Raw genomic sequence first — 230686 nt, 5'->3', positions numbered from 1 at the left:
CAACTTCTCCGCTGCCGTTCAGCGTGGCGACAAGGTCGTCCTCATCGGCCGCAATGGCCAGGGCAAGACCACATTGTTGAAAGCCTTGCTCGCCAACGGCCCAGGCATCGAAGAGAAGGATGTTTCCATCGACTCCGGCATCGTCAAATGGGGACACGAGGCACAGATCGGCTACTTCGCCCAGGATCACAAAGGCTCCATTCAGCTCGGCATGACCGCCAGCGACTGGCTGCACCAGTTCGATCCGCAGGCCACCAAGGAAGATATCCGCGGCATCCTCGGGCAAATGCTCTTTCGTGGCGAAGAGGGCCTCAAGAAGACCGACGCACTCTCGGGAGGCGAGGCTGCACGCCTGCTCTTCTGCAAGATTATGCTGCAGAAGCCTAACGTGCTCGTCCTCGACGAGCCCACCAATCATCTTGACCTCGAGAGCATCAACGCCCTCAATCAGGCCATCCAGAAGTACGAGGGAACCGTGTTCCTCGTCACCCACGACCAGGACCTGATCGAAGAGGCCGGCACGCGGATCTGGCATTTCGAAGGCGGTCCCGAGAACTTTCATGTCACCGATCACAAAGGCCCCTACGAGGAATACCAGCAGCAGCTGGCCATGGCCGCGAAGTAACGAACCGCGCTCTGCGTCAGGAATACCAGCAGCAGCTGGCCATGGCCGCGAAGGAAACAAATCGCACAAGAAGTACGGGGCCTCTGACGGGACGAATCATCAGAGGCCCCGTACTTCCGCAAACGAAGCCCTGTCCGCACTTGTGGGAAGCTTTCGAAAGCACCACCATCGTGAAATAATGACCGGTAAGGCAATCACGCCTCCTTACCAAAGGCGATCCATATGGCTGTCTCCGTTCTCCAGCGCGACGTGATCGACGATTCGAAAAACCACGAGCTTGCCTCCAGCCTAATCGCGCTCGAGGACCAGTACGGCGCACACAACTACAAGCCTCTGGACGTCGTCGTCCACCGTGCCTCCGGCGTCTGGATCTACGACGTCGAAGGCCGACGTTATCTCGACTTTCTCGCCGCCTACTCGGCCGTCAACCAGGGTCACTGCCACCCTCGCATTCTCGCGGCCATGCTCGAGCAGGCCCAGCGCGTCACTCTTACCTCCCGCGCCTTCCGTAACGACCAGCTTCCCCTCTTCTGCAAGGAACTCTCCGAGCTGACCGGGCAGGAGATGGTTCTTCCCATGAACTCCGGAGCCGAGGCCGTCGAATCCACCCTGAAGGTCGCGCGCAAGTGGGGCCACAAGGTCAAGGGGATTCCCGAGGGCAAGGCAGAGATCATCGTCTGCGCCAACAACTTTCACGGACGCACGATCTCCATCATCAGCTTCTCTACCGAGCCGCAGTACCGCGATGGCTTCGGCCCCTTCCTTCCGGGATTCAAGGTCATTCCGTTCGGAGACGCCGCGGCTTTGCGCGAAGCGATCACGCCCAATACTGCAGCCTTCCTCGTCGAACCGGTCCAGGGCGAGGCCGGCATCATCCTCCCGCCCGACGGCTACCTCCGCGAGTCGGCGGCCATCTGTCGCGAAAACAACGTACTCTTTATCGCCGACGAGATCCAGTCCGGTCTAGGCCGAACCGGCAAGCTCTTCGCCTGCCAGCACGAAGACGTCACGCCCGATGTCATGATCGTCGGAAAGGCGCTCGCCGGAGGCTTCTACCCCGTCTCTGCCGTGCTGGCCTCCCGCAAGATCCTCGGCGTCCTTAACCCGGGCGACCACGGCAGCACCTTCGGCGGAAACCCCATGGCCTGCGCGGTCGCAAGAGCCGCCATGCGCGTCATCGTCGAAGAGAAGCTCTCCGAGCGTTCCGCAGAGATGGGCGCACTTCTGCTGGATCGTGTCCGCCAGATCCGCAGCCCGCAGATCCGCGAGGTTCGCGGCCGCGGCCTCTGGGTTGCGGTCGAGCTCAATGGTCCCGCACGCCCCGTCTGCGAGGCGCTTATGCGCGAGGGCTTGCTCTGCAAGGAGACCCACGACAACGTCATTCGTCTCGCTCCGCCTCTGACCATCGAGCGCGAGGACCTGCTCTGGGCCTGCGACCGCATCAAGGCAGTCCTCGAAGCCCGGTAACGGCACAGGCTTTTCTTTACCGTGAACTGCGGAATGCCCACCTTCCCGACGGTTTCATCGTCGCAAAGGTGGGTATTCCCGCGCAGCGCAACCGCCTCGAATCTTACTTCGCCTTCTCCGGCTGCGTGCGAAACGCCGCGAACGCCTGCTCCATCCCCTCACGCGTCGAGATCAGCGGCCGCCAACCAATGCTCTTCAGCTTCGCATTGCTGAACTGGTTGCCAGCCCACATCGCCCGCGTCTTGTACGGTGTGAAGATGGCGGGAAGCTGCCCCTTCGACCGTTCACTGTAGCGCTCTACCATCTTCGATCCCCACATCAGCGCGAAGTAGGGAACCGGCACCGACCGCACCTTCCTGACGTGCTTCTTATACGCAGCGAGATACTGCTTCGACGTGACGAGATCATCGTCCACCACGTTGTAGACCTCGCCGTCCGAACCAGAGAGCGCCGCAACCGCGATCGCCTCCGCGCAGTTGTCCACGTATGTGAGAGGAAGCACATTGTTCCCTCCCAAGTGCAGAAACCTCCCGAAGAGGTTCAAGCCCACGCGGGTGGAGAAGTGCCCTCCTCCCGGTCCATAGATTACGCCTGGCCGCAGCACCACCAGCTCGAAGCCATACTTTGCGCGGTACTCCCAGAACAGTTGCTCCTGCCTCCACTTGGAGTGCGCGTAGACGTCGCGTCGTTCCGGGTGCTGTTCCAGCGGTGTGTTCTCATCCACCATCGCGCCGCGCGGCAGCTCGGCCACTCCCATCACTCCGAACGAACTCACCAGCACCACCCGGATCGGCCTCAGCTCGTTGACCACCGACTCCAGCAGATTGCGCGAGGCGACGACCGAGTCCATGAACATCTCGGCTGGCGATCCCTTGAGCGCCGCCGCCGCATGGATCACCATCTCGCAGCCCGCAACGGCGGGGGCAATTTCGACCAGGTTGCGCAGGTTCGCGGTGACAAATTCGAGCTTCGCCTGAGGGTAACGAGCAGCGATTGCCTCGAGCCCACGTGCCTTCGACGTGTCGCGCAGCATGCATCTCAGATCGGTCTGGCCATGCGCCAGCAGTCGATCGACGATCGCCTTTCCCAGAAATCCGCCGGCGCCGGTTACAAGAATCTTCATCGTGCGCCTCCTGCAATCGTCGCCGGATACACCTGTTCGATCACCCGATCCATCACCTCGGACACGCGCAGAATCTCGGAGTAGGGAATCGGAGGAGCTCCGCCCGTGCGGATTCCCGCATAGAACAGCTCCAACAGCTTCGACATCCCGGCAAAGAAATGAAACTCGTTCCTCCGGAACTGGCCGACATTCTTCTTCGTCTCCGCCAGGTATCTTCCCGCCATCTGCAGCGGGGGAGCGAGCCGCCCCAACGCGCTCGGATATCGTTGCGAGGCGGTTGAGACGACCGTGCGATTGTTGAAGTCCACCTCTACCGTCGCCTTCGTTCCATACACCTTCAGCGTGTTCGCCACAGGACGCGCATGCGAGCACAGGCTTCCATACGCCGACACGCTTCCCCCGCGCAGAAATACCCGCAGCTCATCGAGCAGAGCATCGGTGCCGTCATTCCGAATCCCTTCGCGCCGCTTGTACGCGAACGCATGAACCTCAGGCTCCCCCTCCGGAAACAGTGGAACGATGCGATTGAAGATGTGATCCATCATGTTCTGGAAGAGCTTGCCGGGAAGCCGATGCACCCAGTGCCCGGCATCGCTCATCAGCGCCTGACCATAGGATCCGGCCAGGTCGTAGCCGATAAACGCCTCTACATGGACAGGCTCACCCACAACCCCGTCTGCGAGCATCTGCTTGAACTGCATCGCAGGCGGATCGAAGTTTGGCCAGTAATTGATGGTCATCTGTCGTCCGGCGGCAACTACGACATCGATCAGCTCCCGTGCCTCCGGTGTCGTCAACGCCAGAGGCTTCTCCAGAAACACATGCGCCCCCGCCGCAACGCACTGCCGGGTCAACGGAAGATGCACCGCCGGCGGTGTCGTAATGTGCACGACGTCGAGTCTCTCTCGAGCCAGCATCTCGCCCATATCGCCATACCATGCAGGTGCGCCAAATCGCACCGCCAGCTGTTCGGCCAGCAAAGACTCGCGGTCGCAGACCGCCACCAGCTCTGCTCCCTCCAGATGCTTGACCACCTCGGCATGTCCATCTGCGATCTTTCCGCAGCCGACGATCCCAACCCGTAACTTCCTTAAGTCCGTCATTTACCCTAGCCTAACGAATCTGCGTCTCAAACTGTGTCTTTTGTCCCATGCATCTATGGCTTCATCCCTGGCAGCCCCTTTCCTCCACTCGCTCCGATCCGGCAAACATGGGATACTTTGATTGCAGCCGGAAACAATTTCCCGGAGCAATCCAGTTCAGAGTAGATCTCTCCCATGCCCGGCACCGAAGACATCAAGGAACGCGTTAAAGCCCGAGGCAAAAATGTCCTCGGACAGCCCCTCGACACCTGTGGTTGCGAACCGATGACCGGCTTTTATCGAACCGGTTGCTGCGAGACGGGGCCTGACGACCTTGGTGTCCATACCATCTGCTGCATAGTGAACGAGGAATTCCTCCGCGTCTCGAAACTCCTCGGCAATGATCTCAGCACGCCCATGCCACAGTTTGGTTTTGCCGGGCTAAAGCCTGGTGACCGCTGGTGCGTCTGCGCGGCGCGCTGGCTAGAGGTCGAGCAGGCCGGAGCAGGGTGCCCTATCGTGCTTGAGGCTACTCACGAGGCCACACTCGCGGTCGTTCCCTTCGAAATCCTTATCCGCTACGCGACCATCCCGGACACGCTGCACTAACGATTCGTCCGGTTAGCGATAGATCGGGATCGTTTCGAAGGTCCCGTGTCCTGCCCCCCGCAAAAGGCCCAATTTTTTGAGGAGTCCGCGGTCTCTGCCCTTGACAGCCGACCACGTCAGGCCTGACCGTAGAAGTATTACAAGTTTTAAACTTTAAGCCTTACCTGAACCGGAACTTCGGCGGATTTTACAGCCATTCGGCAGAGGCAGATTTTTTTAACACACCGTCCTTCGCCGGTGTCGTCTTCAAGGAGCCAGTATCCCATGAGCTATCCCCCCGCGTGTAAGCGTCTTCTTACCCTTGCCGCTGCGGCCGTTTTTGCCGTCTCGGCCGCGTTGCCTGCCGCCGCGCAGACCTCAGCCGTCGGAAACATTACGGGAACGGTGACAGACTCCAGCGGAGCCGCCGTTCCGGGCGCGACCATCGTCATTATGAATAGTGACACCGGTGCGACACGTACGCTCACCGCCGGTGGCAACGGAGACTTCACATCGGCCTTCCTGCAGCCGGGAAACTACGAGATCATCTTCTCCGGCCCAGGCTTCGGAAAGGTCGACCGCAAGAACCTCATCCTCACAGTCGGACAGACCCTTTCGGTGGACGCCGCGCTTCCCGCAGCCCAGGCCTCCTCTGAGATCACTGTCACCGACGCCTCTCCGCTCATCGATACCGAGAAGTCCGAAGTCTCCCAGACCGTCGGAGCCCAGCTCGTGTCCAACCTGCCGGTCAACGGCCGCCGCTGGGATAACTTCGTTCTGCTTACTCCCAACGTCGTACCCGACGGCAACACCGGACTCATCTCCTACCGCGGCATCTCCGGTCTCTACAACACGAACCTTGTAGACGGGACCAACAACCAGCAGGCCTTCTTCTCCGAAGCCCGCGGACGCTCGCTCGGAGCCCCCTACGTCTTCTCGCAGGACTCCATCAAGGAGTTCCAGTCCTCCGCCTCCGGCTACTCGGCTGAGTTCGGGCAGGCCGCCGGCGGACAGATCAACGCCATCACCAAGTCCGGTACCAACACCACGCACGGCGATCTCTTCTACTATCTTCGCTACCCCTCGCTGAACGCTCTGGATCCCTTCGCGAAGTACACGGGCCGCCTCAACAACCAGCCCTTCCTTCTGCAGCCCACGGTTCATCAGCAGCAGCAGTTCGGCGGTTCGGTCGGCGGTCCCATCATCAAGGACAAGCTCTTCTACTTCTTCACCTACGATGGCTTTCGCAAGGTGAATCCCATCCTCTTCACCTCGTCCGTATCCGCTGCCGACATTACCCGATACGGCAACAACACCTACGTTGCCAACGTCAGTGGTGTCCAGACCCCGGTTACGACCTGCCCCGCGGGCGTGAGCCTCGCGCAGTGCAATGCCGCCGCGCAGTACATCATCGGAAGCCTCACGGCCTTTCCCCGCAATACCACGCAGGACATCTTCTTCCCGCGCCTCGACTACCAGCTCAACGACAAAAACCACCTCTCCGCCAGCTTCAACTGGCAGAACTTCAAGCTGCCCAACGGCTACCGCACCGACAGCACCCGCAACAACGACTCCAACACTTCCAATGGCCGTAACGACTTCCACGAGCGTTTCCTTGTTGCGAACTGGGAGTCTGTCGTAAGCGCAAACTCCGCCAACGCGCTTCACTTCCAGTGGTCGCGCGACCTCGAGACCACCGGCTCCAACGCGCCTGGCCCCGCAACCTCCATCTCGGGCCTCTTCTCCTATGGCGGAAACCTCGCGCTTCCCCGGCCCGCCTTTCCTGATGAGCATCGCTGGCAGGTCTTCGACGTGTACTCGACCACCCGAGGAAGACACTCCCTCAAGGCCGGTGTCGACCTCAACTTCATCCACGACTACATCGCCAACCTCTTCCAGGGCAATGGCAACTACACCTACTCCGGTACTCCCTATGGAGCCTTCGCCAACTGGGTGCAGGACGTCTACGGCCTCAACGGAGCTCGTCACTACAACAACTTCACTCAGGTTGCCGATCTGATCAGCACGGTTCCCGGCAGCGACGACTTCTGGAACAAGGATCTCTCCGTCTTCGCGGAAGACAGCTGGAAGGTCCTTCCCTCCTTTACTCTGACAGCGGGCGTTCGTTACGACACGCAGCTCGTCCCTCAGCCGCCCCGGCCCTACATCACCAGCGCGAATGGCCAGCCCAGCCCGCTCGGGAAGTACTATACCGACACCATCAACATCAACTACAAGATGATCCAGCCGCGCGTAGGTTTCTCCTGGTCGCCGCAGCCCGGAACCGTCTTCCGCGGCGGGTACGGCATGTTCTACGGCCTTACCTCGAACTCCACCTTCTACGCCCTTCGCGTAGAGAACGGTGTCTTCCAGCAGCAGTACAACTTCGCCAGCCCCACCGCTCCCGGTGCACCTGCAGCTCCCAACGTGCTCTTCACTCCCCCCGGCCCCGCGCTTGCCGCTCCCTTTGCCGGAGCAGCCACGCCGCAGGCCGTCGGACTCGGGAACGCGGCGCTGCCCACCATCTCCTTCCGCGGTCTCAGCCCCGACTTCTCCAATCCCTTCACCCACTCGATGGATCTTGGAGTCGAGCAGGAGCTGCCGCTGCACTCCTCGCTCTCCCTCTCCTACGTCGGCACCCGCGGTCTTCGTCTTCCTTACTTCATCGACGTCAACCAGCCCGCGCCTACAACCACCCGGACCTACGACGTCTATAACTCCTCCAATGTGCTCACCCAGCAGGTCACGGTGCCGTTCTCGCCTGTGAGCTCTCCTCGCCCCTCGCCGAACGACGGCAGCATCCTTGCTGGTTTCAGCGGCCTCAACTCCTGGTATCACGCGCTCGCGGTCACCATCCGCAAGCCCATGAGCCACAACGTGGAGCTCCTCGTCAACTACACCTGGTCCAAGGCGATGGACAACAGCCAGGTCTCGGGAGTCAATGGAACCTTCAACGGAACCAACGTTCTCCTCGACCCCTTCAACCTCAAGAACAACTACCCCAGCGGCATCAACCTGACCCGCGAGTACTCCAGGTCCGATCTCGACATGCGATCCCGCTTCGTAGGAAGCCTCATCGCAACCTCGAACTTCACCCTGCCCTCCAGGTACGCTCGAACGATCGTGAACGGATGGATGCTCTCGGGAACCTTCACCGCCCAGTCAGGAACTCCCCTGACCGCGTTTATGTCCAACAATCCCACCGGTGGTCTTGACGGTACTGCAACGGGCATGGGAGTCAACCTGAACAACTCGCCTGGTTCCGCCTTTGGTCGCGCGCCATTTGTACCTCGTAATGCCTATGTCTACGGCGGCGTTCGGAACCTCGATGCGCGCATCTCGCGAGACTTCCCCATCCACGAGTCAATCAAGTTTCAGTTGTTGATGGAGGCCTTCAATGCCGTCAACAAGCGTCAGGTCCTCGGCGTAAACAACCTGGCGTACTCCTTCGCCGCGCCTCTCGCTACCGGAGGCAACCAGCGTATCCAGCCCTACACGGCGACGCAGTTTGGAACCCCAACCCAGACGACAGGCGTTCTGTACGGTCCGCGCCAGCTACAGTTCGCGGCAAAGCTCTTCTTCTAACTTCAATCCTTCAAACAGAAGAGGCCCGGTGCAAACCGGGCCTCTTCTGTTTTTGTAAGAAATTGCAGCCGTGTAAATTACCGCTCGCTCCTCCTGCTGTTTCTGAGAAAGCCAGGCCGAAGAACGTAAGAAAAATGGTGCGCCCGAGAAGATTCGAACTTCTGACCTACAGCTTCGGAGGCTGCCGCTCTATCCAGCTGAGCTACGGGCGCATAGGTTAAGCGTAGCATGTTCACGACCGATTGACAGGTTCTTACGGACAGTCCAGCATCGTAGAGCCGTAGAGTAGCACCATAGCTCGATACGAAAGAGAGACACACCTTATGAATCTTCGCAGCCTTGCTTCTTTCGCTTGTACCGTTCTGCTGGCAACCTCCAGCCTCGCCCAGATGGGAAAGGCGGTTCCGAGCCCTTCTGAGACCGCTACCGTCTCGCTCAATGGAAAAACTCTAACCGTGAAGTACGGAGCGCCCTCCATGCGTGGCCGCAAGATCATGGGAGAGCTTGTCCCCTACGACAAGGTATGGCGCACCGGAGCAAACGAATCCACGACCTTTGTCACCGCAGCGGATCTGAAGGTCGGTGGAACCCCGGTTCCCGCCGGAACCTATACCCTCTACACTCTTCCCGGCTCCAGCCAGTGGCTGCTCATCGTCAACAAGCAGACTGGCCAATGGGGAACCAACTACGATCAGTCGCAGGACGTGGCGCGAATTCCGATGAAGTCGGCGAAGCTCTCCACTCCCCAGGAGAAGATGTCCATCTCCTTTGAGAACACCCACGGCAACTCCACCGAGCTGCACGTCAAGTGGGAGAACACGGACGAGTCCGTCACCGTCACCGCGCAGTAGCGTTATTGCTTCTCCGCAGCCTCACGCTCGGCGCGCATCCGCTCCATTACCGCCGAGACCAGCTCCTTGGCCCCATTCAGATTCACCATCACACCCTGCAGGTCGAGCGCCGGAACCGTCGGGTTCCGGTTGCTCGTGCAGTACACTCCGTGCTGGCCGACCATGATCAGCGCATCGGTAAGGCAATCAAGACTAGCGGCAAGCCTTCCCCGCGCCTCGCCCATCATGAACTCGTACTTCTCGAGCTCAGCCCGCCGATCGTCGCCCAGGTAACGAAAGTCTTGCACTACCACTCCTTCGCAGCAGTATCCGGCGTAAGCGCCGATGAGTCCGCCGCTCCGTTCGGGGTGGGCTTCCATCGCAGCACCGGTTTGCGCGCCGCCGCCGTCTCGTCCAGCCGCCGCAGCCGTGTGGCGTGCGGAGCCGTCTGCACCAGCTCGGGATTCTCCTCCGCCTCGCGTGCAATCTGCTTCAGCGCGTCGATCAGCAGGTCCAGCTCCTCGCGGCTCTCGCTCTCCGTCGGCTCAATCATCATCGCGCCCTGTACCACCATCGGGAACGAGACCGTATAGGCGTGAAAACCATAGTCGATCAGCCGCTTGCCCATGTCGCCCGTCTTCACGCCGTTCTTCGCCTGCCGCTTGTCTGAGAAGACAACCTCGTGCAGCGACCGCGTCTTGTACTGCATCTCGAAGGTGTCCTCAAGCTTGGCGCGAATGTAGTTCGCGTTCAGTACGGCGTCTTCGGTCGTCTGCCGCAGGCCATCGGGACCGTTGGCGAGAATGTAAGCCAGCGCACGAACGAACATCCCGAAGTTGCCGTAGAACATTCGCACACGGCCGATGCTCTGCGGCCTGTCGTAGTCCAGCGCAAGCGTGCCATCTGCCTTTGTCACTACAACCGGCTTGGGTAAAAACGGCTCCAGAATCTTCTTGCACGCCACCGGCCCCGACCCTGGGCCACCGCCTCCGTGCGGCGTCGAGAAGGTCTTGTGCAGGTTCAGGTGCATCACGTCCACGCCGAAATCACCTGGGCGCGTCTTGCCCACCAGCGCGTTCATGTTCGCGCCGTCCATATACAGCAGCGCGCCCTTCGCGTGCAGAATATCGGCGATCTTGTGAATCTCGCTCTCGAAGACGCCAATGGTCGAAGGATTCGTCAGCATCAGCGCGGCAGTATCTTCATCCACCATGCGCTCGAGCTCTGCGATGTCCACCATGCCTTGCGCATTCGACTTCAGGTTTGCCACCTGGTAGCCGCAGACCGCAGCCGTCGCCGGGTTCGTCCCATGCGCCGAGTCCGGAATCAGAATCTTCTTCCGCGCATTACCCTGCGCCTCGTGATACGCCCGCGCCAGCAGAATGCCCGTGAACTCGCCATGCGCGCCGGCAGCGGGCTGCAGCGTAATCGTGTCCATGCCCGTAATCTCAACCAGGCAATCGCTCAGCAGCTTCATGATGCCCAGCACGCCCTGCGACAGAGATTCAGGCTGATACGGATGAGCCTCGGCGATCCCTTCGAGACGCGATACCACCTCGTTCACCCGCGGGTTGTACTTCATCGTGCAGCTGCCCAGAGGGTACATCCCCAGGTCGATCGCATAGTTCCAGGTCGATAGCCGCGTGAAGTGGCGGATAATCTCGATCTCGCTCAGCTCCGGCATCACGCCCAGGTCCGTGCGAGCCGCATCGCCCAGCAGGGAAGCGGCGTCTACAGCAGGAACATCCAGCTCCGCCAGCCGGTAGGCCTTCTTGCCCGCAGAGGACTTCTCGAAGATCAAATCTTCATTCTGGTTGACGTGGGTCGTCACCTTCTTCGGCGTTCCTACAAACTTCGTCTCTGCCATCATTCCCTCATTGCAAAAAACCGTGCCATTCTGAGCCGCCACAGTTGATCCCGTCATTCTGGGCGCAGCGAAGAATCTCAGTAGTTCGCCTGCGCGCGCCACTGCCGCTTCTAAAACTCCAACTGATCCATAGCCGAGCCGCTCTCCGAATAACTTCCAGCCTCCGGCCCGTCTAAATCTTCCTCGCGCAGCGAAAGCGCGATCACCGTGTCGTTCTCAAACTTCAGCGTCAGCGAATCGCCTTCCTCCAGCGCGGCCTCCTCAACCTTCTCGCCGATCAACGAGCACAGAGCATTGCGATACTCCGGCTCGCCATACGCAATTGAAAATTCGCTCAGCAGAATGTGTGGCCACGCATACAGTGTCAGCAGCGGACCATTGAAGCGAAGCTGCAGGAAGTCCTGCACGAACTCCACCGCAACCAACTCCTCGCCGATAACACCGGAGATATCCACGGCTACTTCAGCCCCTCGGCTGCCGCGTCGATCTGCGCCTTCGTCGTCAGCTCCGTCGCGCACCACAGGCTCGCATTCGGTCCCAGCTCCGGATACCACTTGCTCAAAGGCAAACCGCCGATGATCTTCTTCTCAAGCAGCCCGGCATTGGCAGCCTCGGCATCCTCTCCATGATCGAGCACAAACTCATGGAACCGCGGAGCGCCCTCGAACAGCACCTTCGCGCCCTTGCCCAGCGTGTCGGCGGCATACTTCGCCTTCGCCAGGTTCTGTACCGCAAGGTCCTTCATGCCTTCCTTGCCATACACCGTGAGGAAGACCGTCGTCATCATCGCCACCAGCGCCTGGTTGGTGCAGATGTTTGAGGTCGCCTTCTCGCGCCGGATATGCTGCTCGCGCGTCGACAGCGTCAGCACGAACCCGCGCTTGCCGTCCATATCCTTGGTCTCGCCCACGATGCGCCCCGGCATCTGCCGCAGGAACTTCTCCTTGCACGCAATCACGCCGCAGAAAGGTCCGCCGTAGCTCGGTGAGACGCCATAGCTCTGTGCTTCGAGAGAGACGATATCCGCCTCCGCAGGAGGCTTCACAATCCCGAGCGAGATCGCCTCCGCGATCGAGACAATCAGCAACGCGCCCTTCTTGTGCGCAATGTCAGCAATCGCGGCAACATCCTCGATGGTCCCGAAGAAGTTCGGCGACTGAATCAGCACGCAAGCCGTGTCGCTCGTAATCGCTGCGTCCAGAGCGGCCAGATCCACGCGCCCGTTCTCCGCGTACCCAACCTCGGTCAGCGGAATCTCCTGGTGCTGCGCATACGTCGCGACCACTTCGCGATACTCCGGGTGCACCGTCCGCGCAATCACGGCGCCATCTCGACCCGTTACCCGCACCGCCATCATGATCGCCTCAGCCGCACCGGTCGAGCCGTCATACATCGACGCGTTCGCGATCTCCATGCCCGTCAGCTCGCAGATCATCGTCTGGAACTCGAACATCGCCTGCAGCGTGCCCTGCGCGATCTCCGGCTGATATGGCGTGTAGCTCGTCAAGAACTCGCCGCGCGAGACGACCGTATCGATCAGCACCGGCCGATAGTGCCGATACACTCCCGCCCCCAGAAAGCTCGCGTAACCCGTAGCATTCTGGTTCGCGAACTCACGAAAGCGATCGATAATCTCCGACTCGCCATGCTGGCGCGGAATCGCAAGATCGCGCTTGAACTGATACTCCGCAGGAATCGTCGAAAACAAATCATCGATCGATGCCACGCCAATCTCGGCGAGCATCTCCTTACGGTCCGCAGGGGACTTTGGCAGATAGCGCATCGTTCTAGTGTCCGGTCTCTTCGCTGACGAACTTCTCGTAGTCCGCGGCCGACAGAAGGCCATTCAGCTCCGCGGCGTCGCTCACGTCCACCTTCAGCATCCAGGTCGCGTTCGCATCCGCATTGATCTTCTCCGGAGCATCCTTCAGCGTCTCATTCACCTCGGTCACCGTTCCCGTTACCGGCGAATACAGGTCCGAAACCGCCTTCACAGACTCAACCGAGCCGAAGATCTTTCCGGCCTCAACCTTGTCGCCCACCTTGGGCAGATCGACAAAGACAATATCGCCCAGCGAGTTCTGGGCATAATCCGTAATGCCGACCAGGCCCTTGGCGCCGTCGACGCTAATCCACTCGTGTTCCTTCGTGTACTTGTAATCCGCAGGATAGGACATAGATGTTGGGAGTTCTCCTCTTTCATTGTAGTGGGTCCGGCGTGGAAAACAGGGCGGCGGTGGCTTCAGCGCGGCCCAAACCCCGGATATGGCTCCAGCTGGGTCACCAGCGGAAACCCGATCATTCCCAGCTTCCTCAAGGGAAGGCTCTCGATCGCGTCCTGAACCTCAGCCTCGTTCGCAGCTTCCAGAACCAGCACTGCGCCGGGCTTATCCTTCCGCCGCCACACGCTCCGCAGAACACCGGCAGCATACAACTCGCGAGCCCTCTGTCCCTCTGCTTCAATCAACTCAGGCTTCCACGCCTCGGCGGGAAATTTGTCCATAAACCGTTCCGTCAAAACAAGAAACTGCATCGCCTCTCCTTCGAGTCCTTTTCGCCAAAAATACAGCACTGCCGGCTTTACTTCTTCGGCCGCTTGTAGAACGGTGTCGGCACCACCTTCGCCTTCACCATCTGCCCGCGAATCTCCACGGCCACCTCTGTATCCAGCGCCGAGCTCTCCACCGGCACATACGCCAGAGCAATATTCTTCTTGAGATATGGCGCCGGCGACCCGCTCGTCACCTCGCCGATCCGCTTTCCATCCAGCGAAAACACCGGGTATCCATCCCGCCCGATCCCGCGCTCGATCATCTCCAGGCCCACCAGCTTCCTCTTCGGTCCGCCCTCTTCCTGGATCTTCACCAGCGCATCGCGCCCGACGAAATCGCCCTTGTCGAGCTTCGCATACCGTCCCAGCCCAGCCTCGAAGACATTGATCGTATCCGAGATCTCGTGTCCATAGAGCGCCATCGCTGCCTCCAGCCGCAGCGTATTCCGCGCTCCCAGCCCGCAGGACAAAATCCCGAACTCCTTGCCTGCCTCCAGTACCTCGTTCCACACCCTCGCGCTCGTAGGCTCATCCGACGGAATATAAATCTCAAACCCGTCCTCGCCCGTGTATCCCGTCCGGGCAATCATCACGTTGTACAGGCCGGAGACCTGCCCCCACGTAAACCAGTAGTTCTTGATCGTGCTCAGGTCCACCGGAGTGAGCTTCTGCAGCGTCTCCTGCGCCTTCGGCCCCTGGATCGCCAATTGCGTGTAATAGTCGCTGAAGTCGTTCACATGCACGCCCGGCATCGACCCGATCTGCGACCGCACCCACTGCACATCCTTCTCGCGCGTTCCCGCATTGATCACGATCAGGTAGTCGTTGTCCGAAAGCTTGTGCACCACCACGTCATCGACAAACGTCCCGTTCGGATACAGCATCGCCGAGTAGTGAGCCTGCCCCGCCTGCAGCTTCGAGGCATCGTTCATGCAAAGCTTCTGCACCGCCGCCAGCGATCCCGGCCCGCGCAGCTGAATATCGCCCATATGCGACACGTCGAAGACGCCCACCCCGGTCCGCACGGCCATGTGCTCGGCGGTCAGCCCGCAGCAGTCCACCGGCATATCCCAGCCGCCAAAGTCCACCATCTTCGCCTTCGCGGCGCGGTGTACAGAGTTCAGTGCAGTTTTGCGCAGGGGAGTTTGAAGTTCTGACAAGATCGTGCCCTCTGGAATCATCGTAGTTTGCGGACCCAGCATGGTCAATGAACAGGTGATTGCGCACATCAAGAAGCTATGGCATCGTTAATCGACCCTGACCAAGAAGAGGTTTCATTGAAACGCGATTGTCTGTCCCTTGTGTTTTCTGCTTTTGCCCTGGTTTTTCCTCTAACGTCGCCCGCCCAAAGCATTCCTGAGCCCATCCCTGGCGTACCGATCACCAATGGCAGCATTCCTTGGGTTCTCGATGTCTATCAGGGCAAGCAGCAACTGGTGCCGATTCACCATACCACTGTTGAGGTAAACAATCACAAGGGGCGCTAACGTTGCCGGTTCGCTTGCCGGAAGCGTCTTCTACAAGCCGAAGATGACAACCGAGATCGATGGGGCGCACGCCCGAGTAGCGCTTCACGCCGGCAAGCCCATCTTCTATGTGCATTTCATGGACGACCCCGGCGGAGATTCCTCCGATGCGTCCTTCGGCAATTGGGCTATCGTTCGCGCGAAGATCAACAAAGATCGCCGCGTTCTTGCCCAGGTAAATTTCACGCAACTTACCGGGAATGCAAAACGAAGTGATGCCCAGGTAGACGCTACCGTTGAAAAGGTCTCTGACGGATGGCTGAAAATCACTCCAAAAGAACCTCTGTCCGCAGGGGAATATGCGCTTCAGCCGGTTCCAAAAGTAGCGAATACTTTTTCAACGGTCGTTTTTGATTTCACTCTCGATCCCAACGCGCCGAACTCGCCGGAGGCCCGATCCGCGCCGACGCCGTAGATCCAAAGCCGGCAATCAAGCTACACCACCACCGACTCCCTGTACTCCCCAAACACCCCGCGCAGAACATCCGCAATCTCCCCCACAGTCGCGTAGCTCTCGACCGCGCTCACGATCCGCGGCATCAGGTTCTCGCCGCCTCTCGCGGCGTCTTCCACATCACGCAGCGCGGCCGAATGCACACCAGCATCACGCCTCGCTCGCAACTCCCGAACTCGCTCCACCTGCCTCTGCTCCAGTGCCTCATCGATCCTCTGGAGCGGAACCTTACCGTCTTCCTCGCTCGCAAACTCGTTCACACCCACGAGAATCGCGCTCTTTTCGTCCACGGCCTTTTGATACGCATAAGCCGCGTTCTGAATCTCACGCTGCACATACCCCTGCTCGATGGCGCGCAGCATCCCGTAATGGCCGCCCAGGTCGAATCTGGCGATCCTGGTCAGGTACTCCTCCGCCCGCGCCTCAATCTCATCCGTCAGCGTCTCCACAAAGTACGATCCCGCCAGAGGGTCCACCGTCTCGGCCACGCCGCTCTCATGCGCCAGAATCTGCTGCGTCCTCAGCGCAATCCTTGCCGCCTGCTCCGTCGGCAGCGCCAGCGCCTCGTCGAATCCGTTCGTATGCAGCGACTGCGTCCCTCCCAGCACCGCGGCCAGCGCCTGCACCGTCGTCCGCACAATGTTGTTCTCCGGCTGCTGCGCCGTCAGGGTCGATCCCGCCGTCTGCGTATGAAACCGCAGCATCCAGCTCCGCGGATTCTTTGCGCCAAACTGCTCCCGCATAATCCGCGCCCACATCCGTCGTGCCGCGCGAAACTTCGCGACCTCCTCCAGCAGATTGTTATGCGCGTTGAAGAAGAAGCTCAGCCTCGGGGCAAACTCATCCACGTCCATCCCGGCATCGATCGCAGCCTGCACATAGGTCATGCCATCAGCCAGCGTGAAGGCCACCTCCTGCACCGCCGTGCATCCCGCCTCCCGCATGTGGTATCCCGAGATCGAGATCGTATTCCACTCCGGAACCTCCTTCGCCGCCCACGCAAAGATGTCCGTCACCAGCCGCATCGCCTGCTTCACCGGATAGATATACGTTCCGCGGGCGATGTACTCCTTCAGAATGTCGTTCTGCACCGTCCCGTTCAGCTTCTTCACGTCGGCGCCCTGACGCCTGGCCACCGCGACATAAAGCGCCAGCAGAATCGGAGCCGTCGCGTTGATCGTCATCGAGGTCGAGATCGCATCCAGCCGGATCCCGTCAAACAGCCGCTCCATGTCCTCGATGGAATCGATTGCGACCCCAACCTTACCCACCTCGCCCAGAGCCATAGGGCTATCTGAGTCATACCCGATCTGCGTCGGCAGATCGAACGCTACACTCAGCCCTCCCTTGCCCTTTCCACCCCCCGCCCCCTGCGCCAGCAGAAACTTGTAACGCCGGTTCGATTCCTCCGCGTCACCCATCCCCGCATACTGCCGCATCGTCCACAGCCGGCCGCGATACATCGTCGGCTGGATTCCCCGCGTAAAGGGATACTCGCCGGGCCTGCCCAGCGCCTCGACAGAATCGAACTCCGCCATCCGCTCCGGGCCATAAACCTCATCCACAGGAATCCCCGAGCTCGTCTGGACGGCTTTTCGCGATAACTGAGAGGTCGTCTTCGACATGACGTTCAAGTGTACTAGCCTCCTCCGCGATTCTTTTATGGAAGAATGAACCCATGGCCGGAGAAGTTTTTGGAGGGTTTGCCTGCACCGTCTGCGGAGAGCGGCACGATGTTCTGCCGTTGAAGTACAGCCTCAAGGCTCCGCAGGCCATCATGGCCATCCCCCTGGAAGAGCGTGACGCGCGGGTCGTCATCACGCCGGACCAGTGCGTGATCGACGGCAGGGATTTCTACCTCCGCGGGCGCATCCTGGTGCCGGTCCACGGCCTCGATGCTCCCTTCGTCTGGGGAGTCTGGGCCGAGATCAGCCCCAGAAACTTCCTTCACGTCAACGATCTCTGGCACGTGGAGGGAAGAGAGCAGGAGCCGCCCTTTTCCGGCTGGCTCAACAACGACCTGTTTCTCTTCGGAAACACCATCAATCTCGAGATCGACGTGCACACGCAGCCTGTCGGGCACCGGCCACTGTTCACCATCTCCAATGCCCATCACCCCCTGGCCCTCCAGCAGCGCGACGGCATCAGCATCGAGAATATCCGCGACATCGCGGAGATGATTCTGCACCGGGGAGAAGCGGACTAGGGAACGAATCTGATATCTCTGCCCTGGAGATGTCATCCCAGTTATAGAGGTGTAATCCCCGTCTTAAAGAAGTCGTCCCTGCCATAGAGGGTGTCATCCTGAGCAAGGCCCAAGGGGCGAAGTCGAAGGACCTGTCGTAAAGGTGTCATCGCAGCCCCGGAGATGTCATCCGTGCCATAGAGGTGTCATCCCCGCCCTGAACAGGTCATCCATCCATAAAAGTGTCATCCTGAGCGGAGCCTCTCGCAGCCTCACCGCGAGAGGCGCAGTCGAAGGACCTGCGGTTTGCATGGTCCGCACCCCTGCCCGAAAATGCAAAAAGGCCCTCAGAAATCAGGATCCTTGCTTGTTCTAGCGCGCCCGTCCCCTGCGCCGTGCCCGCAGAAAGCTGCTGACGCAGAAGTACGAAAAGACAACCGCCATCACCGCCGCCATCAAAAAGTGGACGTGCGCATCGTGATTGCCGGCCCTCTCGATGAGGTCATGACGCAGCTTCCACGCGCCGCTGGCCGCATAGATCGCGAAGATTCCGAAGAAGACCCCGGTAAACTCAAGCCAGAGAACCCCGGACAATCGCACAAACGGCGACCACACGGCCTCGCCGAACCGTTTGCTCCCCCGGACGACTCCCCCTGTCGCTCGTGTCGCCTGGGTCGCGGCCTGTGCTACCTTCTGCGTGGGCGATGGGGCCGCCCCACCCCTCGGTCTCTGAACCTGGGGTTGTTGAGCCGTACCCGGGTTCGGTGCAGTAGCAGCGTCCACCGCCGTCACCAGCGACTTGGCGGCTGCCCGCGCTCCCACTCCCAATGCCCGGCCAAAGCGTACCGAATCCATATCGATGAGTGTAGCCGTTCGACCCCGCTCCGCAAAGACTCCCCTTCAGGATCAAACGCTCCGTCCTCTCCCTGCATCCAAGCCGGGAGAAACAACCCGGGAGGTGCTTTGTATGAGACGGATTTTCTGGATGATGGCGGGACTATGCGCTGCTGCCGTGGGAGTGGTTCTATGGGGTCCTAAGCGCTCGGTACCCGTTCAGGATCTCGCCCATCGCCTTGAAACTGCCTGGTCCGATCATCACACGGTCGTCTAATGCATTCCGCGACCGCAGTGGCGAACCGGTCAGCGCACGCCCCGGGAAATTCACAATTCCCGATGAATCACGGCTGATGCAATCCCGTTGCAGCGCGCTCGCGGATGGGCGTATCCTGTCCTCAAGTCGGTCCGCAGTACCCGCAATGCCGTTCCCGCCGATCTACTAACCGGGAATACCCGATGCGAGGTCAGACGTTTATCGAGCAGCCCGGAGGTGGCATTGAATCAGAAGGTTAAGAATCTCATCCAGAAGCTCGGCGAAGCCATCCATGAGACGGTCTCCGAGTCCGAAGACATCGCAGTCGTCGTCAAGGACATCCGCGAACAGGGATTCGATGTCCTGCTGATGCTTGAGGCCACCATCGGCCTCAATGAGGTCGAATCCGATGCCGAGGAAACCGCAGAGGCTTCTGCGGAAATCGAAGGACCCTTCACCAACAGCGACCTCAGCTTCCTCAAGTCGCTGCGGATCAGCGTCAACGAGTCCGGCGACGCGCCCGAAGCCTGACCCTCTATTTCGAGAGCGCCTGCTTCCCATCGGTAGCAGGCGCCCCTCCTTGCCGCTTCATCATCCTCTTACATCCAAAGCTGACCAGAGACATGGTAGACTCGCGTCTCCTCCCTGCACGTGGTTCCTGTTTTGTGCATCCCAACACAGAAGGTCCCCAAGGGACTTGCCTGAGGTCGCCGAAAGATGAAAGATACTCTTGGTGTTCTGCTTGCCGGTGGTGCCGGTGAACGTCTTTTTCCTCTCACTCGTGATCGCGCAAAGCCGGCCGTGCCCTTCGCCGGCCAGTACCGCATCATTGACATCACCCTTTCCAACTGCATCAACTCCGACCTCCGCCGGGTCTACATCCTCACCCAGTACAAGGCGCTCTCCCTCAACCGCCACATCCGCGAAGGTTGGGGTTCGGTAGTCGCCAACGAGCTCGGCGACTTCATCGAGATCCTTCCTCCCATGCAGCGCGTCTCCAAATCCTGGTATCAGGGAACCGCCGACGCCGTCTATCAGAACATCTACTCCATCGGCTCCGAGCAGCCCAAGTACGTCCTCATCCTCTCCGGCGATCACATCTACAAGATGAACTACGCTCTGATGCTTGAACAGCATTGCGAGACCGGGGCCGACGTCACCATCGCCACGCTGCCCATCAGCCCCGACGAGGTCGCCGCCTTCGGCGTCGTTGAGGTCGCCCGCAACGGAGAGGTCACCGGCTTCATCGAAAAGCCCCGCGAGACCAGCGTCCGTTCCCCCTTCACCCCCGACATGGTCGACGTCTCCATGGGCATCTATCTCTTCAACACCGACGTCCTGCTCCCCGAGCTCATCCGCGATGCGGACGACCCCAAATCCAAGCACGACTTCGGACATAACATTCTCCCCGACCTCCTCGGCCGTTATCGCGTGCAGGCCTACAACTTCGTTGACGAGAATAAGCAGAAGGCCCTCTTCTGGCGCGACGTCGGAACACTCGAGGCCTACTATGAAGCCAATATGGACGTCGCCGGCGTCAGCCCCATCTTCAACCTCTACGACAAATCCTGGCCCATGCGCACCCGCCCCTACCAGTACCCGCCCGCCAAGTTCGTCTTCGGCGAGCCCGGACGCACCGGCATGGCCATTAACTCCATCGTCTCGGGCGGCTCCATCGTCTCCGGAGCGGTCATCCGCAACTCCGTCCTCTCGCACGACGTCCGCGTCAACTCCTACGCCGACGTCGACTCCTCCGTCATCTTCTCTCACGTCAACATCGGCCGGCACTGCCGCATCCGCCAAGCCATCATCGACCGCGACGTCCACATCCCCGACGGAACCGTCATCGGATACGATCCCCAGGAAGACAAGAAGAACTACTTCGTTTCGGCCAGCGGCCTGACGGTCGTCACCCGCGACTACTCCGTCTACGAAAACCCCGTCTCTCCGATGTTCCTCCAGGGCAACGGAGGCACGGGAACCTAGCGGTTTCGGAGACACGAAGAGGCGCTCCCGGAGCTACGAAGCGCGTCTCCAGAAACACGAAGGCCGCGCCGGACGATCTCCTCCGGCGCGGCCTTTCTTACGTCCGTTTCAGCGCTTTCCGAACCGGTAGACCACACCGCCCGAGATCGCGAAAAACTGCCGCGTCTCCGTCCCGAAGTGCTCCAGGATCAGGTCCGGCGAAAGCCGGAACGCCATATTCTTGCTGTGATTCACATCGATACTTATGCCCAACGCCGCCATCGGCTTGGTCCGGTTCGTATACATTCCGAGGAGCGTCGGGTCGGCCGTGTAGTCGAACTTGCCATACATGGCTCCGGCGTAGGCATGGTAGTTCAGAGCGGCGTATTGGTTCTTTGGGCCGCGATACTGCGCTCCCAGCAGTCCTCCATTCAACGAGGCCAGCGCCCTGCCGTTGAAGGTAATGTTTGGCGTTACCGGCGTCGTTCCCCACTCGCCGCGCCACTCCCCGCCCAGACCCCACTTCGGCGTGAGCCAGTAGGTCATCAGCACCTCGGCCCCGCCCATGTTCATGCGCGTCGGCAGAGACTGTCCACCCTGGAAGTTCATAAAGTTGATGCCGCCATAAACCTCGTACTTGTTGTCGTAGGTGACCGGCGCGATAAATCCGATCTTCGGCTTCTGCTTGGTGGTCGCCTGCGGACTCACCAACTGGGCGTCCTGTGCAGCGCCGGACCCTGTCGCAACCGTTAGCAGAGCCGCGGCCAGCGCTCCCATCCATACGCGGCGGCCAAAACCGGACGCGCTCTTCGTTCCCTTGGGCAACACAAACTCCTGCGTCTTCTTCTCCAACATCTGCTCCTGCATTTAAGCTTACCCTTCCAAGATATAACGTCCGGCGCACCTCTGCCTTGCTTCGGTTCGATGGACGGGTCTTTTCCCTCCTCCCCATACACGCCGGAAACCGTCGCCAGGGCACTGCTTCCTCAGCGAACAGCGCCTGATCGTATCGACCTGGATGCCGCGAGCTCTTCTAAGAAATGTGGCACCGAACAAAAGTGGCCTCCGCAAAGTGCGACTCAAAAAGTGCCGCCAGCAAACCTGCCGCCAGGAAAATTGCGGCCAGGAAAATTGCCCAGGAAAGTGTCATCCTGAGCGGAGCCTCTCGCAGTCTCACCGCGAGAGGCGCAGTCGAAGGACCTGCGGTTCCCCAACTGCTGCCGAATGCAATCCCTCATTCCGGCAAAAGCCCGAATCTCCCAACCGGCGGATCTTTCCATCCGAAGGCTCTTCGCTCCACGCCAGCCACCCCACTCCTGTGCGACAATAACCCTACCGCCGCACATATCCATGCAAGGCAAGGCGCGGCGGCGCAAGAGGAGATATTCCATGGGCGAACTATTTACACCGACGCATCTCATCGTCCTCGCAGTCGTCGTGCTCGTGCTCTTCGGCGGCAAAAAACTGCCTGAGCTCGGCAAAGGACTCGGCGAGGGCCTTCGCGGCTTCAAGGACGGCATGAAGGGCGTTACCGAAGAGGCCAACAAGCCCGCCGACGCGCATACTGTTACGCCCAAGCCCGAAGAGACTGCCAAATAACGTTGAGGTTGCTCTACGAGGGAGATGGCCTCCGGGCCATGCCTTCCTTTCATCCCGCATCTAGCTCAGACGCAAAGCCTATGTCTGGCTCATCGGATGAAGCAGGCCCGGCGCCTCCAGTCCCGCATCGATGATCCTGAAAAGCACTGGAAGCTCTCAGTGAGCGACTTCCGCGAGCGCGAGTTCTGGCCTCAGTATGAAGAGGCCTACAACCACGTCATCGCAGCCACCAGCCGCAAGCACACTCCGTGGTTCGTCATTCCCTCCGACTACAAGTGGTACCGCAACGTCGCGATCTCCCGGATCCTCGTCGAAACCCCGAAGGGCCTCAAGCTCGCATACCCCAGGCCCAGCATCGATCCTGCCACGATCAGGCTCTAGGCGTAATCCGGATCGCTGATCCCACAAGACGCCGCTCATCCAGAGGTCCGCTCTCTCCCAGCAGTTCGCCGCAGAACGCATGGAAGAATACCGAGGCCATCAGGATCTGGCCCGCCATCCCAGCATCGACCTCTCCCGAAATCCTCCCCAGCGCCTTCTCCGCCTCAATGTACTCCGCAAGCGTGGCCACGCCTCTCTGCGGCCCTCTCTGCTGCCGTCTCATCGAGGCCTTGAAGCGATCCCGCAACTCCGGCTCTCCCGCCAGCGAACACAGCATCACCGTCACCCTCTGATGAAACTGTCTCAGCCCCTTCACCGCGGCAATCAGGTTCTCCTCCGGCGTCCCCTCCCCTTTCCTCTCCTTCAGCGCTTGCAAGGGAACCAGCAACTCCGGCAGACTCTCCTCGAGCACCGCCAGGATCAACTCCAGCCTATCCTTGAAGTGCACGTAGATCGCAGCCTCCGAGCAGGGAACACTCTCCGCGATCGCCCGCGTCGTCACCCCCGGCACGCCCCGCTCCCGCACCAACCTCTCCGTAGCCGCCACAATCTCGGCCTTGCGGCTGGGCCTCCCCCGCCTCCTCGGTGCTTCAGCCTCCATCCGGCATCTCCTGTTCTCCCGTCTTGCCTGACTTTTCATCCTCAGTATATAGTGAGCACTCGCTTACTAATTGAGGGGAGAAACTCCATGACCCTAAATCGATCCACTGTCGGCAAGCTTCTCCTCACCTTCATCCTCCTCGGCGGCTCTGGAATGTCCTTTCTGCTCGACTGGAGCCCCAATCACCTGCTCAACCCGCTGTGGCATCCCCATGCCCGGTATCACTCCGCCATCCTGCTCTTCCTCTTTGCGGGGGTCGCCGTCACCGCCACCTGGCTGCTCTGGCGCCGCTCCGCAGAGCCCCGCACAGGCGTCACCGCGGCGGCCCTCCTGTCGCTCGCCTATTGGACCCCCTTCTTCTACGTCCCGTTCCTTCTAGCGCCTGCCTCTTACTGGGCCGGAATCCCCGGTCACGAGCCTAGAATCCACGGCATCCTGGTCTATCCGAACCTCCTCGTCGTAGCAGTCCTCACCGCGCTCACCCTGCTGGGCTGGAGTATGGGAATCTCCTGTCAATCTCCAACCCGACCTATCTCAAACAAAACAAGCCGCATTTAAGTGCCGATTAGTTATCTGCCGATCCTTACAATAGAAGGTAGATAGAGGGAGAGACCTTCGCGTAGCAGCGGAACCGGGTGCCCATCTTCGCCACGGAACCGGTGCTCCATCTTCCCTTCGGCTTTATCGCGGATAGGGTGGGCATTCGAGCGAAGCTCGAATCGAATGAGGGTGTCATCAAGGGTGTCATCCTGAGCGGAGCGCAGCGCAGTCGAAGGATCTGCGGTTCGTAATCTGGCAGCGTCACGCGGGATTACATGGCAGATCTTTCTCTTAATGGCATATAAGCCGTTTGTTTTCTATATTTTTGCACTTAAACCCTTTGTCTTCAATATTTTGCAAATAAAACTCCGGATAAGCAAAACAAAATAAAAGGCTTACAAAAATATGGGGGGGGGGGGGCCTCAAAGCGTAATCATCACCACGGCCGCTGCCGCGACGACCATTCCGAAACCCTGCCGCCGCGTCGGACGCTCATGAAGCATCCACGCTGCCAGTAGAATCGTCGAAGCCGGATAAAGCGATGCCAGTACGGCCGCGACATCCAGCCTCCCGGCTCGCGTCGAAGCGATAAACAGCATATTGCCGGAGGTATCCAGTAGCGCCGTCGAAAGCGCCCACAGGACGGCCCTCCGGGGCAGCCATCCTCTCTCTTTCTCTGCGGTGAAGCTCATCGCTACAAGCATCAGGGAGCAAGTCGTCAGGCTTCCTATCCTGGCCGTCGCCATCGGCCACACCACGCCCGCAACGCCGGCAAACTTCAGCGCGGTAAAGTAGACTCCGAAGCCCGCACCAGAGAGGATCGCGAGCCACGTCGTCCCGCTCGAAACCGGCTTCGCCTCTGGATTGTCGCCGGCTGCGATGATCCAGATCGAAGCTCCGGCAACGAAGAAACCCACGATCCGCCGCCATCCCGGTGAGCCCTCTCCTGCAAGTGAGACCGCCGCCGGAATCGCCGCCGCCAGCAGCCCGCTGATCGCCGCCGAAACGCCCATCGCGCCTCGCGACAGGGCAACGTAGAAGCCCGTGAGGGAGAGTCCACCCATCACGCCCGCCAGCAGCCCCCACCAGAATGGGCCGCCGCGCGGAAACGGGTCTCCAGAGAGCGACGCCAGAACGACGAGGACGCAGAAGCTGGCCGCGTGGCTGGTCAGAACGACGCACAGCGCGCCACGCATCGTTCCGCCCGCGTTCTTGGCTCCCATGCCGCCCGAGAAGTCGCCGCCGCCCCATAAAACGGCAGCAGCCAGCGCCAGCATTGCGTTCGCTTCGAGCATCGTCTCCGCTGGCGCGTGCCGGTTTATCGGTTCGGACTGATCACGTTCGTGGGACCCGAATCGCTCGCCAAAGGGATGTAACCCTTCTTGGCAATCACCGTCAGGTTAGGCCGCAGCACGCGCACGTCGATCGAACGGTACTTGCCGTCGATAAACGGCTGATGCGTGTAGTAGCCAATCATGTATTGAGTGCGGACCTCTGCGAAGATTTTCTGGAAGCTTTCTTCAATGCCACGCTGACGGAACTCGGCATCAAGATTCCCGCCGGTCTCGCTGGTGTAAACAGGAAGAATGTTGTCCCGCATCGTCAACGGCAGGTGAATCTTGTCCAGGAAGCCGACCACCGGAAGGGCGGAGTCGCCGACCAGCGTTCCATAGACGGCGATCTTGTTGGTCTGCAGGTAGCGGATCACTTCCTTGGTCTTCGCCTTGCTGCCGTACTCCTTGCCGTCGCTGATCACATAGATCACGCGGCGACGATCCCTTCCGCGGGTGGGCATGGACTTCGCGGCCTCGAGGATCGCGTCGTTGAGGGTGTGAACTTCCTTCGGAACCTTCAGCTCCATCGCCTGGCTGTTGCGGATCGGCGCTGTGTTCGGATCGAAATTGCGCCCGTTAAGCGTCGTCGTCTGGGCCAGCGGTCCGCCCATGTTCATGTAGACCTCGCGGCCCGTGCTCTTGGAGTTGTTCAGAGCGAACTCGAGGCGCGCGCTGTTCGCGGCGGTGAAGTCGGTGCGCCGCTGCGGACCGTTGTTGTAGGTGTAAACCGCCACCTCGTCGTAGGGCGCAAAGGCTCCCTGCAGCGCGGCAAGCGAATTGTTCACCTTCGCCATGTTGTCGGGAGTCAGGCTCTGGTCGATCACGATGGCGACCGAAAGCGGAAACGGATCGACGGTATACAGGCTGATGTGCTGCGGGAGATTGTTCTCGTAAATTCGTACCTCGCGCCACAAAATGCCGGGAACCGGCCGCTGCTTGTTGTCCTTGACCGTGAACGGAACTTCGACAAAATTTGTGCGCACAACCAGCTTGAACGCATCCGGCCCCTGCCCGGACGCGGGAAGCTCCGGCGGCGGACCGTCGTCGGGCCTCTGCTGGCCAGCGGCCGAAGATGGCAGGCTGGAGGGAGGAGCCTGTGGATCGGTTTGAGGCCGATCGTTGGCCGCGTCCGGCGTCGTTCCCATGCCAGGCCGAACGGTGTTGAGTGCTGGCAGACCGACCTGCGGACGTGGCGCATCCGGAATCTGCTGCGCCGCCGAGGCCTCCTCGGTCGTCTTCTGTGCCTGCTGTCCCAGCGTCATGAACGCCAGAACTCCCGCCAATAAGCTTTCCCTGACCACTCAAACCCCCATACGCCTTCCACCCAGACCTTCTGGCACTGAATTGGCTAGTAACTACCAGAATACCAGCGACAGGATAAGGAGGCTATCACAATGACTGCAGCCCCCGCCCTCCTTGTAGGACGCAACCACCTAGTTTGACGTTGCGCCTGGTCCATCCGTATCTGTCTCCGGGCGGTGCTATCATTTTTTTCGCTGACCCGGCGGCTGCTTGGTTCGTCTAATAAACTCATGCGATCCTCTCTGTGTGCCTCTGTCGCCCTGTCGGTCCTGTTTGCCGGTCTCACTTCCGCTCTGCGCGCGCAGGAGGCCCCTTCGCCGGGAGGCCCGCCGCCATCCAGCTCCGCGCCTGGAGAGCAGCCGACCGACATCGGCGATACCCAGACCCTGAAAGTGAACGTAAACCTGGTCAACGTCTACTTCTCGGTCCGCGATAAGAACGGGTACATCACCAACCTTCACAAGGACGACTGTGAGATCTCCGAGGACAAGATTCTGCAGAAGACCAAAAACTTCACCCAGGAGAAGAATCTTCCCCTGACGATTGGAATTCTGCTCGACACCAGTGGCAGCCAGCAGAACGTTCTGCCTATGGAGCAGGAGGCCGGCGCGGAGTTCCTCAGAGACGTCCTGACTCCGAAGGATGAGGCCTTCCTGATCTCCTTCGACATCAATGTCGATCTGCTGGCCGATTACACCAACTCTCCGAGTCAGCTAAGGCGCGCCCTGGAGAAGGCGAGCATCAACACCGGAGCCGGAACCGGCTCCGTGACGGGAAACAGTACACCCCGTGGGACGCTTCTCTATGACGCGGTCTACCTCGCCTCCCACGACAAGCTTCGCCAGGAGGCCGGTCGCAAGGTGCTTGTGATCCTGACCGACGGCGCCGATCAGGGCTCGCAGGAGACGCTGAAGTCGTCGATCGAGGCGGCGCAAAAGTCGAACGCAATCATCTACGTCATTCTGATCGCGGATCGTGGCTTTTACGGAAGCTTCGGCTACACCGGCGCAGGCGACATGGATCGCCTGGCGCGCGAGACCGGCGGTCGCCTGCTCAACGTGGGAAGCAATGGAAAGAAGCTGCAGGAAGCCTTCAGCCAGATTCAGGACGAGCTGCGTACCCAGTATCTTGCCAGCTACACGCCAACAAATCTGAAGGCCGATGGAAGCTTCCGCACGTTGAGCATCAGTTGCGGCAAGGACACCAAGGTTCAGGCGCGCAAGGGTTATTACGCTCTGCCTGACAGCCCGGACAATAATTAAGCTTCCATCGCGCCGGAATAGATAGCCATTCCCGCCACGGCGTCCACGCCCATTGCATCGAGTGCGTCGACCTCGGCGCGTTCCTTGATGCCTCCGGCGACGATAAGCTGCTTCGCTGTCGTCGCCCGCAGGATGGCCGCAACGTCGATGGGAAAGCCCATCATCGTGCCCTCGGTGTCGACGTGCGTATAGAGGAACGCCGCGCAGTAATCCTCAAGCCACGTGACCGCTTCTTCGGGGGTGAGCGCGACATTTTCCTTCCACCCGCGCACGGCGACCTGTCCGCCCTTGGTGTCGACAGAGAAGACGAGCTGCTCTTCGCCGAGCGCATCGCGCAGCTTCGCGGCGAAGTCGAGGTTGATCAACGGATGTCGCTTGCGGTCGGCGTCGTTGTCACCGCCAAAGAGGGAGGAGCCATAGATCACGCGTTTTGCTCCGAGATCGAGCATGCGCTTGCCATCTTCGGCCGTGCGAAGGCCGCCGCCGACCTGACAGGGAAGCTTCGAGGTGAACTGCAAGATCAGGTCCGCGTTCGACCCCTGGCGCATCGCGGCGTCAAGGTCGATCAACTGCACCAGCGGGTATTTGCTGAAACGTTCGATCCAGTAGTCGAAGTCGTCGAAGGCCAGTTTGAGTTTTTCGCCTTGAACAAGCTGGACGATGCGGCCGCCCATGAGGTCGATGGATGGAATGAGCAATGCGTTCTCCTAGAGAAAATCAGCAGCGTAGCTGGAAAGAATTAACAGGGAAGGCGTACAGGGACGCCTGCGCGGGCAAGCTCGGCTTTGAGCTCGCGGGAGTCGGTGACGCCGAAGTGGAAGATGCTGGCGGCGAGTGCGGCGTCGGCCTTGCCGCGCGAGAAGACCTCGGAGAAGTGAGCGGCGGAGCCTGCGCCACCGGAGGCGATGACCGGAATCTGCACAGCCTCGGAGACGCGCGCGGTGAGTTCGCAATCGAAGCCCGAGCGCATGCCATCGGTGTTCATGCTGGTGAGCAGGATCTCGCCGGCGCCGCGCTGTTCGGCCTCGCGAGCCCACTCGACGACCTTGCGGCCTGTGGGCTTGCGGCCTCCGGCGACGTAGACCTCGGCGTCGCCGACGGGGTCTGCGGAATTGGCTGCACGACGGGCGTCGATGGCGACGATGACCGCTTGCGCGCCAAAACTCGAGCCGATCTCGCCGATGAGTTCGGGGCGCGCGATGGCAGAGGAGTTGATGCTGACCTTGTCCGCGCCCGCGTCGAAGACCGCGGCGGCGTCTTCGGCAGAACGGATGCCACCACCGACGGTGAAGGGAACGAAGAGCGTCGCTGCTGTGCGCTTTACCGTATCGAGCAGCGTGCCGCGTCCTTCATGAGTGGCGGTGATGTCGAGCAGGACGATCTCGTCGGCGCCGGCGGCGGCGTGACGATGCGCGAGCTCAGCGGGATCTCCGGCGTCGATGATGTCGACGAACTGGACGCCCTTGACTACGCGCCCGTCTCGGACATCAAGACAGGCGATAATGCGTTTCGTCAGCATGGATTGATCCTTACGGGAGTGGCATCGGAGACAAGCTGCTCAGAGCCTTCGGCGACGATGCGGGCGATGGTTTCGTCTGCGTCAAGCGGGTCGCCGCTGGCGGCGAACCACTCGACCAATAGCCCCTGCAGTGGCGCACGAAGATGGAACTCACTCTTGCCGTCGGAGAGGATGGCGATGTTCTGCCCAGTGCCAACGAGCGTCCCGGCAGGAACGAGCTGCTGGGCGAGCTTGTAAGAGGGTTGCGGCGATTCTTCGGCGAGCATCACTTCATAAACGAAAGGCATTTCTATAGCTCCACGAAGTTCTTTAGAATTTGTAGGCCGACACTGCTGGACTTCTCGGGATGAAACTGTACGCCCATCACGTTGTCGCGTTCTACGGCCGCAGTGAAAGGACCGCCGTAACTGCTTGTGGCAGCTGTGTCTGCACCTACAGGCGCACGCCAGGAGTGCGTGTAGTAGACGAAGCCGCCGTTCTCGACTCCGCGTAGAAGGCGTGAATCTTTGCGGATGTCTTCGAGGGAGTTCCAACCGACGTGCGGAGACTTCAGATCGGCCTTGTTGTAGGTCGCGGGGAAGCGCTCGCACTTCGACGAGAAGTGGCAGAGGCCGTCGGTGCTCTCAGCCTCAGTCGAGCCTTCGTAGAGCCATTGCAGGCCGACACAGATGCCGAGAAAGGGAACACCGCGAGCGATGGCCTCGCGCGTGGCCACGGTGAGCTGGAGGTCGTGCAGGAGCTGTGTCGCCTGGAAGTGTCCGACGCCGGGGAGGACGATCTTGCTTGCTTTGCGCACATCGTCGGGCGATTGCGTGACGTGTGTTTCGGCACCGAGATAGTGCAGCGCCTTGAGGACGCTGGTGAGGTTGCCCGCTTTGTAGTCGATGACTTCGATCATGGGCGATGTCCTCCGCGGTTGAAGTCTCTTATAAGAGCGGTGATGAACTGAGTTATCAAGAACGCAAGTGAAAGCGCACAGATAACAAGTCCCACAGTGGAAACCGTACCTGTTCGGTAATAAAGAAAAAGCACACCTGCAAAGACCATAAGAGCAACAGAAATGAGACTAAATACCCAGAAGACTCGTTCGTCAAAGAAACCAAAATCAACAAGCAACACTTGATATGCGATTAGCGCTATTCCACAGATTAGCGCTAGCCATGCAAAAGTTTTTTGCTTGGTGAAGGTTTCCACCTAAAGCAGTCCCTTGGTGCTTGGGAGAATCTCTGCCATGCGCTCATCGCGACTGCAAGCTCCGCGCAACGCGCGTGCGAAGGCTTTGAAGATGGCTTCGATCTTGTGGTGGTTGCTGCGCCCGTACATCGTCTTGACGTGCACGTTCGCCTTGGCTCCGCGGGCGAAGCCGTCGAAGAAGTCGGCGAGAAGCTCGGACTGGAAGTCTCCGACGAGACGGACCTTTACCTTGTCATCGACCACATAGGCGACGCGGCCGGAGAGGTCGACGGCGGCGACGGCGAGTGTCTCGTCCATCGCCATGACGAAGTAGCCTGCGCGCAGGATGCCCTTCTTGTCGCCGAGCGCCTTGTTGAAGGCTTCGCCAAGTGCGATGCCTACGTCTTCGACGGTGTGGTGCTGGTCGACGTCGAGGTCTCCGGTGCAGGTGAGCGTGAGGTCGAAGCCGCCGTGGCGGGTGAAGAGCTCGAGCATGTGATCGAAGAAGCGGATGCCGGTCGACACCTTATAGACGCCGGTGCCGTCGATGTTGAGTTTCAGTGCGATCTGCGTTTCGGTGGTGTCGCGCTTGATGGTCGCAGTTCGTAACTTCCCGCTCGTCGTGGTTCTTGTCTTCTTGCTGGCCGCCATCTTGTTTTAGAGCTCCTGTCCTGCTTTGGATTCTGTGAGGCTGAAACCATAGATAGGCTTCCAGCCGATCTCTTCGAGCGATGCCTTGAGGGCTTCGAGGCCGCGCGTGACGTGATCCGCGACTCCAATGGTGATGCGGACGTAGCCGTCGCAGCCGGGGTCAGCCGAGCGGTCGCGCAGCAGTACACCGCGGCCTCGCATGGCGGTGACCAGTTCTTTGTGGAGCGGGCCGATCTTCATCAGTACGAAGTTGGCCGCGCTGGGGAAGTAGTGCACGCCGAGCTCGTCGAGGCCGCCCATCATTCGCTCACGGCCGATGCGAATCTGCTCGACGTACCAGGCGATGTAGGCATCGTCGTCGATGGCTGCGATGAGGCAGTCGAGTGCGACTCCGTTGACGTTGTAGGGCGAGCTAACCTTGCGCAGATACGTTATCAGCTCCGGGCTCGTGGCGAGCATTCCGATGCGAAGATTCGCGAGACCGTAGGCCTTCGAGAAGGTGCGGGCGACGATGAGGTTGGGTGTGGTGGCGAGGTCGCCGAGGACGGTTTCGCCGTGGAAGTGGAAGTATGCCTCATCGACCAGCAGCACGGCGTGAGGAGCGGCGTTGGCGATGGCGAGAAGCTCGGCGCGGCTTGCCGTGGCCCCGGTGGGGTTATTGGGAGACGCAACGATGATGAGCTTGGTTCGCTCATTGATGGCAGCGAGGAAGCGCTCGAAGGGAAACTGCAACGTCTCGTCGGCCTGTACCTTGACGAGGCCGCTCGTCATCATGGCGATGCTGACGTCGTACATGAAGAACGAGGGAGTCGCGATGAGGGCTTCGTCGTCAGCTTCGAGGAAGGCGCAACAGATCAGGTGAATCGCCTCGTCGACGCCGTTGGTGAGAAGAACCTGTGCGGGGTCGAGACCGAGGTGTGCGGCGACCTTGCCTTCCGCGGGTGCGCGCTCGGGATACTTGGTGAGGCCCTCGGCGGTGATCTGCTTAAGCCGGTCGAGCACGAGCGGCGAAGGGGCGAGCGTGTTCTCGTTGAAGTCGAGACGAAGGGCATCGCGACCTGCGAGCGGAGGGTGATACTCCGGCATCTCCAGAACGGCCCGGCGTGGCTGTACGGTTGCGACCTTGGTGACTACGCTCATGGTTATCTCATCCTTACGCGAACACTTTCGGCATGGCCGGTTAGTCCTTCAGCGGTGGCGAGTGCGATAGCATGTGGACCCAGTTTGCCGAGGCCCTTGCGAGTGTACTCCTGCACGGTAATGATCTTGACGTAGTCGAGAACGCTCAAGCCCCCGCGAACGCGGCCAACACGGCCCGTGGGGAGAACGTGGTTGGGACCGGAGATGTAGTCTCCCATGGATTGCGGGGCATAGTCGCCGACGAAGACGCTGCCTGCGTTCGAGACCCACCTAAGGTCGACGGTGGAATCGACAGTCAGGTGCTCGGGAGCGAGACGGTTGGTGAGTTCTCTTGCTTCGGTAACGGATTCCGTTACAAAGATTGCACCCTGCGCCGCGAGCGACTGGCGGGCAATTTTGTTTCCGCGTGCCTGCCCTTTGACTTCGGCTGCTACTTCCTTTGCGAGGGCTTCGTTGCTGGTGATCAGGACCGCGAGCGTCTCGGGGTCGTGCTCAGCCTGAGCTACCAGGTCGGCGGCGATGCCTGCAGCATTGCCGCGCTCGCTGGTGACGACGATCTCGGTGGGGCCGGCGGGCATATCGATGCCGCATTCGGAGGAGACGAGGGTTTTGGCGGCGGTGACGAAGAGATTGCCGGGGCCGACGATTTTGTTAACGGGCTCGATCGTCTGCGTGCCATAGGCGAGAGCCGCGATGGCCTGGGCTCCGCCGACGCGGTAGAACTCGGAGACGCCTGCGAGCCATGCGGCGGCAAGGGTTTCACGCGCGGGCTTGGGGGAGCAGACGACGATGCGCTCGACGCCTGCGACCTGCGCGGGGGTTACCGTCATCAGCAGGGTGGAAGGAAGCGGGTAGCGGCCTCCGGGGACGTAGCAGCCGACGCTTCCGAGTGGGCGGACGAGCTGGCCGGTCTTGACGCCGTCGGTCGCCGAGATGCTCCACTCCTTGGGATGCTGAGCTTCGGCAAAGGCGAGGATATTGCCGCGCGCGATCATCATCGCGGCCTGCAGCTCGGGTGCTGTGGACTCCCATGCTGCCTGCATCTCTTCGCGAGTGACTCGAAGGGACTGGTTCTTTGCGAGACTGTCAAACTTCGCGGCGTATTTCTTCAGAGATGCATCGCCGCCTTTGCGAATGTCCGCAAGGATGCGGCGGACGATGGGCTCGACCTTTGCCGTGTTGACTGCACCGCGCCGCTCGATCGAGGCGAGAAGAGCGGCGGCAGCCTTTGCAGTTCGACCGTATGTCTTTACCAGCTTCATCTACCAGGACTCCAGAGGGTTCAGCTTTTTCGTCGCCAGCTTCTAGCTTTCGTTAGAAGGCTAAGAGCCAGAAGCTGACGGCTGTTTTATAGAACGACCTTGCTGAGCGGATACTCGACGATGCCGGTGGCACCCACCGCTTTGAGCTTTGGGATGACCTCGCGAACTTCTGTCTCATCGAGAATCGTGTTGAGCGCGACCCATTCGGCATCACTGAGCTGGGATACGGTAGGCGAGTTGAGAGCAGGCAGCACACCGATTACTTCACGCAGATCAGCCTTGCGAGCGTTGAGCATCAAGCCCACGCGACCCTGAGCGGCGATGGCAGCGTTGAGCATCAGCGAGATGTTGTTGATCTTTCCGCGCTTCCACTCGTCCTTGTAAGCGGTCTTGTTGGCGATCAGCTGTGTCTCGCTCTCCATCAGGGTTTCGATGATGCGCAGGCGATTGGCGCGCAGCGAGCTTCCGGTCTCGGTTACTTCGACGATGGCGTCGGCGAGCGTGGGAGGCTTGACCTCGGTGGCGCCCCAGCTGAACTCGACCGTGACGGGGATGTTTTTTGAGGCGAAGTAGCGCTTGGTGAACTCGACCAGCTCGGTGGCGATGATCTTTCCGGCGAGGTCCTCCGGCTTCTGGAAGGGGGAGTCCTCGGGAACGGCGAGCACCCACTTCACCTTCTGGCGGCTTTGCTTGGAGTAGGTGAGGCTGGTGACGTATTCGACATCGTGCTGGTTCTCCAGCACCCAATCGTTTCCGGTGAGGCCGGCATCCAGCGCGCCATGCTCGACGTAACGAGCCATCTCCTGCGCGCGGACGAGCATGCACTCGATCTCGGTGTCGTCGATGCCGGGAAAGTAGCTTCGGCCACTGGCAAAGATCTGCCATCCTGCACGTTGAAACAACGCGATGGTTGCGTCCTGCAAGCTGCCCTTGGGGATTCCGAGCTTCAGCTTCTTCTGCGCGTCACTCATTCCTTCGTCTCCGTTTCGATCTTTTTGGTGAAGCAGCTCACGGTGCCCTCGTGGCAGACCAGGCCGTCGCCTTCGACCTGGACGCGGAAGAGCAGAGCATCGTTGTCGCAGTCGGTGGAGGCCTCGACGACGCGGAGGCGGTTCCCGCTGGTCTCGCCCTTCATCCACAGCTTGCTGCGGGTGCGACTCCAGAAGGTGACGAAGCCTGTCTCCAGTGTCTTCTGATAGCTGGTTTCGTTGAGGAAGCCGAGCATGAGCATCTCGCCGGTCTTCCAATCCTGTACGATGCCTGGCACCAGGCCGTCCATCTTGGCAAAGTCGATCTTTACTGCATCTGCCATCTCAAATCCCCCGTTTGTTCGTTGACACAAGAAAAGGCCCGCTCGCGGAGTGCGCGTTGGCGGGCCTTTCAGAATCCTGTGGTCTCGAGCTTCGTTACTTCGCCACACCGGACATAGCCGCCAACACGCTCTGCGCATGATGATGGTGATGATGCCCGTGGTGGAGGTTCAGCGAACGCATCGCTAGTTCAGAGTAGCGTTGGCGCCCGGGGAAGTCAACCTGCGCACGACCCGTTGCCAGACAGTATGGGCGCGAAGAAACTCTCCATTGACCGTCCCCCTTGACTCTCGTACCCTTCCGGTGAACCCTCTGTCATTTTTTTCAAGGAGTTGCAATCCTCTATGCGAATCTTTCGAAGCTCCTTTCTGGCCGTCGCTCTTTCGCTGATGCTTCCGCTTTCGATGCCTGCGCAGATGGCATCATCGACGAAGCCTGCTGCTGCCGCTGCAGCAGCGACCGACAAGATCGACATCAATAGCGCAACGCCCGACCAAATGAAGGCGATTCCGGGAATCGGAGATGCCTATGCCAAGCGCATTGTCGACGGCAGACCCTACACGGCAAAGAATCAGCTTGTCTCCCGCGGGATTCTACCGCAGGGAGTGTATGACAAGATCAAGGATCAAGTGATAGCCACCAAGCCGAAGAAATAATGACGGTGGGCTTCTCTTGCGGAAGGGGATGAAAGGGATGGCTGCATGCAGCCATCCTTCTTCTTATGCTGCAGCGATCTGCACGGTTTCAATACGTTCTTCTGGCTCTGGTGGCGCTGATTGCGCTCACCCACCTCGTTTTGGGCGCGAGGCGTAATTTCAGTTCGCAGGCCCATGGAATGGACTTTGCTCGTCCACCTTTTCAGGGTGGCCGCCAGGGAGCAGCGATCAACGAAGTTACTCCCGAGGCGCAGGCCGCGGGATTGAGAACACGAGATACGGTTCTCACAATTAATGGCCATCCCTATCTCAGTGGCAGCGTGTTGATGAATGAGGTGCGACGCAGTCGGCCGGGGGAACCGCTTGCTGTCAGTTTCCGACGTCCCGGCAAGAGCGATGTTCGCACCGCGACGGTGTTATTGAAGCCCATTCATCCGGGATCCCGACCCCTCTGGTCATGGGTGGTGCTGACTGTTATCGCGGCCCTTTCCTACTTCTGCTTATTGACGGGGCTGTATGTTGTGTTTGCGCGGCCGCGAAATCCGCACGCCTGGCTCATTCTGGGTATTCTCGGGAGTTTCAACTCACTTTTTGTCGCAACGTCCTCGCTGTCCGGTCCGCTGGCGCCGGTAGCCGTCTTCTGGTCGGCGTTGTCGCAGACCGCGATGCCGCTTTGCCTGATGGCGTTCGGGATCTACTTCCCGGAACGTTCCATCATCGATATGCGTTATCCGTGGATCAAGTGGATCTTCGTGGTTCCGACCCTTCTGTTGTTTCCGATGGATCTGCTTGGAGAATTTGGGAATCTCTATGACTTTTCGCTCTCGAACTGGTTGGTTCCTTATTCGATCAGCCTCAATACGATTGAGGCCATCTTCAGCATTCTGGCGATCTCATACTTTTTCGTCTGCCTGTTTCCCAAGATCCGCACCGCGACCGGAGATGCTCGCCGCCGGTTGCGCATTCTCTACTTCGGAAGCACTGTCGGCCTGATCCCGTTTTTTGTTCTTGTCGTCATCTCGGTGATTCGAAAGACAGACATCGGACAGGGAATACCGCAGTGGATTGTGCTGACCATTGTCGGGATACTGTTTCTCTTTCCGCTGACCCTGGCTTATGTCGTTATCGTCCAGAGGGCGATGGACGTCAGCATTCTGATTCGACAGGGTACTAAGTATGCGTTTGCGCGGCGTTCTATTGCGGTCTTGGCGGCCTTGCTGGGACTATGGATGGCATTCGCGCTCCGCGATTATTTTGCGACCGAATCCGGAGAGAATCGCACCGCCGATGTCATCAAGATATTCGGCATCCTCCTTCTGTTTTTCGCATTTCGCATTCTGTTGTCGAAGCGCCTCCAGCAGCGGATCGATCAGAGATTCTTTCGCGAGGCTTACTCTGCCGAGCAGATATTGTCGGAGCTGTCAGAAGAGGCTCGTAACTTCACAGAGGTTAATCCTCTGCTAACCGCCATCACGCAAAGAATCGGCGATACGCTGCACGTCGAGCGGATAGCGGTCTTTTTGCGCGCGGGAGACAGCTATCGGTTGCAGTTCGCGACTGGAATGCCAGCAACGCCGATGATGTCACCCCAATTCGGCTCGCTGGCGCTGGCGGCAAGCTCGGCGACGATCACAAATCTCGCGCGCGGACCAGCCCCGGCCCCGGTGTACCGCGACGATCCGTCGAGCTGGCTGGTGGATGCGACAGAGGCGGAGCGCAACGCGTTGAACGACCTTTCCACGGAGCTGCTGGTTCCGCTGCCTGGTCGCAACCGGCTGGCGGGTGTGATCGCGCTTGGACCGAAGCGCTCCGAAGAGCCTTACTCGCGCACCGATCGACAGCTGTTGCAATCGGTTGCGACGCAGGCGGGGCTGGCTCTTGAAAACGCGGAGCTCTTCGAGAATCTTTCCACCGAGATTGCGCAGCGGGAGCGTGTCTCGCGCGAGATTGAGATTGCACGCGAGGTGCAGGAGCGGCTGTTTCCGCAAAGCTGCCCGGATGTAGACGGAATCGATCTCGCAGGTTATTGCCGTCCGGCCCAGGTGGTGGGAGGCGACTACTATGATTACTTCGTTTTACCGGCCAGCGATTCGGTGTGCGGCACGCGGCTTGCGCTTGCGCTGGGAGATATCTCGGGCAAGGGAATCTCGGCCGCGCTGCTGATGGCGAGCCTGCGTGCGAGTCTGCGCAGCGCAGCTCAGTTGCAGGGCGGCGATCTGGCTGCGTTGATGGAGCACGTCAATCGGCTGGTTTACGACTCCTCAACGGCGAATCGCTATGCCACATTCTTTTATGCCGAGTTCGATCCCTGTACGCGGATGCTGTCTTATGTGAATGCGGGCCACAATCCTCCCATCCTTCTTCGCGGCGATCAAAACATTTTGCTTGAGGCGACCGGCACGGTCATCGGACTTCTGCCTGAAGTTTCCTACGCTGAAGCGAGCCTGTTGCTACATCCCGGTGATGTCCTGATCACCTTTACGGATGGAGTTTCAGAGGCGATGGATGCAGAGGAAAGAGAATGGGGAGAAGACCACATGATTGCTGCCGTCCGGACGCTGTTGGATCGGCCTGAGTGCACTGCCACGGCGCAACAGCTGATCGATTGTGTGCTGGAGGCAGCCGATCGCTTTACGGCCGGTGCGCCCCAGCATGACGATATGACCTTGCTGGTCGCAAGGATTCGTTAGGATCCATGAGCGGCTGGAGATCCGGAGTGGTTACCTCAACTCCATGGTCAGGATGCGTCCGTCGGACTGAAAGCTTCCGCCGGTCGCAGTTCTGGCGTCGAGAAGCGGATTGGATGGCGTTACGTATGCGGCGCTCGAAAAGGCTCCGGCAGCGTCGAAGCCCTGAAGAAGGTAATCGCGCTCCTTGTCGATCTCGGGGTCGATCTTGTGGGTGACGCCTCCGGTTCGCTGATCTTTCTCGAAACCGATATCGTGAGTCGCGGAACCCACCCACAAGGGCCGTCCCGCGACGGTCTTGTCGCTCTGCCACACGCGGAGATGATGCCGCTCGGCAGCGACAAGGAGAGGATCCGCGCGGGAGTAGGACATATCCTGTGGGCGACCGAAGAGGTAGAGCGTGCTCATAGGCACCGCGGTGTATGCCTCGCGGCTGAGGGTCTTCAGCAAGCCATCGAGGATGGCTTCCTGGACAGACTTGTCGACAGCCGTCCATCCCGCCGCCTGGAAGGCTGCCTGAACCTGCTCCCTGGTTCCGACAATCGCGAAGTTCACCATGTCACCAGGATGGCCATGCCCCGCCGCGACATCGGAGACCCGCCGCGGAATATCGTCAAATGTGGCGGGGGTAATGACGGTGCTGATGGGCGCTGCCAACGTGGCGGAGACGGCGTTGCCTTTCGCTTTTGGTGCGGGCGCGAACTTGATCTTTACCTTGTAGTCTCCGGTGAAGGAGAGGTCGCTGCTCACGTTGATGCGGAGGTATAACGTGCCCGTCGTTGGCATGGCTACCTCTCCGGACGTTCCAATCGAGAAGGGAACGGAGGCCCCGATATCGCTTACCCTGCCGATGAGCGCACCCACCTTGGCCTGATTCAGAGGAAACTGCCGCAGCAGATCCTTCCATCCGCGCTCGATGCCGTCGGGTGTAGCCTCTCGAGCGTCTGCCATGATGATGTCGCCCGTGCTCTTGAAGGTCGCAAGCTCTCCGGCTGAGACGACGACGCCGGTATCGAGCCACTCGGAGTCTTTGAGGGTGAGCTCGTAGTTCTGCTTGTGTGAAGCGATAGCTGCATTCTTCCCCTGGTTGTCGCGCATACTCACGATGGCCTCGACTCGGGGCCCGACTGCCGGAGCAATGACGGGAGCTAGCGGGGAGATGTCGGAAGGGGAAGGAGGGACCGCCAGGGGCGGAGGATCGGGCAACTTGCTTTGACCAGATTTGGGTTCAGGGGCCGCCGGACTGGTCTGCGCGTGAAGGGGAACCCCTATGTTCGTGCATACAAGAGCGATGGCCCAGAGAATTCTTCTCCATCGCCTCTCCGACTGAAAACATTTAGAGTGATTCATATCGAGTTCTCGACCTGATAATGCTCAACCCGGGCAAACCGCTTTTGTCTCTCCATTGTTTCACCAGGAAGGCGTCCAGCTGGATCGCGTGGGGGATGTGTGCGGTACTGCTGTCCGGATGCCAGGGCATGGTTTCGAGCACGAGCCGGTCCCGGGTTCGGGTGATTGATGTCTCTCCGGACGCACCCGAGATCGATATCTATCAGAACTCTTCGGCGATCGCTTACAGGCTGGCCTTTGGAACCATCACCTCATATGTGCCGGTTGAGCCGGGAACTTATACGACCACGGCGACGATGTCGGGCAGCCGCCAGACCCTCACCTCGTCGAAAGCGACGCTGGCTACCGCGGGCCAATATACCGTTCTGATTGGAAATTTCTCTTCGAATCTGCAACAACTGGTGTTGAAGGATCAGAGCCAGCCGACTCCGCACGGGCAGATTGCTCTCCGGTTTCTTCACCAGGCTGCTCGCACCGGGTCTGTCGATATTTATCTGCTTCCCCCCGGACACCGGCTAACGTCGGCTTCGCCGACTCTTTCCAATGTCTCTTTTGGTGCAAACAGCGGATACGTGAATCTTCCGGCGGGTACTTACACGCTGGTGATGGTACCTGCGGGAACGGGTCTCACCAACGAGACGGAGCCGGCCTACAGCGGATCTCAGGTGACCTATACCTCCGGTTCGGCCAGCACCGTCGTTCTGGTCGAACAGCAGTCACTCTCCAAAGAGCCGGAGTTGCAGGCGATCATTGCTCCGGACTACGTTCCGGCGCAGGCGGAGTAGCCGCTTGGTCCAGCTGGCGGATATTTGCCCTGCAAAGATGGATCTGGCGGCAAGCTTATGCGACTGTTCCTCGGCGTTCGCAAACAGGAAAGACCGCCGGATATGGGCGGTCTTTCCTGTTGATAGCCTTAGGGTGGTTTAGTAGCGGTACTGCTCGGACTTGTACGGGCCTTCGACTGCGACACCCAGATAGTCCGCCTGGTTCTTCGAGAGTGTGGTCAGCTTCACACCGATCTTCTCGAGGTGAAGTCGCGCCACCTCTTCGTCAAGCTGCTTGGGAAGGATGTAGACGCCCGCCTTGTAGGTGTCTTTGTTCTTCCACAGGTCGAGTGCTGCCAGTGTCTGGTTGGAGAAGCTGTTCGACATGACGAAGCTCGGGTGGCCGGTAGCGCAGCCCAGGTTGACCAGTCGGCCTTCGGCAAGCACGAAGATGCTGTTGCCTGCCGGCAGCGTGTACTTGTCCACCTGCGGTTTGATGTTCAACCGGGTAACTCCGCTCGCCTGGTTCAGGGCGTCCATCTGGATCTCGTTGTCGAAGTGTCCGATATTGCAGACGATCGCCTGATCCTTCATCTGCTGCATGTGTTCGTAGGTGATGACGTCGAGATTCCCGGTGCAGGTAACGTAGATATCGCCGATACCCAGCGTTTCTTCAATGGTCGTAACCTCGTAACCTTCCATTGCAGCCTGCAGGGCATTGATGGGGTCAATCTCGGTGACGATCACGCGGGCTCCCATGCCACGCAGGGAACGGGCAGAGCCTTTGCCGACATCACCGTAGCCGCAGACCACGGCGACCTTTCCAGCGACCATCACATCGGTGGCGCGTTTGATTCCGTCGACCAGCGACTCGCGGCAGCCATAGAGGTTGTCGAACTTCGATTTGGTGACCGAATCGTTAACATTGATGGCCGGTACCAGGAGCTTGCCCTGTTCCATCATCTTGTAGAGGCGATGCACGCCGGTGGTCGTCTCTTCCGCTACACCGCGCCATTCCTTCGCGATCTTCTGGAAGTAGGTGGGATCTTCGGCGTTGATCTTCTTGAGGAGGTTCTTGATGACCTGTTCTTCCTGATTGCCGGAGGGAGTGTTGACCCAGCCATCACCCTTCTCCAGATCGACGCCCTTGTGGATGAGCAGTGTGACGTCGCCGCCATCGTCGATGACGATCTGCGGTCCGAGGCCGCCCTTGTGTCGGAGAGCCTGATCGGTGCACCACCAGTACTCTTCGAGGGTCTCGCCTTTCCATGCGAAGACCGGAATGCCTGCGGCGGCGATTGCGGCGGCGGCGTGGTCCTGGGTGGAGAAGATATTGCAGCTCGCCCATCGCACATCGGCGCCGAGAGCGACGAGCGTTTCGATGAGGACGGCGGTCTGGATCGTCATGTGCAGCGATCCGGTGACCCGGACGCCGGCAAGGGGCTTCGCGGGAGCGTACTTGTTGCGGATCGACATCAGGCCGGGCATCTCCTGCTCCGCAATGTCGATTTCCTTACGTCCGAAGTCCGCCAGCGAGAGATCCGCAACCTTGTAGTCGGCCGCTATCGTCGCCTTATCGATTGTTGCTGTTGCCATAATAGGCACCTCGTTTTTATGTTGAAAACTGTTCGGAGAAAGAAGATTCTCCTCCCTTCAGGATACCACTCGCGGCCTGCCATCCGGGTGCCCTCGATGCTGTCGGACTGTCCTAAGATCCCAATGCAAAAAGGGGAACCGTGTGGCTCCCCCCTCATCCCAACTGGTCCGTCCTCGGGCATATGGGATCGCTGTCCCCTGGTCATACCTCGTATGTCGGTTCGTCTTTCAAGACGAGAACGCGACGTTCTTCTCTGCCTCCAACAGCTTGCGTTTGCGCTCGGTTCCCCAGCGAAAGCCGGTGAGCGATCCGTTCTTTCCCACGACGCGATGGCACGGGACAATGACCGCGACGGGATTTGCCGCGCAGGCTCCTGCGACCGCGCGAGTCGCAGTGGGAGACCCCAGTTCGGCTGCAAGCTGCGAGTAGCTGCGCGTTTCGCCGCGAGGAATCCCCTGCAGCGCCCGCCATACCCGATGTTGAAACGCAGTTGCGCGCACGTCGAGCGGAAATGTCGCGGCTGTTGGATGCTCACCCATCTGGCCGATGATGTAGTCGACCGCCTCTGCCAGCCAGCCGCTCTTCGGTCTCTCGTGCGTCAACGTGGCATTGGAGAAACGATCGCTCAGAACTTCCAGCACCTCCGAATCCCCTTCGCCGAAGGCGATGGTGCAGATGCCTTTCTCCGTTGCCGCGACCAGCATTCGGCCTAAAGGGCTATCTGTGATGGTGTAGCGAATGGAAATCCCGTCGGCACCGTTTCTCATCTCTCGTGGCGTCATGCCCAGGCGGGCAGCACTGTTCTCATAAAGCCTGCTGCTCGATCCAAATCCAGCGTCGTAGATTGCATCTGTAACTCGCATGGTCGACTCCCGTATGTTTGTGTCAAAGGCCTTCAGGCGCTGCTGTCTCGCGTACTGAACGGGGCTGACCCCGAAGATTCGCCTGAAGGCGCGGTGAAGGGTAAGCCGGTTGATTCCGGCAGCCCGGGCCAGTTCGTCTGTCGTTACCCGTTCGCCTGCGTGTTCCTTCAGGTATCGGGCTGCGCGCGCAACGGGCTTAGCCTGAGGATCTGGCTCGGGGGCCGTTCGTTCCGGATGGCAACGCCGGCAAGGACGATAACCCGCACCGATGGCTTCTTCGAGCGTTGAGAAGAATGCAACATTCGCCTTTCCCGGGCGCCTGCTCGGGCAGCTTGGCCTGCACACGATCCCGGTGGTATGGACCGCATAGAAGAATTGGCCGTCGGCGCGGGCATCCCGGTCCAATACTTGTTGCCATTGCCTGGCGGAGAGAATATCGGTGATTTTGCCTGCGGACATCGTCATGTCAGTATCTTCCCTCGACTGGCATGCGTACCACACTCCGTTTTGTTCGTTCAAAAATGGAGCCGAGAGATGCAGTTAAATCGTGACTCCCGACGGCGGGATTGTCGCCGTTGCCGGGGCCGATGCCAAGGGAAGTGCTACTTTTTCCCCTGCCTCGTCCACTTCGTTACTCTCGACGTAGAAATGGGTTAGAAGAGAGGAGCCGAAGCTGGTCGTAATGGCTACATCCGTTGCATCCCGGCCGACCGCCATCAGCAGACGTCCGATTCGTGGCACATTATGACGCGCATCCATCGACCACCACCGCCCACCAAGATAAACCTCGTACCAGGCGCTGAAGTCTCCAGGCCCACTATAAGGGATACGAATATCTCCGAGATGGCCGGTTACGTAGCGTGCGGGGATGTTCATCGCTCGAGTGAGCGTGATGGCAAGATGCTGGAAATCGCGACACACCCCGATACGCTCGGTAAAGACATCGAGCGCTGTCTTCGTTGGCCGGGCGGCCTGGTAATCGAATTGCACGTGATTGTGGACCCAATCGCGGATTGTGATCGCCCGTTGCCATCCCTCCGGGGTCGAGCCGAACAGTCCGCAGGCGATCTCCAACATCCTGTCGACTTCGCAGTAGCGGCTGCCCAGCAGAAACTGCAACACATCGTCGGGGATTTGATCGATGGGATGCTGAGGGGCTCCCGCGTTCACTTCGTCGGCGATTCCATTCACACGGACGAGGCTGCTCCCAGCAAGCCGCAGCGCACCTCCGGGTGCATTGAATCGCAGACAGCGATTTCCGAATCCATCGAGGTACTCGCGTCCGGCCAACTGCTGCCTGGTCTCAAGGTCGATGTGTTCGATCGTCAGTGTCTCAGGCTCTTGAAGGCATGGATCGAGCGACGGATGCAGCCGCAGCATCGCGATCACGGTCAGCGGTGCAGGGAGATGAAACTGAATGTCGAACTCGGCTCGAATCAGCATGGCTTTGATTCGGATGCGGCGGGAATGGGTGACGTTGTGCGAGAGATTTCCGGTTGGTGTGAGTCGGCAATCGGGAATCGGCAAAAAAATAAGGGGCAAGCCGGATGGCTCGCCCCCTTTGTACCGTGAATTGAAAGCGTTACTTCGCCGTCGTGAGGCTCAGAGCCTGCTCCTTGAGGGCGGCAGCCTTGTCGGTTGCCTCCCAGGTGAAATTCGCGCCAGAGCGGCCGAAGTGACCATAAGCCGCAGTTGCCTTGAAGATCGGGCGGCGGAGATTCAGGCTCTCGATGATGCCCTTCGGAGTCAGTGAGAAGTTCTTGCGAACGAGGTCTTCCAGCTCCTTCTCATCGACCTTGCCGGTCTCGAACGTATCTACAAGCACGCTCACCGGTTCTGCCACGCCAATGGCGTAAGCAAGCTGCACCTCGCAGCGGTCGGCCAGCCCGGCTGCGACGATGTTTTTAGCAACGTAACGAGCCATGTAGGCAGCCGAGCGATCGACCTTGGTAGCGTCCTTGCCGCTGAAGGCTCCGCCGCCATGACGACCCATGCCGCCGTAGGTATCCACAATGATCTTGCGTCCGGTCAGGCCGGTGTCGCCCATCGGTCCACCGACGACGAAGCGACCGGTCGGGTTGATATGGTACTTGGTGTTTTCGTCCAGAAGCTCGGCGGGAATGACGGCCTGGATCACATTCTTCAGAATGTCCCCGCGCAACTCCTCATTGCCTACGGTCTCCGCGTGCTGCGTGGAGATGACGACCGCGTCCACACGGACAGGCTTGTGGTTGGAATCGTACTCGACCGTGACCTGGCTCTTGCCGTCGGGACGAAGGTACGACATGGTTCCGTTCTTGCGAACTTCACTGAGCTTGAGCGCGAGACGATGCGCGAGGGAGATAGGCGTCGGCATCAATTCGGGAGTCTCATTGGTCGCATAGCCGAACATCATGCCCTGGTCGCCGGCGCCGCCTGTGTCCACGCCCATGGCGATGTCGCCAGACTGCTTGTTGATCGTCGAGATTACGGCGCAGGTGTTGGAATCAAACCCGTACAGCGCATTGTCATAGCCGATCGCCGCGATGGTTCCGCGTACCAGGCTCTGGAAATCAACATAAGCCTTGGTCGTGATCTCGCCGGCGATGACAACCAGGCCGGTGCAGGTAAGCGTCTCGCACGCCACACGGCTGTAGGGGTCCTGCGCAAGGCAGGCATCGAGAATGGCATCTGAGACTTGGTCGGCGATCTTGTCGGGGTGGCCCTCGGTGACAGACTCGCTGGTAAAGAGAAAACGCTCGCGTGTAGCCAAATGAAACTCCTTCAGGGAAGCCTTCTGGAAGACTGTGTCCCATGGTTGATACAACCCTACTATTCTACCTGCCAGGGAAGGGTGTGTATCAAAAGTTACCCAACTAATGGCTAGGCCGAGGGGGCAGACGGCAGGATTCCGCATTGAGCGGTAATTTCGAGACCCCGCAAAACATTGAAAAAAAGGCGTCTGCAGGGAGCAGACGCCTTTTCGGTTGGGATGGTCGCTGGAACCTAGAAGACCAACTTCGCCCCAAGCTGAAGAATGCGCTTGTCGCGATAACCGGTAACGTTGCCAGCGGTCGGGCTGAAGCCGCTGGCGCTGATCAGGCTGGAGGTGCTGATCGTATCCGGGTTGGTGTGGTTGAAGAGGTTGAATGCTTCGCCACGGAACTGCAAGTGCGTCCTCTCGGTAAGGTTCATGTTCTTGAACAATCCCGTATCAGCGCGCCACCAGCCGGGGCCCTGGACCACGTTGCGCTCTGCGTTTCCGCCACGAATCTGTCCCGCCGGAACCGCAGTGAAGGCATTGATGTTGAACCAGTGCTGACGGTTGTGGATTGGATTGCCCGGCGTACTCTGGTTCGGATTCGCGATCTGGTCCGGGCGACCTGAGGATACGCTCGAGCTGAATACGACGCCGACGCCGGCAGGATCGAGACCGGAGGTGGTGACGTTCTGCGGAAGTCCGGTGTTGAAGTAGCCAAGGCCCGAGACCTCCCAGCCTCCCAGCAGATGTCCAACCACTCCATGCTGCTCGTAGAAGAAGGGCAGGGCATAGACGGCGTTGAAATTGAACATATGCCGCCGGTCGGCTGCAGCGGGTCCGTACTCGGCCTGAGGATTCGACGAGATCTGCGGAGCTCCCACCCGATCGGCGTTGGCGTTGGTCAAGGCACGCGACCAGGTGTAGTTGGCGGCTACCAGGGAGTTATGCCTCCACTCCTTGCGGGCCGACATCTGCAGCGAGTGATAGTTGCCTTTGAAGATCGGCTGGGCCGAGTTGATGGCGCTGAAGCCCTTGTAGGGACGGTACGGATTGATCTGAGAGACGTTGCTGGAGGTGACCGCAACGCCCGGATTTGCGGCTGCGAAGGCCCCGACTGGAGCCTGGTTGATGTCGACCAGGCCGAGAAGGTGAATCTGCTGGTTGCCGACGTAGGAGATATCGGTAACTACGCCGCCCGGGAACTGCTGCTGCACGTCCAGAGAGAACTGCTGCACGTATGGCGTGCTGAAGTGCGGCGCGGTGGCTCGCAGCACCTGCGCCGAGTAGTTCACATTCGCAGCGACCGCGGCGGGATTATCGAAGCTGGTGTTGGAGATCGTCGGTGTGTTGACGAATGGCGGGTTCTGGAAGATGTTCTGCTCGTAGATGGCGAACAGAGCGGAGTCGTACGCGATTCCGTATCCGCCGCGTAGCGAGGTTTTGCCGTCGCCGAAGACATCGAAGGCGAAACCGACACGAGGGGCGAAGTTCAGGTTATCCGCCTTGGCAATCTTGTTCCCATAGGGTGAGTTGACGTTATTGATGCTGACGCCGTTGGTAATCGCCTGAGCAAGGGTGACGCCGGCCACAGGAGTGAATCCGTTGCAGGCCGACGCAGGAGCGCCAGTCACGCAAATCAGTCCAGTTTTGCCTATCGTCGGTGCAGCCGCCGGGTTATAAAGCGAAGGATCGAACGTCGTCAGCTGATGGTTTGCGTCCGTTGGCTGCGCGAAGTGCGAGTAGCGCAGGCCAAGATTCAGCGTGAGTCGTGGCGTAATCTTCCAGTCGTCCTGCAGGTACGCTTCGATCTGGTTGGCCGTAATGCTCGGAGTGACGTCGATCGATGCCTGGCTGAAGGTGGAGACGAAGCCGGTAAGAAAGTTCGCCCACGCCTGCTGGTACGGCTGAGCCGTCGAGCCCGCAGGAAGGTTGCCGTTGGTGAAGCCGAAGCTTCCGGCGTTCGCGCTCGCGTTGTTTTCCTCTTTGTTGTAGTGGTTGTAGGTGAATCCGGCCTTTACCGTGTGATTCCCGATGGTCTTGGTGAGGTTTGCAAAGATATTGTGGTTCCGGTTGTAATCGCGATACGGACCGTAGGTGGAGATCGCCGTTCCACCCGAAAAAGTGAGGGTTGGAACGCGAGGAAGCGTCGAAGCGAATGGCAGATTCGGCCTGATGTCAGGCGAGTTTGCGTTGGCTGCAAGTCCAACCGGATCGCTGAGCAGCGCGCCGGAGGAGAAGGCATAGCCGCCATCGACTACCAGGGTAGGAGTAATCACGTACGTCGCATGGCCCAGATAGATGCGTCCGGGAGCATTGGTGTTGGTTGTGTTAACGCCGGGATAGCCGACGCCCTGGTAGAGGCCGCCAGGTTCCTGCGTGGGAATGGAATCATTGATTAAGCGGAAGAAGACACTCAGCTTCTGACCGAGTTGCTGGTCGATTCGCACGATCTGCTGATTCGCGTTGAAAAGATTGCGCTGCGGCGCGGTCACCAGGGTCCCGCTTGGGTCGGGCGTTCCGACGTTCGCGTAGATGTCCTTGAGATACGCCTGCGCCAAAGTGCTGGTGATCGGCACAGTGGTTGTGCCGCCATCGGCGCAGCCGCCTGCGGAGTTGGTGTTGGCGCACACCGGCTGGGTGAAGGTTCCCCCACGCTCATTCATGCTCGGAACGCCCGTCAAAGTGACCGGCTTGTAAGTGATGACCCGGCGGATCTCCTGCGAGAAGAAGAAGTAAGTGTTGTTCTTGCGGCCGTCGTAGATCTTGGGGATCCAGACCGGACCACCGATGGTGTAGCCGAAATCGTTGTAGCGCAGCGGGCCGCGGGAAGCGGGCGCTTTGGCAGCCCCACTGGGGGTCGTGGTCTGCTTGTTCAGCACATCATTGGCGTTGAAGATGTCGTTGCGGACAAACTCATAGGCGCTGCCGTGGAAATCCTTGCTGCCTGATTTGGTGATGACGTTGATCTGACCACTGGCGCTGCGTCCAAACTCCGCCTGGTAGGTTCCGCGCAAGGTCTTGAATTCGGCGATCGCGTCAACGGAGGGATAGGTGAGGAGGGTGTAGTTGGAGCCGCGGTCGACGTTGTCGGAGCCATCGACGGTCCAGGCGTTTCCGCTGGTTCTCGAGCCATTGACGGAGAACTGCACGACGTTCGTTGCGCCGTTTGGGCTCGAATTGCCGATATAGATCTGGTCGGCGCCCGAGTAGGCCACGCCGGGCTGCAGACCAACGAGCTGCTCGTAATTACGGCTGGAAAGCACGAGCTCTCGTACCTGCGTTCCGCTGATGAGACCGGCCTGTGTCGCGTTCTCGGTGTTGATCGATTGCGTATCAGCGGTGACCAGGACCTGTTCCACAGCTCCTGCGCGGAGGGTTGCGTTCATCGTAAGCGCGTCGTTGACGTGCAATACGACTCCGTTGAACACCTGATCACCGAAACCGGAGAAACTCACCGTAATCTTGTACCCGCCAAGAGGGAGTGTGGTGGCTGCGTAATAGCCGCTTCCATTTGTTGTGACTTTGCGCACAATCTCATTGCGGTCTGTATTCAACAGCGTCACGGTGGCTCCGCTGATTGCGGCCCCGCTTACATCCGATACCGTTCCGCTGATACTGCCTAAAACGTTTTGCGCCAGGGCGCCCTGTGCGCCCACGACTAAGACTGTCGCGGCGATCAACATCATCGCGCGACAGGCAAAGAGCCTGAAGCCTGTCATTCACTGTCTCCTAGAATTGTCTTAGCGAGCCGGATTTCTGGTGATCCGGCAATTTCTTATAATCGGGACTTCGATAGGCCGATGCTTATTGTTTGCATCGGGAGCTCGGTCCAGTTAAATGTTGGGTGATCCTTCACGGGAGCTTGTCAGGTCCCGGAGTGCCGGAAAGGACAAGTAAGCCAACTGCCATCATAATTGAGCGCTTGGACTCGGTGGCCCTGGAACGGAACAGACGGCTAAAGGAAAAGTCTGCCGTGCAGGACAAACTTCCATACTCCCCAGCCGAACACAACCAGCACGGCCACCATGACGGCGACCCCGATCCAACGGGAATCCAGTCGTCTTCCGGAACGGCCGCCACGATTCTTTCTGACGTTTTCTGCAAACTCTGTCCAGCCCTCCTCCTCGCTCGCTGCTCCATTGGCTTGAAGCATGGCGTCGAAGCGCTCGAGCCAGAGCGGCTCTTCCAGGCCGACCGCACTCAGATAGCTGCGGACGATACCTTTACGAAAAACGCCACCGGGCAGCTCCGCATACCTTCCGGCTTCGAGCGCCTCCAGGTGACGGAGAGAGACTTTCGTGACCGTACAGATGGTCTCGAGTGTAATTTGCCTTCTCTCGCGTTCCATTCGCAGCTCGTAACCGAACTGTTCCATTCCGCTTCCTTCCTTTTCTCTGGATAGACTCTATAAATGTCGGCGGTTTTCCGCAGTTTTCGGCAGAATAGTCCCGATGATGGCCTAAGTCAAAGCTTCTGAAGAGCCTTAGCTTGCTGGAATCAGACTAGTTAGTCCTGGAATCCCGATCCGGTACAGTCTCGAATTCGACTCCCCGACCACCTCGGCTTTTGACTGCCTAGGCGCAGACTTCTATCGTTAGAGTGTCCTAAGAATCTGTTCTGGTCTTAAGAGCCGCAATTTTTCGGGAGTAGGGTGTTCCGGCGAAGCGGGTTCCTTGAAAGTGGAGAGGTCCAAAGAGAAGACGAGTGCGCATACCTTTTCCTGTTCATATACCGATTTTGCGAGTAACCGGTTTCGCGCTCGCGCTTTTTCTTGTCCAGGTCTACCAGGGAACCTCGACTCTCTTCGCCCTCTGCAGTTTTGTGTTCATCGTTATCGCGGGAGTTACGTTTAATCTTGCTGGAGGGCTCTCCCGTCCCTCCGGGGCCTATGTTTTTTTCTACTCCACTCTGGCCGTGATCTTCGGATTATTCTGGAAGGCCGTCCTTGGCGAGCCTGCAGATTCTAATCTCGTTCAGCCCATCCTCACGATGCAGGTGTACGTCGGGAGCATAACGGCGATGTTGATTGCGGTCGCCATAAGCCGGAAACTGACATTCCGCCGCCCTCTGCTGGCGAACCTCGTTACAGATGCCAACATGCAAAACGCCGCGGTGGGATGCACAGTAACGGGCATAGCGATCTTTGGCGCGATGCAATTCGTCGAGATTCAGCAGGGTGGCATCCTGAGCGCCCTGTCCCAGATAAACCGCTTTTTGCCGATGGCTCTGATCCTCGGCGTGATCTATGAGCTTCGGAGAACCGGCGGAAGGAGCAGTGTCAATCTGATCGTGCTAATCTCCGGAGGAACGATCTTCGGTCTGGGACTGATGGGGTTCTCCAAAGAAGGCATTTTCATGCCGCTGGCGTGCTGGATGGTTGCCGCCGGCTCCCAGGGGTACCGCCTCTCTCGAATACAGTTTGTCGGCCTTATTTTTGGGCTTTTTCTAGCCGTCCATTATCTGGTGCCCTACGCGCAGTACGGACGTAATTTTTTTGAGCCTACCTTTGCCGGGCGCGTGCGGGTGAGCGCAGAATTGCTCTCCGACCTCGAAGGGACTCGCACCAAATACGAAGAGAGCAGCGAGGACTACTATTCCCGGCAGATCCAGGGATATTTCAATAAGTCCCAGGGCTTTCTGGATCGTCTGCAGATGATCTCCCCCGATGACGGGCTGCATGACGTCACGGAAAGACGCGGACCGATCGGTCCAGCCCCTGTCATCATGGGATTCGGGAATTTGATTCCACGGTTTTTGTGGCCCGGCAAACCCACTGTCAATTTCGGAAACTTCTACGCCCATGAAATGGGTGGTCTCGCAGCGGACGATACCACGACAGGAGTCTCGTTCTCTCCTTCCGGAGAGGCATTTCACATCGGCCGGTGGATAGGAATCTTCTTCTGGGCTCCCCTGCTGTGGATCATGCTGTTCGTCCTCTTTGACTCCCTGTGCGGGGATACCCGGACCTCGCCCTGGGGCCTGCTGATGTGCGCTTTCTTCGCGCATATTGCCCCGGAGGGTGGCCTCGGCGCGACGATCTATGCCATGGGCTATGTTGCCTTCGGTCTGGTCGCCGCAGCATACGCCGCAGCATACGTGATGCCCATCCTGGGAACCTTATTCAAGGGGCCGTCCCGCACGGAAGTTCGTCGAAACGTTCTTGTGCACGGCGTTTCGCGCCGTTCCCGGCCCGTTCCTCAGCAGGGGATTGGCCAGTAACGCATCCCCCTTGCAATACACTGATAGAAGCATGAACAAACTTGTAGTCGGCAATCTTGTCCACCGTCCCCTGCGCTCTCTTATCAGCGCACTTGCCATCGCCATCGAGGTCATCATGATCCTGTCGATCACGGCGATCCTGCTGGGCAAGATCAGCGGCTTCAAAGAGCGGCAGAGTGGTATTGGGATGGACATGATCGTGCGCCCAGCCACGACCAACAATTTCATCGGTATGACCGGCGCTGGAGCCTCGATCAAGGTCGCAGACGTTCTTGCAAAGATTCCGCATGTCGCCGTCGCTGCCCCTGTAAATATCACGATCACCGGATCGCTCGACAGTATTTATGGTATCGACTACAAGAGCTTCAGCGGTCTGCTGCCGTTCACGTTTCTCTCCGGGACGGCTTTTCAGGGCCCGGACGACGTAATTGTCGATGACTACGCCGCAGCGGGCAAAAAGGTCGGCGATAAGATCAAAATTCTCGAGCACGACTTTCGGATCTGCGGCATCGTCGAGCACGGCAAGGGTGGTCGCAAATTCATTCCCATCGATACGATGGGACGTCTGAACGGTTCCGAGGGAAAGGCTTCGGTCTTTTATCTTAGGACGGAAGACCCTCCTCGCTTTCAGGAGGAGGTCCGGAAGGCAATTCTTGCGACCCCGGGAATGAGCCAGTATGACGTACGCACCGCCGAGGAGTATCTCTCAGCGTATTCTCCGGCACGGCTTCCCTATATGAGCACTGCCATCCGCGTGGTCGTCGGAATTGCACTGGTCATAGGATTCCTCGTGATCTTCCAGTCGATGTATACCGCGGTGATGGAGAGAACGCGAGAGATCGGGATTCTGAAGTCGCTGGGAGCCTCGCGAATCTACATTGTCTCGCTTGTGCTTCGCGAGACGGCATTGATTGCGGCTGTCGGCATCGCGCTTGGCGTGGCATTGAGCTATGCGTTGAGTGGCGCACTTGAAGCACGATTTCCCACGCTGGACTTCGTGATCGACTTGCCCTGGGTATGGAAGTCCGTCGTGATCGCCTTTACGGGAGCCTTGCTGGGAGCGATCTACCCAGCTTACAAGGCCGCCAGCAAAGATCCCATCGATGCTTTGGCCTACGAATGACGTGGACTTCCATACGGCATCGCGCATCATACTTATTGGTGTGCATTGTGGTCCATCATCCGTGAGGCAGGCCATTCAACTTACAGGGCATCTCGTTCATGACACCTTCCACAAGCGATGATTTCAGGCAAGCCCGCTCTGCGGTCCGTCTGATCGAGCTGTCTTTGCTCGTGATCGCCGCTGTGTTTCTTGCCCTGCATGCCGTTCACCTGCGCGCGGATTTTCCAAACCACTCCCCCTGGATGGATTGGGCAAAATACACCGACGAAGGATGGTATGGAGATGCGGCGATTCGCCATTTCCAGCGTGGTGACTGGTATGTCCCCGGAGATTTCAACCCGGCGGCCGCTCTTCCCGTGTGGCCATTGCTCGAATCTGCCGTCTTTCGCGTCACTGGAGTCAACGTTGTAGCCGCGCGCGGCCTGGCGACGGGAATCTTCGCACTGAGCTTGTTGTGCGTCTATCTCCTTGTCGGTCGCTGGCGGGGAGCTGCGCAGCCGAAACGCGAGCGATCCCTGGCTCCCGCCATCGCTGTCCTTCTTTTGGCGGTTAACCCATTCTGTTTCGTCTTCAGTCGCCTGGCCATCCTGGAGCCGATGCTCATTCTGCTCACTCTGCTGGCTTTGCTCGCGGCATCCTATCTCCCCGAACCCAACGACGAGGTCTCGTCCCGTCCGACGTGGCTGCGTAAAACTTTTCCGGTGGTGGCGTTGGGATTTCTACTGCCTCTGATGGTTCTTACCAAAACCACCGCGATCTTCCTGTTTCCCTCCATCGCGTGGCTGCTGTTTGCGCGCTCCGGCTATCGATTCCGCCCGGTATTGAGATTGGGAACGCCGATCTTCCTCCTCGCCGGATTGATCTGGGCCGCTTACTACGGTGTCGTCGTGAGACCGCACTTTCTTGAGGACTATCGGTATCTCTTCAGTGCGAACGCCTACACCGGAATTACAACCCAGAACCTCTTCGAGGTATTGCGCGACAGCTTCGTCGATGGAATGTGGGTGGGACAGGTTCTCTATCCCCTGGCTCTGGTGGCGGCAGGTGTCGCTCTGCTGATCAGACCACGGTTACTCCGCAATCCTCTTGTCCCCGCGCTTCTTCTTTGGATTGCAGGGTATGCGGCCTTCATCGTGTATCACAACAATCTCCAGCCCCGGTACTATCTCGTCCTTGCTGTTCCCGTGACGTTGCTCACTGTCATCGTCTTCGAGAGCGGCTGGATCCGGCGCGATTCCCCGGTTCCACGGTTTTCGCCTCTCGCATTCTCATGCGCTGCTGCCCTGGCCATCATGGCGATCGCAGATGCGCGGCAGGTTATCGGGTACGTTCTCCATCCGGAGTACACCTTCGCCAGCGCTGCCGATCGCATCCGCGAGATTGTAGATTCGGATCACGCGCATAATCCTCTCGTGCTGTCTATCAGTGGCTCGGACCTTTCCCTGATGACCGGTCTGCCCTCGATCTGCGACGACTTCGGCACGATGGATCTGGACGCCCGGGTGAAAGTCTATCGGCCCGGCTGGTACGTCGCCTGGAATCAGGTGGACGATGACAAGATGGATGCGCTCACCTCGCTCTACAACCTCAGGCGCGTAGCGTCCTTTCCCGCAATGGATGATCCTGAACGAAATCTTCTGATCCTCTATCGGCTCGATCCCGTTCAAGCTGCCCCTCCGCGTCGTCGTCGGTCTACCCGGCTGGTTCAGGCGGATTTCAGCCACCAGGGCAGCAGGAACGAGGTCTCTCGCTGAGATTTGGGCCAGATGGACGAACTCCTGCATCCATGCCTCCGAACTCCGCATCCATGCTTTAGATATGAGGTGATGTATCCTCTGAACTATCAGTTATCTGTGTTGCAGGTACGACGTGATTCCGGTCGATCACGCGGATTCGGAAAGACCTGATTTTCAAGGAGAGCTATGCCGAGTCAGCAGGAGGTGAGATGGTCACAATTGAAGGTAGGCCTCATCGTTCTGGTGGCGTCGGTGGTTCTGGTGGCTCTGCTGTTTCTGATGACCAGCTCCGCCGGCCTGGGAATTCTGTCGCATAAGCTGACCGTTACGACGTACTTTGAGAACTCCGCTGGATTGAAGCCAGGTGCCGCCGTAAACCTGCAAGGCGTGACCATCGGCACGGTCAAGACAGTAACCGTGGTGGCAACTCCGGAACGGAAACTGACTCCGGTCAGGGTCGTGATGAAGTTGAACGATAAGTTCGCCGACGAGTTGAAAAAGGACTCGAAGGCCTCTTTGACAACCATCGGCGTGTTGGGCGACACCGTCGTTGATATCAATAGCCAGTTTGCCGTGGGTCCTCCCTTGCAAGACGGAGATGAGCTGAAGACCCTGGAGACCCCGAGCCTGACCGACGTGGTCAAGGCCAGCCAGGGAACCATCGAGAGCCTGAACGTGATCCTCGCAAAGATGAACACCATCGTCGATAACCTCCAGTCGGGGAAGGGGTCCATCGGACAGCTCATCAACAGTCCGGATCTGTACAACAAGCTCAATGGAACCGTCGATGAGTTGCACAAACTGACGATCAATCTGAACCAGGGCAAGGGGACCATCGGCAAGCTGGTGAGTGACGAATCCCTCTACAACCGTCTGAGCGACACCACGGCGAAGCTGGACAATATTGCTACCGAGCTGGACAGCGGCAAGGGGACGGCCGGCAAGCTGCTCAAAGACCCCGAGCTCTACGACAATCTGAACTCCACCCTGAAGCATGCCAACTCCCTGATGGCCGACGCCGATGCCGGCAAAGGCGGGATGGGCCTGCTGCTGAAAGATCCGCAGTTCCGCAAGCAGCTCGACGATACCTTCACGCAGGTCAATCACCTGGTGACTGGAGTGAACCAGGGCCATGGAACTCTGGGCAAACTGGCGACGGAAGATACCCTGCACACGAACTTGAACAATCTGCTGATCAACAGCTCCGACCTGGTAACCGCTGTCCGTCAGAACCCCAAGAAATATCTGACTATCCACCTGAAGATCTTTTAGCTCTCCCGTTGGCCATTCCCATCTCGCAATCCGCCCTGCTCGATTCATCCCGGCAGGAAGACGCAAGGTAACGGACATCTTTTCTTTGCCCGGGTGCGGGAGTAGTGTGGAGAGACCGATAGAAGCCCTTGTGTCTTTTTAGGAGAGTCATGAACCTTACGCCGTGGAAGTTTGCCCTTTTCGCCCTGATGCTTGCAGTGCGTCTGCCACCGGTGTCCGCAGAAGATGTCTCCGGGCCGAAGTCCGCGCCGAAGAAACCCGTGATCTTCGATCTCTCGGCCATCGACACTACGGTCGACCCATGCGTCGACTTCTATCAATACGCCTGTGGAAACTGGAGAAAGAACAATCCTATCCCCGGTGACCAGACTCGCTGGGGCCGGTTCAATGAGCTTGCGGAGTACAACAACTATCTCCTCTACACCGACCTCAAGTCCGCTGCCGATGCGCCGAAGACACCGCTGCAGAAAAAGTACGGCGACTTCTATGCCGCCTGCATGAACTCCGATCTGGCAAACAACCTTGGTGCCAAGCCCATCGAGCCGATTCTCAAGTCGATCGCCGGCTGGAATGACAAGAAGAAACTCGCGACGCTGATGGGTGAGACCGAAGATAAGTTCGCCATCGGCTACATCTTCAACTTCGGCTCCGATCAGGACCAGAAGGATTCGAGCCGGCAGATCGGCGAGGTCGATCAGGCCGGTCTCGGTCTGCCTGACCGCGACTACTACCTGAACCAGGACGACCGCTCCAAAAAGATTCGCTCTCAGTATGTGGAGCACGTGACGAAGATGTTCACTCTCGTCGGCGATAGCCCCGAGCAGGCGGCCAGGGAAGCCCAGCACGTTCTCGATATCGAGACAGCGCTCGCCGAAGGCTCGATGTCCCGTGTCGACCGTCGCAATCCGGCCAACGTGTATCACGTGATGACCATTGCCGAACTTCAGTCGCTCACGCCGGACTTCGACTGGAAGGTCTACTTCAATGCAAAGAAGCAGGGCGGGCTTACGACCGTAAACGTGGTGGCGCCGGATTTCTTCAAGGCAATGAATAAGCAGATCGATTCGGTCGAGATGGAAGCGCTGAAGAGTTATCTGCGCTGGCATACCATCCACCGTTTCGCCGGCAATCTAAGCGACGCCTTCGTTCAGGAAAACTTCCAGTTCTATGCAGCGACCCTGGCGGGACAGAAGGAGCTCGCTCCGCGCTGGAAGCGATGCACTCAGTCGACAGATCGCGCACTCGGCGAGGCGGTCGGGCAGGATTGGGTGGCGAAGAATTTTCCGCCCGCCGCCAAAAACAGCATGGAGAAGCTCGTCAAAGCGCTTGAGGTCTCCCTCGATCAGGACATCCAGCACCTGGACTGGATGAGCGATGCCACGAAGGTAGAGGCAAAAAAGAAGCTCGATGCCTTCCGCGACAAGGTAGGCTACCCGGACAACTGGCGGGACTACTCCACGGTAAAGATCGAGCGGAATAACCCGGTGGGGAATTCGCAGCAGGTTGCTGCCTTCAACGACAGGCGCGATCTGGCCAAAATCGGGAGGCCCGTCGACGAGAAAGAATGGACCATGACTCCGCCAACGGTCAACGCCTACTACAACCCGGCGATGAACGACATTAACTTTCCGGCGGGAATTCTGCAGCCTCCGTTCTACGATTTCAAGGTCGATCCGGCGGTCAACTTCGGTGGCATCGGCGTCGTCATCGGGCACGAGATGACCCACGGCTTCGACGACCAGGGAAGTCAGTATGATCCGCAAGGCAACGTTCGCAGCTGGTGGACCGACGAGGACCGGAAGAAGTTCACCGAACGCACGGATTGCGAAGTGAAAGAGTATAGCGGCTTTGAGGTGGCGCCTGGCCAGAACCTGAACGGCAAGCTGACACTCGGTGAGAATACGGCCGACAATGGAGGCCTGCGCATCGCCTATCAGGCGCTGATGAATACGCTGGCGGAGCAGAATGCCTCGACGACCGCGAAGGTAGATGACTACACGCCCGCCCAGCGCTTCTTCCTGGGCTTCGGGCAGGTATGGTGCGAGAACGTCACCGAGCAGGCTGCTCGGCTTCGAGCGAAGACCGATCCGCACTCCTCCGGTCGCTGGCGTGCGAACGGAGCCGTGCAGAACTTCGATGAATTCGGAAAAGCCTTCGGATGCAAGGTGGGCCAACCCATGATGCCGGCGAACGCCTGCCGCGTCTGGTAAACCGCCTCGGCTCCATGCCGGGAGGCCCGCGGGCTCCCGGCATGAACGGATTCCGTGCCGCGAAGGTGGCACAAACTCTTTTCACCTTCTACAATGGCGAAAGGAATTTATCCCTAAAGAATTGCTCGCAACAGGCGGCGTCAAAGAACTCGATGCCGGCGAGGATTAAGGAAACGCATGAGGTTGAGCAGGATTGGCCGGGTTTCAATGGCCTTGGTAGTGTCCGTTGCAATGGGTCTGGGCATGACGGCGTGCGGGGGAGGCACGGTCGCCTTTATCTGGGTGCTTGGCACGCAGTATAACCAGATCGCAGGATTCAAGGTCGATAACTTCTCAGGCAATCTCACGCAGGTGGTTGGCTCGCCCTTCAGTTCCAATGGCACCAATCCTATCTCCATTGCCGTGAAGCCGGGCGGACGATACGTCTACGTGATCAATAAAGGCGTTCCAGCTTCGGGCACGACTGCCGCGACCCCCGGCGGCATCGCGCTCTTCAGTGTCGGCGGAGACGGTGTTCTGACCTTCCAACAGACCTATACGAGCCGTGGAAGTACTCCCATGTGGGCAACAACTGACAGCACTGGAAACTTTCTTTATGTGCTCGATACGCTTTATCCGGACACTCCGGAGTATCCGAATCCAAATGGCCTCGGCGACATTACCGTCTTCGCGATCGATCCGAACACAGGACGCCTGCAACTGGTACCGAACCAGCAGATCAAAGACAGCAATCAGACGCAGCTGACCTTCTTCCCGGTAGGCCCGGCCCCGACCATGATGCGTGTCTCCGGAAGCTGTGTCTTCACCATCGACACCGGCGATCAGACGGTGTACCCCTACGGTGTGGGTGCCGGTGGCCAGCTAACGCTGGTTGCAAATTCCACCATCAACACGGGTGCTGGAAACCTGACCTCGATCAGCACGAGCGGCAACTATGTCTATCTCACCGATGCGGCGCCGACATCGGACAGCACCGGCGGACAGGTTATTCCCTATACGGTTGGGACCGGTTCCTCGGCGTGCTCGCTCAATGTTCTTACCGGTGGACCTGTCGCCAACCTGCCATTGACCTCGAATCCGAGCTACTCGATGGTCGACAACAAGGGTAAGACGCTGTACGTTCTGAACCGCTCCTCGCTCAATCCGAATAACAATGCCAGCTCGATCTCGGCCTTCACGATCGACCCGACCACCGGAAAGCTGCAGTTCCTCGGAACCGGCGGGAGCCCCGCCGCGGGTAACCCATACCCCGTGGGTGCAGGCCCTGTTTGCATGGTCGAAGACCCGACAAATCAGTGGGCGTACACCTCAAACAACATCGATGGAACGATTACCGGTAAGCGACTCGATTCCAACTCGGGCGAGCTAAGCGCGTTGCCGAGAAACTCTACATTCCCGACGATCGGCCAGCCAACGTGTATGGCGCTTAGTCCGAACGTTAACTAGCCGGCACAGGCTGGCGGCAAACAAGACCCCATCTACTCCCTCTCAAGTTTGAGAGGGAGTAGATGAGAAGACCGGTTTCTTTATTGACAACCGGATCGGCATTTGGAGTAAGGGAAGCGCATGAGGTTGAAGAAGATTGGCCGTGGAGCGATAGCCTCGATTTTGTCCGTGGCGGTGGGGCTTGGACTGACGGCGTGCGGTCGCGACTATACGGTCGGCTACATCTACGCCACAACGGCGCAGGGAACCGCCGGACTGCTCAACGGCTACAAAGTTGACTATCAGCAGGGCTATCTTGTCCAGCTAGCTAACTCTCCCTTGCCTACCGGTGGCAAGAATCCTGTCACGGTTGTGGCTTCGCCGGATCACTTGAGCATTTATGTCGTACATCGTGACGACTCGAGCGTGGTCCATTTTCTTATCGGTACCGACGGTAAGGTCTACCCGCAGAAGACCTATAACATTACCGGAAGCTTTGCGACCGACGCCTCGATCGATCCGGCGGGCAAGTTTCTGTACGTGACCTTCACCTACCAGAACACGATTCTGCCCGATGGCACGCAGCAGCAGTTGTACACGCCCGCGAATCCGGGACCTGGCGGTGTGACCATCTTTCCCATTAATGCGGATGGCACGCTGAACGCTCCATCGACCTTCAACCTGGGCCGCAGTCCGGTCAAGATCTCGGCCACCAGCCCAGGCCATTTTGTCTACGTGATCGCGCAGGATGGTGAGACCTCGGCGAATCTCTTTGGATTCACCCAGAATCCGAATGACGGAAGTCTTACTCCACTTCCCGGAGTGACGATCAATTCCGGCAATGTCGTATCGACAGGATTCCAATCGGGAGGAACTCCTGCGGGCATTCTCGTCGACAGCTCGGGAGGGCATCTTTACATTACCGATCTTGCCTTGAATGACGTGATGGCCTATTCCATTGCGCCGACCGGTATCCCCAGCCTCATCGCTACGGTTGCTACGGATTTGGCCCCCTCCGGCCTGACGATCGATATGAGCGGGAAGTTCCTCTACGTCGCAAGCACAGGCGCCGGCGCGATCGATGGATTCACTTTAGGCTCGAATGGAGCGCCGACTCCTTCGACGGTCTCACCCAGCGTGCAGGTAGGAACGGGGCCGACCTGCCTCAGCATGATTGGAGCCCCCAGCACAGGCGATCCCACCCATGCCATTTATCTTTATGCCTCCAACTCTTTGAGCAGCAATATTTCGGGAACCCAGATGGACCCCGCCACCGGGCAACTGATACAGGTTCAGAAGACTCCATTTGGAGCCAATGCTTTACCTAGCTGCCTCGTGGCAGTGCCCGCCGTACCGGGACGCTGATTCCGGTTGAGGTGTGAAGATGGATAGAATGTTGCAAGGCGGTGCGATCCGCCGGATGAAGGAAGAGGATGAGTTTGACAGGAAAGATCTTTGAGTCGACGCTAACGGACAAGGCTGCCGGAAAGGCCTCGGCGATTTCCCGGATCGCTTCGGCGCTATTGTTGACCGGCGCGTTCGGTTTGACTGCCTGCACGCGTGACTACACGGTTGCCTATGTCTATGCGACCGCCGCAGGGGCCGGAATCAACGAGTATGCGGTGGATTATCAATCCGGTGCGCTGGTTCCCGTACCGGGTTCGCCGGTCGCGGCCGGCAATAACCCCGTAAAGATCATTGCGTCGCCGAACGGTCTGTTCATCTATGCTCTGAACCAGGGTGACTCAACGATTCAGGAGTTCGCGGTCGATGACGACAACGGCCAGCTGACTTCGAAGAACACCTATCCCACGGGAGCCAATCCCACGTCCATGGTCATGGACCCGGCGGGTAAGTTTCTCTATGTCACCTTCACCTACCAGCAGGGATACTCGGCTTCAAACCCCGGTCCCGGCGGGGTGAACATCTTCCCGGTCAACTCTGATTTTTCTCTGGGAACCCCCACGGTTCAGCCGTTGGGCAATAACCCGGTTGGCGTGGTCGTCACCAGTTTCACCCCTTACGTCTACATCATCGACGCCGAGCCCGCGGTAGCATCGGGCTCGCCGGTTGGCTGGATTCTCGCCTTCTCACAGAACACCACCAATGGAGCTCTGACTCCTATCGGTAAGACGAATATCTCGGTCGACAACACCGGAAAGACAGTTGCCGTTGGCTATGGAGCAGGAACCAATCCCAGTGCCATCGCTGCGGATCCGACCTCACGCTTTGTCTACGTGACGGATCGCTCAACCAATCAGCTCTATGGAAACCTCGTGATCTCGGGCGGCCTTCTGCAGCCGATGCAGAACTCACCGTTTGCCACAGGTCTGCTTCCAGTTGCCGTCACGGTCGACCCGCGCGGCAAATATATGTATGTCGCGAATTTCAACAGCAACACGGTAAGCGCCTATGTGATCGATCAACCCACCGGAGCACCGGTAGGCTCCGTGGGATCGAGCGCCACCTCGGTGGGAACCGGACCCAGCTGTCTCTCGATCGAGCCCGCGCTTGGAGTCTATATGTACAGCGCGAACAACCTCGACAACACGACGACCGGCCTGAAGCTGGATGCTCACAACGGATCGTTGCAGAACGTACAGAACACTCCGTTTCCAGCTGCAGGAACTCCTACCTGCATTGTGGCGGTTGCGAATGGTTCGCATGCCACTCAGGTTGTCAGTCCATAGAGAATCAGGAGTGCAGAAAGGGCCTCGCTTTCGCGAGGCCCTTCTTTTTTAAGCTTGTCTTCGTCGCGATTCCGGAGGAAACCGGTTCAGGATGGCCTTCCGGACAGGGTTTTCGATGAACCGATAGATGAAAATCGACAGACCGATCAGGGCAGCATAGGAGATCCAGGGATCGAATGCGGCCACGTGCAGACGTTCCGGCAGATGGTAATTGTGGATGAGCAGGTAAACATTGAAATGCAGCAGGTAGAGGCAGTAGCTGCTCTCCCCGACCAGCAGCAACGGACCCCAGGAAAAGATCTTCGAAATCGCGTGTTGACCGCTCAGCCCGAAGACCAGCGTAGCGAACACGGGAAGTAACAGACCCTCGTGCAGGAGGAGATAGGGAATCCGGTCGGAGACGAGACAAAAGAATAAAACGAGCACGACAAGGGCCGCTGCAGCAATGGCCATCCGTTTCCGCTCGGTGATGGTGGTCGTCAACTGAAGGCGCGACAGCGCAATGCCCGACAGAAAGGTTGGGGCATAGGGAATCGGTGTGTACTTCAAAAACCGAATGAGCGTAGTCGAGGTATAGCGATCGATCGGAGTCGCCAGGTGATCCGGATTCATCGACAGATACAAAAACGCAGGCACAAGGTCGATGATCCAGAGCACAAACATGATCAGCACAAGACGCGAGGGCTTGCGCGGCCACGGCAGACGGATGAGCCATGGGAAGAGAGCGTAAAAAGCCATCTCGCAGGAGAGCGTCCATGCGACTGTATTCCAGAAGGTCGCAAGCGATGGGCTCCAGCCCTGAAGCAAGAAAGGTGTGAGCACGAGGCCCTGCCAGAACTCCGCTGTGGAACGGGTATGCCATTCGAGCTCAAGCATGGGAATCGAGATCAGCAGGACAAGCAGATAAACAGGGTAAAGCCGCGAGAACCTGGCCATCCAGAAGTCCCGCTTGACCAGGTTTGCGCCGCGATCGAAGTAGTTATAAGAGAGGATGAAGCCTGAGATCAGGAAGAAGACGTTGACGAAGACGAATCCGTGTTCGACGAAGGGACGGATGGGACCGAGATAGGGCGGCGTGAAATGAAACAGAACGATGTTGAAGGCGAGCAGGGTACGAATGCCTGTGAGAGCAGGCAGCGGAGGCTTGCGTGCCGGTTTTACGAGCGGCGTCGTTGCAGTGGAGGCCAAGATCCTAATGTCCTGTTGGTGTGAACACGCTTTCCCTGGCGTTTGATGCGGGAAGAGCGGTCGCAGATCAGGCGGTTACGAGTGAGCCGATCTTTTCGCCCGCCACGACGCGGACGATATTGCCTTGCTCCCGCATGCTGAAGACCATCATCGGCATGTTGTTGTCGCGGCACAAGGATACGGCGGTGGTATCCATCACGCCGAGGTTGAGGCGGAGGATGTCGTTATAGGTGATCTGCGCAAACCGGGTGGCGTCTGGAACTTTCTTCGGGTCGGCAGAGTAGATGCCGTCGACCGAGGTGGCCTTGAGCAGGATATCTGCCTTGATCTCCATGGCACGCAGGGCAGCGGCGGTGTCGGTGGAGAAGTAGGGGTTTCCGGTTCCGGCGGCAAATACGACGATACGACCCTTCTCAAAGTGGCGAATCGCGCGGCGGCGGATGTAAGGCTCGGAGACCTGGTGCATCTCGATGGCGCTCATGACGCGACAGAAGATTCCTCGCTTTTCAATCGCATCCTGAAGGGCAATGGCGTTGATGACCGTAGACAGCATTCCCATGTGGTCGGCGGCTACGCGATCCATGTCGATCGCCTGCTGGGCGACACCGCGAAAGAAGTTTCCTCCTCCGACGACGATTCCGACCTGGCATCCGAGAGAGTGCGCGGCTGCTATTTCTTCGGCTACTTTGTGGATGAATACAGCGTCGATACCGAAACCCCGACCGGCGGCCAGTGCTTCTCCTGAGAGCTTTAGGAGGACTCTTTTGTACATGTCAGGTTCAAGTATCGCATGGTGTGACAGGTATTTGGCGGTTCTGTACTGACGGCCGGAGACGACACAGTGTCTGCGCTCGCCGGGGACTACCCCTCCCCCTCTTTTCTGTAAAATATTGATTCTTATCGAGATAGAGGAGGATGTTCGACTTAAAATATTGAAAACAAAGGATTTAAACCCTAAAATATTGTATCCAAAAGGGTTATAGTCTTATCCTGCTTCGCAGGGTTTCCTATCTCCCCACATCTTTCAACTGCACTAGATCCATTGTAGAAGGTCCGAGGAAACTAATCGGCAAATGGATCTCCTTTGTAATGAGTTGTTTTCGTGGTCCACCGCTTGACAGCAAAATCAGATCACGATCTGCGCATACCCCACAACCTTCAACCGCTTGATCGCGGCAAGTGTGGAAGGCGCGAATCATTGCGTTTTCATTTCCGGGTGAAGTGGTGGGCGATGCGGAGATAATTCTGATGGCTGGGAAACCGGGACGGGAACCGTTGAGATTGTGGACTTCCCACCCTACGGCGATAAAACTGCGTCAAGGCTGGGTCACGCCGACACTTGTGTCGGTGCGAAGGGGCGCTGGTGCGAAGGGAGATACGCCTTTGACAGCGAGAGACGAGATCGAATTCCCGAGCCTTGCTTCGCTGCGGATTCTGAAAGAATTTATCAAGCGTCGCGTGGCTCCCCTTTTAGCGGTGCTCATTTGTCTGCAGGCGGCAACCAGCTCGCTGCTTGCGTCCGTCGTCGATTCGGATGGATCTTCCTGCATCTTGGACCATGCCCGAAGGTTGTATGCGTTTATACAGATGCAAAACACATTCGCAGGGATAAAGCCATACTGCGCCGTGTGCATCCCGATCACACAGACGATGAGACTGTTGACGCACGAAACAACAAGACCGGTCCACATCTTTTTTCCGACCAGGATCGTCGCGACGACGGTGAGAAGACAGGATAGATAGTCCAACTGGAACATCGCCACGGCGGGCCTCCGATCGTTGTTGCTGCCCACCCTGTGTAAAGCAATTTGCCCGCCAAGGCGCGGCGCTTCAATGCGAAAACGGTTAGCGGCTGAGGATAAATAAGTTAGCTAAAACAAGCAGGATTTGCGACTGTCACATAAGCGTTGAGCGACGACGTGACGATGACTAGATGCCGTCATTGCGTCGTCACTTTGACAGGCTCGCAGCTCGATCCGAAAGTTCGTGGTCCTGCTGCTGCGGGGCCCCACGGCGAATGCACGGAAGAATTCCCATTGTGCTAGAGGGCATGCATCCAAATATGTATATGTCGGGCGAACTTATACATAAGCCGGGCCAAGTATCTCCATGGCAGTCATTTGCACAAGGATGTCTTTTGGGAGCGTGGGTTTGGATTATGGAAGCAGCCGGAGCAGGGATCAGCTCGGGTGTCACAGCAGGTTGAAGCGGCATATGCGCGGATGTGCCGCGACGGTCCAGTTGGGACCGCCGATCTGGAGCTGCTCAATGATTTCCAGCGCGCGCAGGACGGCTAGCGTCTACCCTTTCTGGTGGCTACCCATTGACGAATGGCGTATGTGCCATAAGCGAGTTGGATCAACCAGACGACACAGTAGATGAGAACAAGATTGCGGTGTCCCAGCGAGGTATCGATCGACGGATCGTAAGGGATGAGTGAGCTAAACATGGATGCTCTCCTGTGCGGTTGAACTATCCGTGACCCGCAATGTCTCTTCCTGCTCCTGGAGCTGCGAGCGAAGCTCGGCCATGTAACGGATGCCGACGATCAGGATTCCCCAGGCGACCCATCCAGCTACGTTCCATAAAGTTGGTTTCAGCATGCTTGGAGCAACACCTGATCCTTCGGCGCCGCCGAAGACAGGCGCAGGATGCTGGGTTCGCCACCACTGTGTGGACATGTAGACGATCGGCATATCCACGAAGCCGAAGATCGCAAGGACAGCGCAGATGGTGGCGCGTGAGCTTCCGGAGGTCAGATGCCGCGTCATGAGGTAAGCGACATAGATGAGCGCCAGCATCAGCGTCGTAGTCAGTCGCGCATCCCAGGTCCACCAGATGCCCCACTCCTCGCGGCCCCACAGGGAGCCGGTCACCATGCCGAGAATGCAATAGAGAACGCCCATCTCCGCTGTGGCTAATGCCATAGCATCGGCTTTTGTCGCCGCCAGGGTGTTCTTGTTTCGAAACGCAAGATACGCGATGGAAGCGAGGAGATTGAGAGGAAGGAATATGGCGGCGCCAATCCAGTTGGGAAAGTGATAGTAGAACGCCCGAATCATATTGCCTTGCTCGGCGTCGGGGGGTGAGCCACGAAGCGCCAGAAACAGACCGTATCCAAGAAGAGAGACGGTAAGAACCGACCACAGCCCGAGAAACACTTTCCCCATCTTCTTCATGCGAGAGTTTTCCCTTCGAATTTCAGCGAGATACTGTTTCGCCATAGTATTTGCTCGCGCCGAAAAGGGAAAGATCCGGTGAGCCGGACGAGGAAGTGGTTGTGAGTGGGATGTTGCAATGGTTTGGAAGTGCAAGAGCGAGAGTTCTGTTTTTCGATCACTCGGTTGGATATACTCCGCAGAGACTGGATCGGGTTGGAGGAACCTCCTGCCAGTTCATTCCCATAATCTCGTGCAACCATATCGTGATCGGTTGCAAAGCAACAGCCGAATCCAGCCATTTTTGCTTGATCGTGTCTGGAGTGGAGGTAGGCGGCAGTCCTGATATTTCGGATTGTTTGTCCCATGCAAGATAGCCAACCACATCCTTCGAATCTGATGATCGTTGTGCAGTGAAAAAGAAGGCCTGCGGAATTCCAAATGGATACTGAGGTTCAGGAAAGATGGGCAGATGCGCGACTGAGTCTGCGTTTAATGCGTTCAGGAGTTTTTGAAACTGAAGCGAAGTAAGTGTCGATTCGTAGATGTGGAGAGTGGCTTGTAGAGCAGGGAGAGTTTGACTCCGGAATTCCATATGGAATTGCCTGTCGTCCCAAACCATGATGCAGGCGCTCCTTGTCGTCCCATTTTTTGTTATATCCATGACTGATTCACGAAGAACAGTGACGACGGGCCTAGAGGCAGTTCCGGCTTGCCCAGGGAGTGCGATTCCAGTTGTGAGCAGGATGCAGGCTGCGTAATAACGCGCCTTGAGAAATCGTACTGAGCGCCTCGATTTGCCGCAGATCACGCAGAGACCTCGGGCCATGTCAATTTCGCCAGCGGCTTTGATCTTATCGCGGGTACGGACGATAGTCCGGAGAAGCATAGATCAAATTCAACGACGGAATCAGGGGCGACCGAACCAGACGTACTGCCAGCCACCGGCGATGGTGTTGAACTTCGAACCGATGTTGCCGGTCACTCCCGAGCTGTAGGAAAGTTTGAAGGATTGTCTCCTGGTAATGGGCAGGGCGAGTGTTGCGCCGAGGCGAGTGTTGGCCTGCCTTTCGGAGGGAACTCCGTCGTTGACGACTGAGGCGCCGCCACCGTACCAGGTAGCGTCGATCGCTGCCCAGAGGCTGCGCCGGAAGGTGTAGCTGGCGTGCGCCTGAATCGCCGTGAGAGAGTCCTGCGAGCGGCTGGAGTGTCCGGTATAGAAGCTCTTGTTGGGGGTAAAGAACCAGATACCGGCGTAGAGATCGAGGTCCAGTTTTTTGAGGGGGTAAGAGATTCCGACTTCGGGCTTGAAAGACCAGCGATTGGTTCCGAGGTTGATGAGCTTGGTGTTGTCGTACTGTCCTGAGGGAGATGTCATGGTGAGACTGGTGCCGAGGATCAGCCGTCGATGCGGGCGGCGGGCGAATTCAGCTGGGGTCATCGCGGGACTGCCGCGAAGATTGATGGACAGGCGAGTCTTCACATCGGCGAGGCCGGAGCGCGAGATGCGGCCTTGCTGGTCTCCGACATCGCCGGAGATGTTGCCCCAGGCGTAGGGGAGTGTGCTGGTGAAGAGAGCCTGTTTCCCGAGGACACCGAAGGTACGCCCTACTCCCAGCGCGGGCGAGTAGAGGGTGGCATTTGCATTGGTAATCGGGAGAGTGGGATCGAAGGCGACCTCTCCACTCGACCGGCCGAATCCGATTCCAATGAAGTTTGTGCCGACAGGCGACGCGGAGTAAGCGCGAGGTTCGAGATCCTGCGCGGCAGCGGCGAGAGCCGAGGTGAGCAGCGTCCACGTCAGAAGCAGCAGAGCCGTGTGGACGGGAGCGAACATGGTGAGAATGTTCGCACAGGACAAACGGAAGTAATACTGAGGACTTCAAAAAAAGAAGAGCCCGGACGGTTGTCCGGGCTCGTTTCTCGATGCGAGAGGTTGCGTTACGCCGAGGCTTCTTCCGTGGAGGTCTGGGCGGTGGTGGCGACGGTCCAGTTGGGATCGCCTACCTTGAAGCGCGCAAAGCGGCGAACGCTGATGTTTTCGCCGAGCTTGCCGACGCGGGTTGCGATGATCTGCGAGATCGTCTGCGACTGTTCCTTGATGAAGGGCTGGTCGAGCAGGCAGACCTCCTCGTAGAATTTGCTCATCTTGCCTTCGAGCATCTTCTCGATGATGTTGGCCGGCTTGCCGGTGGCGGCAGCCTGGGCGCGGTAGATCTCCTTTTCGCGCTCGATGTCTTCGGGGGTGACGTCCTCGCGGCGAACGTAACGCGGGTCGGCGGCGGCGATGTGCATGGCGATGTCGCGGAGCAGCTCCTGGAAGTCAGGGGTGCGGGCGACGAAGTCGGACTCGCAGTTGAGCTCGACGAGGACGCCGATCTTTCCACCGGCGTGGATGTAGGTTCCAACGGAGCCCTCATTGGTGGTGCGCGAGGCCTTCTTGGCGGCCGATGCCATGCCACGCTTGCGGAGGACGACGAAGGCCTCCTCCATGTCGCCCTTGGCCTCCTGCAGCGCCTTCAGGCAATCGCCCATGGGGGCGGAGGACTTTTCGCGGAGTTCCTTGACCAGTTTTGCGTCGATCTTTACGGCAGTCTCAGACATTGCTAATTCCCTTCTTGGTGTAGAGCATGATTCAGGCAAAGGGGGCGCGGGCTGAAGACCCGCGCCCCCCTGATGAAACCAGACGGCGGTTACGGCACTGCAAAATGCTGTGCCCGGAAACCGGCGGGGCTTAGGCTCCGGTCTCGGCGATGGCCGTTTCGGGCTCATCGACAGAGGCTGCGGCGGGCGCCTTGCGGATGTTGCCACCGAGGACGGCGGCGAGGTCAACGTTGTCGTCCTCATCGGCGTCGGCGGCGGTGATGGAGGCCTGAACCTCGTTCAGCTCGCCTTCTTCGCCGACGAATTCGGGAGCGATCTCGGCCTGCTGGACATCGGCGACCTCCTCGGAGAAGGCTCGCTCGGAGACCATCTGGGTTCCCTCGTAAGCGGAGTCGGCGATCTTGGTGGTGAAGAGGCGGATGGCGCGCAGGGCGTCGTCGTTGCCGGGGATGACGTAGTCGACCACGGTGGGATCGCAGTTGGTGTCGACGACGGCGACGACGGGGATGCCGAGCTTGCGGGCCTCGGAGACAGCGATGGCTTCGTTGTTGGAATCGATGATGAAGAGCGCGTCGGGAAGCCGCTTCATGTTCTTGATGCCGGAAAGGTTGGTGGAGAGGTGCTTGCGCTCACGCTCGAGCTTGATGACTTCCTTCTTGGTGAGCAGCTCGTAGCGGCCATCGGTCGACATGTCGTCGAGCTCCTGCAGGCGCTTGACCGACTTCTGCACGGTGACCCAGTTGGTGAGCAGACCGCCGAGCCAGCGTGAGTTGATGTAGGGCATGCCGGCGCGGTTGGCCTCTTCGGCCACGGCGTCCTGTGCCTGGCGCTTGGTCCCGACGAAGAGAACGAGCTTGCCGGCGGCGGTGAGATCGGTAACGAACTTCGACGCCTCTTTGAACATCTTGAGGGTCTTCTGAAGGTCGATGATGTAGATTCCGTTGCGCTCGCCGAAGATGTATTCCTTCATCTTCGGGTTCCAGCGCTTGGTCTGATGCCCGAAGTGGACTCCAGCTTCGAGCAGTTCTTTCATTGTGATGGTAGCCAAATTGAATCTCCTTGGTGAAGGCCCTTGTCGGAGTGCGAACATCCGGGACCTGGATTTATCCCCCGCAGGGGAGATTGGACTCCTTGCCGCGGGTAACGTACCTCCCGCGGGTGATGCGTGCAGGAGCCGGATCGGTTGGATCAGGCTCCTGCCAAGACTGAGGTTCTCAATGCGAAAAGCAACAGCAAAAGACTTTGCTGTGGAGCTTTTTTATCGCTTCGAGAACTGGAAGCGTGCGCGAGCGCCCTTCTGACCGTACTTCTTGCGCTCTTTGGCGCGCGAGTCACGGGTGACGAGGCCTTCGCTCTTGAGCGCCTTGCGGAGCTCAGGGTTGAACACCATCAGCGCGCGGGCGATACCAAGCTTGACCGCGTCAGCCTGACCCATGACGCCGCCACCGCGAACGGTGGTGATGACGTCGAAGGTCTCCCCGATGTCGGGAATGCCGAGCGAACGCCTGGCGGCAACGCGCTGCTGCGCTGTGACGAAGTAGACGTCAACGTCCTTCTTGTTGACGGTGAATTTTCCGCTGCCCGGGCGCAGGAAGACGCGCGCGATCGAGCTCTTGCGGCGGCCGGTGCCATAGTACTGGACGAGATCTGCCATGATGCTCCTTGAACCTTCTTGAAACGGGGCCGAAGCCCATCAAACTGGATAATGCGATCCGCGAAACTTAGGCGGTCGCTTCGAGCGGCTGAGGCTGCTGGGCCTGGTGCGGGTGCTTGTCGCCCTTGTAGACCTTCAGCTTGGTGGCCATCTGGCGGCCCATCTTCGACTTGGGAAGCATGCCCTTGACGGCCTGCTCGACGATCGCTTCGGGACGGCGCTCCAGCAGCTTGATGAAGGACTCTTCGCGGAGACCACCGGGGAAGCCGGTGTAGCGGCGATAGAGCTTCTGGTCAGCCTTGAGGCCCGTGAGGACGATCTTTTCGGCGTTGATGATCACGACATGGTCGCCGGTATCGATATAGGGCGTGTAGATCGGGTTGAGCTTGCCGGACAGCACATTGGCTGCCTGGGTCGCGAGGCGGCCAAGCGTCTTGCCGCTGGCGTCGAGGACAAACCACTTGCGCTGAATCTCTTTCGCGCTCGGAATCCTGGTGGACATCGTCTTAAGTACTCCCTGGTTCTGCCGTCTTCCATGGTCGGCGTGATGCTGAGGAAGAATGATGGAACGGATAGGTACAGCATGGTGAAACGAAGTTCTGTGACGAACCTGTATACCTCCCAGACGTCTGGGCGTGACAACCCAATCGCCTGGATTGCGCACAGGGCCTGGTTCGGGGGCCTGAGGTGTGGGTGCTTTGGGGGCCAATTGCTTTCTGCCCCGGTGGATCCACCACGATGTCTCACTGCGATCCGGGCATAAATGCACTCAGACGTGCAGGTGCGAGACTGCGCGAGTTTTCAGGATATCTGAGGTTTGGGAGGGAGTCAACGAAGTTTCGGGCGAAGATGCCATCCCTGAGAGCGAAATTCATGAGAGGAGGAGAGGAAAGATCCCTCCCGGAGTCTTCACGAGGTTACCTGGGCGGGTCGGACGCCGGCTTCGTCGACCGGGAGAGAGTGCGGGGCCGACCGGATGCGCTGCAAGGAGAGGGAGAGCAGCCAGGAGTAACCGGCCAGGAGGAGGAGATCGAGGGTAAGAAAGAGGAGGTAGATGGGCTTGCCGGAGAGGAGATCGCGGTGCAGTTCCTGGGCCGGCACCTGGCGAAGGAGCGTGGACCAATAGCTGTGCTCGATCACGCCTACGACGCTAAACCCTGCGAATGCTGAGAGTTGAAGCTTCGAGGCCGAGGTGAGGAGAAGACAGATGGGGAAGAGGGCAAGCATCAGGTACGGAGGCCAGGACTTCTTGGAGAAGAGCAGGAGCGCGAGTGTGACGGCGGCGAAGGCGAAGGTGACCACGCGGAGGCGGGAGGTATGACTGGCTGCGCGCGCGGCCTGGCCTATCAGGAGAAAGAGGGCGGCCAGAGCGACGAGAAGGAAGAGGTCCCAGAGGCGTGAGGGGAGGGAGATGCCCAGAAGGGTTTCGACCAAGTAGGGAAGATTGCTCGCCTCCTTGATGTTCCCTTCGTGCTGGAGGGGGACCAGGATGGGCAGATGCATGGCGACGGAGGTTCCGTAGACGAGGAGAACGGGAATGGCGAAGCCTGCCATCCAGCGCCAGCGCCTGACAAGCGTCACGAAGAAGACGGGGACGTAGACGAGGGGAAGGAACTTGACGGCTGCAATGGCGGTCCCAACCGAGACTTCCGAGAGCAGTTCTCTCCGTCGAACGAGCAGGAGCAGGGACAGAGCGAAGAAGACGGCGATGATGACCGTGTCCTGACCGTCGACCGCTACAAACTGCAGGCTGATGGCATTGGAGAGATAGAGAAGGGTCGCGGTGCGAAGCTCGGTCTCCGAGAGCAGGGTGCGGCCGAAGCGCAGCCAGAGAGGAAGCAGAGCCGCCTCGACGAGGATTGCGAGAAGAATGATGGCGAGGGGCGTATGCCAGATGCGGACGGCGATAGCGTCCAGATAGGGGTGAAGCGGCGCATAGCTGCTGAGGAAGTCGCGATATGGCAGCTGGCCACGGAGGACGGAGAGCGCCTCGGGCCAGTAGTAGGCGGGAACATCGCCGCGGGGAGCGAGGCGGAGGATAAAGAAGATGGCCGCAAAGAGGCCGAGACGAGTGATCAGAAACGCCGCGGCGGCGAGGCGGTCAAAGCGCAGGCTGGGGAGGCGGCGCAGGTAGGTGCTGGAAGACAGGGGGATGGAGACCGCACCTGCAAGGATGGCGAGAGCGCCGCGGGCTATAAGAGTCTGCTGGCCAGTCAAAGTGGAGAAGATCCTCCTGCGGGGAGATTATGTGATGCACAGAACAGAAGCCTGTGAATGACTTCTTTAGATTAGAGCGGTTCGCCTTCGGCGATTACGACGGCGAAGGCGAGATCGCGGCCGTGGGTGAGGCTCAGGGAGAGGCGTGCGATCCCGAGCAGGTCGGCAAGCTCGCGAGCTCGCCCGGTGAAGTGAAGCGTGGGCCTTCCGGAGGGTTCGCGGCGCACCTCAATCTCTTTCCAGGCGACACCGTGGCTGATGCCGGTTCCGAGCGCCTTGGCACCGGCTTCCTTGGCGGCAAAGCGTGCCGCGAAGCTCTCCGAGGCGTGGTTTTTTTTGCGCTGACAATAGGCGATCTCGCCGGGAGTAAAGACGCGCTGGAGGAATCGCTCGCCGAACTGGGTGATGCTGCGTTCGATTCTGCTGATTTCGATCATGTCCGTACCGACGCCGACAATCATGATCGGGTTTCCGTGCGCTCATTCGTCATATGACCACCGTACCGCGACCGGGATCACGCTACAACTGTTTGACACCGATGAAGGCTTAGGATCGGTTGATCTCAAAAGGGAAGGACCCCAAAAAAATTATGCCCTCACTCGACATTCAGGGGTTCAGTTATGACGAGCGCTCGGGCGTGCTGCCGGAGCTGCTGGCCTCTCTCGCGGACTGCGGGGGGTGGGTTCTGGACCGGCGCACCCTCTCCTCGAAGACGATGGAGCTGCGCGTTGAGGTGCAGCTTCGCTCGATTCTCGATCTGTACGGATCGATCGTCGCGACCGGACTTGAGCTCACCCGCTCCTCACACATGGCACTGACGGATCTGTGCACGTGCCGCAGTAACCTGACGAACACTCTGGACCTGGGAGGTGTGGTGACGGTAAGGATGGAGATCAGTTTTCTCGAAGAGATTACGCTGCACTCGCTTCTCGAATCGGGCATGACTCCGTCGTAGAAGGAAAAATGGCGATGGGGGATCGCCCAATTCATACCCCATCGCCGGAGACCGGCATTACCGGAGTTGCTGGTTGCCTTCACGCCTTCCCCGATGGATACGTTCAGCGAAGACGTGCCCTCACGCTAATACTCGGCAGGGGTGAAGTTGTCAGGAAGCTGTCAACAGATTGTGATTTCCTGACAACGTCAATCCGTTGGTCTGAGGTAAAGTTCGGTAGAACGGGAGAGCTGCACGGCGCGTATGGAGATCAGGCGTTCCTTCCTCATATTCGCTTCACTTAGTGGACGTTGCTCTTTGGGTGCCAGAGGGCTCTTCGTATGGGCAGGCCAACGGAGAACTGCAGGTTTGGCGTGTCCGGGGTGAGGCCGACGCCGAAGCTGAGATCGAGGGTTCTGCCGGGGGCGTACAAGTAGGACGCGCCGAGCCGCAGCGAACCTTCCACGAGGAACGAGGCGGGGATGGTCTTGTCGTTCAGGGTGGTGGCTCGGGTGAATCGCTGGTCCCAGCCGATGGTCATCGAGGTCTCGGGATTGAGCGAGAGGATGGAGCCGAGCTGGAAGCCGACGGAGTCGCCGGGCTTGAAGTGTCCAGGAACCATGGCTCCCGGGTTATCGGGGTCGTTGGCCGGAATCGAGTGGGTTCCACTGAGGTTTGCTGTGTAGGAAAGATTGCCGAAGAAGACGACGGGATCGTTGGACTTGGCGGCGGTGAGATTTCCCTGCACGGCGTTGAAGCCTGTGCCGAGTGCGGTCTGGCTGCTGTTGAGATTGAAGCTGTCGACTCCGGTGGTGGTCTTGAATCGCACATTCGCCAGCAGGTCGGGAACGCGGCCACGTTCGAGCGTGAGCTGTCGCGACAAGCCGAAGGTGATGTCGCCCAATCCGAAGGTGCTTTGCGAGGTCTGGGTATTGTTTACGTCTGTGGTGCGATTCAGCTGATAGCCATAGGGAATGTAGGTATCGAACTGCAGCTTGTGGGGGAGACCCAGGCGGGCGGAGAAGGTCGGAAGGAGAAGATCCTTGCGCACCCGCTGGGAGGAGATATCGCCGACGACGAGAACCGGCAGAAGGGCGAAGCCGTCGATATTGATTCGATCGGTGGTGGAGCTGAAATAGGAGGTTGTGTTGTCGAGCTCGACGGTTCCAGGGGGCAGCAGCAGGCCGCCGCGCACGATGAGGGCCTGATCGAGTGCCTGACTCGCCTGCCGCTCTTCGATGTCGTATCCGGAGTTGGTGACGACGGAGTTGACGGCTGTGACGGCTCCGGTGCGCGGCGCGGGCGAGGCTGTGGCGGAGGAGGACGAGACTGAGACGGGTTTGGCCGCGATGAGTTCCTTCGGTGAGGTGGTGAAGCCTCCATTGACGCGCCACTCCAGTTCTCCTACGCGCTCGAGGAGATTGCGGATGATGGCGTCGCGCTCGCGGAGAGCGTCGTTGAGTCGCTGATTGACGGCCGTCAGCAGGGAGTCCTGCGGGGAGAGCGGCTGATTGGTTTGCGGTGGGCGGGTTTGTAATTGGGGCGGTGCCGGAGAAGCCTGATGTTCCTGAGCCTGGCTTGCGGTGGCCGAACCTACGAGAACCCAGCAGATCAGTGAGGCGCAATATCGTTTCATCATCATGGACTGCATCGATCTTGCCTTTCGCTTTGTATCGTTCCGGAGGAGATCAATAGAGATAGTTGGGTGGTATGGCAACGCCGATTCCGCGCTGAATGATGCTGGGGTCGGGGATGCTACGGGAGGCGATGGAGGGATGCTTTTCGGTGATCATCAGATCGGTGGGAGGATGCACGACGAAGGCGATGCCTTCTTTCCATAGCGACTCGAATCGATCGACCCGCATGGTGAGGTTACCGAAGCCGGGATCGGCTATGATGACCCGTCCTCCGGTGATCTGCCGCACCACGATGAAGTGATCAAAACCCTTGAGCCGGATGGGGACGATGACGGCGGTCTTCTGCGAGACGAGCTCTTCGATCGACATGCCGGAGTAACCCTCAGCGTGGTATCCGCGAGCCTGGGCGAAGCGCTTCAGGTCGAGGAGCGAGAAGCCCCCGCGAGCGCGCACGCGCACAGGATCGACGCGATGGAGAATCCAGACGACGATGGAGGTTTCGGGGGTATCGTCCTTGAACTCGTAGGTGAGCAGGGTGCTCAGCGCGGCGGCTCCGCAGCTCATGTCCCACTTCTGCCGGACGACGCCTTCTCCACGAATGTCCTTGAGAGAGCGAATCTTCTTGCTTCCCTGCGCGTCCGCGCCTTCTCTGGTTTGAGAGGACGCGGAGGCAGGGAAGAACAGGGCGCTCGTCATCAGCGCGAGTGCCGTACACCAGGGCCGGAACCGTATTCGGGGCAGGTGCATTAGTGTTTCCCATTCAGATTCGACTGTGTCAGGGTTCCCACAGTGGAGTTGATGTTTACGTTGAGGTTGAGCAGGACGTTGATCTTCGAGTTCACGGCGTTGATGTTCACCAGCGAACTCAGATTCTGCTGTGCATTGCCATTCAGGCTGAGCGTTCCTACGGTGTTGCCTGCAAGAGGACCGCTCTGAAGGGCGAGCGAGCCTGTGCTCGAGACCAGACCGTTGGCTGTGGGCGTCTGCCCCTGAAAGCGGACTACGCCGTCGGAGATTCCGGCGGAGATGGTTCCGGCCGTAACCTGGTCGAGCGCAGCATCGCTGAGAGGCATTGCCCTGGTTTGAGTCCTGGCCTGGGCGCGTGCTTGAACCGGCGTTTGCGCGCCGGCCTTCGCCATACCTGCTGAACTCAGCAGAGCCAGAACCGCTATCACAAGAATTCGTCGCATACGATACTCCCTTGAATCCAGTGAAGGAGCGAGCGGAACGCGAGCGGATCCGGACAGGAGTACTGTCGGATCCGTTCGCGCCGGATCGCTCTTAGCGGACCTGATTGATGCTGTTGGACTGCACGATCGTCGGCGCCGAGTTCATGTTCGACGTACGAGCGACGTTGACGCCATTGGCAACCATGCCGCCGGCAGCGTTGACGATGTTGAGGGCCTGGGCGTTCTGCAGAGCGGAGCCGGCCAGGGCAACGGTGTAGTTGTTGGTTGCGGTCACAGTCGATCCATCCACCGCGACATACTTTCCGCTGGCGGAGTCGAAGGCGACTGCACCCTGTTTGTCGTAGGTCAGATCAAGCGACTGAACGGTGTGGTTGGAGTACGTGTCGGACTTGGACTTCGATACGGTTGCAGAGAGGGTGGAGCTCTTGCTGTCCGTCGCCGCCAACGTATCTTCGGTGGAGTGGCTTGCATCCAGGCTGGAGGTCTTCGAAGAGGACTTGCTCGCACTCAGCGAAGCATCGAACGACTTGCTGGCGTCGAGTGAGGCCGACTTGGAGGACGACTTGCTGGCTGCGGCATCAAGTGAGTCGGAGTTGGTGGATGACTTGCTGGCTGCCGCGTCAAGTGAACTCGAGTTGGAGGCCGACTTGCTGGCTTCGGCGTCAAGCGAGCTCGAGTTGGAGGCCGACTTGCTTGCTTCGGCGTCAAGCGAGCTCGAGTTGGAGGCCGACTTGCTTGCCGAAGCTTCCAGCGCTGCGCTCGCGTCCAGCGAAGAAGGGGTGGCCGAAAGCGTACCGTTCGCCGCCAGAGATTTACTGGCGTCCTTCGAAGACGAGTGATCCGTGGACAGGGAAGCACTGGCGTCCTTCGAAGACGAGTGATCCGCGGACAGGGAAGCACTGGCGTCCTTCGAAGACGAGTGAGCCGTGGACAGCGAGGCATCGGCGTCCTTCGAAGACGAGTGAGCCGTGGACAGCGAGGCGTCTGCATTCTTGGACGAAGAATATTCCGTCGAGAGCGACGACGACTTGCTGGTGCTGGCATCCAGCGATTGATCGTGGGTGTTGCTGTAGTCCTTCGAGAGCGAGGATGTCTTCGTGTGGCTGAGGTCCAGGCTCTGGTCATGGGTCTTCGACGTATCCAGGGAGCTGTCGAAGCTGCTGGTGCTCGAGGAGCTCTTGGTTACATCAGAAGCTGCGCTCACATCGAGGTGTGTGTTCGCTCCACGCGAGTAGCCGGAGATCGATCCCATCTGCGCGCTGTCCTGCGTGATGTCATTGCTCTGATTTACATCGGCTCCGCTGTTGGCGTAAGGAGCGGAGATTGTTCCGCTGTAAACGTTAACGCCGTTGCCTACGAGAGCGTCGGACGAGCTGACGATGTTGACACCGGAAGCTCCATTCAAAGCGGTCCCGCTAAGGTTGACAGATCCACTGTTGTTCACGGTAGCGGTGGAGTTATTCGCCGCTACTGCCGTGTTCTCTTCTCCGGCGGCGGTGACGTTATCCATCTGGCTGTCGCGAAGAGCACGAGTCTTGTTCTGCTTCTTCTCGTTTTTCTCCGTCGACTTCTGCGTATTGCTCTGGGCATATGCCTGTCCAGAGACGACTAAGGCTGTAACTAGAGTAGCTGCAATGGTTTTCACTTCTTCCTCCACAACATTGGTTAGCGATAGTCCGCCGTCTGCGCAGACGCTGCTGCGCAGTGGCCAATCGATGCCAGCCCAGACCTGCCGGTGGGGAGTTCGTGGCGGGCATCACCGATTTCAAGTCCCATGGGGGCTTCCAGAAGGAAGCAAAGGTTGCATTGTTTCGCGGCACCGCGTACAGCACTGAGGAGATTCGCAGTGTCCGAAAACCCAGAAAGAGCCCAGGTACATTAATCTGTCATCGAATCAACTCCACATCGCATCCAGCCCGATGCGCAGTGGAGTAAAGGCCCGTGCAACACGATCTGGCATAAGTGCAATCCGCGTGCCAACTTTACTTGTTCAAAATGTGCACCATGCAGACGTTTTTTGGGGCAGGTCGCAACGCTTTGCACTTAAAAGTGAAATCTCAGTATTTTGCAACTGTTTGTGCACGGAGAGATGCAGCGGGGACATACTGCACCAGAACCTGTCGCTAGCTAGCGTTCGAGAGGCACGGCGACGGTGGGATGCGCCAGGCTGTCGCGATCGCCCAGAAGCAGAGCGTTCGGCAATCCACGCCCGCGCGTAAATACAAGCCTAAATTCATTTGCATCGCCGGCGACTTTAAAGACCGGCGTGCTGACGATCGAATCTCCCGGAGCGACCGGGGTAGAAAGGCGTACTCCTTGAAGGCCCGGCACCTCGTACCATCGACGGTTTTGGGAGTCGACGAGATAAGCCTTCAGACGCTTTTCGCCCTGGCGCTTATCGCGGGAGTGGTTGGTGAGGCGTACGGATACGCGCAGGATGCGTTCGCCTCGTGTTGTCAGATAACCGGGCATGACCTCCGTTCGAACAACGGCAAGACAGAGCGTGCCGAAGCATTGCTCCTGGCCGCGGGCCACGGTGCGTGGATACGCTGCAAGGGAGACAGCCAGCAGAATGGCCAAGTAGAGAAGCCATATGCCACCGATCCAGGCCAGGTGGCGCCGCGCCTGGACGCGCTCCCGCCGGATAAAGGAGAGGGTGACGCCGAGGATTCCGACGACGGTCCAGCCGGTGAGGGCGAGCAGCAAGAGCTCGGCCCAACTTATCCCCATTCGCATACTAAGGTCCCAATCACGGTAAACTCAAAGGTAACTCATGGTGACTACTTCTTCCTCTCCTGCGGGCGCGGCAGGCACGACACAATCGATCATCGTTGCCAAAAATCTGGGCAAGACCTACCGTTCCGGCAAGCTCGACGTTCCGGCGTTGCGCAATGTCAGCTTTTCCGCCGATCCAGGCGAGTTCGTCGCGGTCGTTGGTCCATCGGGCTCCGGCAAATCGACCCTCTTTTACGTCCTTGGCGGCCTGACGCAGGCTACCTCGGGCTCGCTCTTTATTGGAGGGGCGGAGTTTTCGCAGTTGTCGGATCTGGAACGAACGCGAATGCGCCGCGCCAAGATCGGCTTCGTCTTCCAGCGCTTTAATCTTCTGCCGACCCTCACGGCACAAGGCAACATCGAGATTGCCCACGACATCGCAAATCTGGGAGCGGCGGAGAAGAAGCCGCTCGACCAGGCTCTGCTCGATCACCTGACCGATATGATGGGTATTAAAGGCCGGCTTGACCACAGGCCGAACGAACTCTCGGGAGGCGAGCAACAGCGCGTCGCGATTGCCCGGGCGCTGATCACGCGGCCTTCCATCGTTCTGGCCGACGAGCCCACCGGCAATCTCGATACGAAGAACTCCGATGCCGTGCTGGACACGCTTCGGCGTTCCAGCCGCGAGCTGAACCAGACCGTCCTGATGATTACGCACAACCCCGAGGCCGCGCAGATCGCCGACCGCATTATCCATATGCGCGATGGCGAGATCAGAAATATCGAGAAGGGGACGGGCCGCGTCCTTCACGAGGCGTGAAGGGCGGCTGCTTGCTCCCTGTTATGATCCCGATGCATGGCAAAGCCTACGTTTGCGGATTTCTATCATTCGCTATCTGACGCTGAACTCTCTGGGATTGCGGATGATTGGCATTCCCTGGTCGAAGACGCCAGGCTTGCACTAAAGGCAGAACTTCTTCGACGTGGAATCGAATTTCATGAGCCTGAACCCGCAGGCGAGCAGGATCTATCGCCACAATATCGCAACCTAGTCACGATTCGTCAGTACCGTGACCTATCGGAGGCGATCGTTGTCCGTGGCGTTATCGAATCCGCCGGTATTTTCTGTTTTCTCAAAGATGAGAACTTTGTCCGACTGGACTGGCAGATGTCCAATCTGCTTGGAGGCATTCGTCTTCAGGTTGCGGCGGCCGATGTAAACGCCGCTGAGGAGGTTCTTGAACAACCCATCCCAGAGGCAATCGCTCTGCCCGATCAGCCCTCGTTTGAGCAACCACGCTGTCCGCGCTGTAATTCCATCGATATCGCGTGGGAGCGCCAGGGACGAAAAGCCGCATTGATCGCTCTCTATCTCGTCTCGCTTCCTTTGCCTCGCGGCTCTGAATCCTGGCATTGCAAAAGCTGCGGCCTGCGATGGATCGAGGAAGACGATCCGGCGCAGGCCGTAAGCGAACGATAGTGAAAAGTGTTTATTCGGCCGACTTCGTATTGTTGCTGCGATCGTCGTCGGGAAGCTTATGATCCGGATCGATTGTGACCGAAGCGATGGGCTTCTTATCGTCTGAGGACCAGACGTATTCGCCCTTGCTGAGCCAGGTTTCGACCGGGAGCTCGGTGCGCTCCGAGGTGCCGTCCTTGAACTTCACCTCGACCGTTGCCGGAAGCACGAGCTGGCCTTTGTTGGTGATGGTCATGCTGGCTGCGTCAATCTTCGTCACGGCGAGATCGAACTTCCAGTTGTTCATGTACCAGCCACGCCAGAACCAGCCCAGGTCTTCGCCGCCTTCGCTCTGCATGGCGCGGAAGAAGTCCGAGGGCGAGGGGTGTTTGAACGCCCAGTCGCGGATGTATTTGCGGAAGGCCCAGTCGAAGCGCTCTGGCCCCAGGATCTGCTCGCGCAGAAGGACGTTGCCGTAGGCTCCCTTGAAGTAGCTGACCGGGTGACCGAGGCGTGGGGTGTAGCCGTCGGCAGGGAAGAGGACTGGCGGTGCAGTGGGGTCGTCGAGCACCTTCAGGATCATGTCCGGTGGCTCACCGCCGGCCGAGTACTCGGAGTCGCGCTTGGGGCCATACTTGCCTCCGGCATACTCGTCCGATTCGAAGATGTCGATGAAGGTATTGAAGCCCTCATCCATAAATGCATTGCGGCGCTCGTTAGAGCCGACGATCATGGGGAACCAGTCGTGGCCGATCTCGTGGGCCGTCACCCAGAACAGGAAGGAGCCTTTGTCCGGGATGCCGTCGAAGACGATTCCGGGATACTCCATGCCGGTCGAGAAGCCGGCGACGTTGATGGCCGCTGGATACGGGTAGGGATACCAGCGCTTGGAGAAGTTTTCGATGGAGTTCTTCACGTACTCGGTCGACCTGGTCCAGGCATCGTCGCCCACGCTCTCCGGCGGATAGACGCTCATCGCGAGCGACTTCTTTCCGTCGGGAAGATTGATCTTTGCTGCGTCCCAAACGAAGACCGGCGATGCGCTGAAGGCGACATCGCGAGTGTGGTCCATGTGGAAGTGCCAGGTGAGCGTGCCGTCCTTCTTCGGGCGGCTCGCGGGATCGTTCACCTCGGCTGGAGTGCGGATCATGACTGTCGCGTCGCTGTTGCGAGCCTGCTCCAGCCGAGCCATCTGCTGCGAGGTAAGAACCTCTTTCGGATTCACCAGCTCTCCCGAACCGGCGACGAGGAAGTTCGAGGGCACGGTGACGTAGTAGTCGAACTGGCCATATTCGAGGTAGAACTCGCTCCCGAGATAAGGCAGGGTATCCCATCCGCGAAGGTCATCGTAGACGCACATGCGCGGATACCACTGCGCCATATCGTAGATCTCGCCTTGCGCGGATTTGCCCCATGAGGTTCGTCCACCCCAGACGCCGGGGATCTGATAGTGGTACTTGATGTGGATCTTCAACTGACCGCCATGTGGCTTCAGAGGTTCCGCAAGGCGAATCTGCATTCGCGTGTCGGAGATGAGGTAGTCGGCCTTCACGTGCTGCTTGCCCGACTCGATGTCGACTGAGTCGAAGGCGTAGCCGTCTGATGAGGGGCGAGGGCCTGTCTCTTCATGGCCACGACGGGAGCGAACGGCTCCGCCCGCGAGGCGCGAGCGCGAATCCTTGCGATAGATGTTCTGCTCCACATGCAGCCAGAGACTGGTAAGCACATCGGGACTGTTGTTGGTGTAGGTGATGGTCTCGGTGGCGCTGAGCTGCTTGTTCTGAACGTCGATGGTGGGGTGCAGATCGTAGTCGGCCTCGTTCTGCCAGTAGCTCGGCCCGGGCGCGCCATTGCTGGAACGGTATGCGTTCACAGGATCGGGCAGGGTGAGCGGAGCGAAGGTCTGGACTGGATCATAGGCTGGCGCCGAGGGCGAAACGCCCTGCGCGTATGCGAACGGTCCGGCTACGGCAAGGAGAAACACGAAGGCACGGCAACGGTTCAACATCAGGGAACGTTCCTCATTTCAGGATTTCTGGGTGAGATCTTATCTGAAATATACGTTGAAGCCGGTACGATGGACGCAAGGATCTCAGTTTGGTTCTGCGGTCCAACGAAGGAAAGCGGTTCCATGTCCGACCCTGAACTTGTGGCTACGATCTCAAGATTGCTCTCTTCGCTGGACGGCATGAGCGAAAAGAAGAGCGGAACGCATGCGAGCTTTCTTGCTGGCGGGAAGGTATTCGCCTTTACTCGTGGCGGAGGTAGTAAAGGCGTAGCTCTGAAGCTGCCGAGAGAGAGAATCGAGTATCTGACCCAACGAGATGACGTTGCGATGCTGACAATGGGAAAGCGGACCATGAAGGAATGGATCCTGCTCGAACCTCGAGAGCCGGCGGAGTACAGGAAAGATCTTCCTCTCTTCAGAGAGGCGATGGCTTATGCCTTCGCTGATGCTGGAATATCTAAAAAGAAAAAGAGATGAAGCTGTAAACAGGAGAAAATGCCTCATGCCGTGGTATCAACTGGACGATCCACACGATCCAAAGCTCGATGAGCTGGCGCGTCAATACAATCTCCACCCTTTGCATATCGAAGACGCCCGCAGTGAAGATGAGAGCGTCAAGGTCGACTCCGGGAATCTGTACACCTTCGCTGTTTTAAAGCCCGTCTATCTCAAGCCCGATCCGGACGCTCCTACGGAGCAGATGCCTACCTTTACTACGATCGATATCTTTGCGGGGAAGGATTTTTTAATCACCGTCGTCGACCCCGTCTGTCCCGCAACCACCGAAGCGCTCGAGCGCGCTCGTCGCGACGGGGATGGTGAGCACCCTGCCCGCCTTCTCTACCTCATCCTCGATACCATCGTCGACCGCTACTTTTCTGCCATCGACCACTTCGACGACCGCATCGATGCATTGGAAGACGCCATCTTTGACAGCCCCTCGCCGGAGATTCTTGCCCAGGTCTTTGCTATCAAGCGCGAACTGATCGGATTACGGCGCGTGCTCGTCAACACGCGCGATGCCTGCCTGCATCTGCAACGGGATCCCAACACCATTATCGACAGCGAGCACCAGTTGTACGTTCGCGATACTTACGACCACGTTGCGCGACTGCTAGACTCCGTCGAAACCCAGCGCGACCTTCTTAACAACTCTCTCGACATCTACCTGACCTCGGTCTCGAATCGCACCAATGAGGTGATGAAAGTGCTCACCGTGCTCGGAACCATAGCGCTGCCTGCGATCGCCATCTCGGGAATCTATGGGATGAATCTCAAGGGATTGCCCTTTGAAGAGTCGCCGCACGGCGCGCTGTTTGTGGGGTTTCTGACGATCATGTGTACCGTTCTTCTGCTCCTCGTTCTTCGCCGGATGCGGTGGTTCTGAACGATGCTGTTTACCAGAGGATGTCGTCGACGGGAACGAGTGGCTCGGGCAGGTTCGTCTCTCCGAGCATCTGGCGCAGATTGATCTCGATGGTCCGCGTGATGGACGTGAGCGGAATATCGTGCATCGTGTTGTCGAAAGGATCTTCAAGGTTGCGGCCGATCTTGTCGAGCGCCAGAAAGATGAATCCCACGAGCGTCGATCCAAGAGGAGTGAACCATCCCAGGCTCGAGACCATCACCAGAGGAAGCAGAAAGCAGAACATGTGCGCGCATACCTGCGGAAGATAGTCGTACTGTCTGGGCATCGGTGTGTTTTTGATTCTTTCCGCCCCGCCCTGGGCATCGACAAGATCGTCCAGGCTCTGATTCATGGCGTGCCACTGTACGCTGTCGATCCAGCCGCGATCCAGCGCGGATCGCAAGAGAGTGCTTTGCCACTGTTGAATGGCGACGGGTACGTTCGTCTGGTCGCGAAGCGCCGCGATCTCTTCCGGGGTAAGCAGCGACGTAATCTCGCTCAGCGGATCAAGCCGTCGCAGGGCCTGCCGCAGAGCATGAGCCCAGGCGATCTGGTAATACACCATCTGCCGCTGCGTTCGCTCGAACTCGCCGGAGCTGCCATCGCCGGGGTTGCGGAGCGTTGTGGTGACGAGGCGGGCCCAGCTCCTCGCATTGTTAACGATCGAGCCCCACAGAGTCCTCGCCTCCCACCACCGGGCATAGGAGGTGCTGTTGCGAAACGCAAGGATGACACCGATGGCGGAGCCAAACAGAGATAAAGGAATCTGCTCGAGGGCCGCCCACTGCAGGAAGCCCTTCTGGTAGAGGATGACGACCGCCACGTCGTATGCGAGCAGGCCAAGAAGCGGCAAGCCCACGTACTGTACTGTCCGTTGTGCAAGGCGCCTGCCTTTCGGCACAATCATGCGGTAGCAACTCCCGGATTCACAGGCAGGAAGTTTCGCGAACCGTTCTCGGAGATGCGCACCTGGCCGGTTCCGATGTCATAAACCCAGCCGGATAGCGTGAGCTTCTCGCGAGCCGCTGCACCCGCGACCGACGGATGCGTCCTGAGATGCTGAACCTGCAGAAGGACATTCTCCTCGGTCAGCCGCTTCAGCCGGTCACTCGGCCTATCATCCTTCTGGCTAAGGGAGTTCGTCACGCTAAGTGCTGCCTCCGCGTTGCGCATCCATCGCTTCACCGTGGCCATCGACTCCAGGCTCGACGGATTGAGCAGTGCCTTCATTGCCCCACAGTCGCTGTGGCCGCATACTGCGATGTGCTGCACCCCAAGCGCGCTGACGGCATACTCGATCACAGCGCTGACACCGCCCATCATCTCGCCATATGCCGGAACCAGGTTGCCGATGTTGCGCGTGACAAAGAGCTCGCCGGGGCCGCATTGCGTGAGGAGTTCCGGGTCGATGCGCGAATCCGCGCAGGTAACAATCAGTGTCGATGGCCTCTGGGGTTCGCTGGCAGCCTTGCAGTACGTCTCTGCGTTCGGAGGATAGACTTCGGTCTGAAACTTTAAAATTCCTTTTTTCAGCTTTTCAAGCACTGGGTCCATGCGGCACCTATTCCTTCCATTTGATGTTGCATCCGATGGAAAACTTCTGATTCGGGTCTGGACGCTTGTCCTGGATCACGGCGTCCATTGCGCCTCGCAGGTCTTTGCCGGTGACGGGAATGTCGTTGCTAATATCGCCGCGGCGCGGTCGGCTGTCGTCGATCTGTCCACGATACACAAGCTTCATTTCGCCGTCGAAGAGAAAGAGATCGGGCGTGCAGGCGGCATCGTATTCGCGGGCGACCTCCTGGGTCTCGTCGTAGAGATAGGGAAAGCGGAAATCGAGCCGCTCGGCCTGCTTCTTCATCTCTTCGGGCGAATCCTGCGGATGGGTGACGGCGTCGTTCGACGAGATGGCCACGATGCCGATCGTTCCTTCGTAATCTTTACCAATCCGCGCGAGCTCTTCTTCGATGTGCTTTACGTAAGGGCAATGCACGCAGATGAACATGACCAGCAGCCCTTTGCGGTCGGCGGCCACATCGTCACGCCCCACCGCCTTGCCTGTCACAACATCCTGCAACTCAAATGCGGGAGCCACCGTTCCCAGCTTCACCATCGTCGATTGTGTTCTCGCCATACTTCTGTATCCTCGCTTCGTTGAACCATTCTAAGCGGAGGAGATTAAACTGGTTTCATGATCGTCCATACATTTCTATTTCGTTGGAAGGCCGGAGTCGCCGAAGACCAGAAAGAACGTGCGATCCGGGAGATCCAGGCTCTTCAGGGAAAGATTCCCGGCCTGGTCGAGACCCTCGTGGGCAGGAACATCTCCCCACGTTCGCAGGGATACGAACTTGGCGGGGTGATGAAATTTGCCAATCCTGCAAACTTTGAAGCCTACCACGACCACCCGGTCCATCAGAGGCTGCTGGCTTGGCTGATGCCCCTGATCGATCCTGTCGAGGTGGACTTCGAGATCTGAGCCTATTCTGGATCAGGAATGATTCACCCCTCACGCACACTTCCAGGCGGCCGCGCTTGTCGCAGCGATCTGCCCACAGGGCCAAACGGTCTTCCTCTCTGCCGGTGGTGCGAACTTGAGATCCTCGCGAAACGCCGGCGAACCTTCTGCAGCGACTATTGCGTTTACCAGTGGCGCCTGCGTACGGACCCGGGCTATCTGCGCGACCAGGTCTTCGCCCGGGACCGTGGTCGCTGCTCCGTCTGTGAGATCGATACGGTTGCCGCATATGCCGCGCTGAAGCGTGCGAAAGGCCCGGTCCGGGTGGCTGGGCTTCGGCTGTATGGCATGAAGGCCATCTCCAGCCGTCGCAGCTTGTGGGATGCCGATCATATCGTTCCTGTGATTGAAGGCGGCGGCCAGTGCGATCTCGACAATATTCGGACGCTCTGTGTTCTATGTCACCGCGACGCGACGGCCACGCTGCGGGCACGAATCCGCGACCGAAAGAAGAGCCTGTCCGCGGATTCTCAACCGCAAGGTTGATCTTCCTGCTACATCGCGGATATCGATGTGCTGCGCCTGAGTCCTACTCTGTTATTGTTTCTCCGTTCCGGGCCCCAAACTTTTTTGAGTCAGATACTCCCCTTTTTCCCGAAGCAGAGCACCTGGCACCATTCTGCTTCAAGGAGCCTTCATGGCGAACTCCGGCAGCTCTTCTGTCGACCCGAAGTTGCAGGAAGGCGAGCTGCGCGAGGGCGCGGCAACGGCCTATTGCCTCCGGCTGGCACAGCAGATTCGGGCGTATTCTGCGTCGCTTACGGTGGAAGGAGACATCGCTGCCTTCGCTCAATCCTGGCGGCTGGCGTTCAAACGTGCGGTTCCGGCACTCGGTGCCCTCGACACAGAGAGCATGGCGGCGCTCTTGCACAAGGAACCCAGAGCTCAGGCACGGCTGGCTACTCTAACCGAGTATCCTCCAAAAAAGTGGCTGCTGGAACAGGAGCTGGCCGCCAAGGGCCATTGGCCGCCAGCGGATCCACAAAAAGATGCCTATGCCATCGCCGACGAGCTCCAACTTACCGGAATCTGTTTCTCCGGCGGTGGGATTCGAAGCGCCACGTTCAACCTTGGAGTTCTGCAGGGACTGGCTGCCTCGGACAGAATCAACTCCTTCGACTATCTCTCCACGGTCTCCGGTGGAGGGTACATCCATCAGTTCTTCGCGTCGTGGATCTCCTGCGAGAACATCGAGAAGGTCAAACAGCAGCTCCAGCCGCTACCGGGGCCGCCTTCGCAGCGCAGCTTCTGGCCGGAGCCTCTCCGCTGGCTGCGCCGCTATTCCAACTACCTTACGCCGAGGGTTGGCCTGTTCACCGCGGATACGTGGGTCGCCTTCGCCATCTGGTTGCGCAATACCTTTCTCAATCAGATCGTGCTGATCTCCTCGATCATGCTCGTGATGCTTCTGCCCCATTTCTATCTCAGTTCGCGCGGCCGGGTCGCGCACTTCCTTCTCGATCATGGATTGTTTGCCGCAGCCCTAATCTTTGCCGGGTTTCTGTTTTCTTCCTGCATCATCTTTTTCACGCAGCTCGTCCATCCGCCCGCGGATCATTGCCATCCGGTTGAAGAAAGCGGCTTCGGACAGACCGGTGTGCTCGGCCTGGTCTTTGTGCCGGTTCTGATCTCGGTCTTTGCGTTGTGCCCTTATCTCTACCGCTCGTCTTTCTGGGCCGGGCCCCCCCTCCCGCAGACTGTACCGCACTCCGCGGCAGAGCTTCGCCACTGGAACCGTGTTCAGCGCGTGGTCGGCACTGTCAATTGGCCGGAGAACACCGGGATCGTTCCTCTGAGCACTCGCGTCCACATCAGCCACCTGCATCGGCTCGCGGAGAAGGACGAGAGACCTGCCGCCAGCTCCAACCCAGGCAAGCCATCTCTCCCTCCTCCGGGTGAACCGGACGCCATGAACAATCTCCGAGCATGGCAGGAGGCCTACTCCTTCCACTGGTGGCAACCCTTGACCGGCTTCGACCAGGACACCTCTACTTCGTGGGTCTTTACGTCAATGCTTGCTGGAATTGCTCTTTTGGTGCTCTCGGCCGCTCGCGCCATCCCACAGAACTGGAGACGGATTATCGTACTGCTCGGCATGGCCGGCGCGGTCGGATGCGGTTATGTGCTGATCAATCTCGCGCGGCTGGTCATCTTTATCGCTTCCTTCTTTCTGCCTCTTGAACACGTCACTCGCGCGGCCATTCCTTTGCTGCCCTGGCTGGGATTGACGGTCGTATTTGTCTCCATTGAGATCGCTGGTGGTCTTGTCGGAAATCTCGTGGATGGATCGGTTCGAGAATGGTTCGCCCGCCTGCGAGCCTGGAGCTTCCTCTTCGGTTTGGTCTGGTTTGCCTTTACAGCAAGCTCCTTGCTTGGTCCGGGACTGGTCTCCTGGCTCTTCCATGTGGCTCATGTGGGTAAACCGCTCTGGATTGGATGGATCGGCACTACTCTGGTCAGCGTGCTTGCGGGCAAGAGCTCCATCATCAGCGGCACCCCCAAAGACGAGAAGTCGAAGCCTGCGCTTTTGCTGAACATGCTCGCTCTCATCGGTCCGCCTGTCTTCATCGCAGGACTTGTGCTCACTCTCTCCTGGGTTATCGAGAAGGCACTGGCCTCAATCCAGTCACAGATCGGCGATCAGATCGTGCCTCACTCCGACTTTTTCGTTCTTCTGGCCATGCTGGCCGTTACGGCTCTGCTCTTTGGCTGGCGCATCGACGTCAACGAGTTTTCCCTCCACTCCTTCTATCGAGACCGCATCGCCCGCTGCTACGCGGGGGCCAGCAATCCCGATCGACGGGCCAACCGCTTTACCGGCTTCGCGGCCAGCGACAAACGTCTTCGCCTCATCGATCTGCTTCCGGCGCGCTTCAACGACGCTCGCCTCAGCAATCTCTGGGCGAACACCTGCGGTCCGGATCTCTGTTCCACCGCACCGCAGCCGCCCGTTTACGAAGGGCCGTTCCCCATCTTCTGCACCACGCTCAATCTGTCCTTCGGCCAGGACCTCGCCTACCAGGAGCGCAAGGGAGTCTCCTTCGCCTTCACCCCCCTCTACTGTGGCTACGATGTGGGTTGGACCGAGGCCGATACCGACCGCGTGCAGTTCAACGGCTACGCTCCCACGCGCAGCTTCGCCTACGACGACGGCGGCCCGCGCATGGCGACTGCGGTCGCCACCTCAGGAGCCGCGATGAGCCCCAACTGGGGCTTCCACTCCAGCCCCACCATGGCCTTTCTGCTTACGATCTTCAACGTGCGGCTGGGGCTCTGGATTCGCAATCCGAGGCACAAGCGCTTTCGCCTCCGGGGACGCCACAGTAATCCGGCCTCGCCCTGGTTCGGTCTCTTTTATCTGCTTGCGGAGCTCTTCGGACTGGTGAACGATGAAGCCGCCTTCGTCTACCTGACAGATGGCGGCCACTTTGAAAACATGGGCCTCTATGAGCTTGTCCGTCGGCACTGCGCCACCATCGTGATCTGCGATGCCGAACAGGATGGCGACCTGTCGTTCCAGGGAATCGGCATGGCTATCCGTAAATGCCGCATCGACCATGGGGCCGAGATCACGCTCGATCTCTCTCAGATGGAGCCAACCGGAACTCCGGCGGCGAGCCCCTACCCCTGCATCGCGGGAACCATCCGTTATTCCAATGGGGCGGTCGGCCAGATTCTGTACATCAAATCGGCGTATACCCGGGATCTGCCAGCCGATGTCGTCAACTTCCACAAGGAAAACCCCACCTTTCCGAATACCTCGACCCTCGACCAATGGTTCAGCGAGTCGCAGTTCGAGAGCTACCGCCGCCTTGGGCAGCACTATGCGTGCTCGGACCGCGTGCGCACCTGGCTGGATCGTCATCTCCCTGTCCGCCGTGCCTGAAGTGGTTCGTGCCCGTAACGGTCGAGGAAGGGCTGGGCATTCAAGCGGTACAACGAAAGTGTCAAGCGGACATGGCAAATCGGTCCCGTTTCGGCACCGTTTTGGCCGTCTCAGGCGGGGAGATTTCCAGACTTCCACGCTAAATCGCTGATTTCCACCGCCCTTCCTGGGTTACTCTCGCTTAGACGCAGTATTGCCCCTGACAGCACAAGATGTTGTGCTTTATACTTGACATACCCTACAGGCGGCGGTACTTTCACGACTGCAAGAGAGACGTGAGACCCTCTGAGTCCACGTTGAGACCGTTAGTTCCGCACGACTCCAGCCCGTTCGCCTACCCAGGATGAGCCAGCACCTCCGGCATCCTGAATCGGCCATCGCCTTGGAGCCTTCTTAGAGACCCGTCCTGCTCACCCAGCGTGAGGCTCAGGACCAGCACAGCCGGAGACCCCAGTTACTCCGGGCATTCAATTTAAAAAGCGAGAAGGAGCAAACTCCCCCATGGCAACGATTTCAAAAAAGACCACCAGCGCCGTAGCCTCTGAACAAACCTCTTCGGCCGCCGCCAAGCACGCCCCGGGCCTCACCTTCTCGCGCCACTTTACCCGCCCCGGCGTCTCGCCCTTCGATGAGGTCAACTGGGAGCTGCGTGACGCTATCATCCAGGACTTCAAAGGCAAGACCATCTTCGAGCAGAAGAACGTCGAGGTTCCCTCCGACTGGTCGATGACCGCCACCAACATCGTCGCTTCGAAGTACCTTCACGGCCAACTCGGAACCCCCGAGCGCGAGACCGGCGTCCGCGCGCTCATCGCCCGCGTCGCCGAATCCATCCGTGACTGGGGCATGGATGGCGGATACTTTTCCTCCATCGAGGACGCCGAAGTCTTCTACGCCGAGCTCTGCCACCTGCTGCTGAACCAGAAGGTCGCTTTCAATTCGCCCGTCTGGTTCAACGTCGGCTGCGACCGTCTCGAGCCCAACTCCGACGCCCAGAACTGGCACTGGAACCCGCACACCTGCGCGATCGAGTTCTCCGTCACCGGCTACAGCAAGCCCCAGTGCTCGGCCTGCTTCATCAACTCGGTGAACGACTCGCTCGACTCCATCCTCACCCTCGCCAAGACCGAGGGGATGCTCTTCAAGTGGGGATCGGGCACGGGCTCGAACCTCTCGGGCATTCGCGGCAGCATGGAAACTCTCTCCGGTGGCGGAACCGCCAGCGGTCCGCTTTCCTTTATGCGTGGCTTCGATGCCTTCGCTGGTGTCATCAAGTCTGGCGGCAAGACCCGCCGCGCCGCCAAGATGGTCATCCTGAACGTCGACCATCCCGACATCATCGACTTCATCGAGTGCAAGCAGAAGGAAGAGGCCAAGGCCCACACGCTGGTGCAGGCGGGCTACGACGGCTCCGGCCCCGACTCCGAGGCCTACAGCTCCATCTTCTTCCAGAACGCCAACAACTCCGTCCGCGTCACCGACGAGTTCATGGCCGCTGTCGAAGCCGACTCCACCTTCGTCACCCGCACCGTGAAGGCGCGCACTCCCGTCAAGGAGTACCGTGCCCGCGACATCATGACCAAGATCGCCGAGGCGACCTGGCAGTGCGGCGATCCCGGCATGCAGTACGACACCACCATCAATCGCTGGCACACCAGCAAGAACACTGGCCGCATCAACGCGTCCAATCCCTGCTCCGAGTACATGTTCCTCGACGACTCGGCCTGCAACCTTGCCTCCTTCAATCTCCTGAAGTTCCTCACTCCGGGAGGCCAGTTCGATATCGCCGCCTACCGTCACGGAATCGCCGTCGTCACGACCGCGATGGAGATCATCGTCGACGCCGCGGGTTACCCCACTGAGAGCATCGCCAAGAACTCGCACGACTACCGCCCGCTCGGCCTCGGCTACGCCAACCTCGGCGCGCTGTTGATGGCCTTCGGCCTGCCATACGACTCCGACGCTGGACGCGACTTCGCCGCCACCGTTACCTCCATCCTCTGCGGCGACGCCTACTGGCAGTCCTCGCGCATCGCCGAGCTCTGCCCCGCGCTGGGAGCCGCCACGCCGCTCACCCAGCAGGCCGAGATCGCCGGCGGTGCCTGCCCCGGCTTCTACGTCAACCGCGAGCCCTTCCTCGACGTCATCCGCATGCACCGCGCCGAGGTCAACAACATCGGCAAGTCGCGCAACAGTGCCGAGCCCTTCGTCGCCCCGCAGCTCGACGAGCTCATCGCTTCCAGCAAGGATGCCTGGACCGGCGCGCTCGCCCACGGTGAGAAGCACGGCTACCGCAACTCGCAGGTCACCGTCCTCGCCCCTACCGGAACCATCGGCTTCATGATGGACTGCGACACCACCGGCATCGAGCCCGACCTCGCCCTCGTCAAGTACAAGAAGCTCGTCGGCGGTGGCATGATCAAGATCGTCAACAACACCGTCCCTTCGGCTCTCTTCAAGCTTGGCTACACCAACGCCGAGGTCGACGCCATCGTCAGCTACATCGACGCCACCGGAACCATCGAGGGCGCGCCGCACGTCAAGGCTGAGCACCTCGCCGTCTTCGACTGCTCCTTCAAGGCCTCCAAGGGAACCCGCTCCATCCACTACATGGGCCACATCAAGATGATGTCCGCGACCCAGCCCTTCCTCTCCGGAGCCATCTCGAAGACGGTCAACCTGCCGCAGGACGCCTCCGTGGATGACATTGCTGAGGCGTACATCGAGAGCTGGCGTCAGGGCCTCAAGGCTGTCGCCATCTACCGTGACAACTCCAAGGGCTCCCAGCCGCTCAACGTCTCAGGCGCCGACGGCAAGGCCCAGAAGGAGAAGACCGACGCCGTCGCCGCACCCGCCGCCGGCTCCATCGAGATCGAAGAGGCCGTAGCCGCCGCCAAGGCTGCCGCGCAGGTCCGAATCTCTTCACTCGAGCAGCAGATCCACGCCATCACCGAGGCCGCCAGCAAGAACGCCGACGCCGCCGACGCGCAGTCCCCGCCCCGCGCCGTTCGTCATCGTTTACCTGCGGAGCGCGCCTCCATCACCCACAAGTTCGGCCTCTCCGGGCACGAGGGATACATCACCGTCGGGCTCTACCCCAACGGCCAGCCCGGCGAGATCTTCATCCGCATGGCCAAGGAAGGCTCCACCGTCTCCGGACTGATGGACTCGTTCGCCACCGCCGTCTCGCTTGCGCTACAGCATGGTGTTCCGCTGCGCGTGCTGTGCGAGAAGTTCGCCCACACCCGCTTCGAGCCCTCCGGCTGGACCGGCAATGAGCAGATCGGCTATGCCAAGTCGATCATGGATTACATCTTCCGCTGGATCCAGATCCGCTTCCTCTCCGGACACCAGCTCGACCTCTTCGCCGGACTCGCGCCCCAGAACATGGTTCAGGATCAGCACTCCGTCCCCGTCGAGGGCACCGTCCAAGGCGCCGGCAGCTATGTCGTGCCATCGCTCTCAGGTTCATCGGAAGCCGTCATTCCAAGCGATGCGAGGAATCTCGGTAGTTCCTATGCGGCAGAGGACGCCTACACCACCACTCCACCCCAACATGGAATCGCACCCGATCCCACCTATACCCCCGGCGGCTCCGGCTCGCTCTCCATGGAAGACCGCGGCGTCTATCACGCAGCCAACGCCATGAAATCGATGTACGACATGGGCGACGCCCCAAGCTGCTCCACCTGCGGAGCCATCATGACCCGCAACGGAAGCTGCTACCGCTGCATGGAGTGCGGAAGCACGAGCGGCTGCAGCTAGTTCCTCGCGGAAGGCGAAATGCGCTTGTGTGTGGGTTAACGCATAAAGTGAAAGTTGTACCTCATAAGGCCAAAGTTGATACCCCATAAGGTGAAAGTCGTCAGTTCTAAGTGGCTTTCACCTTGGGCTGGTTCCATAAAACATACATATCCCGCATAACCTCCTCAACCTATTGTTTTTCTGTTGCTTGCGAGCAATGGAGGTTTTCGGCTTCAGCAAGCAGATTCTCCCCAACGTACATCCTGCAAAGCGTCTGTAGGCGCGTCATCGTCTCCTTGTCCATAACCAAGCCATTGCCGGTCTGGGTCAACCGGCGGGTGGGCAGAGCCAGCCTCCTCAGCCGATGCCCCACTTTCTCAGGGCTAAGTTTGAACCGTTCGCCCCGCTCTTCCACAAGACTGTTGACCTTGACCGCGATCTCCCGTGCGTAAAGGTGTTCAGCTCCACTCTTGCTCAAGGCGACCACTGCTTCGACGACAAAGGCTTCGACTGTGTCCAGCCTTTCAGAGTTTCGTTGCTGATCGCACGCCGCGAGGATTGACACGAGCGCCGTGCGAAGAGAGGGAGAGTCCACGATGCAGCTTCCGAGCGCTTTTGCGATGGCGCCAGTCTCGGGCGAAACACCTGTGGGATTGAACTCAAGGCGACGTACCTGATCCAAGTTGTTTTTGCGATACTTGGTGAGGTCGCCGGGAAGGTATTCGATATTTCGGTGCACCCATTCGGGAGGCGTTGTTTTCTCTGCGTCGAGTGGCGACGTCACGTCAATGTAGATCGCGTGCTGGATTCTCTTGATAGTCGGATCGTCGCCGATGTAGATCGCGTTGGAACTATGACAATATAAGTAGGATCGTTGCTCCACGATCATGAATCCTCGGTTTGTGAGGTTTCCCAAAAGGGCTGCGGTCTGATTGTTCAGGTTGGGTTCTGAGATCAGAAGAGTCCGGCAGCAAACATCCTTGAGGTCCCCCCTCCGAAATCCCGCAAGGAGCAGCGATCCGCGGCAAAGATCGTGTAGGACGCGCAGAAGTTCGGTTGCCTCGTGGGCAGGGCCGGTGATCGCTAAGCACGGAAGCACGGTAAGGGCCTCCTGGAACCAAGTGGAGATCACCCAGAACGCGGCAACGGTGATGTTGGCGTCGGACAAGTGAGTCTGTGCGCCGATAGTGTGCTGAATCCGAGTAAAAGATCTCGAAGGCCGTGCTTGGCTGAGGTGAAAACGGATCGCCAGGTGCTGGAGTCATGGCCTCATCAGCCGGAGGGGTAATCTCCACAGCCTTCTCCGAGTTCTCGGTGCCCAACAAGAATGATCTAACCGTGGCTTCTGCCACCGACGGGGAATTGTTCTGTAACTCGTTCATGAAGGCCTCTCAAAGAAAGAACTATGTGGGGAAAGCCGAGATGGACCGTGGGGCAGAATCCTCTTCTACTAAGAGGGGTCTTAAAGATGACTTTCGCAAGGCACTAAGTTTCCACTAGAAACTTCGGTTGCGACAAGGTCACTGAGTCTGAACTGGGTGTCTCGAGATTCATCGTCGGTACGGTCTGGGTTGGATCTCCTGCAATATTGCTGAGAAAGATAATTCGACTTTTAAAACTCCCTTATGAATGGCGATTTCGCAGTTCAGTTGCGCCTTCGTGGATTCGCAGCCGAAGGAGGTCGGACGTTATCCCGTGCCAACGAAGGCCTACTGCATCGGCCGATGTCATCATCGCGGGCGGTTCGCCTAAAGCTCGACTCCGTCACGAACGTCTCTTTCCTGTTCCATACGGCTCGATATATGCCGCTGGAATTATTAGGAAGGACCTCGTTGCTTGGTGGCGGTTTAGATAGAGCACAACGTCCAGTTTCGACCATGCCGCTGCAGGACTTGCAGATCGGCTCACTTGAATTCCCCAGGGTTTCCGTCTTCACATACGAAGACTCCTCGGAAGGACTCTCCCGCACATCCGCCTACGATGGTCTCCTGAGTTTGGGGATCTTCCGGCGCGTTTTCATCTGCCACGCCCATCACTTTGCTGTCTTTGAGCCGTGGTAAACCGCGCCGTTTAGTGATTGGAGCACCTTGATCACATGAACCTTCGGCGAAGTCGAATTAAATTCAGGTTTGATTAGTTGGCGATAACAGTCAGTATGGAGTGACCGGCACCGATGCGCTGATCGTGGGTTAGGCTGTGAGTTCAGAAGGACGCACAGTTCAGAGCCACAAGCTGAAGGGAGCCGGTCATGAAGGAAAGTTACGATTTTTAGGTTTGGATGTCCATGCCGAGACGATCGCCGTTGCCATTGCGGAGCCGGATGGGGAGGTACCAAGCCCTGGAATCATTCCGAACCGGCGCAGAGTCGCTACGCAAGGTGACAAGAAGCAGCCAAGCAGGATCAGTTGACGGCACGGCATCGGCTGAGCAAGTTTCTACTGCGCTCAGGCCAGCGCCCACCGTCTGGAATCAGGCCATGGACGCGTCCCTATCTGATTTGGGTTGCGCAGCTACGCTTCACACAGATGGCTCAGGAGGCAACGCGGATAGATTATCTGCACGAAGTCGAACACATGCGCGAACGGGTAGCACGGCTGGAGCAAGCCATTGCCGAGGCGGTCAAACTGGCCTCGCCCGCGTTACAGCAAGTCATCAACGATCTACAGGCACTGCGGGGTATCGCAGATATCTCGGCTGTAACCATCGCGGCCGAGTTGGGTCAGGTGTCCCGCTTCGACGGTGCTCGGCAACTGATGGTTACTGCGGCGCCGTGCCCAGCGAGGATTCCAGCGGCAAGCGAACCCGGCGCGGGAGCATCACCAAAACGTGCAACTCGCACTTGAGACGAATCGTCGTCGAATCGGCATGGAGTTATCATCGTCCACCATGTATCTGGTACGGATTGCGCAAACGGCAGGAGAGTATTTCGGAAGAGGCTAAAGAGATTGCGTGGAAGGCGCAACACCGGCTGCACAAGCGTTACGTGAGACTGGCAGCAGCAGGCAAAGACAAGAGAAAGATCACCATTGCAGTTGCTCGTGAACTGTTGGGCTTCATCTGGGCCATAGGGATCAGGGCAGAAACAGTAGCCAGGCAGCGGATAGCAGCCTGATGAAAAGTAAAGGCGCCACTCAATCGATGAACAATCGTCGCCAATTTAGAGCACGGAGCCAGCAACAGCCGAGGCAAGCACGAAGGAGAATCCTCGTTTGCCATGGACGTCCACCAAGCAACGATCTCGGTTGCAGTCGCGGATTCCCGAGGGAAGTTGATCATGGAAAGTATTCTGGAGACGAAAGCGACCACGATCCTTGAGTTCATCCAGGGGCTACACGGAAGTTTATCGGTGACCTTCGAAGAAGGGACCTCTGCCGCCTGGTTACATGACCTGCTTAAACCTCACGTCACCCATCTCGTGGTCTGCGATCCGCGCAAGAACGCCCTATTGAAAGACGGCAGCAAGAGTGACCGAATCGATGCGCGAAAGCTGGCGGAGCTGCTGCGTGGCAACCAGCTCACGTCGGTTTATCACGGCGAGCACGGGATGCGCACCTTAAAGGAATTAGGTCGCAGCTACGTAACCATTACGAAGGATCTCACACGGGTCATGAGTCGAATCAAAGCGCTCTACCGAAGCTGGGCCATTCCCTGTAGCGGTACCAGCGTCTATGCACCACGGCATCGCGCAGAATGGTTAGAGAAGATCCCGGAACCCGGATGTTCAAGCGCCGTCGTTTCCCTGTGGATATCATCCTGGTGTGCGTTCGCTGGTACTACAAGTATGGGATAAGCTACCGGGATCTAGCGGAGATGATGCAGGAACGCGGCGTAGACGTGGATCCGACCACGATCATGCACTGGGTTCATCGCTACGCGCCTGAGCTTGAGAAGCGGGTCCGCTGGTACCAGGGGTACCGTGCGACCTCGTGGCGAGTGGACGAGACGTATGTGAATGTCGGTGGCCACTGGAAGTACCTGTTCCGGGCCGTCGACAAGCATGGCCGGTTGATCGATTTCATGTTGATGGATTGGCGAAACATTGAAGCGGACCACGGCGCACTGAAGCGAGCCATTCGCCCCACGCGAGGCTTTCAGACAATGAAGACGCCGCCGCTACGATGAAGGGGGGCGAGGTGATGCGGATGATCCGCCGAGGACATTGCCTCACGTGTAGCCGCATGTCAAAGACGAGGTGCGCTTCGTAAACAAGCTGTTCGACATCTTCGTTATCGCTGCCTGATGCAAACCGCGCAACGGACGAACTGCGACCAACAGAGTTAATGCAACAGAGCCCGTAAAAATCGTGTTGACCGCGCGCTGTGGTGCTTTCGCCTCGGAAAAAAGGATTTGACCACATGACACTGCTGGGCGTATACGATATCTGCCTCCGTCGTACCGTAAGCGCCGTATGGGATTCCGCCTGATTTGTTGGAATTCGGGTCGCGTGAACACCGCACGATGGACGGTATTCAGTGCGAGACATAGCCCAGGTGGCGATCATTGGGTCTGTTTGTTGATCTTTGCAATAGTCGGCCCCGGGCTCACATAGCAATCACAGGGAAAAGATGATAGCGCGCTACGGGAACCTACATTTCCTTCTGTAAGCTGTTCGTCTCTAAGATTTTGAGGGCTCCTCGCACGGTGACCCATCGCGGCGACACGCCTAACCTGATCATCATGTGACGTTTTTCAACTTTTTGTTAAGAGGTGCGACATAGCATGAGCCATCAGGAAATCGCCCGGTTGCGAACGTGCTGGAAGATGAATGATGCTCTTCGAGAAAGTTCGATCAGTCTCGGGAGCGAAAGTCGTGTAGCCGAATTCGAGCGCCGGAAGTTCATCACGCGATGAATCCGTTCATTCAGCAACTGCTTGACCTCTTGAACTCTCTTGCACCCGCTCCTGGAACGCCTCCCGAGGCGCTTCGCAACCTCCTCCGCGCCCAGGCCGCGGTCCTCATCCTCCAAAATCCCGCCAACGCCGACATCATCCCGCCCGGCGATCTCGATCCCATCATCGTTGAAGCCATCCAGGCTGGCGCCGCCCAGGCGGCCGCCCTCACAGCCGCCGGAAGACACCTCAGGCTGCTAACGGAAGAGGTGCCTTTCGGCACGTTCCTCTCATTCTCGCCCGAGCGCAGGTCGGAGCGCTTCGGTCCGTTCTCCGACAAGAGCGGCCAACTCTCACGCTTCGTCGCCATTGAGAACCCTGCCTTCATTCCCGTCACCCTCAGGCTCCCTCCCGGCTTCCCCGAGCACGTACTCCTGCTGATGTTGATTCCCCAGGGCACCACACCCTCGCCGGACCGCAGAACATGGCAGCTTCCCGCCGGAACCGTATGGCTCCAGGCGCGCTTCTTTGTCGCCGACACGCAGAACTTCGTCGGCGCTCGTATCACAGGCGGAACGCTCACATTCGATCACGATCTGATTCCACAGCCAGGCATTTTCCTATCGCCCGGAACCCTCTGGACGCTCTCGCTCGATCTCGAGCAGCCCCCGCCCGCCGCCGGCGGCGCTTCGGACGCCGAAGCGCTCCAGTTGCAGCTCCCCGCGCAACTGCACGTCAGCGCCAGCGCCCCGACATCGTTCACTGGAGACCTCACCCTCTCCGGTTTCGGTTCCGATCTGCACTTCACGTCCTCGGGCGCGCCCTTCCTCGACGGCAACCAGATCGGGTTTCCTCTGCAAGCCACCGAGCCTTCCTGGTCTATCTCCGAAAACCTTTCCCGCGTCGCCCAATTCTCCGGCGAGGCCGCGGTTAACAACCCCCATTGGGCGTTCCCTATTTGTAGAACGCCCACAACCGACCTCGGAGAAGCCTCGCACGCCGGCTCGCTGGTCTTCGCGCTCGGCGACGGCCTCACATCGACCCTCGCGGCACAAGATGGCGACCCCTTCCGTTGGTTCGCCGCCACCTTCAGTTGCAACGCCGAACAGATCGAGATCCAATCCTTCCAGCCCGTGTCCGGCGCAAGCTACGACCTGGACCTATGGGACACCTCGCTCACTCGGCTCCGCTTCGCCGCCCAGCCGCTCAATCTCCTGAACTTCCGCAGCGAGCGCGGCGGCATAGACGAGGTAGCCGTCTCCGGCGGCTCCTGCGTCAACCAGTGGGATCTCCCGCGCCGGGCCGACGGCAAGCCTTTCGAGTTTGCCGCAGCCATCAACATCTTCGGCTTGTACACCTCGCCCACCAGCATCTCTCTCACGCTGCACGCAACAGCCCCGGAAGCCCAGGGCTTCAACGACTCTGCCGGCTTCGCGCTCGAAAACCTCTACCTTCTCGTCCGCCCGCCACGACGGCTTGCCCTCAACGCCACGTTCGACACCGCTCCGCTTCTGCACTCCGGCACAGCAGTCGTCTTCTTTGATGTCGGTCTTGCCGTCCCGACTCTACCCGACCCTTACGCCACCAACATCGTCACGTCGCGCCGCGACACCGCCGTCTCCCGTGCGCTCAGCGTCACCATGCCATGGGCCGACCGCGCTAGCCCCACCCTATCAGCCCACCTCGACTCCCCAGTCCCGTTCCCCACGCCCACCGTCCCTCTTCTCGACGACGCCGATGAGATTATCGTTCGCGGCGCATTCCAGAAACACATCCAGTCGCAAACCGAGTCGTTGCTCCTGCTCGATCTCTCCAGCAGCGAGCACCTGTTCGGCGTGGCCATCGAAGCCCTCGGAGCCAACCAGCCCCAGATCGTCGACAACCTGCTCTCCGTCCAGCTCAACCGTGTTCGCCTGCTCATGCAGCCGCAGGTGCAGTGGGAGCCCGTGCAGTTGGAGCCGCCACCAAACATTGGTGCCACGTTCGGACATTCAAAATTCAACGGCGGCCCGACCCTGCTCGGCGCGAACTCCGTCAAACTTGTTCCCGCACTCCCCACCTCAGTGTCTGAAGAGATCCTCCGCGCCATCGGCCAAAAGAGCACCGCTGGCGCTCTCTTCTCTCTCCCGTTCGGCCTGCGCGCCTTCGCGCAGCTCGATTTCGTTGCCTTCCCGCACTTTCCGGAACCCGTCTTCCTGCCCGCTACCGACACGTTACTCAACGAACCATCCTTCGGCGATCTCACCTCCGCCCGCCAGATCCGTCTGGTCGCGCGTCAGCGCTTCCCGGACGACCCCTCGCGCATGATGCCCGGCATGATGCGCCAGTTGGCGAACTTCGCGCCCCCCGCCCCTGTCGGCGTCAGTAGCGTCCTTCCCAGCGAATTGCTCCAACCGTTCAACAAAGCTTTTGTTCGCGGCGTTCCCCTTCAACGCGCAGACCTCTCGGGCTACGGCCTCAGCACGTTCAGCCAATGGCATCAGGACGTGGATGAACCCTTCGGAGCCTCCGTCACCAAGGTCGAGTTCCAGGTCCTCAACGGCCGCACCGCCTACGAAGTTATCCAGTTCCGCTCCATCCTCTATGAGTGCGGCGCCCGGGTCATCCGCAGCATTTTCCTCGAACGCCATAACTCCGGCCGTGTCTTCCGTATCGATACCGGCTGGGTCGCCATCGACGCCGGAGAGTTCAAGCGCCCCGATGCCTTCCAGAATGGAGCGGTCCGCAGCTTCCAGAACATCCGCCGCATCCGCATCGTCGGCCCAATCATTACCCTCAATCCCTCCACCACCGTTCAGCCCGTCATCTTTGACGCCGACGCCGCTATCGAAGGCGCCATCGGCGGCATCGTCCCCATCTACGACCGCCCCGGGTATGTCCAGCTCACGCCCTCCGAGATAAACAACTCGCCGAAAAAAATACCCCCGCCGATAAACGAAGTACGGAAGCAAACCCTCAAGCTGCTCTTCGACAAGGTCGGCGCCATCAAGGGCCCCGTCGATTGCGCCGTGCGGGTCGGTGGAACGCTCGAAGCCCAGATTTCCAGTATCGTCTCGGACACCGCGCTCGACGACGGCAACACACTCGGCTTCGCCGTCGCCATCGTCGGGGCGCCCAAGCTTCCGCGCGCTGGCCAGTGGACCTTCGTTCGCCTAGACGGCTTCACCCATGAGCCTGCCGTCGTCGACGCCCACCGCGGAGTTCCGCTCGTCCGCAACGGCCCCGGTCCCTACAAGTTCCGCGAGCCTGCCGACACCCGTCGCACCAACGCCACCATCGAGTACGCCCTGCTCATGGCGACTGACACTAGCCGCGCCCTATTCAAAACCGCAAAGATCGATCCCGGACAGCCAGGAAAACTGCTCTTCGACACGCCTCCGATCGTCGCTGATCCGCACTCGCTCGTACAAGCGACCGGGCTATTCCCCCGCCCCAACTTCGCCCTGCCGTTGGTCGAACTGCCCTCCTTCACCATCTCGCACGACGACCATTGGCGCATCGACAACGACACCTTCACCGTCGCCGCGAAGCCGCTATCCGACTTCATGAAAGGCGGCGGCTGGGGTCTCACACGCGACTACGACCTCGTTCCCAAGGTCGATCAGCCTAATCTGGAAAAAGTCATCCTCGGCATCGATTCTGCTCTTCCGGCGGCTTTCAATGTTTCCGCTCCGCCTTCGCTGCTGAACCTGCAACTGCCCGACCCACTCGGCCAGATTTTCCAAATCAAGTCGCACTACGAGACCGTCGCCGGCGGTCTCTCCAAGCTCGCCACCCCCGATCTCGTCTTCGCCGGAGCCCTTAGCGATCTGACCGACATTCTCAATTCGCTCTCGAACATGGTCGGCTTACCGTTTCACTTTGACGTCTCCATCACCGCGGGCAGCGGGTCCAGCCCCTCCTTCGTCGTCCACATGGGTCTGCTGTTTCGAGTCGGCGACGGTCCAGATGGCCGGGTCGAAATCGGTCTGGGCAAGTTCTACGGCCAGTTCACCATCAAAGGCGAACTGGAAGCCGCGCTCACTGGAGTCGATCGCGCACTCCTTTTCATGGAGTTCCAGGGAGACGTGCAGCAGGGCATCTTCCCTCCACTGCTCTACGCGGGCGGCCTGTTCCGCTTCAGCATCGAACTGCACGAGACCGGCGGCCCCCTCGTCCAGCTCACCCTCGGCATCGTCATCTCCATAGGCGGCGACCTCATTCCCGGCCTGCTCGCCGTCGAAGGTACCATTAAGTACGGCTACAGCCTGGTTCCCGAAACGCTTCAACCCGGCGTTCTGGTCGGCATCGAAGCCCGGGCCAAACTGCTCGCCGGCCTTATCGGCTTCTCCTTCAGCGCCGAAGTCCTCGCCAAAATGCTTCGCAAAGACGGGAACCCCCTCCTCGTCACAATCTTTGCGCAGATCCGCATTGCCGCGTCCGTCCACATCGCCATCTTCTTTGATGAAGACATCGACTTTGAAACTCAGTTCCACCAGGACATTCCCGTCGCCGCTTTTGCTTTCGTGCCCGGCGCTACACCTTTCGTACTTGCCGCGGAAGTCCCAGTCTAGAAAATCCCTACCCAAGGAGGAATCAGTATGCCCATCGGTCCGAACAGTTTTCTGAGCTTGCTGACCTTCCCGCAATCCTGGGACGGCGCCTCGCTGACCGTGCGCTTCCTCTGCCTACCGAAAGGCGATCCATTCCAGCCGCTCCAACCCGGCCTGCCTTCTTTTTCGAGCGCCAATCTTGTCTTCGAAGCGAACATGATCGGCTCCCTCGCCCGTCTGCCTCAGCCCGCGGACGCGACATCTACCGGCCCCCTCGTCCTCGACGGTCCTCCACTCCAGAAAATAGACCTCTTTACCGAACTCACGACCCACTTCACCATCCGGCCCATCGCTCCCAACCGCACCCAAGCCAGCTTTCGAAAGGCAATCACACCCAGCTATCAGCAACTCATCGGCAACCGTCAACATTCGCCGCTGCTCTTGAGCCCCGACGAGTTCGCCTGTGCACAGCACCAGGGCGTCACCGACCAACCCGACCAACCCTCTGCCCCATCCTCTGACGTAAGCTGGGGCCGGCTGATGGCCTACGCTCTGCGTCAGCCCAATTTCGCCGCTGCCCTCGGCCTCATGGGCCAGGCTACCGTCACTCCGGCTGACCCGGCCTTCTTCGCCGAAGGCGGCTGGCTCTACATCGATCTCCATCCCACTAGCGACTACGCCGGAGTCGACATACTCGCCCGCTACGCCGCCCGCATCCCGAAACTGTCCGTCCCTCGCCCGGTCTTTGCCGCCGTCCTCTTTCCCGTTACAACCGGGCCCGACGACTCGATCGCCGACGATATCTTCCGCGAAGCGCAGACCTACGACGACGGCCTCGCCAAGCTCGTCCACTGCGCCCAGAACACAGACGCCGGCGACTCCATCCAACTCGCATGGGACGACGAGCAAATCGCCGAATGGCTGCATCGGCAGGTACAGCTCAATCCGGACCGTACGCTCATGTTCGACCGCCCCAACGGCGTCGCGGGCTTTCGCGTCGATGTTCGCAAGCAGGGCGACGATGCATGGAGTTCCCTGCTCCGCATCGAAAGCATAGGCGACGTTACCCTCGGCCCATTCTCTCTCGGCAGCTTCCAGGGCGAAGGCGTCGTCGAAGTCGCTCCCGCCCAACTCTCTCCCAAGCAGGCCGGGGCCTTCTGGCTCCCACCCTACTTCGCGACCTGGCGTGGAAGCTCTCTCGCGCTCACTGACCCCGACCTCACTAGCCTGCACGCCCGCCCTGAAGTCCAAAACCCGGACCCCGCCGCCCCGCCGCAGATGCTCAACCGCGAGAAAGTCTTTCAGCCGGTCGGCGACAAGGACGTGCGGCTTCAGTACGGCAACACCTACGAGTTCCGCGTCCGTCTCTCCGACCTTACGCGCGGCGGCCCGGACAGCAGCGTCTCTCTGCCCGAGCCGCATCGCAATTCCCTCGCGAGTCTCACCTTCCAGCGCCGCAAGCCTCCCGCGCACATAGAAGTCCTCCAGCGCCCCTCGCAAGACTCGCGCCAACTCCGCATCGCCAGGCCTCGCCTCGGCCACCCGGAAGCCCTCTTCACCGGCTCCGCCACCTTCGCCGACCTCGAAGACGACCTGGCCGCGCTCGCCGCCGACCCCAAACTCACCCGCGAGATCAGCGTACCCGACCCCGATGTCCTCACCGTCGAAATCGAGGTCCAGCTCAAGGCCCTCGACGGCGATCTCATCCCCTACCTTCCGCTCTACAAAACCACCCGAACCTTCGACGGACCGGAGATGACCCTCGACCTCGCGTTCGAAGACCATGACGACCTCATCACTCTGGCCAGCCACCAGCCCGACGAAGGCCCACTTGCGCTGCCCACGGCACGTGCGCTCCGCCTCCAACTGATCGCTGTAGGGCGCGATAAACCCGGCTACTTCGCAGAAGACAAGTTGCGCCGCGGCGCGCAGATCAACATCGACCTTCGCGCCGCCGCCACCGCTGAATCAGACCTGCTCGGCGAACCTGAGGGCTTCTCCTCCCTGCGCTCCTTCTTCTTCCAGCCGCCGCCCTCAGATAACAGCGTGCCTTCGCCCACCGAAAGGCTGGCCGCCGAACTCGGCCTCGACCACCTTGCTCTCACTCTCTCCGGCCGCGCCGCCAAACGCACGGTCGTCGCCTGCTCCTCCGCTCTCCGGCACACCCTCTCGCCTGAGGGATCGTCCATCACCTTCTCCTCCGGTTCCGATCTGGTCCAGCGCTGGATCAACGTCGTCAAATTCGACGTGCTCCGCGATTGGACCTGGGACGGCCTCAAAGGAGACGGCATCGCCATAGACCGCATCGTCCGCATCGCAGGCCGTGGCGACGTGACGGAGACCGTCGCCAGCTTCCGCCTTCCCCGCGTCATTGGCCCCAAAGCCCTCACCGGCACAACCGTCAAGACCATCGACGCCCACGCACCGGTACGCCAAGTCACCGAGCTCCTTTTCTTTGACGCCTTCGACCCCAAGCCACGCCCGCTGCCCGCCGTTCCTCCGGCGGTCGCCGCGCCCGCCTTCCCCTCCGAAATCACTATCGACTACGTCGCGCGCCTCGCCTTCGACGGCCCTGCCAGCGACGAGGTGTCACGCTCGATCCTTCTTCCCGTCACCACGCCTCCCTCGCAGACGCCGCGCATCCTCTCAGCAGGCCTCGCCCTCTCCGAGTACATCCCGGCCGACGACTACTCCTCCAGCAACCCGCGCCGCCGCATGTTATGGTTCGAGTTCGACCAGCCGCCCCTAGACCCCGAAGACGCCTATTTCGTCCGTGTCCTCGCCCGCGGCCCCGACCCTCTCCTCCTGGCCCCCGACACCCGCATACCAGACGCGGCCGAGCCTCCGCTCCCGATCGATTCCGAGTGGATGCGCCTGATCACTCCCGGCCAACCCCGTGACGAGAGCGGCCTCTCCGCCATGCAGCCCCTCGAAGGCTCGCCCACCGCACCCAAAAAGTACCTCGTTCCTCTTCCGCCTGACCTGCAGCCCTCTTCGCCCGACCTGTTCGGCTTCTTCACCTACGAAGTCCGTGTCGGCCACACCGCCAGCCGCTGGTCCACGGCACAAAGCCGATTCGGCCCCATGCTCCGCATCGCCGGAGTCCAGCATCCTGCTCCGCCGCTGGTTTGCCAGGCCGCCCGCGACGCGACTGGAGTCCGCATTCAGGCGCCTTATGCCGCGCCCGTCTTCAATGGAGTCAATCTCCGGCCGTTAGTCCCCAAGACCGATCTCTGGGCGCTGCTCTATGCCCGCGTGCGGCAGGCCGACGGACAGGCGTGGCGCAACATTCTGCTCGCCCAAATCCAACTATTCGCGCCGCACGAAGGCAACGACCCCGAACACTTCGGCCTCCCCATCCTCTACGGCGAAGGCCTGTTTCCTACAGACCTCCTGACAAACTCACTGCTCACGCTGGGCCTGCCGCTGGACGAACCCCTCACCGCCCTAGTCTCCGAAATCTTCGAGGAGCCCACCGAAGCAACGCCACTCGGCGCCCGCCTCGGCCAGGCCCGCATGCTCCGCATCTCGCCGCTAGTCCCCGTCCCCGACGCATGTTGACACCCCGGCTACCCGGCATAATTGGGGCCCATAAAGATAATTGCTGCGGTGAGTAAAGAGAGTCGAGGAGAGCGGAGATGCCAACTCACGACCAGTGGAGGCTGGAATCCATCGATAGAGCGTCGGCACGAAAACGCCGAGATTGCCGGCTACATCTCCAACTACTAACTCAGGACGTCCCCTGCCTCATCCAGCACGCAATAAGGTCTCGACCTGTAGCCAAGGTCCAGACCAAATGGTCAGGGTTCCATGCCGCTTGTTAAGTGTCAGTTGCACCATCGTGGTGTTAGGCTTCTTCATCGCCGGTCTCCTTATCTCCAGCACCTTGAGCGCGTCGATAACTTGGGAGCTTAATCCCGCTGGAGACCGGCCTTCTCATCTCATCTGTTCTCGTCAATTGACGACCCGGTTCTAAAAGATCTTTTCGCTGTGATCGCAAATCAGCTTGACTTGACCTTTCTGTGACTGCATCCTTCTATAGACATCTAGGGATGTGGCCAGTACCAATCGAGGAGTTGTACACGGCGAAATCTAACGACCGGCACGCGCCCGACTCCGCCCACCACAACGACCGCATCGGTCTCATTGCGAGAACGACCGTTCCGTACCCCATCGATGTCGATCCGATTCCCGACGATAATGGTTTTGCCGCTTACCGCGAATGTCCCTGTCTCAAATTCAGGCCGCCGCCCGGTTCGCTCGCCAGTCACCCGATTTTCGGGCGCAGATGCCGGCCGGTGGGGTGCGGAGCGGACACGACATTGACGACCATCTCCCTACCTGACACCGGCCCGCGAGCAGCATCAGGGAGGCGCCGTCGTGGCGCCGGAAGAGACCCTCGTCGAGCAGCAGCGTGCGGCGGCGGTTCACCTCACGTGGCGATATCGACCTGCAGCGCCTCCTGCACATTGTGAATCGGCATGGCGAGGCCGCGACTGCCTAGTCCGGGGCCGAGATCCTCATCCGGCATCGCGAACAGCAGACCGATCACCTGATTGCTCGCGTTCAGCACCACTGATCCCGAGTCACCCTTGCCAGCGAACAAGGTCACAAAGGGAACACCGCCACTGATCTCGAAGTAATCGACGGCTGGCACAGACGACGACGGGATCAACCTGACCACGAAGCCATGCGTCAAGAAGGTCCGTAGGCCGCGCTTCTTCACAACCTCGCCCAGGGCCGGCAGCTGCGTCGACACGCCCTGCACCCGCCCGATGTCCTGGACGCTCATTTCGGCGTCACGCGAACCATTCAGATCGATGACGGCGCAATCAAGGAATAGAGGCGAGAACTCATTTCGCGTGGCGAAGACGGTCCCGACCTGATTTGTATCAGGTGAGGTAAACAGCTGAACCGACTGATACACATTCAGGTCGGACTGCCTTACGACGTGGGCACAGGTCAGCAGCTGCGGCGCGCCGGTCTCGCGACTTCGGACTATCGCTCCCAACGTGCCCACCGAGGGGCGGAAGATGCCATCGGCAAGGGTGTACTCTCTGGAAATCTGAATTCCTCCGCGCAAGGTGTCGTACCGAGTCGTGTCATCGATGAGTGTCGGCCGGGCCCTCACTACATCCGTAACGTAGCCGCCAAACTCTGGGGGTACCAGCTCAGCTTCCGGGACCTCACTCGCAGGCTTTTTCTCCTGAACGTAGACGAACAAGGCGATCTGATCGGTGAACTCTCCGCCAGATTGCTTCAGCCCAACGCCAACCGTGTACGGGCCTGCGGCGGCGGCCGCCAGTCGAGTGCGTAATGCGGCGGCAGTGTCAAAGGCGTCCTGTGGAACGGCTATCGGTTGCTTTGGCAGCATGTCGATCTCCTCCTCCTTCGTTCCACAACAAGGTAAATCGACGTATCGGTAACGTAAATGACTATCGCTCACGACGTCTAAAAGTACCAACTGCCAGAAATGCCATGCCGGCAGGGGCGTGCAGATCGAGCGCGAACGTCGCCTTGTCTCCGGGAGCATCCTCGGAACAGACTATCCAGTCACAAGCGGAATAGCTGGTGTCACGCTGCACTCAATTCTCGGAATCACGCTTGTTTGTTTTCAATCCTTCTCCGGGATTTAGCTGCATTGTCACTGCACTGAAATCCCGGACTCTTGCACTTAAAACCCAAAGCGTTGATGTATCTGTTGAATCTCAGGAATGAGTTTCTCAGTTGGTATTCCGCTGATAGTTGAAATCCCATTTAGTAATGAGATTTGTTTTGACGTTGCAATTCGATTCTGCAGAACAGAAAGAACTTAGCTCGACAACCTGCCACAAAGGAAGAGGAACTGAGTTGGTATTTCGGTTGCTTTCACTCGAACATGATGAAACGAGCCCGTGATCGACATAGGATGGACAAGGTTCGTTCTGCTCACGTTGATGGGCAACCGTGGCGTATTGAAAGAGTGCCTATCGGCAGAGCGCCCATACGCAACCCCATCAACCACAGTCAGGAGAAGTGATTATGAGTCGGTTTGTGTCAGGACAAGCAATTAACGCAGAGAAGCCAAACCTGGTTTATTCTGCTGACCTTTCAGAGAAAGCCAAAAGCAATTTAGCCAAGTTGGCTGCATGGGTGAATGATCGTAATATTGCTTTCCTGATTACCAGTATCGGCATGATCGCTATGCTCCTTTGGGCCGGATCCTACAAGATGACTGCTCCCGGCGCCGAAGGCATAGTTTCCCTGGTTTCTAACAGCCCGCTGATCAGCTGGCACTTCAAAATATTCGGCCCTTATATCGGCTCTGATTTAATCGGTCTTACCGAGATCATTGCTGCTCTGTTGTTTATAGCAGGCTATTTGAGGCCTAAAGCCGGTATCGTAGGTGGGTTCATTGCATCAGCCATGTTCTTTACAACCAGCACTATGGTCATAACTACGCCCGGCGCGATAATTTCCGTCCCTGGGATTCACGGGATGAGGTACATGAGCTTTTTGGGCCTGTTCCTTTTCAAGGATGTCATATCCCTGGGGGTGTCCTTTTACCTGATCAGCTATTTCGGCAAAAAAGCCATCCTTTCCGAAAACAAAAGCCAATAACTAAGGCAGACGAAATCTTGGGAAAGTCCCACGTCCGTTTGGAGTGCCCGGCGTTTTTTATACCAGCTGAGATACGCCAAACCGAAAGGAGAACCGCACATATGGATTTTCAAGCGCAACCCGAAGTTTACGATCTCCTCATCCTTGGTAGTGGCGCAGGTTCGAAACTGCTGGCGTGGACCTTCGCGGGACAAGGACAGCGCGTCGCCGTGGTGGAACGCAAGTATGTCGGCGGAGCCTGCCCCAACATCGCATGTCTACCAAGTAAAAATGTTATTCATACGGCGCAGGTTGTCCAGAATGTTCGCCGCAGCGAAGAGTTCGGAATCAGCATCGATAGCTTTCACGTCAATATGTCTGCCGTGAGAGATCGAAAACGCAGAATGGTCCAGGGGCTCATAGACACGCATCTCGCCCTGTACAAGCAAAGCGGAGCGGAACTGGTCATAGCACAAGGGAAATTTGTGGGACCAAAGATACTTGAGGCAACGCTGCCGGACGGAACAAAACGATTGCTGACTGGCAAGGATGTGGTGATCGGCACAGGGACCCACGCAGTTATTGAGAACATTCCTGGACTCGCGTCAGCACAACCGTCGACTCACGTCGAGGCCCTGGAACTCGAGGTCGTGCCTGAGCACCTGATCGTTCTCGGAGGGGGATACGTCGGGCTGGAGTTAGCACATGCGCCGATTTGGCAGTAAGGTCACCGTCATAGACCGCAATCATAGCGTCATTCATGGCGAAGACGATGACACCACAGAAGGCTGCAGAGCCTCTTCAAGGACGAAGGCATTGAACTGATTCTGAACTCCAGGGTGAAAAACATCTCTGGAGTATCAGGACAGTCGGTGCGTGTCACTCTCGAGCAGTGCGGAGTGGAGAGGTCGCTGGAGGGTACGCACCTCTTGGTCGCAGCTGGACGTGTACCGAACACGAAAGATATTGGGCTGGAACTCACCGGAGTGGAGCTGACAGAGAACGGATATATCAAAGTGAACGAACGCTTAGAGACGACTGCTCCGGGAGTGTGGGCAGTGGGAGAGATCGCAGGCAGCCCGCAATTCACGCACATCAGCGAGGATGACTTCCGCGTGGTCCGCGACAATATACTCGGCGGGAACCGGGTGACTACCGGTAGGCAGGTGCCGTTCTGCCTCTTCACGGATCCTGAATTCGCGCGCGTTGGAATGAGCGAGAAGGATGCGAAGAATAAAGGTATCGCCTATCGTCTCTTCAAGGTCCCAATGGGGGCCGTGCTGCGGGCGCGTAGCCTTATGGAAACGCGCGGATTCGTAAAGTGCCTAGTGGAGCGCGACAGCGATAGTATCCTCGGGTTCGCAGCGCTCGGTGTGGGTGCAGGTGAGATTATGGCATGTGTGCAGATTGCCATGCTCGGTGGGATTCCCTACACCTCGCTTCGCGAGGCAATCCTCGCACATCCTACGATTCCAGAGGGACTCATTTCACTGTTCTCTACTGCTGCGTCTTAACAAGGCGCAGCAAGATCACGCTCTCTTGAATTCCAGCCGCGACGGCATCCATAAACAGAAGATTGTGAATGTTCCTCGAATCTCCAAGCCGAGGAGCTTATGTCAAAACTAATCTCCGTCAATGTCGGTCTTCCGCGCGAAATTGAATGGCGAGGAAAGCGGGTACGTACAGCGATCTGGAAGCACTCCGTACCCCACCGAGTTCTTGCACGCCGATTGAATCTGGATGGCGATGGCCAGGCGGATCTTCAGGGCCATGGTGGCGAACAGCGTGCCGTGATGGTCTATCAGTTCGAGGCCTATGGCTACTGGGAACGCCAACTCGGCTGGACTGGTTTTGAGTACGAACAGTTTCTCCAGACACTGCATCTCACAAGCTGCCTAGTGCGAAAGGAGGGGGTGATACCAGCGATACCGCTTTTGGTGGAAATTGCTTCCCCAGGGAAGAATCTATAGACAATAGGGGAAGCCAGAGACTTCCTGGAAATCGCTTAGGTCAGCGAGTTACGACAGAAGTACCGTGAAGTCAGAAACATGGCGGATTGCGGAGGCTAGTCTTCGAATCCCTCCGCCCCGGCTAGGTGTGGAGTCTCAACAGGTTGTTCCGATCTAGAGCGGATCGGCTGACGGGTGGCGACAGTCCGCGGCTAGCATGAGGGCGATGCCAGTTGTACTGATGCAGCCAGGGGCGAAGCTCCTGGCTGCGTTCGTCTGAGTTCCGATAGGTGCGGGCATAGGCCCATTCTCTGAGAGCGGTCTGGATGAAGCGCTCTGCTTTGCCGTTGGTGCGCGGCGTATAAGGCCGTGTGAAGTGATGCTTCAGGCCAAGCGCACGGCAAGCGTGGGCGAACTGGCGTGATCGATAAGCCGGGCCGTTATCGGTGAGCACCGCGCGGAATCGGATGCCGAAGCGTGCATAGTAGGCCAGCGCCGCCTCAAGGAAATGCAGTACGGAGGCCTGCTTTTCATCTGGATAGATGGCCGAGAAGGCGATCCGCGAGTGGTCGTCGATGGCGACGTGCACATACTCCCAGCCTGCGCCGCCCACCGAGTCGCGGCGATCGCCGGTGACGCGGTGCGAAGGCCGCACGATGCGCCCCAGCTTCTTGATGTCCAGGTGCAGCATGTCGCCAGCACAAGCATGCTCATAGCGAACGACCGCTGGCCGAGGCTCCAGATCGCGCATCTGGTTCAGCTTCAGTCTGCGCAGGATGCGGCTGACCGTCGCCCGGCTCAGCCCCGTCTGTTGCGCAGTGCGCAGGCCTGTCCAGCGCTGTCGCCGCAGCACTTCGACACGTCCAACCAGCTCAATGGAAGTGGGCTGCCGCAGCCTCCGGGGACGAGAGGAGCGGTCCCGCAACCCTTCCAGACCGAACTCACGATACCGGCGCACCCACTTGGCCGCTGTCTTCGCGCTCACGTGGAAGCAGGCCGCGGCCTGCTTCCACGTGCATCTCTGCTCCACAACCCGCTTCGCCAACTGCTCTCGACTGTGCACCGTCAGTCGGGCATTCTGGTGGTAGTCCATCTGGTCTCCTGGGTCGCCAAGTCTTCACAAACTCAGCTTCCCAGTTCTCGATCAGATGCACAACCTATTGAAACCTCACAACTAGAGCTCTCTCAGACGCCGTTCGATCTCCGGCTCCGAGAGAGACGATAGGTCCATATCTTCAACTCGGATGGTTCGGTCACCGATCGTCGGATTGTGAGTGTTCAAGAAATCCCGCAGCAGAAAACATGCCGGTTTAGCCCGGCGCTCTCCGGTTTGCCGGTCAACCGGACCCTTGCCGATTTCAGATTGTTGGTTGGCTCGCACCGTGCTTGCCTGAGGGTCGTTTAGCATGAGAGCCAGCCCGTACCGAGGGACGTCTTCATGAAAACCAAATCCGAAAGTCTGTTGGAAGGGTTTCTTGCAGCCAACAATCTACCATTCGAAAAGATTGACGAGGACACATGCCTAGGCCGGATTACGGCGTCTCTGTTGGTGGCAGTGAGATCATCTTCGAGTTAAAGGAACTGGCGGAGGACCGGAAATTTCGGCGTGGTCAAAGACCCCGCCTACCTGCACATCAACAGCAGTTCGCGCACCTTAGGCGACCATATCCGGCGGAGAATCGAAAGCTCAAAGAAGCAGATCCAATTCGGGGCCAAACAAGGAGTTCCCTCGATTCTTTTGATCTACGACAACATCGATCCGGTCTTTCAGGACTTCGGCACCGAACCTATGGATTTCACCGCCGCCATGTATGGCGCATACACGATCCTCATAAACAGAGAAAACAGAACGGCATCGGATTGGTTCAACAGGAAAGATCAAATGCTTCAAGAGAGCAAGAATACGTCGTCAGCGCGGTCGGCCATTTGTGTGAACGTGGTGGAAAAACGACGGTCACGCTTTACGAGAACGTCTTCGCCAAGGTGAAAGTTCCCTACGGCCAGTTGCCCACGTGCTTTGACGCGCGACGCATCGCCGTCTCCACGGCCCCCCTGATCGTGCCTTAAACGTGTCGCGGCATGGGCGCAGCGCACCTACCGAAAGAGAGCGAACGCCGCAATGCCAAGGGCGACTGCATCTTCAAGCAGAGCAGCTGGCAGATGGGGTCCGAGTAGCAATTAGACGGAAAACCGGGGTAAAGCCGCGGGAGGTCAGTGTTTCTTTCCGTGCCGATGCCGTGCCCGCCCTCCTTCGACGACTTTAAGGCCGTCCTTGCGTAGCGTGCCGTCCGGCGCGACATGCCGGTAGCGCGTTTGCCGAGTAATAGCCAGTTCTCTGCACAAATCGGTCACCTTCGTTTCCTTTTGTCCCATGGCCGACATGGCCAACCGTACTTTCGCCGCCGTCATCTTGAAGGGCGCACCGCCTTTGCGACCGCGGGCCCGGGCCGATGCCAGGCCGGCTTTGGCTCGCTCTGAGATCTGGTCGCGTTCGAATTCCGCAAGCGAAGCGAAGATTCCGAACACCAGCTTGCGTGCCTTCTTGCGACCCGCAGGAAGCTGCGGACGATCGTTGCCAGTAAACTGATCCTGGACTGGTCGCCGGAACAGATTTCGGGATGGTTGAAGATACGGTATCCCAAGAACGAGAGCATGCGCGTGTCCCACGAAACCATTTACCGCAGCTTATTCATCCAGGCACGAGGAGTGTTGAAGAAAGAAAGAGCTGATTCAGCACCTGCGGTCCAAGCGGTGTATCCGCTGCTCACGGCACTCTCGGGCTGGCGGACAGTCCCGAGGTCAGATCGTCGATGCCATCTCCATTCGGGAAAGACCTGCAGAAATTGAAGACCGCGCCATTCCCGGTCATTGGGAGGGCGATCTGCTCGGCGGCACCAGGAACAGTCACATCGCAACACTGGTGGAACGACATTCGCGTTTTACCATCCTGGTCAAAGTGCCCAGCAAAGACACAGCGACGGTCGTCGCCGCGCTGAGCCGGCAGGTTCGTAAGCTCCCCGTGTCCCTGCGGCGCTCGTTGACGTGGGACCGAGGGCTGGAGATGGCCAAACACAAGAGCTTCACGGTGGCCACGAATGTGAAAGTCTACTTCTGTGATCCGCAGAGCCCTTGGCAGCGCGGCACCAACGAAAACACGAACGGGCTGCTGCGACAGTACCTCCCTAAAAAAACCGCCTTGTCCGGCTATTCTCAATCCGATCTCGACAAAGTAGCGCTGCGCTTAAATCAACGCCCGCGAAAAACCTTGGGCTTTGAAACTCCTGCGAGTAAACTCCAAGCCGGTGTTGCATCGACCGGTTGAGACCGCCACGTAAAACGGGGTTGTCGGCAAGTACGCCGACTGGCTTCCTTACCCGGCAGAGTGCGGAGCTTGATGTCCGCGATCCTGACTCCGCAAGGGTTGCGGATACGCTTTGGACAGACGATCACGCCGACGCCGTGAAGAGGCTGCTAGGGGCCAAGGAGAGGCATCCAGCGAATGGCCACAATGGATACGGTCCCGGTTCCTTCTTGGTCGCACGAAGAAGTGAAGGATGGGTCACCTATCACCCCCCACGAACGTCGGCACCACGCGGTAGTGCTTGCCCTCGTCACGGTCCGGTGAGACCGAAGGGCATTCTCCATTTGGTCCAGGACTTATACTCATCCTGAATGCTCTTGACCATTTCGACGACTCAACAGCCTGCTACAGACCTCGGCTACCTCCTTCATAAGAATCCGGCCCGCCTCCAGACGGAAGAGCTCTCCTTCGGTACCGGTTATGTGTTTTATCCAGAAGCCTCTGCGGAGCGCTGCATGGCAGCCCTCCTGATCGAGATTGACCCGGTGGCTCTGGTGCGAGGCCGTGGTCCGGCCGGTGAAGGCGGCCAGCTTGAGCAATATGTCAACGATCGGCCCTACGCCGCGAACTCCTTTCTGAGCGTGGCTATGGGCCGGATGTTCGCGACTGCAATGAGCGGGCGCAGCAAAGAGCGTCAGGAACTCGCGGACACGGCTATTCCTCTGACCGCTCATCTGCCAGTCATCGCAGTCCGAGGCGGCGAAGACATTGTCAGGCGGCTCTTCGAGCCCCTGGGTTACACGATCGAATTGCAGGGATCACGTCTGGATGAGAAATTCCCGGAGTGGGGCGAGTCCCCTTATGTGGCGCTCACACTTTCCGCGACGATGCGCCTTCAGGATTTGCTGACGTATCTCTATGTACTGATCCCGGTCCTCGACAATGAGAAGCACTACTGGGTGGCTCAGGATGAAATCGAGAAACTCCTGACGCGAGGCGAAGGCTGGCTACCCCGGCATCCGGAGAAGGACCTGATCGTCTCCCGATATCTCAAACGCCAACGGAATCTCACGAGGGAGGCGCTGAGCCGTCTGTTAGTAGACGACACTCCGAGCGATGAGACTGAGGACGCACCGGCCGAGTCAGGGGCTGCGGAATCTACACTTTCACTGCATGCCCAACGCCTCCAGACGGTCTTATCCGTCATCAAGGGGACCGGGGCGAAGCGGGTGCTCGACCTCGGCTGTGGCGAGGGCAAGCTGCTCCGGCTTCTCCTCGCCGAGAAGCAGTTCGAATCCATTCTGGGAATGGATGTCTCATGGCGATCTCTTGAGACCGCTAAGGAACGCCTGCGGCTTGGCGAGCTACCAGAGCGTCAGCGCGGTCGGATCGAGCTGATTCAGGGGTCTCTGACCTATCGGGATCAACGTCTCAATGGCTTTGAAGCCGCCGCCATCGTCGAGGTCATCGAACACCTCGATGCGGCGCGACTCGCCACCTTCGAGCGCATCGTCTTCGGATTCGCACGACCGAAGCATGTGGTGTTGACCACTCCGAACGCGGAATACAACGCGGTCTTTGAGACGCTCCCGGCGGGGGAGTTCCGGCACGGCGATCACCGCTTCGAATGGAAGCGATCCGAGTTCGAATGCTGGTCGAACGGAGTTGCCGAGCGCTTTGGCTACGAGGTTCGTTTCGAGCCGGTGGGACCACTGGACGCGGAACGAGGCGCTCCAACACAAATGGCGGTCTTCGCTCAGAAGGAGATCGCGGCATGAAGATCAGTGTGCCTGAGCTCTCGCTCGTCCTCCTCGTGGGACCGTCCGGTTGCGGCAAATCTTCGTTCGCACGAAAGCACTTCCTGCCGACAGAGGTCGTCTCCTCAGACTTCTGCCGAGCCCTCGTCTCGGACAATGAGAACGATCAGTCCGCCACCGGCGACGCATTCGACCTTTTGCACGAGATCATTCGGAAGCGGCTCGCCCGGGGACGGCTGACGGTGGTCGATGCCACCAATGTCCAGCCGGAGGCTCGCAAATCGCTCATTGCCCTAGCTAAGGAGTACCACCTCTTCGCCGAGGCCATCGTCTTTGACCTGCCGGAGCGGCTCTGCCAGGATCGCAACACTCTTCGCCCGGATCGCCAGTTTGGGCCGCATGTCATCCGCAACCAGTCCCAGCAACTCCGGCGTTCGCTGCGCGGTCTGGAACGCGAGGGGATACGCCACGTCTTCAAACTCTCAAGTGCTGAAGAGGTTGATTCCGTCACGATCGAACGGCAACCGCTATGGAATAACAAGAAGACGGAGCACGGGCCTTTCGACATTGTCGGCGACGTGCATGGCTGCTTCGATGAGCTTGTCGAACTTATGGGACGGCTTAGCTACACGGTCGATCAGCAAGATGATGCGTACTCGGTCTCTTCACCTGATGGGCGCAAGCTCGTCTTCGTCGGCGACTTGGTCGATCGTGGTCCTGGCACCATCAAGGTCCTTCGTCTCGTCTCAAGCCTCGTTCATTCGGGACAGGCCTTCTGCGTTCCCGGCAATCACGACATGAAACTTGTGAGAGCGTTACGTGGCCGAGATGTGAAACGGACTTACGGCCTGGCTGAAACGATGGAACAGCTCGGCCAGGAGTCAGAAGCTTTCCGCGTGGAAGTGGCCAAGTTTCTGGACGGCCTGGTCAGCCACCTAGTCTTTGACGATGGGAAGCTGGTCGTCGCTCATGCTGGTCTGAAGGAGGCGATGCACGGCCGTGGCTCTGGGGCCGTCCGCGAGTTCGCCCTCTTCGGCGAGACCACCGGCGAGACGGATGAGTTCAGATTGCCTGTTCGCTACAACTGGGCTGCTGACTATCGCGGCAAAGCTCTCGTGGTTTACGGACACACACCGGTGCCCGAGCCCCTCTTCCTCAATAACACCGTCAATATCGATACCGGCTGCGTCTTCGGTGGCGAGCTCACAGCATTGCGTTATCCGGAACGCGAGATTGTTTCAGTCAAAGCGCACCAGACCTACTACGAGCCCGCCAGACCCTTCCTTCCCGAAGCATCCGAGACTCCACGTCTGCTTCAGCACGCACAGGACGACGTGCTCGATCTGGCCGATGTTGTTGGCAAGCGCCTCATCGACACTAGGCTGAAGCCGAAGATCACGATCCGGGAGGAGAATGCGATCGCGGCTCTCGAAGTGATGAGTCGCTTTGCGAGCGATCCCAAGTGGCTCATCTACCTTCCACCCACGATGTCGCCCACAGAGACAAGCAAACACGAAGACTTGCTGGAGCACCCGGACGAGGCCTTCGCTTTCTACCGAAAGGAAGGCATCTCGACTGTCGTCTGCGAGCAGAAGCACATGGGTTCGCGTGCTGTGGTCGTGCTGTGCAAAGACGAGAGCGTATCGCAGAAACGCTTCGGGGTAGTGCAGGCTTCTATGGGAACGGTGTATACCCGCACCGGCCGTCGCTTCTTTACGAATGACGAGTTGGAGCGCCAGTTCCTCATCCGTCTTCTGGGAGCCGTCAATGAGTCGGGTCTGTGGGATGAACTGGGAACCGACTGGCTCTGCCTCGATTGCGAGCTAATGCCCTGGTCGGCAAAGGCACAGGAACTCCTCCAGAAGCAGTATGCGCCCGTGGGCAACGCTGGCCTCCATGCCCTCAAGGCAGAGAGCGACATAATCGCGCAGGCAATGCTGCGTGTCCCCGGCTTGGAAGCTCTGTCGACCCAGACTACTGCGCGGCTGGATGCGGTTGACCATTACACCCGCGCCTACCGGCAGTATTGCTGGCCGGTGAACTCCCTCGGCGATCTCAAACTGGCTCCATTCCATATCCTCGCGAGCGAAGGGGCGGTCCATACGGACAAAACCCACACCTGGCACATGGAGATGATCGGAAGGCTCTGTGGGGCGGATACAGAACTCCTGCTTGCTACGCCGTTTCACGTCGTCAATCTTGAGGACGAGCGGAGCTCCGCCAATGCAGTCGCTTGGTGGATGGAGATGACCTCGCGAGGGGGTGAGGGTATGGTGGTCAAGCCGCTCAACTTTATCGCGGAAGGCCGCCGAGGAGTCACGCAGCCCGCAATCAAATGCAGGGGTTCTGAGTACCTCCGCATCATCTATGGACCCGAGTACCTGCTGCCCGAAAACCTTGAACGGTTACGGCCGAGGAACGTTGGTGCGAAACGCTCTCTCGCCAGCCGTGAGTTCGCGTTGGGGATCGAGGCGTTGGAACGCTTTGTCCGCAGGGAACCATTACGGCTTACTCACGAATGTGTCTTCGGTGTCTTGGCGTTGGAAAGCGAGCCCGTCGATCCCCGGCTTTAGGGGATGCACACAGTATTTGCGACTCGCCTCCTGATGAAGGCCAAGGAGGGGCATCTCTGCAATGGTGCAAATCCGGCTCACTCGGCACTACCGGGAAGCTACCTAGACTGTGACCTGAAGTCTGCGGTCAATGGCGCACAGATGCAGGAATCTCCGCGTCGTTACGGCATTTGAGCATTGTGAACGGCTATAGGACGGGGAGATTGAGCTGCGCAGAATAGAGCTGTCTTCCGGGTGGGAAGCCGCGTAAACAGCGGCGATTCAAGTGGACACGACGTCAAACACGCCAAAACACAGGTGAAATGGCGGAAACACGTATTTACGTGATGTCTGATGGGGGTGTCACCGGGTATGAAGGACACGAAATTGCTGAAAACCAGACTTAGAGGCATTAGGATGCGCCGGTGATCATTGAAGCGGAACCACGATGGTCTATTTCAACCTGCCGAAGCTCCACTAGGAACTGATCGAGGGACGCTGGGTCAAAGTCCACGTGGACTATTGCGCTCTCTGCCACATCCATGTCGCCGTAGTCACCCTCTATCGTTGCCCGAAACGTCGCATGCCCAGCCATATCCTTGCAATAGAACTTCAGATGAACTGATCCGCCAGCAAACTGCTTTCCGGCTGCGCCGAAGGTTACCTCTCGCCTGTCGCGGCCGTTCTTCGGAAAACCTTCAAGCGCGGCGGCAGCTTCAAGCAAGCCATCAGTGCCGACATATACGTCTGCCGTACCTCGAAATTCAGCATTTTCGGCGGCGACTCGAACTTCGATGACATCAGCATCATGGTAAAGATAGGTGACTTTCAGATCCGGGATCATTGCGACAGATTATCTCCTCCACTCCAAATATCCTGAAAACGGGGTTACTGAGATGGTCCGCCGCTTGAACTCCACTAGGGCGTGGAGGATCTTGTAGGCAGGTTCAAGGAGGATCATCGACATGCAGATTCGTTCAGTAGGGATTGATCTCGGCAAGACGACCTTTCACCTGGTAGCCCTTGATGATAACGGCAAGGTGCTCCTGAAGAAGAAGTTTACGCAGAAGCAGCTGATCGTATTCACAGCGAACATGCAGAGCTCGTTGATCGGGATGGAGGCGTGCGCAGGAGCACACTTCCTGGGCCGTGCTTTGCGAGCCCAAGGGCACGACGTCAAGCTTATCCCCGCTCAGTTTGTGAAGCCCTTCGTGAAGTCGAACAAGAACGATTTCATTGACGCAGAAGCGATCGCCGAAGCCGTGGGTCGTCAGAACATGCGGTTTGTTTCTATCAAGACCGATGATCAGCTGGATCTGCAGGCGTTGCATCGCGTCCGGGAACGAGTGATGCAGCGGAGAACCGCTGTGATCAACCAGATTCGCGCATTCCTTCTGGAGCGAGGCATGGTGTTTGCTAAGAGTCCGATTCGCCTCAGAGAAGCGATACCAAGCGTGCTCGAGAACGTGGAGGAGAACCTGACTCCAAGGATGCGCAACCTGATAGCGATGATGTGGAGCGAGTGGAAGGAGCTGGAACTTCAGCTTGAAGAGATGAACGCGGAAGTCGAGCGGATTGCCTCCAGCGATGCCGCATGCCAGAGACTGCGACAGATTCCGGGCATCGGACCTCTGGTGGCAACCGCGATCGTAGCTTCGATCGGCAACGGTTCGGCCTTCCGGAAGGGACGAGAGTTCGCCGCCTGGATGGGACTGGTACCCAGACAGCATTCAACAGGAGGCAAGGCACGGCTCTATGGCATCAGTAAGCGGGGCAACCGTTATCTACGGATGATTCTGGTTCACGGAGCCCGTGCCGTTGTCCTGCGATCCAAGCGAGATCGTATCGCAATGGGTGCATGGCTAACTTCACTCGAGGGCAGAGCCCCGCGCAACGTGTTGATCGTCGCCATGGCCAACAAGCTGGCTCGCATCGCATGGGCTGTGCTCTCGACTGGTCAGGACTACCGGGTCGTGCCCGCCGAAACTACTGCCTAGCCTAGGCCGGCGAAACATAACCGGTTCCAAGCCATCTCACCAAGGTCTGCACGGACGAGTGAAGATGAAAGAACAGTCATAACGGCGTCTCTGAAACCTGTTTGCTCAAAAGGCCCTCGCGGCCGAGGGGTTTCAAAGGACAGACACGCGGCGTATCTCATCATGTGCCAGGAGATCTTATTCTCCACAAACAGGCCGGATACATTAACGCAGACTCTCTTCATCCAACCACTTTTCTCTTGCAGTCAGACGGCGGACCATACATGAGCAACTTCGAATCTTCTCCCACGCCGCCGGCGTGGATGAGATTTGAATACGCTTACTTTCCCACGTAAAAAACACCATAAGCTGGCTATTTGGCCAAGATATGGTGTTTCTTACAGGCCAGCAGCTTATGGTGTTTTTTTTCACGAGCGATTCTACAACTTTTGGTAGGAAGCATAACCTTGCGCAAACGCAAAGTTATGCTTCATTCGACAACATCTGTTTTCTAAACGATAATTTTGCGCGATAAAGCATATTCCTGCGGGTCTAAGTGACGCGTATTGTGTGCGCAGGCAGCTACGGAAAACAGGAGATTTAATGATAACTTTGCGCTTTCAGAGTGAGTAAAGGAATTCATTGCGCTAACAGCCAGCGCAGATGCGGACGGAGCACAACGAACCGCGATAAACTCTCCGAGATCTATTTAGGTAAGCGACGGAGGACCTAAATGAGTAATCGCATGAGTGTTTTATCTCGTCGGCTTGGGCGCTTGGCGATCTGCTTCTCAGTCGTAACTTTTTGCTTCCTGGTAATCGGGTTGTATGCCCACGCCAACAATAAAGGTCAGGCAATGTTCTTCGTAGCTGTTCTTGCTTCGGAGTGCTTCTTCGCCACCTTTTTCTTATGGCTGGCGCACGGATTCGCGTGGGCGATGATCCCAGAGAACCCTGCAGGGGCGAAGAATTCTGCGGAGTTGATGGCACCGGAAGAGTCTGCAGAGGTGATGACACCGGAGGCATTGAGGCCCGCGGAGGCATTTAAGCGTACAGAGGTGATGAAACCTGCGGAGGAGAAGGCGATCACGCCACAGGATTCTCCCGCGAAGTACACCATTACTGGAAGGCGCATCCTCTGATCTCAGAGAGATTGCCGCGCTGACAATCCAGGTACTCCCCTGAGCATTAGCCGAGACATAGACCGTCATCGCATCACCACCAACCTACAACTTTTGGTAGGAACCATAACTTTGCGCATGCGCAAAGTTGTGGTTTATTCGACACACCGTGACAGAAACATCATAAAGCGGCCAAAACACCAGTTTGACGCAATATGCTGGCCAAGACTTCGGCGGGCACCCGCATCGCCCTCGAACTTTCCGGAAACAGGACTCCTCAGGCAGTTCGGTTTCACCTTTCCGACAAGCCGGTTTTACGGCCAGTTGGAGTTCCCAACAGACTTCTGCCTTGCGGCGGCAGTAAGCTCCGCTCAACTGAAAGATCTCGATTCAATGGCGCGAGGGCCCTGCTCGGACCACTCTCAGTCATGCTTCGCCCATCCGTGTCCGAGAAGCGTGGCCAGAGACGGGATCGGTCTCCCGCGTCGCTAATGGAATCTGTAGCTTACAGATTCTAAGAGGTGCAGGAAGCGCTAAAAGTGCCAGAATGCCAAAACGTTCTTGCAAATCTCTTGCAAACTTTATCTTTGATTCACGCAATGGGGAACCAAGAGGTAGCGAAGCAGGGAATGGATAGAGCCGTTTCGCGATGTGTTTCGACTGAAGCCATATCGTTGGTGGCACCTGCCGCGCGCCCCTCGAAATGATCGGCGAAAGCTCATTTAGAAGACTAGTTGTGAGGTTTCAATAGGTTGTGCATCTGATCGAGAACTGGGAAGCTGAGTTTGTGAAGACTTGGCGACCCAGGAGACCAGATGGACTACCACCAGAATGCCCGACTGACGGTGCACAGTCGAGAGCAGTTGGCGAAGCGGGTTGTGGAGCAGAGATGCACGTGGAAGCAGGCCGCGGCCTGCTTCCACGTGAGCGCGAAGACAGCGGCCAAGTGGGTGCGCCGGTATCGTGAGTTCGGTCTGGAAGGGTTGCGGGACCGCTCCTCTCGTCCCCGGAGGCTGCGGCAGCCCACTTCCATTGAGCTGGTTGGACGTGTCGAAGTGCTGCGGCGACAGCGCTGGACAGGCCTGCGCACTGCGCAACAGACGGGGCTGAGCCGGGCGACGGTCAGCCGCATCCTGCGCAGACTGAAGCTGAACCAGATGCGCGATCTGGAGCCTCGGCCAGCGGTCGTTCGCTATGAGCATGCTTGTGCTGGCGACATGCTGCACCTGGACATCAAGAAGCTGGGGCGCATCGTGCGGCCTTCGCACCGCGTCACCGGCGATCGCCGCGACTCGGTGGGCGGCGCAGGCTGGGAGTATGTGCACGTCGCCATCGACGACCACTCGCGGATCGCCTTCTCGGCCATCTATCCAGATGAAAAGCAGGCCTCCGTACTGCATTTCCTTGAGGCGGCGCTGGCCTACTATGCACGCTTCGGCATCCGATTCCGCGCGGTGCTCACCGATAACGGCCCGGCTTATCGATCACGCCAGTTCGCCCACGCTTGCCGTGCGCTTGGCCTGAAGCATCACTTCACACGGCCTTATACGCCGCGCACCAACGGCAAAGCAGAGCGCTTCATCCAGACCGCTCTCAGAGAATGGGCCTATGCCCGCACCTATCGGAACTCAGACGAACGCAGCCAGGAGCTTCGCCCCTGGCTGCATCAGTACAACTGGCATCGCCCTCATGCTAGCCGCGGACTGTCGCCACCCGTCAGCCGATCCGCTCTAGATCGGAACAACCTGTTGAGACTCCACACCTAGCCATCATCAATCGCCAGTTGTCGAGGAGCCACCTCTTCATACCCGCCTGACGTCTACTCCACGTTCGACGAATGGCGCGATCATCCCGTCAGTGGCCCCGGTATCCGTGATCAGAATGTTCAGCTCTCCGATATCGCAGATGCGCCAGCCCGCTACCTTCCCGAATTTTGTGGAGTCAACCACCGCAATTCGACGGCGGGAAGCCTTAACCATCGCCGCGTTGAGTTGGGCCTCTTCCGAGCTGAGACAGCTGACTCCCCATTGTCCGTCAATGCCATCCGAACCGATGAACAGGGTATGGATCAACATCTGCTTCAGACTGTCCACCGCGGTAGGACCGACAAGGGAAAACCAATCGCCTCGAAGATGGCCGCCCGTAACAAAGATGTCGAGGTCTTTCCGCTTCGATAGCTCCATGGCCACGTTGACGGTATTTGTGACAACCGTGATGTTTTGGTTCAAAGGAAGTCCGCGGATGACCTCAAGGGTGGTGGTGCCCGGAGTCAACGCGATTGTGTCCCCTTTCTCAACGAGTGCGGCCGCTGCCTGGCCGATCCTTCGCTTCTCATCGGAAAAGCTCTCGAGATGGGCCTGAAAAGTCCGATCATTCTTGAATGGCTCGTAGAAGAGAGGTTCGAGCAGTGCGGCGCCGCCATGGGTTCGCTGAAGGACCCCATCATTTTGCAGTTGATCCAGGTCGCGGCGGATCGTAACCAAAGATGTCCCGAACTTCTCGCTGAGAGATTCGACCGTGACATTGCCAGATTTGCGCAAGTGTTCGAGGATCGCATTCAATCGTGTCTGCTGCTTGCCCGGTCCAGATGGCTCGGACGCTTCTCGCGTCTCTTTCTTCGGTTTCTCTGGCTGCTTACGCTTCGCCATTATCGCTGGCTCCAATAGTGCTGTATTTGTTCGAGTGACTTCCCACGTGTCTCGGGAATCCATTTCCAAATGAAAACGAATGTTATCAAGGATAGCAACGCGTATAGGGCAAACGCTCCGGAGAGGCCCATGCTGTCAACAATGGAGAGAAAGGTAAGGGTCACGACCAGACACGCAGACCACAAAGCCATAGTGGCAATCGAGGTAGCTTGACCGCGCACGCGGGTGGGAAAGATCTCGGCGATATAAACCCACACGCCCGGCCCCAGGCCGACCGCGAAAAAGGCAATGTAAGCCAAGATGCAGCCGAAGATCAGATATTGGCCGCCAGGCCCTAACTTGAACGACGCGGCCAGGACCGTGAGCGAGATAGCCATACCAGCCGTTGCAACAAGGAAAAGCAATCTACGGCCCCAGCGGTCAATGAAGAACATGGCCACGATGGTAAAGATCAGGTTCACCAGGCCGACGACCACATTGACGCCAATGGCGAGCTTCATGGACTGACCGTGGAACTGTTGGGCGAAGATTAGGGCCCCGTAGTAGAGCACCGTGTTGATCCCGCAGATCTGTTCGAGCACGGCAAGAGCAATGGCGATGAGGAGTCGCGGCCGCATTTGTTCCGAGAACAGTTCTCCGGCCCCTCCGCCCTCTTCTGAGATCGCAAGCTCGATGGCATTCATTTCCGCCTGAACGCCGTGTGGTCCGGCGATCTTCTCCAGGACCGCGTACCCTGCTTCCCTCTGGTTGTTAGCGACCAGCCAGCGCGGGCTCTCCGGTATGTAGAACAATCCGACCAGAAAGCCGACCGAAGGAAAGGCAGCCACCCCGAACATCCATCGCCAGCTCGTCGAACCTAGCCCTGCGAGTTGCCAGTTGCTGAGGTACGCAACCAGAATTCCCGTCACGATCGCGAGTTGATTCAGTGAGACAAGTCGCCCCCGACTCTCCGGTGGTGCTACCTCCGAGATGTAGACGGGGGTGAGAGCTGAAGCAAGCCCGATTGCCAGGCCTCCGAAACCGCGCATGCATGCAAAGAAGACGAAGCTGACAGCAAGAGCACTCCCGAGTGCGGATACTGCAAAGAGCAGTGCGGCGCCCATCAGGCTCTTGCGACGTCCGAACAGGTCGCTGCATTTGCCGGCTGCGCCAGCGCCGACCAGACATCCTAAGAGAAGGGAACTCGCGGCGATTTCTGTCTGAAAGCTTGTGAGACCGAAATGGACTTTCAGAAAGACGAGTGCGCCATTGATGACCGCCGTATCGAACCCGAAGAGGAATCCCGAGGCAGCAGCCACCGAGGCCACAAACCAGACATAAGCAGAGTTGCTCGTTCCCGAGCGCTGAGACCGCGTGGTTGGTTCGATTCCCGACATTTTGGCCCCGCATCGAAAAGAGTGAGTTGGACTGCGTCAGATACTTCTCCATCTATAACGTGATAGTCGGTTAGCACCTCTAAGTCAATCGTTATGGCTCATTTCGTAAGTTTCAATGATCGAAATTGGCGATAACGCAAGCGTGAGGAAGCGAAATAGATTGTGTTTCGATCACCAAACCCGCTAATGTAGAGTCGCGGGAAGTGGATCAGGATGATGGAACTTGATTGGCTGGGCGGCAAAATCGCTGGAGAGGGAGTGCTTCGGCTATCCAAGAAAATCCGTGACCTTGAAGATGTCTTCGAGGATCACGCAGCGTGGACCTCTATGGACCCGGAAACCCTGGTCTATTCCGTGGAATGGACACAGCCCACGGCGCAAGATAACGAAGGCGGGCTGTTTTGGGGAGTGACCGTCATTGAGCCGGGAAGGGTAGGGGAGGAGTTCTTCATGACGCGAGGACATTTCCATGCGAAACGTGATCGCGGAGAGTACTACACCGCCGTTCAAGGAACGGGGATGTTGCTCCTCATGGACGAGTCCCGGAGTGGCCGCTGGGAGCAGATGACGCCGGGCTCCTTACATTACATTCCCGGGCACACTGCACACCGAGTGGTGAACACCGGGCAAGATCCCTTGATCTTCTGGGCATGCTGGGCGAGCGATGCCGGTCACGACTACGGGACCATTCAACGAGAAGGATTCAGTCACCGTGTGATTGCCAGTGAAGGCTCTCCTCGCTTGGTACCCTCCACACAGCCTTGAGCCCATTGGATCGGATATGTCGTCATCACGAAATCTCGATCTACGATGGAATGAAGCAACGCAAAAGTTTGAGTACGGTGCGAACGTGTTTGGGCCACTTCCAGAGCACCGGCGTTTAGATGCTATTCGCGCCAGTCTTCTTGATCCGCAGTGCAGCGGACCTGACCCGGTCTACAGCATCGTGATGGATGTCGGCAGAGAAGAGCACAAAGGTGAATTGGAGCGCCGCAATCTCTTGTTCGGCGTTGTCTCATACCCTGCCGGCAGACTCGGGCGCGAACCGGTACGCAGTCAGGGACACATTCACAAGATTTCGGCCCATTCCGGATGGTCGGCGCCGGAGTTGTTCGAGATATGGGACGGCACCGCGATCATCTATGCTCAGGAATCGACGAGTGATGACCCAGGTAGATGCCTTGCAGTCACCGCCTTGCCTGGAGATCGAGTCGTTGTCCCGCCGGGTTGGGCTCATTGCGTGATCAACGCCAACCCGCATGAACGAATGATTTTCGCAGCATGCTGTGACCGCGACTACGGCTTCGTGTACGACGGGGTGAGGGCGCGCGGAGGCTTGGCTTGGTTCCCAATCCTCGATGAGAACGGTGGCATCCGTTGGGAGAGCAATCCTCGGTATCGAAGCTCTTGCCTGGAAGAGCACAAGGCGAGAGCTTATCCGGAGCTTGGGCTATCCGACACATCGATCTATGATCAGTTCGCTCAGGCTCCGGAAAGTCTCCAGTGGGTTTCAGAACCATCCTTGTTCGCGACGGTCTGGCGTTCATTCGAACTCTAGAGCGGTTCGGTGGTCGCTTCATTCCGGTCGCACGTATGCCTTGAGTGTGGCGCACTGCTTGCCAACCGATGGTCCATGAGGCCGGATCTGGTAGCCACCCACGGCCGCGGGAACGATAAAGGTCTCCGCATAATGTACGACGAACGGCGCGAATGAGCCTGTAAGGCTCTCAACAATCGCCTCCTCGCCCTCAACCAGATTCAGTACGTTCACGGTTGCGTTGGTATCGTGCGGGACGGTGCCGGTAAACCAATGACGGCGAGTCTCAATGAATTCGAGTTCATGAAGGCCGGTACGTTCTTCGCGCCAGCCTTCTCCTTGACCGACGGCTTCAATCCTGTTGACCAGGTTCTCCTTGATCCATGCCGCCTTGCGGTCCCATTGGATGTTCTCTTCTCCTCGGGCGATATTGATCGGTCGCGGTTGTCCGTCCAGCCCGAGACGGCCCCAATCCCATAGCTTGAGCGTGAAGATGTAAGGAGTCGCACTGATCTCGAGCACCATGCTGCCCGCTCCGGAACAATGCACCGTCCCTGCCGGAATGAGGAAGTGGTCGTGTTTGCGTGCAGGCCATTTGCTCACGTAGCGGTCAGCGTCGAAGTCTGGTCCACCTTCTTGTGCGGCCTGCAGATCCTGCAGCATCGCGGATGGATTGATATCTTCCTTCAGGCCGAGATAAACGGTCGCATTGGGCTCGGCATCGAGCATGTAATAGCTCTCGTCCTGGGTATATGCCAGGCCGAAATGCTTGCGCACGTAATCATTGAGAGGATGGACCTGTAAAGAGAGATTGCCGCCCTCGATTGTGTCGAGGAAATCGAAGCGGATGGGGAACTCAGCCCCAAACCGTCCGAAGATATAGCTCCCTAAGAGCTCCGTGGGGTGAGCGAAGACGAGATTGATCGCCGGGATCTCGACACGAACCGTCCCGAAACCGAGGAGGAGACTGTTTTCCTCCGGCACACAGTCGAAGCACCAGGCGTAATTCGGAACGTCCTTGGGAAGATCGAACTCACGTTCCATCCAGTGACCTCCCCAGGGACCTGGATCGAAGAATGGCACGACGCGAAACGGTTGGCGTGCTGCCTGGTCAAGACCAGCTCTCATCTGATCGCCCGTAATCATCTTGGGCGTAGCTTGGTCGTTCGTGTCGAAAAGAAAATCGATGGTAGGAAGCAGCTTCTGTTTGATTCGATCCGCCGCCCGCCAATCGAGGAAGTACGCCCGCTTATATTTCTGAGCCGGCGATTCGTCGGTGTTATTCGCTCCGAGATTGCCGATCTCTCCTGCGCGCTGTCGTCTTTGTATTTCCCAGCGGGCTAGGTCAGCGTAGACAAGAACGTAGTATTCGTTCGCAATCTCAACAGCACCAGTGCCGATAACTAGCGCGATTCCTGCGGTCGACGACTCGAGTTTTTTCTGCGCTTCTGACACCTTGAGGGGATCGAAGAAGTCGCGCACCTCAACCGAGTTGAACGTTCCGAAGACGGGGTCATCCGTCAGCAATGGTGAGACTCGCTTGTCGATCTCATCCGGTGACAGAAGAAGTGATTCGGTATCGATGACAACCTGCGGATCGAGCGCTGCTTCGAGCTCCTGTTTGATCTCCCGCACGGACACGCCCGGATAGCACTCGACGCAAACGACGCAGCGCTTGCCGCTCGTCAATCGGCGGAGGTTCTCCCGGATAGCGTCCCACCCGACATGACAATCACCTGCATCGGATGAAACAGGAACATAAGGCTGCTTATCATACATCTAGTTCGCTCCGTTTTATAAGTTCGATTAGTGGAACCGCTCCAAGTAGCGGTGCGCTATCGCCCAACATGGCAGGACGCACCTGGACTGTTCCCCAGGGAGTCCATGTGTGTTCTTTCACGTACTGCTGGATGTACGGCACGATCAGATCGCCGCGCCGCATCACGCCGCCGCCGATGAGGACAAGCTCCGGATCGTAAGCGTGAATCAATGACGCAGCTGTGCGAGCCCACACCCGGATGCAGTGCTCACGGACGGCTAAGGCAACCAAGTCACCGTCATCGGCTGTTTGAAACAGATTTTGAAAGTTCAGCTCCATACCTGCGAGAGAACTCGATTCGAATCCGGGCCAGCCCCTGCATATCCTCGGCAAAGCCCATCCTGAGGCCTCCGACTCAGCGCAACCTATTCCGCCACAGTTGCATGGGGAGCCATCGAAGCGAGCCGCAAGATGTCCGCCAAGGCATCCCGCCTGAAAATGCTTCCCGACAAGAAGCCGCCCGTCGATCATTGCGACCCCACCGATTCCGGTGCCAAGCGTCATCATGACGATGTCGTTGGAGCTGGTCCCGCTTCCTGCATACCATTCGCCCAATAGAGCGAGACGTGCGTCGTTCTCGACTGCGATCGGCAGTCCGAACTCTTCGGCCGCCCAGGTCTTGAGATCGACTTCGGTTGCATCCGTGTACTTCAAGTTGGTCGACGTCACACGGGCGTTCTTGCGATCTACAAGGCCGCAAAACCCAACGGCTATTCCTTCTATCTGGCCCAGCCCAAGCCCGGCATCTGCCGCAAGCTTCCGGAGTGTATCTGCCAGCACAGGCAGAAGTTCCCGAAGCTTCCGATCGCCATCCGTCGGTACGACCTGCGATGTGTGAATGGTCCTGTCTTCGACGACAGCGCAGGTTGCGTGTGTGCCGCCGAGATCGATTGAAAGTGCCCTCATATGGACATCCTGACCCGTCGTCCCTCGAAATCAAAAACTTTCCGCATCTCGCACCCCTGGAACGGTGTTTGAGCAAAATCAAATAATATGTGCAATGCAATATAACAATCACACGTTGCTTGCGTTTTGTCCACAAACGTACATTGAAATGCTTCTATTGACAAAAAAAGAACAATTCGTCTATGTTGGCCAATCAGTTCAAGTTTCTGCTCGCCTTCCCCGGTCTATGAAAAACGCAGGTCTTATTCCTCGGCGTCGGAAGGCTCTCAGCAGGGCGTTATGCGATGTCTCTTGGAGGCGACAGTGGACTTTCGAAACAACGGGTGCAGCATTGCAGGTAGAGTCACGGGAACTCGTCTAGGCAGAAGGAACTTAAGACCTGGCGATCGAACAACCACACACAGTCAACGTTCATGCCCATCACAGGCTCCTTATCGCGTTTGGTTGGGTAAGCTTCTTTTGCTCCTGTTGGCATGTCTCAGTTCGGCGGTGCTTCGCGGCCAAACGACGAACGGGCTGATCACGGGCGTGGTCTCTGACTCGACTGGAGCCAGTATCCCCGGCGCGGACGTCGACGTCGTCAACACCGGAACGGGAATGCATCGGACCACCAAAAGCAACGCGGGCGGCGAGTACATCCTCCCTCAGCTCAATCCGGGCAACTACAAACTGACTGTGACGATGGATGGCTTTGCGACGATTAACCGGGAGAATATCCAGCTTCAGGTCAACCAGAGCGTCACGCTGAACTTCCAGCTCGCGGTGGGACAGACCTCGCAAACCGTAAACGTCACGGACGCGCCTCCTCAGCTCAACACAACCTCTGCAACGTTGAGCAACGTGGTGAACCACGAAGACACGGTCAATCTTCCGCTCAACGGACGCTCGTTCACCCAACTGACTCTTCTGACTCCGGGCGCTGCACCAGTCCAGAACGGGCAGCAGGGTTCATTCACAGTGTCTTTGGGGGCTGGCGGCATCAGTCCATCAGTGAACGGACAACGCGGAGAGCAAAATAACTTCACGATGGACGGCATATTCAACAATGCCACTTACACGAACACTTGGGTGATTGCGCCTCCACCAGACGCGATCCAGGAGTTCAACGTGCAGTCGCATATCACGGACGCACAGTTTTCGGTCTCTTCGGGTGCAAACATCAACCTCGTGACCCGCTCCGGTACGAATAAGTTCCACGGAGCGCTTTGGGAATTTCTCCGGAATGACATCCTTGACGCCCGAACCTTCCCGGAGACCGAGCGTCTGCCCTATCGGCAGAATCAGTATGGTGTTTATCTTGGCGGTCCTGTAACGGTACCGCATATCTACAGCGGGAAAGACAAGACTTTCTTCTCGTTTTATTGGGAGGGATTCCGGTCGGCGCAGACAAGATCGTATCTGGCCAGCACTCTCACCAACGCAATGAAGCAGGGGGATTTCTCTGCGGTCCTCGGCGCGCAGGTTGGGACCGACAGCCTGGGTCGCCCGGAATATGCGAATCAGATCTATGATCCCTTTTCAAGTCGTCCCGATCCGGCACACCCGGGCCAGTCCCTACGCGACCCTTTTCCGGGAAATGTCATCCCTAAGGGCAGGCTGAACTCTGCAAGTCTGCAGATCCTGCAAAAATATTACCCGGCTCCAAACCTCAATGTTCCCGAAGGTACCTTGCCCAACTATCAGTTCTCCGGTGCAACAAATACGGATAGCGATATCGTCGGTGTTCGACTGGACCATCAGATCACAGCGAACGACTCCGTCTTTCTCCGTTTCAATCGTTCGAATCAACACGTGATCAGCCCGCAGGATCTGCCGACGTACGTGCACACCCTGAGCAACTACACCCAGCAGGCTGCTTTCGGCTATACCCATATCTTCGACCCGAAAACGATCCTGAATATCCGGTATGGATACTCCTACGTTAACTTCGCGAGCAACGATGAGCCGGCGGGGCCAGGCCTTCACAGACGCGATTGGCTTTACTGAAGCTGCCCCTGCACATGCTGGGATCCAGCTCGGACCGCAAATCAACATCTCAAATGGCTTTAGTGGCGTGGCTCAGTTTGCCATCCCGTTGGGTCCGCAAGAGACGATGGACTATCACGCCGACCTCTCCAAGGTTGTCGGGAACCACACGCTCGGCTTCGGCGGTCTTTACTACCACCTTCGGAGCTATGACGATGGATGGGTCGCAAATATGAGCTTCGCGCAAAATGCCACGGCGCAGGGAGCAACAGCGGGTCCGACAGGCTATGGTCCTGCCAGCTTCCTCCTTGGCACGCCGAACAGCTATGCTCCATGGGTTGGGAACATCGGAGCAGACCAGACGGTGAACTGGTATGGCGTCTATGCGCAGGATCAATGGCAACTTACGAAGAAGCTTGTTGTGACCGCCGGCATTCGTTGGGACTATGTCACTCCACCGAACTACCACAAGGTCGTCTCAGGTCTCGACGTGTTGACTGGGCAGTTCATTGTGTCAGGTGCAGTTCCGCCGTACTACCCTACCGCCACTGGACCGAGCGGCTACTTCCACCCGCAGTACAACGGATGGGAGCCACGCTTTGGTGTCGTCTATTCCGCGACAGACAAGACCGTCGTGCATGCAGCCTTCGCGATGCTTGACGATCACAACAACACCCTGGTTCAGGAGAATCAGAACCTTCGATTGACTTGGCCCGGCGGTATTGCCGCGAATTTCACCAGCCTCGATCTTGGCGTACCGACGATGTATTTCGGAAATCTCCCGACCGCCTCGTCCTTGCTTCAGAACGTGGCTCCGTACGCAAGTTATGGAGCTAACCCCAACAACAAGATCCCGTACTCCATGCAGTACAACCTCGGTGTGCAGCAACAACTCATGTCCACCCTCACGATGAAGCTGGATTACGTGGGATCTGTAAGCCGGCATCAGTACATCGTGCCGACGGTGAATACGGCTCTCTATCCTGGACCTGGTCTCATCTCGGACAGGCAGCCCTTCCCAGAGTATGGCGGTCCCTTCTCCTACGCCTGGAACGCAGCTCCCGCAAGCTACAACGCACTGCAGGCTCAACTGCAAAAGACGGTATCGAATGGTCTGTCGTTCCTGGCCTCGTACACCTGGTCTAAGTCCATGGATTGGCAATCTGACCCATATGTGAACCAGCAGCCTAACTTCTACAACCTGAAGGAGGATTGGGCAGTATCCGATTGCAACCGTGCGCATATGTTTGTGTTCAGCAGCTTGTATCAGCTTTGCCAACGTATTGAGCCGTGCCTGGCGAGGTGCCAGGATCCTTACCGCTGGGCAGCGGGAAGAGTGAGGGGAGCGAGGCGACTCCGATTGCGTCGGAGGGAGCGGTGAAGGCAAACGTATCAGCCGGGAGGGGCGGATTCAGATCAGCCAGGATGAAGATGGTTTCGTCGCGCTCCTCGCGCCAGTCGGCAGGGGAGGCATAGCCATACCTTGACTAAGCTGATGCCGATCGCGGTATTCACTTTTTAAGATAATCAGGTTTGCAGGATCGATCCAAACTGTATTGCGCCAAGCGATGGGCCGGGTAGGATCGCGATCAAGCCTCTGCTTGTACTCGAACTGGATGACCGTGCACTTGACCTTTTGGCCACGGTACTCAATCAACTCCGAGGGTGCAAAGCGGGCAAATTCGTATGGTCACGCATCTGGGTGACCGAAGTGACGAGGTAACGCGCTTCGACAGGAGCATCGTCATCGCTTCCGGCGGAGGAAGGGCGCCGAAAGAAGGAACCAGTTGGAGCTTCATCGTACTGACCAAAGCTTCGGCGAAGGTGCCACTCGCTCTTGCCGTCGGAAACGATCAGGCCGGACCCGCTAGAGGTGCGACCATCATAGTGGAAGCGGTTGCCGTCCGCCATCAACGCGATGAGATGGCTGGTGGTTGAGTAGTTATAGAGTTCGCTGTGAGACGAGCGGCTGGTAGTGGCTTCAAGGTGAACAGACTTTGCGTTTATGTAGTGGTCAGCGATACGGTTGAGCATTTCAATGGCTTCCGTAGAGCTTTCCTGGGTGACGGCACGATAAGGGCAGAGCACTAACGAGAGAGCCAGTAGAGGAGTGTATCGCAACATGGCGTTGAGGCTCCAGATTTTGCTGACGGAATAGTAGCCAAACAACATTGCCGAAGCAATGCTGCACCAAAACGGTGCCGCCTCCGTACTTTGCCAAGCGGCTAGCTACTCAAATGACTAAAGGTCGGAAGCCATTTTGGCGAGCCATGCCTACACGTCGACTCGAGCAAAGCCCACATCACCCGAACGGGAAGCGAATAACTGCCGAGCCAACAAACGGTGTAGATGTTCGCCGTAAACAGCTTGATTTGTTCGTTGTTGATGAGAAGGGGACATGGCTCGGACGGCCCTATCTCGAACTGTACATAGACAAAGTCAGCGGCTGGGTCCTGCCGGTGGCCGAATCCAGCGCATCACTTTTTGCGCCGTCGGCCAGGCAAGAATGCGCATTATCTCTATCGCAACTCTAAGGAGGGCACGTGCTACGCGAACTCGAACCCGCAAATTGGAATAAAGGTATAAGGCCTTTCGAAACTGCGCATATTGAGCATGTCGAGATCGAGTTGGAGATCTCAGATACTGGAGCCGGAAAAAATCCAGGAAGACTGTGGTTGACGGTCATGGCAGACGCGTGCAAGTGGCGCGTATGTGATGTGTACCACCAGAAAAAGCACCACTCCCTGGGTATGCCCCCCGAAACTATGTGGGAGTTGAACGTCCGGACGGAGGACATTCGCTTCCCGGCCGACCGTGAATGCCTGAACATCGTGATGGGGAGGCCCTACCCGCGCGTCTTGACTCACAAAGGCATCGAGTTCAAAGGCCTGTATTACGGATCCGACGCCTTACATCATCTTCGCCACCTCTATGGAGCAACGTTGGACGTACAGATACGGGTCGACGAAAGTGACATAGGAGAAATCCATGTCTTGTACGGCGATGAGATCGTTATTGCCAGGGCTCTCAGAGACGACTATGCGGTTGGTCTCAGCCTCTGGCTTCATGAGTAGATTCAGAAGCACAGCCCAAAGTATGACCCCGATACATGGCTAGCGGGGAAGCAGCGGATCAAGCAACTATTCCAGAGGGATCGGGAGCACTTGAAGGGCCTGTCGAGGCGAGGCAAGGCCCGCATAGTTGAACAACAGCCGGAACTAGCTCTCCCTGCACCCAAAACGATCCGGGCATTGCCAGGCCCTTCAGCAACGTCTCCTGCCAGCAAATCTCTGAACCTCGAACTATCGGGCATCCCTACCTACAAAGCTGTGCGCAATCACGGAGCTTAATGAAATGTTCGATCCCCATACTTTCCTCAACGTGACGATTCCCCATGCCGCCTCCACCGAGGTCACGGAACGTATAGAACTCTTGGCAGCTGCGAGAGATAAACGTGAGGACCCATATTGTGTCGCCCTTACGGGACCAACTGGAGCCGGAAAGACGTTCACTCTCGATGCCCTGTACGAGAAAAACTGCTCCTACGAGACAACCGAAGGGACGGTGCGTCCTTGGGCAAAGGTTAAAGTACCTTCGGTACCGACGCTAAAGAATATGGCTGCGTCAATCCTCACCGTATTGGATCCAGGAGATTCTGGTATTAGATCGACAGAGAGTCAAATAACACATCGGATCACAACGCTCTTGGAAGAGTGTGAGACAGATGTTATTTGGCTTGACGATTTTCAGCACCTCTATGACAGACATAATGAAAAATTATTTTACGAAGCATCGAATTGGCTGAAGAACTTAATCGAAATGAAGAAAGAGAACGGGACTAAGCGGATGCTAATTGTCTCTGGCCTTGACGACGCCATGGAAGTGATTAATCACAATTCGCAATTGCGCAGGCGCTTCCGAGCGAAACTTTCGCTGCTGTGCTTCTCATGGAGCGATGTAAAGCAGAGAACGGAATTTGCCGCTTGCCAACAAGAGTTCCTCAATCATATGGAGTCTCAATTCACACTAAAAGATTTACGCAGTGCGAGCTTTATCTTCAGGTGCTATTGTGCAACCGGTGGATTAATTGGCTATCTGAAAAGATTGCTCCAGGAAGTTGTTCTTTCTGCTGATGGGTGTAAGAAATCTACGATCGGCATAGAGGACTTTGATCTGGCATACGACCGATATTTATGCGGCAGTCCGGAGCTGCAGAATATCGACTGCCGACCATTCAGTAAAGAATTCAATCCAATTCCAACCGAACAGTTGCTCGCTCTGGCACGCCTCATCGGTACGCCACCTGACCGACCGGTGGCCACGGTTCGCAAGAGGGCGCCACGAACCTTAGGGACCTCATCCGCCATAGGCATCGGCCAGGAGCACCTGGTTGTAGTCCTTCAGAAAACGCTTCGGTCCATCGCGACCGCGATCCAGCGTGAAGTCGAAGATAGTGTAAGGTTGCGATGCATCGCCCACGTAGACCCACATGCGCGCATTCGCTGTTTTGCCCTTACTCAACATGGGCAGGATCGTATCGTCGGTGGCCACCACGTGCGAGGCGCGCACACGCTCGACCATCAACGCATACAACGGTTCGACCAGCTCAGCCACATCGCCGCACCGTACTGATTGCGTGGCCCGCGAGATCTCGAAGCCTTGCCTCTCAAAAGATATCTTCCAGCCTATACAACGGAAGGTAGTCAGAGTATTTGCTGGTGACGATGTAGGCCAGCAAGCCCGGGCCTGCCAGACCCTTGTCGATCGCCGTCTCCGGCTTCTTCGCCGCTTGGATACTCGGGTTCTCGCCGTTCGTCTCGCAGCTCGTGCAGGCGTACTTCCTGCGCACATGATGGATGCGCTCGAAGTGGCCGGGAAGATACTCGATCTGCCAGCTTTCATCGGCGCCGATTTCCTTGCGCGTCAGTCCACAGCAAGGCAAGCCCGTTCTGCTTCGTTTAATTCGTAGACATGCATGGTGACAGGCAGGTTCTCGAAGTTGGCGAGATTGCGCCGGCCCTTGCGCCGCTTCACGCGCCGCAGTTCTTCCGTCGGCTCCACAGTGCGTGGAAGATCGTCTGCGTAGATCGGCTTTTGATCCAGCTCTTCGGCGAAGTTCAGCAGCAGTTGTGCAAGCTCTCCCTGCGCTTGCAGCCGATCCGCGCGCGGACCGTAATACCACTTCTTATAACGCTCCAGCTCCAGCCTCACGCGAACCAGCTCTACCTGCAACCGCTCTTTTTGCTGGCTCTGTTCGTCGCGTTCCAACAGCAGTTGCTGCACAAGCGCTCGCAACGATGCACTGTCTTCTGGTAACTCGAACGAGTTAGGATCGATCTCCGCCACTTAGTAAGTAGACGTGAGTGTAAAGGGATAAGGCACCTCACGCTACGGCGTTTTCCCGGTCCTTCGATCGACTCGTCGGCGGTAGTTTATAACGCGGTGCTCGCTTCAACTTCGCCATGTCGATGCCATCCAACAGCATCGCCAACTCACTCGCTCGCAGCTCAACCGAACCCACACCTGGCGCAACGCGCGGGAAGCTTGAACACACCCGCTTTCAGACGCTTGTACCACAGCACATAACCATCGCGGTCCCACGCCAGGATCTTCAAGCGGGAGCCGCCACGCGATCGGAAGATGAACAGATGACCGCTGAGCGGGTCTTCACCGATGACCGTCTGCACGCGCTGCGCCAGACGATCGAAGCCGCACCGCATGTCGGTCGCCTCCGCCGCCAGCCAGATCCGCGGCCCCGGCGCGCCATCCAATGCCTGCAGACGTGGAAGACCGATCATGACTCCATCTCCAGAACAGACAGCAGCCGATGCAGGTGAGCCGCATCAAATCCAGGCTCTACGATCAAGCTCCAGCCGCGGCGATGTCGTAGCTCAATTCCCACCATCTGCACCGATACTGGCGATGACGAGGCAGACGCTGCGGGGACTGCCACCTCAACAGCGACAAAGGATGTTGCTTCGGACTGACGCAAGCGCTTCTTCCACTCGTAGATCTGCCAGTCCCGCAACCCGTGTTCACGACAGAACGCTGCTACGCTCTTACCGCTGGCGGCTTGCTCAGATACACGACCGCTCCATCGCGATACATCTTCTTCCTTGTAACGTCCCATGACTCAAGAATCATGCCCTAAGCAGAACTCCACAAGATGCCGTTCGCATAGCGCTCACGAAGGTAACGAAAAGCAGGGAATGGATAGAACCGTTTCGTGAAACTAGTACCCTCGATGGGCGTGCCATAATTGCTTTTGTTTTGTGTAGTTATAAAAACGGAATCTACAGCTTCAGGGGAAAGGGTTGGTAGCTATGAGGTTGCTCCCAAGCGTTTTTTAAGCAGGCTCTCGGAGTCGGGCCTGGAAATTGGCTCACGCCGGCGTGTCTCTTGTCGCAGAAGACGGATTGTGACGGCGACGATGGGGATCAAGAAGACCATGGAGCCGATGACCCACATAATGACTGCGCCCACGACCTGGTCAGAGAGCGGCGATATGTGGAACGGATTCGGCTGCTCCAGATAGTAGCTGTAGACCGGACGGTCGCAGAAGGCCAGGAACGCCGAGAGCGCGCTGTTTACGATGTCCGCTAAGGCGAGGTAGGGGAGCATGTACCAGCCCTGATTGCCTGCGCTCGTGGGCCATGGACGGATCAGCGGCCACCAGAAGAGAATCGACGTCCCCAGGAAGCAGATGTGTTCGAACTCGTGCCAGTGTTCGTGCTCGAGCGCGTAGTTATATGCGGCGGGTACGTGCCAGCCGAGAAAGATAAGATTCATCGCGAGCCATGCTACAACCGGTGTGGTGAGAGTATGGCCCAGACGCCGGAGTGCCTTACGGCGCAGCATTGGCCCGAGCACAGAGGCAATGAGTATCCGGGGAAGGCCGCGCAGAAGGGGGACGGTCGGATAACCGAGAAGCAGAAGCGGCGGGACGAAGGACATGAGGAGCAGATGCTCCACCATGTGGGCGCTGAGAAGCGCATCGGCGAAGCCATCGAGCGGTGAACTGATCGAGATCCAGAGGATGGCGAGACCGAGGAGCAACGATATCAGTCGCCACGATGGAAACAGCGATGGCCGGGTCTTGCGAATGGCGAGCCAGCCACGGAGGTAGACCACTGCGGTGAGGATCACCGCAGTGGTCAGAAAGAGAGGGGGTGACCAGTCGTCGAAGATGGCACGGTATTCAGGAGGCATAGGAAGGGAGTGGGCGGAGCACTAGTGGCCTCCGTATGAGGTTGACTGCTGTTCGCTGGATACTACCGCTTGTCGCGAGGCATCGACGGCAGGAGACAGGTTGTTGCCACGCAGTGTTTTGAGGAAGCTTACGAGAGCGGTGGTCTCGGAAGGATTGAGCGCGTTTCCGTAGGCGGGCATGTTGCCCCCTCCCTGGAGGACCTGCCGGATGATCTGGTCTTCGGTCATGCGCGAGGCCACGGAGTCGAGTGCCGGGCCGCGCAGGCCGCCTTCGCCGCCGACGGAGTGACAGTTGCGGCATTGCTTATTCTGCAGAACGAGGGCTCCCTCTCGTTCGAGTGGGGTTCGGTCCTTCAGGTAAGTTGCAGGAATGGTATCGCTGCTCCACGCATTCATGATGGGACTCCACGGCGTATAGGTGCCGAGGCGGGTGAAGGCTCCGAGGGTAACGGCGATGACTGCAACCATCAGCACGGCTACGGGGCGGCGCGTCCAATGCTTTTCACCTTCGCCTGAGAGCAGGGGAAGCAGAAGCATGCCGCCGATGCCGATGACCGGAGCGATGAAGAGTACGGGCGTTTCGAGGCTGGGTGGAAGGTAGGCGAGGACCGCGTAGATCCAGAGGAAGGCAAAGTCGGGCTTGGGTGCGGTCTCGATGATGGTGGGATCGGGCTGGCCCGTTGGGCCGAAGGGGCCGAACCAGAATGCGCAGGCCATGATGGCAAGCATGATGGCTGCGGCGAAGATTACGTCCTTCCAGGCGGCATCGGGGACGAAGGGGATGCCGGTCTTCTCGGTGAGTTCGTGATATTCGCGGGTGTAGGTCTTTCGGTTGACGAGGCGACCGGGCATGGGCCACTCGTTGATGCCAAGCCGCACCACCATCAAGAGGTGTAGACCGACGAATGCAAGCAAAGCGCCGGGAATGACGAAGACATGCAGGGTGAAGAAGCGGGTGAGCGTAGGACCGGCGATGATTGGACCGCCGAGCAGCATGTTCACCAGCGGGCCACCGATCAAGGGAACGCGGCTGGAGATGGAGGCGCCGATGCCGAGGCCCCAGTAGGCGTCCTGATCGAAGCGAAGGACTTGGCCGGTGAAGGCCATGCCGAGGGTTAGAAGCAGGAGGAGGACGCCGATGATCCAGGTGAGCTCTCGTGGGAACTTGTATGCGCCGAAGAGGAAGACTTGTGCCATGTGGATGAGGACGATGGCGATCATGAAGTCGGAGCCCCAGCCGTGCATGGCGCGCAGGTACCAGCCGAGCGTGACGTTGTGGTCGAGGAATTCGAGGCTGCTCCACGCGTGGCTCGCGGAAGGAGTGTAGACCAGCGCAAGCAGAATGCCGGTCATGACTTGGAGAACGAGGATGACGGTGGCGGCGCTGCCGAAGACGTACCACCAGCTGGATGTGCTGGAGGGAACGTCGTGAACGGCGGCTTCGATGGCAGGAGTGCCGATGCCGAGCCGCTGTTCGAACCAGTTGTAGACGCCGATGCCGCGTTGTTTTAGCCCTGACATGAGCTGCACCTCGGCTTGAGTTGCTCTACGGCTGCGAGCCCCGCAGGGCTGGTTCCTTCGATTTGGGTTAGGGGTGCCTCGGTCTGGGCCTGGGTGGCTAGCGTTGGCATTTTGCCGGCGCTTATCACGAGACGGCCATTGACGACCTTGTGGTCATACTCGAAGAGACCGCGCTCGGGTGGGCCAGAGGCTCGGGAGCCGTCGGCGTAGTAAGCGCCACCGTGACAGGGGCAGAGGAAGAGCTTGGACTGGGAGAACCAGCGGACAGGGCATCCCAGGTGCGCGCAGTTGATGGCGAAGACCTGGAAGTCGCTCCCGGAGACGCGGCGAACCCAGCACGGAATGTCGCCGGTCTGACCGTCCCACTCTGTGGTTACGGGATTGCGGAAGTTGACCAGGCGGGTTTCGCCTTCAGGAAAATCGCTGAGCGGGCCAAGGTTGATCCACGAGTTCTCGCTGGAACTCTTCTTCAGCGCGGGCCCCAGAAGATAGCCGAAGATCGGCACTGCCAGAAAGGCGCCAACGGCTCCATTCACCAACATGGAGATCTTGAATAGGAAGACGCGGCGCGAGTGGCCTGCGCTCTTCGGGCTCGCCACGGGCTCGGTTGGGGTAGCTTGATCGCTTGGTGAGATCTGCTCACTCTTTGTCATCGCGTTTCTGCTCCAGTGGGGATCTTTTTCTTGTTGAACAAAATTGATGCCATATGCGTTAGTAGTGCGTGAGATATGGTTGGCCAGGATTAGAGACGCGCTTCGATGCGAGCCAGGCGACGATGTCGGTAATCTGCTGGTCGGTTAAAGGTTGCGCCGCGTCGGTGCGCCAGTCGGGCATTCCCTCGTGGGGCCGGCCTGCGATGATAATGCTGCGGAGACCCTGATCGCTGATGAGAGCGAGATAGGAGGGGTCCACGATGGAGCCAAGTCTGCGAGCGCCGGATTTGCCTGCGGCGTTGTTTTGATCGGTTGCGGTTCCTTCGCCTGCAGGCCCATGGCATCGAGCGCAGGAGGAGGTGAAGGCCTGTTGTCCATGCTCCGCATCATGCGTTAATGTGGCCTGGTAGGGCGGGGGATTCTGCCCTGCGAGAAGATTCGGCGTCCCCCACTGCTGGACAATGCCCTGCGCGAGCACGTTGATTTGTTGGTCTGTCAACATGCCGCCAGCACTCTTTGCGAAGGGTGGCATCAGACTTCCGGTAATGCCCTTTGTAATCGTCCGACGCAGGTTATCTTCTCCGGCCACCGCGATGTATACCGGGTTGGCAAGAGAGATGGCGGCTCCGTTCCTGCCACTTTCTCCGTGACAGGCTGCGCAGTTCTCTTTATAAAGAGTCGGGAAGGCGAGAACCTGCTCAGGGCGAACAACCTCGGGTCCCGGCCCGGGCCGGCCAGGAATGCGGCTACAGCCCGTGAATACCATGCAGCCCGTAGATAGCAGGAGAGCGCCGAACATTGTGAGTCTTTGAGAGGCTGGTCTCATTGAGCGTAGTCTTTCTTGTGCGATCGATCGCTGTGGATGCCGGCGCGAATGGAGAATGGCAATGATTGAAACTGCGTTGTCCTGACTTTGACCTGTAGATTGACAATGAAGCCGCAGACCAGACCGAAGGCGATCTGCGATGGGATGAACCATAGCCAGTCAATACGTGCGTTGAGGATAGGGCTGATCACGCCCAGCGCCGAGTAGAGGATGCCCGTCCACAGGAGGGGCGCAACAAAGCCAGCCGTTAGAATCGGCTTCTTTGGGAACATTGGCAGCATGGCTCCGTAGAGCAGCCCGACCAGCACCGTGGTGAAGCTGTGAATGCCAAGAGCGGCCAGCAGACCCAGAAGGTGAAACTGGGCCATGAAGGCGTTGCTCTCTCCTGCCCAGCTGACAAAACCTCCGGCAGCCAACAGATTCACGGCGTACCAGACGCTGTGATATCGGAGCAGGCCGTAAAGAGCCGCAGGGATGACCATTGCGATTCCGCCCACGATACCGCCCTTGATTCCGGCCGTGATGCTGAAGGTCTCGAGCGGCAGTTGCTTGCGATGTTCTTCAGCGACTGGCACCACGATGCGGGTGGCGCGGCTGCTGGAGATTGTGATCGACTCAGGCTGCACGGGAACCGAGATGTGATCGTGCGGAAGGACCGCGACGAACCAGCCGAACATCGACCGCAATGTCAGCACAAGCCCGAGCAGACTGATGACCCAGTGCGTGACCATTCCCGTAATCATCAGCGCAATGCCGAGAGAGAGCACCATCGGCCATGGCGTTGGCGCCGGAAGGTGGACGGAGTCGTCGACCCCGTGCCCGTGATGTTGCGTAGCCTGTTTCATGAAATCGCTTTCGTGCATGATCCTTTTCCCGTCATCAGGCTATTTACCCAGAACATAGACGACCAGTAAAACGACCACCCATACTGCGTCGACGAAGTGCCAGTAAAGAGAGAGCACCTCGAGTTTCTCCGCGTGCTCTTCTTTCACGCGGCCAGCCAAAGAAAACGCGAGAGCCAGCGAAAGCAGGATCAGGCCCACGATAACGTGAACCGCATGCAGGCCGACCAGCGAGTAGTAGGTCGTTCCGAAGAGATTGGTTTGGATGGTAAGTCCCTCATCGTGGATGAGGTGGTACCACTCCCGCGCCGTCGTGACGAGAAAGATCGCCCCCAGCAGAACGGTACCTGCCAGGCCGAGCGTGCAGCCGCGAAGGTTCTTCTTCTGCAGCGCGCTTACCGCGAAGTGAACCGTGATGCTGCTCGAAAGAAGACAGATGGTGCCAAAGATCGGCAGCTCCAGAACCTGCGCCGGGGTGGGACCGCTCAGGCTCTTGCCGATGTAGAAGATGTAGGCGACGACGAAGATGATGAAGATCGCGGCCTCGGCCAGGATCAGGCATGCCATGCCGATAGTGCCGCGGTGCGGTAAGGTCCATGGCGCTTCAACCTCTGCATTAACAGGAATCGTGCTGATCGTTGTCATTGTTCGTAGTCCGAGTCTGGATCTTCAGGATGTTTCAAATCCCACAGTGGGCGACGGCTGTTGACCGTGGGCTCGATGGCAAAGTTATAAGCGGGCGGAGGCGATGTCGTGGCCCACTCGAGCGTCCACGCATCCCATGGATCGTGTCCGGCTTCTTTGCCTCGGGAGTATGACCGCACCATGTTGTAGACGAAGATGAGAATGCCGGCTGCCTGAAAGATGGCGCCCACTCCGACGAGGAAGTTCAAGGTCTCCCAACCGCGGCCTGCCTCGTAGGTATAGACACGCCGCGGCATGCCGAGTATCCCCGGAATATGCATCAGGTCGAAGGTGAGATGAAAGCCGATCAGGAAGACCCAGAAGTGCCACTTGCCCAGACGCTCGTTCATCATTCGTCCTGTGACCTTCGGATACCAGTAGTAGAAGGCCCCAAAGATCATAAACAGAATCGCGCCGACCAGCACATAGTGGAAGTGGGCTACCACGAAGTACGAGTTTCCAAGCTGCCAATCAAACGGAGCGACCGAGAGCATGATACCGGTAAGCCCGGAGATCAAAAACTGGAAGAGGAAGGCAACGGAGAACATCATCGGCACGGTGAAATAAATTCTTCCGCCCCACAACGTCGCCAACCAGTTGAAGATCTTGATGCCGGTTGGGACGGAGATGACCATTGTGGCAAAGACGAAAAAGGTATTGGCGCCCGCACCCATGCCGACCGTGAACATGTGGTGCGCCCACACGCCAAGGCTGATAAAGCCGATGCCTACCGACGCCGCCACCATCGCCGGATAACCGAAGATGGCCTTGCGAGAGAACACAGGGATGATTTCGTTGGCAAACGCGAACGCCGGCAAAACGAGTACGTAGACCTCGGGATGGCCGAAGATCCAGAAGAAGTGCATCCACAGAACGGCCGAGCCGCCTGCCTGCGTATCGAAGAAGTGCGAGCCAAGATAGCGGTCCATCGTCAGCATGATCTGCGCCGCCGTCAGCGGACTGACCGCAACGAAGACCAGGCCGGACATCACCAGGTAGAGCCATACCAGCAGCGGCATTCGGCCCATCGTCATGCCTTTGCATCGCATGCAGAGGGTGGTGGTCACGATGTTGAGCGCAGTTCCGATCGATCCGACACCGCTTAGAAAGACTGCCAGTGTCCAGTAGTCCGTGCTATGACCGGGTGAGAACACCTTCTCTGTCAGAGGCGCATACGCGAACCAGCCGACGTCGGGAGCCGACCCCGCCGCGTAGAGTCCGCTTGCACCGAAATAGCTGAAGTACAACAGGAGGCCACCAAAGGCGGAGATCCAGAAGCTGAACGCATTGAGCCGTGGGAACGCCATATCGCGCGCACCGATCATCAACGGGATGAGGTAGTTGCCAAAGCCAAACAGGATCGGCATGCCGACAAAGAACACCATCGTTGTGCCGTGCATGGTGAACAGTTGATTGAAGACCTGAGGCGACACAAAATGATTGTTGGGGATCGCGAGCTGAATGCGGATCAACATTGCTTCGATTCCCGCGACGATAAGAAAGGCCAGCGCGTACGCGATGTACATCAGGCCGATTTTCTTATGATCAACTGTCGTCAGCCATTCATACACGACATTCAGTTTTGTGCGGCTTGGCTGAGAGGCCAGCGACACATCGATCTCTTCCATTACAGGAGTTGTGGTCATACTTTAAATCTTTCCGGTAAAGGGTTAGTGAAGCTGTGTAAGGTAGGCCGTAATCACGTCCAGATCGTGAGCGTTCAAGTGCATCGACGGCATCAGCGAACCAGGCTTCATCGAATTGGGATTCTCGATCCACCTTCTCAGGTTCTCTGGCGTATTTTGAATCGGCCCGGAGGCGATCGTGTCTCTGCTCGCCAGATGCGTTAGATCTGGCCCAAACCGCCCCGTCGCTACGGTGCCCTTGACGGTGTGGCAGTTGATGCAGGCGTTGTGCATGAAGACGATCTGGCCCTCTGCAGCAGCAGGGTTTCCGGGGAATTCCTGCTGCGCGGGTTTTTTCTGCTGGCTGGCCCAAGCGGCAAACTCCTCAGGAGTCTGCGCATATACGCGCAACAACATCTTCGCGTGCTGAACTCCGCAGTACTGCGCGCACTGGCCGAGGTAAAGACCAGCCTTCTCCGGATCGATCCACATGGTGCTAATGCGGTTTGGAATCACGTCGGTCTTGCCTGCAAGGCGGGGCACCCAAAAGCTATGGGCTACATCGGCAGACGACATCGAAAGATATGTTGGCTCAGGCTTCGCTGGATCGCTGACAGGGATGTGAAGTTCATTGGCCGTGATGATTCCCAGCTTTGGATATCGATACTCCCACCAGAACTGGTGACCGATGACGGTCACGTCCATCGTATTGTTGGGCTTGGGTATAGCCTGGGTATCCAGGATGACTCGCGTGGTGGTGAGGAACAGCATCACCACGATCAGGATGGGAATCACTGTCCAGGAGAGCTCGATCTGATTGCTGCCGTATATCTGCACGGGCTCGCGATCGGGATCTGTGGGCCGATACCGATAACGGATCAGTGCATAGAGCAACAGGCCGCCAACAAGAAGAAATATGGCTAGCGTGACAGAGAGCACCAACATCGAAAGCCCGAACACTGAGTGGGCTGGTGTCGCGGCCGGCGAGAAGATGCTCGTAGGAGATTGCGCAAACGCCGCGCTGGCAAACACGAAGAAGCTGCACCCCACCACCCCCGGGAGAGGAATTATGTTTTCCGGCATGTCGCTCGAACTATCTCCTGGCTTCGATTCATCGTCGCTGTTCTTTAACTGCTGTAGATTCCTCAATAAGGATGAGGGATAGGAACCGCACTCGTATTTTTGATTCTCCCTGAAGTTATTTCAATCTTCTGGCTGTTTAGTGACTCGACCGTTTAGTTCGTCCTGGTGCAGGTGAATCTGGGCCTCCCGATCGATTTCAGGAACGTGCTTATAGAGACGGCTGACTGACAATTCAATGTTCCCGGTCAGGATAGGAGTGATAAAAACTGTGATACATCCTTTGTGTCCGGTGTGGTAACAGCGGCGACCATCAAGAGTGATACCCTAAAAAGGGTGGGAATGCATACACCCGTTAGGGTGTATAGCGAACTGCTTCTCACGGATTCGTCAAATCGAAACTGTGCTGTTAGCTGATTTTTTGGGATCAGCTCAGCCCATGTTCTTTACCCCTGATCGACGTTGTCTCTGTTATGTTTCTGTCGCGGTGGACATTTCGGGATCACCTTTCAATTTCCACCTTAGATCTATCTGCATTGAGATGCCATGACAGAAATACGTCAATTTATGTCATGGCATCTAGGCACGATAGCTCTGGGCCAAGGGCGTTTCGTCCCGCGTGAATTTGCGGCCCGTAAACGAGTCATCGACTTGAATGGCAGGACCAGGCAACGCTTCCGGTTCGTCATCCGCTCCTCCATAACTTTGCAGATGTCCCGACATTTCAGCTTTGCGCGAACAGGTGTGACCTTCTCTATCCTTCGGACGGTGCCGACGAGCAGTCGCAGGGCCTGGGTGGATGAGCCTCATTCACCTTACCGAAACGAGACAAGAGAACGCAAAATCATTGTCCGCCTCCGAAGCGGCGCTGTCCGCCGATATGCTTTAGCCAGAGCCAAGGGCATATGTGAAGGGTGCGATAACCCAGCTTCTTTCATCGCGGCTTTCGGAGAACCGTATCTGGAACCGCATCACATCCGTCGTCTTTGACGGAGGCTCGGATGATCCTCGGTATGTAGCGGGCGGTTGTCGTTCATAGGCCACGTTTATGGGGCATTTGCCGATCTGCAAACTGGCGAAGCTTTGCATAGATACGCGGCCTTCGGCGATCACCAGAGGATGTACAAGGCGTTCGGTGGCGCAGCCGCGGTTCGATCAGGACTTGGTCGGAGTCAGGCGCTGGGGTAAGGTGCGGTTTGCCGACTACACAGGCTAATCTCAAGTTGCTTGCGACCAAAGGATGGATTATCAACACTTGTTCAGTGGACAACCATATTAATTACGCCTCCTTTCGGTGGTCCGCTCGCGAGTTCGAAAGTGGCTTTTGCTTCAATGTGCACGGCACTAAGGCTTGAACTCCGACCAGAAGGAATCGCGGTCTGCGTCATTGAACCAGGTTCGATCAATACGCCGGCAGTACAGAAGACGCTGGGTGGAGTGGAACATACTATCGCGGGACTGCCGGCGGAGGGCGCTACGTGTTATGGTGCGGCCCATGCGGCGGATGGTTCAAATCTTCACGAAACATGAGCGCGCTGGAAGTCCGCCGGAGACACTAGCGGAAGTGGTAGAGCGCGCGCTGACGGATAAACATCCACAAACGCGCTATCTGGCAGGCAAGGATTCAATCAAACTGACGATGCTCGCGCGCGTTCTTCCCGAAAAGCTGCTGGACATCGCGGTGCTGCAGAATTTCGGACTGCTAAGGCCAACACACTGACACAGAGGTGAATGAACATGCGAATGCCATCGGGCAAAGCTGCTCACGCACGCGTACTTGCCTCCGGTCCAAATTGGGAACCGTTGTTAGAACTTCCTTAATGGTGCGCCGAGAAGGATCATCTTCAACGCATCGAGGACGCATCGCTGGGCAGGGTTTGCACGAGGGCCGGCGATATTGAAGTCGCTTGATCCTCAAGGCCTGTCGATGTCGCGGCGTCTAGCATAAACAAACAGCGTATTAGCCGACGCTATAAGCACGCTCAACACAACAGTTCCGACGACGAGAGATGCAAGAGCATGCCCCGCACGTCTCGGAGACGACGTAGTCCAGCCCGCACAGGTTAAGAATCGGTGAGCCGTCTCACCCGCGCACTATGCGACGGCGGGAATCGTGTCAATGTTCTTCGAAGTTGAAGTTCCGACCACTTAGACTCTTTGAGCGCCCGCTCAAATCCTCGTTCTGAGACAATTCGGCGTACCGGTGAAAAGGGCCGGCGCCGCCCATTCTGCGTCATTCGTATCTCACACATTCCAAGAGAGTTGAAAGGCTGCCCCAAATCATCAAAGACATTGCACGACCAATACGCGACCACTCCTGAAAAGTTTCCGAAATAGCGACGCCAAGCGAAAGATTACTGACAAACTCGGAAGTTCACGCATAACCCGCAAACTCCATTTTATAAAAACCGGGCTCGATGGCGGCACATTGGCTACGATGACACATGGGAGCACCCCAGACCTCCACGCGATCTCCTATCAGACTGCTGGTCGTTATTCGAGCCGCGTCCGCCTGTTGGGTCAGGAGGTCAACCCAAAGCATTTATTATTCACCACGGCTAAGGTCTGCCCAGAGTGTGTTGCCGAGAAAAAATTCATAGAAGCACACTGGGACCTCAAGCTTATGGTGGGCTGCCCGGTTCACCGTCGCTTGGCGGCAAGGGTGACTTCTCGAACCGCCGTGTACGGACCCGTATGCGCGCTGGTGTGGCAGGGGTCGGCAGGAAACTGCCGCCCCTATGCCGATCAAACACGGTTCAAGTCAACGAAAGGAACCGAGACTCAAGTTATAGCGGGTCATGCGACCCAGCTGTCATCGGATCTGTCCTCGGTCTAAGAAGGGATTAATTCTGTCGGTTTTTATGACAACTGAAGCGGTCCTTGAAAGTTCGTGAGATCCGGAAAAACACTGCTAATTTGATCCGACGTCAAGCCCATCCAAGAACCGATGCCGGCGGTCATTTGCGTGACCGATGTTGTTGGGATCCAGATTCCCTGAGTTCCCATGTCTGAATCGCCTCCTAAATCGAGGTCAGGAAAATCACCAACGATACGACCTCCGGTCAGGCCGCCGCCAATGATGATTTGATGGTTGCCCCAGCCGTGGTCGGTTCCTAGATTCATATTGCTCTGCATAGTCCGGTTGAAATCAGAGTGCGTGCATACCATGACCTGATCTGTCAGCCCCATCTCATCTAATGCATCCATAAATGCGCCTAGATTGGCGTCAAGATCAGACAAATTAGCGGCTTGGTTTGTGATTAGTTGCTGATGATGGTCATAGTTTCCTTGAGCGCAGTAGAACAACTGCCGTGACGCGCCTATGATCGAACGCCCGTTAATAATCTGCGCTATCATCTTCATGCTGGCTCCGAAAGCGCTCGTAGAGAATTTTGCATTTAAAGTCGGACCATATCCAGCCGCTTTTAGCAACAGAGCTTGTTCTTCCATTGAAGACTTACGTAGACGGGCTACTTGAGAAACGATCAAATTGCTGGATTGTGCATCGCTCTCCGCGATTGTCTGAACGGCAGCCTGTAACCCTGAAGGGATAGCAATCGCGCCTCCGCCCTGCGACTGCACCGCTACACCTTGCACTGAGTGGCCGACAGTGAAGATTGAACTCCCAGACGCGCTAAACGCAGGAGGCAGACTACCGGAATCTCCCGAGAGAACGTCTGCGATGCGACCTCCCCATCCTGAGTCAGGGAGAGCAACAGTAGTCGCACTCTGCCACTGAGCTACCCCGGCGGGATGCGAGAGAAGAGCCTGTGGCTGAAGTGATTCGCTATTGAGTAACTGTGCTTTAGTCAGTTTCTTAACTAGAGGTCCTACGTTAGCAACCACAAGCGCCTGTCGCTTGTTAAATCGTCTTGCCACGTTAACCAAAGAAGGATGTAGACCCAAGGTGCCTAAGCTTGAATTTGCTGTCCCATCTAATGGAAGAGGCGCCGACTGCGATAATGCAACCTTACCTCGGAGTTGTGAGTATTGCTGATAGACATGTGTATCGATGGGCACAATCATGTTGTTCCCATCGTTTCCGCCGGTGAGCGCAATCACTAGAACAGCCTTGTATTGTGGGCTTGATAGTTGAGCGAATGCTCTAATGGACAGCTCATTCGACCAAAGCGGCATTGTTGCGGCTGCTATTCCGGCGCGATTGCTGAGCTTGAGAAAATCCCTTCTCGTAATCATGATCAACTCCTAGTGAGATACCGTGTAGTTATCGCTATTCAGGGCAAGAAAGATCGCTGATTCCGCAGGTAACATCGGATCGGTCGTCTGAAGTTTGCTGCAGTAATCTGCAATGAATTGCTGTTCCTCCGTGGACATCTGACCGTGGTAAACCAAGTGGTTTAGAGCGTCAACCAAGTCAGGAACAGTCGTGAAGTTTTGATAAAGCCAAGACGATTTCGATAGCCCGGTAAACCCGCCCTGTTGCCCAGTAATCATGCCCCACAGTATTTGGCTTCGATTGATCAGCGTGATATTGTTCATAATCTGAAATTCAGGACTATTAATCGTTGTCCCAGGAATTCGATAGGAAGGACTGTAGAATCCAAAAACAGTCGGTGCATTGTAGATACACTCTGACAAGGCACAGGGCAGATAGGAAGGCTGAACGTCAGTGCTCGTCCAGCCGGTGATATTCATGGCAAACATCTCAAAGAGGTAAGGTTCCTGGAGAAATCCGTCCGTGGAACTCGGCTCTGTGTCTCCGGCCCTGGCTTCAGGGTCTAGCAGGATTGCCCTCACCACTGCCGAGAGATTTCCTCGTACACCTCGGCCATCATCTTTGAAGACTGTAACGATCCTCTTTACGTATTCAGGTGAGGGATCGCTTTTAACCAGACGCTGAATTAGGATTCGACTTACGAACGGCGGAAGGTTTGGGTGAGCAAATATTGCATCAAGCGCCATGGCGCGGTCTTGAGACGCTGTTTGCCCCGCCGGTAGAGTGACATTTCCGAATAGCTGCTTTTGCCCCTTGTCATGTTGGTTCTCGTTCGCTACAAGTGGGGCGCTCCAGTCGACACCGTAGAATGTGTAGCCAGGATCTCCGGATGGAGGATAATTCCATCCGGTGAACACGCGACTAAGGTCGAGAATCGTGGTCTGATCGTAAGCAGGGTTAGGTGAACCATTAAGGTCGGTCTGGACCGTTCCGTCATCATTAAGCATCGCGGTTCCGATGGTGAACAATTGGAGGAGCTCACGAGCGAAGTTCTGATTAGGATGTACGCTTGGATCTTTAGGCGCTGCATTGCCCGCCAAGGTTAGCAGTTGTGCTATCGAGACATCCGACGAAACATCGGTCAATAGGTCTCTGAAGTTCCCTGTAGCGTCTACCTCCATCTTTGCTTCAAATGGGTAGTTAGATGACTGCGCGGATATACCGGCACGAATTAAAAAGGTCTGCAGAGCCCAGGCAACTCTCATGCGCAACGGATTCGATCCCAGCACAGACCTCTCTATTATGGTGATGATCCCGCGATCCGTTGACTTGTACGGCTGCACCGGCATCGATTGCTGCTCTGTGATGAATGCATCAAGGCCGACGGTCTGGACGTGCTGAACTAAATCAGGACGTGGCCCGAATCCGGCCTGAGTGAGAAATCGAGCGGCCGTGTCAAATGATGTTGCTGTTTGAGCGATTGGAATCTGAATCTCGGCAAGGTCGGCTGAGGTGCTCTTGGAGAAGAGTCGAATCTTCGCGGTACCCGTATGCCATGGCGGAAGAAAGCCAATAGCAGAAACAGAGGTATCTGATGACGATGCGACTGAGAGAGGGCGGTCGTCGATAGTCGCGCCAACATCCCCGGAAAACTGTAGGCCGGAAATAGTTAGATTAACCGCTCCACCTGTGACAATGGATGGCGAGACAGACAATGGCTGTAGGGTCACCGGTAATGGGATCGCGCTGCTGGCGCTAGGTCCTGGATCCGGATTGCCAACAGTGATGTTGAGTTGCAATGCTGTTTGCGCGGGAACGACAACGGTAGCCTGGAGGCTTCCTGAGTTTATGAATGTGGTCGGAACGGCATTGCCGTTGACAAGGACTGTGGAATTGCGAACGAACTTACTTCCACTAACGGTGATTGTGCTAATCGGCATACGAATAACATTTGGCGCAACATTCGACACAATCGGGACTGGGTTCGTTATTTGAACTTGATGTGTAAACGTTTTGGCTCCCACTACGTAACTGATAGAGATTGAGTTTGGCTGAGGAACGGTAGCGGGCGCTTGAAAAACGCCATTCTGATCGATTGTTCCGTTCGTCGATGCGCCAACGACCTTCCATTGCCCTTGACCTGCATCGGCCCCATCCATCCTGAACGTAATGGTCTCGCCTGCGCGAACAGTTTCGCTTGTTGCCGATATCGTCGAGGACGAGGATGTTCCGGACGAGTTACCTGCGCATCCGATTATTCCTAGCGAAGCCCCTAGACATACTCCGAGACAGAAAGCTGCCGATTTCAGCGTTGCCTTCAATCGGCTTAGATCTGCTGAGTCGTCGCCAATATAAGTCTTCATGGGACTAGATATCGGCGTTGCAATATTGAGAAATAGCTATGTTCTGGAATAGGTCGAACTCGCGAAACGAATCACGACGTAACGCGAAGATCTACTGGTGTGGATGCCCGGGAGAAGTTTTCAACTTTTGAAGCTCTTGGAGAGCTTATCAGGAACTAGATGCTGCTACGAGACCGACAAAATTGGGCCTTCGAACTCATCACTTACACCATATTCCTTGAGCTTGCGGTAGAGAGTCGTCTTGCCGATCCCAAGCAGCTTAGCCGCCAAAATCTTGTCACCATTGAGCATACGTATAGTTCCCAAAATTGCTTGCTTCTCCATCTCTGCGATCGGAACAATATGGCCACTGTTAGACGAAGAGCTTTTATAGTCCGGCTGCGCAATAGTTTCTACGGCCGGCTCTATCGTCAATTCTTCCCTGAGAGGAACCTCAAGATCCTGTAGTGAGATCGGAAGATCGTCTAAGTTTAGTGTCAGTCCATTCGATAACACCCATGCTCTCTCGATTGCATTTTCGAGTTCTCGGACGTTACCTGGCCAATCGTACTTGACCAACGCACGCAGGGCCTCATCGGATACTGTCCTTTCTACGCCAGCTTCCTTCTCAGCCTTGGCCATGAAATGAACAACTAACAACGGAATATCGTCTCGGCGTTCGCGTAGCGCAGGCATCTTTAAGTTAACAACATTCAATCGGAAGAACAGATCCTTGCGAAACTTTCCTTGCTCTACCATTGCCGCCAAATTGCGGTTTGTCGCTGCGAGCACACGGGCAGAGATAGGCCTGGCTTGCGTGCCGCCCATCGGCCGAACCTCTTTTTCCTGTAGTGCACGCAGAAGCCTAGATTGCAGATCCAGTGGGAGCGCTCCGATTTCGTCAAGAAAAACAGTTCCTCCACTAACGGAAGCTAACAACCCTTCTTTTGCGCAATCCGCCCCTGGGAATGCACCTCTCACATGCCCGAACAGCTCGCTTTCAATCCAAATTGGAAAGGGGGAACTACAGTCAACCTGAACGAACGGCTTCGCCACGTTCGGTCCGTTGAAATGAATGGACCGAGCCACGACTTCCTTTCCCGTGCCGCTCTCACCCAGAATCAGAACAGGGTGAGTCGAAAACGCAACCTTCGATAAGATCCTGTATAGCTTCTGCATCTCCGAAGAGCGACCTACGAGTCCATCCGTGTTCGTCTGGGATCGCAGCTTTTCGCGTAGCAGCCGACTCTCTCGATCAAAGTGCACTCGCTGCCCCGCACTCTTGAGTACAGCGGTCAATTCCTCTAGTGCAAACGGCTTCGTCAGGTAATCACGGGCCCCAATTCTCATCGCCTCCACTGCGGAGGAAACCGTTGCGTAGGCAGTCATCACGACCACCGCCGTATCTGGATAAAGAACTTTCGCCTTTTCGAGTAAGGCTAGACCGCCGCCGTCGGGAAGCTTCAAATCCAGCAACAGGAGATCGACCTTCTGGTTTTGCAGTAGCATCTCACCTTCAGCCAGTGTGCCGGCTTCTGACACGTGAGCGCCTTTTTGTGCCAAAACATGGCAGCAAGCCGTTCGCATTTGCTGATCATCATCAACCACCAGGACATGCAGGGGAGCACACTCCGTTATGGCGGGTCCGACCAAGCGTTCGCTAGCTTCCTTGGCTATGCAATTATTCGAATTTTTCAAGGAAACTGTTGATGATTCGTATAATCGGGCAGCCGCATCTTTCACCAGCATATTTCTCTTCCTCTAACTACTCTGTGCGATACGTCGCGGTGCACATCCATTCGTCTACCCCTATGCTGCGTTTGCCCGATTTTCAAACCAAGTCACTGAAACCCTGGTGCCACAACCGGGATGGCTGTCAACCTCGACGCACCCCCCAGACTTGACAGCCAATTCACGTACGATGCGCAACCCGAGTCCACGCCGATGTGTTTTCGAATGCCAGGCCAAACCACGCAATCTATCTAGAGCTGATTTGCTCATACCTGGCCCATCATCCCGCACCGTCATAACGACCCGCCGTCTGCCGTATTCATCCCTATCGATGCTGCCTTCAATGGTCACAGAAATCATGCCGGCCATCGGCGTCACTGCAGCAGCATTTTTAACAAGATTTACCAAGATGCGTTCGATAGTTTCGCTTGAAACGGGAATGGGATGGGACGCATTCGGACCAACAGTAACGTGAACAGGCCGCCTAATTATTCGAGACAAAAGGCCTCTGTAGTTGTTCACGACTTGTGGAAGAACCGCGCTCTCACTGTTGTTAGTCGATTGTCGAGTATATCCAGCCAGTCGCTCGATCAAGATGTTGCTACGTTCAGCGAGTAGTCGGATCTCTTCTGCATACGGCCGGTATTCGTCCGACAGCACACCCGGACCAGATAGCAATTCCGCATATAGGCTAAGCGCGCCTAAAATATTCCCTGCGTCGTGCGCTAAGCCCACCCCCTCTGCCACTCCATCAGCCGACCTGGTTCGGCAAAAGTCGGATTGATCGGGCCCTTTGAACAATTCCAGTGTCGATATAGAAAGACCTTGAGAAGACGTACAACTCTGGGATGCCAGCATTTCAAAACTCCGCGAATTTGTTTTTGTTACCAAAGTTTCCGCGTGTGCGTAATTTTTACGCATAACTTGGTAGTTTTTACGAGGTCTATATACTTTAGTAATGCCTGTTCCCACTCTAGATCAAGTCTTTTGGCGGGCATTAGTTCCAATTTGGAACTCCGTTATAAGCACTCAATTGAATGGACATTCACGCTCACCTGGCGGATTATCGGCCAAATTCGATGATTGAGTTAGGAAATCCTCCATAGGTGCAAGGATTAAAGAAGGAAGCTGCGAGAATCTTATGACCCGAAAGTTGCAGGCTCAATCCTCCCAGACAGGGTTAATAGAACCCTGAATCTGGCCTCTTACCTCCACTCACTTCTATTCCGATTCAGCTGTAGATCCCAAAATAGCCACGGAGACTAGTGATCAAGAAATTCGCGATCAAGCCGATATCCGAGTCATCGAGAGCGGGAGGGCGAAATCGTGCATTCGACTCTGGTCAAGATTCACATCGTCTTCTGCTTGACGCTGAACGGATTTCCGTCGCGAGCACAGCAAACGCTGATGCCGCCAAGACTGGCGAATGGAGAAGATCGTCTGTGTGCCGATATTCCAAGGGCGACATCAGATAAGCGGCGCAGTTGCGTCGTAAGGGTTGCATCGGATGGCGTTCCATTGTCCCCGTTTAGGGCAAAGCCGTCTGCAGCGGAGACGGTACACAATGACGAACTTCCCAAGACTCATACCGCAGGAAGCGCATTCGGCATTGTCAGGTCGTCCGTCAATGTAGAAGCTCCACATACCCAGCAAGACAGTAACGAAGGGTTTGAGCGTCGAATAACGATGGACGAGATCAAGACTTCCGCCGGCACCTTCGGAGATCCATCGCGCTTTATCCAAATGTTACCCGGTGTTGTCTCCGACAATGACCAACGAAATGATTTTCTGGTTCGCGGCGGAAACCCCTCAGAGAATCTTTTTGTCATCGACAATATAGAAATCCCTTCTATTAATCAGCTTGCTCTCTCAGATACCACCGGTGGTTTTGTATCGATGATCGACAATGCCGCCGTCAGACATATGACACTCCATACGGATGCTTATGACAGCAAGTTCGATCAGCGCTTGTCGTCTGTATTGGAAATATCGACACGCCCCGACGGTCCGGTGGAAGCCCACTCCACAGCTGAATTAGGTCTGGCCGGAGTAGGTGGGTCCACAACTCTTCCTTGGAGTCGAGATGGATCGCTCTTCATTTCTGCAAGGCACAGTGTGCTCCATTTACTAACCAACGATATTGGACTGAACGGTGTGCCCATATATCAAAATGAGCTGATCCGGGCTGGCGATCGGATCAGTGAAAGGGACAATTGGTGGGGGTTGTCGTTGACAGGTATCGATTCAATCAAGATTAGCCCGAGTGCAACAAACGCTTGGGAGACCAATCCGTTCGATATCGAATATCACGGCTGGAGGAATGCAACCGGGCTCAACTGGCAACATCTGTTCTCGACTAAATCATTCGGAATTGTGAGCATTGCCAATTCGCAGCAATCACAACGAATGCTTCAAACGGATCAGCTTCAATCGAACACGACTGTCTACAACGAGAAAACAAGCGACGGAATCACAACACTCAAGTACGACGGGATGGCACAGGTAGCTCCGTGGCTCACACTTACCGCAGGCGTGAGAACCAGCCTCGATCGCATGAATTATAGGATCGAGCAGCCTATCGGTCTGCAGAATCCTTACAGTGAAAGTCCTCTTCCAATGGACAAGACTTCACTGAACCGAAGATTCACTACAGCTAGCACAGCCGAATATACCCAGGCATCTTTTTTGCTTCCGTTTCGAACAAAAATTGTCGTTGGGCAAAGGCTAACCCATTGGGCACTCGGAGGGCATACAGAATGGACACCCAAGATTCTGGTCGCAACCCCCATTCAGAGTCGATTAGTACATGTGGGTTACGCTGAATACGCTCAAGCTCCTCCTACCCTCTATCTGTTAAATTTCGATAACCAGCAGCGTTTGAAGCCTATGCGCGTCCAGCAGGTTACAGGCGGGACAGACGTCATAAACAATCGGCATGTACAGGCAACGCTAGAGCTCTATCAAAAGAGATACTCAGCCTATCCCGTTGCAATCAACTATCCGCAGTTATCGATGGCAAACATAGCAGACACATTTGGACAGGCCTTTCTGATGTTTCCAATGATAAGCAAAGGATACGGCTTAGCTAGGGGAATAGAGTTCTCTCTGGAAGCTAGAGCTTCTTCTAGGATTCGACTGACCAGCACACTAACATACGCACGAAGCTGGTATAGCGGTCTCGATGGTGTGCTGCGAAAGGGTAATTTCGACCTTCCAGTTGTCGTCAACCTCGGGGCTATATGGACCATCGGTCACGGCACGCTAATGACAACTCGCTACAGTGGTGCGTCCGGGCGTCCCTATACCCCCGACAATTTGGCACTGAGCTTTGCGCAGAATCGGGACGTTTACGATCTGACGAAAATAAACTCCGTTAGAGCCTCTGCATACAGTCGATTGGATTTCCGAGTCGAAAATAGCAAACGCTTCCGTCACGGAACGATGACGTCGCATGTTGGACTCCAAAACGTCTTAGGTACCAGTAACTTTTATTCAAATCAATGGAGACCGAGATGCCCCAAGTGCGGAGTTCTACAACAAGACCAAATGCCGCGATTTCCAGATGGTGGAATTGAGTATCAATTTTAGGACGATCAAAGGCAACAGAACGACCTGAAATTGCGATTCTGGACTGACACCGCATAATTGAGTCGTTCTTATGCTTTCAGACACACCAACTCGGACCATGGCTCCCCTCAAAGAGGATCCTGTCCCTTGAGCGGCAAATCTCGCTGCTGTCGGAAGCACCCAACCTGCGAAGCGAGCACGAATTAATGACGGCAGGCGTCGAGAACCTTTCTGATTTGGAACGATGGAATTGATCTGTTTAGGCGGTTGGCCTGCTGCAGCGTGCACCTTGGCTCCTTTGCGCCGCTTGGCACCATCGTATCCGGCCCGCGCCCCCGACTCCGGCGTGGACTGCAGCGTCCGGCTGTCCACCACCATCGCCGTGGGCTGCGGCTTGCGCTCGGCAAGCTCGCGCAATAGAGAGCGCAGGTCCTCCACCATGATCTCGAAGCATCCGGCACCGATCCAGCGCCGCGTCTGCTGGTACACCACCGGCCACGGCGGAAGATCGTTCGGCATCATCCGCCAGTGCGCCCCAGTCTTCACCAGCCAGCGCACAGCGTTGAACACCGCCCGCAAACGGTGCGACCGCTGCCGAGCGTCCTCACGGCACAACGCCAGATAGGGCGCCACAAACGACCACTCCTCATCCCTCACATCGCTCGGATAACCAACCTGACCCTTATTCCCCATCCAACTATGCTGCGCGATGACAACAACACAATCACTGCCTTCCTACACATGAGAACTAAAGTTATTAACAGCCTCTAAGCGTTTTCATCGAGGCGGGTTGGGATCTATATCGCACAGGGGGAGCCGCAACATCAGCAACAGCGGACGACACGGATACACGGTGCTAGACGGGTGGTGGTGAAACCGGTAAGTTGTTTCCACATCATCACACGCCGCTCGATCCGTTCATCCTATGGAGCGCTGTCGGAATGCGAACCTGCGCGGGTGGGCGTCCTTGAAAATCTTCGGCACAGTAGAATAGCGAACCTCAACGTGAATGTGCAGCAGTTCGGAACGCTTGAGGAGATCAAAGAAGCCCTTTGAAACTTGGCGACAAACATACAACGAGGGGCTGTCTTCGCGGATACTCCCATCTGCTGATGTGATGATCAAGATCTTCACCGACCAAGCTAAACCAAAGATGCAATCTATCTGTGGCTCACAGCTATTGGCCGCGCAAGAGAATGCGACAATGCCTTCAGAGGACGTGGTTCATTGATTGCGATCATTGTGCCACAAAAGAGCCTAACGACGTTCTCGGCCATATTTTTTGAGGGCGGGACTGTAACCATTTATCCGCCAAGATCTGGGACGAAGCAAAGACACTTGAGCGACCAATATGGTATACAGCTAAACTCGTCCAAGAGTTCCAGAACCGTGAATCCTTTCGCGAACCGACTATTAATTCTGCTAATATCCACCCTGTCAAATATCCGCTACATTCTTATTACATCGCGGGAGCGTTAGTCTCCACCTATTTTCCGTTCCGAGCAATGATTGAGAGGCCTGTTCGTGTAGCTGGTAAAGATTATGCCCAATTTGGCAGCTGTCCCGTCACTGCTGTTGGCTGACGACAATCCCGTTTTCCTCCGAGCTCTCATCGAGATACTTGAGCCGGATTATGAAGTGGTGGCAGCGCTACATGAGGGCGCAGCGGTACTGGATAAGGTCACCGCACTCTGTCCTGATCTTGTCATTTTGGACATCTCTTTAGGTGACATGACTGGCTTGGAAGTGTTAAGACGCGTCAAGGCAGCTGGTTGTACCGTAAAGGCCATCTTCGTAACCGTGCACGAAGACATCGATTTCGTGAATGCTGCCTTTGACATTGGTGCGTCGGGCTATGTGTTTAAGTCTCGCGTAAGTGAAGATCTTCAAAGGGCGATAAGTACAGTTATCAAAGGAGGTCGATTCGTCTCTGGAGGTTTATCGTTACCCCCTCAAGCCGAGAAGTAGTCTTTTTGAACGCTCCGTGTATTCCTCTCCAAAGATATGGTAGTGGGGTTATGTGCTTGCCTCACCACTACTTGGAAGTTGCCAGCGATCCACTGAGGAGTCACTTAATAGACTTGGCGCTCGTTTTGGACGGCTATGACTCGGGCGGTGGTCGTCGGAAGAGTCTCAGATCGCTGAGATCTACTGCCTCCGACAATATGCCCGGAATTGCTTGTGAACAGGGGTATTCTGTCCAATACAGTGCCCCCCCAATCGTGTTGGTACACAAACTGAACCCTTTCAGTCAGCCAAGAGATTGCACCGGCCTCTGAATTTCAAGCATCTTGTGTATCGAATAACTAGAACTTTTTCTAGTAGTGCAAACAGGAAGTTTCCAGTAATTTATAGGGCTAAGCGGTCAATATATTTTTCATAAAGTTCGCAATCATTTGTGCTGGCTGTCTCTACGAGAGAGGAAATATGAAAAGAAGAATGCTGTTCGCTGCAATTCTGCTCTTGCTCACCGTCTTTCCTAACGCTTCTAGCGCACAAAGTAACGAACCGAGCTTAGATTCCTCGATCGAGTCGCTCCGAGCCGACTTGCGAGCAGACAAAGTCGCTATCATTACGCAGGCCATGCAATTAAATGATCAGGAGAGCAAAATCTTTTGGCCCGTGTATCGCAGGTACGAAGCCGATCTTGTTAAGGTCAACGACCAGCGGGTAGCACTGATCAAGTCGTACGCTGACAAGTTCCCCTCCATAACCGATGCCGACGCAAAAGGCATGATCGATCAAAGCCTCGACTTTGAATCCCAGCGCACAAACATTAAGAGGAAGTACGCCAAAGAATTCCAGAAGGCTGGACTTTCATCTTTAACCATCGCTAAGTTTCTACAGCTTGAGCATCGACTAGATCTTTTGGTTGACTTGAAGATTGCCTCCGCGCTTCCACCTCTGTTGGTCAAACCGGCCGACCAATCTACGGCTCCAAATCAGTAGATCCGCCCAAATCCTGTAGGGGCGCCGCCACGGTCATGAATTAACTCGCGGAGCGCGACCGTAGAAGGAGGCTTGATATGTGCTTTCAAGCAAATGACTTTTCCACGTTCCGGCGCCGGAAGATTTTGTAGCGGCCTTAGACAAGCCACAGGTACGCCAGTGGTACGCGCCCACACAAGACCCGATTGGATGTTCGGGTCCAAGTCTTGAGTGAGGAACAGATTGCCAGGCAAAGGAGAGATCCCCTTGCGGCCGGGCGTCAACAAACTCCAGGCCTGAGCCGCGTGGATCTCCCATTTGCCCCCTCTGGAAGTCTGCGAAAGCAAATCGCAGACGCATCCCGTAGGCGTTGGCGGTAGTTGTGACATTGCCCGGTTGAAAACCCAAAAAATCTGTCTCTACAACACCCAAAACATTAGTACCAAACGCCTTGGTATTTATCTGCACGCCCATCCGTGAGTTCGCTGCGCTAGAAATCGTCTGGCGCCGAGCGCCGAACACAGTGTTGTTGAATGGGATCTCCGCAAAATTGGTTGGTACCCCGCTTGATACAACGTCGGAACGCCAGGCCTGCATGAAATCGAGGAAGCCAATCGGAGTGATCGTTGTGCCCCCGATCTCAAGAGAGAGGGGTGCCTTGATGGGAGCCGAATCCGGAAAGGAGGAACTACCGCTGCCGTGACAACCGGTGCCGGGACGGGTGCCAGCACCGGTGTCGGGACAGGTGCTGAAGCACGGAAGAGCGAACCTACCCTAGATCAAGCAAGGATTGTTGGCGTAATGGTGTTTCGACAGCGACGCTTCATGCCCGAGACGCGTCCGCATCTCTGCGGCCCGGACGGCCCGGACGGCCCGGACCAAGGACCAAGGACCAACGACCAAGGACCAAGGACTATGTGCAGACGATGTAAATACTCCAATTCGAATCAGTTTCCACGTTCCAGATTCATTCCTTAGGAAGATTCTGTTCAGATACCCGGCAATCTGTTGGGCACCCTCAAATAGAGTTTCATCAGCTTGCCGAAGCCAGTCGGACACCTTATCTTGAAATTGTCTCCGTAACAATATGAGTAGAACAAAAAACAATTACTAATTACTATTGTTGACCACGCCGGGCCACGCGTAGAACGAAAACTGACCTGACTGCTATTTCCGCGCGCCCATTCGCGATCTGAACGGGCGCGAGTGAAGAGCATCAGATTTCGAGAGCGCATCATGACAATAGCAAAAATCGAACCACTGCCGAGAAGTGATTTTGACCACAAGGTAGTCCCATGGCAGAACCGACACGCCGACGGCAAGGATTTGCTATCAAAGCAGCGTCTTGGGAGCGCAGCCAGTTTGCATCTGCGGCATGCTTGCCGCGAGCATCCGGCACCACGCGGTTCGAACGACAATCTCGGTGTTGCTGCCCATTTGTATTCCTCACTGGGGTTTCATAATCAGCCATTCGCTGTAGGTTGCCTTGATTTTGCCACTGTCAAGGACAACGGAGTTGCGCAACTAGCACTTTCGCTAGTTGCGGAGCCCTGGTGCAAGAGATTAGATGTGAGGAACTCGGCAAAAGTGCCGCCCAGACCAGCTCGACCATTGTGATAAACACACACTCTCGCTCAGATACGAAAGGACATCAGGCCAAACTGCAAAACGCGATCGCTTTTCTGTAGGTGATCTCGAAAGCGTCTTCCGCCACCCGATAAGCGGTGGACTCTCGATTTTTCGAGAAGGAGTGATCCTAGTCATAAGTCATCAGGTCGCCCGTAATCCGTTCTCAGGGACTCGTCGCATGGCGGTAGGGAGAAGTGAAGGCACCCACATTTCCGAAGAGAGGCACAGATGATCCAAGATCCAGAATCAGCCAGACTAGATGAGGCTCGCATTGCCAAGACACCATGGAAAAAGTGGGGGCCCTACCTTAGCGAGCGGCAGTGGGGGACGGTTCGCGAAGATTACAGCCAGGATGGAAATGCCTGGGACTACTTCACGCATGACCAGGCCCGATCCCGGGCATACCACTGGGGTGAAGATGGCCTTGCCGGTATCAGCGATGACAAGCAGTTGCTATGCTTTAGCGTTGCCCTGTGGAACGGCAAAGACCCCATCCTCAAAGAGCGCATGTTTGGTCTGACGAACAGCGAGGCTAACCATGGCGAAGACGTTAAAGAATATTACTTCTATCTAGACAGCACCCCCACGCATTCCTATATGAAGCACCTGTACAAGTACCCGCATGCGGCTTTCCCTTACGACGATCTGATCGAGACGAACAGAGGGCGCAATCGTGGCGACATGGAATATGAACTACTGGATACGGGAGTCTTCAACGAAGATCGCTACTTCGATGTCTTCGTGGAATATGCCAAAGAGGCTCCAGAAGACCTCCTCATCCAGATCAGCGTGAGTAATCGGGGGCCGGAGCCGGCCACATTGCATGTCCTTCCGACGCTCTGGTTCCGCAACATCTGGACGTGGTGGCCTGGTACACCGAAGCCATCCTTGAAGCAGGTCTCCGGTCAGAAAGGCGCTCAGGCTGTTGCAGCCTCGCACGTCGATCTGGGTGAGCGCTATCTGTACTGCGAGGAAGATGTCCCGTTGCTGTTCACGGAGAATGAGACCAACAACGAGCGTATTTTCGGTACGCCCAACGCGTCTCGTTACGTCAAAGACGGAATCAACAACTACATAGTCAACGGGAATCAGGACTTGGTCAACCCCGAGAAAACGGGAACCAAATCTGCGGCGCACTATCAGTTGAATGTGGGTGCAGGAGAGACAACAACCATCCGTCTACGGTTAAGCGATGCGGCGCCTTCCGCCATCGGCGATCCGTTCAAGAGCTTCGCTCAAATCATGCAGACCCGCCAGCGCGAGGCAGATGAGTTCTATCGCGCCATCACGCCGAAGCGGGTCAGCGAAGACGAGGCCCGGGTTATGCGACAGGCACTTGCCGGGATGCTCTGGAGCAAACAGTATTTCTTCTTCGACGTGGACTTATGGCTCACGGAACATGGCGACGATCCGATGAAGCCGGGCGGACGCTTGATGCGGAACAGCGAATGGTTCCACATGGTGAATCAGCACATCATCTCGATGCCCGACAAGTGGGAGTATCCCTGGTATGCCGCGTGGGATCTGGCTTTCCACACCATTGCTCTCTCCACGGTCGACACGGACTTCGCCAAAGAACAGCTCGACTTGATGCTGCAGGAGTTCTTTCTGCATCCGACCGGTCAGATCCCGGCCTATGAATGGAACTTCAGCGACGTCAATCCTCCGGTGCATGCCTGGGCCTCCATTTTCTTGTACCGGACGGAACAAGCGCTTGGTGGGAAAGGTGACATCGAGTTCCTCAAACGCTCATTTGCCAAACTGACGCTGAACTTCAGTTGGTGGGTGAACCGCAAAGACCGCTTTGGCAAGAATCTCTTTGAGGGAGGTTTCCTTGGGCTGGACAACATCGGCGTATTCGACCGCAGCGCGGCTCTGCCAACCGGTGGCCACCTCGAGCAGGCAGATGGCACCGCATGGGTCGCCCTTTTCTGCCAGAATATGGCGGAGATCGCCATCGAGTTAGCAGCCTACGACCAGTCCTACGAAGACATGGCAATAAAGTTCTCAAACCATTTCATGTGGATCGCCCGTGCCATGAACCAGACAGGGCCGGACGGCATGTGGGACGAGGAGGATGGGTTCTATTACGACGTCCTGCGCCTACCCGACGGAAGTGCCAGGCGGCTCAAGGTTCGCTCCATGGTGGGCCTGCTTCCCCTGTGTGCCACTACGGTAATCGAGCCGTGGCAGCGAGAACGGGTACCGCGAGCAGCGGAGGTCATGTTTGAACGCTTGCAAAGAATGCCTGAACTACGCGAGAGCATTCATGCAACCGGGCCCGGCCACTTCGGGTATGGCGAGCGCGGCATGGCTGCGCTGGTGAATGAGAGCAGGTTGCGCCGGATTCTGACGCGCATGCTAGACGAGAACGAATTCCTGAGCCCTTATGGCATACGAGCGCTCTCCCGCTACCACGAAGAGCATCCCTTTATCGTCCATGTGGAAGGGCAGGAATACCGGGTGAATTATCTTCCGGCTGAATCGGACACAGGCATGTTCGGAGGCAACTCCAACTGGCGTGGTCCGATCTGGATGCCGGTCAATGCGTTGATCATCCGCGCCTTGTTGTCGTTCTATCTTTATTACGGCGACAACTTCAAAATCGAGTGCCCGACCGGTTCAGGCAAGTTGATGAACCTATTCGAGGTCGCCAAGGAGATTGCCAATCGTTTGACCCGAATCTTTCTGCGGGATGAATCGGGCCGGCGACCGGTGTACGGGGGCACGGAGAAGTTCCAGGCCGACCCCCAATGGAAGGATTACATACTGTTTTACGAGTACTTCCATGGCGATAACGGCGCGGGTCTGGGAGCCAGCCACCAGACCGGATGGACTGGCCTGGTCGCCAAACTGATCGAGCTTTTCGGCCGCCTTGATGGTCAGCAGCTTCTGGATGCCGGTAAATCAGGCGCCTTTACGAAGAAGAGTATCCCAGAGGCGGAGAGCATATCGGTCGTACCCTGATTTGCGAAGCCGACGAGGTCGACATACCCGTTGATGAGCTATAATCCGCCACCAAATGCATCGCAAGTAATAGGAGCGATCTAGGGCCAGCGAGAAAACGGATGCAAGGTGGCATGTAAGGCAGGTATTCCCTCAGTACCGGTAAGGAGGGCGAGTGATCTTTCGGTCGTGTCAACAGAATCGTGGTCTTGGCTTTGCTACTACTGTTGCTGCTCTGTTGTTCCTACTGTTGATGATTGGTTGCAAGAAGAACGAAGCGCCGCCGCCGCCAGCGCCTCCCGAGGTCGAGGTGACGACTGTGATCGAGCAAAACGTACCCATCTACAAGGAATGGGTTGCGCAGCTTAACGGTCAAGTGAATGCGGACATTACGCCTAAAGTGCAGGGATATCTACTTCGGCGGAATTACTCCGAGGGTTTTTTCGTTAGCAAAGGACAGCTGCTTTACGAAATCGATCCTCGACCGTTTGTGGCGGCTCTGGATCAAGCGAAGGCGCAGGTTGCGATGGCTGAAGCGCAGAGATCTGAGGCCGACAACAATGTCGTGAGAGACCGGCCTTTGGCGGCTCAAAGTGCGATTCCCCAGAAACAGCTCGACACGGACATTTCGACTCTTGCAGCTTCCACGGCACAGGTTGATGCCGCGAAAGCCAACATGGCACAGGCCGAACTGAACCTCGCGTGGACAAAGGTATATTCGCCTATCGACGGAGTGGCTGGCATATCGAATGCGAATGTAGGCGATTTGGTGGGCACGACCACGAAGATGACGACTGTGTCCCAGGTCAATCCTATCCGGGCCTACTTCAACCTCAGTGAAAGAGATTACCTCGGCGAAGCGCAAGCGATTTCACGGCTGATTCGAGGAGCCACGCAGCGAGGCCCCGCGTTCGAGATCGAGTTCATTCAGGCCAATGGGGAGCCGTTCCCGGCGAAGGGAAAGATAACGCTGGTGAACCGCGAGATCGCGTCTTCGACGGGCACCATTCAGCTTGCCGCCGAGTTCGCGAATAAGGATGGCATTCTTCGCCCCGGAGGCTTTGGTACTGTGCGTATCGAGACCGGCACCAGCAAGAATGCCTTGCTGGTGCCACAGGCAGCGGTGATCGAAGTTCAGTCGATGTACCAGATCGTTGTGGTGACTCCCGACAACAAGGCGAATTTCCGTCCCATAAAGGTTGGAGAGCGGGTCGGGACAAACTGGATCATCACCGAGGGGATAAAGCCGGGAGAGAAGGTTATCGTTCAGGGCTTCATGAAGGTGCGACAAGGTACCCCCGTCACTCCGAAGCCTTATGTGGTTGCATCCGCGCCGGGGAGCAACTAACCATGTCGAAATTCTTTATCAACCGGCCGATCGTCGCGATCGTTATCTCGATCCTCATGGTCCTTGCGGGTGTCGTGTCCATGCTGAGTTTGCCAACGGCGCAGTTCCCCAATATTGCTGATCCGCAGATACAGGTGATTGCGAATTACACCGGCGCGGATGCTGAGACGGTGGCGCAGTCAGTCGCAACGCCGATTGAACAGCAAATGTCAGGCGTGGACAACATGAACTATATGTACTCGTTGAATTCAAGCAACGGGAAGATGACCCTGACGGTGGACTTCGGTATCGATACGGAGCCCAGCACGGACCAGATCCTAACGCAGATGCGGTCTTCGCAGGCAAACTCCCAATTGCCAAGTTCTGTCCTGGATCAGGGAGTCACAGTACAAAAGTCAACAGCGGCTCCGTTGATGCTGATTGATCTCAGTTCACCGAATAATACTTACGACAATATATTCCTGGCGAACTACGCCACCATTAATCTGAATGACGCGCTAACACGAGTACCCGGGGTGGCATCGGTGTCCATCTTTGGCGCAGATAAGTATGCGATGCGTTGCTGGGTTAACCCTGACAAACTGTCAAGTCTGGGGATCACAGTACCAGAGATCATCAACGCGATACAGGCGCAGAACAATGTAAACCCGGCGGGCCAGATTGGTGGCGACCCCGTTCCTCCTGGGCAGCAGTTTACCTACACCGTGCGTGCACCTGGGCGTCTTCCATCTGCTGAAGAGTTTGGACAGATTATTGTCCGCGCGAGAGCTGGTGAAGGAATTCTCCGATTGAAGGATGTTGCGCGTGTGGAGTTGGGCGCTCAGAGCTACAGCATGGTCGGTCGCTTGAACGGTAAACCAGCCGCCCTGGTGGCTGTCTATCAAGCTCCGGGGGCAAATGCGGTTGCAACCGCCGCCGCAGTACGGAAGCTGATGGAGGAAGCGAAGACCCGCTTTCCCCAGGATCTCGATTATGTGGTGGCTCTGGACACTACGTTGTCGGTCACGGCTGGAATTGAGGAGATCAAGCACACCTTACTAGAAGCGTTGGTACTCGTAATTATTGTGGTCTATATCTTTCTGCAGGGTTGGAGAGCGACGCTCATACCGCTACTCGCCGTACCGGTCTCGCTGGTCGGCACTTTCATGGTCTTTCCCTTGCTCGGCTTCTCCATCAACACGCTTTCCCTGTTTGGTCTGGTACTGGCGATCGGGCTTGTCGTGGATGATGCAATCGTCGTTGTGGAAGCCGTTGAACACCATATCGAACACGGCATGACGCCGCATGACGCGACCGTCAAGGCGATGGAGGAAGTAGGCGGCCCAGTCATTGCGATTGCCCTCATTTTAGCCGCGGTGTTTATTCCGACTGCGTTTATTCCGGGAATCACTGGCCGGCTCTATCAACAATTCGCCGTCACCATTGCGGTCTCGGTTATCTTCTCGGCATTCAATGCCCTCACACTAAGCCCAGCGCTCTCGGCGATGCTGCTTCGTCCCAGGAAAGCATCCCGTGGGCCGCTGGGAGCTTTCTTTCGCTGGTTCAATCGTGTCTTCGGGCGGGTAACGGATGGATACGTCGATACCTGCAAGCACCTTATCCACAAAGCGGGCTTCTCCTTCCTGTTGTTGCTGGTGTTTGTTGTAGCCGCCGGATTCTTTGGGAAGAAGGTGCCCGGAAGCTTCCTCCCTGATGAAGATCAGGGATATGTCTACGCCGGTCTGCAACTGCCGAACGCAGCGTCATTGCAACGTAACTCCGAGGCCTCGAAGGAGGTCGAAAAGATCATTCTCGATACGCCGGGCGTGGAGTACGTCAGCTCGATCATTGGCTACAGCATGCTTAGTGGTGTTAATACCACCTACAGCTCCTTCTTCTTTGTCTCTTTCAAAGACTGGAAGGAACGCAAGACACCTGAGGAAAGCTACAACGGGATCAAGCGGCACCTGACGGCCGCCCTATCCAGAGTTACATCGGGGATAGCGTTTACGTTTCCACCTCCCGCGATTCCAGGAGTAGGAGCTTCGGGTGGTTTCACCTTTGTTTTAGAAGACCGTTCCGGCGGCACTATCGAGTTCCTCGCGAAGAATACACAGATCTTTATGGAGGAAGCTCGAAAACGTCCCGAGCTTGCCGGTGTCATGACAACCGCTCTGTTCGGGGTGCCGCAGGTCGGCATCACTGTGGACCAGGAGAAGGTTCTCACGCAACAGGTCAACCTGACGAGTGTGTACCAAACACTACAGACCTTCATGGGTGGATCACTGGTGAACTACTTCAATCGTTTCGGGCGCCAGTGGCAAGTCTACGTTGAGGCCGAGGGAGATTATCGAACATCGGCCGACAACCTCGGCAAGTTCTATGTAACCAACAGCTCAGGGCAGATGGTGCCGTTGAGTACGCTTACCGCTAACGTACCGCGCAGCGGGCCCGAGTTTGTGATGAAGTACAACCTGTTTCAGGGCGTGCAGATCAACGGTTCTGCAGCTCCGGGATACAGTTCAGGCCAGGCAATCGCCGCGCTGCAGGATGTCTTCAAACAGACGATGCCAGGCGAGATGGGCTACGACTACATGGGCATGTCCTATCAGGAGGTCAAGGCCTCGCAGGGGGTTTCGCCAGGCGTAGTTTTCGCGCTCTCCTTCTTTATCGTCTTCCTGATCATGGCCGCACAGTACGAAAGTTGGACGTTGCCTGCTAGTGTTCTTCTCGGTGTACCGATCGCGGTCTTCGGAGCTTTTGCAGCACTGTATCTGCGGCGGCTGGACAACAATGTCTACGCCCAGATCGGTCTGGTCATGCTCATCGGTCTATCGGCCAAGAACGCCATTCTTATCGTTGAATTCGCCAAGGTGGAGCACGAAAACGGCAAGACATTGATCGATGCCGCCCTATCTGGAGCGAAAGTGAGATTGCGTCCAATTCTGATGACAGCATTTGCATTCATTCTGGGCTGCGTACCGTTATGGACGGCTACCGGAGCGGGCGCCATCTCCCGGCAGGTCCTCGGTACTGTCGTGATTGGAGGCATGCTGGCTGCTTCATTGCTCGCCATCTTCTTTATTCCTGTCTCCTTCGACGTTGTCGAACGCTTTGGCTATCTCTTCAAAAAGGAGAAGCCGCCACTGCAGGAAAGAGAACCCGTCTCTACTCACGAAGGACCGACGGCATGATTAGCGTAAGAGTATGCTCGGCGATCGTCCTGACGCTTTTAATAAGCGGTTGCAAGGTAGGGCCGAACTATAACCGGCCAGCCGTAAATACTCCGGGACAGTACCGCGGCACAGCGCCGGACCTGACCAATCAGCCGGCTGTTCAATCCATTGCAGAGACGCAATGGGAAGGTGTTTTTCAAGATGAGGCATTGGCGGCGCTGATCAAAGAGGCGCTGGTTAATAACTACGACATGCAAATCGCTGCGGCTCGTATCCTGCAGGCGCAGGCGATCGTTGGGGTTACCCGTGCGAATCAATTGCCGAATCTCTACGGAACGGCAGGAGTGGATCATATACGCAATAGGTTGGCGCCAAATGCACCAACCTTCGATTCGGTCAGCATACAGTTGAACTATATCGCCGATTTCTGGGGAAAATATCGGCGGGGGACAGAGGCAGCGCGAGCGCAGTTGCTCGCCACCACCTATGGACGCAGCGTTGTTCAGACAACGCTGGTCTCTGATATTGCCATAGCCTATTTTCAGCTTCGCCAGTTCGACTACAGACTGGACTTCTCACAACAGGCTGTCGCTGCCGATAAGGACATCTTGCGACTCAACACGCTCAAATATAAGGGCGGTGAGAGTGCTGTCACCGACGTTTACCAGGCAGATTTGCTGGTGCAGCAGGCAGAGGCAGAGGTGATTACCGATCGGCGGCTTATCGAGCAAACCGAGAATCAGATCAGCATCCTGCTCGGCAGAAACCCGGGACCGATTACACGGGGTCTGGCACTGAACGATCAGCCGCACCTAGCCACCGTGCCTACGGGGCTTCCGTCGACGCTACTGGAACGACGTCCCGACGTCCGCCAAAGTGAAGCAAACCTGATGTCGGCAAATGCTAACGTAGGCGTGGCGAAAGCAGCGTTTTTTCCCCAGATATCTCTAACAGGTCTGTTCGGTGCGCAAAGCACGTCCTTGACCAGCTTCTTGCAGGGACCCGCTACCGTCTGGGCAGTCGGTGGGCAAGCACTGCAGCCGCTCTATGCTGGTGGCGCGATCCGGGGCGCTTATAAACTCGCTTGGGCGCAACGGACCGAAGCCGAACTGAGTTACAGGCAGACAGTCCAGATCGCCTTCGGAGATGTCGCTAGCAGTCTTGTCGGCTACAACCAATCAAGACTCTTTCGCATGAAGATAGAGGAACAGACGAATACTTATAAGGAGACGGCCCGGCTTGCCAATGTTCGTTTCACGAACGGATCGACGAGCTTTCTTGAAGTGTTGGTAACGCAACAGCAGTACTTCACCTCGCAGTTGGCTCTCGCTCAGGCGTGGAATGCAGAGATGCAAAACTATGTCCAGCTCTATCAGGCCCTGGGAGGCGGATGGAATCCGTAGTCCACTCGCGCGAGTCGATTTTGGCAAGAGGAGCATCGCTATCAATCGCGAAGCCGCCGGAGTTGCTGCTTGGCCCACCAAAGGAGTGCTTGTACGTATACGGGCCGACTGTTGCCAACCATGGTCCGTACGGGCAGCCGCGTTGGGAATGGGTAACAATCCATCTACCTAAATGTATGCTCGTGACGCAGCTACTGCGACACTGTACGCGACGCTTTCGATCCGGTTTCAGCTTCGCAAAACGGAGTGGTTCTGAGCCAACTGCTGTGGGTACGTCCCGGGGGTGGCGCAAGCCCCGCATCAACTCGCCGGGCTTTGGTTTGTTGTGCTCGATCTGGCGAGCCTGGACTCGCGGGACACTGTCAAGTACCCTCTGGCCACCTGGTTTCGCCTCTGCCGGGCAGTCGATGAGACAAGGACTTTGCTCTTAGTGCTGAACCAAGCCGCACGCAGCAGTAGTGCCGCTGTGGTCCTCGATCTTGCTCAAGCCGGGGTCAAAATCGTTGAAACGCGCGCTAACACAGGCACGGCGCACCACATGGGCGGTGCTTGTCTGATCGAATCTATTGCACTCGATGCTGAGGTTGTGCGCGGCCAGCCCCGCAAGCCTGTAGCGTCTGTTGTCGCGGGTTGAGCAACGTCGTCGTAGACCCCACCGTTACGGCAGATGATAGAAGTTGCGTCCGTGTCGATCATGGAGAGAAGAGAATTGTGAACAGGTCCGAACGGAACCGATCGCAGAACAGCTCCTTTCAACTCCGCATTTGGTGCTGCGCAATCTGCTTCTTCGCGGCAGCCACAATTTCCTCTGTACTGAATCCGAATTTCTTCATCAGCTGCTTAAGAGGTGCTGAGGCTCCAAACGTTTCAATACAAACGTTGTGCCCCTCGCAACCGGTGTATTTGCTCCAGCCAAAGTCGGATGCCTGTTCCACCGACACTCGGGCTTTCACATGTCGAGGCAGAACAGACTCTCGGTAGCTTCCTTCCTGGTCATCGAACAATTCCCAAGACGGCATACTAACGACACGCGCTCGCACTCCCTCCTTGCTCAATTGCTCGTAGGCTTGCAGGCAGAGCGCAACCTCGCTGCCCGTGCCGATGAGGATGACCTCTGGGTCGGCGCCTGGGGCATCTGCCAGAACGTAGGCTCCGTGTGCCAAACCCGAGGCTGCTGCGTACTTCTCCCGGTCGATTGTGGGCACGGCTTGGCGAGAAAGTACAAGCACCGCCGGCTCGTGATGTAGTTGCAGTATTACCTTCCACGCCTCTCTCACCTCATTCGCATCAGCGGGCCGGATCATGATCAGCCCAGGCGTGGAGCGCATGTGAGCAAGCTGTTCGATGGGCTGATGAGTGGGGCCATCCTCGCCGACTCCGATGGAGTCGTGAGTAAACACGTATATTACCGGGAGTTCCATCAAGGCGCTCAAACGGAGTGATCCCCGCATGTAGTCGACAAAGATGAAAAAGCCCGACCCGAAGGGTCGGATCTTTACCAAACTGAGTCCGTTAAGTAGGGCCCCCATGGCGTGCTCACGGATCCCGAAGTGCAAATTTCGTCCAGCATAGGACTCCGCCGAGAAATCACCGGCGCCCTCTTGTGTGATGCGGGTCTTGGTGGAGGGTGCGAGGTCTGCAGAGCCTCCAATCAACCACGGAATGTTGTTGGCGGCAGCATTCAGCACTTTAGCCGAGGACTCGCGAGTCGCCAAGCCCTTCGGGTCAGCGGGAAATTCGGGAAGGTCTCGGTCCCACCCTTCCGGAAGCTGGCGGTGTTGCATGCGATACAGTTCTTCGGCGAGGTCCGGGTACTGCTTGCGATACTCATCGATTCGCGCGAACCAATCGTCGCGTAGTTGCTTGCCCCGCTTTCCGATGCCTTGACGGAAGTGATCGTAGACGCCCTCCGGCACGTAGAATTTCTTATCTTCCGGCCAGCCGTAGTTCCGTTTGGCGAGCCGGACCTCCTCCTCGCCCAGAGGTTCGCCGTGGGCCCCGCTCGTATCCTGTTTGTTAGGAGCACCGTATCCGATGTGGCTGTCCACGATAATCAGCGTCGGCCTGTCCTTGGTACTCAGAAAAGTTCGAAACGCGCGGGCCAGCATATCGAGATCGTTTGCGTCGCCAACCCGGGTAACGTTCCACCCGTAGCCGATAAAACGCGTGGCTACGTCTTCGCTAAAGGCCAGAGAAGTTTGGCCTTCGATCGTGATGCGGTTGTTATCGTAAATCCAGCAAAGATTCGAAAGTTGCAGGTGCCCTGCAAGGGAAGCGGCCTCGCCAGAGATGCCTTCCATCATGCAGCCGTCTCCGCAAAGTGCATAGACGTTGAAGTCGAAGAGACTGTCGAAGCCCGGGCAGTTGTAACGCGCGGCCAGCCATTGCCTGGCCATGGCAATGCCAACGCTGGTGGCGACGCCTTGGCCAAGCGGCCCAGTCGTGGTCTCCACGCCCGATGTCCAGCGGTACTCCGGATGTCCTGGGCAGCGACTATCCAACTGCCGAAATGACTTGATGGAATCCAGTGGAACCGACGGTTCGCCGAGAATCTCATAGTCCTTACTAACGGCTCGGACTTCGGTCAAGTGAAGCATCGAATAGAGCAGCATGGAGGCGTGCCCTATCGATAACACGAACCGATCGCGATTAGGCCATACCGGATCTCCGGGATCGAAGCGAAGGAACTGCTGCCACAAGCAATACGCCACCGGCGCCATCGCCATGGGAGTCCCAGGATGTCCGGAATTGGCGGCCTGCACGCCATCTATAGAGAGGGTACGGATCGTGTTGATACTAGTCAGATCCATCCTTTGAATCGCGGGCGACGTGGGGGAAACTGTTGCAGCACTCATTTTAAACTCCCTTCTGTTGCCGTAGGACGGAAATCCCTACTCGGTGATGCAGGTCATGCGGCCGTACCATCCGTTTTCGTTAGGTGTGCTGCGGTCCCTCACCAACGCTCGCCCAAAGAACGACCACAGACCGAGGGCCGGCTCGATAGGTGTACTCAGGAACAATGGGTGCTTCTTGCCACGGCACGATGTCTTCGGGTGCCTCTTGAAACGTGTCGATCCATCGCCTCCATGAGACTCGCTTGCCCATTCCTGTCCTCGGAAGTTCGAAGTCAAGAGGCTCCCAGTACGAATTGAAGATGAAGTGAAACAGTAGGGCTTCTTTTGATATCTCGGCACTAAGGGCGACACTATGCGAGTAACTGCTCCAGTCCGGCTGGTCCAGTTTTACTCCATGCCAGCCCCTAATCCCCTGGCGAATTAACTGAATCAAGGTCATCCGCTGGCGCTCGGGGCCAATGTCCCGCAGTAATCGTCTCGCGATGAGTAGCTTCACAAAGCGATGAAAATCCGCGTGTTTCACGAGCAAAGACCAATCGAGCCAATTCGCTTCGCTGTCCTGACAGTAAGCGTTATTGTTGCCCTGCTGCGTTCGCCGGACTTCATCGCCCATCAAGAACATGGGAAGGCCAAGAGAGAGCAGCATGACGGTCATGAAATTCTTCACTTGGCGGTTTCGGAGTCGCTCAATCTCCGGATCCGAAGTTGGGCCTTCGGCACCACAGTTCCAGCTTCGATTGTCATCGCCGCCGTCACGGTTTTCCTCACCATTGGCCTCGTTGTGCTTCTGGTTGTAAGAGACCAGGTCATTCAGCGTAAATCCGTCGTGACAAGCGACAAAGTTCACGCTCTGCTCTGCCTCACGTTCTTTGTACCGATAAATCTCGTGGCTGCCTAGCAAGCGGTCAGCGAAGCGCCGCAACGAGCCGTCCTCGCCACGAATGAAACTTCTTACGTCATCGCGAAAGCGGCCGTTCCATTCCTTCCAGCTATCCCCAACAAAGCTGCCCACCTGGTAAAGTCCGGCAGCATCCCAGGCTTCAGCAATGATCTTTGTGCCGGCCAGCGTTGGATCCGACTCGATATCCCAAAGCACAGGAGGACTGGACATCACTTGGCCAGCGGAATCGCGGGCGAGGATCGATGCGAGATCGAAACGGAAACCATCCACGTGCATTTCTTCGACCCAATGGCGCAGACTATCCACGATCATGCGGCGCACGATCGGGTGATTGGCGTTGAGCGTATTTCCTGTTCCGCTGTAGTTGGCGTAATGCGACCGATCGGGCTCCAAAAGATAGTAGGCGTTATTCTCCAGCCCTCGAAAGCTTAATGTTGGTCCAAGATGATCACCTTCTGCTGTGTGATTGAAGACGACGTCTAAGATCACCTCAATCCCAGCTCGGTGCAGAGACTTGACCATATCGCGAAACTCGTCCACGGGGCCCATGGGATCTTGCCGAGAGCTGTATGCCTGGTGCGGTGCAAAAAAAGACACGGGCGCATAACCCCAATAGTTGACGCGACCTGGTGGGCAATCCTGCGGATCAAACTGAAAGACGGGAAGCAGTTCGACAGCTGAGATGCCTAAGTCCTGGAGATAGGGGATCTTCTCAATGAGTCCGCGGAAAGTGCCGCGTGTCGCTTCCGGGACGCCGGAGCTCGGATGCCGCGTAAATCCCTTTACATGCATCTCGTAGACGATCGTCTGCGACGATGGCCGTCTGAGTGGTGTGTCGCCTTCCCAGTCGTACAAACCTGGATCCACGACCACGCTCTTCATCGCCGTGGCGGCATTGTCGCCTTTTTGTCGCGCCGCTTCACGCGAGTAGTTTCGAGGAACAGCAACTCCGCGACCATACGGGTCAAGCAAGACCTTCGTCGGGTCAAAACGCATCCCTTTGGCGGGATCGAGTGGCCCGTGAACCCGGTACCCATACAGCTGCCCCGCCTGCAAGCACGGAACGAAGACATGCCAGTAGTGATACGTGCGATTGACGGTTTGATCTAACCGGATCACGTGCGAGGGCTGTCTGTCATCTTCGTGATCGAAGAAAAGCAATTCGATACCTGAAGCATCGCGTGAGTACAAACTGAAATTCACGCCACCGCTGGTGACCGTGGCGCCAAGAGGAGCGCTTCGCCCCACACTCGCGGCGGGAACTATATCCAGTTGATGACTTCGTTGCGGGTCAGTCCTGAGCATATCGTCACCAAGAATGCCGTCTTCTGCACTGCGGGTTTGCGACATCGCATGCCCCCAAGCGGACCTCCGTTACGGTACCGGACATGGCTTTACGTTCCATATATCGATCGCGTACTCGTTGATCGTCCGGTCACTGGAAAACCTCCCCGAACTTGCAATATTCAGAATCGCTTTTCGCGCCCAGTCGTCGGGTTGGGCGTACAGCTCCACCAGCCGACGGTCTGCATCAAGATAAGACTTCAAGTCCGCCAGGTGCATGTAGAAGTCTCCATGGGTCAGGAGGGTGTCGCGGAGTGGCGCAAAAGTCCCCGGCTCATTGCGGCTGAGGTAATCAGAGAAGATCAGGTCTAGAGCCGCGCGAGTCTCCGGCTCATTTTCATAGTGCCAGTACGGGTTGTACCATCCGCGGCTGCTGACCACCTGATCCGCCGTCAGTCCAAACATGAAGAAGTTTTCCTCGCCTGCTGCTTCAGCCATTTCGATGGTCGCGCCGTCGCGCGTTCCGATCGTGAGGGCGCCATTCATCATGAATTTCATGTTGCTGGTGCCGCTGGCTTCGTAGCCAGCCGTGGAGATCTGATTGGAAACGTCGCTGGCCGGAATAAGATGTTCTGCGAGGGAAACGCAGTACTCGGGCAGAAACACTATCTTAAGACGGCCGCGCACTACCGGGTCACCATCAATGGTGCCAGCAAGGTTATTGATCAATTTGATGATCAACTTGGCCAACCGATAGGCCGGTGCAGCCTTGCCGGCGAAGAAAAATGTGCGTGGGATCATCTGAAGATCCGGATTCTCTCGCAGGCGGTTATAAAGCACTGCGACGCGCAACGCGTTAAGCAGTTGCCGCTTGTATTCGTGAATGCGTTTGACGTGGACATCGAAGATGCTGTTCGGATCGATCACCTGTCCAGAGGTCGTCTTGAGCCAGTTAGCAAATTGAGATTTGGCCTCGTGCTTTGCGTCGCGGAAGGCAGCACGAAAAGAGGCGTTCTCTGCAAACGGCTTGAGGTTATTCAGCTTGTCCAGGTCAGTAACCCAAACATTACCAATGGCTCCCGTGATCGCGTGAGCCAGGGCAGGATTCGCGAGCAGCAACCACCGTCGTGGCGTGACGCCATTTGTCTTGTTATTGAAACGCTCGGGAAACAACTCGGCAAGTTCTTTGACCGTGGTGGTCCGCAGTAGCTCGGAGTGAATCGCCGCTACACCATTCGTCGCGTGAGAACCTACGATCGCCAGGTTCGCCATGCGGATCTTTCGCGCCGCGCCTTCTTCGACAATGCTGACTCGCTCAATTCTTTTCTCATCGCCTGGGAATCGGTCTCGAGCATCATCAAGCAAACGTCGGTTGATCTCCAATATGATTTCCAGGTGCCGAGGAAGCATCGTTTCGAACCAATATAAGGGCCATTTCTCGAGAGCTTCTGGCAGTAGCGTGTGATTGGTGTACGCCAGAGCTTTTCGTGTTAGGTCCCAGGCCTGGTCCCATTCAAGATGCGCTTCGTCGAGCAGGATCCGCAGCAGTTCGGGCACCGCCATGGCTGGATGCGTGTCGTTAAGTTGGATAGCGACTTTGTCCGCAAGCTCACTCCAGTCGGCATTGGTCTTCCGGAAGCGCCGGACAAGGTCGGCCAGCGAACATGCCACGAGAAAATACTCCTGCACGAAGCGCAAGCCTTGTCCCTTGCTCGTTGAGTCGTCTGGATAAAGAACACGGGTTAGAGACCCGGCTGCGAGAGTATCGGCCAGCGCACTGGCGAAGTCTCCACTGCTGAATTCCTGGAAGTCGAAGGAGTTCGATGCGGTTGCCGCCCAGAGACGCAGTGTATTGATGGTCTTTCCGCCATAGCCCACAACCGGCCGGTCATACGGGATGCCAAGCAAAGTGGAGGGCCGGCCAGGTACTGCCCGGAATGACCCTCCCTGCAATTCGAATGAGCAATTCAACTTTAGCTCTACCGCCTCATCGGGACGGGCCACCTCCCAGGGATCCGGGTGACGCAGCCAGTTATCTCCTTGTTCGTGCTGCCAGCCGTCCTCTATGGATTGCTTGAAGATGCCGAACTCGTAACGCAATCCGTAGCCCATGGCAGGAAGCTGCAGGGTAGCCATGGAGTCGAGGAAGCATGCTGCCAGCCGCCCAAGTCCCCCGTTTCCCAGGCCCGCGTCCGGTTCTTGCTCAAGTAAACAGAGCAAATCAATATCTTTCTGCTTCGCAGTTTGTGCCACAAACGGATCGAGCAGAAGGTTGATGACATTACTGGCCGACGAGCGACCGAGGAGAAACTCCATTGACAGGTAGTAAACACGCTTCGGATTCTCGCGTTCGTATGTCTTTCCCGTGAGTAACCATCGCTGCGAGAGAACATCGCGCACAGATCGCGCAAATGCCTCGTAACGCTCCCTGCCAGGTATCGCCGCGAGATCCTTTATGTTGTCAAACAGCAGATGCCGGTCATAAAGTCCGTCCGCCCCCATGAACGGAATGGGGCCACACCCATACTGTTTTAGAAGCTTTGCCCCATCTGCCTTCGTCCATTGTTCGTCGACTGAGATGATGCCCTTTGTGCTCATAGGAATCTTCCTTTCTGAGGTGGGCCTGTATTCTTTCGTATCCGAGCTTCACGGAACGGCGTGCACCGCTACGTCGGAGTCAATATCCACGTGGTGAGTATCGTTCCAGAGTCGGATCACCGGCCGGTACGGATCGTCTTGGTAGCCCAACGCACTACGGGTCCCCGTTTTCAACATGACATGCCCGCTGTTGGCAGTCGGTTCGAGCCCAAGCCACCGTCTGTCCGCGCGGGCACTGACCTGGCTTTGATCTCACTGCTCTGGTGTACTGAAGGGGCAGACTCCGTGAAGTCTCGCCGTCGTGAGCCAGGTAACCAATCGGAAGTCTTTCACCCATTACTTACTCCTCCGGCCACGCTAACGACCTTAGGTTGGAGCGCCCGATTCTCATGCCACAGTCAGCCCCAACCCATTTTGAACCGTCTGGAACTGTTCAGGCGATCCGAGGAGTCTGCCTTTCTCATCGCTAGACTCAAGACTCACCCTCGAGCGACGTACCGAACTTGTTTCAGCCCGGCCAAGTCCATTGATCCACCTCAGGCTTATCTACGCCGTGTTCGTAAGCGTAGTTCTGGCAGTTGATCTGCATATTGCGCAGTATTTCTTTGGCGTGGGCGCCGGCCGCTTGTAGTACGGGCACCCTGTCAATAACGTCGATTGCCAGGCTAAAACGATCGATCTGGTTCTGGATCGCCAAATCGAGCGGCGTGTTGATGTTTCCTTTTTCCTTGTAGCCGCGCACGTGCAGGTTCTTGTGATTGGTACGTCGGTAGGTCAAGCGGTGGATCAACCAGGGGTAACCGTGGAAGTTGAAAATGATAGGTTTGTCTTTCGTGAACAAGCTGTCGAAGTCCCTGTCCGAGAGGCCGTGGGGGTGCTCCGTCGAGGGGACGAGTCTGTAGAGGTCCACGACGTTCACGAAGCGGATCTTAAGATTGGGGAAGTGCTCACGAAGCAGCACTACGGCCGCCAGCGCCTCCTTGGTTGGAATGTCGCCCGCGCAGGCCATCACCACATCAGGTTCCGAGCCTTCGTCGTTGCTCGCCTTCTGCCAGATGCTGACGCCCTTGGTGCAATGCGTAATGGCCTCGTCCATGGTCATGTACTGCAGGTGCTTCTGCTTGTCGGACACAATGACGTTGATATAACCCGTGCTCTTAAGACAGTGATTGGCGACACTCAGCAGGGTATTTACGTCTGGCGGCAGGTAGATCCGACAAACATCCGGGCTCTTGTTGACCACCAGGTCGAGGAACCCCGGGTCCTGGTGGGTGAAGCCGTTGTGATCCTGTCGCCAGACAGTGGAGGTAATCAGCAAGTTGAGCGAGGACACGGGTGCACGCCAGGTTAGCTCCGCAGAGCTCGCGAGCCACTTAGCATGCATGTTGAACATGGAGTCGATGACATGGACAAAAGCTTCGTATGTGGAGAAGAATCCGTGTCGACCTGTTAAAAGGTAGCCTTCAAACCAGCCTTCCAGGGTATGCTCGGAGAGCATCTCAAGGACTCGGCCATCGGGAGACAACTCGCCTCCGTCGGCATCTTCCGGCAGGTAGTCGGCCAGCCACAGTTTCTTGCTCACCTCGTAGATTGCATCGAGCTTGTTCGAGGTATTTTCGTCGGGCCCGAAAACCCGAAAGTTACTCGGATTTTGGCGCATGATGTCGCGCAAAAATCGGCCGAGGGGACGCGTGTTCTCCGCCGCAGTCTGCCCGGTCTTTTCCACTTGGATCGCATAGTCCCGGAAGTCAGGCAGACGCAAGGCTTTTCGCAGCAAACCCCCATTGGCATGAGGATTGGCGCTCATTCGGCGTGTACCTGTGGGGGCAAGTGCTCTTAACTCTGAGATCAGCCGCCCGCTTTCATCGAACAACTCCTCCGGTCGGTAGCTACGCAGCCAGTCTTCCAGCAACTTCAAATGGGCGGGATTCTCGCGTACGCCGGCCAGAGGTACCTGGTGGGCACGCCAGGAACCCTCTACTTTGTGGCCATCCACTTCTTTTGGGCCGGTCCACCCCTTCGGGGTGCGCAGCACGATCATGGGCCAACGCGCCCGGCTCGGTTTGCCACTGGCGCGGGCCTCTTCCTGAATGCCGCGAATCTGTAACACGCAGTCCTCCAGAGTGCTCGCCATTTTCTGATGCATCAACTCCACATCGTCGCCCTCCACGAAATGCGGATCCCAACCGTAACCTTTGAATAGGTCGTCCAGTTCCTCGTGGGACACGCGCGCGAGGAGCGTAGGGTTATTGATCTTGTAGCCATTCAGATTGAGGATCGGCAGCACGGCGCCGTCGCGAATGGGATTCAGAAATTTGTCAGAGTGCCAGGAGGTGGCTAATGCCCCGGTCTCTGCTTCCCCATCACCCACCACGACCGCCACCAGAAGGTCGGGATTGTCAAAGGCAGCTCCGAAAGCGTGGGAGACGCTGTAACCCAACTCGCCCCCTTCATGGATAGAGCCCGGCGTTTCGGGAGTGCAGTGACTGCCGATACCGCCTGGGAAGGAGAACTCCTTGAAGAACGCGCACATCCCTTCTTTGTCTTCGCTCTTGGTTGGGTAAATCTCCGAATAGGTGCCCTCCAAATAAACCGGCCCCAGCACGCCCGGCGCGCCGTGGCCAGGTCCGGCAAGGAAGATGGTGTTGAGATCGTATTTGTTGATGAGGCGATTGAGGTGAACATAGGAAAAGCTCAGAGCGGTACTTGAACCCCAGTGGCCCAGTAGCCGGTTCTTGACGTGCTCTGCCTTCAGGGGTTCGCGAAGCAGGGGATTGTCGCGCAGATAAATCATGCCCGCGGCAAGGTAATTGCACGCTCGCCAATAGGCATTTATCTTGCGAAGCTCCTCGGTGGATAGCGTGGTACTTGGGCTGACCCCGCGCGTCTTTGGTGCATTCACATTACTGAGTGTTGCTCCCATGACTCCTCCAAATCGTTGCTGCCTGCGGTTACCAGCCAAGAGCGACGCACGTGCTAAATGACCGTCTCTGTTGGTGGTTGTCCAAACTCATTCGGCCCATGCATTCTCGATGTTATTCGGATTGCGACAGGTGAGCGGTCAGCGGCTAAGCTGCCTTGAGGTAGGTACCCAAACCCAATCACTTAGCTGTTTCCCGCCTCGGTTTACGAGTACTTTGACCCGACACAACCGTTCTCTGGCCCCGCCCTTGTACCGTCTCGTTGGGCCGCTGGTCGCCTTCTCCGATCGCCGAGGCGCCACGATGTGCCTGAGGATCGTGCAACCGACGAAGGTTAGAAAATCTCTGGCCGGCATACTACCACAAGCGACACTTGAGGTACGAGATTTTTCGATACAGTGGTGAAAGAAGGATGAAGGAGTTCTGGAAGGAGAGCAACTGTCAAAAATACTAGGCGCCAATGGCGAGCGCTTCCTTCCAGTCAAAGAGCCGAGACCAGAGCGCACCAGCGACAGCCGCGCCGCATCGGTCGGCGAGGCCGGATCTGGTGATCTTTGGTAGTTAGCGAGCTGCTTCTCGTCGATCGCATTGTCGAAGTGAAGATGCCGTTCGTAAAGCCCGTCGGTCCCCCTAAACTGAATGGGGTCGCACCCGTATTGTTTGAGAAGTTTGGACGGATCTTCCTCCGCTGCCTTTGCCCCGCTTGCCGCGATGCCCTTTGTACTCATCGGAGTCTTCCTTTCTTGAAGTCAACCTGCCTCCACGGGGTTCCTTCGCGTCGTGTCACGGACTGGCGTGCGCCGCTATCTCGGGCTCAATGTCCACATGGCGAGTGTCGTTCCAGAATCGGATCACCGGCCGGGAAATATTGTTTTCGTAGCCCACGGCACTGAGGCTCGCCGTACTCAACATGAAATATCTGCTGTTGGCTGTCGGTTCGAGCCCGAGCCAACGCGACGCCAATATCCGCATGAAATGCCCGCTTGTGAAAAGTAGTACGTTTGCAGGAATCGCGCGCACTCGGCTGACAACGCTGTCCGCACGGGCGCTGACTTGCTGAGGCGTTTCGCCTCCAGGGCAGCCGTCGCGGAACAAGTTCCAGTCTGGGCGCTCCGCGCGGATCTCGTCACCCCGGCGGCCTTCATATTTGCCATAGTTCCACTCGACGAGGTCAGGATCGATCTCAGCCACCGCGCCAAACCCTGACAGTTCACAAGTCTGCCGCGCTCGCTGCAATGGGCTGGTGAATACTTTTGCGAAAATCAGTCCCTTGAGACGTTCCCCGAGTTGGCGGGCGGTGCGCTCGCCCTGCCTGGTGAGAGGGAGGTCGGTTAGGCCGGTGTGTTGCCCCGACAGGCTCCATGCGGTTTCACCGTGCCGCGCCAAATAAACGATCGGCAGTTCGTTTTTCATCGGTTCGTTCCCCCTAGTGTTGTCGACGAATGCCATTCCGAAAGCCACCGAACGTGGTCATCGACGCCTCCGAAGAAAATGAGCGCAAATGATCCTCATTGGATCCGCAGTTCCTCGACTCTCGGCGACCGCTCACTCAGAATGCAACGGACGGTATCGCGTGCGATCAGGAGCTCCTCGTCGGTCGGAATTACGAATGCATGCAGGCTCGAATCATCACAACTGATCTGCCCTTCTAATCCGACCATCCGCTTGTTCCTGCTGTCGTCCAGCCTCAAACCAGCCCATTCAAGCCCATTGCAGATCCGGGCGCGGATGTCGGGCGAGTTCTCTCCGATCCCTCCGGTGAAGACAATCGCATCCGCGGCGCCCATGCACGCAAGAAATGCACCAATGTATTTTCTTGCGCGGTAACAAAAGACCTCAATGGCAAGCTGTGCCCGGCGGTGATCTTGATCTCTTGATTCCTGCAGCAACACACGCATATCGTTTGTCAGCCCCGAGATGCCCAGCAATCCGGACTGGTTGTTGAGTAGAGCATCCACTTCGTGTGTGGACAGGCCTTCTTTCCTGGCGATGAGGTTCACGACGGCTGGATCGATATCGCCAGAGCGGGTCCCCATTACCAGACCCTCCAGCGGCGTCATGCCCATCGAAGTATCCACAGAGCGGCCACCTCGAATGGCCGTAGCAGAGCAGCCATTGCCCAGGTGGAGCGTGATGATATGAGTCTGTTCTTCGGTTACCGCACGCAAGGCCCTGTATCGGTCGGCCACATATCGGTGAGACGTTCCATGAAATCCGTAACGACGAATGTGGTGGCGTTTATACAAGTGATAGGGCAGGGCGTAGAGGTATGCATGCTCTGGGATCGAATGATGGAAGGAGGTGTCAAAAACTGCGACCTGAGGCAGTTTTGGACCGAATACTTGCCGCGACGCCAAAATACCCTTGATGTTGTTGGGGTTGTGCAGGGGAGCTAAATCGATGCATTCCTCGATTCCCTTTAACACCTCGTCAGTGATCACGGTGGATTCGGTGAACAATTCGCCCCCGTGAACCACGCGGTGTCCAACGGCATGGATATCGGACGGAGACCGGACTTCCATTATTTCTGATTCGTCTGACGCGATCCACCGTACCAGGTATTCCAACGACCTCGAAATATCGAAAAGTGAAGCTGTAGACTTCTGTCTGGTGCCACTTCGCGTGTGGACCGTGACGATCGCTTCTCCTCCTATCTGCTCGACTTGTCCGCGGCACAAGCGCTCATCCTTGTTCTCGGTGATCCGGCCAAGATCCGTGGCGATCAGCTGGAACTTTAGACTGGAGCTTCCCGAGTTGAGTACGAGAACGTTCATCTGCACGTTACCGACTGGTCGTGTTGGTGTAGCGCCATGAGTTTGGGCATTGATCCGGCGCGACCAGGCTCGACCACAAGATCCCGGTGTCCAGTACGGCCATTTCCAGCCGAGAACGTACATCTTAACCGTGCAGTGCTCGTTCGCATAGAGTAAGTACCCGACCTCGCCCCCTTCGTGGAGTGGATCGACATCTTGGATTCACTCGCGGTGATGGCGTCGTTTGACTCGCAGTTGCGCCAGTGAGCGGGCCAGAGATGCGTTGACAGAAGCCACTTCCTCGGAAGAAATTTTCTCGCGGAGTCGGGCAGCGGCGCGCTGGCGGGCTTCTTCGACCTTCGCTTCATCGATTTTGTCCACAGCAATTGCCATGTTAGTTACGACAAAGACATTGGAGCCGGTGACCTCGACAAGCCCTTCACCGACAGCTAGAAACTCCATGTGCCCGCTTTTATGCACAACCATTTCGCCTGGCACTAGTTGAGCCATCAAGCGCACGTGGTGAGGGAGGACTCCTAGCCGACCCTCTACCGAGGGAATCGAGACCATGTCCACTTCCGCGGAGTAAACCAGGGCTTCCGGTGTTACAATTTCGAGTTTTGTTGTGTTGGCCATCTTTCACTTGGTCCTTGGCGTTGCGGTCTCGCATACATGGACGCCGTGCCCTCTCAGTCCTGCCTTATCTCCTCAATCGTGCCCTTCATGTAGAAGTTGCCTTCGGGCACATCGTCATGTTTGCCTTCCAGAATTTCCTTGAAAGCACGGACGGTCTCAACCACAGGAACCTGTTTACCTTCGCGGCTCGTGAATACTTGCGCCACGCTGAATGGCTGGCTTAGAAAACGTTGAATCTTGCGAGCGCGGAGCACGGTGACCTTGTCTGCCGGTGACAATTCATCCATACCCAGAATCGCAATGATGTCACGTAAATCTCTGAACCGCTGAAGCATCTTCTGCACTCCTCGCGCTACTTCGTAATGCTCCTGGCCCACGATTTCAGGAGCCAGCGCACGGGAAGTCGAAGCCAAGGGATCCACCGCCGGGTAAATACCCAATTCGGCAATGGAGCGCTCGAGTACGATGGTCGCGTCCAAGTGCGCGAAGGTCGTTGCGGGTGCCGGATCGGTCAGGTCGTCAGCCGGAACATATACCGCCTGGAACGATGTGATCGAACCTTTCTTCGTAGATGTAATACGTTCCTGAAGGGCGCCCATCTCGGCGGCCAGCGTCGGCTGGTACCCAACGGCGCTGGCGGTCCGGCCGAGCAAAGCCGACACCTCCGAGCCAGCCTGAGAAAAGCGAAAGATGTTATCGATGAAGAGCAACACATCCTGATTTCTCTCGTCGCGGAAAAACTCGGTGATAGCAAGGCCGGATAAGGCCACGCGGAGTCGAGCACCAGGCGGTTCATTCATCTGGCCATACACCAGGGCGATCTTAGATTCGCTCAGATTGTCCTGTTTGATCACTCCTGCCTCGCACATTTCGTGGTAAAGGTCGTTGCCTTCCCGCGTGCGCTCGCCAACACCTGCAAATACAGACACGCCACCATGAAGTTTGGCGATGTTGTTAATCAACTCCATGATGACAACCGTCTTTCCCACTCCGGCGCCGCCGAACGCGCCCACTTTTCCACCCTTCAAAAATGGGCAGATCAAGTCAATCACTTTGATACCGGTGGAGAGCACCTGTGGGGAAGTCGATTGGTCCACGAGCGGTGGTGGCGGCCGGTGGATCGGATAATATTTTTCCGCTCGGACCGGTCCGCGCTCATCGACAGGGTGCCCGGTCACATCGAGTACCCGGCCCATAACGCCTTCTCCGACGGGCACGGATATTGGGCCACCACTATCCGTGACGTCGAAGCCGCGTTTGAGGCCTTCAGTGCCGGACATAGAGATCGCCCGGATCCACTTATCCCCGAGATGCTGCTGCACTTCAAGAGTCAACGTAACAGGCTGGTTCTGAATCGTACATTCGCAGGTCAATGCGTTGTAAATCGCGGGTATACCATCAGTAAATTCGACATCTACCACTGGACCGACGACCCTCACAATCTTGCCTTTGTTCATAACTCATACCTCGTCGCAATTGGCGGATCATCTATAGCATTTCCTTTAATCGGACTGTCCGCCGGCAATCTCCAGCAGCTCTTGCGTGATATTGCCTTGCCGCAGTTTGTTATATTCGAGAGTCAAATCGTTGATGAGGGTTTCAGCACTATCTGTGGCATTCTTCATCGACACCATGCGCGCGCTTTGCTCACTGGCTTTAGCGTTCAGCAAAACCTGATAGATATAAATATCGAGATATTGCAAAAGCAGATAGCCCATTACAACCTCCGGGCTCGGCTCAAACAAAGCCTCTGTGGTATCCGCTATAAGTTCCTCTTCCGGCCTTGTGCCCGGAATTTTCAGTCCCTTGATTTCAGCCACAGGAAGATATTCAAGACAGAGCGGCTGCTGAGTGAGTGTGTTGATGAAACGAGTAGCAATGACCTGCACCTGATCCACTTCTCGCTTCAAAAAGAGGTCGCGGGCATAGGCGGCAATTGCCCTTGCCTCGGTGAACCGCGGTGTATCCCCATAAGCAAACTCCGCCACCAGTTGTCGATGAGTCTGGGCAATGAACTGCGCAGCTACCTTCCCCGCGGTGATGAAAAGTGTTGATTGAGTATCGAACTCAGCGGCCAGGCGGAACAAATTGCTGTTAAGCGCTCCGCACAAGCCCTTATCCGCGCCAATGAGTATGATCGCGCGTTTACGGACTTCGCGCACTTCGAGCAGAGGATGGCTAAAATCTCCCATCCGCGTCGTCGCTTCTCTCTGGATTCGGTATAGTCGGTAAACGAAAGGCCGTCCGGCAAGAGCACTTTCCTGGGCCTTGCGCATCTTCGAAGCCGCCACCATCTCCATCGCTTTGGTGATCTGCGCAGTACCGCTAATGGAGCGGATTCGTCGTCGCAATTCGTGTGGGCTGCTCATACGATATGTTTAATAGCCGCGCGGGAACAGGACTCCCGAATGCTGACGGCCAGCTCCTTAGTCGCGAAATAGATGCGTGTTCATCTCCAGGTCTCTTTGAACTGATCAGCCGCTGCCTTCAACTCCCCGATCAAGACTTGAGATAGCGTCTTTTCGGTGGCAATACTCTGCAGCAACTCAGCCTTGCGCGTGTTCAGAAACTCAGTCAACTTGGCTTGGAACTCCTTGACCCGCTCCACAGGCACATCATCCAAGTACCCATTTTGGGCCGCCCAAATCACAGCGACCTGGATTTCAACGGAAATCGGGCTGTACTGTGATTGCTTGAAGAGTTCGACGAGACGCTTGCCTCGGTCGATCTGCGCCTGCGTCTTAGCATCGAGGTCCGAACCGAACTGTGCGAAGGCCGCCAATTCCCTAAATTGGGCGAGGTCCCCTTTGAGCTGTCCGGCAACTTGCTTCACGGCCTTGAGCTGCGCGGCTGAACCCACGCGGGACACGGAGAGGCCAACCGAAATGGCCGGACGAACTCCCTGATAAAACAAATCTGTTTCCAAATAGATCTGCCCATCGGTGATCGAAATGACGTTGGTAGGAATATAGGCGGAAACGTCACCCGCCTGCGTTTCAATAATGGGCAGGGCTGTGAGTGAACCGTTGCCATATTTTTCTCCTACGCGTGCCGCGCGTTCGAGCAATCGACTGTGGAGATAAAACACATCACCCGGATACGCTTCACGCCCGGAGGGCCGCTTCAATACAAGTGAAATCTGTCGGTAAGCCACCGCGTGTTTGGACAGATCATCAAAGATGATTAATGCGTCCATACCATTGTCCATGAACCACTCGCCCATCGCAGCACCCGCAAATGGGGCAAGATACTGATTGGTAGCGGAATCCGAAGCAGGAGATGCAACGATGATGGTGTTCTGCATTGCACCAGCGTCTTCAAGGACAGTAATGATACGGGCAATGTTCGATTGTTTCTGACCAATCGCTACATAGATGCAGTAGAGAGGGCGATAGTCTTTGTCGGCTGCGGCTTCAGCGGCCCGGTTAAGGCGAGCTTGGCTGATGATGGTATCGATGCATATCGTCGTCTTGCCTGTCGACCGATCACCGATGATCAATTCACGCTGGCCGCGTCCGATCGGAATCATCGCATCGATAGCTATGATGCCGGTTTGCACAGGTTGGCTGACAGGGCGACGCCGGATGATGCCGGGAGCCATTTTCTCAGCCGGATAGGCAACGGTGCTCTTCACTGGACCTTTCCCATCCACGGGCTCCCCAAGCGTATTTACAACACGCCCCAACAACCCCATACCAACTGGTACCTGCAACAATTTTCCCGTTGTGCGAACCTGATCTCCCTCTTCAAGCCGGGTATAGTCGCCTAGAATAATGACTCCGACCTCGGTCTCTTCCAGGTTTAGCGCTAAGCCGGTGATTCCATGACCCATGTCGAGCATCTCATTGAGCATGGCATCTGTAAGTCCTTCCACCCGGGCTACACCATCACCAACTTCACGGATGATACCCACATTCTGCTTGGCGGTTGTTGCCTTGACGCCGGCAATTTGATCCTCGAGTTCCTTCAGTATGTCAGCCATATAGCCTTCACCTGGTTAGCGCTCCCCATACCTTATGGGGATACGATCTCAGTGTTTCTTCCGTTCGTTCCTTCAATCCCGAAACTTCTCCGCAATGCATCTAACCCAGACTGCACGCTCCCATCGTAGACATCGCTACCCACTTGAATGCGCATCCCTCCAATCAATGCCGGGTTGACGGAGAACGCAATCGTTATCCCTGAACCGTACGCGCTCGTCAATCCGCTGCGTACATTGGCCTGCAAATCAGCGGGCATTAGCACGGCGCTCTCGACTTTTGCCATATGCTGATCATGGTCAAGTTTGACCAACCGCTGAAAGTCCTCCAGCAACAACAAATAACCGCGCCGTCGGGACTGGAGCACCGCTTGCAGTACCTGGCGCACACGCGCCTCATCCAACACCCCGTTGACGACGCACAAACGGAACATTTGCTTAGCTTCACGCGCGGATTGTTTCTTAGTCATCACGATCGCTTCTTGGCCTCGTTAAGCGGCTAAATTTCTTGCTGTCTCCTCGGACAGGCGCCGCTGATCTTCTGGCGTGAGAATCTTGCCAGTGACATTGGCGGTTGTCTTCACAACCAATCGGCCGACTTCTTTCTTTAGCTCTTCGATCATTCGGGCATAGTCTTGTGCAGTCGCTTCGCGCGACTTGGCAACGATCTGTTGCGCCTCGGCTATGGCCTTCTGCGTTTCCGCTTCTTTCACCCGGCCAGCTGCAGCACGTGCTTCCTCAATCAGTTTGGCCGCCTGCGCGTCGGCCTGCCTCAATATCTCCCGGCGCTGCATCTCGGTCTGCGCCAGTTCTTCCGATATTTTCTTTGCATCATCCAACCCTTGGGCGATTTTTTGACGTCGTTCCTCGAGCGCCCTGAGGATAGGTTTATAGGCAAAGCGTTGAAGAAGAATACAGACAATGGAAAAGCTGATGATCTGGGCAACTAGATGTGGCCAGTCCACGCCAAAGTCCGTGGCGATCTTTTGGATCTGTTCTCCACTGTTCGTTTGTGCCAGCAAAACTAGAGTATTCATAGTCGTCTCATGTGGTTGGGCGTCGGATAGCCTTGCCCTGCACCCACGGCTCCTCCTTACCTAACCAAGAACAGGGCGTAGAATACGATCGCTTCTGCGAAAGCAATTGCCAGAATCGATTGAACAAGAATCTTCGTGGAAGCATCAGGATTGCGTCCCACTGCTTCTGAAGCTTTCATCCCGATCAAACCCACGCCAATAGCCGCGCCCAGCGCTGCCAGTCCAACGTGCAGGCTTCCGTTCATAACAGTTTTCCTTTCCTTCTCACAGTTGCCTGCAATTACATAGGCAATCGTTGAAATTGGTGTCTCAACCGTGTACGGCCTCCGGTGCCTTAGCCTCATGCTGGCAAATCAGCATCGTGAAGACCGCAGTCAGTAACATGAAGACTAGCGCCTGAACTAGACCCATCAGCACTTCCATGAAATAAAACGGAATGGCCACCAACCAGCCAAAACCAGGGACAAGCCTAACCATTGCTTCCAATAGGTTCTCCCCGGCATATACGTTGCCGTAGAGGCGAAAGCTTAGAGAGACTGGCCTGAATAAAATTGAGACGACCTCTAGACAGCCAGCCACAAAGAACACAATACCCATCAGCAGCTTCAGCGCACCAGTGCTCTCGCCCTTGGGCGCAAACAACTCCTTGATAAATCCACGCGCACCAATTTCTTGAAAAGCCCAGACAAGCCAGCAGGCAAAGTAGACCAGGGCCATCGCAAACGTCATATTGACGTCAGCATTAGTGCCGCGAAGTAAGGGTTGATCGATCTTGAAGCCATGAGAGGTCGGATGGCCCCACCCAATCGTTCCTATTCCTGGAATAAGTCCCATCCAATTGGCAGAGAGAATAAAGATAAAGATGGATGCAAAGAACCAGAATGTCCGGCTCACTAAATGAGAACCAATAATTCCGGCCATAAACTTGTACAGGCCTTCAACAATCCATTCAAGAAAGTTCTGCGCGCCGGCAGGAACCTGCTGCATGTTTCTTGTAGCAAACTGAGCAAATACGATCAGGCTCAAAGCCACGACCCAACTCAGAACCATGGAATTAGTGATCGGGAAATTATGGAAGCGTGCGATTTCCACTGCTTTTTGAGATAAGCCATGTTCTTCCGGCTCAGACGTCTGTTCAGGTGCCTCATGTTGTGCGGTGGTGTCTGAGGCAAACTTCGATCCAGTGTCAATTGCCAGCGCGATGCTAGCGGTCAGACTGATGAGCACAGCCGCGAAGCAGAATAGTAGCAGTGAAGTGCTCGAGTTCGAAGGGAGCGAGCGCATCAGTTCTCCTGCTTATATATTCATCCGCGATCAATGGAACGCACTCGCTCATCGCGCTACGAAAGATTGTGCCTCGCAGAGGAGACAATCTTCCTAGGATCAACGCGCAAATAGTAGCGGTCATACCTAGTGCCTGTAAACTGGCAAAATTGCTAGGAACTTCTGAAGAACTCCACTATCCAGTCTGTGCGAATAAGGTTGTGATCGGGGGAAGGAAGCACGTGCGACAGACATTGGCGTGCCAGAGGAGTCTCGAGAAGTACGCAAGGAAATTTCGGCGGGAGTTATTTCTGGAAGAGATGGATCGGGTGGTGCCCTGGGCAGAGCTGGAAGCGCTGGTGGAGCCGCACTATCCGAAGGGAGAGAATGGGCATCCGCCTGTGGGTGGGGGATCATGCTGCGGATTTACTTTGTGAGCAGTGGTTCAACCTGAGCGATCCGGGCGCGGAAGTGGCGCTGTACGAGTCGCCCGCGCTGCGGCGGCTTGCAGTCGTGGGACCTGGGCCGGGCATCGCGTCGGATGAGGCGACGATCTGCAAGTTCCGTAGACGCGCAAGGCAACCAGTGGTACATCGGTCTGAAGGCGCATATCGTTCTGCGTATTGGGGGTCAGAATTTGTAAGTCAATGCGATGACCATAGTTGGATCAGCCCAACCGGCGTTGAAAATATACGTCGTGTAATCCATCTTGCGGTAGGCAAAGCCCAGAGACACTCCTCGCTGAACATCGAGTGCAGTCTGAAGCCATTTGTGGTCGGCATTGAAGATCGGGGAACCATAAGACAGGTCGTTCGGCACCAGGTATCCAAGTGCCCCGAGGGAAAAGGACCACTCATTCGAAGGCGATCCGGACGACTTTTCCGCCGGGTTAGCCGGTGCAATCTGAGCCGCTGCACTCCCCGCGAAGAATGCAGCACCCAGGACTACCAACCTGAATTGTCGTGTGGTTTTCATCCTCCAAGTGCGATCGTCATTCCAACCAGCGCGCTTCCGACAATCACCATCAACATGCCCATCGCCACCGGCCGATGCCCGGAATAGCATCCAAAGGCATATCCCGCAGCAAACAGCGTGGCGATCGCTATCGCGTTCGATATCCGTAGGGCCCGCGTGGTTTCGCGAATAAAAATGAATGGCAGTACGACCGGAAGCGTTGCAGTCAGAACCAGTAGAAACACACCTAAGCTGGCAAGCCAATCGTCTTTGCTGAGCCGCGGGCGCGACGGCAATTCCGGCGTCTGGATCAACTTCTGCCGCATCTCTTCGAATTGCGCGAGAGACACAACGGACGCGAGCAAGGGCGGCATAGCGTTGGCAATGATTCGATATGCACGCTTTGGATCCGGTGCCGCGCGCACCGCTCTCAGCGCCACGATGCCTTGTCCGTGCTCGCTAAAGCGGGCCATCAAATACATCGCTGCGTCGATGGTGCCCCAGGCCAGATTGCAACCGAGCGCGCCGATGAGCATCTGGCGCACCTCTGTTCGGCCGGCTCCGGCAATGCTGAACGAGCAAGTTATGGTGAGCACCATGATCAGTCCAAACAGCACTTCGGAAACCCTCTCCATGGGATCAAGGAGATGCTTCCCGGATTTCGTTAATTTTCCATACATGGGCTTGGTCAGACTTCGCCGCCTTTGAGAAATGCGTTGACGGCTGAATCGACCCCAGGAAAGATCTGATTCGCCCCAACGCGTTCTGTAAATCCGCTGCGATCGAAAAGATTACGAGCCCGGTCCGCGACACGCGCAAAGTAGAGCGCAACACCCGACTCCTCTAATTCATCCCGCAACTGCTCGAGCATTTCAAGACTGGTTACATCTATTTCCGGAGAAGCTTCGAGGTTCATCAAAACCGCCCGGAGGGGTACATCAGCGGACCTCATCAACTCGCGCAGCCGGTTGCGAATGCGATTCGCGTTCGCAAAGAACAACATGCCATTTGGCCGAAAGATCAATAGGTATGGAATCTGCTCAGCCCCAGGATGACGATCAACATCGACAAAATTCCCGGAGCCCGCTAGCCTGCCCAGTACAGAGTCCTGTGGAGCGCTGACTTTTCGCATCACGATCACCAGGGTTATACCGACTGCGAAAATCAACCCCCTAAGAATTCCCATTTGCAGAACACCGAACAGGGCGACGAGCGCAACCCAGAAACTTCCACTGCGGAGCTTCGCATAGTACTTGAGCGTGCCCACGTCAGCCAGGTGTGCGACAGCATGGACGACAATCGCCCCTAGAACAGCCTCCGGGAGATTGCGGATAAGGGGTAGCAAGTAAGCCAGTGTAAGGCCGACAAAAATCGAAGACGTGATGGTGGAAAGCTGAGTTCGGGCTCCACTGCTGTCGTTGGCGGCTGTGCCAGACATGCCCCCACCAACGATGATGCCGCCTAATAGACCTGATGCGATGTTTGCCGCTCCCATCGCGCAGAGCTCCTGATTGGGATTGATCTCAGATTTATGCTTTGCAGCAAACGTTCGGCCGGCAGCGAGAGACTCGGCGGTGAGCACGAGCACAATTCCGATGGCCCCCACGAAGACATCCGTCAGCTGGTCTTCACCGATCCTGGGCAGGCTCACCGAGGGCATTCCGGCTTGAATCGTACCGACGACCTCCACCTCATGCTGTTGCAGACCGAACCATGAGACAGATAGAACGCCGAGGACCAGCACCACTAGGGCCGATGGCACTCGGGGGGCAAATGCACCCAGGAGGACCATCACGGCAATCGCAATTGCTCCGACTGCACACGCCCACAGATTTGCCTCATTAAGTGAGGTGATCACATGCCACACTAAATGGAAGAAATTTCCCTGTCCTGCAGAGATGCCAGTGAGCTTATGGGCCTGCTTCACCATGATGGTGAGCGCGAGTCCGAAGACAAAGCCCTTGAGAACTGGCTTGGAAATGAACTCCGACACAGCTCCCAGCTTGAGCAGACCACCTACCAGGAAGATGACGCCCACTGCAATCGCAGCGCCTGAAGCGAGCACAACATATCGCGTGGAGTCACCAACGGCAATCGGAGCCACAAGGGCGGCAAGCATGGCTGCGGATGAAGATGTAGGCGTAACCGCGAGTTGTCGCGACGTCCCAAAGAGCGCGTAGGTAAACATTCCCGCCATCGCGGCATACAAGCCCATCTGCGGCGGGACTCCGGCGATGCCCGCATAAGCCATTCCCTCCGGGACCAGCAATCCTGCAAGCGCAATGCCTGCGATTACGTCCCCACGTATGGTTTTCGGTGTGCAGTCAGGCAGCCAGTCACTGATAGGAAGAAACTGGGATATTGCGCGCCGAGACATTCATTTCTCCTAAGCACCTGCCGAACCGCACCGCGAGATATGAACCTCATTTCCCGAGCGATAAAGCAAATCATTGTGCGTCTGTTCAAGACATTTTGTGCGAGCACTGTCAATAAATCTCGGGAATGTAGTGCATCTTCTTCAGCGGGGTCTGATCGTCATATCGTTTGCGGCTATCCCGGGGTGGCAGCTTCACTTTTTCCCGCGGAACCTTTCCATAGGGAATCTTGCTCAGGAAATGCGCGATACAGTTGAGGCGTGCTTTTTTCTTATCATCAGAACGAACGACGAACCACGGAGCATGCTTGCTGTCGGATGCCTTGAGCATGGCATCCCGCGCCCTTGAATAGTCATACCAGCGACGGAATGACTCAAGATCCATCGGGCTCAGCTTCCATTGCCGCAGCGGATCGGCGATTCGTGCTTTGAATCGCCGTTCCTGCTCATCAGCACCCACTTCCAGCCAGTACTTGATAAGGACGATGCCGGCATTCACGATGTACTGCTCTATCTGAGGAGCCTGTTCAAGAAAAATGCGATGTTGCTCCTTGGTACAGAAGCCCATCACGAACTCTACGCCGGCTCGGTTGTACCAACTTCGGTCGAAGATTACGATCTCGCCGCCAGACGGAAAACGCTCCACATAGCGCTGTAAGAACATCTGAGTCTTCTCGCGGTCAGAGGGAGCAGGTAGCGCTTCGACCCGGAACACACGGGGACTCACTCGTTCGGTGAGCGCGCGGATGGTCCCTCCTTTGCCTGCGGCATCGCGCCCCTCAAAGACGACGATCACGCGAAGTCCCTTGTATTTGACCCATTCCTGAAGCTTGCAAAGCTCCGCCTGGAGGCGTCGAAGTTCCTTCATGTACTGTTTGTTAGTCAGCCTGCCTTCATTCGGGCTGTTCTCTTTGTCGGCCATGAATCACCTCACTCGGATATACGTGCTGCTTGGGCACCTCTAGCTACGATTCTGGTCCCTACCGTCGTGGAGTGTTAGGCCACCAAGATTACCGTCAACCTTATTACCGTCGAGTCTGTCTTGAGCATATTTGCTCCACTCGCAGCACGTTAGATCAATCCTGTCAGAGTCATGGGGCCGACGATGTAGCCGGAAGTAAACCATAAGAACAGGCATATGTCAAAGCCGACGACATTATGTCTGCGTTATTGACCTCGCCCGTTCGGTGTTGCAAAGAAGGCGCGGCGCGGGTCTCATCTATCTGTTCCCACCCGATTTCTTCCGTTACAACTTCGCGCTATGTTTTTGCATCGAAACGAAGTTATTCAGGCGTTCGTCGCCATCGATAATCACGGGAATTCTGCTGATTCGGCCACTTCTCCCATGGAACAATCTTGCTGCCCGTGTCATACTTCGGGGTGTTTCAAGCTTCGCTATTGGAAATCAGATTTCACTCACTTGCCCGCGTTCCGCCCAGTAGCGAATCGGCGCGGGAAGTAGTCAGGTTGGTTTTCGCTCTGTCCGCCTGCAGCTTCTTGGTGACTGATCAACGCCGGCGCTAGCGGATTTCAGGCGCGGCGGAAAGTCCTTGAACGTGATCAGGAGTTGCCTAACGGTAGCCGGCTCATGGAGGAGCAGAGGAACAGGGGACAGTTGGACAAGTGAGCGGGCCTAATCTACGAAGGAGGAACCAACGTGACCTCTAGCCAACCGGCGCCCGACAAGTGGTACCTGAGCCGTGCTCTCGAAGTCTTCATTCACCTTAGCCTTATCGCTCTGCTAGTCGCCACCTGCTTCCTTATTCTGCGCCCCTTTATCGGCGTGGTCGCCTGGGGGCTGACCATTGCTATTGCTGGTTACCCAGCTTACCGCAGACTGGACAAGCTGCTCGGTGAACGAGGCACGGTTGCAGCCGTCCTCTTTACCGTTCTTCTTCTCACTGTCGTGATCGTGCCGATTGCACTCCTCGCTCAAACGCTGATCGGTGACTTCCAAGGTCTCGCGGTCCGTGTTCAGAACGGAACCCTGACCATTCCGCCGCCGCGACCGAACGTCGCAACCTGGCCCATCATCGGCAAACGTTTGAGCGAGCTCTGGGGCCTGGCTTATACCAATTTTTCCGCCGCCCTCCAGAGCCTCGCTCCGCAACTCAAAGGGGCTGCGGCCGGACTACTCTCAGCTTCTGCCGCAGTTGGCATTGGCGTGTTGCAGTTTTTCATCTCGATAGTGGTCGCGGGATTTCTTCTCGCCTACTCCAGACAGGGTGCGAATCTTTCGCGAAAGCTCGCAATCCACTTTTTCGGCAGCAAGGGCGAACAGTTTGAAGCACTCGCCGAGGCGACCATACGCAGCGTTACCACTGGCATCCTCGGCGTTGCATTAATCCAATCCATGCTCGCCGGTCTCGGGTTTCTGGTGGTGCGACTCCCCGGAGCGGGCCTATGGACACTGGTGTTCCTCATCGCCGCTGTGCTCCAGGTAGGACCCCTGACCCTCATCCCCGCCGTGATCTACGTCTTTGCGACCATGGGCACCGCCAAATCGGTGGCCTTCTTGATTTGGTGTATCTTCGTTGCCCTCATCGACAATGTGCTGAAGCCGCTGTTGCTCGGGCGAGGTGTCCCCGTTCCCATCCTTATCGTCTTCATGGGCGCGATAGGCGGCTTCATTGCGATGGGCATTATTGGCCTTTTCGTCGGCGCAATTGTTCTGTCGGTCGGATACGAGCTATTCCACGCCTGGCTGGACGAAGACATCGCATCTGCGCCAGACGCAACCCCGCGAGCTCAGGAAGAGTAGTACAACTTCGTGGACGAGATGCCATGAAGGCCATGTTGTAGAAAGCAATCATCGACGCTACAGAAAAGAAGGGGTAGAATTGGCGCCCCACCGTACTTCGGTGAAAAAGTCGGACCCGAACAACTCGGAGTGCAGTCTGCGAGGAAAGGTCGTAAACCATGAACGTGAGAATACTCCAGTCAAGGCCGCCGTTTGGTCGCGTCCGCGGCGCGGTAGCGTTGCTCTGTGTATTGCTCCTGTTGCCCGGCGATCTCGCGGCATATGCCCAATCGGCGCCCCAGCAGAATGCGCCGCAAGAGCAACCCGCGCCGCCCAAGATTCCGAATGATCAATTGGATTCGCTGGTGGCACCAATCGCACTCTATCCGGATCCGCTGCTGGCCCAGGTTCTCGCTGCCTCCACGTATCCTCTGGAGATTATTCAACTCCAGCAGTGGTTGCCGCAGCACAAGGGCCTGAAGGATAAGGAACTGGTGGATGCAGTACAGAAACAAGACTGGGACCCCAGCGTCCAGGCGATGGCGCCGCTGCCTGATGTGGTCAAGCAACTTGCAGAAAACATCAAGTGGACCACCGACCTGGGTAATGCCTTTCTGTCGCAGCAAAGTGACGTGATGGACGCGGTCCAGCGCATGCGCGCGAAAGCCAAGGACGCGGGAAACCTTAAATCCACCGAACAGCAAAAGGTGGAAACGAAGACTGTCGAGAACAAAACTGTCGTTGTGATCGAGCAGGCTCAACCTCAGGTCATTTACGTTCCCAGCTATAACCCCACGGTGGTCTACGGCCCGCCAGTTTATCCCTATCCGCCGATCGTCTACCCTCCGGTAGGTGCCTACGTCGCGGGAATGGCCATTTCGTTTGGTGTGGGAATGGCAATGGGGGCAGCCTGGGGTGGCGGCTGGGGATACGGCTGTGGGTGGCATGGCGGCAACAATGACATCACCATCAACAGGAACAACAGCTTCGTAAACAATTCCAACAGAACGAATGTCAACCGTCCGTCACAGCAGCCCGCTGGCGGAGGGAACAACTGGCAGCACAATCCTCAGCACCGCGGAGGCGCTCCCTACTCAAACAGGGCCACTGCGAACCAATATGGCGGGACTGCTCGTGGCGATTCCACGGCCACGCGGCAGGCGAACGCTCGCCAGAACCAGGGGCAATCCGGTGGCAGGCAACAGGCAAGCACGATGGATCGCGGCAGTGGCGGCGCCAACCGCCAACAGGCAAGCACGATGGATCGTGGCAGTGGCGGCGCCAACCGGCCACAGGCAGGCACGATGGATCGTAGCAGTGGCGGCGCGGATCGCGTCGGTAACCGAAGCGTTCCCAGCGGCGGCTCCTCACACGGAAGCGGAGCTTTCGGCGGCGGCTCCGGTGGCTACAGTGGAAGCAGCGCGCGAGCCAGCAGTTCACGGGGATCCGCCAGCATGGGGTCCCGAGGCGGCGGCGGCGGACGGAGGAGATAGGCAAGCCATGATCAAGGAAGACCACATGACATTAAATACGTTCCATTTCCTTACGTCGAAATCCCTTGTCACTGCCCAGATGATCGCCTTGTCGTGCGCCCTGACGGCCATCGCCCATGCGAAGCCGCAATCGAACCCACCCACCGTGGCGGCATCGCAACCTGCACAGATGTCGTTTGCCACGCCAAACCAGGCTGCCGAAGCCCTCATCCAGGCGGCAGCGAACTATGACGTGCCCGCTCTCATGAGAGTGTTAGGACCGGATGGCAGGCATATCGTTTCGACAGAGGACGCCGTTCGCGATAAGAACAATGCCGCCACATTTGCCGCGGAAGCTCACGAAAAGACTGAGGTGGTCGTAGACCCCAAGAACCCTAATCGCGCTACCCTTTCCGTCGGAGACGAAGAGTGGCCACTTCCAATCCCCATCGTCAAGAAAGATGGAAAATGGTATTTCGATACCAAGGCGGGTCTCAAGGAGGTACTGTTTCGGCGCATCGGAGCTAACGAGCTGGACGCCATTACCGTTTGCCGCGGCTTTGTGGAAGCTCAGATGGACTACGCCGAGCAGATCCACGACAACTTCGACGTGAATCAATACGCGCAGCGAATTATCAGCACACCGGGAAAACAGGATGGGCTGGCCTGGCAAAATCCGGATGGCAGCTGGGGAGGTCCCGTCGGAGTGGGGGTTGCGAAGGCCCTTGCTGAAGGGTACGGGGACAAGAGCAAGCCCTTCCACGGGTACTATTTCAAAGTATTGAAGGGGCAGGGTCCCAGTGCGCCCCTGGGCAAGCTCAACTACATCATTGAGGGAGCGATGATCGGCGGATTTGCACTCGTAGCCGTGCCTGCCGAATATCGCGTCACGGGCGTAAAGACATTCATGGTTGACTACGACGGAGTTGTCTACCAGAAGGACCTGGGACCCGATTCCCTCAAGATCGTCAAGAACATGGAGCTTTACAATCCGGACAAGACCTGGCGCCCCACATCTGACAATTGGTGATCTACTTATCCTTGGAACCAGCACCGTTCCAATCAATGATGTTGACCACCTTCCACGGATTTCTGCGAAGCCACCCGCGTGTCGCAGAGTTCGCTCGCGAGAGGCGCAGGCCGTCCAGGGCCTCAGGTTCTATCCAAAGCCTTTGTCGCGGCATACACTCCCAATGCGACGATGATGCCCATAGTCAGCAACCCCAGCACGGCTGTGAGAATGGCGATGATCCTCGATCGTCTCTTGGTTGGACGGAAATCACCGTAACCGACTGTCGTTGCGGTGACGAATGCCCAATAGAAACTGTCGAAGCGCGACCAGCCCTCCTGCTTTCCGGCAAGGTATCCAAGCAGCATGATTACCAGCGTCAAGGTCAACAAGAGAGGGGAAAAAAACCAAAGGCCGATCGCTAGCTGCTTCAGGAATCGGATGGTCAGCCCCCAAAGAATCACAATGCTCCCGTGCCTTTCCAATTGGTATGAACAACCGATTCCAGAAATACCGGACTGACTCGTGAAGTCCCGAAGACGGCCGGAAAACTGAACGCCATGGTACATCAAAGGGAGCGGACGGTTCGGAGACGTCACGTGTGTATGGTTCATTCGGCAGGTCGACCTCGGTTTGAGTGCCATGGGAATGGCGGGCGACGATCGCCATTTGGCGATAGGAGCGTAGCCACCACGGCTTCACCCTATGGCCGATATTGTTTCCGCCACTGCTGCCACGGTTTTGTACCTATGTTCTTTTACAACCCAAAAGACGACTAGTTCACAATGTGGCAGGTGCTGTCGCGGATTCGAAGTACGTTATCCGCCAAGAAGAATTCCTATCTTCTGTACTACGTGGGACGACGGAAGAGGACAAAGCTTAGCAATTTGGTGAATGCCCTGGGCACGAGCCAGCACAACTGGGAGATCGTAGGGCCGAAGCGCAATTAGTTCTCTATGCTTTTTATTTACTTCCCCGAATTGTGCTTGGTTGAGTTGGACGTCGCGCCGGGTTCCGCTGAAAGTCTACAAAGGATTTCGCGAAGCAAGATCGCGACTGCGCAGTTCCATTGTTTATAGCCGATTAACTTATATCTTGGCGTTTCCCTTTTTGCGGGAACTCGATCGCTCCGAGAGCTAGCAGACGAGCCCTGTAATCGCCTGAAAAGCATCAAGGCGTCACGCGCCCTGTATTTTCGATTAACCCTTCCGAAATTGGGCCAATTTATGGTCTGTTTAGAAACGATTCGGCCAACTTTATGTCTCAGAGGCTTTGAGCGAGCAAAAGGTTCGTATTGAAAGCAGGAGGTAGGCTGGACAGCTTATGGGTTGGGCCAGCTTTCGGGTTGATTTTCAAAAAAAATACGCCCCCTCCTGCCGAGCGTCCTCTGAGTTCAAATGGCGCGAGCCACACAAGCCAACAGCAAAGGTTTACGCGCCAACGTGAAGCCTTCTGCGATTGCCTGACTAAGAACAGGTTGTAGGTTGACACAATGAGTGACTACAAGAGCATCTGATTCCACGCTGCCCAGTCTTACGATCGAGACAGACGAAGTTGCTTGGGGCCGTTGCGGACTCACTGTTAGTCAACGGCGAAGCTTTAAACGCAGCATTAATGAGCTGCGCCAGCCTGAGGCCGCCCTGCTCCAGTCGCTGGTTGATGGTTTCGATATTTCGCTCGTAGTAGGCCTCGTCGATGTTCGTTCCCGGAGCCACCAGCGCCAACCGAGCAAGATCGTGCGACTCCATCGCCCATGTCGCGGCGTTCCCATTGCCTGGGACGATCTTCTTCGTGTCAATCTCGTTCTCAAGCATCCTCAGCCAGGCAGCTTCGTCAAGATTGCGATGCTCGATCAGCTTCTCGTCCCAGACTTCATGCAGGTTGCACCCCCACTGGCCGCACTCGTCGCGTCCCCATACTCTCACGGCAATATCGTTCCCCCCGCGTCCAACACCCAGCGTGTGCAACGGTTGATGCTCGTCGCCGACCAGGTGCACCAGGAACTTCAGCGCGATGGCTCTGTCCGAGTTGTCGAGCGTTGAGTCGGCAAGTCGCTGTTCGTTGTACCCGATGCGTTCCACGATACAGTCGCGCCACGTGTCGATCCGCGTTCCTGCCGTTGTGCGCGGCTGTATCAGGCAGTCGCGGTCGCGATCATAGCTCTTCGCATCGGGAGGGATATTGACGAAGTGCCAGTAGAAGGTCTGATAGTTGCCAACAAGATAGTGATCGGCCCACGAAGATACATCGCCGAGACTCTCATGTCCAAGCAAAGCCTGCACATCGGCTTTTGCCTCAGGGGTCAAATGATCCCATGCGACGTCGGCGACCAGTCGATGACCCAGCGGTCCCCATGCCCATGACTGCTGTGTTACGGCGAACGAGAGAATTAACCAGAGAGAGAGAAGGATGCGTTTCATGAAACGAGTATAGAGATGTCATCTGGGAATATGCCGGAAGCTGCTTCCATTCTGTATCCGCGGCAAATTTTCTGACTTTTGCAACATAGCGTTTATGTAAATGTTGTAGATTCTGCGCCATGCGGAAATTTATAAAGAACAGAATTGCATTCAGTCGATTGCTGCGTTTATTTCTTTGTGTAAGTTTAGCCAGTGGAGTTGCCGTAGCCCAGGGAGGAAATCAAGGGGCACTGCAAGGAATAGTCACGGATCCGAGCGGCGCGGTTGTGAGCGACGCCACGATTACGATCGTGAACCCGACACGTGGGACCAGCTATACCGGAACGACCAACAAAAGCGGTACGTTTACGTTTCCCGTAGTGCCGACCGGTTTCTACGACGTGATGATCGAACATGCCGGTTTCTCGAAGGTCGAACAAAAGCATGTCGAGGTAACAGTCGGTGGCAAAGTCGAGCTGCCGGTTATGCTGCAGGTGGGCGCCAATCAGACCGTGGTTGAGGTGATCGGTGTACCGGTCGTCGATACGGTTCGGACGAACGTAGCGGAGAGCGTGAATGAACGTCAGGTGGCGAACCTGCCTGTACTGGGAAGAAACTTTTTAGACTTTACGCTTCTGACGCCGGGTGTATCGCGCGATGTGCGCGGTGGCGACCTGAGCTTTGGCGGACAGCGTGGAACGCTGAACTCGCTGACGATTGACGGCGCGGACAATAACAACACCTTCTTTGGCCAGACACTGGGAAGGACAGGATCGGGACGTGCTCCGTACCAGTTCAGCCAGGACGCGGTGCAGGAATTTCAAGTAAACACGTCGACGTTTGCACCGGAGTTTGGACGCGCGGGCGGGGCCGTCGTCAACGTGGTGACGAAATCGGGAACGAACCAGTTCCATGGTACGGTGTTCGAGTTCTTTCGCGATCGCGGGCTGAATGCGAATGACCAGGTGTATTCGCAGCAACTGTCATACTTCAAGCAGGGGTTGCGGGCAACGGCTCCGACGAAGCCGGGATACCACTTTCATCAGTTTGGCGGGAACCTTGGCGGACCGGTGCTGAAAGGCAAGCTGTTCTTCTTCTTCGACTATGACGGTCAGCGGAACAGTGTTGGTATTCCGGTTGCGCTGTCGATCCCCTCATTGGGTAGGCCGGCGACGGCTGCGGAGACGGCGGCGATCAATTACCTGACTGCGCGGAGCGGAACTTACCTGACCACGTTCAACCAGGACGTGTATCTGGGTAAGCTCGATTACCGCATCAACGCGGCAAACGTGATCAGCGGGCGGTATAACGGGCAGCGGTTCAAGGGAACGAACCTTGAGAACAGCGGCACCGCGAGCGCGGCGGAACACACTGGCAACTCGAACGTGAACACAGACACGTTCGCGCTGGAGTTGAACACGACGCTCTCGCAGAAGCTGGTGAACCAGTTGCGCGGCAGCTATCAACGAGACAACGAACCGGGGCTTTCTAATTCGCAGAATCCCGAAGCGGCCGTTCGGCAGAACGGAACAACGCTGCTGACTGTGGGACGGAACAACTTCAGCCCGCGCGAGACGACGCTGCACCGGCAACAGTATGCGGATGCGGTGACCTACGTTGCCGGGACACACACGATTAAGGTGGGTGTGGATTGGCTGAGAGACCAGATTCTCAATTATTTCCCGGGAAACTTCAGCGGTGCGTATACCTTCGATTCGCTGGAGAACTTTGGCCGGTCGTTGACGGGGCAGGCTCTGCAAGCGACAGCAACGGGAAGCTCTGCATTGCAACTGGTGCAGGCCTATGCGGGCACGGGTACGAGCGGGCCGACGACGAATCCGGACAATGCGCAATTGGCAGCGTTTGCACAGGACGACTGGCGCGCGACGCGGCGACTGCAAGTAACCTATGGCGTGCGATGGGACCGGCAGACCTATCATCAGCCTGGCATAGTGAATGCTCAGGCACTGGCAACGGGTTTTGATACGTCGCGGGTGCCGGTGGACGATATGAACTTCGGGCCGAGGCTCGGTGTGGCCTACCAACCGTTTGCAAACAGCGACAGGACAGTGATTCGTGCGGGCGGCGGCATCTTCTATGGCAACACGCCGTCAATCTTGACAGGTACGGCAAGTTCGAACAACGGTGTGAACCTGCAGACGTTTACGTTCCAGCCAACAACGGGGCCTGCGCCAACGAATGCGAACGCGACAGGGCAGCCGTATTTTCCTGGTCAGATTGCTTATCCGAACAATACGTGCGGCGTACCAACAGATGCTCCGCGATGCACGCCCCCCGCAGGGTTTGCGGCGGCGAAGTCGAATCTTTTCCTGTTTGACAGTAAATATCATCAGCCGAGGATTGTGCAGTACAACGCGCAGATTCAGCAGCAGGTGGCGAAGGACACCTCTGTGACCATAGGTTATCTGGGCGTACGAGGGACACGGTTGACACGGACGCGGAACGCGAACTTTGTATCCGAGACACCGGCGACGATCCTGAATACGGCTGGGCAGAGCTTTAGCTATATGCGCATCAATTCGTCACAACTCGTGAATCCGAACTTCAACCAGATCTTCCAATTTGAGGCAACGGCACACTCAGCATACAACGGGCTGACGGCACAGTTGGACAAACGGTTTGCGCAGGGACTGCAGTTGAGCGCGGCGTACACGTGGTCGAAGGTGATCGACGACGCGCCCGATGCGACCGCGGTTGTGGTTGGCAGCGACGATGGCAAGGAGGCCTACGACCCGCTGAATCCGCGGCTTGATCTGGCCCCCGGCAATAATGATGTGCGGAATCGGTTTGTACTGTCGACGGTGTGGGACCTGGACTACTTTACGAAGAACCTGCATGGTGTGCTCCGACCGGTCGCGGGTGGATGGAGTGTGAGCGGCATCATCACGGCGCAGAGTGGCCAGCCATACACGGCGTTGATCAACACTGCACTGAATGGATCGTTGCTGATAGCAAACCAGAGAACGCCGGGATCGGCGCGCAATCAGTATAGGCTTCCGAACTATATCAGTGTCGACCCTCGCATTACGAAGACGATCGGCAGAGAGAAGTTCAAGGTGCTGCTGATTGGCGAGGCGTTCAATGTGATGAACCGGACAAACATCACGGCATACAACAATCAGCAGTATGTAGTGACGAACAATGTACTGGTGCCGAACACGAGCCCGACGACTGGCTTCCAGACTCCGCGCGCGTTCGGAAACAACCCTTCGTATAACGGACGGGTTTTGCAGTTGGCTGCAAAGATCCAGTTCTAGCGAACTGGAAGATAGAACGGGGCTAGGCGCCATCGGCCTCGCCCCGTTTTATCAATTGCCATCGCGTATCATCAGTTGACCCTTCCGGAACTCTGGGCCAATTTATCGTCGAATAGAGATGTCCCGGCCAACTTTTGGCCTCAGAGTTTTGAGCGAGCAAATCATCGATATTGAAGCACAAGAGTTATACTGACCAACTTATGGGCTAATTGGCCAGTTTCGGGTTATTTTTCAACTGTCGAATAAATGATAACTCTGCGCACGCGCAAAGTTATAGACCTACCAAAAGTTGTAGGTGGTTGTGGTGATGCGGTGCCGCTGGTAGTGGGGAATCGGCCTATAAGTTGGATGATCTAATATGAGCCATCAAAGACGCAATCCATCCACGCCGAAGGCGTGCGGTGGCTCAGACGCGGTTTGATCGCGACGTTGTCGGAGTCAGGTGCTGGAGAGTAAGGTGCCCCTGACGTGCTCCCTGGAATCTCTACCAGTTGAATCTGGAGATCTCTCGTAAATTGAATCGAGGGAGCAGAGATGAAGAAGAGCCGTTATACGACGAGCAGATCATCGGGGTACTTAAGCAGCATGAAGGTGGGGTGAAGACGGCGGAGTTATGCCGTGAGCATGGGATCAGCGCGGCGACGTTCTACGGCTGGAAGCAGAAGTTCGGCGGGATGGACGTAAGCGAGGCGCAGCGGCAGAAGGCGATGGAGGACGAGAACCGCCGGTTGAAGCTGCTGGTGGCGGAGTTGAGTCTTCACGGCGAGGCGCTGAAGGCCGTCATCCGAAAAAACGGCTGGAGCTTGCCGGTCTAAGAGGAGACGTGGCGTTCGTCTCCAGCGAGTTCCGTCTGAGCGAACGCACGGCCTGCAGTCTGCTGGGCATGGAGCGGTCGAGCTATCGGTATGAGCCGTGCGCTTTGAGTTGTTGGTGCGTGTCGTAGAAGAAGCGTTTGACGGTGGCTTCCTTGATGGTGCGGTTCATCCGTTGGACCTGTCCGTTGGTCCAGGGATGGTTCGGCTTGGTGAGGCGGTGTTCGATTCCGTGGACATGGCAGGTCCGATCGAAGGGATGGCCGCGGAAGCGGGCGGTTGGACCCTGGCGATTCTTCGGAAGGTCGGCGAACTGGATGCCATTGTCGGTGAGCACGGTGTGGATACGGTAAGGAACAGCCGCGATGAGTGCTTCCAGGAAGGTGGCGGCAGCTCGCCTGTCGGCCTTCTCCACGAGTTCGAGCACAGCGAACTTGGAAGTTCGATCGATGGCCACGAAGAGATAGAGTTTGCCCTCGGCGGTGCGCACCTCGGCCAGATCGATGTGGAAGAAGCCGATGGGGTAGCTCTCGAACTTCCTGCGCTTCGGCCTGTCGCCGTCCACCTCGGGTAATCGGCTGATGCCGTGGCGTTGCAGCAGCGATGCGGCGACGAGCGGGTCAACCTGGGGATCGTGGCCTGGAGCGCATAGAGACAGTCGTCCAGCGGCAACAGTGTGTGCCTGCGAAACGCTACGATGATCGTTTCCTGCTCAACCGAGAGCACCGTGGATTTCGGAACCGTTGGGCCAGTCCGGCGATCTGCGGTCGAGTCCCGTTTCCACCCCTTCACAACCGTCTTCGGGTTCATGCCATGCCGACGAGCCAGCGTCTCAGGCTCTCTTGACTATGTTGTATCGCTCGACCGACCGCCGCTGTCAGGCGGCGGAAACTTTACGTATATCATACTGGGAACGCTTGTATCACCTGGGTTATCTGTGGCGATGTCATTGTCGAATTGTTTGGGGCCACCTGAACCTTGGGGAATTACGGCCATTCCAACCTTGAAGACGAGTGCGGGTCTTAGGTTCGCCTGACTTCCAGTCCAAGCGGATTTGGATGCGCTGATCGCTTTCCGCAAAGTTGCGTATTGAAAGGAACTACCGCGCCTATCTTTGATATCGATGATGTAGGTGGTTCCAATTAGGGATCCGTTCGACATAGCTACCTGCGTGCCACTCGCCAAAGTGCTAAGGAGCTCGGCAAACGTGGTGTGGCATATTTGCTGACACATTCATGTCGGCCTCTCAAAGAGAGGAGTAAGAACTGGGTGGCATCTATTGTTGACACTGTCGACTCTGTTAGTGACTCGACTAATGTCGGTATCGTGCATCAATACCGGGGCGTTGTCTGAAGTTGTAGAACATCAATTTCAACGGGCTACCTGCGCCATAGAAGTAATGGCAAACCATGCGACGACATTAGACCCGGTGTGGTCATCCCCCCCCGCTTCGCCATCGGAGTAGTAGAACGACGGAAATAGGTGAGCTTCACCACGCCGGCTCGCTATCACCTTAGCAAATAGATCCTCCGTGTTCGTGAGGATCTCCGGACGCCGGAGAAAGAAAGCCTTATCCCCGGTCGCGCGGAAGTACGCCCCTGTTTAGTCCCGGCAGATGATGGGTGGAATTTCGCGCTTGCTTTTTCGCGCCGATTGCGGTGTCGCTGGTAAACTGAAAAAGCTGTACGCAACCGCACTTATTCTGGCGCTGGCTACAACGTCAGGGATACAGATCGGAAACAGTTGGTCTACCCAGTCTTGCCTTGTAGAGCTATCTGCACCAAGGCAAGATTTGAGTACAGGGTTTCCGTCATCGCTGCAGTCTGAGCCTCGGTCCTGTGAGTAGTGCTTCGCCCTAGGTCCCGCAGTGAAGACTCTAAGTCCTACCAATTGCCATGCTCGGATGTACCCTCAACGGTGTTTTATATGACATTCGCCACAGTCCTCAGCGCACAGGGCACATCTTCTCTGAGGCTGGGTGTCCGAGCGAATAACGACTTGTAATGACAAGAGGAAGACGGAAGTGTTCTATGCTAATTCGGCGACTTTGGTGGCAACTTATGAAAGGTGACCTGATAGTCTTGCTATAACAGTTGCCACGCCATGCGGGAAAAGACTGAGACATAAATGATGGCCGAGTTATAGAAGAGAAATGGGTTGCTTATGAAGAAGGCTAGCGCGAAGCAACCCAGGAACCGTGTTGAGCGTCGCATCGACATCCGCACGGTGGCTGAAGCTGCCAAGGTCTCGGTCGCGACCGTATCTCGGGTAATGAACAATGTACCTAACGTCGATTCGGCCTTGAGCAAGCGTGTCTGGGAGGCAATATCAAAGCTAGGTTATATTCCCAACAATCAGGCACGCGCCCTTGTGAGTGGCCGGAGTAGGTTGTTCGGAGTCATCATTTCCGACATTACCAATCCCTTCTTTCCGGAGTTAATTCAAGGCTTCGAGGAAGAAGCCGTGGCGGCCGGTTATGAGACCTTGATTGGTTCTACCAACTACGATCTGCGCCGGATGGAAGTCTGCGTTCAGCGAATGCTGGAGCGAAAAGTCGACGGGGTCGCAGTCATGACCTTTGGTATTGAAGAGCCGCTTCTCGAACGCCTCGCCTCCCAGAAGATCCCGATGGTGTTCATCGACATTGCTCCCGCAAAAAAGGGATTTTCGGCTATTCATATTGACTACGACAACGGCATCTATGAAGCAGTACAACATCTCGCTGTGCTTGGCCACCGAAGAATTGGCTTCATCTCTGGCCCAAAAGGCTTACATTCCGCATTAGCACGAGAAAAAGCATTTCGCTCAGCAATCGGATCGATCGGCCTCGCGTTGCCAGATGAATACATCCATGTTGGCAATTACACGACGGAAGGAGGATCTGAAGGGGCTGAGCGTCTGCTTCTACTTCGCAAACCTCCTACTGCAATTGTCTGCTCGAACGATATGACAGCGATTGGGGCGATGCACACTGCTTCGCGACTCGGCTTGAAAATTCCAGAAGAAATTTCCTTGATAGGTTTCGATGACATTGGGATCGCCCGGTTCATGCTCCCGCCACTTACAACGGTTCGGATGTCAGGACGAGAGATTGCCATCAGTGCCGTCAGAACACTGATGGCAAGTTTGAAAAACGACGATGTCGAGAAGGCAACTTATGAGGTCGTCAAGACACGGCTGGTAGTACGGCAGTCAACTTCAATCCCTAAAGGGAGTCTTACCGGGCTTTCCAGAAGAAAGACTCAGAACAAGAATACTGAAGACGAATGAGTGCTGCGTCTACAACGAATTTACCACTTCAGCAAGCGATCCTATGTCACTTGCTAGTGCTATGAGCGCCGTCTTAATTTGTGGACAGTTCGAGGATCTGAATCGAATAAGCCGGAACTGTATGTTCAAAAGTGCTTTTTATATTTTGTAGAGCGGCTTTTACGGGAATAATGCGTTCGGGTTCCGTGACGGTATTGGTTTCAGTAGGATTGGTTCCGCCCAGGGTTTCAACTACTCCCTCAGATTTGAGGGCTTTCCCCCCGTCTATACGGACGTTGATAGCTTGTGGCATCGAACTTCCATTCACTAATTTCAAATAGATCTTTCCTTTGGTCGAGGCATTGGTTACCGAGTAGAAGAAACGCTCGGGCAGATTAGTTGCAGTGGAAGTAGGTACTGTATCACCCAGGTATTTCGCGAATAGAACCTGGGCATAATAGGAAGGCGAGCCGTAGCTGGACATCGCGTCATAGCCGATCAGGTCACTCTCCCACTGCATGCCGCCGGGGTTGACGTTTACAAACAGGGGCGCATAGGAGGTCATCAGAATCAGGTCGCTGTTTCGTTCAAAACCGGTCATCAGAGCGGCATCGCCCAAGGCTGCATTGAGATTTGGGGTAGGAGATCCCTCGCGTGTGGCCCACTCACCTATGAAGATCTTCGGCCCATTTCGATCGGCAGAATCATACTGGGATGCATGCTTGTAGCTCTCGACAGCCCGCAGATAATAGTGATCATCCTGCATGTCCGGCTTGGTCTTCTTCAGTGGCATTGTTGCGATTGTTTTTAAACCTGGATACTTCGCTTTGATCGCCTTGTCGAACTGCGCAAACCTCGCTTCGTAACTCCCCGACCGGTCGAACCAGTCTTCGTTGCCGATTTCGACGTAGTGCAAAGGGAAGGGCTTGGGGTGGCCAAGTTCCGCACGTTTTGCTCCCCACTTTGTGTCCGGGCCGCCGGTCGCGAACTCAATCTCGTCGAGCGCATCCTGGACAAACGGATTCAGGAATGGTCCGGCATTAATGTGAGCGCCTTTCAGCGAATATCCCGCATAAACGGCCAAGACCGGTTCGATGTTAAGGTCCTCTGTCCACTCTAGAAATTCCAAGAGTCCCATTCCGTCGGACGACTGATAGCGCCATGGACTTGGGTGAGTGGGGCGGTCTACGAGAGGCCCGATCGTTGTCTTCCAATCGAAGCGATCCTGGATTTCGTCGCCTTCCAGATAATTACCTCCGGGAAGGCGAAGAAATGTCGGATTCATGGCATGCATCTTCTCCATGAGGTCGAGCCGGTTACCGTTTTCCCGGTTTTTATAGGTCGGCGGAAAGAGAGATACAAGGCTCAGCCATACCTTTCCGGAATGAGCGACCGTAAGACGCAGATGATTTTGTGCGCCTGGTTTGATCTTTCCTGTTTGGAGTGTCACATCGTACTTTTTCCAATCAGCAGAGATTGCGGAGCTTTTGGTCGAGGCTAAGACCTTTCCTGTGTCATTGCTGACAAGCTCGACAGAGACCGTTCCCATATTGCTCTGATCGGTCTTCGCGTAAAACGAGGCGCGGTACGTTGTATCAGGGTGTACCGCCATTCCCCAGTAACCTTCGTTATAGACACCGATGGAGTTCGCGGAATCGGCCTTGACTGCATTGATCAACAGGCTACTTGGCAGAGCTTCGCTTGGTCCGGTTGTGTCATCGATTTCCATTGTGCCGCTACTGTTTCCTTGCTCGAAAAGAAACCAATGAGCGGGTTGCGAATGCCATCGACCACTGAATGTGCGATTGCGGATCTTCTCCGCATACAGGCCGCCATCGTAAGAAAAGTTAATCTCTTCTGTCATAAGCCCATACAGCATTGGACTTACCTTATGTAGGGGCGAGTCGAGTTGGACCGAGATGGAAGCAGCGGAATTAGGCTGAGCGCGACTCAATCCGGTGAGAGATAGCATCAACACAGCAACGCACTGAAGGCGGTGGTTCTGAACGGACACTTTTGATGTAACAGATGAGCGCAATCTCAACGCGGCAGTCCTCCATTATTGATGCCTATTCTGAAGTAAACAGGGAACAGTAAACGTTTTTTCAAAACGTGTCGTAACGGTAGCTCGTTTCTTTTGGCGACGTCAACTTGTTTGCGGTGGAATTTGAAATCTCCATCAGATTCAAATCGAACCGATTCCATTCTCGCTCAGGCATCGCAGGTCAAGTCGAATGATTTGGTGAGCATCCGTCCCTTGGCTGAATTCCGAAAACAAGCGAAAACAAGCGAATATTTGCGGAAACAAATACCTTGACAATATCCGCTCGTTTTGAGTAGCCTGCAGCGGTTCAAAAGGACTGTACATCAGCGTTGTATAGATATTCGTTTCTAAAAAGACGATGAACGAAATCAGTCGTCTCCATGCAGCGTTTTCTCTACTTTCGGTTCGTTTTAAGTAAACGTTTTCACATTTCGACTTCTGTTTCAGATAAAGCTAAAAAGCATTGGCTGACAAAGACTGCTGTTATTCCGGAGGTTCCATCATGCGTAGATCTTCATGCATTTTCATAGCAGTTTTGGGTCTGGTCCTGTCCGCTCCGAACATATGGGGGCAGGAGAACGCAACCATAACCGGCACCGTGGTCGACGCCTCCGAAGCATTAGTTGCAAACGCAGAAATTACACTTACAAACCCTGCAACGGGTCAGGCGAGAAAAGCGGTAACGAACAGCTCGGGTATTTATCTCTTTGCCAATGTCGGCGTAGGCCGTTTCACGCTCGAAGCTGCCGCAAAGGGATTTCAGAAATTCACCAAGACCGACATCATTGTAAATACAGCACAGACGATCAAGCAGGACTTCCAACTGACTGTAGGAAGCGAGTCGCAGACCATAACTGTTGAGGCTGATGCGCTACAGTTGCAATCGGAAACCAGCGAAGTGAGCAATCTCATCAGCGGCGCACAGGTTACGCAGTTGGCGACGAACGGCCGCAACGTCGTTTCCCTTGCTGCGCTTGGGATGGGCGTCTCCAACAATCTTCCTGCCTTTGGCGGTGTTAACGCTCTCACCTCCGCTAACGGCATCAGCTTTAACGGAACGCGCACTAGCCACAACGTTTACCTTCTTAATGGCGGCGAGCTCAATGATCGCGGTTGTGGCGGTTGCTTCAGCTCGCTTCCCTCGGTCGATGCCCTTGCCCAGTTCCAGACCCTGGACAGCAACTATGGCCCTGACTACGGCATCGGCTCCGGCGGCACCATCCTTATGGTTTTAAAATCCGGAACCAACAAATTCCACGGCAGCCTCTGGGAGTTCAACCGGAACGAGGCGTTCGCCGCAAACAACTATTTCACCAATCTTGCGGGACTTTCCCGTCCCAAGTTCCGCCTCAACAACTTTGGCGGCAATATCGGCGGGCCGCTCTTCATCCCCCACATCTACAACAACGCGCGTAACCGAACCTTCTTCTTCGTCAACGAGGAATGGCGCAAGCTCGTTCAGGGTAGCAATCCTGCGACCGTCAATACCATCGCCGCCAACAACTTCGCCTCGCCCAACCAGGACCTCGCCTATACTCCTCCTTCGAACGGCACTATACCGATTGTTCCCGTTACGACAGACCCAGCGAGACTCGCTATCTACTCCGCGCGCGGCCTCACGCCGGGCCAGCCGTTCCCCAACAACATCATCCCCAGGGAGCTCATGGACCAGAACGCCGTCCGCGAGCTGAACAATGGCACGTTCCCGAGGCCTAACTTCGGTACGAGCCAGTACATCTCCTCCATTCCCCAGCCCACCAACGTGCGCGAAGACGTTGTCCGCATCGACCACGCTATCAGCACCAAGCTCCAGTTGATGGGCCACTATCTGCATGATGCCGTGGATCAGAACTACTATCCTCCACTCTGGGGTAACAGCTCGTTCCCGACCGTCGGTACGGCAATGAAAAATCCGTCATGGTCCTCTACGGTCAAGCTGACGCAGTCGCTCTCGCCGAGCCTACTCAACGAGACCGGCTTCTTCTTCAGCGGCAACACCATCAACCTCGACCCGATAGGAAACTACCAGCAGCCTTCCGGCTGGAATGCCACAAGCTTCTTCCCCCCCGAAAATAACTTCGATAGCCGTATGCCGGAGATCCAGCTCGGCGGCCCATACAGCGTCACTTGGAGCTCCAGCTACTTCCCGTGGAAGAACTCTTACATGGGCTACCAGACGCGCGACGATCTGAGCTGGAATAAAGGCAAGCATCAGTTAAAATTTGGGTTCTCCTGGCTGCACGCCGTCAAAAACCAACAGCTTCAGGCCAATACTCAGGGGACGGCTATCTTCAACAACAGCTCGTTCTCTCAGGACTCCTACATCAACTTCATCCTCGGAACCGCCGCCAGCTTCACTCAACTCGAGTACCTCGCCGGTAAGCACTGGGTTAACAACAACTACAGTTTCTACGTCAATGACAACTGGCGCGTCGCTCCCGGCCTTACCCTCAATCTGGGATTGAGGTACGATGGCTTGCCACATGCCTTCGAACGCTTCAACCAGTTCGCGAACTTCGTACCTGATCTCTATGACCGTAGTCTCCCCAATCCTCTGAACCCCGATGGCACAATAAACCCCGCTTCTCTGACCACCTTCGGTGGCCGCCCCTTCTACCTGAACGGCATCCGCGAGGCTGGCGTCAATGGCTTTCCCCGAGGCAATGTGCAGGATCGCTTCTATACCTTCCAACCCCGTGTCGGCTTTGCCTATAGCCCGCCTGGCATAAGCAACACCGTCATCCGCGGCGGCTTCGGACTCTTCTACGAGCGCGTCCAGGGTAACGACGTTTATAACGCCGCACTGAATCCGCCGTTCGCGTTCCAGCCCTCGGCAACCAACGTCTACTTCTCCAATCCGAACCAAAGTGCCCTGACAGGCGCAACCACTTCGCAACGCTTCCCATCCGCGATGACCACACTGCAGTATCAATACAGCCCGCCCGGAACCGCACAGTTCTCCCTCGGCGTTCAGAGGCAGGTTGCAACTTCCACCATCGCTGTTGTTCAATACGTCGGCTCTCTCGGCTGGAGCCAAAGCAACAACCGTGGCATCAACACTCTTCCGCTGACGGACACGACGAACCCGAGCGATCCCTATGGTCGCCGCCGCGGAGTCGCTAACGGCTCGCTCAACGCTAACCTCTATCGCATCTTCCCTGGCTATAGCTCCGTTACGCAGCAGGAGAACCAGTCGAACTTCAGCTACCACTCGCTGCAGGCCGGTATGCGCATGGAGAATCGACACGGACTGACGTTCCAGCTCGCCTACACCTACTCTCACGAGGTCGACGTGGTCGCCAACGACCTCGGCATGGTGTCCAATCCCTTCAACCTCGGCTACGACCGCGGCGCAGGCACCTTCGACCGCAGGCACATCTTTACAGCGAACTACATCTACCAGCTCCCCTTCTTCCGCAACACCGGAAATGCTTTCCAGAGGTCTGTTCTTGGAGGATGGGAGTTCTCGGGTATCACCGTCGCACAGACCGGAGCTCCGCAGCCGATAACATACAACGGCGTCGATGTTCTCGGCCTAGGCGGAGGAACAACGAACCGTCCCAACCTTGTCTCGAAAGTCACCTATCCCAAGACCCGTTTAGCATGGTTCGATAAGAGCGCTTTCGCCAACCCCGTGGCTCCGTGGAACGGTGGTACCGGCTTTGGCAACGCTGGTAAAGACGTCGTACGGCTTCCCGGCCTCTTAAACTTCAACCTTGCCGTCTTCAAAAACTTCACGTTCAAGGAAAACTTGAATCTCCAATTGCGACTGGAGAGTTTCAACACCTTTAACCACACGCAGTTCAACAACATTAACGCAAACACCAACGACGCAAACTTCGGACAGGTCACCTCAGCCCGTGACCCACGCACCCTGCAGCTTGGAGGAAAGTTCTCCTTCTAAACTTCCTCAAACGCAAAGGGCATCCCGTTGACCGGATGCCCTTTGCGTTTCTCTTAGGCGTTCGGGGTGCTTCGGTTGACGCGAGGTAATGCGGACTTCGTTATTCCTTGACCTTCTTTGATCGTGATCAGTTGGTTGCTCTCTACGTTGGAGAAGCGCTCAATCAACCCATTCGTCCAGTGGATCTCAAGATCGACGCGAGTGCTTTGTCCTAACCCAAAGTGAAGCCTTCGATCATTCACTGAGTAAAAGCTGGTTTGTCCCATAACGGCCTGCGCCTGCTGTTTGCCGCCATATCTGGCAATCACCCGTGACCCAATCGCGCTTCGGTTCGACTTGGTTCCTACAAGAAGTACTTTGAGCCACTTCAGATTGTTCTTCACGTCATTTCTGAGAAGAGAGGGTGGCTCATTCAGATTGACGACGACCATATCTACGTCGCCATCGTTATCGAAGTCCCCAAAAGCGCATCCTCGGCTGCAGTGCACCTCGGCAATACCCGGACCCGCTTCCTCAATAAGCTCTTCAAACTTTCCGTTACCAAGGTTTCTAAAAATGAATCGTGGCGTCTTTAGTGGATAGTTTGGGAATGCCTTTTCGACCTCTGGGTAGACCGAACCGGTTACTACTGCAAGATCTGGCCAGCCATTGTTGTCGAAATCGGCAAAGCCGGTTCCCCAGCATATATAACGAGTCTCAACCCCGAAGCCGCTTGCCAGCGTCACATCCGTGAAGTTGCCTTTGCCATCATTTTGATAGAGAACGTTTGTGTCGTCAGAGAAATGAGTCTTGAAGATGTCGAGATTTCCGTCCAGGTTGTAGTCACCAAGAGCCACCCCCATGCCGGCCTGTTCGGCGCCATCTGCGCTGAAGGCTACCCCTCGCTCAGCACCTTCTTCACTGAGTGCTGAATTGTGTTTGTTGATGAGTAGTTGGCTCGGTGTTGAGTCTGAGGCTACATAGATATCTGTCCAATCGTCGTTGTTGAGGTCAACTGCTACGCTGGTCATCGAATATGTGCGTTCCAACTTTGCAATACCGGCTTCCTGCGAAACGTCGCGAAACGTGCCATTACCTTGATTGCGGTAGAGATAATTCCGCGGCATCGGCAGACCTCTTGGGCCGCAGTTTACGGGTACCCCTTTGAAGTTGCAGTAGGGATTTGCCCCGGGTTTCGGTAACTTGTCCAGATGTAGATCTACATAGTTGGCGACAAACAGGTCGAGATGTCCGTCGCGGTCATAGTCAACGAAAGTACATCCCGATCCCCAGCGTGTGGTGCCCTCATAGATCAGACCCGCTTCTTTCGTTACGTCAGTGAACGTCCCGTTACCATTATTGCGATATAGAACATTCTGACCGTAATAGGTGATGAAGATATCTTCGAAGCCGTCATTGTTGTAGTCGGCAACCGTCACCCCACTGGCCCAGCCCTGCCGAATCAATCCCGCTTTTTCTGTGACATCCGTGAAAGTTCCGTCATGATTGTTTTTATAGAGTCGATTGCTTGCCTCTGGAGTTGACTCATCCATACGCGCGCCACATAAGACAAAGATGTCTAGCCAGCCATCATTATCGAAGTCCATAAAGGCGACCCCGCAGCCGACCGTTTCAATAATGTAATTCTTATGGCTCAGTCCGCCATAGACCACAGGAAAGGTAAGACCTGCCTGAGCCGCAATGTCTGTGAAGCGAGCATCAAAGGGAATACCCGACGGCTTTCCTCGAGGGAGGGGCTTAACGTTTCGAGTCGATACACCCTGAGCCATGCTCATGGTCGACGCCGCAGTCATCCATAGAAAATCTCGTCGCGAGATTTCAGTCTTCTTGGTTCCGCTCATTCTTTTGCCGCACCGCTTAGGTTGAGGGTACTTCAAGTACTTAGGGGATTGCCTTGTCGCCAGAAACCTTTTCGATCAAAGAGTCTTCGGTCTTTCGGTGTAACTGTTTTGTCTTTGCGAGTTCCTGTGCGGCCTTCTCTTTTTGTCCCAATGCCATATAGACTCTCGCGAGTCGATAGTGCGCATCCGGTTGAGATGGATCCAATCGGATTGCATGTTGAAAGGAAGTCAAAGCCTCTTGGTTTTTGCCCTGATTCACATAGATGCATCCTAAATCGAAATGGGCAAGCCGGCTCTCCGGCTGCAACTGGAGAGCTTTCTGAAGGAGTTGCTCCGCCGATTTATCGTCGTTTGTGCGCAATGCGATGTCGCCCAGATAAAGATAGGATTGGGCATACCCTGGATTATTCGCAATCTCTAATCGCAGTTCTGAAGATGCCTTATCGTATTCCCCTTGCTTGTAGTAAAGAAATCCTAGCTCGAAATGAAGAAGGGGCTCCCTGGGAGCAGCGCGAGCCGTGTCCTCAAGCTCTTTAGTGGCTTCCTCGGTCTTCCCCATTCCATCAAGTGCCTGTGCCAAAAGCATATGTGCCTGAACTGCCTCAGGATTTACCGCAAGAATGTTCTTGAACTCCGCTAGCGCACAATCATACTGATGGCTCCAAAGGCAGCTTTGCGCTAGAACGCTATGTAGCTCTAGGTTGGACGGGTCATTCTGAGCCGCTCTCTTGAGGAATAAGCTTGCCTTCTCGTACTGTCTGAGCCCGAAGTAGCTCATGCCGATCAATATCGTGCTACGACGGTCGTCAGGTTTTTCTCTCGCCACTTGCTGCAGAAGCGTGATGGCTACTGAGAAATGACCTTGCTTGAATTCGGCAATGCCGAGGTTAGCAATAACATCAGGCTGATTCGGTCTAATCTCAAGAGATTTGCGATATTCAATCGTCGCTTGTTCAAGTTTTCCCTGCTGAGCAAGAACGACGCCCAGATTTCCGTGGATGATTGCGTCGTTAGGATGAGTTTTTTCTAGCTGACGCAACAACAGTTCAGCATCGTGAAAGTTTCCCGAACGCATCAAGTCGGAAGCCCGGGTGAGGGAGCTATCTTGCGCACTTAGAGGCAGCAAACTAAAGACGAGCAGCACAAGAGAAAACGCTGTTCGAACTACGAGACGGCTAGATCGCGGACCCGCGGTCCGACGTAATTCTTTATTGAAAGAAATGCGATGGCCGAGCAGCGATATAGATTGAAAATCCATTCCCCAGCATTTTAGCTAGGAAGTAAGCAAGCTGGGGCTGAATTTATCCGTTTGCCCTCGCCCACCTTTTAAGCGGGATCGCTTGGACACTCCAGGTCGTCGTTGCCGATGATTACTACGGGGCGGTAGGAGGCCCTCTACGAGCTGGCCGATCGCCCGCTGGAAACTTTGACTTAGGATGGCGCGAAGTCGACGACTATGGATCTTTTTGTCAGCGATAGGTTGTTGCCGGGAAATGTGGCGATGTCGGTGGTGCTGGCAGATGTTTTGGGGGGCTCTCGGCTAGTGTTTCGTCAGAGGAGGTTTGGTGGAGGCGGTAGTTCTGACGTTGGCTTCGCCGCGGAGACGGATGTCTTCGGACGAGGAGCCGAGGAGGATATCGAAAATGCCAGGCTCGACGCGGAAGTCGTGGATCTTGACGTCGTAGAAGGCGAGGCGGCTGACCGGAAGCTCGAGGGTGATGGTCTTCGATTCACCGGGCTTGAGGTTAACGCGTTCGAAGGCGTGCAGGCTCTTGATGGGCTGGTAGACGGAGCTGGCGCGCTGATGGGTGTAGAGCTGCACCACCTCGGCACCCTCGCGTTGGCCTGAATTCTTGAGGACGAACGAGACGGTGAGCTTTGCGCCGGACTGAGCCACCTTGAGGTTGCTGTAGCCAAACGTTGTGTAGCTGAGTCCGTGGCCGAAGGGATAAAGCGGCAGGCCCTTGAAGTACATGTAGGTGTAGCCCTTCGAGACGTCGTACTCGTTCTGCGGGGGCACGCCGTCGAGGCTCTGGTAGACGGTGTAGGGCAGGTGGCCGCTGGGGTTGTTGAGGCCGAAGAGGGTGCGGGCGATGGTGTCTCCGCCGCCTTCGCCGGGATACCAGGCGCTGAGGATGGCGGGGAGGTGGTCGTTGGCCCAGGTGACGGCGAGAGGGCCTGCGTTTTCGAGCACGAGGACGGTCTTCGGGTTGGCGGCGTAGACGGCTTCGAGGAGCTGCTGCTGCGCGCCGGGAAGGTCGAGGCTGCGGCGGTCGCGGCCTTCGGCTTCGATGCGGAGATTGGTGCCGAGGCCGAGGACGACCACGTCGCTCTTGCGGGCGAGATCGACGGCGTGGTCGATGGCCTTCTGATCGAGCGGCTCGGTGTAGCCTGCACCTTGTGCGTAGTCGACCTTGACGGATTTGCCGAGGAGGGATTCGAGGCCGCGGGTGACGCTGACCTTGCGGAAGGGCGTGCCGTAGTAGTTGCCAGTCTCGTACTCGTCGCCGGCGGCGGGGCCGATGACGGCGACGGACTTGATCTTGTCTTTGTCGAGCGGGAGGAAGTTCTGGCGGTTGAGGAGGAGCGTCATGGACTCGGCGCCGAGCTGGTCGGAGAGGTTCAAATGCTCGGGCGAGCGGACGACGTCCATGCCGAGCTTGGCGTAGGGACTGTTCTCGGGCGGGTCGAAGGCTCCGAGGCGGAAGCCTACGCGGAGAACGTTGCGCAGAGCGTGGTCGAGCTCTTTTTCGGTGAGCATTCCGCGCTTTACGGCTAGCGGGAGGTTGGTCTCGAATTCGGGGTCGTCGGAGTCGTTGCCTGCCTTGATGGCCATGGCCGAGGCGTAGACGGGATCTTCGCTGAAGCGCTGACCGACTTCGTTGCGGCGCGTTTCGGTGAGCAGCTGCACGGCGCCGAGGTCGTCGGTGACGAAGCCGTCGAAGTGCCACTTGCCGCGGAGGATGTCGGTGAGCAGGTAGTGATTGACGGCGTCGGGCGTGCCGTTGATGGCGTTGTAGCTGGACATGACGGACTGTGCGTGGGCTTCCATGATGGCGTCGCGCCAGTGCGGCAGCCAGTACTCGAAGAGGTTGCGCTCGTCGACGGAGGCGGAGAGATGCTGGCGTCCGGTCTCGACGTTGTTGACGGCGAAGTGCTTCACGGTTGCGGCGAGCTTGAGGTGGCTGATGTCGTCGCCCTGGAGGCCGCGCACATAGGCGACGGCCATGCGTCCGGTGAGGAAGGGGTCTTCGCTGAAGACCTCCTGGATGCGCCCCCAGCGCGGGTCGCGGCTGATGTTGATGACGGGGGAGCGGAAGACGAGGCCGTGCGTGGTGCGCGGGCCTTCGGCCTTGGCGTTGTAGAGGGCGCGGCCTTCGTCGCTCATGGCGACGGCGACGGTGTGAATCAGCTCGGGGTCCCAGGTGGCTCCCATGGCGGTGGCGATGGGAAAGAGCGTCGTCGGTTGCTTGGACCAGACGCCGTGGAGGGTCTGGTTCCAGCCGCCCCAGGCGGGAAGGCCGAGGCGCGGCAGGCCCTTGTTGGTGTGGTTGAGCTGCTGCGCCTTTTCTTCGAGCGTGAGGCGGCCGATGAGGTCGGTGATGCGGTCTTCGATGGGGCGGCTGGTGTCGCGGAAGCCTGGCTGTGCCTGTGCCGGCAACTGCGTGGAAGAGACGGTAAGGCAGGCGAGAAGACCCGCAGCGATCCAGTGACGCATACATCGACCTCCGTGATGCCGGTTATTGGTTTTTGTTGCGAAGGACTTCTACGACGGCTGACATATCTTTTTCGCCGAGGCCCTGCTGCTCGGCCTTGTCGAAGAGCTGCTCGGTGACAGCTGCTGTGGTGAGGGTGACGCCGTGCTCAGCGGCCGCGGTCTGTGCGTAGCGAAGGTCCTTGTTGAGCAGGCGCAGGAGGAAGTTGACCTCGTAGGTGCGCGCGGTCATGCGGTCGCTCATGGCGTTGAAGATGCCGCTGCCGGCGGCGCCGGTCTTGAGGAAGTCGAGTGCCTGGGTGCGGTCGAGCTGGGTGCGCTCGACCCAGGCGACGGCCTCGGCGAAGGAGGCGACCTGCACGCCGCAGAGAAAGTTGTTGATGAGCTTGAGCTGTCCGCCGCTGCCGACGGGGCCGAGATGGAGGATGGCCTTGCTCATGACGGTGAGCACGGGGCGCACGGCGTCGAGCGTGGCTTGGTCGGCGCCGCAGAGGAAGGTGAGCTGGCCCGCTTCAGCCTGCGGGCGGCTGCCGGTGACGGGGGCTTCGACGAGGCCGATGCCGCGGGATTTCGCCTGTTGATCGAGCTCGGCGATCCATCCGGGGGTGAGCGTGCCGCACTCGATGACGGTGCTGCCTTTGCTCATTGCATCGAGTGCGCTGTCTTCGCCGAGCCATGCGGCGCGGGAGGCGGTGTCGTCGGCGAGCATGGAGATGACGACGTCAGCGCCTTTGGCTGCCTCGGCGGGAGTGCCGGCCATGATCGCGCCTTGTGCGGCGAGCGGCTCGGCTTTTTCGCGTGTGCGGTTGTAGACGGTGAGGGGAAAGCCGGCCTTGAGGAGGTTGGCCGCCATGCCGCGGCCCATGGTTCCGATACCGAGAAGAGCTACCCGTTGCTTCGACATTTTTCTCAGGCTCCTTATGCCATCGGCTGAACGCGGACGGCTGAGGTGATGGTCTCATCGACGGCGATGGTGTTGATCAAGGGGCGGCCAAATCCTTCGAAGCTGACCTCGGTGACGTCTCCGGCCTTGAGGCGGATGTTGTCGCCGAAGGAGAGCGCGTCTGCTCCTAGGAAGTGGACGTGGAGCATGCCGGGCTGGCGGTGGCCGGCGAACTTGAAGTGGTGGTGCTCGAGGTTGGCGAGCGAGTGGCACATGTTGTCCTCGCCGGTGCGAATGTTCTTCTCCCAGATGAGCGCGTTGTTGCGAAGAATTCGCACCTTGCCGGGAACGTCGGCGAAGGCGGGGTCGACGACGAGCTCGGGGCCGAGCGAGCAGACGCGGAGCTTGGAGCCGGCGAGGTTGAGGTAGTTGCGGCGCTCGAAGACGTGGTCGGAGAACTCGTTGCCGTGGCACATGCCGATGCGGTGCGGTGCGCCGCTGTCGTCGATGAGATAGAGGGCGGCGACCTCGGCCTCTTCACCGCCGTCCTCGGCGTGGCCGGGGATGGTGAGCGGGGCGAAGGGTGCGCGGATGACGGAGCCGTCGCCTTTGTAGAACCACTCGGGGGCGATGCCGATCTCGCCTGCAGCGGGGCGGCCTCTTTCGCGGCCCCACTCGAACATGCGCATGCTGTCGGTCATCTCGACATCTTTCTTCTGCGCGGTCTCTGCTTCTTTTTTTTGCGTCTCGGCGTGCATGGCCTGGCGCTCGCGCGCGCTGCCGAGGTGGGTGAGGCCGGTTCCGGAGACGAGGGTGCTCTGCGGCGCGCCGGGAGTGTCGATGGGGGCGAGCAGCTGCCAGGCGGAGTTCTGCTGGTAGACGTCGTTGTAACGGATGCGATCGCCGATAGCGAGTGAAGTGGCGAGCGAGGTGAGCGCGGTCTTTTGATCGAGAGCGCGTCGCGTGAGCTGAAAGACGGACGTGACCTGGGTGAGGAGGACAAGGTGCGGCTCGTCGACGAGGGCGACGGCGCGCAGGCTTCCATTGGCGAGTTGGACTAGACGTTGGATAGGGCGCATCGTTGCGGCTCCTTATTCGACGATGCGGAATCGCTTGAGCGACTCCTCGTTGACGGTGAGGCCGAGGCCGGGGAGAGTGTCGTCGAGGTCGATACAGCCGTTCTTCGGCGTGGGCTCGCCGTCGAAGATGTACCAGAAGAGCTCGTTGCCGACTTCGACGTCGACCTGGGGGAAGAACTCGGCGATCGGCGAGTTTAGGCTGGCCATCACGATGTGGTAGTTGTGCATCTGCCCGGCATGCGGCGTGACGGGGACCTGGAAGGATTCGGCGAGCGCGGAGATCTTGCGCGCCTGCGAGATGCCGCCGACGCGATTGGTGTCGAACTGAATGACGTCGAGCGCGTTGTTCTCGAGCAGCTCGCGGAAGCCGAAGATGGTGAACTCGTGCTCGCCGCCGGCGATGGGGATGCGGCCGTAGCTTTTGAGTTCCTTGTAGCCCCGGGTGTCGTCTGGGATGACGGCCTCCTCTAGCCAGCGCAGTTGAAAGGGCTCGAGCAGGGGCAGCATGCGCTTGGCGTAGTCGAGCGTCCAGCCCATGTAGGCGTCGGTCATCAGGTCGATGTCGTAGCCGATAACCTCGCGCACGTTGCGGACGAGCTCGAGGTTCTTCTGCATTCCGGCGGCGCCGTCGAGCGGGCCCCAGCCGAAGCGCAGCTTCATCATCTTGTAGCCTTCGTCCTTGTACTTCTGCGCCTCGGTGCGAAGCTCGGGGATGGGCATGGCGTAGAGGCGGCTGGCGTAGACGGGGATGTTCTCCTTGGTGCGTCCGCCGAGCAAGCGAAAGACGGGCTGTTTGGCGTCCTTGCCCATGAGGTCCCAGAGGGCGATGTCGACGGCGGAGATGGCGGTGAGGGCGACGCCCTTGCGGCCGAAGGCGAGGGTGCGGCGATACATCTGCTGCCAGAGGTACTCGACGTCCCAGGGATCGGCGCCGAGAAGCAGCGGCTTGAGGTAGATGTCGACGAGCTGTTTGGTCACCATCGGCGACAGCGCGGCGTTGCCCAGGCCGACGAGGCCGTTGTCGGTGAAGATCTCGACGACGAGCCAGTTGTGAAAGGCGAAGTTGCCCATCGAGGCCTCGCGGAAGGCGACGAGGTCCATGGGGTTGGTGCAGAAGTGTGGAGGCAGGGGAACGGTCTTGCCTTCCCATTGGACGACGCGAGTACGGACTTCGGTGATCTTCATGCGGCGCTCTCAATTTCCTGTAAGTCTGTGGCGCTTAGTGGTTGAATCCTGCCGGCGAAGAGAAAGATGGCGAGGAATCCGATGAGGTGAAAGGTTCCGACGAGGAGGAACAGGGTCGCATAAGTGAATCCATGGCCCAGCAGGTATCCGGCTACGAGGCCGAAGATGGCACCTCCAATGGCTCCGCCGAAGCCGATGAGGCCGGCGACGGTTCCGACGATGGTGAGAGGAAAGATGTCGGTGGGCAGGGTCATGATGAGGCCGGACCATGCCTGCTGACAGAAGAAGGCGATGCTGAAGAGAAGCAGCGCCACCTGCACGGGGGCGATGGAGACGAGCATGACGACGGGCATGCCGAGGGCGCAGCAGCCGAGGACGAGCTTGCGCGAGAAGTCGATGGAGCGGCCGCTGTGAATGAGCCGCGAGGAGGCCCAGCCGCCGATGAAGCTTCCGATGCCGGAGGCGGCGTAGGGGATCCAGGCGTAGTAGCTGACCTGCTTGATGTCGAAGCCGCGCACGTCGTAGAGGTACTTGGGCAGCCAGAAGAGCAGGAAGTACCAGGCGGAGTCGGACATGAACTTGGCGAAGACGATTGCCTGCACGCGGCGCATGGGGATGACCTGCGTCCAGCCGATGTTGCGGCCGAGGACGCGGGCGTCGACGGTGTTCGAGGAGAGAGTCGTGGTGTTGGAGCGATAGGCCACGGCCCACCATGCGACCCAGGCGAGGCCGAGGGCGCCGGCGATGAGGAAGACGGCGCGCCAACCGCTGGTGAGCAGAACGAAGCCGATGACGGGAGGAGCGAGCACGGAGCCGACGGCAGTTCCGGCGTTGATGAGTCCCATCGCGGTCGAGCGCTCGGTGGGCTCGATCCACTCGGCGACGACGCGGGTTGCGGCGGGGAAGGCTCCGCCCTCGCCACCGCCTAACAACAGGCGGGCGAAGAGCAGGAGCATGAAGCCGGAGGCGAGAGCGTGCAGGGCGCAGGCGAGCGACCACCAGACCATGATGAGCAGGAAACCTTTGCGCGTGCCGAGGGCATCGAGCAGGCGTCCGCCGAGCATGTACATGGCGGCGTAGGCGAGCAGGAAGGCAGTCTGCAGGTAGGAGAACTGCTGGTTCGACAGCGGAATATTTTGCTGGATGGAAGCGATGGCGACGGGCAGCGTCTGCCGGTCGAAGTAGCTGATGGCAATCGCCACCGCCACCATCACGACGAAATACCACTTGCGGTTGGTCACGCTCGGTCTGCCCTCTCTACCAGGTGATGGTTACGAGCGAGATGCTTTGACGGGGGAGCTCGGTTGCGAGATCGAGCTTGCCGTCGACGACGTCGACCCATGTGGGCGAGGTTAGCAACTGCAAGCCAGCGACCGCCTGCAGCTGCGCGTACTGTTCGGTTGTCGGTTGCTGCGGCGAGCCCATTGCCTTCCAGGCACTGTAGGCGTTGCTGTGGAGATCGTCGATGCGATAGTGCTCGACGAGGACACGTTTCACGCCGGTGGGAAGGCCGCTGAGCTTGACGGATGTGGGTGTGGCTGGTGCGGGCTGGTCGGCATCGTGGTAGTTCCAGAGCAGCACAGTCGCCTTGCGGTCGTCGAGCGTGGCCATGCCGTCGACGTCGGCTACCAGGCGAACGCCAGTGCTGACGAGGGTGCCGAGCGGGACGTTGGCGGTGCTGGTGGTGGCGACGCGCGTGCCGGACATGAGGCCGAGCATGCGGAAGAGATTAAGGACGGGCTTGTTGATGCCGTTGGTGGATAGCGAGCGGAAGCCCTCGAAGTAGTCCTTGTCTTCGAACTCGAAGGACCAGCTGAGCATGGAGAGCAGGTTGACCTGGTGCTTGTCCTGCAACTCGAAGAGGGCCTTGAAGGCCGCGGCGGTGTAGGCCGGGTAGAGCAAGCCGTTGCGGTAGTTGTTGGCAGGGTTCACGCGCGAGGAGCAGGCGGCGCAGCCTTCGGGGTCGGCCTCGCTGAGGATGATGGGAAGGCTGCGGTAATTGGGGTATTGCGAGATAAGGTAAAAGCCGCGATCGGCGTCGGCGAGCTCGTGCTGGATGCCCATGGTGACGTGGCTGTCGACGATGGTGGGCTTGCCCTTGGCGTGGAAGGAGATGAAGTCGAGCGGGATGGACTTGCCGTCGGCGAGACTTTTACCCGAAGCAACGTGATCGAGGAAGCCCTTGAGGTAGTTGTAGGCCTTCTCGCTGGAGGGGCTGGTGGTTGCCGGGCCGCCGACGCGCGCGGTGGGGAGGACGGACTTCACACCGGCGACGGCGTAGTCGTAGAGCTTCCAGTAGTCCTCAGGCGTGGAGTGCCAGTAGTCGATGTCGGGCTCGTTCCAGACCTCGAAGTACCACTGGAGCACGGTCTCCTTGCCGTAGCGCTCGACGAAGTGCGCGGTGATGACGCGGATGAGCTCGCCCCACTTGGCGTAGTCCTTGGGTGGATTGTTGGAGGCTCCGCTGATGGCGCTCTTGGGGTAGTGGACCTGGTAGGGGACTTTGCGGTTGGGCAAGTCTGCGGCGAGGTCCTTGGGCATGAAGCCGAACTCGACCATGGGGCGCACGCCGGCGGCCTTGTATTCGTCGAAGATGCCGTCGAGGATCTTGAAGTCATAGACGGGCTTGCCAGAGGCGTCTTCGGTGTAGACGTTGGTGGAGCTGAACTTGAGCTCGGCCTTGCCGTCGCCGGAGGTGAGAAGGTGATGCGCGCGGATGTAGACGGGGACGGGGCTCAAGTCACGCAGTTCGCGCAGCAGGATCTTGCCGTTGCGCATGGTGGTGTAGTTGGCCTCGTCGTAGCCGAACCAGCTGTAGATGGGCTTGTAGGGGCCGACTTTATTGGCGAAGTCGACGGTGATGGTGGCCGCGCCTGTGGTGGAAGCAGGTGGCGCGGGTGGGATGACTCCCTGCGCCAGCGCGCTTGCTGCTGTACCGAGGAGGACGCACGAGAGAAGAGTTTTTTTAGATCTGGCAGATTGCAGCAAAGGGGGGCCTCGTCGGGGTTAGAAGTTGTACTTGAGCGCGAACTGGATGGAGCGCTGCGTGTTTGAGGTGCTGGTGATCTGCGCGCCGGTCGCGGTATCGACGGGTGAGGTGGCGGAGTTGTTGTTGGGAGCGGCGAAGCTGACGGTGTTGGGGAAGTTGAAGAACTCGGCGCGGAAGGAGAGCGTGCTCTCACCGGGCAGGGCGAAGTTCTTGAAGACGGAGGCGTCGAACTGGTTGTAGGTGTCGGAGCGCAGCGTGTTGGCGCGGACCTGGCCGTAGGTATAGATGGGAGCGACGACGTAGCGCGATCTGTCGTACCAGTTGGCGATCGTCCTCTGGAACGCCGGGTTGCCGCCGGCGGGGTTCAGGTTAGGACGCTGCAAAGCAACGCCGGTGTTGGCACGATCGGGCGACACCACCGGTGTGAACGGCGTTCCGCTGCGGACGACGAGGATGGTCTGCGCCTGCCAGCCGCCGATGATGGTGTTGACGAAGCCATTGGTGTTGTTGGCGTACTTGCGGCCGTGGCCGACGGGAAGCGCATAGCTTCCGCTGATGGCGAGGTTGTGCGGCGTGTCGTAGGGCGACAGCGCGTACTCGTAGGCTGTGTTGCCGCCGAGGGCGGAGGCCTGGTTGTACTGCAGCGACTTCGAGTAGGTGTAGGCGACGAGAGCGCTGAAGCCGCGGTTGAAGCGGTGCTCGAACTTGGACTGGAGCGAGTCGTAATGGTTCGACATATCCTGCGTTTGGAAGGAGATGCCGCTCCAGAGCGGATAGGGGCGGCGCGCCTGGATGGCTCCGGCGCCGGGTGTGAGCGGAACGTTGGCGTCGTTGAAGGAGCTGAGGTGTACTCCGCGATTGGCGACGTAGCCGACCTCGAGCAGGTCGTGATCGGAGAACTGGTGCTGGATGTTCATGCTGTAGTGAATGTTGGTTCCCATGCTGAGATGAACACGCGAGGGGTTGATCGACGGCGTCGAAGCGGTCGATCCGAGAGGCGAGCCGAGGAAGTAGTTCGCCAGAGTGCGCGTGGGCGTGACGTTCTGGGTCTGGTTGATGGTCTCGGCGAAGCGGTAGGGCAGGATGTTGAGGTTGACGCGTCCGCTGGTGCCTTCGGGCTCGTAGAACATGCCGAAGCCGGCGCGGACGACGGTCTTGCGATCGACGCTGACGGAGACGCCGACGCGGGGAGCGAACTGCGTTTTGTTGGTGTAGGTAATGTTCAGCGGCAGTCCGGCCTGGCTGCTGGTCTGGATGTATTGCCCGAAGTATTGATAGGCAGCAGGTGCGGCGGGCTGCGCCGTCAGGTCAGGTACGGTCCCGGTTCCGGAGACGATGATGGGCTTCGCCTG

Annotated in this window: 181 protein-coding genes, 1 tRNA gene and 8 pseudogenes (2 of these 190 running past the window's edge); 77 read left to right on the top strand and 113 right to left on the bottom strand. The window is 57.4% G+C overall.

From position 1 onward, the window contains the following. Nucleotides 1-625, top strand: partial view of an ABC-F family ATP-binding cassette domain-containing protein gene (locus BDD14_RS11370; protein ID WP_130422986.1) — the end only. It extends 1013 nt beyond the left edge of the window; 625 of the gene's 1638 nt are visible here — the last part of the coding sequence; its start codon lies beyond the left edge, outside the window; it ends in the stop codon at nt 623-625. Between the two features lie 222 nt (nt 626-847). After that, nucleotides 848-2092, top strand: coding sequence for an ornithine--oxo-acid transaminase (gene rocD, locus BDD14_RS11365; protein ID WP_130418909.1), 1245 nt, complete (start codon nt 848-850; stop codon nt 2090-2092). 103 nt (nt 2093-2195) lie between these two features. Here the strand turns inward: rocD and BDD14_RS11360 are convergent, their stop codons facing one another. Together BDD14_RS11360 and BDD14_RS11355 are read right to left on the bottom strand one after the other, a co-directional pair. Continuing rightward, on the bottom strand, nt 2196-3215 hold the full coding sequence (locus BDD14_RS11360; RefSeq protein ID WP_130418908.1) for an NAD-dependent epimerase/dehydratase family protein: 1020 nt from the start codon (nt 3213-3215) through the stop codon (nt 2196-2198). After that, on the bottom strand, nt 3212-4318 hold the full coding sequence (locus BDD14_RS11355; RefSeq protein WP_130418907.1) for a Gfo/Idh/MocA family protein: 1107 nt from the start codon (nt 4316-4318) through the stop codon (nt 3212-3214). Before BDD14_RS11355 ends, BDD14_RS11360 begins: the two co-directional genes overlap by 4 nt. Before the next feature lie 174 nt (nt 4319-4492). Between BDD14_RS11355 and BDD14_RS11350 the strand changes: the two genes are divergently transcribed. Both BDD14_RS11350 and BDD14_RS11345 read left to right on the top strand, forming a co-directional pair. Further along, nucleotides 4493-4906: a DUF2237 family protein gene (locus tag BDD14_RS11350; protein WP_130418906.1), complete on the top strand. Its 414-nt coding sequence runs from the start codon at nt 4493-4495 to the stop codon at nt 4904-4906. 264 nt (nt 4907-5170) lie between these two features. Further along, entirely contained in the window at nt 5171-8470 is a 3300-nt protein-coding gene (locus BDD14_RS11345) for a TonB-dependent receptor (RefSeq protein ID WP_130418905.1), read from the top strand. 135 nt (nt 8471-8605) lie between these two features. On the opposite strand, the gene BDD14_RS11340 is transcribed toward BDD14_RS11345, so the two are convergent. Then, nucleotides 8606-8682 (bottom strand) — tRNA-Arg (locus BDD14_RS11340). Between the two features lie 111 nt (nt 8683-8793). On the opposite strand from BDD14_RS11340, the gene BDD14_RS11335 reads away from it, so the two are divergent. Next, the gene (locus BDD14_RS11335; protein WP_130418904.1) at nt 8794-9321 is read left to right on the top strand and encodes a DUF2911 domain-containing protein; all 528 of its coding nucleotides are present in this window, start codon (nt 8794-8796) and stop codon (nt 9319-9321) included. A gap of 2 nt (nt 9322-9323) precedes the next feature. On the opposite strand, the gene BDD14_RS11330 is transcribed toward BDD14_RS11335, so the two are convergent. The 7 genes from BDD14_RS11330 to gcvT form a co-directional block, all read right to left on the bottom strand. Next, nucleotides 9324-9608, bottom strand: coding sequence for a hypothetical protein (locus BDD14_RS11330; protein WP_242617888.1), 285 nt, complete (start codon nt 9606-9608; stop codon nt 9324-9326). Then, complete coding sequence (gcvPB, locus tag BDD14_RS11325; RefSeq protein WP_130422982.1) at nt 9608-11167, bottom strand: aminomethyl-transferring glycine dehydrogenase subunit GcvPB; 1560 nt, start codon at nt 11165-11167, stop codon at nt 9608-9610. The genes BDD14_RS11330 and gcvPB overlap by 1 nt, the downstream gene beginning before the upstream one ends. 110 nt (nt 11168-11277) lie before the next feature. Continuing rightward, a complete protein-coding gene (locus tag BDD14_RS11320) occupies nt 11278-11622 on the bottom strand; it encodes a hypothetical protein (protein WP_130418903.1) in 345 nt (114 codons plus the stop codon). A 2-nt stretch (nt 11623-11624) separates the two neighbouring features. Then, nucleotides 11625-12950 carry an aminomethyl-transferring glycine dehydrogenase subunit GcvPA gene (gcvPA, locus tag BDD14_RS11315; RefSeq protein ID WP_130418902.1) on the bottom strand — a complete coding sequence of 442 codons (1326 nt, stop codon included), beginning with the start codon at nt 12948-12950 and terminating at the stop codon, nt 11625-11627. 4 nt (nt 12951-12954) lie between these two features. Continuing rightward, on the bottom strand, nt 12955-13344 hold the full coding sequence (gcvH, locus tag BDD14_RS11310; RefSeq protein ID WP_130418901.1) for a glycine cleavage system protein GcvH: 390 nt from the start codon (nt 13342-13344) through the stop codon (nt 12955-12957). Between the two features lie 65 nt (nt 13345-13409). After that, nucleotides 13410-13700, bottom strand: a complete 291-nt coding sequence (locus tag BDD14_RS11305; RefSeq protein WP_130418900.1) for a muconolactone Delta-isomerase family protein — start codon at nt 13698-13700, stop codon at nt 13410-13412. A gap of 47 nt (nt 13701-13747) precedes the next feature. Next, nucleotides 13748-14878 (bottom strand): glycine cleavage system aminomethyltransferase GcvT, encoded by a 1131-nt coding sequence (gene gcvT, locus BDD14_RS11300; protein ID WP_423201750.1) that lies wholly within the window; start codon nt 14876-14878, stop codon nt 13748-13750. Between the two features lie 78 nt (nt 14879-14956). On the opposite strand from gcvT, the gene BDD14_RS11295 reads away from it, so the two are divergent. After that, the gene (locus tag BDD14_RS11295; protein WP_130418898.1) at nt 14957-15205 is read left to right on the top strand and encodes a hypothetical protein; all 249 of its coding nucleotides are present in this window, start codon (nt 14957-14959) and stop codon (nt 15203-15205) included. Nucleotides 15206-15248: 43 nt separating this feature from the next. After that, nucleotides 15249-15659 (top strand): hypothetical protein, encoded by a 411-nt coding sequence (locus tag BDD14_RS11290; protein WP_130418897.1) that lies wholly within the window; start codon nt 15249-15251, stop codon nt 15657-15659. A 20-nt stretch (nt 15660-15679) separates the two neighbouring features. Here the strand turns inward: BDD14_RS11290 and BDD14_RS11285 are convergent, their stop codons facing one another. Then, entirely contained in the window at nt 15680-17323 is a 1644-nt protein-coding gene (locus BDD14_RS11285) for an acyl-CoA mutase large subunit family protein (RefSeq protein ID WP_130422980.1), read from the bottom strand. 53 nt (nt 17324-17376) lie between these two features. On the opposite strand from BDD14_RS11285, the gene BDD14_RS11280 reads away from it, so the two are divergent. After that, nucleotides 17377-17904, top strand: coding sequence for a DUF2199 domain-containing protein (locus tag BDD14_RS11280; RefSeq protein ID WP_130418896.1), 528 nt, complete (start codon nt 17377-17379; stop codon nt 17902-17904). Between the two features lie 351 nt (nt 17905-18255). On the opposite strand, the gene BDD14_RS11275 is transcribed toward BDD14_RS11280, so the two are convergent. Beyond that, nucleotides 18256-18738, bottom strand: a complete 483-nt coding sequence (locus BDD14_RS11275; RefSeq protein ID WP_130418895.1) for a hypothetical protein — start codon at nt 18736-18738, stop codon at nt 18256-18258. A 112-nt stretch (nt 18739-18850) separates the two neighbouring features. Between BDD14_RS11275 and BDD14_RS31770 the strand changes: the two genes are divergently transcribed. From BDD14_RS31770 to glgC, 3 genes are all read left to right on the top strand, one after another. After that, nucleotides 18851-18994, top strand: coding sequence for a hypothetical protein (locus BDD14_RS31770; RefSeq protein WP_165419820.1), 144 nt, complete (start codon nt 18851-18853; stop codon nt 18992-18994). A gap of 216 nt (nt 18995-19210) precedes the next feature. Further along, the gene (locus BDD14_RS11270) at nt 19211-19504 is read left to right on the top strand and encodes a hypothetical protein (protein WP_423201749.1); all 294 of its coding nucleotides are present in this window, start codon (nt 19211-19213) and stop codon (nt 19502-19504) included. 186 nt (nt 19505-19690) lie between these two features. Then, a complete protein-coding gene (gene glgC / locus BDD14_RS11265; RefSeq protein WP_130418894.1) occupies nt 19691-20959 on the top strand; it encodes a glucose-1-phosphate adenylyltransferase in 1269 nt (422 codons plus the stop codon). Nucleotides 20960-21067: 108 nt separating this feature from the next. On the opposite strand, the gene BDD14_RS11260 is transcribed toward glgC, so the two are convergent. Continuing rightward, nucleotides 21068-21793 (bottom strand): hypothetical protein, encoded by a 726-nt coding sequence (locus tag BDD14_RS11260; RefSeq protein ID WP_130418893.1) that lies wholly within the window; start codon nt 21791-21793, stop codon nt 21068-21070. Nucleotides 21794-22327: 534 nt separating this feature from the next. On the opposite strand from BDD14_RS11260, the gene tatA reads away from it, so the two are divergent. Both tatA and BDD14_RS11250 read left to right on the top strand, forming a co-directional pair. Beyond that, entirely contained in the window at nt 22328-22537 is a 210-nt protein-coding gene (gene tatA / locus BDD14_RS11255) for a twin-arginine translocase TatA/TatE family subunit (protein ID WP_130418892.1), read from the top strand. A 96-nt stretch (nt 22538-22633) separates the two neighbouring features. Then, a complete protein-coding gene (locus BDD14_RS11250) occupies nt 22634-22918 on the top strand; it encodes a polyphosphate kinase 2 family protein (RefSeq protein ID WP_242617887.1) in 285 nt (94 codons plus the stop codon). Here the strand turns inward: BDD14_RS11250 and BDD14_RS11245 are convergent. Beyond that, a complete protein-coding gene (locus BDD14_RS11245) occupies nt 22908-23519 on the bottom strand; it encodes a TetR/AcrR family transcriptional regulator (protein ID WP_165420031.1) in 612 nt (203 codons plus the stop codon). The two genes, BDD14_RS11250 and BDD14_RS11245, sit on opposite strands and share 11 nt — an antisense overlap. A gap of 87 nt (nt 23520-23606) precedes the next feature. Here BDD14_RS11245 and BDD14_RS11240 point away from each other — a divergent pair, with 87 nt between their 5' ends. Both BDD14_RS11240 and BDD14_RS31765 read left to right on the top strand, forming a co-directional pair. Beyond that, nucleotides 23607-24077 carry a DUF6640 family protein gene (locus tag BDD14_RS11240; RefSeq protein WP_130418889.1) on the top strand — a complete coding sequence of 157 codons (471 nt, stop codon included), beginning with the start codon at nt 23607-23609 and terminating at the stop codon, nt 24075-24077. Between the two features lie 77 nt (nt 24078-24154). Further along, complete coding sequence (locus BDD14_RS31765) at nt 24155-24310, top strand: hypothetical protein (RefSeq protein WP_165420030.1); 156 nt, start codon at nt 24155-24157, stop codon at nt 24308-24310. A 171-nt stretch (nt 24311-24481) separates the two neighbouring features. On the opposite strand, the gene BDD14_RS11235 is transcribed toward BDD14_RS31765, so the two are convergent. Together BDD14_RS11235 and BDD14_RS11230 are read right to left on the bottom strand one after the other, a co-directional pair. After that, nucleotides 24482-25354: an EamA family transporter gene (locus tag BDD14_RS11235; protein ID WP_130418888.1), complete on the bottom strand. Its 873-nt coding sequence runs from the start codon at nt 25352-25354 to the stop codon at nt 24482-24484. 23 nt (nt 25355-25377) lie between these two features. Further along, nucleotides 25378-26676 carry a VWA domain-containing protein gene (locus BDD14_RS11230; protein WP_242617886.1) on the bottom strand — a complete coding sequence of 433 codons (1299 nt, stop codon included), beginning with the start codon at nt 26674-26676 and terminating at the stop codon, nt 25378-25380. Between the two features lie 249 nt (nt 26677-26925). Between BDD14_RS11230 and BDD14_RS11225 the strand changes: the two genes are divergently transcribed. Next, a complete protein-coding gene (locus BDD14_RS11225) occupies nt 26926-27957 on the top strand; it encodes a VWA domain-containing protein (RefSeq protein ID WP_130418887.1) in 1032 nt (343 codons plus the stop codon). Here BDD14_RS11225 and BDD14_RS11220 read toward each other — a convergent pair. The 10 genes from BDD14_RS11220 to hisI form a co-directional block, all read right to left on the bottom strand. After that, the gene (locus BDD14_RS11220) at nt 27954-28655 is read right to left on the bottom strand and encodes a 1-(5-phosphoribosyl)-5-[(5-phosphoribosylamino)methylideneamino]imidazole-4-carboxamide isomerase (RefSeq protein WP_130418886.1); all 702 of its coding nucleotides are present in this window, start codon (nt 28653-28655) and stop codon (nt 27954-27956) included. The two genes, BDD14_RS11225 and BDD14_RS11220, sit on opposite strands and share 4 nt — an antisense overlap. A 41-nt stretch (nt 28656-28696) precedes the next feature. Then, nucleotides 28697-29476, bottom strand: coding sequence for an imidazole glycerol phosphate synthase subunit HisF (gene hisF, locus BDD14_RS11215; protein WP_130418885.1), 780 nt, complete (start codon nt 29474-29476; stop codon nt 28697-28699). After that, a complete protein-coding gene (locus tag BDD14_RS11210; RefSeq protein ID WP_130418884.1) occupies nt 29470-29763 on the bottom strand; it encodes a biotin/lipoyl-containing protein in 294 nt (97 codons plus the stop codon). The genes hisF and BDD14_RS11210 overlap by 7 nt, the downstream gene beginning before the upstream one ends. Nucleotides 29764-29765: 2 nt before the next feature. Further along, complete coding sequence (hisH, locus tag BDD14_RS11205; RefSeq protein WP_130418883.1) at nt 29766-30374, bottom strand: imidazole glycerol phosphate synthase subunit HisH; 609 nt, start codon at nt 30372-30374, stop codon at nt 29766-29768. Beyond that, nucleotides 30371-30670, bottom strand: a complete 300-nt coding sequence (locus BDD14_RS11200; RefSeq protein WP_130418882.1) for a hypothetical protein — start codon at nt 30668-30670, stop codon at nt 30371-30373. Before BDD14_RS11200 ends, hisH begins: the two co-directional genes overlap by 4 nt. Next, complete coding sequence (hisB, locus tag BDD14_RS11195; protein WP_130418881.1) at nt 30671-31300, bottom strand: imidazoleglycerol-phosphate dehydratase HisB; 630 nt, start codon at nt 31298-31300, stop codon at nt 30671-30673. It lies immediately after the preceding gene. Nucleotides 31301-31306: 6 nt separating this feature from the next. Then, nucleotides 31307-32440 (bottom strand): histidinol-phosphate transaminase, encoded by a 1134-nt coding sequence (gene hisC / locus BDD14_RS11190; protein ID WP_130418880.1) that lies wholly within the window; start codon nt 32438-32440, stop codon nt 31307-31309. Nucleotides 32441-32442: 2 nt separating this feature from the next. Beyond that, nucleotides 32443-33702, bottom strand: a complete 1260-nt coding sequence (gene hisD, locus BDD14_RS11185; RefSeq protein ID WP_130418879.1) for a histidinol dehydrogenase — start codon at nt 33700-33702, stop codon at nt 32443-32445. 86 nt (nt 33703-33788) lie between these two features. After that, a complete protein-coding gene (gene hisG, locus BDD14_RS11180) occupies nt 33789-34673 on the bottom strand; it encodes an ATP phosphoribosyltransferase (RefSeq protein ID WP_130418878.1) in 885 nt (294 codons plus the stop codon). Continuing rightward, nucleotides 34670-35014, bottom strand: a complete 345-nt coding sequence (gene hisI, locus BDD14_RS11175) for a phosphoribosyl-AMP cyclohydrolase (protein WP_130418877.1) — start codon at nt 35012-35014, stop codon at nt 34670-34672. The genes hisG and hisI overlap by 4 nt, the downstream gene beginning before the upstream one ends. A 342-nt stretch (nt 35015-35356) precedes the next feature. On the opposite strand from hisI, the gene BDD14_RS11170 reads away from it, so the two are divergent. Both BDD14_RS11170 and BDD14_RS11165 read left to right on the top strand, forming a co-directional pair. Beyond that, nucleotides 35357-35668 carry a ComEA family DNA-binding protein gene (locus BDD14_RS11170; RefSeq protein WP_130418876.1) on the top strand — a complete coding sequence of 104 codons (312 nt, stop codon included), beginning with the start codon at nt 35357-35359 and terminating at the stop codon, nt 35666-35668. Nucleotides 35669-35733: 65 nt separating this feature from the next. Continuing rightward, nucleotides 35734-38358 (top strand): SpoIIE family protein phosphatase, encoded by a 2625-nt coding sequence (locus BDD14_RS11165; protein ID WP_130418875.1) that lies wholly within the window; start codon nt 35734-35736, stop codon nt 38356-38358. Nucleotides 38359-38388: 30 nt separating this feature from the next. Here BDD14_RS11165 and BDD14_RS11160 read toward each other — a convergent pair whose 3' ends face one another. Then, nucleotides 38389-39705, bottom strand: a complete 1317-nt coding sequence (locus BDD14_RS11160) for an LssY C-terminal domain-containing protein (RefSeq protein WP_130418874.1) — start codon at nt 39703-39705, stop codon at nt 38389-38391. Between the two features lie 128 nt (nt 39706-39833). Between BDD14_RS11160 and BDD14_RS11155 the strand changes: the two genes are divergently transcribed. Then, complete coding sequence (locus BDD14_RS11155; RefSeq protein WP_165420029.1) at nt 39834-40490, top strand: DUF4397 domain-containing protein; 657 nt, start codon at nt 39834-39836, stop codon at nt 40488-40490. Between the two features lie 138 nt (nt 40491-40628). Here BDD14_RS11155 and ahcY read toward each other — a convergent pair whose 3' ends face one another. The 6 genes from ahcY to BDD14_RS11125 all read right to left on the bottom strand — a co-directional run bounded on the left by ahcY (nt 40629) and on the right by BDD14_RS11125 (nt 50044). After that, nucleotides 40629-42065 (bottom strand): adenosylhomocysteinase, encoded by a 1437-nt coding sequence (gene ahcY, locus BDD14_RS11150; RefSeq protein WP_130418872.1) that lies wholly within the window; start codon nt 42063-42065, stop codon nt 40629-40631. A 228-nt stretch (nt 42066-42293) separates the two neighbouring features. Then, entirely contained in the window at nt 42294-43394 is a 1101-nt protein-coding gene (gene ada / locus BDD14_RS11145; RefSeq protein ID WP_130418871.1) for a bifunctional DNA-binding transcriptional regulator/O6-methylguanine-DNA methyltransferase Ada, read from the bottom strand. Between the two features lie 75 nt (nt 43395-43469). Beyond that, a complete protein-coding gene (locus BDD14_RS11140; RefSeq protein ID WP_130422974.1) occupies nt 43470-44372 on the bottom strand; it encodes a transglutaminase-like domain-containing protein in 903 nt (300 codons plus the stop codon). A 139-nt stretch (nt 44373-44511) separates the two neighbouring features. Then, nucleotides 44512-45681: a methionine adenosyltransferase gene (gene metK, locus BDD14_RS11135; protein WP_130418870.1), complete on the bottom strand. Its 1170-nt coding sequence runs from the start codon at nt 45679-45681 to the stop codon at nt 44512-44514. A gap of 233 nt (nt 45682-45914) precedes the next feature. Beyond that, complete coding sequence (locus BDD14_RS11130) at nt 45915-49388, bottom strand: carboxypeptidase-like regulatory domain-containing protein (RefSeq protein WP_242617885.1); 3474 nt, start codon at nt 49386-49388, stop codon at nt 45915-45917. 236 nt (nt 49389-49624) lie between these two features. Further along, complete coding sequence (locus BDD14_RS11125) at nt 49625-50044, bottom strand: helix-turn-helix domain-containing protein (RefSeq protein WP_130418869.1); 420 nt, start codon at nt 50042-50044, stop codon at nt 49625-49627. Between the two features lie 329 nt (nt 50045-50373). Here BDD14_RS11125 and BDD14_RS11120 point away from each other — a divergent pair, with 329 nt between their 5' ends. From BDD14_RS11120 to BDD14_RS11085, 8 genes are all read left to right on the top strand, one after another. Then, nucleotides 50374-51888, top strand: coding sequence for a hypothetical protein (locus BDD14_RS11120; protein ID WP_130418868.1), 1515 nt, complete (start codon nt 50374-50376; stop codon nt 51886-51888). 31 nt (nt 51889-51919) lie between these two features. Further along, nucleotides 51920-53011 carry an ABC transporter permease gene (locus tag BDD14_RS11115; RefSeq protein ID WP_130418867.1) on the top strand — a complete coding sequence of 364 codons (1092 nt, stop codon included), beginning with the start codon at nt 51920-51922 and terminating at the stop codon, nt 53009-53011. Between the two features lie 98 nt (nt 53012-53109). After that, nucleotides 53110-54765 (top strand): ArnT family glycosyltransferase, encoded by a 1656-nt coding sequence (locus BDD14_RS11110; protein WP_130418866.1) that lies wholly within the window; start codon nt 53110-53112, stop codon nt 54763-54765. A gap of 168 nt (nt 54766-54933) precedes the next feature. Beyond that, on the top strand, nt 54934-56019 hold the full coding sequence (locus BDD14_RS11105; protein ID WP_130418865.1) for an MlaD family protein: 1086 nt from the start codon (nt 54934-54936) through the stop codon (nt 56017-56019). Between the two features lie 149 nt (nt 56020-56168). Beyond that, entirely contained in the window at nt 56169-58229 is a 2061-nt protein-coding gene (locus BDD14_RS11100; protein ID WP_130418864.1) for a M13 family metallopeptidase, read from the top strand. A 207-nt stretch (nt 58230-58436) separates the two neighbouring features. Continuing rightward, nucleotides 58437-59675 carry a lactonase family protein gene (locus BDD14_RS11095; RefSeq protein ID WP_165420027.1) on the top strand — a complete coding sequence of 413 codons (1239 nt, stop codon included), beginning with the start codon at nt 58437-58439 and terminating at the stop codon, nt 59673-59675. Between the two features lie 120 nt (nt 59676-59795). Then, a complete protein-coding gene (locus tag BDD14_RS11090) occupies nt 59796-61019 on the top strand; it encodes a lactonase family protein (protein ID WP_130418862.1) in 1224 nt (407 codons plus the stop codon). Between the two features lie 68 nt (nt 61020-61087). Next, on the top strand, nt 61088-62344 hold the full coding sequence (locus BDD14_RS11085; protein ID WP_130418861.1) for a lactonase family protein: 1257 nt from the start codon (nt 61088-61090) through the stop codon (nt 62342-62344). Nucleotides 62345-62392: 48 nt separating this feature from the next. On the opposite strand, the gene BDD14_RS11080 is transcribed toward BDD14_RS11085, so the two are convergent. From BDD14_RS11080 to acpS, 12 genes are all read right to left on the bottom strand, one after another. Then, complete coding sequence (locus tag BDD14_RS11080) at nt 62393-63532, bottom strand: acyltransferase family protein (RefSeq protein WP_242617884.1); 1140 nt, start codon at nt 63530-63532, stop codon at nt 62393-62395. 67 nt (nt 63533-63599) lie between these two features. Beyond that, entirely contained in the window at nt 63600-64304 is a 705-nt protein-coding gene (pyrH, locus tag BDD14_RS11075) for a UMP kinase (RefSeq protein ID WP_130418859.1), read from the bottom strand. Nucleotides 64305-64848: 544 nt separating this feature from the next. Continuing rightward, nucleotides 64849-65295 (bottom strand): hypothetical protein, encoded by a 447-nt coding sequence (locus BDD14_RS31760; protein WP_165420026.1) that lies wholly within the window; start codon nt 65293-65295, stop codon nt 64849-64851. 530 nt (nt 65296-65825) lie between these two features. After that, nucleotides 65826-65981 (bottom strand): phage terminase small subunit, encoded by a 156-nt coding sequence (locus BDD14_RS31755; RefSeq protein WP_165420025.1) that lies wholly within the window; start codon nt 65979-65981, stop codon nt 65826-65828. Then, nucleotides 65974-66756, bottom strand: coding sequence for a cytochrome c biogenesis protein CcsA (gene ccsA / locus BDD14_RS11070; RefSeq protein WP_130418858.1), 783 nt, complete (start codon nt 66754-66756; stop codon nt 65974-65976). Before ccsA ends, BDD14_RS31755 begins: the two co-directional genes overlap by 8 nt. 844 nt (nt 66757-67600) lie before the next feature. Next, entirely contained in the window at nt 67601-68551 is a 951-nt protein-coding gene (locus BDD14_RS11065; protein ID WP_207231717.1) for a transporter, read from the bottom strand. 80 nt (nt 68552-68631) lie between these two features. After that, nucleotides 68632-69294, bottom strand: coding sequence for a translation elongation factor Ts (gene tsf / locus BDD14_RS11060; RefSeq protein WP_130418856.1), 663 nt, complete (start codon nt 69292-69294; stop codon nt 68632-68634). A gap of 130 nt (nt 69295-69424) precedes the next feature. Next, nucleotides 69425-70342: a 30S ribosomal protein S2 gene (gene rpsB, locus BDD14_RS11055; RefSeq protein WP_130418855.1), complete on the bottom strand. Its 918-nt coding sequence runs from the start codon at nt 70340-70342 to the stop codon at nt 69425-69427. Between the two features lie 210 nt (nt 70343-70552). After that, on the bottom strand, nt 70553-70948 hold the full coding sequence (rpsI, locus tag BDD14_RS11050) for a 30S ribosomal protein S9 (protein WP_130418854.1): 396 nt from the start codon (nt 70946-70948) through the stop codon (nt 70553-70555). A 67-nt stretch (nt 70949-71015) separates the two neighbouring features. Beyond that, complete coding sequence (gene rplM, locus BDD14_RS11045) at nt 71016-71450, bottom strand: 50S ribosomal protein L13 (RefSeq protein ID WP_130418853.1); 435 nt, start codon at nt 71448-71450, stop codon at nt 71016-71018. Nucleotides 71451-71857: 407 nt separating this feature from the next. Then, the gene (locus BDD14_RS11040; RefSeq protein WP_130418852.1) at nt 71858-73165 is read right to left on the bottom strand and encodes a hypothetical protein; all 1308 of its coding nucleotides are present in this window, start codon (nt 73163-73165) and stop codon (nt 71858-71860) included. 71 nt (nt 73166-73236) lie between these two features. Next, nucleotides 73237-73626, bottom strand: coding sequence for a holo-ACP synthase (gene acpS, locus BDD14_RS11035; protein WP_130418851.1), 390 nt, complete (start codon nt 73624-73626; stop codon nt 73237-73239). 128 nt (nt 73627-73754) lie between these two features. Here acpS and BDD14_RS11030 point away from each other — a divergent pair, with 128 nt between their 5' ends. After that, the gene (locus BDD14_RS11030) at nt 73755-74120 is read left to right on the top strand and encodes a hypothetical protein (protein ID WP_130418850.1); all 366 of its coding nucleotides are present in this window, start codon (nt 73755-73757) and stop codon (nt 74118-74120) included. Between the two features lie 280 nt (nt 74121-74400). On the opposite strand, the gene BDD14_RS11025 is transcribed toward BDD14_RS11030, so the two are convergent. The 5 genes from BDD14_RS11025 to BDD14_RS11005 form a co-directional block, all read right to left on the bottom strand. Continuing rightward, complete coding sequence (locus BDD14_RS11025; protein ID WP_130418849.1) at nt 74401-75741, bottom strand: transporter; 1341 nt, start codon at nt 75739-75741, stop codon at nt 74401-74403. 46 nt (nt 75742-75787) lie between these two features. After that, on the bottom strand, nt 75788-76483 hold the full coding sequence (locus BDD14_RS11020) for a C39 family peptidase (RefSeq protein WP_130418848.1): 696 nt from the start codon (nt 76481-76483) through the stop codon (nt 75788-75790). After that, complete coding sequence (locus BDD14_RS11015; RefSeq protein WP_130418847.1) at nt 76483-76926, bottom strand: hypothetical protein; 444 nt, start codon at nt 76924-76926, stop codon at nt 76483-76485. The genes BDD14_RS11020 and BDD14_RS11015 overlap by 1 nt, the downstream gene beginning before the upstream one ends. 91 nt (nt 76927-77017) lie before the next feature. Further along, complete coding sequence (locus BDD14_RS11010; protein ID WP_130418846.1) at nt 77018-78571, bottom strand: hypothetical protein; 1554 nt, start codon at nt 78569-78571, stop codon at nt 77018-77020. Nucleotides 78572-79053: 482 nt separating this feature from the next. Next, a complete protein-coding gene (locus BDD14_RS11005) occupies nt 79054-79662 on the bottom strand; it encodes a hypothetical protein (protein WP_130418845.1) in 609 nt (202 codons plus the stop codon). A gap of 37 nt (nt 79663-79699) precedes the next feature. Here BDD14_RS11005 and BDD14_RS11000 point away from each other — a divergent pair, with 37 nt between their 5' ends. Both BDD14_RS11000 and BDD14_RS10995 read left to right on the top strand, forming a co-directional pair. Then, nucleotides 79700-80464: an ABC transporter ATP-binding protein gene (locus BDD14_RS11000; RefSeq protein WP_130418844.1), complete on the top strand. Its 765-nt coding sequence runs from the start codon at nt 79700-79702 to the stop codon at nt 80462-80464. A gap of 36 nt (nt 80465-80500) precedes the next feature. Continuing rightward, complete coding sequence (locus tag BDD14_RS10995) at nt 80501-81124, top strand: putative signal transducing protein (RefSeq protein ID WP_130418843.1); 624 nt, start codon at nt 80501-80503, stop codon at nt 81122-81124. 10 nt (nt 81125-81134) lie between these two features. Here the strand turns inward: BDD14_RS10995 and BDD14_RS10990 are convergent, their stop codons facing one another. Then, nucleotides 81135-83111, bottom strand: coding sequence for a M1 family metallopeptidase (locus tag BDD14_RS10990; RefSeq protein ID WP_165420024.1), 1977 nt, complete (start codon nt 83109-83111; stop codon nt 81135-81137). Nucleotides 83112-83234: 123 nt separating this feature from the next. Here BDD14_RS10990 and BDD14_RS10985 point away from each other — a divergent pair, with 123 nt between their 5' ends. Together BDD14_RS10985 and BDD14_RS10980 are read left to right on the top strand one after the other, a co-directional pair. After that, the gene (locus BDD14_RS10985) at nt 83235-83588 is read left to right on the top strand and encodes an MmcQ/YjbR family DNA-binding protein (protein WP_130418842.1); all 354 of its coding nucleotides are present in this window, start codon (nt 83235-83237) and stop codon (nt 83586-83588) included. A 25-nt stretch (nt 83589-83613) separates the two neighbouring features. Further along, complete coding sequence (locus BDD14_RS10980) at nt 83614-84498, top strand: magnesium transporter CorA family protein (RefSeq protein WP_130418841.1); 885 nt, start codon at nt 83614-83616, stop codon at nt 84496-84498. A 10-nt stretch (nt 84499-84508) separates the two neighbouring features. Here the strand turns inward: BDD14_RS10980 and BDD14_RS10975 are convergent, their stop codons facing one another. From BDD14_RS10975 to BDD14_RS10965, 3 genes are read right to left on the bottom strand one after another with little or no spacing between them, the layout of a single operon-like run. Continuing rightward, nucleotides 84509-85426, bottom strand: coding sequence for a bestrophin family protein (locus BDD14_RS10975; RefSeq protein WP_130418840.1), 918 nt, complete (start codon nt 85424-85426; stop codon nt 84509-84511). Beyond that, nucleotides 85423-86073 carry a carbonic anhydrase gene (locus tag BDD14_RS10970; protein ID WP_130418839.1) on the bottom strand — a complete coding sequence of 217 codons (651 nt, stop codon included), beginning with the start codon at nt 86071-86073 and terminating at the stop codon, nt 85423-85425. Before BDD14_RS10970 ends, BDD14_RS10975 begins: the two co-directional genes overlap by 4 nt. 7 nt (nt 86074-86080) lie before the next feature. After that, the gene (locus BDD14_RS10965; RefSeq protein WP_130418838.1) at nt 86081-86653 is read right to left on the bottom strand and encodes a thioredoxin family protein; all 573 of its coding nucleotides are present in this window, start codon (nt 86651-86653) and stop codon (nt 86081-86083) included. A 57-nt stretch (nt 86654-86710) separates the two neighbouring features. Here BDD14_RS10965 and BDD14_RS10960 point away from each other — a divergent pair, with 57 nt between their 5' ends. The 4 genes from BDD14_RS10960 (at nt 86711) to BDD14_RS10945 (ending at nt 94688) form a co-directional block, all read left to right on the top strand. Then, nucleotides 86711-86998: a Dabb family protein gene (locus BDD14_RS10960; protein WP_130418837.1), complete on the top strand. Its 288-nt coding sequence runs from the start codon at nt 86711-86713 to the stop codon at nt 86996-86998. Between the two features lie 18 nt (nt 86999-87016). Further along, a complete protein-coding gene (locus BDD14_RS10955) occupies nt 87017-87523 on the top strand; it encodes an HNH endonuclease signature motif containing protein (protein ID WP_130418836.1) in 507 nt (168 codons plus the stop codon). Between the two features lie 151 nt (nt 87524-87674). Further along, nucleotides 87675-90923 (top strand): patatin-like phospholipase domain-containing protein, encoded by a 3249-nt coding sequence (locus BDD14_RS10950; RefSeq protein WP_130418835.1) that lies wholly within the window; start codon nt 87675-87677, stop codon nt 90921-90923. A 501-nt stretch (nt 90924-91424) separates the two neighbouring features. Then, entirely contained in the window at nt 91425-94688 is a 3264-nt protein-coding gene (locus tag BDD14_RS10945; protein ID WP_130418834.1) for a vitamin B12-dependent ribonucleotide reductase, read from the top strand. 169 nt (nt 94689-94857) lie between these two features. Here BDD14_RS10945 and BDD14_RS10940 read toward each other — a convergent pair whose 3' ends face one another. Next, nucleotides 94858-95835, bottom strand: a complete 978-nt coding sequence (locus BDD14_RS10940) for a hypothetical protein (protein ID WP_165420023.1) — start codon at nt 95833-95835, stop codon at nt 94858-94860. A gap of 1405 nt (nt 95836-97240) precedes the next feature. On the opposite strand from BDD14_RS10940, the gene BDD14_RS31750 reads away from it, so the two are divergent. The 6 genes and pseudogenes from BDD14_RS31750 to BDD14_RS10915 all read left to right on the top strand — a co-directional run bounded on the left by BDD14_RS31750 (nt 97241) and on the right by BDD14_RS10915 (nt 107590). After that, nucleotides 97241-97510, top strand: coding sequence for a transposase (locus tag BDD14_RS31750; RefSeq protein ID WP_165419819.1), 270 nt, complete (start codon nt 97241-97243; stop codon nt 97508-97510). Next, entirely contained in the window at nt 97438-97779 is a 342-nt protein-coding gene (locus tag BDD14_RS34440; protein ID WP_165420022.1) for a transposase, read from the top strand. Before BDD14_RS31750 ends, BDD14_RS34440 begins: the two co-directional genes overlap by 73 nt. Before the next feature lie 102 nt (nt 97780-97881). Continuing rightward, complete coding sequence (locus tag BDD14_RS10930) at nt 97882-98457, top strand: IS110 family transposase (protein WP_130418831.1); 576 nt, start codon at nt 97882-97884, stop codon at nt 98455-98457. Continuing rightward, nucleotides 98385-98872 (top strand): annotated as a pseudogene (locus BDD14_RS10925) (IS6 family transposase). The gene BDD14_RS10930 and the pseudogene BDD14_RS10925 overlap by 73 nt, the downstream one beginning before the upstream one ends. A gap of 642 nt (nt 98873-99514) precedes the next feature. Beyond that, entirely contained in the window at nt 99515-104050 is a 4536-nt protein-coding gene (locus BDD14_RS10920; RefSeq protein ID WP_130418830.1) for a hypothetical protein, read from the top strand. A gap of 27 nt (nt 104051-104077) precedes the next feature. Continuing rightward, nucleotides 104078-107590 (top strand): hypothetical protein, encoded by a 3513-nt coding sequence (locus BDD14_RS10915; RefSeq protein WP_130418829.1) that lies wholly within the window; start codon nt 104078-104080, stop codon nt 107588-107590. A gap of 871 nt (nt 107591-108461) precedes the next feature. Here BDD14_RS10915 and BDD14_RS10910 read toward each other — a convergent pair. Continuing rightward, nucleotides 108462-109403 (bottom strand): S1 family serine peptidase, encoded by a 942-nt coding sequence (locus tag BDD14_RS10910; protein ID WP_130418828.1) that lies wholly within the window; start codon nt 109401-109403, stop codon nt 108462-108464. Between the two features lie 647 nt (nt 109404-110050). On the opposite strand from BDD14_RS10910, the gene BDD14_RS10905 reads away from it, so the two are divergent. From BDD14_RS10905 to BDD14_RS32390, 4 genes and pseudogenes are all read left to right on the top strand, one after another. Beyond that, the gene (locus BDD14_RS10905; protein WP_130418827.1) at nt 110051-110629 is read left to right on the top strand and encodes a DUF417 family protein; all 579 of its coding nucleotides are present in this window, start codon (nt 110051-110053) and stop codon (nt 110627-110629) included. A 101-nt stretch (nt 110630-110730) separates the two neighbouring features. Further along, nucleotides 110731-111696: pseudogene (locus tag BDD14_RS10900) on the top strand (FAD-dependent oxidoreductase); the annotation flags it as partial. 27 nt (nt 111697-111723) lie between these two features. After that, nucleotides 111724-112122 (top strand): hypothetical protein, encoded by a 399-nt coding sequence (locus tag BDD14_RS33015; RefSeq protein ID WP_341273329.1) that lies wholly within the window; start codon nt 111724-111726, stop codon nt 112120-112122. Nucleotides 112123-112221: 99 nt separating this feature from the next. Next, nucleotides 112222-112578 carry a hypothetical protein gene (locus BDD14_RS32390; RefSeq protein ID WP_207231716.1) on the top strand — a complete coding sequence of 119 codons (357 nt, stop codon included), beginning with the start codon at nt 112222-112224 and terminating at the stop codon, nt 112576-112578. 121 nt (nt 112579-112699) lie between these two features. On the opposite strand, the gene BDD14_RS10890 is transcribed toward BDD14_RS32390, so the two are convergent. Beyond that, nucleotides 112700-113650 (bottom strand): IS481 family transposase, encoded by a 951-nt coding sequence (locus BDD14_RS10890; protein WP_130418820.1) that lies wholly within the window; start codon nt 113648-113650, stop codon nt 112700-112702. 1118 nt (nt 113651-114768) lie between these two features. Next, the gene (locus BDD14_RS10880; RefSeq protein WP_479724018.1) at nt 114769-115167 is read right to left on the bottom strand and encodes a recombinase family protein; all 399 of its coding nucleotides are present in this window, start codon (nt 115165-115167) and stop codon (nt 114769-114771) included. Here BDD14_RS10880 and BDD14_RS10875 point away from each other — a divergent pair. The 3 genes and pseudogenes from BDD14_RS10875 to BDD14_RS10865 form a co-directional block, all read left to right on the top strand. Beyond that, nucleotides 115093-115879: pseudogene (locus BDD14_RS10875) on the top strand (IS30 family transposase); the annotation flags it as partial. The gene BDD14_RS10880 and the pseudogene BDD14_RS10875 sit on opposite strands and share 75 nt — an antisense overlap. Nucleotides 115880-116229: 350 nt before the next feature. Further along, entirely contained in the window at nt 116230-117636 is a 1407-nt protein-coding gene (locus BDD14_RS10870) for a 3' terminal RNA ribose 2'-O-methyltransferase Hen1 (RefSeq protein ID WP_130418824.1), read from the top strand. Continuing rightward, a complete protein-coding gene (locus tag BDD14_RS10865; RefSeq protein ID WP_130418823.1) occupies nt 117633-120188 on the top strand; it encodes a polynucleotide kinase-phosphatase in 2556 nt (851 codons plus the stop codon). Before BDD14_RS10870 ends, BDD14_RS10865 begins: the two co-directional genes overlap by 4 nt. A gap of 391 nt (nt 120189-120579) precedes the next feature. On the opposite strand, the gene BDD14_RS10860 is transcribed toward BDD14_RS10865, so the two are convergent. Beyond that, the gene (locus BDD14_RS10860; protein ID WP_130418822.1) at nt 120580-121011 is read right to left on the bottom strand and encodes a hypothetical protein; all 432 of its coding nucleotides are present in this window, start codon (nt 121009-121011) and stop codon (nt 120580-120582) included. Nucleotides 121012-121132: 121 nt separating this feature from the next. On the opposite strand from BDD14_RS10860, the gene BDD14_RS10855 reads away from it, so the two are divergent. The 3 genes from BDD14_RS10855 to BDD14_RS10845 all read left to right on the top strand — a co-directional run bounded on the left by BDD14_RS10855 (nt 121133) and on the right by BDD14_RS10845 (nt 125029). Continuing rightward, a complete protein-coding gene (locus tag BDD14_RS10855; RefSeq protein ID WP_130417057.1) occupies nt 121133-122164 on the top strand; it encodes an IS110 family RNA-guided transposase in 1032 nt (343 codons plus the stop codon). Nucleotides 122165-122888: 724 nt separating this feature from the next. Then, nucleotides 122889-123284, top strand: coding sequence for a hypothetical protein (locus BDD14_RS10850; protein WP_130418821.1), 396 nt, complete (start codon nt 122889-122891; stop codon nt 123282-123284). A 794-nt stretch (nt 123285-124078) separates the two neighbouring features. Beyond that, nucleotides 124079-125029 (top strand): IS481 family transposase, encoded by a 951-nt coding sequence (locus BDD14_RS10845; RefSeq protein ID WP_130418820.1) that lies wholly within the window; start codon nt 124079-124081, stop codon nt 125027-125029. 36 nt (nt 125030-125065) lie between these two features. Here the strand turns inward: BDD14_RS10845 and BDD14_RS10840 are convergent, their stop codons facing one another. Both BDD14_RS10840 and BDD14_RS10835 read right to left on the bottom strand, forming a co-directional pair. After that, on the bottom strand, nt 125066-125911 hold the full coding sequence (locus BDD14_RS10840; protein WP_165420021.1) for a DeoR/GlpR family DNA-binding transcription regulator: 846 nt from the start codon (nt 125909-125911) through the stop codon (nt 125066-125068). Next, on the bottom strand, nt 125911-127287 hold the full coding sequence (locus BDD14_RS10835) for a sugar porter family MFS transporter (RefSeq protein ID WP_130418818.1): 1377 nt from the start codon (nt 127285-127287) through the stop codon (nt 125911-125913). The genes BDD14_RS10840 and BDD14_RS10835 overlap by 1 nt, the downstream gene beginning before the upstream one ends. Before the next feature lie 213 nt (nt 127288-127500). Here BDD14_RS10835 and BDD14_RS10830 point away from each other — a divergent pair, with 213 nt between their 5' ends. Then, nucleotides 127501-128052, top strand: a complete 552-nt coding sequence (locus tag BDD14_RS10830) for a glucose-6-phosphate isomerase family protein (protein ID WP_130418817.1) — start codon at nt 127501-127503, stop codon at nt 128050-128052. Between the two features lie 16 nt (nt 128053-128068). Next, on the top strand, nt 128069-128845 hold the full coding sequence (locus tag BDD14_RS10825) for a glucose-6-phosphate isomerase family protein (RefSeq protein ID WP_130418816.1): 777 nt from the start codon (nt 128069-128071) through the stop codon (nt 128843-128845). 18 nt (nt 128846-128863) lie between these two features. On the opposite strand, the gene BDD14_RS10820 is transcribed toward BDD14_RS10825, so the two are convergent. Both BDD14_RS10820 and BDD14_RS10815 read right to left on the bottom strand, forming a co-directional pair. Beyond that, the gene (locus BDD14_RS10820; protein ID WP_130418815.1) at nt 128864-130603 is read right to left on the bottom strand and encodes a class I mannose-6-phosphate isomerase; all 1740 of its coding nucleotides are present in this window, start codon (nt 130601-130603) and stop codon (nt 128864-128866) included. After that, entirely contained in the window at nt 130596-131549 is a 954-nt protein-coding gene (locus BDD14_RS10815) for an ROK family protein (RefSeq protein WP_130418814.1), read from the bottom strand. The genes BDD14_RS10820 and BDD14_RS10815 overlap by 8 nt, the downstream gene beginning before the upstream one ends. A 444-nt stretch (nt 131550-131993) precedes the next feature. Here BDD14_RS10815 and BDD14_RS10810 point away from each other — a divergent pair, with 444 nt between their 5' ends. Both BDD14_RS10810 and BDD14_RS10805 read left to right on the top strand, forming a co-directional pair. Next, nucleotides 131994-133535: a TonB-dependent receptor gene (locus BDD14_RS10810; RefSeq protein ID WP_165420020.1), complete on the top strand. Its 1542-nt coding sequence runs from the start codon at nt 131994-131996 to the stop codon at nt 133533-133535. Continuing rightward, a complete protein-coding gene (locus BDD14_RS10805; RefSeq protein WP_130418812.1) occupies nt 133489-134895 on the top strand; it encodes a TonB-dependent receptor domain-containing protein in 1407 nt (468 codons plus the stop codon). Before BDD14_RS10810 ends, BDD14_RS10805 begins: the two co-directional genes overlap by 47 nt. 272 nt (nt 134896-135167) lie before the next feature. On the opposite strand, the gene BDD14_RS10800 is transcribed toward BDD14_RS10805, so the two are convergent. Further along, complete coding sequence (locus BDD14_RS10800; RefSeq protein WP_130418811.1) at nt 135168-135638, bottom strand: hypothetical protein; 471 nt, start codon at nt 135636-135638, stop codon at nt 135168-135170. Between the two features lie 419 nt (nt 135639-136057). Between BDD14_RS10800 and BDD14_RS10795 the strand changes: the two genes are divergently transcribed. Beyond that, nucleotides 136058-136588 (top strand): Mu transposase C-terminal domain-containing protein, encoded by a 531-nt coding sequence (locus BDD14_RS10795; protein WP_130418810.1) that lies wholly within the window; start codon nt 136058-136060, stop codon nt 136586-136588. Nucleotides 136589-136868: 280 nt separating this feature from the next. After that, nucleotides 136869-137426, top strand: a pseudogene (locus BDD14_RS34435) (TniB family NTP-binding protein); the annotation flags it as partial. Nucleotides 137427-137870: 444 nt separating this feature from the next. On the opposite strand, the gene BDD14_RS34430 reads toward BDD14_RS34435, so the two are convergent. From BDD14_RS34430 to coxB, 13 genes are all read right to left on the bottom strand, one after another. After that, the gene (locus tag BDD14_RS34430; RefSeq protein ID WP_423201790.1) at nt 137871-138128 is read right to left on the bottom strand and encodes an IS66 family transposase; all 258 of its coding nucleotides are present in this window, start codon (nt 138126-138128) and stop codon (nt 137871-137873) included. Between the two features lie 52 nt (nt 138129-138180). Continuing rightward, a complete protein-coding gene (locus BDD14_RS31740) occupies nt 138181-138456 on the bottom strand; it encodes an IS66 family transposase zinc-finger binding domain-containing protein (protein ID WP_165420019.1) in 276 nt (91 codons plus the stop codon). Beyond that, entirely contained in the window at nt 138438-138860 is a 423-nt protein-coding gene (locus tag BDD14_RS31735; protein ID WP_165420018.1) for a hypothetical protein, read from the bottom strand. The genes BDD14_RS31740 and BDD14_RS31735 overlap by 19 nt, the downstream gene beginning before the upstream one ends. A 161-nt stretch (nt 138861-139021) precedes the next feature. Next, the gene (gene tnpB / locus BDD14_RS10780; RefSeq protein WP_242617880.1) at nt 139022-139312 is read right to left on the bottom strand and encodes an IS66 family insertion sequence element accessory protein TnpB; all 291 of its coding nucleotides are present in this window, start codon (nt 139310-139312) and stop codon (nt 139022-139024) included. Beyond that, complete coding sequence (tnpA, locus tag BDD14_RS10775; protein WP_130418807.1) at nt 139309-139644, bottom strand: IS66 family insertion sequence element accessory protein TnpA; 336 nt, start codon at nt 139642-139644, stop codon at nt 139309-139311. The genes tnpB and tnpA overlap by 4 nt, the downstream gene beginning before the upstream one ends. Before the next feature lie 191 nt (nt 139645-139835). Beyond that, nucleotides 139836-140723, bottom strand: a complete 888-nt coding sequence (locus BDD14_RS10770) for a cytochrome c oxidase assembly protein (RefSeq protein WP_130418806.1) — start codon at nt 140721-140723, stop codon at nt 139836-139838. Between the two features lie 21 nt (nt 140724-140744). Further along, nucleotides 140745-142244: a cytochrome b N-terminal domain-containing protein gene (locus BDD14_RS10765; protein WP_130418805.1), complete on the bottom strand. Its 1500-nt coding sequence runs from the start codon at nt 142242-142244 to the stop codon at nt 140745-140747. Continuing rightward, nucleotides 142232-142897 carry a QcrA and Rieske domain-containing protein gene (locus BDD14_RS10760; protein WP_130418804.1) on the bottom strand — a complete coding sequence of 222 codons (666 nt, stop codon included), beginning with the start codon at nt 142895-142897 and terminating at the stop codon, nt 142232-142234. The genes BDD14_RS10765 and BDD14_RS10760 overlap by 13 nt, the downstream gene beginning before the upstream one ends. A gap of 58 nt (nt 142898-142955) precedes the next feature. After that, entirely contained in the window at nt 142956-143696 is a 741-nt protein-coding gene (locus BDD14_RS10755) for a c-type cytochrome (RefSeq protein ID WP_130418803.1), read from the bottom strand. A gap of 23 nt (nt 143697-143719) precedes the next feature. Continuing rightward, nucleotides 143720-144586, bottom strand: coding sequence for a hypothetical protein (locus BDD14_RS10750; protein ID WP_242617879.1), 867 nt, complete (start codon nt 144584-144586; stop codon nt 143720-143722). A 21-nt stretch (nt 144587-144607) separates the two neighbouring features. Further along, nucleotides 144608-145210, bottom strand: a complete 603-nt coding sequence (locus tag BDD14_RS10745) for a cytochrome c oxidase subunit 3 (RefSeq protein ID WP_130418802.1) — start codon at nt 145208-145210, stop codon at nt 144608-144610. Beyond that, on the bottom strand, nt 145207-146895 hold the full coding sequence (ctaD, locus tag BDD14_RS10740) for a cytochrome c oxidase subunit I (protein ID WP_130418801.1): 1689 nt from the start codon (nt 146893-146895) through the stop codon (nt 145207-145209). Before ctaD ends, BDD14_RS10745 begins: the two co-directional genes overlap by 4 nt. Nucleotides 146896-146919: 24 nt before the next feature. Beyond that, a complete protein-coding gene (gene coxB / locus BDD14_RS10735; RefSeq protein WP_130418800.1) occupies nt 146920-147957 on the bottom strand; it encodes a cytochrome c oxidase subunit II in 1038 nt (345 codons plus the stop codon). A gap of 1314 nt (nt 147958-149271) precedes the next feature. On the opposite strand from coxB, the gene BDD14_RS34425 reads away from it, so the two are divergent. From BDD14_RS34425 to BDD14_RS34420, 3 genes and pseudogenes are all read left to right on the top strand, one after another. Beyond that, nucleotides 149272-149484 carry a hypothetical protein gene (locus BDD14_RS34425; RefSeq protein ID WP_423201748.1) on the top strand — a complete coding sequence of 71 codons (213 nt, stop codon included), beginning with the start codon at nt 149272-149274 and terminating at the stop codon, nt 149482-149484. After that, nucleotides 149438-149674, top strand: a complete 237-nt coding sequence (locus tag BDD14_RS10725; RefSeq protein WP_165419818.1) for a Rossmann-fold NAD(P)-binding domain-containing protein — start codon at nt 149438-149440, stop codon at nt 149672-149674. Before BDD14_RS34425 ends, BDD14_RS10725 begins: the two co-directional genes overlap by 47 nt. A gap of 576 nt (nt 149675-150250) precedes the next feature. Next, nucleotides 150251-150790: pseudogene (locus BDD14_RS34420) on the top strand (TniQ family protein); the annotation flags it as partial. A 23-nt stretch (nt 150791-150813) separates the two neighbouring features. Here BDD14_RS34420 and BDD14_RS10715 read toward each other — a convergent pair. The 4 genes from BDD14_RS10715 to BDD14_RS10700 all read right to left on the bottom strand — a co-directional run bounded on the left by BDD14_RS10715 (nt 150814) and on the right by BDD14_RS10700 (nt 157125). Continuing rightward, entirely contained in the window at nt 150814-152151 is a 1338-nt protein-coding gene (locus BDD14_RS10715) for a DUF1501 domain-containing protein (RefSeq protein ID WP_130418797.1), read from the bottom strand. Nucleotides 152152-152160: 9 nt separating this feature from the next. Continuing rightward, entirely contained in the window at nt 152161-154071 is a 1911-nt protein-coding gene (locus tag BDD14_RS10710; protein ID WP_165420017.1) for a DUF1800 family protein, read from the bottom strand. A 588-nt stretch (nt 154072-154659) separates the two neighbouring features. Next, the gene (locus tag BDD14_RS10705) at nt 154660-156222 is read right to left on the bottom strand and encodes a sigma-54-dependent transcriptional regulator (protein ID WP_130418795.1); all 1563 of its coding nucleotides are present in this window, start codon (nt 156220-156222) and stop codon (nt 154660-154662) included. Nucleotides 156223-156282: 60 nt separating this feature from the next. Further along, nucleotides 156283-157125, bottom strand: coding sequence for a sensor histidine kinase (locus BDD14_RS10700; protein ID WP_165420016.1), 843 nt, complete (start codon nt 157123-157125; stop codon nt 156283-156285). Between the two features lie 405 nt (nt 157126-157530). Between BDD14_RS10700 and BDD14_RS10695 the strand changes: the two genes are divergently transcribed. Continuing rightward, nucleotides 157531-159792 (top strand): TonB-dependent receptor plug domain-containing protein, encoded by a 2262-nt coding sequence (locus BDD14_RS10695; RefSeq protein ID WP_130418793.1) that lies wholly within the window; start codon nt 157531-157533, stop codon nt 159790-159792. A gap of 243 nt (nt 159793-160035) precedes the next feature. Here BDD14_RS10695 and BDD14_RS33010 read toward each other — a convergent pair. Beyond that, nucleotides 160036-160464, bottom strand: a pseudogene (locus BDD14_RS33010) (transposase); the annotation flags it as partial. A gap of 849 nt (nt 160465-161313) precedes the next feature. On the opposite strand from BDD14_RS33010, the gene BDD14_RS10685 reads away from it, so the two are divergent. From BDD14_RS10685 to BDD14_RS10655, 7 genes are all read left to right on the top strand, one after another. Beyond that, entirely contained in the window at nt 161314-161739 is a 426-nt protein-coding gene (locus tag BDD14_RS10685) for a response regulator (RefSeq protein WP_130418792.1), read from the top strand. A gap of 459 nt (nt 161740-162198) precedes the next feature. Then, nucleotides 162199-162720 (top strand): hypothetical protein, encoded by a 522-nt coding sequence (locus tag BDD14_RS10680; RefSeq protein WP_130418791.1) that lies wholly within the window; start codon nt 162199-162201, stop codon nt 162718-162720. A gap of 1836 nt (nt 162721-164556) precedes the next feature. After that, complete coding sequence (locus tag BDD14_RS10675; protein ID WP_130418790.1) at nt 164557-167295, top strand: MGH1-like glycoside hydrolase domain-containing protein; 2739 nt, start codon at nt 164557-164559, stop codon at nt 167293-167295. A 154-nt stretch (nt 167296-167449) separates the two neighbouring features. Further along, on the top strand, nt 167450-168622 hold the full coding sequence (locus BDD14_RS10670) for an efflux RND transporter periplasmic adaptor subunit (protein ID WP_242617878.1): 1173 nt from the start codon (nt 167450-167452) through the stop codon (nt 168620-168622). A 2-nt stretch (nt 168623-168624) separates the two neighbouring features. Next, nucleotides 168625-171795, top strand: a complete 3171-nt coding sequence (locus BDD14_RS10665; protein WP_130418789.1) for an efflux RND transporter permease subunit — start codon at nt 168625-168627, stop codon at nt 171793-171795. Continuing rightward, complete coding sequence (locus BDD14_RS10660) at nt 171792-173180, top strand: efflux transporter outer membrane subunit (protein ID WP_130418788.1); 1389 nt, start codon at nt 171792-171794, stop codon at nt 173178-173180. Before BDD14_RS10665 ends, BDD14_RS10660 begins: the two co-directional genes overlap by 4 nt. Before the next feature lie 283 nt (nt 173181-173463). Next, complete coding sequence (locus tag BDD14_RS10655; protein ID WP_130418787.1) at nt 173464-173814, top strand: hypothetical protein; 351 nt, start codon at nt 173464-173466, stop codon at nt 173812-173814. Between the two features lie 118 nt (nt 173815-173932). Here BDD14_RS10655 and tkt read toward each other — a convergent pair whose 3' ends face one another. The 14 genes from tkt to atpB form a co-directional block, all read right to left on the bottom strand. Further along, a complete protein-coding gene (gene tkt, locus BDD14_RS10650; protein WP_207231714.1) occupies nt 173933-176035 on the bottom strand; it encodes a transketolase in 2103 nt (700 codons plus the stop codon). A gap of 79 nt (nt 176036-176114) precedes the next feature. Then, nucleotides 176115-178286, bottom strand: a complete 2172-nt coding sequence (glgX, locus tag BDD14_RS10645) for a glycogen debranching protein GlgX (protein WP_242617877.1) — start codon at nt 178284-178286, stop codon at nt 176115-176117. 24 nt (nt 178287-178310) lie between these two features. Continuing rightward, nucleotides 178311-180818 carry a glycogen/starch/alpha-glucan phosphorylase gene (locus BDD14_RS10640; RefSeq protein ID WP_130418786.1) on the bottom strand — a complete coding sequence of 836 codons (2508 nt, stop codon included), beginning with the start codon at nt 180816-180818 and terminating at the stop codon, nt 178311-178313. Nucleotides 180819-181326: 508 nt separating this feature from the next. After that, a complete protein-coding gene (locus BDD14_RS10635; protein ID WP_130418785.1) occupies nt 181327-183741 on the bottom strand; it encodes a phosphoketolase family protein in 2415 nt (804 codons plus the stop codon). A 781-nt stretch (nt 183742-184522) separates the two neighbouring features. Beyond that, on the bottom strand, nt 184523-185152 hold the full coding sequence (locus tag BDD14_RS10630; protein WP_130418784.1) for a histidine phosphatase family protein: 630 nt from the start codon (nt 185150-185152) through the stop codon (nt 184523-184525). 95 nt (nt 185153-185247) lie between these two features. Continuing rightward, entirely contained in the window at nt 185248-186513 is a 1266-nt protein-coding gene (locus tag BDD14_RS10625; RefSeq protein ID WP_130418783.1) for an acetate kinase, read from the bottom strand. Between the two features lie 201 nt (nt 186514-186714). After that, nucleotides 186715-187128 (bottom strand): ATP synthase F1 subunit epsilon, encoded by a 414-nt coding sequence (atpC, locus tag BDD14_RS10620; protein ID WP_130418782.1) that lies wholly within the window; start codon nt 187126-187128, stop codon nt 186715-186717. A 53-nt stretch (nt 187129-187181) separates the two neighbouring features. After that, complete coding sequence (gene atpD / locus BDD14_RS10615) at nt 187182-188585, bottom strand: F0F1 ATP synthase subunit beta (RefSeq protein ID WP_130418781.1); 1404 nt, start codon at nt 188583-188585, stop codon at nt 187182-187184. A 45-nt stretch (nt 188586-188630) separates the two neighbouring features. Beyond that, nucleotides 188631-189497 (bottom strand): ATP synthase F1 subunit gamma, encoded by an 867-nt coding sequence (atpG, locus tag BDD14_RS10610; RefSeq protein WP_130418780.1) that lies wholly within the window; start codon nt 189495-189497, stop codon nt 188631-188633. Nucleotides 189498-189577: 80 nt separating this feature from the next. Beyond that, nucleotides 189578-191110 (bottom strand): F0F1 ATP synthase subunit alpha, encoded by a 1533-nt coding sequence (atpA, locus tag BDD14_RS10605; RefSeq protein WP_130418779.1) that lies wholly within the window; start codon nt 191108-191110, stop codon nt 189578-189580. A gap of 32 nt (nt 191111-191142) precedes the next feature. Continuing rightward, nucleotides 191143-191577: a F0F1 ATP synthase subunit delta gene (locus BDD14_RS10600; RefSeq protein ID WP_207231713.1), complete on the bottom strand. Its 435-nt coding sequence runs from the start codon at nt 191575-191577 to the stop codon at nt 191143-191145. 21 nt (nt 191578-191598) lie between these two features. After that, nucleotides 191599-192144, bottom strand: coding sequence for a F0F1 ATP synthase subunit B (atpF, locus tag BDD14_RS10595; protein ID WP_130418777.1), 546 nt, complete (start codon nt 192142-192144; stop codon nt 191599-191601). 56 nt (nt 192145-192200) lie between these two features. Continuing rightward, nucleotides 192201-192389, bottom strand: coding sequence for an ATP synthase F0 subunit C (locus BDD14_RS10590; RefSeq protein WP_130418776.1), 189 nt, complete (start codon nt 192387-192389; stop codon nt 192201-192203). Nucleotides 192390-192453: 64 nt separating this feature from the next. Beyond that, nucleotides 192454-193428, bottom strand: a complete 975-nt coding sequence (gene atpB / locus BDD14_RS10585; protein WP_130418775.1) for a F0F1 ATP synthase subunit A — start codon at nt 193426-193428, stop codon at nt 192454-192456. Nucleotides 193429-193649: 221 nt separating this feature from the next. On the opposite strand from atpB, the pseudogene BDD14_RS33005 reads away from it, so the two are divergent. Next, nucleotides 193650-193974: pseudogene (locus BDD14_RS33005) on the top strand (transposase); the annotation flags it as partial. Between the two features lie 63 nt (nt 193975-194037). Here the strand turns inward: BDD14_RS33005 and BDD14_RS33000 are convergent. From BDD14_RS33000 to ppk2, 4 genes are all read right to left on the bottom strand, one after another. After that, entirely contained in the window at nt 194038-194382 is a 345-nt protein-coding gene (locus BDD14_RS33000) for a hypothetical protein (RefSeq protein WP_242618286.1), read from the bottom strand. Beyond that, nucleotides 194379-194897 carry a VIT1/CCC1 transporter family protein gene (locus BDD14_RS10575; protein ID WP_165420015.1) on the bottom strand — a complete coding sequence of 173 codons (519 nt, stop codon included), beginning with the start codon at nt 194895-194897 and terminating at the stop codon, nt 194379-194381. Before BDD14_RS10575 ends, BDD14_RS33000 begins: the two co-directional genes overlap by 4 nt. Nucleotides 194898-195049: 152 nt before the next feature. Continuing rightward, nucleotides 195050-196738: a SulP family inorganic anion transporter gene (locus BDD14_RS10570; protein WP_130418772.1), complete on the bottom strand. Its 1689-nt coding sequence runs from the start codon at nt 196736-196738 to the stop codon at nt 195050-195052. A 109-nt stretch (nt 196739-196847) separates the two neighbouring features. Further along, the gene (gene ppk2, locus BDD14_RS10565) at nt 196848-197657 is read right to left on the bottom strand and encodes a polyphosphate kinase 2 (RefSeq protein WP_130418771.1); all 810 of its coding nucleotides are present in this window, start codon (nt 197655-197657) and stop codon (nt 196848-196850) included. A 735-nt stretch (nt 197658-198392) separates the two neighbouring features. On the opposite strand from ppk2, the gene BDD14_RS10560 reads away from it, so the two are divergent. The 3 genes from BDD14_RS10560 (at nt 198393) to BDD14_RS10550 (ending at nt 201977) form a co-directional block, all read left to right on the top strand. After that, the gene (locus tag BDD14_RS10560; RefSeq protein WP_130418770.1) at nt 198393-199496 is read left to right on the top strand and encodes an AI-2E family transporter; all 1104 of its coding nucleotides are present in this window, start codon (nt 198393-198395) and stop codon (nt 199494-199496) included. Nucleotides 199497-199654: 158 nt separating this feature from the next. Beyond that, nucleotides 199655-200968 (top strand): DUF3300 domain-containing protein, encoded by a 1314-nt coding sequence (locus tag BDD14_RS10555; protein WP_130418769.1) that lies wholly within the window; start codon nt 199655-199657, stop codon nt 200966-200968. A gap of 7 nt (nt 200969-200975) precedes the next feature. Next, nucleotides 200976-201977, top strand: coding sequence for a DUF2950 domain-containing protein (locus BDD14_RS10550; protein WP_130418768.1), 1002 nt, complete (start codon nt 200976-200978; stop codon nt 201975-201977). A gap of 122 nt (nt 201978-202099) precedes the next feature. Here the strand turns inward: BDD14_RS10550 and BDD14_RS10545 are convergent, their stop codons facing one another. Both BDD14_RS10545 and BDD14_RS10540 read right to left on the bottom strand, forming a co-directional pair. Then, nucleotides 202100-202420 carry a potassium channel family protein gene (locus tag BDD14_RS10545; RefSeq protein WP_130418767.1) on the bottom strand — a complete coding sequence of 107 codons (321 nt, stop codon included), beginning with the start codon at nt 202418-202420 and terminating at the stop codon, nt 202100-202102. Between the two features lie 1002 nt (nt 202421-203422). Next, nucleotides 203423-204376, bottom strand: coding sequence for a S1/P1 nuclease (locus BDD14_RS10540; protein WP_130418766.1), 954 nt, complete (start codon nt 204374-204376; stop codon nt 203423-203425). A 119-nt stretch (nt 204377-204495) separates the two neighbouring features. Between BDD14_RS10540 and BDD14_RS10535 the strand changes: the two genes are divergently transcribed. Both BDD14_RS10535 and BDD14_RS10530 read left to right on the top strand, forming a co-directional pair. Further along, the gene (locus BDD14_RS10535; protein WP_130418765.1) at nt 204496-207633 is read left to right on the top strand and encodes a TonB-dependent receptor; all 3138 of its coding nucleotides are present in this window, start codon (nt 204496-204498) and stop codon (nt 207631-207633) included. 515 nt (nt 207634-208148) lie between these two features. Beyond that, nucleotides 208149-208448: a transposase gene (locus BDD14_RS10530; protein ID WP_165420013.1), complete on the top strand. Its 300-nt coding sequence runs from the start codon at nt 208149-208151 to the stop codon at nt 208446-208448. 97 nt (nt 208449-208545) lie between these two features. Here the strand turns inward: BDD14_RS10530 and BDD14_RS10525 are convergent. Then, nucleotides 208546-209326: pseudogene (locus tag BDD14_RS10525) on the bottom strand (DDE-type integrase/transposase/recombinase); the annotation flags it as partial. A 1282-nt stretch (nt 209327-210608) separates the two neighbouring features. Here BDD14_RS10525 and BDD14_RS10520 point away from each other — a divergent pair. Further along, nucleotides 210609-211715 (top strand): LacI family DNA-binding transcriptional regulator, encoded by a 1107-nt coding sequence (locus BDD14_RS10520; protein WP_130418763.1) that lies wholly within the window; start codon nt 210609-210611, stop codon nt 211713-211715. Between the two features lie 73 nt (nt 211716-211788). Here BDD14_RS10520 and BDD14_RS10515 read toward each other — a convergent pair whose 3' ends face one another. Continuing rightward, the gene (locus BDD14_RS10515) at nt 211789-213666 is read right to left on the bottom strand and encodes an alpha-L-arabinofuranosidase C-terminal domain-containing protein (protein WP_130422957.1); all 1878 of its coding nucleotides are present in this window, start codon (nt 213664-213666) and stop codon (nt 211789-211791) included. 574 nt (nt 213667-214240) lie between these two features. Here BDD14_RS10515 and BDD14_RS10510 point away from each other — a divergent pair. Then, a complete protein-coding gene (locus tag BDD14_RS10510) occupies nt 214241-217642 on the top strand; it encodes a carboxypeptidase-like regulatory domain-containing protein (RefSeq protein WP_130418762.1) in 3402 nt (1133 codons plus the stop codon). A 53-nt stretch (nt 217643-217695) separates the two neighbouring features. Here the strand turns inward: BDD14_RS10510 and BDD14_RS10505 are convergent, their stop codons facing one another. The 9 genes from BDD14_RS10505 to BDD14_RS10465 all read right to left on the bottom strand — a co-directional run. After that, nucleotides 217696-219294, bottom strand: a complete 1599-nt coding sequence (locus BDD14_RS10505; RefSeq protein ID WP_242617875.1) for a CRTAC1 family protein — start codon at nt 219292-219294, stop codon at nt 217696-217698. A 229-nt stretch (nt 219295-219523) separates the two neighbouring features. After that, nucleotides 219524-220741 (bottom strand): tetratricopeptide repeat protein, encoded by a 1218-nt coding sequence (locus tag BDD14_RS10500; protein ID WP_130418760.1) that lies wholly within the window; start codon nt 220739-220741, stop codon nt 219524-219526. 282 nt (nt 220742-221023) lie between these two features. Then, nucleotides 221024-223201 (bottom strand): glycoside hydrolase family 3 C-terminal domain-containing protein, encoded by a 2178-nt coding sequence (locus BDD14_RS10495; RefSeq protein ID WP_130418759.1) that lies wholly within the window; start codon nt 223199-223201, stop codon nt 221024-221026. 22 nt (nt 223202-223223) lie between these two features. After that, complete coding sequence (locus BDD14_RS10490) at nt 223224-224102, bottom strand: NAD(P)-dependent oxidoreductase (protein WP_130418758.1); 879 nt, start codon at nt 224100-224102, stop codon at nt 223224-223226. Nucleotides 224103-224116: 14 nt separating this feature from the next. Further along, a complete protein-coding gene (araD1, locus tag BDD14_RS10485) occupies nt 224117-225160 on the bottom strand; it encodes an AraD1 family protein (RefSeq protein WP_130418757.1) in 1044 nt (347 codons plus the stop codon). A 12-nt stretch (nt 225161-225172) separates the two neighbouring features. After that, nucleotides 225173-226345 carry an L-rhamnonate dehydratase gene (locus tag BDD14_RS10480; RefSeq protein WP_130418756.1) on the bottom strand — a complete coding sequence of 391 codons (1173 nt, stop codon included), beginning with the start codon at nt 226343-226345 and terminating at the stop codon, nt 225173-225175. Next, on the bottom strand, nt 226342-227586 hold the full coding sequence (locus tag BDD14_RS10475) for an MFS transporter (protein ID WP_242617874.1): 1245 nt from the start codon (nt 227584-227586) through the stop codon (nt 226342-226344). The genes BDD14_RS10480 and BDD14_RS10475 overlap by 4 nt, the downstream gene beginning before the upstream one ends. 16 nt (nt 227587-227602) lie before the next feature. After that, entirely contained in the window at nt 227603-229333 is a 1731-nt protein-coding gene (locus tag BDD14_RS10470; protein ID WP_242617873.1) for a GH39 family glycosyl hydrolase, read from the bottom strand. A gap of 18 nt (nt 229334-229351) precedes the next feature. Further along, a protein-coding gene (locus BDD14_RS10465) for a TonB-dependent receptor (protein WP_130418755.1) crosses the window boundary here: on the bottom strand, nt 229352-230686 show its final stretch. The gene runs 1977 nt beyond the window's last position; the window shows 1335 of its 3312 coding nt (coding positions 1978-3312); its start codon lies off the right edge, out of view; the stop codon is at nt 229352-229354.

It is taken from the genome of Edaphobacter modestus, assembly GCF_004217555.1.
GTDB classification, from domain to species: domain Bacteria; phylum Acidobacteriota; class Terriglobia; order Terriglobales; family Acidobacteriaceae; genus Edaphobacter; species Edaphobacter modestus.
This window is presented reverse-complemented; position numbering and strand designations above follow the sequence as displayed.

Excerpts from the sequence above, each read along its gene's own strand:
- rocD (WP_130418909.1), top strand. The coding sequence starts at position 848 with ATGGCTGTCTCCGTTCTCCAGCGCGACGTGATCGACGATTCGAAAAAC.
- BDD14_RS11360 (WP_130418908.1), bottom strand. The coding sequence starts at position 3,215 with ATGAAGATTCTTGTAACCGGCGCCGGCGGATTTCTGGGAAAGGCGATC.
- BDD14_RS11355 (WP_130418907.1), bottom strand. The coding sequence starts at position 4,318 with ATGACGGACTTAAGGAAGTTACGGGTTGGGATCGTCGGCTGCGGAAAG.
- BDD14_RS11350 (WP_130418906.1), top strand. The coding sequence starts at position 4,493 with ATGCCCGGCACCGAAGACATCAAGGAACGCGTTAAAGCCCGAGGCAAA.
- BDD14_RS11345 (WP_130418905.1), top strand. The coding sequence starts at position 5,171 with ATGAGCTATCCCCCCGCGTGTAAGCGTCTTCTTACCCTTGCCGCTGCG.
- BDD14_RS11335 (WP_130418904.1), top strand. The coding sequence starts at position 8,794 with ATGAATCTTCGCAGCCTTGCTTCTTTCGCTTGTACCGTTCTGCTGGCA.
- gcvPB (WP_130422982.1), bottom strand. The coding sequence starts at position 11,167 with ATGGCAGAGACGAAGTTTGTAGGAACGCCGAAGAAGGTGACGACCCAC.
- gcvPA (WP_130418902.1), bottom strand. The coding sequence starts at position 12,950 with ATGCGCTATCTGCCAAAGTCCCCTGCGGACCGTAAGGAGATGCTCGCC.
- gcvH (WP_130418901.1), bottom strand. The coding sequence starts at position 13,344 with ATGTCCTATCCTGCGGATTACAAGTACACGAAGGAACACGAGTGGATT.
- BDD14_RS11305 (WP_130418900.1), bottom strand. The coding sequence starts at position 13,700 with ATGCAGTTTCTTGTTTTGACGGAACGGTTTATGGACAAATTTCCCGCC.
- BDD14_RS11295 (WP_130418898.1), top strand. The coding sequence starts at position 14,957 with ATGGCATCGTTAATCGACCCTGACCAAGAAGAGGTTTCATTGAAACGC.
- BDD14_RS11290 (WP_130418897.1), top strand. The coding sequence starts at position 15,249 with ATGACAACCGAGATCGATGGGGCGCACGCCCGAGTAGCGCTTCACGCC.
- BDD14_RS11285 (WP_130422980.1), bottom strand. The coding sequence starts at position 17,323 with ATGTCGAAGACGACCTCTCAGTTATCGCGAAAAGCCGTCCAGACGAGC.
- BDD14_RS11280 (WP_130418896.1), top strand. The coding sequence starts at position 17,377 with ATGGCCGGAGAAGTTTTTGGAGGGTTTGCCTGCACCGTCTGCGGAGAG.
- BDD14_RS11275 (WP_130418895.1), bottom strand. The coding sequence starts at position 18,738 with ATGGATTCGGTACGCTTTGGCCGGGCATTGGGAGTGGGAGCGCGGGCA.
- BDD14_RS31770 (WP_165419820.1), top strand. The coding sequence starts at position 18,851 with ATGAGACGGATTTTCTGGATGATGGCGGGACTATGCGCTGCTGCCGTG.
- glgC (WP_130418894.1), top strand. The coding sequence starts at position 19,691 with ATGAAAGATACTCTTGGTGTTCTGCTTGCCGGTGGTGCCGGTGAACGT.
- BDD14_RS11260 (WP_130418893.1), bottom strand. The coding sequence starts at position 21,793 with ATGTTGGAGAAGAAGACGCAGGAGTTTGTGTTGCCCAAGGGAACGAAG.
- tatA (WP_130418892.1), top strand. The coding sequence starts at position 22,328 with ATGGGCGAACTATTTACACCGACGCATCTCATCGTCCTCGCAGTCGTC.
- BDD14_RS11250 (WP_242617887.1), top strand. The coding sequence starts at position 22,634 with ATGAAGCAGGCCCGGCGCCTCCAGTCCCGCATCGATGATCCTGAAAAG.
- BDD14_RS11245 (WP_165420031.1), bottom strand. The coding sequence starts at position 23,519 with ATGGAGGCTGAAGCACCGAGGAGGCGGGGGAGGCCCAGCCGCAAGGCC.
- BDD14_RS11240 (WP_130418889.1), top strand. The coding sequence starts at position 23,607 with ATGACCCTAAATCGATCCACTGTCGGCAAGCTTCTCCTCACCTTCATC.
- BDD14_RS11235 (WP_130418888.1), bottom strand. The coding sequence starts at position 25,354 with ATGCTCGAAGCGAACGCAATGCTGGCGCTGGCTGCTGCCGTTTTATGG.
- BDD14_RS11225 (WP_130418887.1), top strand. The coding sequence starts at position 26,926 with ATGCGATCCTCTCTGTGTGCCTCTGTCGCCCTGTCGGTCCTGTTTGCC.
- hisF (WP_130418885.1), bottom strand. The coding sequence starts at position 29,476 with ATGCTGACGAAACGCATTATCGCCTGTCTTGATGTCCGAGACGGGCGC.
- BDD14_RS11210 (WP_130418884.1), bottom strand. The coding sequence starts at position 29,763 with ATGCCTTTCGTTTATGAAGTGATGCTCGCCGAAGAATCGCCGCAACCC.
- hisH (WP_130418883.1), bottom strand. The coding sequence starts at position 30,374 with ATGATCGAAGTCATCGACTACAAAGCGGGCAACCTCACCAGCGTCCTC.
- hisB (WP_130418881.1), bottom strand. The coding sequence starts at position 31,300 with ATGGCGGCCAGCAAGAAGACAAGAACCACGACGAGCGGGAAGTTACGA.
- hisC (WP_130418880.1), bottom strand. The coding sequence starts at position 32,440 with ATGAGCGTAGTCACCAAGGTCGCAACCGTACAGCCACGCCGGGCCGTT.
- hisD (WP_130418879.1), bottom strand. The coding sequence starts at position 33,702 with ATGAAGCTGGTAAAGACATACGGTCGAACTGCAAAGGCTGCCGCCGCT.
- hisG (WP_130418878.1), bottom strand. The coding sequence starts at position 34,673 with ATGAGTGACGCGCAGAAGAAGCTGAAGCTCGGAATCCCCAAGGGCAGC.
- hisI (WP_130418877.1), bottom strand. The coding sequence starts at position 35,014 with ATGGCAGATGCAGTAAAGATCGACTTTGCCAAGATGGACGGCCTGGTG.
- BDD14_RS11170 (WP_130418876.1), top strand. The coding sequence starts at position 35,357 with ATGCGAATCTTTCGAAGCTCCTTTCTGGCCGTCGCTCTTTCGCTGATG.
- BDD14_RS11165 (WP_130418875.1), top strand. The coding sequence starts at position 35,734 with ATGCTGCAGCGATCTGCACGGTTTCAATACGTTCTTCTGGCTCTGGTG.
- BDD14_RS11160 (WP_130418874.1), bottom strand. The coding sequence starts at position 39,705 with ATGAATCACTCTAAATGTTTTCAGTCGGAGAGGCGATGGAGAAGAATT.
- BDD14_RS11155 (WP_165420029.1), top strand. The coding sequence starts at position 39,834 with ATGGTTTCGAGCACGAGCCGGTCCCGGGTTCGGGTGATTGATGTCTCT.
- ahcY (WP_130418872.1), bottom strand. The coding sequence starts at position 42,065 with ATGGCAACAGCAACAATCGATAAGGCGACGATAGCGGCCGACTACAAG.
- ada (WP_130418871.1), bottom strand. The coding sequence starts at position 43,394 with ATGACGATGTCCGCAGGCAAAATCACCGATATTCTCTCCGCCAGGCAA.
- BDD14_RS11140 (WP_130422974.1), bottom strand. The coding sequence starts at position 44,372 with ATGCTGATTCGAGCCGAGTTCGACATTCAGTTTCATCTCCCTGCACCG.
- BDD14_RS11130 (WP_242617885.1), bottom strand. The coding sequence starts at position 49,388 with ATGACAGGCTTCAGGCTCTTTGCCTGTCGCGCGATGATGTTGATCGCC.
- BDD14_RS11125 (WP_130418869.1), bottom strand. The coding sequence starts at position 50,044 with ATGGAACAGTTCGGTTACGAGCTGCGAATGGAACGCGAGAGAAGGCAA.
- BDD14_RS11115 (WP_130418867.1), top strand. The coding sequence starts at position 51,920 with ATGAACAAACTTGTAGTCGGCAATCTTGTCCACCGTCCCCTGCGCTCT.
- BDD14_RS11110 (WP_130418866.1), top strand. The coding sequence starts at position 53,110 with ATGACACCTTCCACAAGCGATGATTTCAGGCAAGCCCGCTCTGCGGTC.
- BDD14_RS11105 (WP_130418865.1), top strand. The coding sequence starts at position 54,934 with ATGCCGAGTCAGCAGGAGGTGAGATGGTCACAATTGAAGGTAGGCCTC.
- BDD14_RS11100 (WP_130418864.1), top strand. The coding sequence starts at position 56,169 with ATGAACCTTACGCCGTGGAAGTTTGCCCTTTTCGCCCTGATGCTTGCA.
- BDD14_RS11095 (WP_165420027.1), top strand. The coding sequence starts at position 58,437 with ATGGCCTTGGTAGTGTCCGTTGCAATGGGTCTGGGCATGACGGCGTGC.
- BDD14_RS11090 (WP_130418862.1), top strand. The coding sequence starts at position 59,796 with ATGAGGTTGAAGAAGATTGGCCGTGGAGCGATAGCCTCGATTTTGTCC.
- BDD14_RS11085 (WP_130418861.1), top strand. The coding sequence starts at position 61,088 with ATGAGTTTGACAGGAAAGATCTTTGAGTCGACGCTAACGGACAAGGCT.
- pyrH (WP_130418859.1), bottom strand. The coding sequence starts at position 64,304 with ATGTACAAAAGAGTCCTCCTAAAGCTCTCAGGAGAAGCACTGGCCGCC.
- BDD14_RS31755 (WP_165420025.1), bottom strand. The coding sequence starts at position 65,981 with ATGTTTAGCTCACTCATCCCTTACGATCCGTCGATCGATACCTCGCTG.
- ccsA (WP_130418858.1), bottom strand. The coding sequence starts at position 66,756 with ATGGCGAAACAGTATCTCGCTGAAATTCGAAGGGAAAACTCTCGCATG.
- tsf (WP_130418856.1), bottom strand. The coding sequence starts at position 69,294 with ATGTCTGAGACTGCCGTAAAGATCGACGCAAAACTGGTCAAGGAACTC.
- rpsI (WP_130418854.1), bottom strand. The coding sequence starts at position 70,948 with ATGGCAGATCTCGTCCAGTACTATGGCACCGGCCGCCGCAAGAGCTCG.
- rplM (WP_130418853.1), bottom strand. The coding sequence starts at position 71,450 with ATGTCCACCAGGATTCCGAGCGCGAAAGAGATTCAGCGCAAGTGGTTT.
- acpS (WP_130418851.1), bottom strand. The coding sequence starts at position 73,626 with ATGATTGTCGGCGTCGGTACGGACATGATCGAAATCAGCAGAATCGAA.
- BDD14_RS11030 (WP_130418850.1), top strand. The coding sequence starts at position 73,755 with ATGCCCTCACTCGACATTCAGGGGTTCAGTTATGACGAGCGCTCGGGC.
- BDD14_RS11025 (WP_130418849.1), bottom strand. The coding sequence starts at position 75,741 with ATGATGATGAAACGATATTGCGCCTCACTGATCTGCTGGGTTCTCGTA.
- BDD14_RS11020 (WP_130418848.1), bottom strand. The coding sequence starts at position 76,483 with ATGCACCTGCCCCGAATACGGTTCCGGCCCTGGTGTACGGCACTCGCG.
- BDD14_RS11015 (WP_130418847.1), bottom strand. The coding sequence starts at position 76,926 with ATGCGACGAATTCTTGTGATAGCGGTTCTGGCTCTGCTGAGTTCAGCA.
- BDD14_RS11005 (WP_130418845.1), bottom strand. The coding sequence starts at position 79,662 with ATGCGAATGGGGATAAGTTGGGCCGAGCTCTTGCTGCTCGCCCTCACC.
- BDD14_RS11000 (WP_130418844.1), top strand. The coding sequence starts at position 79,700 with ATGGTGACTACTTCTTCCTCTCCTGCGGGCGCGGCAGGCACGACACAA.
- BDD14_RS10995 (WP_130418843.1), top strand. The coding sequence starts at position 80,501 with ATGGCAAAGCCTACGTTTGCGGATTTCTATCATTCGCTATCTGACGCT.
- BDD14_RS10990 (WP_165420024.1), bottom strand. The coding sequence starts at position 83,111 with ATGTTGAACCGTTGCCGTGCCTTCGTGTTTCTCCTTGCCGTAGCCGGA.
- BDD14_RS10985 (WP_130418842.1), top strand. The coding sequence starts at position 83,235 with ATGTCCGACCCTGAACTTGTGGCTACGATCTCAAGATTGCTCTCTTCG.
- BDD14_RS10980 (WP_130418841.1), top strand. The coding sequence starts at position 83,614 with ATGCCGTGGTATCAACTGGACGATCCACACGATCCAAAGCTCGATGAG.
- BDD14_RS10975 (WP_130418840.1), bottom strand. The coding sequence starts at position 85,426 with ATGATTGTGCCGAAAGGCAGGCGCCTTGCACAACGGACAGTACAGTAC.
- BDD14_RS10970 (WP_130418839.1), bottom strand. The coding sequence starts at position 86,073 with ATGGACCCAGTGCTTGAAAAGCTGAAAAAAGGAATTTTAAAGTTTCAG.
- BDD14_RS10965 (WP_130418838.1), bottom strand. The coding sequence starts at position 86,653 with ATGGCGAGAACACAATCGACGATGGTGAAGCTGGGAACGGTGGCTCCC.
- BDD14_RS10960 (WP_130418837.1), top strand. The coding sequence starts at position 86,711 with ATGATCGTCCATACATTTCTATTTCGTTGGAAGGCCGGAGTCGCCGAA.
- BDD14_RS10955 (WP_130418836.1), top strand. The coding sequence starts at position 87,017 with ATGATTCACCCCTCACGCACACTTCCAGGCGGCCGCGCTTGTCGCAGC.
- BDD14_RS10950 (WP_130418835.1), top strand. The coding sequence starts at position 87,675 with ATGGCGAACTCCGGCAGCTCTTCTGTCGACCCGAAGTTGCAGGAAGGC.
- BDD14_RS10945 (WP_130418834.1), top strand. The coding sequence starts at position 91,425 with ATGGCAACGATTTCAAAAAAGACCACCAGCGCCGTAGCCTCTGAACAA.
- BDD14_RS31750 (WP_165419819.1), top strand. The coding sequence starts at position 97,241 with ATGCGCGAACGGGTAGCACGGCTGGAGCAAGCCATTGCCGAGGCGGTC.
- BDD14_RS10930 (WP_130418831.1), top strand. The coding sequence starts at position 97,882 with ATGGACGTCCACCAAGCAACGATCTCGGTTGCAGTCGCGGATTCCCGA.
- BDD14_RS10920 (WP_130418830.1), top strand. The coding sequence starts at position 99,515 with ATGAATCCGTTCATTCAGCAACTGCTTGACCTCTTGAACTCTCTTGCA.
- BDD14_RS10915 (WP_130418829.1), top strand. The coding sequence starts at position 104,078 with ATGCCCATCGGTCCGAACAGTTTTCTGAGCTTGCTGACCTTCCCGCAA.
- BDD14_RS10910 (WP_130418828.1), bottom strand. The coding sequence starts at position 109,403 with ATGCTGCCAAAGCAACCGATAGCCGTTCCACAGGACGCCTTTGACACT.
- BDD14_RS10905 (WP_130418827.1), top strand. The coding sequence starts at position 110,051 with ATGAGTCGGTTTGTGTCAGGACAAGCAATTAACGCAGAGAAGCCAAAC.
- BDD14_RS32390 (WP_207231716.1), top strand. The coding sequence starts at position 112,222 with ATGTCAAAACTAATCTCCGTCAATGTCGGTCTTCCGCGCGAAATTGAA.
- BDD14_RS10890 (WP_130418820.1), bottom strand. The coding sequence starts at position 113,650 with ATGGACTACCACCAGAATGCCCGACTGACGGTGCACAGTCGAGAGCAG.
- BDD14_RS10870 (WP_130418824.1), top strand. The coding sequence starts at position 116,230 with ATGCTCTTGACCATTTCGACGACTCAACAGCCTGCTACAGACCTCGGC.
- BDD14_RS10865 (WP_130418823.1), top strand. The coding sequence starts at position 117,633 with ATGAAGATCAGTGTGCCTGAGCTCTCGCTCGTCCTCCTCGTGGGACCG.
- BDD14_RS10860 (WP_130418822.1), bottom strand. The coding sequence starts at position 121,011 with ATGATCCCGGATCTGAAAGTCACCTATCTTTACCATGATGCTGATGTC.
- BDD14_RS10855 (WP_130417057.1), top strand. The coding sequence starts at position 121,133 with ATGCAGATTCGTTCAGTAGGGATTGATCTCGGCAAGACGACCTTTCAC.
- BDD14_RS10850 (WP_130418821.1), top strand. The coding sequence starts at position 122,889 with ATGAGTGTTTTATCTCGTCGGCTTGGGCGCTTGGCGATCTGCTTCTCA.
- BDD14_RS10845 (WP_130418820.1), top strand. The coding sequence starts at position 124,079 with ATGGACTACCACCAGAATGCCCGACTGACGGTGCACAGTCGAGAGCAG.
- BDD14_RS10840 (WP_165420021.1), bottom strand. The coding sequence starts at position 125,911 with ATGGCGAAGCGTAAGCAGCCAGAGAAACCGAAGAAAGAGACGCGAGAA.
- BDD14_RS10835 (WP_130418818.1), bottom strand. The coding sequence starts at position 127,287 with ATGTCGGGAATCGAACCAACCACGCGGTCTCAGCGCTCGGGAACGAGC.
- BDD14_RS10830 (WP_130418817.1), top strand. The coding sequence starts at position 127,501 with ATGATGGAACTTGATTGGCTGGGCGGCAAAATCGCTGGAGAGGGAGTG.
- BDD14_RS10825 (WP_130418816.1), top strand. The coding sequence starts at position 128,069 with ATGTCGTCATCACGAAATCTCGATCTACGATGGAATGAAGCAACGCAA.
- BDD14_RS10820 (WP_130418815.1), bottom strand. The coding sequence starts at position 130,603 with ATGTATGATAAGCAGCCTTATGTTCCTGTTTCATCCGATGCAGGTGAT.
- BDD14_RS10815 (WP_130418814.1), bottom strand. The coding sequence starts at position 131,549 with ATGAGGGCACTTTCAATCGATCTCGGCGGCACACACGCAACCTGCGCT.
- BDD14_RS10805 (WP_130418812.1), top strand. The coding sequence starts at position 133,489 with ATGAGCCGGCGGGGCCAGGCCTTCACAGACGCGATTGGCTTTACTGAA.
- BDD14_RS10800 (WP_130418811.1), bottom strand. The coding sequence starts at position 135,638 with ATGTTGCGATACACTCCTCTACTGGCTCTCTCGTTAGTGCTCTGCCCT.
- tnpB (WP_242617880.1), bottom strand. The coding sequence starts at position 139,312 with ATGATCGGTCTTCCACGTCTGCAGGCATTGGATGGCGCGCCGGGGCCG.
- tnpA (WP_130418807.1), bottom strand. The coding sequence starts at position 139,644 with ATGGGACGTTACAAGGAAGAAGATGTATCGCGATGGAGCGGTCGTGTA.
- BDD14_RS10770 (WP_130418806.1), bottom strand. The coding sequence starts at position 140,723 with ATGCCTCCTGAATACCGTGCCATCTTCGACGACTGGTCACCCCCTCTC.
- BDD14_RS10765 (WP_130418805.1), bottom strand. The coding sequence starts at position 142,244 with ATGTCAGGGCTAAAACAACGCGGCATCGGCGTCTACAACTGGTTCGAA.
- BDD14_RS10760 (WP_130418804.1), bottom strand. The coding sequence starts at position 142,897 with ATGACAAAGAGTGAGCAGATCTCACCAAGCGATCAAGCTACCCCAACC.
- BDD14_RS10755 (WP_130418803.1), bottom strand. The coding sequence starts at position 143,696 with ATGTTCGGCGCTCTCCTGCTATCTACGGGCTGCATGGTATTCACGGGC.
- BDD14_RS10750 (WP_242617879.1), bottom strand. The coding sequence starts at position 144,586 with ATGCACGAAAGCGATTTCATGAAACAGGCTACGCAACATCACGGGCAC.
- BDD14_RS10745 (WP_130418802.1), bottom strand. The coding sequence starts at position 145,210 with ATGACAACGATCAGCACGATTCCTGTTAATGCAGAGGTTGAAGCGCCA.
- ctaD (WP_130418801.1), bottom strand. The coding sequence starts at position 146,895 with ATGACCACAACTCCTGTAATGGAAGAGATCGATGTGTCGCTGGCCTCT.
- coxB (WP_130418800.1), bottom strand. The coding sequence starts at position 147,957 with ATGCCGGAAAACATAATTCCTCTCCCGGGGGTGGTGGGGTGCAGCTTC.
- BDD14_RS10725 (WP_165419818.1), top strand. The coding sequence starts at position 149,438 with ATGGTGCGGCCCATGCGGCGGATGGTTCAAATCTTCACGAAACATGAG.
- BDD14_RS10715 (WP_130418797.1), bottom strand. The coding sequence starts at position 152,151 with ATGATTACGAGAAGGGATTTTCTCAAGCTCAGCAATCGCGCCGGAATA.
- BDD14_RS10710 (WP_165420017.1), bottom strand. The coding sequence starts at position 154,071 with ATGCCGATTAGCACAATCACCGTTAGTGGAAGTAAGTTCGTTCGCAAT.
- BDD14_RS10705 (WP_130418795.1), bottom strand. The coding sequence starts at position 156,222 with ATGCTGGTGAAAGATGCGGCTGCCCGATTATACGAATCATCAACAGTT.
- BDD14_RS10700 (WP_165420016.1), bottom strand. The coding sequence starts at position 157,125 with ATGCGTAAAAATTACGCACACGCGGAAACTTTGGTAACAAAAACAAAT.
- BDD14_RS10685 (WP_130418792.1), top strand. The coding sequence starts at position 161,314 with ATGCCCAATTTGGCAGCTGTCCCGTCACTGCTGTTGGCTGACGACAAT.
- BDD14_RS10680 (WP_130418791.1), top strand. The coding sequence starts at position 162,199 with ATGAAAAGAAGAATGCTGTTCGCTGCAATTCTGCTCTTGCTCACCGTC.
- BDD14_RS10675 (WP_130418790.1), top strand. The coding sequence starts at position 164,557 with ATGATCCAAGATCCAGAATCAGCCAGACTAGATGAGGCTCGCATTGCC.
- BDD14_RS10665 (WP_130418789.1), top strand. The coding sequence starts at position 168,625 with ATGTCGAAATTCTTTATCAACCGGCCGATCGTCGCGATCGTTATCTCG.
- BDD14_RS10660 (WP_130418788.1), top strand. The coding sequence starts at position 171,792 with ATGATTAGCGTAAGAGTATGCTCGGCGATCGTCCTGACGCTTTTAATA.
- tkt (WP_207231714.1), bottom strand. The coding sequence starts at position 176,035 with ATGAGTGCTGCAACAGTTTCCCCCACGTCGCCCGCGATTCAAAGGATG.
- glgX (WP_242617877.1), bottom strand. The coding sequence starts at position 178,286 with ATGTCGCAAACCCGCAGTGCAGAAGACGGCATTCTTGGTGACGATATG.
- BDD14_RS10640 (WP_130418786.1), bottom strand. The coding sequence starts at position 180,818 with ATGAGCACAAAGGGCATCATCTCAGTCGACGAACAATGGACGAAGGCA.
- BDD14_RS10635 (WP_130418785.1), bottom strand. The coding sequence starts at position 183,741 with ATGGGAGCAACACTCAGTAATGTGAATGCACCAAAGACGCGCGGGGTC.
- BDD14_RS10630 (WP_130418784.1), bottom strand. The coding sequence starts at position 185,152 with ATGAAAAACGAACTGCCGATCGTTTATTTGGCGCGGCACGGTGAAACC.
- BDD14_RS10625 (WP_130418783.1), bottom strand. The coding sequence starts at position 186,513 with ATGAACGTTCTCGTACTCAACTCGGGAAGCTCCAGTCTAAAGTTCCAG.
- atpC (WP_130418782.1), bottom strand. The coding sequence starts at position 187,128 with ATGGCCAACACAACAAAACTCGAAATTGTAACACCGGAAGCCCTGGTT.
- atpD (WP_130418781.1), bottom strand. The coding sequence starts at position 188,585 with ATGAACAAAGGCAAGATTGTGAGGGTCGTCGGTCCAGTGGTAGATGTC.
- atpG (WP_130418780.1), bottom strand. The coding sequence starts at position 189,497 with ATGAGCAGCCCACACGAATTGCGACGACGAATCCGCTCCATTAGCGGT.
- atpA (WP_130418779.1), bottom strand. The coding sequence starts at position 191,110 with ATGGCTGACATACTGAAGGAACTCGAGGATCAAATTGCCGGCGTCAAG.
- BDD14_RS10600 (WP_207231713.1), bottom strand. The coding sequence starts at position 191,577 with ATGACTAAGAAACAATCCGCGCGTGAAGCTAAGCAAATGTTCCGTTTG.
- atpF (WP_130418777.1), bottom strand. The coding sequence starts at position 192,144 with ATGAATACTCTAGTTTTGCTGGCACAAACGAACAGTGGAGAACAGATC.
- BDD14_RS10590 (WP_130418776.1), bottom strand. The coding sequence starts at position 192,389 with ATGAACGGAAGCCTGCACGTTGGACTGGCAGCGCTGGGCGCGGCTATT.
- atpB (WP_130418775.1), bottom strand. The coding sequence starts at position 193,428 with ATGCGCTCGCTCCCTTCGAACTCGAGCACTTCACTGCTACTATTCTGC.
- BDD14_RS33000 (WP_242618286.1), bottom strand. The coding sequence starts at position 194,382 with ATGAAAACCACACGACAATTCAGGTTGGTAGTCCTGGGTGCTGCATTC.
- BDD14_RS10575 (WP_165420015.1), bottom strand. The coding sequence starts at position 194,897 with ATGCTCATCGGCGCGCTCGGTTGCAATCTGGCCTGGGGCACCATCGAC.
- BDD14_RS10570 (WP_130418772.1), bottom strand. The coding sequence starts at position 196,738 with ATGTCTCGGCGCGCAATATCCCAGTTTCTTCCTATCAGTGACTGGCTG.
- ppk2 (WP_130418771.1), bottom strand. The coding sequence starts at position 197,657 with ATGGCCGACAAAGAGAACAGCCCGAATGAAGGCAGGCTGACTAACAAA.
- BDD14_RS10555 (WP_130418769.1), top strand. The coding sequence starts at position 199,655 with ATGAACGTGAGAATACTCCAGTCAAGGCCGCCGTTTGGTCGCGTCCGC.
- BDD14_RS10550 (WP_130418768.1), top strand. The coding sequence starts at position 200,976 with ATGATCAAGGAAGACCACATGACATTAAATACGTTCCATTTCCTTACG.
- BDD14_RS10540 (WP_130418766.1), bottom strand. The coding sequence starts at position 204,376 with ATGAAACGCATCCTTCTCTCTCTCTGGTTAATTCTCTCGTTCGCCGTA.
- BDD14_RS10535 (WP_130418765.1), top strand. The coding sequence starts at position 204,496 with ATGCGGAAATTTATAAAGAACAGAATTGCATTCAGTCGATTGCTGCGT.
- BDD14_RS10520 (WP_130418763.1), top strand. The coding sequence starts at position 210,609 with ATGAAGAAGGCTAGCGCGAAGCAACCCAGGAACCGTGTTGAGCGTCGC.
- BDD14_RS10515 (WP_130422957.1), bottom strand. The coding sequence starts at position 213,666 with ATGCTATCTCTCACCGGATTGAGTCGCGCTCAGCCTAATTCCGCTGCT.
- BDD14_RS10510 (WP_130418762.1), top strand. The coding sequence starts at position 214,241 with ATGCGTAGATCTTCATGCATTTTCATAGCAGTTTTGGGTCTGGTCCTG.
- BDD14_RS10500 (WP_130418760.1), bottom strand. The coding sequence starts at position 220,741 with ATGGATTTTCAATCTATATCGCTGCTCGGCCATCGCATTTCTTTCAAT.
- BDD14_RS10495 (WP_130418759.1), bottom strand. The coding sequence starts at position 223,201 with ATGCGTCACTGGATCGCTGCGGGTCTTCTCGCCTGCCTTACCGTCTCT.
- BDD14_RS10490 (WP_130418758.1), bottom strand. The coding sequence starts at position 224,102 with ATGTCGAAGCAACGGGTAGCTCTTCTCGGTATCGGAACCATGGGCCGC.
- araD1 (WP_130418757.1), bottom strand. The coding sequence starts at position 225,160 with ATGCGCCCTATCCAACGTCTAGTCCAACTCGCCAATGGAAGCCTGCGC.
- BDD14_RS10480 (WP_130418756.1), bottom strand. The coding sequence starts at position 226,345 with ATGAAGATCACCGAAGTCCGTACTCGCGTCGTCCAATGGGAAGGCAAG.